The organism is Aliigemmobacter aestuarii, from assembly GCF_004799285.1.
GTDB lineage: Bacteria > Pseudomonadota > Alphaproteobacteria > Rhodobacterales > Rhodobacteraceae > Aliigemmobacter > Aliigemmobacter aestuarii.
Genome location: NZ_SSND01000003.1, coordinates 222771 through 453456, shown reverse-complemented (window position 1 = coordinate 453456; position 230686 = coordinate 222771). Strand labels below are relative to the sequence as shown.

Sequence of the window (230686 nt, the reverse complement as noted above, 5' to 3'; positions counted from 1 at the left end):
GATGACGCCGCGCGCTTTGCGCTGATGAGCTGGTATTTCGAGGAAAACCTTTCCAGTTTTTCGCCCTACAACGCCGAACACCCGCGCGAAGGGTTCCAGATCATCGGCACCTCGGGCACGGTGACGACGGTGGCGGCCTCGTTCCTGGGGCTCAAGCGCTATGACCGGAACAAGGTTGACGGCCTGCGCATGACTTCGGACCAGATCGACACGGTGATCCGGGAATACCTGGCGCTTGGGCCCGAAGGGCGCCGCACCGACCCGCGCATCGGGCGCGACCGGCACGCGCTGATCATGTCGGGGGCGGCCATCCTTCAGGCGCTGATGCGCGTCTGGCCCACCGACCAGCTTTCGGTGGCCGACCGGGGCCTGCGCGAGGGGCTTTTGTATGCACAGATGAACGCCGACGGCGTTCTGGAAGATGGACCGATCGGATGACCAAGGGACCGGCAAAGACCAACACCTCGGGGCGCGGGCAGCGCGAATTGCGGGTGCGGGTGAAGACCGCCAAGGGGCGCAAGCTTTCGTCGACGCTGTGGCTGGAACGGCAGTTGAACGACCCCTATGTGCAGCGCGCCAGGAAAGAGGGCTATCGCGGCCGCGCGGCCTACAAGATCCTGGAACTGGATGACAGATACGGCTTCCTGAAACCGGGCGCGCGCGTCGTCGATCTGGGCTGTGCGCCGGGCGGGTGGTGCCAGGTCGCGGTGGAGCGGGTGAACGCCCTGGGGCAGAACCCGAAGAAGCCTGTCGGAACCGTTCTGGGCGTGGACCTGCAGGAGGTGGAGCCGATCTCGGGGGCCGAGATCCACCAGCTTGATTTTCTGGCCGACGATGCGGACGAAAAGGTGAAGACCTGGCTTGGCGGGCGGGCCGATGTGGTGATGTCCGACATGGCGGCGGCGGCCTCGGGCCACAAGGGCACCGATCACCTGCGCATCATCGCGCTGGTCGAGGCGGCGCTCGCCTTCGCCTTCGACGTGCTGGAAGACGGCGGCACCTTCGTGGCGAAGGTTCTGGCCGGCGGGGCCGAGAACGAGATGCAGGCGCTGCTCAAGCGCAACTTCCGCAAGGTCGCCAATGTGAAGCCGCCCGCCAGCCGGTCTGACAGTTCCGAAAAGTTCGTGGTGGCGATGGGGTTCCGCGGGCGCGAACAGTCCGGGGACGGGGCCGCCGATCAGGACGAATGACCCGCCCGTTCAGAGGGTGGCACGGCGGATTGATCGCCGAGTTGAAACAATCCGTCGGGTTTGTTTCGGTTTCGTGACCAATGACAAAGGCGCCCGAAGGCGCCTTTGTTTACGAATTCCTAACGATCGGACGATCAGCCGCCCCAGCTGCGCACCGGGCCGCAATCCATGTGGACGAAGTTCGACCGCGAATACTTGCCCACGCCGCCCGAGGCGCAAGAGGCGGCGGCGCGTGCCATCTGGCTGACCGAACGCGATTTCAGCCGCAGGTCGGCTGCCTGGCCCTTGAGGTGCAGCGAGTTCTTGGCGACGCCGCTCGATTGCGACCGCAGCATCGCGTTGGTCTTCGGGCTGCGATAGCCCGACAGCATCATGTAGGGTTCGGAAACATCCATCAGCCGATGCGCGGCGGCCATGATGTCGATCGTGCGGGTGTCGATCTTGACGGTGTCACCCGTCCGCCAGTCGCGCATGAAGTGATTGATTTCCTTCATCACTTCCGGAATGTACTTGCCTTCGATCCAGTAGATCGTGTCGATGCTTTCGCCGGTGCGGCCCGAATACATGCGGATGCGGCGGATGTCGCCTGCACCGCGCAGAAGACCGAAGGCGTTGGAATAGCTGGGCGCCGCGATGACTGCTGTGGCCGCAAAGGCCGAAAGAAGCCCGCGCCGCGTCATTCCCGAAAGCTTCGTATCCGTCATGATATTTGCCTGTCCCGTACCGTCTTTCCTGCGTGTTTCCGCAGGCTGCTCTGTCACTTCATCCCCAAGTGCAGGAAATGTATGCCACATCTCGAATCGCAACCCAAGCGCTGATTGTTTCGCTTCGGGCATTTCAAGGGAGATCGGCAAAAATTTGCTGAAAGCGGGTAATCCGGCGACAATCCATCGGCCATTTCTGGCCTGTTGCGGAAATGCGACAATCCGGAGGCTGGCAAAGGCGTGAATAGACAGGCCGCCCCAAATCGGGAAAACCTGAACAAAATCATCCCTGCCAGGATTTCGACCCGTTATGAATCGCCTGTTTCGTGCCCAAAGACTTTCCCCGAAACTTTTCTGCGCTGCCGCGTTCCTGTCGGCGACCGTCCTTTCCTCGCCGGTTTCGGCCCAGCTTGATCCTTTCGTTCAGGCCGTGGCCATCGCCGCATCCGAAAATGACGTGATTTCCGCCTTCTATCGTGACCGCAACTATGCGCCGGTCTGGACGGGCGAGGGCGATGCCGCGCGGCGCAATGCGCTTTTGTCGGTCCTGGCCCATGCGTCCGATCACGGGCTGCCCGAACAGATGTTCGACCCCGCGCCGCTGGTGCAGGCCTTCCACGATGCCCAGACCGAAGGCGACCGCGGGCGGCTTGAGATCCGGCTGACCGAGGTGTTCCTGGCCTATGCGCGGGCGATGCAGTCCGGTGTCCTGAACCCCCGGAAGATCGACGTGAACATGGTCCGCGAGGTGCGCGAGACCGATCCCGCCGCGATGCTGGCGGGGATCGTCTCGTCCGAGCCGGGCGCCTTCCTGCACGGGCTTGCGCCGAACGCGCCGGAGTATGCCCAGCTGGTCAAGGCCAAGATCGGGCTGGACCGCACCATCGCCGCCGGCGGCTGGGGGCCGCGCGTGCCCGCAACCACGCTGCGCCCGGGCCAATCGGGCGATGCGGTGATCGCGCTGCGCGACCGCCTGATGCGGATGGGCTACCTCGGCCGGTCCTTCAGCGCGGATTACGACGCGGCACTTCAGCGCGCGGTTCAGGATTTCCAGATCGACCACGGGCTTGACCCGGACGGCATCGCCAGCGAATCCACCCTGGCCGAGATCAACGTCTCTGCCGAGGATCGCCTGAAATCCGTCCTCGTCGCGCTGGAACGCCAGCGCTGGATGGATTTCGACAAGGGCGACCGGCACATCTGGGTCAACCTGACCGATTTTTCCGCAAAGATCATCGACCACGGCAAGGTGACCTTCGCCACCCGGTCGGTGATCGGCAAGAACACCCCCGACCAGCGCACGCCCGAATTCTCGGACGTGATGGAATACATGGTCATCAACCCGTCCTGGAACGTGCCGCGGTCGATCACGGTGAAGGAATACCTGCCCCTGATGAAGCGCAATCCGGGCGCGGCGGGGCATCTGAAGCTGATCGACAGCCGGGGCAGGGTGGTCAACCGGTCGGCGGTGAATTTCGCCAGCTACAACGAACGGAACTTCCCCTATTCGATGCGCCAGCCGCCATCGGATTCCAACGCGCTCGGGCTGGTGAAGTTCATGTTCCCCAACCCCTACAACATCTACCTGCACGACACGCCGTCGAAGTCGCTCTTCGACCATGAGGTGCGCGCCTTCAGCCACGGCTGTGTGCGCCTCGGCCAGCCGTTCGAATTCGCCTATGCCCTTCTTGCGGCGCAGACCGAGGACCCGAAAGGCCTGTTCCACGGGCATCTGAACACGGGGCAGGAAACCACGGTGCGGCTGGATGACCCGGTGCCGGTGCATCTGGTCTATTTTACGGCCTATCCCACGGCAAAGGGGCGCATCAGCTATCGGCGCGACGTCTACGGGCGTGATGCGACGATCTTTGACGCGCTGCAATCCGCCGGGGTGGCGCTGACGCGGGTTGATGGCTAAATCAGGGGCGGGTGGCCACCGTCGCCCGCCGCTGGAGTTGCCCCGATGTCTTCGCATACGATCCGCGCCATTGCCACGGCCCTGGGGGCCGAAGCCGATGGCGACCTTGACCTGACGGTGCGCCGCGCCGCCGAACCGGCGATGGCCGGGCCGGATGATCTGGCGCTGGCGATGGACCCGAAATATGCCGAAGGCCTGGCAAGGGGCGCGGCGCGGGCGGCGATCCTCTGGGCGGGGGCCGACTGGCGCGGCATGGGCCTCAGGGCGGTGATCTTCGCGCCCCGGTCGCGTTATGCGATGTCGGGGCTGACCCGGCTGATGGACCCCGGCCCCGACATCGCCCCGGGCATCCACCCGATGACGGTGATCGACCCTTCGGCCACGATCGGCGAGGGCGCGGCGATCGGCCCCTTCGTGACGATCGGCGCCGGTGTCCGCATCGGGGCTCGCGCCCGTATCGCGGCGCATGCCTCGATCGCAGAGGGCGCGGTCATCGGCGAGGATGCGCTGATCCTTCAGGGTGCGCGGATCGGGGCGCGTGTCAGCATCGGCGACCGCTTCATCTGCCAGCCCGGCGCGGTGATCGGGGCGGACGGGTTCTCATTCGTGACGCCGGAACGGTCTGGGGTTGAGGAGATTCGCTCAACACTTGGAAAACGCGACGAAATCCGACAGCAAAGCTGGACGCGGATTCACTCGCTCGGGGCGGTTTCCATCGGTGATGATGTCGAGATCGGCGCCAACAGCTGCATCGACCGGGGCACGATCCGCGACACGTCGATCGGATCGGGCACGAAGCTGGATAACCTCGTCCATATCGGCCACAACGTCCAGGTCGGGCGCGATTGCCTGCTGTGCGGGCAGGTGGGCATCGCCGGTTCGTCGCGGATCGGCGACCGCGTGGTGATGGGCGGCCAGTGCGGGGTGAACGATAACATCTTCGTGGGCGATGATGTGATCGCGGGCGGCGCCACCAAGATATTCACCAATGCGCCGGCCGGGCGGGTTCTGCTGGGCTATCCTGCGGTGAAGATGGAAACGCATGTCGAGATGCAGAAGGCGCTGCGCCGTCTTCCCCGCCTTGCCGCCACCGTGGCCGAGCTTCAGAAAGCTGTTTCAAAAACAGGGCAGAGTGACTAAATCGGGAACGGTCCTGCATTCGGAGGGCAAGATGGCAGAAAGCGTTCAGGAAAAGGTGATCCGGATCATCGCCGAACAGGCGGTTCTGGACGTGTCCGACGTCCATCCGCACAGCACCCTTCAGGAACTCGGGATCGACAGCCTCGGGCTGGTCGAGTCCATCTTTGCCATCGAAGAGGCTTTCGACATCTCGGTGCCGTTCAACGCCAACGAGCCGGGGAAAAGCGATTTCGACATCTCGTCGGTCGCCGCGATCGTTGCCGCGGTCGAAGGTCTGGTGGCCCAGAAGGCCGCATGAGGCGCGTCGTCATCACCGGGGCGGGCACGATCAACCCGCTGGCGCATGATGTGCCCGGCACGTTTGCCGCCTTTCGTGAAGGCCGCTGCGGGATCGGCCCGCTGGACATCCGCGACAAGGACCGGCTGGCGATCCAGATTGGCGCGCAGGTCAAGGGATGGGAGGCGGAGGCCCATTTCAATCGCCAGCAGATCACCCTTTACGACCGTTTCACCCAGTTCGCGCTGATTGCTGCGAAACAGGCGGTGGAGCAGTCCGGGCTGAACTTCGACGGCCATCTGGGATACGAGGCGGGGGCCGTTCTGGGCACGGCGGGCGGTGGCCTGATCACCTCGGACGAAAATTTCCGCACCGTCTATGAGGAAGGCAAGAATCGCGTTCATCCCTTCGTCGTGCCCAAACTGATGAACAACGCAGCCGCCAGCCACCTGTCGATGGAATGGAACCTGCGCGGCCCGACGTTTTCGGTCGCGACGGCCTGCGCCAGTGCCAACCACGCAATGGGGCTGGCCTTCCAGATGGTGCGCTCGGGCGCAGCACGCGCCATGCTGACCGGCGGGTCCGAGGCCATGCTGTGCTTTGGCGGGATCAAGGCCTGGGAGGGGCTGCGGGTGATGTCGCGCGATTCCTGCCGCCCGTTTTCCGCCAACCGGTCCGGCATGGTCCAGGGCGAGGGCGCGGCGGTTTTCGTCTTCGAGGAATACGAACACGCCCGCAAGCGCGGCGCGCAGATCCTGGCCGAGGTTGCAGGTTTTGCCATGACGGCCGACGCGGGCGATATCGTCACACCCTCGTCGCAGGGGGGCGAACGCGCGATGACCGGTGCCTTGCGCGATGCGCGGCTCAACCCCGAGGACGTGGGATACATAAACGCCCACGGCACCGGGACGGCGGCCAATGACAAGGCGGAATGTGCCGCCGTGGCCCACGCCTTTGGCCAGCATGCCGATCGGTTGATGATCTCGTCCACCAAATCCATGCATGGCCACCTGATCGGTGGCACCGGCGCGGTGGAGCTTCTGGCCTGCCTGATGGCGCTGAAGGACGGCGTGATCGCGCCCACCATCGGATACGAGGAACCCGACCCGGAATGCGCGCTGGACGTGGTGCCGAACGTGGCGCGCGAGGCGCGGGTGACGGCCTGCCTGTCGAACGCCTTCGCATTCGGCGGGCTGAATGCCGTGATCGCGTTGAAGGCAGTCTGATCCGGGGTACCTGCCCGAACTTCAGGAACGGCGCGCAAATATCCGGTTTTAAAATGAAAACGCCGCGCGAAAGGTGTCGCGCGGCGTCCATTCCGTTTCCGGCGATCAGTTGCCGCCCGATGCCTGCTTGGCATTGGCCGCGTTCACCGCGTCGTATCCGGCGGTGAAGCCGGTCAGCGACACTTCCAGCGTCACCTTCTGATCCGGCGCCACGACCGGCACGATGGTCAGCTTCGCGACATTGCCGCGCTTGAAGCTGTCCACCTCGGCCGAGGTCAGGCCGATCCGCGCCACGCAGCCTTCGCGCGTGCAGAAGGTGAAGGGATAGGCCTTCGCCTGGCCTGCATCGACCTGCATGACGAGGTTTTCCGTCAGCAGCGTTTCCAGCGGTGCGATGATCGTCGCACCGGCCGTCGGGCCGCCTTCCGCCTGCGGCAGGCCGAAGAGGCTGATTTCAGCCACGGGATTGCCGCTGGGGTCCTTCAGAAGCTGGTAAAGCTGGCACGGGTCGGACCCGTCCTCGGTCTTGACGCAGCGCTGCTGCCAGGCGCCGTGTTCGGACGCCACATAGACCGAACCCGGCCCGTCCTGCGCCGGAACCGGCTGGCCGTCGGCGCCGACTTCCTGACCGGTGGAAAACCCGCCCGTCGCAAATCCCGTTCCGCCTTCGGCGGGCGCTTCGGCGGCAGGTGCGTCGGTCGCGGGGGCTTCGGGCGCGGCGGTCTCTTGCGCCGATGCGGCGCTGGCGGCGGCGAGGACAAGGGCCAGGGAAACGGCTTTGGAGAGGTCTTTCATAGACAGTCCTGTATTCTGAAATCCATTGGCCAGCGGCATAGCATGGCCCGACGGCGGAGTCAGGGGGCAATTCATCCCGCCGGGTTCCGGGAAAGGCGAAAAGATGCCGACGGAAGTCACGGATCGCAAAAGAAAAAGGGCCGCAAGGGCGGCCCTTTTTCAGCGGTAATTTTTGCTCCCTGTCGGACTGGCCGACTTCATTGTTGGTGACGCTAAGGCCCTTTGGCCCATCCGTCAACACGAATCTGTCGTCGCCTCCAAACCCGACCAAAGGGTCAAAAAAATGGCCGCGCCTTTGCCGCGCGGCCAGTCTGACAGGGAGGAAGTCACCCCCATCAGGCCGCAGATTTGCGCCATCCGGGAGCAGATGAAGACTGGCACACGACGGTTAACAATGTATTTTCGGCGTGAACGATTGACGGGAAGGGTGAGCGGTATGGATCAGGACAGCATCTTCGTCGGAGGTGGCGGCGAGGGATATGCGACGCCCCAGCGGCTGTTGCTGAAATACGGGAACCGGCACGGTCTGGTGGCGGGCGCCACAGGCACCGGCAAGACGGTCACCCTGCAGATCCTCGCCGAAGGCTTTTCCTCTGCCGGCGTTCCGGTCTTCCTGTCGGATGTGAAGGGCGACCTGTCGGGCATCGCGGCCTCGGGTTCGGCCACGCACAAGCTGCATGAACCCTTCATGAAGCGCGCGGCGACGATCGGGCTTGATCTGCAGTATTCCGCCTTTCCCGTGACATTCTGGGATCTTTTCGGCGAACAGGGGCATCCGATCCGCGCGACCGTTGCGGAAATGGGGCCGCTCCTGCTGTCGCGCCTTCTGGAACTGACCGAGCCGCAGGAAGGGGTGCTGAACGTCGCCTTCCGGCTGGCCGACGAAGAGGAACTGCCGCTTCTGGACCTGAAGGACCTGCAGGCGATGTTGGTCTTCATCTCCGAGAATGCCACCGAAATCTCGGCCCGCTACGGGCTGGTGTCGACCTCGTCCATCGGGGCGATCCAGCGGCGGCTTCTGGTTCTGGAAAACCAGGGCGGCGCGGGCCTGTTCGGGGAACCCGCGCTGGATCTGGCGGACCTGATGACACGCGATGCCGACGGGCGCGGGCGGATCAACATCCTGGCCGCCGACAAGCTGATGGCCAGCCCCCGGCTTTACGCCACCTTCCTGTTGTGGCTGCTGTCGGAACTGTTCGAGGAGCTGCCCGAGGTGGGCGATCCCGACAAGCCCAAGCTCGTGTTCTTCTTCGACGAGGCGCATCTTCTGTTCGATGACGCGCCAAAGGCCTTGGTCAGCAAGGTCGAACAGGTGGCGCGCCTGATCCGGTCGAAGGGGGTCGGCGTCTATTTCATCACCCAGAACCCGGCGGACGTGCCGGAAAACATCCTTGGCCAGCTTGGCAACCGGGTGCAGCATGCCCTGCGCGCCTTCACCGCCAAGGACCAGAAGGATCTGCGCATGGCCGCGCAGACCTATCGCGACAATCCCCGCTTCGCGACCGAGGACGCGATCCGCGAGGTCGGGACGGGCGAGGCGGTGACCTCGTTCCTCGAGGCGAAGGGCATCCCCTCGATGGTCGAACGCACGCTGATCCGTCCGCCATCCTCGCAGCTTGGCCCGATCGATGCGGCAACGCGTGCGGCGGTGATCGCGGGCTCGCCTCTGAAGGGCAAGTATGACACGCCGCTGGATCGCGACAGCGCCTTTGAACGGCTGAAGGCCCGGTCCGAGGCCGCCGCGCGCGAGGCGGCCGAGGCGGGGGCGGGCGGATCGGGCGATCTGGCCTTCAATCCCGACCTGCGGCTGGATGCAGACGATTTCAAGCGCGCGCGCCGCTACGATGCCGACACCCCGGCCAGCTCGCGGCGCAGCACTTCGGGCAAGTCTTCGTCGCGGTCCGATTCGGTTTCGGACGCCTTCATGAAAAGCTTCGCCCGGCAGATCGGGACGAAGTCGGGGCAGGCCGTGGTGCGGGGAATTCTGGGTGGTCTGTTCAAGCGCCGCTGATCGGCCCTGATCCGGCGGAAGTCCGCGCAGGCGGGCGACGGACTCGCGGGTTATTGCCCAAAAATTGCCTCATGTTCTGCAGTGGGTGGACCGAGTTCCGCCCCATTTGGCAAGTAGTGTCCAATCGCGGGTTCCAATCGGGCCCCTTTCGGACAAACGGGTGATGGGGAACAGTATGGCGATTTCTGCTGCAGAACAGTACATGCTTGAAGTGCTCAACCGGGCGCGGCTCGATCCGGCGGCCGAGGCCGCACGTCAGGGCACGTCGCTGAATGCAGGGCTGCCGAACGGTCAGTTCGGACCGATCTCGGGCGCGCCCCAGCAGGTACTGGCCGTGGTTGATACCCTCGATCGTTCTGCGACCAACCATTCGCAATGGATGGCCTCGACCGGACGGTTCAGTCACGTCGGAGAGAACAACTCTCTGTGGGACGACCGGATGATTTCTGCGGGCTACCGGCTGGACAGCTATGGTTGGCGGACGGGCGAAAACCTGGCGATGGCCTCTGGCTTTGGCTCGGGAACGGAATCCGTCATCAATACCCATTTCAGGACCCTCTGGAACAGTGCGCTGCACCGGTCTAACATGATGGGCGGCACCGATACGGTGAACGGGGGCACGTTCAACTACCGCGAGATCGGGATTTCCGAAGTGGCGCGCGGCGGCAATGACTATGTCACGCTCAACTTCGCCTATGCCGCCAGAAAGGCCTATGTGACCGGGGTGGTCTATGAGGACCGCAACGGCAACAAGTTCTACAACATCGGCGAAGGCGATGGCGGCGTGCGGTTCCGCGTGGGTGGCGCCGCCGACCAGAGCGAGGACGCGGGCGGCTATGCCGTGGCCGTCTCGACGGGCGGCTGGCAGCGGGTGGACATCACCGGCGCGGACATGCCCGGTGCGGTCCGGGTCAACATGGGGCAGGGCAACGTCAAGCTCGATGTGGTGAATGGCAACCAGCTGTTCATCGCGGGCGATGCGCAGCTTCTGGACGGGTTCAGCAAGGCGCGGCTTCTGGGCCGGGCCGACTATGACCTGACTGGCAACGGGGCCAAGAACACGCTTGTCGGCAACAAGGGCGGCAACGTGTTGAAGGGCGGCGGCGGGAACGATGCCCTGAAGGGCAACTCCGGCAATGACGTGCTGTCAGGCAACGCCGGGCGCGACGTCCTGTTCGGCGGCGCCGGCCGCGACCGTGTGCATGGCGGCGACGGAAACGACATCCTGCGCGGCAACGGCGGTGCGGACAGGTTCATCTTCCGCGCGGGCGATGACCGCGATGTGGTCAAGGATTTCCGCGCCGGTCAGGGCGACAAGCTACGCCTGGATGACAACCTGTGGTCGGGCGGGTTGACCAAGGCGCAGGTCGTGAACCGCTTTGCCGATGTGGTCAATGGCGATGTGGTCTTTGACTTCGGGGCAGACGAGCTGACGCTCGACGGCATCAGCAGCCTGCGCGGGCTGGCCAACGCGATCGAGATCTTCTGAGCCGCTCCGGTCTGGGGGGCAGGGTCCGGCCGTCACAGCGGCCGGATCTTCAGTTTCGTCAGGCGGTTCTCGCGCCGGGTGACGACCTCGAACCGGAATCCGTGATAGCTGAACACCTGGCCTTCGTTCGGGATGGTCTGCGCCTCGTGGATCACCAGACCGGCGATCGTGTTCGCCTCGTCATCGGGCAGCGACCAGTCCATCGCGCGGTTCAGGTCGCGGATCGTCATCGCCCCGTCAACGATGTAATCGCCCGACTCCTCGCGCTTCAGCGCGCTTTCCTTTTCGACCACGTCGAATTCGTCGCGGATCTCGCCAACGATTTCCTCGATGATGTCCTCCAGCGTGATCAGGCCGCGCAGGGTGCCGTATTCGTCCACCACCAGCGCGAAATGGGTGCGCCGTTTCAGGAACTGGCGCATCTGTTCGTCAAGCGGCGTGGTTTCGGGCACGAAATAGGGCTTCATCGCCACCTTGAGGATGTCGAGATCCCGGATCGACGACAGGTTGCCGGTATCCCCGCGCACAAGGCGGTCGACCTCGCGCAGCAGATCCTTGGCATGGACGACGCCCAGGATGTTCTCGTCCGTTCCCCGGAACACCGGAAGCCGGGTATGCGGCGAGGCCAGCGCCTGGGTGATGATCTCGTCCGGGGTCTTGTCGGCATCGATCATCTCGATCTCGCGGCGGTGGCGCATGACCTCTTCGACGGTGCGGTCCGACAGGTCCAGCGCGCCCAGAAGCCTGTCGCGGTCTTCCTTTTCCACCGCGCCTTCGGAATGGCCCAGAGCGATGGCGCCCATGATCTCTTCGCGCAGGGCAAGGATATGGCTTTCCGGGTCGGTCTTGACGCCGACGATGGCCAGCAGACCGCGCACCAGCGCGCGGACGACCATGACAACCGGGGAAAACACCAGGATCAGGACCCGGATGATCGGCGCGACACGGGTCGCCACGGCTTCGGGATAGGTGATCGCCACGGTCTTTGGCAGCACTTCGCCGAAGACAAGAACCATCGCAGTCATCACCAGCGTGGCCAGCGCCACGCCGCTGTCGCCGAAGACCCGCGTCAGCAGGGCGGTCGCCAGCGAGGCCGACAGGATGTTGACGATGTTGTTGCCCAGAAGCAGCGCGCCGATCATGCGTTCGCTGTCCTCGGTCACTTCCATCGCCCGTTCGGCGCCTCTGGAGCCCCGGTCGGCCTGCGCCTTGAGCTTGGCGCGGCTGGAGGCCGTCAGCGCGGTTTCCGAACCGGAAAAGAAGGCCGACAGGACCAGCAGGCACAGGATGGCGGCTGCGGTCACCCAGAAGGCAAGGTCAAGGCTCGACGTCACTGTATCGTCCATGGTGCTTTCGGTGTGTTGTGATCGGTCCGTTATGGCGAAAGGCAGCGCCTGCCGCAATGGCGGTCAGGTCTTGCGCCCCTTGCGGGCAAGGGGGTGGTGTTCCAGCACCAGCGCCTTCAGGTGTTCGTCCAGGACATGGGTGTAGATTTCCGTGGTGGCGACATCGGCATGGCCCAGAAGCGTCTGGATTACGCGCAGATCCGCGCCCCCGGCCAGCAGATGGGTGGCAAAGGCGTGGCGCAGCGTGTGCGGTGTGACCTTGGCGGGCGATACCCCGGCCAGAACGGCGATCTGCTTGATCAGCACATAGAAATGGTGCCGCGTCAGGTGGCCATCGGCCCCGCGCCCCGGAAACAGGAACCGCGACACCGGCTTGCCCACCTTGCGCGCGGCCTCGTCCTCGGCCCCGCGCCGTGCCAGCCAGTCGGCCAGCGCCTCGCGGGCGGGGGCGGAAAGGGGCACCATGCGTTCCTTGCCGCCCTTGCCGCGCACAAGGATCATCCGCGGATCGCCCCGCACGGCAGCCATCGGGAGGGTGACAAGTTCGGTCACTCGCATCCCCGTGGCATAGAGCATCTCGACCAGGCAGCGGTTGCGCATCTGGTCGGCCGAGGACCGGCCGGTATCGCGGGCGGCCTCCAGCAGGCGGTCCACCTCGGCGATATCCAGCGTGACCGGCAACCGTGCGACCTTGCCCGGCCCCTTCAGGCGCAGCGCCGGATTGTCCTCGCGCCAGCCTTCTTCCTGGGCAAAGCGGAACATCTGCCGGATCGACGACAGCCGCCGGGCGCGGGTGGCCTTCGACAGGCCCTCGGCCTCGCAATGGACAAGGTAATCCTCCACCGCCTTGCGGTCCGCCCCGGCAAAATCGGTCCCGCGCGAGGCAAGCCAGGCGGCGAAATCCTGAAGATCACGCCCATAGGCCAGTTGCGTATTGCGCGCAGCATCCTGTTCGGCCGCCGCCGAGGCCAGGAAATCCGAAATCCAGCGGTCGGAAAGGGCGCCCATCCTCAGCCCCGGCGTTCCAGCAGCAGAAGTTCAAGCGCGGTACGCCGCGCCGCGTCCTCAAGCCCGATGTGGCGCAGGATCGACAGCCCTTCCGACACCCCCCGAAGGTCACCCCGGACGCCGTTGCCGATCCGGTCGATCGCCAGCAGGATCGTCTCGCCCAGCCGGGATTCCGCCAGCAGCGCCTCGGCCTCGGGCGGCGGGGCAGGGCGCAGGAAGGCGGGGGCGATGGCGCGCGCCATGCTGTCGGGCGGGGTGATCCCCTGCAACTGGCCACGCGCCAGCCCCGCAAGGAAGGTTTCGGTCAGGTCCGAGGGCTTGTGGGTATTGGCGGCGCGTTCGTAGTGCGGCGACAAAAGTGCGATGCGGAAGGCCAGGGCCGCGGTCTCGCCGGTCAGGGGCAGGCGGATCAGATCTTCGGCGAAAAGGCCGGCGAAGGCGGTTTCAAGCTCTGCCTCTTCCATGCGCGCCCAGGCATCGGGCAGGGTGCGCGCCACCGCGCCCGGATCGGCGGCACGCAGCGCCGTGTCGAACCGCTGGAACGCCTCCACCCGGTCCCAGACGCCGCCCGATGCCGCCGGAAGCCGTTCGGTATAGACGCCCAGAAGCGTATTCGGGGTCAGCGCCCCGGCCCGCGTCAACCGTTCGGCCGCCTCGATCTGCGCCTTCCATCCGGCACGATCCGTCAGTTCGGCATTGGCGAAGGCCACCGGCAATGACGTGGTGGGCAGCGTCTCGCCGATCGCATCGTAAAGGCGCCAGATCAGCGGCGTCGGCCGCGACGGCGGCAGCAAGGGCGCCTCGCCGTCATAGGCCTCGGGGTCAAGGAAGCGCGACAGAAGTTCCTCTTCCTGCCGGTCGATCTGCCCCAGGGCCTGCGCCGTCCTGAGCGTCAGCGCAGCGGCGGTCCAGTCGCCCGCGCGCGCAAGGCAGAAGATCCGCGCCGGGAAGGTGGGCGCCAGGTTCGGGGCGGTGCGCATCGTTTCGCAGGCGCGATCCTCGGTCCCGGTCAGAAGCGCCACGTCGAACTGGCGGCGGAAGAGGTCCACCGTCACGCTGTTTGTGGCCTCGATCAGGGCGGCGGCCTGATCCAGCGCGCCCATGGCCAGAAGCCGGTCGATCCGCGCCAGAAGCAGGATGCCGCGACCACCCGCGTCGGGGGGCGCCTCGGCCTCGGCCAGAAGCAGCGTGACCATGAGCGACTGAAGCGTGGGCAGGATGTCGGCCCGATCCGCGCTGATCGCGGCGGCGATCTCTTCGGTGGCGCCAAGACCCCACAGGTTGCGCGGCAGCCCGGACCGGTCCGAGGACAAAAGCCCTACCGCATCGGGCGCGGGCGCGCCCAGAACCGTAACCGCCACATCGGCCGGAACCGCCCCGGTCGTGACCTCGGGTTCCTCGACCGCGTCGGGCGAGGGGCCTGCCGGAAGGCTTGCCGCCTGAGGCGCGGCCGTTACCGATTGTGACAGCCAGTCGATTGCCGACATGGGCGCGTCCTGCGCCAGAGCGGGCGACAGGGACAGACCCATTGCCGCCGCCGCCAGAACCAGCCGCCTTGCGCGGGCGTCAATTCCCATCCAGCACCACCGGCTTGGTGACCTCGGTCTGCGGCGGCGTCAGATTGCCCAGATAGGCAAAGGCCACGAGGCCCAGAAAGGCGATGATCGCCAGAACCAGCAAAGCCTTGATCAAACGTCCTATCATGGTGCCCCGTCTTTCCGTCTGCCCGTTTCTTGCCCGGTCTCTGCCGGGAGTGGCGTCGATTATATATGGCATTTTCGGCAAGTTCACGCCATTGAGGGGCGAAAGATCGTGAACAGGCGGGGCATTGCCCGCCGGAAATCAGGGGAATTGGCCGCTGTGCCTCGGTACCGGTTGAAAAAGACCGTCGCGCTGGTCGGCATGATGGGCGCGGGCAAGACGGCGGTGGGCACGCAACTGGCCCGTATCCTGCACGTTCCCTTCCTTGATTCGGACGAAGAGATCGAACGCGCGGCACAGCGCACCATCGCCGAAATCTTCGAACGCGACGGCGAACCGTTCTTCCGCGCGCGCGAATCCGAGGTTCTGGCGCGGCTTGTGCAAGGGCCGCCCTGCGTGCTGTCCACGGGGGGCGGCGCCTTCCTGTCGGAACAGAACCGCCGGGTGATTTCGGAAAGCGGCGTGTCGGTCTGGCTTTCGGCCAGCGTCGATCTCTTGTGGAACCGGGTCCGGCACAAGACGACGCGGCCGCTTTTGCGCACGCCTAACCCGCGCGAAACCCTGCGCGAGCTCTGCGAAAAGCGCACGCCCTTCTACCGGCAGGCCGATCTTTCGGTGGAAAGCGAGCCGTCGATATCGATCGAACAGATGGCCGAGAAAGTGATCGAGGCGCTGGTGACGCGCCCGGATGTTCTGGAAAGGATCGGCGGATGATGGTCGAGGATGTGCGCGTCAATCTGGGCGACCGCAGCTATACCGTGCGGATCGGCGCGGGACTGATCGACAGGGCAGGGGCCGAGCTTTCGCCCCTGCTGCGGCGCCGGCGCGTGGCGATCCTGACCGATGAGACGGTGGCGGGTCTGCATCTGGCGCGGCTTCAGGCGGCGCTGGCCCGCGAGGGGATCGCCTCCGAGGCGCTGGCCCTGCCGCCGGGCGAAGCGACGAAGGGCTGGCAGGGCTTCACCCGGTCGGTCGAGTGGCTTCTGGAACAAAAGGTAGAACGGCGCGATCTGGTCGTCGCCTTCGGGGGCGGGGTGATTGGCGATCTGGCGGGCTTTGCCGCCGCCGTCCTGCGCCGGGGCGTGCGTTTTGCGCAGATCCCGACGACGCTTCTGGCGCAGGTCGACAGTTCGGTGGGCGGCAAGACCGGCATCAACACCGCGCAGGGCAAGAACCTTGTCGGCGCCTTCCACCAGCCAAGCCTTGTCCTCGCCGATATCGACGTTCTGGGCACGCTGGCCGCGCGCGACTTTCTGGCGGGCTATGGCGAGGTCGTAAAATACGGGCTTCTGGGGGATGCGGCGTTCTTCGACTGGCTCGAGGCGAACGGCCCCGCGCTGGCGGCGGGCGGCAGCGCCTTGCGCCAGCAGGCGGTGCTGCGGTCGGTCCAGATGAAGGCCGACATCGTGGAACGTGACGAGACCGAGGAAGGGGATCGCGCGCTGCTGAACCTTGGCCATACCTTCTGTCACGCGCTGGAAAAGGCCACCGGCTATTCCGAACGGCTGCTGCATGGCGAGGGCGTGGCGATCGGCTGTGCGCTGGCCTTCGAGCTGAGCCAGCGTCTGGGGCTTTGTTCGCAAGAATCCCCCAGCCGGGTCAGGGCGCATCTGCGGGCGATGGGGATGAAAGTGGACCTGGCCGACATTCCCGGCGATCTGCCCGATGCCGAAACCCTGCTGTCCTACATGGCGCAGGACAAGAAGGTGGTTGACGGGCGCCTTCGCTTCATCCTCGCGCGCGGGATCGGACAGGCCTTCGTCGCCGATGACGTACCGCCCGATACGGTGCTGCGGCTGCTGCGCGACGCGGGGGCGTAAGGCAGGCCGCCGCTCAGGCCCAGGGCGAGGCCGTGGCGAGCGGTGCGGGGGGCAGGTCGCGAAAGAACGCGGCCAGACGTTCGGGCGGCGCACGGCTGTCCAGAAACAGGTCAAGAAACCCCTCCAGCCGTCCCATTCCGTAAAGTGTCCACATCAACAGGTGATCGCCGCTGCCCCGCAGCGGGATCGTCAGGCTGTCGATGCTGGCGGCGACCGAACGCACGGTTTCGCTGTCGTCCGCATGCAGTTCGGGATGAAGCAGGATCGTCTGGCAACGTGTTCGACGGTTGCAGTCGCAGATCGGGTCATGGGCATGTTTCGGCGCGGTGCCCTTCAGGATGCGAAGCGTGTCGTCGATCCGGCGGCCCCCCACCGAAATCGCCCGTGGCAGGCCCGCCAGAATCCCGAAGCGGATCGCGGGCAACCCGCCGCTGCTGACCCCGAGCGCGATCACCTCGCGATAGCGTCCCATGATCGGGGCCAGCGCATCGGGCAGTTCCGAAAGCCCCGTGCGCCCGTCGAAGGTGCCGCTTCGGAACTGGTTGTGATCGGGGTCGAGCAGCGTCAGAAGGTCGGTGTCGGCGGGCAGCGATTGCAGCAGGATCGACAGCGGCATCATCAACCGGAACGCCCGCCCGGTGAAGCCCACAAGAAGCCGCCTCGCGCGCCTGCGACGACAGTAAAGGCGCGCCGACGGAAAATGCGCCGCAAGACGGATATCGGGGATCTGCCGGGCGTCCTGCAGGGCGCGATAGGCGGGCGATGCCAGCAGCGCCGCCTTCAGGCTTTCGTTGTCTGACGCAAGGATGGCGCGCGACACCTCGGCATAGCCCATCGGAGTCAGATCGGTGTCGAAGGCGGCGATCAGCCGCCGCGCCGAAGCCGGGATCGACCGGGACATCATCCGGATGGATCAACCCGGCACGGGGCGGGCCAGCAGGTCTTCCAGCGCGGCCACCACTTCGGACAGGGTCTTTGACCTGAAAATGACCTCGGGCTGGATCTCGATCTCCAGCGTCTCTTCCAGGGCCATGATGATCTCGTAGGTGGATAGGCTGTCGAGATCGAGCTGCGACAGGATCAGGTCGGCATCGCCATGGGCGGCCGCGGCGAACTGCGGCTTGTCATAAAGGCCGCATGTCGTATCAAGGGCGCTCAGAACCGCCTTGCGCACATCCATATGGGGGCGTGCCTTTCTGTGTCAGGGACGTATGATCGGAAACCCGGCGCCCGGTCTGGCGGGGCATTACCTTGCAGGCAGTGAATACGACCGGCATGTCGAAGACGTCACTGTTCGCCTTCCGGTAGGCCGTGACCTTCAGGCCAAAGCCGCAGCCGTTTACAAGATCGGTCATGATCCGGCAAAAATCCAGCGCCATCGGCCGTCCGAGGCAAAGATGCCGGCCCGCGCCGAAGAAGCGCAGCCTGTCGGCCTCGGTCCCGTTATTGAAGCCGTCCAGCCCGCATTCCACCTGCTGGCCGGCTGAAACCGGGCACCCCGCAACCACCTTGTCGATCGTGGCGATGCGCCCGATCATCGGCACCCCGGTGTCGGTCGGGATCGCAGGCATCGGATTGCGGTCCAGCCGCCCCCCGTCAAGTCGCGACAGGTGCCGGTGCAAAGACTGTCCGAACGTTCCCAGAAGGCCGTCATAGCCCATCCACCACTGCCCCACGCGAATGGCGAGGCTGCGCGGGCCGTCATCGGGAAACCGGGCCTCCGCCTCGGCCAACTGCGCCCGGATCGCGGCGTCAAGCCGCCGCCGCGCGGCCACCCCCATGTTCGAGCTGAACAGGGACAGGACAGGGTCGATGCCGCTGGCCCTGCGTCGGAGGCCGGTGAAGGGCTCCAGGAAATCGGCGGTCGCCTCCTGCAGAAACGGCATCAGGTCGATCTCGGGCCCGGTGGCGATCACGTGGCGGTCAAAGCGCGCGCGGATTGCGGCCTCCGCGCGCCGGGTCTTCAAGGTGCGATCGCGGTTCAGAAAGGCTGCCGTATCGCGCCGCAGGTCGGCATGCTCCTGACCTGTCGACCAAAGCGGCAGGTGCGACATCACGGTGACGGTGGCGGAAAGGTCAATGCCCAGGCGGTCGGCCAGTTCGGCGACAAAGCGCACATGGGGCGTTTCGGCAAAATCCTCGTCGGCCAGGATTTCGGCCGCCGGAGGCCCGGAAAAACGTCGCATCGCGGCGGGTCTGATATCCATCTTTGCCAATTGCCTTGCCGGTTCTCCAGGAATGCGGACCGGACACACTGGCAGATCGACCGGGGCTCGCACGCGGGCGCAGCATTCCGTGAAGGGCCGTCACGGTCAACCGGTTTCCGGTCGCGGGCCGGGTGCTGCCTTGACACTGGCCGAAGGGGGAAAGCCGGCCCGCCGGAGAAAGGCAGGGCGGAGAAAGCGGCAGGGGGTAAAGGGGCAGGGCGGCGCCAGTGGCCGCCCCGCCCGAAGGATCAGGCAAACAGGAAATCGTCCGCGGTCAGGTCCGAGGCCTGGACATCCTTCACCTCGATGAAGCCGCCGGAATGGAAGACCCGGACATCGTCGCCGCGCTGGCGGATCGTCAGGTCATCGAAGGACTGCACGCCGCCGGTGAAGACGATCAGGTCGAGCCCGTCTTCGAAATCCACGATCCGGTCGCGCCCTGCGCCGGGGGCAAAGACGAAATGATCGGCCCCGTCACCGCCATCCAGCCGGTCACGCCCGTTGCCGCCGGTGATCGTGTCGTTGCCTTCGCCGCCGAAGATCCGGTCGCGGCCATTGCCGCCCGACAGGACGTCATCGCCGGCACCGCCCAGCAGGACGTCCCAGCCGCGGCCGCCGACCATGGAGTCGTCGCCCCACTGGCCCCAGACACGGTCGTTGCCCGCGTTGCCTGCGCAGGTGTCGGCCCCCGCGCCGCCCTCGATGCTGTCCGACCCGGCGCCGCCCTCGATGCTGTCGTCGCCGCGCTGGCCGTCGATGCTGTCACGTCCGCGCCCGCCGCGGGCATGGTCGCGCCCGTCGCCGCAGCTGATGTCGTCATCGTCATCCGACCCGAAGCGGTCGTCAAAGCCCCGTCCGCCGCGGCCGCCGCGGTCGTCATCGGGTTCGACGCGGGTGATCGTGCCGTCGGGCAGGATATATTCCTCGATCCCCTCAAGGTAGATGCCGGGATCGTCCGTGGGCGTCAGCGTCACACGCTCGATATAGCCCCGCTCGACGTCGACCTTGGTGATCGTGCCATCGGGATTGACGGTATAGGTTTCATCGGCCTCGATCGGCTCCCACTCCCAGACGCCGTCGTCATATTCCTCGACCCGGGTGACGGTGCCGTTCGTGATCGTGATGCGATAAAGATCGTCAGACATGGTACCTCCAATTGCTCGTGCAAGACCCATCTTCGCCGCGAACGACCGATGGGAAATCCCGCCGAGGGTATAAGCCCGGGGTTCTATACCGCAGGTTTACGGCAGAAATTTGCCGCAATCCCTTGGGTCAGGCGAAGTAATCCTCATCCACGCTCTGGATGGTGTATGTGGCACGAACCCGGACGCCGACACCGTGCTTCAACATCAGTGCGGCCAGTTGCTGACCCTCGATCAGGACGATCCGCTGTTGCACGCGCTGAACGTAGTCCCGAGCTTCCCTGGAAAAATCCGACGTTGTGACAAAGACACCTTTGGTTGCCCCCTCGCCGCTCAACGACCCGACGAAACGCTGGATGTCCGGGCGGCTCACCTTGTTGTCCGGAGCGTAACGCTTCGCCTGGATGTACACAGCGTCCAAACCCAGGGCGTCTTCGAAGATGATGCCGTCAATTCCGCCGTCCCCTGCCGTCTTGGTGAGGTGTCCGTTTGCCAGGTTCCCATTTCCAAACCCCATCGCCCCCAGAAGATCCAGGATCACCCGTTCAAACCGCTGAGGGCTAAGGTCGTACAGCATCCCCAAGAGTTCGTCCCGCAGGGCAGACTCGAGAAGTCTGTTAGCCGCTTCCATCGCGTCTTCAGGTGTCTGATTGTCGTCAATCCGAACGGCTTCCGGAACGTGGCCAACGCCTTCGCCATGACCTGATGCAGATGTCCTCCAAGCGGTGAACGACCCGAACTGGTCCAGAAATTTGTTGTCTATCGTCGCTGGGTTCTTTGCGAGGACTTCCCGGCCAAGTGCGGTGATCACATGCAGGTTGCGCTTGGGCGACTCCAGCAGACCGGCTTTGGACAGATAGGTTCTTGCCCAGTGAGTCCTGCTTTGGAGCACCGTGACCCGTCCACTGGGCAAGAGTTCCTCGGCCTCCTCGTCGGTGATGGCGAGCTGGTGTTTGATCGCTGGCAGGCACTCGGCGACGTTCTTGGCACCGTCCGCAAAGAGCTTCAGAACAGGAAGCATAAGCGTTTCGTAATCGGGAATGGCCATGGAACGGTCCTACGCGGTCTGCGGAAGCATCCTACCGAACCCAAACCCGCGGTCAACGATTGGGGCACCCCTTGGGGCAACAGCAAGAGGGCGCCTGTCCGGAACCCATTGGATCGATTGGCACCTTGAACCGAGTGAGAGATTGGCTGGGGCGCCAGGATTCGAACCTGGGAATGGCGGTACCAAAAACCGCTGCCTTACCACTTGGCGACGCCCCAACCGTGGGCGGGTATCTACCGAACCGCGCCGGAGGCTGCAAGAGGCTTTTCGCGGAAAAATCCGCAGGCTATGGCAGGGCATGGAAACCTTTGATGTCATCGTTCTGGGGGCAGGGGCGGCGGGGATGTTCGCCGCGATCGAGGCGGGCCGCAGGGGCCGCCGCGTGCTGCTTCTGGACCACGCCCGAAACCCCGGCGAGAAGATCCGCATCTCGGGCGGCGGGCGGTGCAACTTCACCAACCTGCACATCGCGCCCGAACGCTTCCTGTCGCGGAACCCGCGTTTCGCGCTGTCGGCGCTGAAACGCTTCACGCAATGGGATTTCATCGCCCGCGTCGATGCGGCCGGAATCGCCTGGCATGAAAAGACGCTGGGGCAGTTGTTCTGCGACGGCTCGGCGAAAGAGATCATCGCCATGCTTCTTGCCGATCTCCATGCGGCGGGCGTGGAACTGGGCCTGTCCACCACGATCGACAGCTGGGCGAAGGGGGCGGGCGGCTTCCGCATCGGCACCTCGCGCGGGACGATCGCGGCGCAATCCCTGATCGTGGCGACCGGCGGCAAGTCCATTCCGAAGATGGGCGCCACGGGAATCGGCTATCGCATCGCCGAGGATTTCGGCCTGCGCGTCACCGAAACGCGGCCCGCGCTGGTGCCGCTGACCTTCGCCGAACAGGATCTGGCGGCGTTGAAGCCGCTTGCGGGCATCGCGGTCGAGGGGCGCGCGACGGCCAATGGCACCAGCTTCGACGAGGCGATCCTCTTTACCCACCGTGGCCTGTCGGGGCCTGCGATCCTTCAGGTCAGTTCCTACTGGCGCGAAGGCTGCGAGGTGGTTGTGGATCTCATGCGCGGGCGCGATGCCGCCACGGCGCTGCGCGAGATGCGGGGGCAGGCGGGCCGCGTGGCGATCCGCACCGCGTTGGCGCGGATGATGCCGGAACGTCTGGCGCGCCATGTCGAGACGATGTCGGGCCTGACCGGCAACCTGGCCGATCAGTCGAACGCGCGGATCGAGGCGCTGGCCGGGCTGATCCACGGCTGGCATCTGCGGCCCGTGGGGACCGAAGGCTACCGGACAGCCGAGGTGACGCTGGGTGGCGTGGAAACCGACGACCTTGACGCGCGCACGATGGAGGCACGCAAGGTGCCGGGGCTGTTTTTCGTGGGCGAGGTCGTCGATGTGACAGGGTGGCTTGGCGGGTACAATTTCCAATGGGCCTGGTCGTCAGGCTGGGCGGCCGGCCAGGTTGCGTGAAGACTGGGCAAAATGCCGATAATCAATATTATGTAATATAAGGTGACGCTTTGGCCGGGGAAAACCGCGCTGACCGGGCCGTTGCCTCGTGGCACAGACAAGATCGCCAGGTCATTCCGACACATTCAAATCTTGAAATGTAACGAGCCAGCCCTTACACCCTGTGCCATCTGGCACGACAGGACGACAGGATGCTGCGCCGTTACTTTCCGATCCTTACATGGGGCGCGGCCTATGACCGTGCGGCGCTGACCAGCGACCTGATTGCCGCAGTGATCGTGACGATCATGCTGATCCCGCAATCGCTGGCCTATGCGCTTCTGGCCGGGCTGCCGGCCGAGGTCGGGCTTTACGCCTCGATCGCACCCTTGATCCTTTACGCGGTCTTCGGGACGTCGCGCGCGCTGGCGGTTGGCCCGGTGGCGGTCGCCTCGCTGATGACGGCGGCGGCGGTCGGACAGTTCACCAGCCAGGGCACGCCGGAATATTACGGCGCGGCCATCGCGCTGGCCTTCCTGTCCGGGCTGATTCTCTTGGGGATGGGTATCCTGCGCCTTGGGTTCATCGCCAATTTCCTGAGCCATCCGGTCATCTCGGGCTTTATCTCGGCCTCGGGTATCATCATTGCCACAAGCCAGATCCCGCATCTCCTGGGCATCTCGGCCTCGGGCCACAACCTTCTGGAACTTTTACATAATATAATTGACGGCCTTGGCGGTGTCTCGATCGCTACCATGCTGATCGGCTTGCCGGCGGCGGCTTTCTTGCACTGGTCGCGGACGCGCATGAAGGGCTGGTTGAAGGCGCGAGGCTGGCAGGATCGCGCGGCAGGCACCATCGCGCGCACGGCGCCGGTCATGGCGGTCTTCGCGACCACCCTAGTCACCTTTCTCTTCGGGCTGGACGGATGGGGCGTGGCCATCGTGGGCGACATCCCCTCGGGCCTGCCGGTGCCCACTCTGCCGCCCTTCGATCCGGGCCTCTGGGCGACCATCGCTGTGCCTGCGGCGCTGATTTCCATCGTGGGCTATGTCGAAAGCATCTCGGTTGCGCAGACACTGGCCGCGAAAAGGCGCCAACGCATTGATCCGGATCAGGAATTGGTGGCACTTGGTGCCGCCAATGTCGGTTCGGCCGTCTCGGGCGGGTTTCCGGTGACCGGGGGATTTGCGCGATCGGTCGTCAATTTCGACGCGGGGGCCGAAACCCCCGCCGCCGGGGCCTTCACCGCCGTGGGCATGGCTTTGGCGACGGTCTTCCTGACCCCCCTGCTCCACTACCTGCCCAAGGCCACCCTTGCAGCGACAATCATCGTCGCGGTGCTGTCCCTGGTCGATCTGGGCGCGCTGCGGCGCACCTGGGCCTACAGCCGGATCGACTTTGCCGCGATGGCCGCGACGATCCTCGTCACCCTCGGCGCCGGGGTCGAGGCGGGGATCTCGGCGGGCGTGCTCTTGTCGCTGGTTCTGCATCTGTGGCGCACGTCGCGCCCGCATGTGGCGATCGTGGGCCAGGTCCCCGGAACCGAACATTTCCGCAATGTGGAGCGACACGCAGTTGTCACGGCACCTGATGTTCTGTCCATAAGGGTCGACGAATCCCTGTATTTTCCGAATGCCCGATTCCTCGAGGATACGGTCTATGGCCATGTCGCGGCCAATCCTGCGATCCGCCATGTGGTGCTGATGTTCCCGGCGGTGAATGCGGTGGATTCCTCGGCCCTGGAAAGCCTCGAGGCGATCAACGCGCGGCTGAAGGACAGCGGCGTATCCCTGCATCTGACCGAGGTGAAGGGGCCGGTGATGGACCGGCTGAAGCGCAGCCATTTCCTGCAGGATCTGACCGGCCGGGTGTTCCTGACCCAGTATGACGCGCTGCGCCATCTGGCCCCCGACCTGACCGCGCGCACGCTTGCCGCCTGCCGGCGCGAGACGCAAAGGAACGGCGGGCAGGCCTGATCCCGTTCATACTGGCTCGAATATCCGCGGGGGTCCGGGGGCAGCCAGCCCCCAGCCCTCGCCGCACCTAGACCACGCCCAGTTCGCGGAATGGCCGCCCGGCAATGACGCGGTCGATCGAAAGGTCGGTCATGTCGATCGACCGCCAGCCGCCGGTCAACAGATGTTCGGCGATGGCGCGCCCCGCCGCCGGGGCCTGTTGCAGCCCGTGGCCGGAAAAGCCGTTGATGAAATAAAGGTTCGGCCTGTCCGGATGCGGGCCCAGGATCGCGTTTTGGTCCAGGCTGTTGTATTCGTAATGACCGACCCAGTGGCGGATCACCTTGACCGCATCGAACCCCGGCGCGCGGTGCCAGAGCTGTTCCCAGATCACCTCTTCAAACAGATGCAGATCGGGCTCGAAATCGTTGAAATCGCACGGCCCGTCATCCTGCGGAACGGTCGCGGTGATCCATTGCCCATGTTCGGGCCGCAGATAGAACCCATGGTCGATCAACAGCGGCGCGTCCGGGTGGCGCGCGTTCGGGGCGTCGATCACGAAGACGGTGCGCTTGCGGGGTTCAACGGGCAGGTCAAGGCCCGCCATCCGCGCCACCACGGCAGCCCGCGGCCCTGCGGCGTTCACCACCGCACCACAGGGGATGCGGCCGCCCTGCCCCAGCACCGCAGCCGTGACGCGCCCGCCCTCGACCTCCAGCGCCGTGACCTCGTCCTTGACGAAGGTCGCGCCGCGGTTGCGCGCGGCTTCGCGGAACCCCTGCACAAGGCCCATGTTGTCGAACCAGCCCTCGTCCCGCGGGCCGAAGGACCCGGCCACCAGATCATCGGTGTTCATCCAGGGAAAGCGTTCGGACAGCGCCTCGGGGCCAAGGATTTCGGTCGCGGCGCCAAGGCCGCGCTGCATCTCGGCCAGATCCTCCATCAACCGCGCCTTTTCCGGGTTCGAGGTCACGAAAAGATAGCCGTTTTCCTTCAGGCCCAGGTTGGCCACGGCCGGATCAAGCCCAAGGCGTTCCGGAAAGTTCCGTATGAAATCAACGCCAAAGCGCGACATTTTCACGTTGATCGCGGTCGAGAACTGGCTGCGGACCGAGGCCACGGACAGCGCCGTGGACGAGGTCGCATAGCTGGGATCACGCTCGGCGACCGTGACCTTCAGGCCGGGGTGCATCTCGACCAGCCAATAGGCAGTCGCCGCCCCCATCACAGCACCGCCCACGATCACCACATCCTGCCGTTCCAATGCCCGTCTCCTTAGGGGTCTGATTCCCAATCCCGCTTGCGGCCTCGACAAGACACCCGGAGGTTGGGTAAGACAAGAGAGGGATGAGCAACAGGGACGTGTGGCGCGCGCGCCGGCGCGGGCCGTCTGCGGGATAGTGACAATGCAACATGACGTTCTGCCACTTCTGGGGCGGATCGCGGAAGCGTCGTCCGTCGACGCGGCTTTTGATCTGGCCTTGGGGATGTTTCGCGGACATGGGTTTTCGCGCGTCAACTACGGCCTGACGCGGTTCCGCACGGAACGGTCGATCGGCGACCCGGATGATGCGCTGTTCCTGTCCTCCTGTCCGCCGGAATACACCAAGCTTTACTTTTCGGACGGTTTCTACATGCGGACGCCGCTGTTCCGCTGGGTATCGACCAATGTCGGCGCCTGCACCTGGCGGTGGGTTCAGGAGGCGCTCGAGGCGGGCACCCTTCCCCCCACCGAGGCCGAGGCCGTGCTGCAGAACCAACGGATCGGCGTCATCGCCGGGGTCAGCATCAGCTTTCCCGGCACCTCGAACCGCTCGAAAGCGGCGCTTGGCCTGATCGCCGATCCGGGAATGACCCATGATGATGTGGACCGCGTCTGGGACGGCCATCGCGACGCGATCCTGGCCGTTGCGCACATGATGCACCTCAAGATCCTCCAGCTGCCGCTGGTGACGCGCCGCCGCCCGCTGACGGACCGCCAGCGCGAGGTGCTGGGATGGGTGGCGGACGGAAAGACCACGCAGGACATCGCCCTGATCATGGGGGTTTCCACCGCGATGGTGGAAAAGCACCTGCGCCTTGCACGCGAGGCGCTGGATGTGGAAACCACGGCCCAGGCGGTGGCCAAGGGCACGCTGCTGAACTCGATCTTCGCCCGCCCGTCCTGAACCTGCGGTCCGGTTTTTACCGTCAGGTAAGGAATCCCTGACTTACCCTGCGTCAAGTGCATGTGCATCCTGAGCGTGTTCCGTGAGTGGTGGCTTCGGCCAGTGGAACACGCAGGGGGGTGGGCTGCATTTTCAGTCCGCCCTTCTGCACCCTTCCCTCCCCGCGCTTCCCGGGGCGGGAGGGGAACAACCTCCGGCGGGGAAATTGTCCGCCCCGAAGTGCCGGGAAAGCCTTGCGATCGTGCCTCATCCCCAGTGTTACGTCGCAAAAACCGAACGGGGCGCCGTCTGGCGCCCCGTTCGAACGCGGTCTGGCCGATACTCCGACGGGCGTCATCCGCAAGAAGGGCGCAAGCGCCCGCGCGACGATGAAAAAGGGCGGCCCGAAGGCCGCCCCCGTCATTCCGTTCCGGTGAAGGACCGGATCAGCCCTGGACCATCTTCGCCACTTCGGCGGCGAAGTCGTCTTCCTTCTTCTCGACGCCCTCGCCCACCATGACGCGGGCAAAGCCGGTGATCTCGACGCCGGCATCGGCCGCAGCCTGGGCCACGGTGACATCGGGGTTGATCACGAACTGCTGGCCAAGCAGCGTGTTCTCGGCAAGGAACTTCTTCATCCGGCCGGGGATGATGTTGTTGTGGATCACCTGTTCGGGCTTGGGCTTGGCCGAACTTGCGTTCTCTTCCAGCGCCTTGGCGGTCTGCACCGCCAGTTCGCGTTCCACCAGCGCCGGGTCCAGCGTGGCTTCGGACAGCGACAGCGGCGAGGTCGCGGCGATGTGCATCGCGAACTGCTTGCCGATTTCCTGCGCCTTGTCGGCCGGACCGTTCAGCGCGACCAGCACGCCGATCTTGCCCATGCCTTCGGTGGCGGCATTGTGGACATACGAGACGACGGTGTCGCCTTCCAGCGCGTGCATGCGGCGCAGGGTCATGTTTTCGCCGATGCGGGCGATGGCGTTCTGCAGGACGCTTTCGACCGGCTCGCCGTTCAGGTGGGTCGCTTTCAGCACCTCGACCGAATTGGCGGTATCCAGCGCAACGCGGGTGATGTCACGCACCAGCGCCTGGAAATCGGCGTTCTTGGCCACGAAGTCGGTTTCCGAGTTGATCTCGACCGCGACGCCGCGACCGGCCTTCACGGCCACGCCAACGAGGCCTTCGGCGGCCACGCGGTCGGCCTTCTTGGCGGCCTTCGCCAGGCCCTTAGTGCGCAGCCAGTCCACGGCGGCTTCCATGTCGCCGTTGGTTTCGGTCAGCGCCTTCTTGGCGTCCATCATGCCTGCGCCGGTCGATTCACGCAGTTCCTTCACCATTTGCGCGGTGATCGTCATGTCTCATCTCCTTGAACGGGACGGGGCCCGGCAGGATTACCCCCGCCGGGCAACAGCAGTGCGACGGCGGGGCCTCAGCCCTCGACGGCCTCTTCTTCCGGAGCGACTTCGAGCGCGCCCAGGTCGACGCCGGCGGCACCCATCTGCGCCGACATGCCGTCCAGCGCCGCACGGGCGACCAGATCGCAGTAAAGCGCGATGGCGCGGGCCGCGTCATCGTTGCCGGGGATCACGTAATCCACGCCCTTGGGCGAGCAGTTGGTGTCGACCACGGCCACGACCGGGATGCCCAGCTTCTTGGCTTCGGCGATGGCGAGGTCTTCCTTGCCCACGTCGATGATGAAGATCAGGTCCGGCAGGCCGCCCATCTCACGGATGCCGCCAAGGCTGGCCTGAAGCTTGGCCTGCTCGCGTTCCATGTTCAGCCGTTCTTTCTTGGTCAGGCCTTCTGCACCCGAGGCCAGCAGTTCGTCGAACTGCTTCAGGCGCTGGATCGACTGCGACACGGTCTTCCAGTTGGTCAGCGTGCCACCCAGCCAGCGGTGGTTCATGTAGTACTGCGCGCATTTCTCGGCGGCTTCGGCGACGGGCTTCTGCGCCTGACGCTTGGTTCCGACGAACAGGATGCGGCCGCCCTTGGCGACGGTGTCGCGCACGACCTTCAGCGCCTGGTCCAGCATCGGGACGGTCTGCGTCAGGTCGAGGATGTGAATGCCGTTGCGGTCGCCGTAGATGTACTCTGCCATCTTCGGGTTCCAGCGCTGCGTCTGGTGGCCGTAGTGAACGCCAGCTTCAAGCAGCTGACGCATGGAAAACTCGGGGAGCGCCATGTCCATTTCCTTTCCGGTTTGCGCCTCGGCGGATGTTCTCAGGGTTTCCCCCAACCGGTGGACCGCCGGGGATTTCTCCCCCGGAAGGCCCGCATCCGCCTGTGAAGTGGCGCGCATGTAGCTGCAACCGGCGGCCTTGGCAAGTCCAAACCCGGCAGGGCGCGGTCTTCCGCACGCAGGATTCCGGGGTTTTCCCGCAAAATAGGGTCGGGAAGCGTTCCTTTGGGGTCCGCGTTCGCTGTTCCCCGCGTTCGCTGTCCAATGACCCGACACCCCCGCTTGCGCGGGGCTGCGGCTTGGGCGACAAGGGCGGAATGAACGCAGCGCCCGACATCCTCTGCATCGGTTCCGTCCTCTGGGACATCATCGGCCGTTCGCCCGTGGCCATGCGGCTTGGGTCGGATGTGCCCGGCCGCATCACGCGCCTGCCCGGCGGGGTGGCGATGAACATCGCCATGACGCTGGCCCGCTTCGGGATGCGTCCGGCGCTTCTTTCGGTCGTCGGGCGCGATCCGGCGGGCGAGGAACTGACCGCCGCCTGCGCCCGGTTGGGGCTGATCACCGATCATCTCTACCGTTCCGACGATCTGCCGACCGACCAGTACACCGCCATCGAGGGGGCAAACGGCCTGATCGCGGCGATCGCCGATGCCCATTCCCTGGAAGTCGCGGGCGACCGCATCCTGCGCCCCCTCTCGGACGGAAGCCTTGGCGCGCCCGGCGCGCCCTGGGAGGGGCTGATCGCGCTGGACGGCAACCTGACGACCCGGCTTCTGGCCGACATCGCCGCCTCGCCGCTGTTTTCGATGGCCGACCTGCGGGTGGCCCCCGCGAGCCCCGGCAAGGCCGACCGGCTTTCGGTCCTGATGACCCATCCGCGCGCCACGCTCTATGTCAATCTGGAAGAGGCGGGCATCCTTGCCCGGCGCAGCTTTCGCGACGCGTCCGAGGCCGCGCATGCCCTGCTTGAACGCGGCGCGGCACGGGTTCTTGTCACCAATGGCGGGAAGGAATGTGCCGAGGGCACGCGCGGTGGCGGCGTGATCGCGGACAGCCCGCCGCCGGTTCTGGTGACGCGCGTCACCGGCGCGGGCGATACGTTCATGGCCGCCCATATCGCCGCCGAACGGCAGGGCGCAGGCCGCAGCGCCGCACTATCCTTGGCCCTTCAGGCCGCCGCAACCTATGTTTCCGGAGAGATCGGCGCATGAGCCTTCCCGCCAACCTTCCCGCCAACCTTCCCGCCAACCTTCCCCTCGTCCTGTCGCCCGAAGTGGCCGCCGCCCGTGCCGCGAGCCGCCCTGTCGTGGCGCTGGAATCGACCATCATCACCCACGGCATGCCCTTCCCACAAAATGTGGAAACCGCCCGCCGGGTCGAGGCCGAGGTGCGCGCGGGCGGCGCGGTGCCGGCCACGATCGCGGTGATGGGCGGGCAGATCCTGATCGGGCTGACGGACGGGCAGCTTGACGACCTGGGCCGGGCAAGGGATGTGCGGAAACTATCGCGCGCCGATCTTGCGGCCTGCCTTGTCACAGGCGAAACGGGCGCGACCACGGTCGCCGCAACCATGATCTGCGCGCATCTCGCCGGGATCGGCGTCTTTGCCACGGGCGGGATCGGCGGCGTGCATCGCGGGGCCGAAAGCTCGTTCGACATCTCGGCCGACCTTCAGGAACTGGCGGCAACCCCTGTCACCGTTGTCGCCGCCGGGGCAAAGGCGATCCTCGACCTGCCCAAGACGCTGGAGGTTCTGGAAACCCTGGGTGTGCCGGTGATCGCCGTCGGACAGGACGATTTCCCCGCCTTCTGGTCGCGTGCATCGGGCCTGCCCGCGCCCCTGCGGATGGACGATCCGGCGACCATCGCCGCCGCGCACGCGATGCGCGCCCGACTTGGCCTGCCCGGCGGGCAACTGGTGGCCAACCCGATCCCGACCGAGGCGGAAATCCAGCGCGAGGTGATCCTGCCGGTGATCGAGGCCGCGCTTGCCGAAGCCGCCGCCCATGGGATCGCCGCAAAGGGTGTCACCCCTTTCCTTCTGCAGCGCATCTTCGAATTGACCGGGGGGCGATCGCTCGACTCCAACATCGCGCTTGTGTTGAACAACGCGCGCCTTGCCGCGCGGATCGCGGCGGCCCTTGCGGACATGGTCGCGGATACGGGCGCGGACATGGGCGCGGACACGGCTGCAGACTGAGGGAAAGACCCCGCGAATTAACCCGCGCGGGCAGGCCCATTCCCATTGTTAAGCGACAGGGCGCCACATAGATTGCGCGCATCACAAGGATGCGCCATGACCGAAGACCCCCTTCACCCCCACCCGCACCGCAAGCGAGGTCTTCTCGGCTGGCTGCGCGCAAGCTTTCTGACGGGGCTTGTCGTCGTCCTGCCGATCGGTCTGACGATCTATCTGATCTGGACGGTGACGGGCTGGATCGACAGCTGGATCCTGCCGCTTTTACCGGAACAGATCCAGCCGCCCAAGCTGTTGCAGCAACTTCTGTGCGACCCGCCCGACGACAGCCTGATCCCGAACCCCCTGGCCGATCCGCCGCCCTTCTGGTGCCAGCCCGAAGGCTTCAACATCCGTGGCATCGGGGTGATCGTGTTTCTGGTCTTCACCGTTGTCGTCGGCTGGATCGCGCGCGGCCTGCTGGGCCGGTCGCTGCTGTCCTGGGCCGAGGGGCTGGTCGACCGGATGCCGGTCGTCCGGTCGATCTACAACGGCCTGAAGCAGATCGCCGAAACGGTCTTTGCCCAGACCGACACCAATTTCGAAAAGGCCTGCCTTGTCGAATACCCGAAGGAAAACATCTGGGCGATCGGCTTCGTCTCGACCAAGGCCAAGGGCGAACTTTCCACCAAGCTCGCCGGGCATGGCGAAATCCTGTCGGTCTTCGTGCCCACCACCCCGAACCCCACGTCGGGCTTCCTGCTTTATGTCCCGGCCAAGGACGTGATCATGCTCGACCTGAAGATCGAGGATGCGGCAAAGCTCATCATCTCGGCCGGTCTGGTCTATCCCAACCCGAAGGACCCGACGCAACCCCCCGAAGGCGGCCGCGCCGGACGCTGATCAAAGCGCGGTCCAGCCGCCGTCCACGCTGATCGTGGTGCCGGTGATCTGGTCTGCCGCGGGGCTGGAAAGGAACACGCAGGTTCCGCCGATCTGTTCGGTGGTGGCGAACTGGCGCGAGGGCTGGCGCAGCAGCATCACCTCGCGGATCACCGTCTCGCGGTCCATCCCGTGCACCTTCATCTGGTCGGGAATTTGCGCCTCGACCAGGGGCGTCAGCACATAGCCGGGGCAGATCGCGTTGCAGGTGATCCCCTGCCCGGCCGTTTCCAGCGCGATCGTCTTCGACAGGCCGACAACGCCGTGCTTGGCCGCGATATAGGCCGACTTGAAGGGCGAGGCGGTCAGCCCGTGGGCCGAGGCGATGTTGATCACCCTGCCCCATCCCTTCGCCCGCATCCCCGGTAGGGCGGCGGCGGCGGTGTGAAAGGCCGAACTCAGGTTGATCGCAAGGATCAGGTTCCACTTGTCCACCGGGAATTCGTCCACCGGGGCGACATGCTGGATGCCCGCGTTGTTCACCAGGATGTCGCAGGCGCCCGCCTTTTCGATCAGCGCGCGGCAGTCCGCGCCGTCGGACATGTCGGCGCGGATATAGCGGGCCTCGACGCCGAATTCGGTGGCGATGCCTGCGGCCAGCGCATGATCCTCATCCCGGTCGGTGAAGCTGTTCAGCACCACATCGGCCCCGGCCCGCGCCAGTTCGCGCGCCACCCCCAGCCCGATCCCGGAATTCGATCCGGTCACGACCGCCGTCTTGCCCTTCAAGCTCATCGCCTGCTCCTGTCCTGAAAACCGCCGCGAGATTAGCCAAGCCCGCCCCGCTTGGCCACATGCTGCGCTGCGGCTTGATGCCCAATTCACGGCGCAGAACAAAAAAAACGCCGGCGCGAGGCCGGCGTTCAGTCGTTGAGGCAGGTTTCATACAGGCAAGAAACCTATCGAGCAGTGCTTCTCTTATACGCCGTAAGTTGCCGGTGGCCAAGTTAAAAGTTTGAATTGGCCGTCACGCGCGTTTAGGCTGCGCCACAAGGAAATATGCCATCGAGGGGCGTTGCCAGAATGAAGAATATCCGTTTCCGAACTCTTTGGTCCGTCCCGGCCGCCGTTTTTGCCCTGCATCTGGCGAATCCCGCCTGGGCAGAGCCGGCGCATGGCATAGCTATGTATGGTGATCCGGCGCTCCCACCGGATTTTGTGTCGCTACCCTATGCCAATCCCGATGCGCCCAAGGGCGGAAGGATCGTCTTTGGCGAGGCCGGCAGTTTCGATTCGCTCAATCCCTTCATCCTCAAGGGCAATGCCCCCGCGGGCCTTTCCGCCCTCACGGTCGAGACGCTGATGGGCCGGTCTTATGACGAACCCTTCACCCTTTACGGCCTTCTCGCCGAATCGGTGGATACCGATGACGGGCGCACCTTCGTGGAATTCACGCTTCGCGAAAATGCGCGGTTCTCGGACGGCTCGCCGGTGACGGTCGAGGATGTGATGTGGTCCTTCGAGACCCTCGGCACGATCGGGTCGCCCCGCTATCATGGCGCCTGGAAGAAGGTCGCCGGCATGGAACAGACCGGCGACCGGTCGGTGCGCTTCACCTTCAACGTCGAGGACCGCGAACTGCCGCTGATCCTTGGCCTCAGGCCGATCCTGAAGAAGGCGCAGTGGGAGGGCAAGGCCTTCGACGAATCCTCGCTTGAGGCGCCGGTCGGTTCGGGGCCCTATGTGGTGGGCACCTTCGAGGCGGGCCGCTACATCACCTATGTCAGAAACCCCGACTGGTGGGGCAAGGACCTGCCCTTCAATCGCGGGCTGCACAATTTCGACGAGGTGCGCTACGACTATTTCGGCGATGCCGGCGTCATCTTCGAGGCCTTCAAGGCGGGCGAAATCTCAAGCTACCGTGAATCCAACGCCGCGAAATGGGACACGAACTATTCCTTCCCGGCGGTGGCCGCGGGCGATGTGGTGAAATCCGAAATCCCCCATCAACGCCCCTCGGGGATCGAGGGGCTGGTGTTCAACACCCGCCGCGCGATGTTTGCCGACTGGCGCGTGCGCGAGGCGCTGACGCTGGCCTTCAACTTCGAACTGATCAACCAGACCGTCACCGGCGGCAGCCAGCCGCGGATCCGGTCCTACTATTCCAACTCGGTCCTCGGTATGGAACCGGGCGCGCCCGCCACGGGGCTGGAACTGGACCTCTTGCAGCCCTTCGCCGCCGACCTGCCGCCCGGCACGATCGAGGGCTATGCCCTGCCTGTCTCGGACGGCACCGAGGCCAATCGCGGCAACATCCGCAAGGCGACGGCGCTTCTGGAAGAGGCGGGATGGAGCGTTCAGGACGGTGTGCTGAAGAACGCCGCGGGCGAAACCTTCACCTTCGACATCCTGTTCCAGAACGGCCAGGACGAGATGATCTCGATCGCGTCGATCTATGTCGAGGCGCTGAAACGGCTCGGGATCGCGGCGACCATCACCACGGTCGACAGCGCCCAGTACAAGGAACGCACCAACGCCTATGACTTTGACATGACCCATTACATCCGGTCCCTGTCACTGTCGCCGGGCAACGAACAGAACCTCTACTGGGGCGCGCAGGGCGTGACGGAACCGGGCACGCGGAACTGGATGGGCATGAATTCCCCCGCGGCGCAGGCGGCGATCGACCGGATGCTGACGTCGCGCTCGCGCGAGGATTTCATTGCGGCGACGCGCGCGCTTGACCGGGTGCTGACGGCCGGGCGCTATGTGATCCCGATCTGGTATGCCGACAGGTCGCGCCTTGCGCATCGCAAGGAATTGAAGTTCCCGCAGCGTTTGCCCATCTATGGTGACTGGATCGGGTTCCAGCCGGACGTCTGGTGGCAGGAACCCTGAGGCAAAAAAAGAAACGGGCAGGACAATGCGGAAAACAGGCAAATGGATTCTACTGGGGGCGGCGCTGCTCGCCCTTTCGGGCTGCGCGACGGTGGACGGCATCGGGCGCGACATTTCGGGCGGGGCGAACCGGGTGGCCGGCTGGTTCGGCTGATCCCCGCGATGGCGTGCGGTGCCACAACCGGATGAAGGGGGCTTTGCCCCCTCACCGCCTGCGGCGGCTCACCCCCAGGATATTTGCGCCAAAGTGAAGCAAGTTTGGCTCAAATTGCTTTCAACCTGACGAAAATATCCTCGGGGGGTGAATTTGGCGAAGCCAAAGAGGGGGGCAGACAGCCCCCCTTCCCTTCCTTTGCGGCCCGCGTACGGACCGGCCCCGCATTCGGAGCGGCCCCCGTCTTCGGTCCGGCCCGCCTTCAGACCAGGGATGTGACCCAGAGGATCGTGGCATCGTCCTCGCTGACGGAAACCACATTGTGCCCCATGGTGGCGTCGTAATAGGCGCTGTCGCCCCGCCGCAGGTCCACGGGTTCATAAAATTCGGTGTAAAGCCGCACGATGCCGGTCAGGACAAAGAGGAATTCCTCGCCGTCATGGCGCACCCAGCCGTCGAATTCCGCGATGTCGCGTGCGCGGATCGTGGCGCGGTAGGGCAGCATCCGCTTGCTTCGCAGCGAGGGTGCGAGAAGTTCGTGTTCGTAGGTCGCGGTGGCATGGGCCGCGCCGTCCCCCGTCCGGGTGATCGCCATCCGCCCGTTCACCTGCGCCTGCGATGGCGGTGTGAACAGCTGCGGAACCGAAATCTTCAGCCCCTCGGCCAGTTTCTTCAACGCCTCATAGGTGGGCGACATCTGGCCGTTCTCGATCTTCGACAGGGTCGACCGTGCCAGCCCCGCCTGCCGCGCGGCCTGGTCAAGCGTCCAGCCGCGCGCCTTGCGCAACTCGCGGACCCGTTCGGCGAGATTGAGCGGGGCCACTTCGGCCTCGCCTCCACCCTCGCGGGCGATACGAATGATGGACTTCGGATCGGTCACGGTCATGGCCTATGCCATAGGCCAGCTTGCCCCGCCTTGCAACGCCCCGTTGGCGGGGATAGCAGGGGGCATGCGTTCCGAATTCGCCTCTGCCCCCTGGCCCTCCTGCCCTGCCCCGTTCAACCTTGCCGCGCATGTGCTGGCCAGGGCCGGGGCGCGGGCCGACCGCAGCGCCTTGCAGGTGGTCCGGCCCACGGGCGCCGAAAGATGGAGCTACGCCCGGCTCGAGGCCGCTGTGCGGGGCACCGGCACGGGGTTCGGGCGCATGGGCCTTGCGCCCGGCGCACGGATCCTGATGCGGCTTGGCAATACGCCCGACTTCCCCGTGGTCTATCTTGCCGCCCTTGCGGCGGGTTTCGTGCCCGTGCCGACCTCGCCCCTTCTGACCGGGCCCGAGATCATGCGCATGGCGGCGGTTGTTGCGCCCGATCTGATCGTGGCCGGGCCCGACATCGCGCTGCCCGATCCGCTGACCTGCCCGGTTCTGCCATCGGACCGGCTGGCCGACATGGCCGCGCTTCCGCCCTGCGACTATGACATGGGCAGTCCGGACCGGCTGGCCTATGTGGTCTTCACCTCGGGCACCTCGGGGCGGCCGCAAGCCGTGGCCCATGCCCACCGCGCGATCTGGGCGCGGGGGATGATGCATCAGGGCTGGTACGGCCTGACCGAAGACGACCGGCTACTGCACGCAGGGGCGTTCAACTGGACCTTCACGCTGGGGACCGGGCTGCTCGATCCCTGGACCGTGGGGGCCACGGCCCTGATCCCCGCGCCGGGTGTCACGCCCGCGCAGATCCCGCATCTGGCGCGGCGCTTCGATGCGACGATCCTTGCAGGGGCGCCGGGCGTCTTCCGCCAGATGCTGCGCGAAGGGATGCCGCCCCTGCCCCGCCTGCGCCATGCGCTGGTTGCGGGCGAACGCCTGCCCGAGGCCCTGCGTGACGACTGGGTCGCCGCGACAGGCACGCCGATGCACGAGTCGCTTGGCATGTCGGAATGTTCGACCTTCATTTCCGGCAGCCCCGCGCGGCCCGCGCCCAGGGGGGCCACCGGCCACCCGCAACCCGGCCGGCATGTGGCAATCCTCGGCCCCGACGGGGCGCCCGTGCCCATCGGGGAAACCGGCGAGCTTGCCATCGCGCGAAGCGATCCGGGGCTTTTCCTGGAATACATCGGCGATCCTGCTGCCACCGCCGCCCGTTTCCGGGGCGACTGGTTCCTGACCGGCGACATGGCCCGTGCCGATGCCGGGGGGGCGATCACCTATCTGGGGCGCGATGACGACATGATGAACGCGGGCGGCTTCCGCGTCTCGCCGACCGAGGTGGAGGCTGCCTTCGCCGATTGCCCGGGCGTCGCGGAATGTGCCGCCGTCGAGGTCGAGGTGCGCGCGGATGTGCGGGTGATCGGCCTTTTCTACACCGGTCCGCAGCCGCTGGACGAGGCCGCCCTGGTCGCCCATGCGCAGGCTCGTCTGGCCCGCTACAAGGCACCCCGGCTCTACCGCCATCTCGATGCCCTGCCCCGGGGCGCGAACAACAAGCTGAACCGGCGCGCGCTGCGCGCCCTTGGTGCAGGAGACAGCGCATGATCCGCCTTGATGTCATTTCCGATCCGGTTTGCCCCTGGTGCTATATCGGCAAGGCCAACCTGGACCGCGCACTGGAATCCCATCCCGACCATCCCTTCGCGACCGAATGGCATCCGTTCCAGCTGAACCCCGACATGCCGCAGGGCGGAATGGATCGCGCGGCCTATCTCGAAGCCAAGTTCGGCGGCAAGGCAAAGGCCGTGGAAATCTATGCGCGGGTCGAACAGGCAGCGCGCGCGGCGGGGCTGGAGATCGACTTTGCCAACATCCCGCGCATCCCCAACACGCTGGACGCGCATCGCCTGATCCACTGGGCGGGGCTGGAGGGGCGGCAGACGCCGGTGGTATCGGCGCTGTTCCGCGCCTATTGGCGCGAGGGGCGCGACATCGGCGAGGCCGGGACGCTGGCCGATATCGGCGAGGCTTGCGGGCTGGACCGGGCGATGATCGCGCGGCTTCTGGCTTCGGATGCCGATGCCGCGATGATTTCCGAACGCGATGCACATGCCCGCGCGCGCGGCGTGACAGGCGTTCCGACCTTCATCCTGGCAGACCGCTATGTGGTGACCGGCGCGCAGCCGCCCGAGCTTTGGGCGCAGGTGATCGCAGACATCGCCGCACAATCGCAGGACGCGCAGGACCCGCAAGGCTGATCCGTGGGCCAGGTCGAGGAAACGGACGGAAAGCCATGACATCGCAGGAAAAACGCCTTTCCTTCGTGGAATTCGTCGCGATGATCGCGATGCTTTTCGCCACCATCGCCTTTTCGATCGACGCGATGCTGCCCGCCCTGCCCGAGATCGCCCGGGAACTGAGCGCCGAGGCCCCCAACCGGGCACAGCTGATCCTGACGTCCTTCGTCCTCGGCATGGGGCTTGGCACCTTCATCGCGGGGCCGCTTTCGGACACGTTCGGGCGGCGGCGTGTGATCGTCGCGGGGGCCGTGCTTTACTGTATCGGGGCCTTTGCGGCCTATGTCTCGTCCGGGCTCGAGGCGGTGCTGGTGGCGCGTCTGGTTCAGGGGATCGGCGCGGCCGGTCCGCGCGTTGTGTCGCTGGCGCTTGTGCGCGACCTCTACAAGGGGCGCGAGATGGCCCGCGTCGTCAGCTTTGCGATGATGGTCTTTTCGCTGGTTCCGGCGATTGCGCCCCTTCTGGGCAGCGTGATCATCGCGGGCTTTGGCTGGCGGTCGATCTTTCTGGCCTTCATCGCCTTTGCCCTGATCGGCTCGGGCTGGCTCTGGTTCCGTCAGCCCGAAACCCTGCCGCCCGAGGCGCGCCGCCCGCTGAACGCGGGCGCGCTCTGGTCGGCGCTGCGCGAGGTTCTGACCCACCGCACCGTGCTTTATGCGGTGTCCGTCCAGACGCTTTGCTTCGGCGCGCTTTTCGCGACCCTGTCATCGACCCAGCCCCTGTTCGACGAAACCTTCGGCCGGGGCGGCGAATTCCCGCTGTGGTTTGCGCTGATCGCGGTGGTTTCAGGTTCGGCAAGCCTGGTGAACGCGGCGCTTGTGGTGCGTCTGGGGATGCGTCGGATGGTGGCGGTCACGCTGGTTGTGCAACTGGCGCTGTCGGCGGCCTTCGCGGTGTTCTGGCTGTCGGGCAGCGGGGATATGCCCGGCAGCACCCTGCCCTTCGCGCTTTACATCGGCTGGACGATCAGCGTCTTCTTCATGGCCGGGCTGACGCTTGGCAACCTGAACGCCATCGCGCTTGAGCCGATGGGCCATGTCGCGGGCATGGCGGCCTCGGCCACCGGGGCGATTGCTACCGTCCTGTCGGTCGTGATCGCCGCGCCGATCGGTCTGATGTTCGACGGAACGCCCGTGCCGCTGGCCGCCTCGATCGCAATTCTTTGCGCGGCCGGTGTTGCGCTGATGCAGCGGATGCCGCGCAGCTAGACGTCCGGATTCCGGAGTGTCCATGCGCGATTGACACGCCCTTGCAGAAGGCGCAACCGTGGGCCGGCGAGTGGTTTTCCGGCATGAGGTAAGTGGTGACAACGACGGTGTTGAGCGGGTTCCGGTTCGATTACGATGGCCAGAATTTCCCGGTGGCGATTTCCCCTTCCACGATGACGGTGGTCACGACCGAGGGCTTCACGGCGCGGTTCCGGGTCGTGGGTTTCACACCCGGCGAGCCGCTCGACGTGGCCCTCGAACCCGCCAGCGGTTCGCTTCTGCAACTGCGCACATCTGGCAGCGGCATCACACCCGCGACCACTGTCTACATGGGCACGGTGGAATGGGGTGCGGACAAGCAGACCCAGCTTGTGATCTTCAACTTCTGGGACGGTCGGGACGAGACCGACTGGGAATTCAGCGCCGTCATCGGCGGCGATCCCCTTCCGCGGTTCACGGGAATCGAGTCCTTCACCAATTGGCTTCTGACCGTGCGCGACATCGGCCCCGAGACCGGCGCCCTGCGACCGGGCGTGCCCTTCCGCCTTCAGGATCTGGATGCCTTCGACCGCAGCACCGAGGATGACGTGCTGATCGGGAACCCCTTGTTCGACGACTGGTCCGAGGTGCCGCTTTCCACCGGGCGGGGAAATGACAGCGTCGTCGGCACCGCGCAGAATGAAGAGTTCCTTCTGGGCAGCGGCAATGACACGGGCCGGGGCGGCGCGGGCACGGACCGCATCCTTGGCCAGGACGGCAACGATCTGGTCATGGGTGGTTCGCAGGGCGATACCCTTTTGGGCGGGGCCGGGCGCGACCGGATGAAGGGCCAGGCCGGCGATGACATCCTTTCGGGCGGGGCCGACACTGACCGGCTAAACGGCGGGCTTGGAAACGACCGGCTGATCGGCCTTGGCGGCAATGACAATCTGCGCGGCGCCCAGGGACGCGACCGGCTGAACGGCGGCGCCGGGAACGACACGCTGGACGGCGGCACCGGGGATGACCGGATGACCGGCGGCGCCGGGGCGGATGAGTTCGTCTATGCGATGGGTGGCCGGCGCGACCGGATCGCCGATTTCGCGGATGACGAAGATGTGCTGCGCATCGCGGGCCATGGCGATGATTCCGGTACGGTCCTGTCCTTCACGACGGACACGGCCACCGGCGTGGTGTTCGATTTCGGTAACGGCGACGTGCTGACCGTTCTGGGCATCACGCGCGCGGAATTGCGCGACGACCTGATCGTGTTATGACCCTGGCAGAATGACAGCCTGAAACGACGGGGACAAGAATGACGACCTACATCCTTCGAGGCATCCATGCCACATATGACGGCGATCTGGATTTCTACGTCGGGGTGGCGGAACTGCGGATCGTCGCCACGTCGAACTACAAATTCCGCTACGAGATTACCGGGCCGGATGACGAGGATTTCAACGAGGTCGACCTGCGCCCGGCCAACGGGATGGATTATGCCACCTACCTCAACGGGCAACGCCTTGGTCCGAACGTTCTGACCTCGGTTGCACTGGGCAGCTTCTCCTGGACCGGTGGAAATTCCGCCATGATCCTCGAGCTTGAAAAGTTCGGCCGGAACACGCCAACGGGGGAATCCTGGCTGTTTCAGTTCGCCGGCGACGCCGTTCCCGCGATCACCTCGACCCCCCAGTTGCGCGCCTTCATCGATTCGATCACCGGCGTCAGCCCGACCTTCCCCGGCGGACCGGCTCCGGGCGAGGCGATCGACCCGCGTGACCTTACGGCCTTCTTGCGGGTGACCGAGGATGATGTCTTCGCACTCTCGGCCGATGGTCCGGACCTTGTCATGACCGGCATCGGGCGCGACCGCGTGACCGGGTCCGGCGTGGGCGACAACGTCAACCTTGGCGCCGGCAATGATTTTGCCGTTGGCCGGGGCGGGAATGACACGCTCAATGGCGGGGTCGGAAACGACAGCCTGCGCGGCGATCTTGGCGCGGACCGGCTCAACGGTCTGGGAGGGGCGGACCGCCTCGATGGCGGGCGCGGCGCGGATGTCCTGCGGGGCGGGAACGGCGCGGACAGTTTCGTCTTTCTGGCGTCCTATGGGAACGACCGGGTGCTGGATTTCCAGAACGACATCGACGTGCTGGCGATCGACGATGTGGCGGGCAGTGTGCGCTACGTCCTGTCGCGGGGCACGAACATCACCGGTGGTGTGCGGTTCGACTTCGGCGATGGCGATGTGCTGACCGTGCTCGGGGCGACCAAGGCGCAGCTCGCGGACGACATCATCCTGATCTGAAGCGGATCCCCCGGGGCAAGCGATCGGGGGCCGCCAGCCCCCCTTTTCACTTGCCTGGCTTCACGATCTTTTCCGCCAGTGCCTTGGCGATGGCGAAGGCACCCTTGATCCGGTCGCCTTCCGTCTTCCAGTCGCGCGCAAGGATGATCTTGTTGTCCTTCACCCGCGCGCCCGTCTCGGCATGGATGAATTCCACGAGCCCCGCAGGATTGGCGAACTTGTCATTGTGGAACTGAACCGTCGCGCCCTTCGGCCCGGCATCCAGCCGCGAGATCCCGGCGCGCTTGCATATCGCCTTGATCCGGACGACCAGCATCAGCGTGTTGACCTCGCGCGGCAGCGGGCCGAAGCGGTCGATCAGCTCGGCGGCGAAGCCTTCAAGCTCCACCTTGGTGGCAAGGCCCGACAACCGGCGGTAAAGGCCAAGCCGCACGTCCAGATCGGGCACGTACTCTTCGGGGATCAGGACGGGCACGCCCAGGTTGATCTGCGGCGCCCACTGGTCGTCCATCGGCGCCAGGCCCTGCAATTCGCCCGATTTGATCCGCGCGATCGTCTCTTCCAGCATCTGCTGGTACAGCTCGTAGCCCACTTCCCTGATATGGCCCGACTGTTCCTCGCCCAGAAGGTTGCCCGCGCCGCGCAGGTCAAGGTCGTGGCTGGCCAGGTTGAAGCCCGCGCCAAGGCTGTCGAGGCTGGCCAGAAGCCGCAGGCGTTTCTGCGCGCCGGAGGTCAGCGGCGCACGCGGCTTGGTCGTCAGATAGCAATAGGCGCGGGTCTTGGCGCGCCCGACCCTGCCCCGGATCTGGTAAAGCTGAGATAGGCCGAACATGTCGGCCCGATGCACGATCATCGTGTTGGCCGTGGGGATGTCCAGACCGGATTCGACGATCGTCGTCGCCAGCAGAACATCGTATTTGCCGTCGTAGAAGGCGTTCATCCGTTCGTCCAGATCGCCCGCCGCAAGCTGGCCATGCGCCACGATGAACGTGACCTCGGGCACATGGGTGCGCAGGAAATCCTCGATCTCGGGCAGGTCGGCGATGCGGGGCACGACAAAGAACGACTGCCCGCCCCGGTAATGTTCGCGCAGCAGCGCCTCGCGCAGCGTGACGGTGTCGAACTCTGACACATAGGTGCGGATCGCCAGGCGGTCGACCGGAGGGGTTGCGATGATCGAAAGGTCGCGCACGCCCGTCAGCGACAGTTGCAGCGTGCGCGGAATGGGCGTTGCCGTCAGGGTCAACACATGCACCTCGGACCGCATCTCTTTCAGGCGTTCCTTGTGGGCCACGCCGAAATGCTGTTCCTCGTCGATCACCAGAAGGCCGAGCGATTTGAACCGGATCCCCTTGGCCAAAAGCGCGTGGGTGCCGACGCAGATGTCCACGGACCCGTCCGCGAGGCCCTCGCGCGTCTTCGCGGCCTCTCCGGCGGATACGAAGCGCGACAGCGGCCGCACGGTGATCGGAAAGCCACGGAAACGTTCGGCAAAGCTGCGGTAATGCTGTCGTGCAAGCAGCGTCGTCGGGCAGACCACCGCCACCTGCATGCCCGCCAGAGCGGCGACAAAGGCCGCGCGCATCGCCACCTCGGTCTTGCCAAAGCCCACGTCGCCGACAATCAGCCGGTCCATCGGGCTGCCCTTTTCCAGATCGGCGATCACGTCGGAAATGGCGGCAAGCTGGTCATCGGTTTCCTGATAGGGAAACCGGGCCGAAAACGCCTCCCACATCGAATGGGGCGCCTCAAGGATCGGCGCATGGCGCAGGGCACGTTCCGCCGCGATCCGCATCAGGCGGTCGGCGATTTCCTTGATCCGCTCTTTCAGCCGCGCCTTCTTGGCCTGCCAGGCGCCACCGCCCAGCTTGTCGAGAAGCCCCTCCTCATGCCCGTAGCGCGACAGAAGTTCGATGTTCTCGACCGGCAGGTAAAGCTTTGCACCCTCGGCATATTCCAGCGCCAGACATTCATGCGGCGCGCCAAGCGCGGTGATCGTCTCAAGCCCCAGATAGCGCCCGACCCCATGTTCGACATGCACCACCAGGTCGCCGGGCGATAGCGTGCCGACCTCTTGCAGGAAATTTTCGGCCTTGCGTTTCTTGCGGGGCTTGGCCACCAGACGGTCGCCCAGAACATCCTGTTCGGAAATCACCGAAAGGCCCGGTGCGGTGAACCCCGCCTCCAGCGGCCAGACGATCAGGTAAAGCCCGCCCTTCGCTTGCGGCAGGTCGCGGAAATCGGCAATCGGCGTCGCGGCGGTCAGCCCCTGATCTTCCAGAAGCCCTTTTAGACGTTCGCGCGCGCCCTCGGACCAGCTGGCAATCACCACCGGGCCGCTTTCGCGCAAGCTGCGAACATGATCGGCCAATGCACCGAAAAGGCTTATGTTTTCCACCTGCCGTTCGGGCGCGAAGTTGCGCCCGATCCGCCCGCCCGCATCCAGAACGCCCGGCCCCGGTGATTGCGCCAGGGGCGAAAGCTGGATCATCCGCTGGCTGGCGCTCGCCGCCTCCCATGCGGCATCGTCAAGGTAAAGCAGGCCCGGTGCCGCGGGCTTGTAGACCGTGTCCATCCGGCCCTTGGCCAACATCGCGTCGCGCCGGGCGTCATACTGGTCGGCGATCCCTTCCCACCGCGAAAGCCGGGCGGGCGTGACCTGATCGTCCAGCATGACCGCGGCCTCGGGCAGATAGTCGAACAGGGTTTCCAGCCGGTCGTGGAAGAACGGCAGCCAATGTTCCATCCCCTGATGCTTGCGTCCGGCGCTGACCGCCTCATAGAGCGGGTCGTCGGTTCCCGCCGCGCCGAACTCGATCCGGTAGGTCTGGCGGAAGCGGGTGATCGCCGCCTCGTCAAGGATCACCTCGGACACCGGCGCCAGTTCCACCACCGAAAGCCGTTCGGTCGTCCGCTGCGTTTCCGGATCGAACCGCCGCGCCCCGTCCAGCACGTCGCCGAAGAAATCCAGCCGCACCGGCCCGCCCGGACCCGGCGGATAGATGTCGACGATCCCGCCCCGGATCGCGTAATCCCCCGGTTCGGTCACCGTGGACACAAGTGAAAACCCCATCCGCGCAAGGAACGCCTTCAGCGCCCCTTCGTCCACCCGGTGCCCCACCCGCGCGGTGAAGGAAGCGGCGCGCAGGACGTCGCGCGCGGGCATCTTCTGGATCGCGGCATTGAGCGTGGTCAGCAGGATGAACGGCCCCGGCACCCCGTGCGCCAGAGCGGCCAGCGTCGCCATGCGGCGCGCCGAAATCTCGGGGTTGGGCGACACCCGGTCATAGGGCAGGCAGTCCCATGCCGGCAGGTCCAGCACCACGGCCCCCGGCGCCATCACCGCCAACGCGCCCCGCATCGCCTCCATCCGCTTGTCGTCGCGCGCGATGTGGATCACCGGCCGCCCGCGTTCGGCCTCGCGGGCCACCAGGCGGGCGTCAAAGCCTTCGGGCGCGCCGCCCAGGATGATGCGTTCGCCTGCCATGCCGTCCTCAGAACACGCCGATCTGAAGGTTCTGGAACATCCCCCAGAGCGAGGTCAGCAGGATCGAGATCATGCCGATCCCCTGGATCGTCATCCGGTGCCAGATCAGGCGGCGGTGCAGCGCCTCGCCGGTGGTGCCTTCGCCACGGATCCGGTGCGCTGCCCGCAGGCTCAGCGCGCTGACGATCGACATCGGGAACAAGAGGCAGAACACCGCCTGCGCGAATTCCACGTCATACCAGAACCCCAGGATCACCAGCATCGTCAGAAGGAAGCCCACGAACCAGGCGATCCAGAGGCCCGCGATCTGGCCGATCACATCCATCCGGTTCGCGTTGATCCGCACCAGCATCTCCAGATCCTCCTGCGCCTGTCCGCCATGGCGGCGGGCGCGGGTGATCATGTCATAGGGCACACCCAGGACCCAGTGGCTCGCCATCGACCACATGACCGCAAGCGCGATCCAGAACCACAGGTTCGAGAAGGATCGCAGGTCGATCAGTTCGTAGACGAATTCATACCACTGCAAGGCGCGGCCTTTCCGGATTTGGCGCGGTCATGGTCGGGATCGGGGCTCAGCGGCAATCCCACCCTTGAGATGCGGCCTTTTCCATGTCAGGCAATACGGAAAATCGCAAGGGCCAATGGGCCCTGATCGCCCCTGGCCCTGACGGGCCGAAGCCCGGAGAAGCCATGCGCCCGATCCAAGCCGCCTACCCCGCCGCCCGCTTTCGCCGCGTCCGCCGCACGGATGCGCTGCGCAGGCTGACCCAGGAACACACGCTGTCGGTCAATGACCTGATCTGGCCGGTCTTCGTGCGGGACGGCGACGGCGTGACCGAACCGGTGGCCTCGATGCCCGGCGTGAACCGGCTGTCGATCGACAATGTGGTGCGCGCCGCCGAACGGGCCGCGGGCCTTGGAATTCCCGCGATCTGTCTTTTCCCCTACACCGATCCGGCGAAGAAGACCGAAGCCTGCGAAGAGGCTTGGAACCCCGAAAACCTGGCCAACCGCGCGATCCGCGCGATCAAGGCCGCGGTGCCCGAGATCGCGGTGATGACCGACGTGGCGCTTGATCCCTACAATGCCAATGGCCATGACGGGATCGTGCGCGACGGCGTGATCCTGAACGACGAGACGGTCGAGGCGCTGGTCCGGATGAGCCTTGCCCAGGCCGAGGCGGGCGCCGATATCCTCGGCCCCTCCGACATGATGGACGGCCGGATCGGCGCGATGCGCGCGGCGCTTGAATCGGCGGGCCACAAGGATGTGACGATCATGTCCTATTCGGCGAAATACGCCTCGGCCTTCTATGGCCCGTTCCGCGATGCTGTCGGCGCATCGGGCGCGCTCAAGGGTGACAAGAAGACCTATCAGATGAACGCGGCGAATTCCGACGAGGCGCTGCGCCTGATCGAACGCGACCTGCGCGAGGGCGCCGACATGGTGATGGTGAAACCCGGAATGCCCTATCTGGACATCTGTCAGCGGGTGAAATCCACCTTCGGCGTGCCGACCTATGCCTATCAGGTCTCGGGCGAATACGCGATGATCAAGGCCGCCGCCCAGAACGGCTGGATCGACGGCGAAAAGGTCATGCTGGAAAGCCTGATGGCCTTCCGCCGGGCAGGCTGCGACGGGGTGCTGACCTATTTCGCCCCCGAGGTCGCGACCATCCTCGGGGCGCGGGGCTGAGGCGGGGTTTCGCGCAAAGCCGCGGCCCTGCACATACTAGCGGATGACAGGCGCGCAAATCCGGTCTATATCTTGTGGCAGAGGGGCCGGCAGAGCCCCGCTTGAGGCGTGAAGAGGGCAAGACCATGACCAGGCTCCGTTCGGCAGCAGTATCCAGACGTACATTCATCGCAACCGGCGGCGCATCGCTGGCGGTGCTGGCGGGGTGCGGCAATGGCGTGGGAAGTCGCGGCGGCTCCACGATCGACGCCCGCGTCGATGCGACACGGAACTTCCTGTTCCGGACCTATCCGGGCACGCAGGAACTGGCACAGAAAGCCTTCGGCGTGCTTTACATGCCGCTGGTGACAGAGGCCGGTTTCGGTATCGGCGGCGGCTACGGCCGCGGCGCGCTGCGCATCAACGACGTGACGGTGGATTACTATTCCGCCGCGCGTGCCACGATCGGCATCCAGATCGGCGCGCAGCAATATGCACATGCGCTGTTCTTCATGACCGAAGCCGCGCTGACGGAATTCCGCCGGTCCTCAGGCTGGGCGGCGGGCGCGGACGTGCGCTATGCAACACCCGAACAGGGGGCCAGCCTCGGCAAGGAAACGACCGAGATCGAACCCGTGATCGCGCTGGTCTTCGGCCAGGCCGGGCTGATCGCCGGGGCGACGCTGGCGGGCGTCAAGTACACCCGCATCATCCCCTGATACGGGCCCTTGACCGGGCCCTTCAACCTGACCGAAATACCCCGGGGGTCCGGGGGCAGCGCCCCCGGCCCGGTTCCATTCAGCGCGGCAGCCGGCGGATCAGGCTCGATGTGTCGTTCCGTCCGCCGCCCATGGCCTGCACTTCCTTGTAGAACTGATCGACAAGGGCGGTCACGGGCAGGCTGGCCCCGATCTCGTCGGCGGTCTTCAGGCAGATGCCCAGATCCTTGCGCATCCAGTCCACCGCAAAACCGAAATCGAACTGGTCGGTAAGCATCGTCTTGTGGCGGTTGGCCATCTGCCAGCTTCCGGCGGCGCCCTGGCTGATCACCTCGACCACCGCCTCACCGTCCATGCCCGCCTTTTTGCCGAAGGCCAGCGCCTCGGCCAGCCCCTGAACGAGGCCCGCGATGCAGATCTGGTTCATCATCTTGGCGATCTGGCCCGCACCGCTGTCGCCCAGGCGGCGGCAGATCCGGGCATAGGCGGCCATGACGGGTTCGGCCCTGGCGTAATCCGCCTCGGCGCCACCGCACATGATCGACAGGACGCCGTTTTCCGCCCCGGCCTGCCCGCCCGACACCGGCGCGTCGACAAAACCCAGCCCCATCCCCGAAGCCACGGCCGACAGCTCGCGCGTCACCTGCGCCGAAACCGTGGTGTGATCGACAAAGACCGCACCCTTGGCCATTCCGGCGAAGGCCCCGTCCGCCCCGGTGCAGACCGACCGCAGGTCATCGTCATTGCCGACGCAGGCCATGATGAACTCGGCGCCCTCGGCCGCCGCGCGCGGCGTGGCCGCATGTGCGCCGCCATGCTTGGCAACCCAGGCCTCTGCCTTCGCGGGCGACCGGTTGTAGACCGTCACCTGATGCCCCTTGGCGGCCAGATGCCCCGCCATCGGAAACCCCATTACCCCGAGCCCCAGAAATGCCACCTTTGCCATTCGCTCCGTCTCCCTGCGATTGCTCATCCATGCGGGATAGACTAGGTAACCACTTGCCCCCCGAGGTCAAGCACAGGTCCCTTGATGTTCTTGCTGTTCCGTTGGCTCCTGCGCCTTTTCACCGCCGCGATCGTGCTGGCGGTGCTGGCGCTGGCCATCGTCTATGTGTTCCTGTCGCGCTCCCTGCCCGATTATGCCGAGGAATTCGCGCTGAACGGCGTGACCGCCCCGGTCGAGATCGTCCGCACCAATGCCAATGTCCCGCATATCTTCGGCCAGACCGATGCCGACGTGTTCTTTGCCCTCGGCTTCGCCCATGCGCAGGACCGGCTCTGGCAGATGACGCTTCTGCGGCGGACGGTGCAGGGCCGCCTTTCGGAGGTTTTCGGCAACCGCACCTTGCAGATCGACGAACTGATGCGGCGGCTCGATCTGTACAATCTGGCGCTGACCTCGGCCGATGTGCAGGACGAATACACCAAGACCGCGCTCGATGCCTATGCGCGCGGGGTGAACGCCTGGATCGGGCAGGTGAACGAAGGCGCGCGGGGGCGCGGCGCACCGGAATTCTTCTTCTTCACCAACGAGATCGCGGCATGGCAACCGGCGGATTCGCTGGCCATCATCAAGCTGATGGCGCTTCAGCTTTCCGGTCATGTCGAGGCCGAGGTGCTGCGCGCCCGGGTTTCGCTGCTGCTGTCGGATGCGCGGCTGGCCGATATCCTGCCCGATGCCCCCGGCGCGGGCGTGGCGGCGCTGCCGGATTACGCAAGCCTCGTGCCGGGCGTTCCGGCCTCCACCCTGCCCTTGCAGCGGGCGGGGCTGGATGGTCCGCTGTCGCCGGTCAAGCCCCTGGCCCAGGCCGGCGCCTCGAACGCCTGGGCGGCCGCGCCGAACCGGGCGGCGGCGGCCGGTTCGCTTCTGGCCAATGATCCGCATCTTGGCTTCACCGCGCCCGCGATCTGGTACCTCGCGCGGCTGGAACTGCAATCGGGCGGCGTCATCGGCGGCACCATTCCGGGGATGCCCGTGATCCTTCTGGGCCGGTCCGAGGCGCTTGGCTGGGGGCTGACATCCTCGTATCTGGACGACCAGGACATCTTCATCGAAGAGGTGAATCCCGAAAACCCCGAGGAATACCGCACGCCCGACGGCTGGAAACCCTTCGTCACGCGCCGGTCGATCATCGAGGTGAAGGACGCCGACCCGCTGACCATCACCCTGCGCTGGACCGACAACGGCCCGGTCCTGCCCGGCACCCATTACGACCTTGCCTCGGTCACACCCGCGGGGCATGTCACCGCGCTGTCCTGGACGGCGCTTTCGGGGGCCGATACCTCGATGACCTCGGCGATGCGGCTGATGCGGGCGAAATCGGTGGCCGAGGCGATCGAGGCGGGGCGGCTGTTCATGGCGCCGTCGCAGAACCTGATGCTGGCCGATCAGTCGGGTGTCGCCCTGCAGACCATCGGCGCCATGCCCGCCCGCGACCCCCGCCACCAGAGCCAGGGCCGGATGCCAAGCCCCGGCTGGCTGGCCGAGAACCGCTGGCAGGGTACCCTGCCCTATGACCGGAACCCGCGGTTTGAGAACCCGACCTCGGGCATCCTGGGAAACACCAACAACAAGATCGTGAACCGCCCCTTCCCCGACCATGTCAGCCACCTGTGGGGCGACACGCAGCGCATCCAGCGCTGGCTGACGCTGATGCAGACGCGCGAGGTGCATACCCGCGAAAGCTTCATCGAGGCGCAGCTTGATACCGTGTCCTTCACCGCGCGCAGCCTGCTGCCCCTGATCGGGGCGGACCTGTGGTTCACCGGCGAACCCGCAGCCGAGGGCACGCCGGAACGCCTTCGCCAGCGCGCGCTGGAGCTTTTGGCGGAATGGAACGGCGAGATGAACGAACATCTGCCCGAACCGCTGATCTACATGGCGTGGCTTCGCGCGCTGAATGACCGGCTGATGCGCGACGAGATCGGCCCTCTCGCCGACGAGTTCACCCATACCGACCCGGTCTTGGTGGAACGGGTGTTCCGCAACGTCGATGGCGCGGGCGTCTGGTGCGACGTGATCCAGTCCTCGCCCATCGAAACCTGCGTCGACATTGCCCGCGTCGCGCTGGACGAGGCGCTGATCTGGCTGACCGAACGCTATGGGCCCAATCCCGAAAGCTGGCGTTGGGGCGATGCGCATCAGGCAACCCATGACCACAGCGTTCTGGGCGAGGTGCCGATGCTCAAGTATTTCGTGAACGTCCGCCAGTCCACCAGCGGCGGCGACAACACGCTGATGCGGGGGCGAACCTCGGGACGCGACCCCGAGCCGTTCCTGAACGTCCACGGCGCGGGCTATCGCGGGGTCTATGACTTTGCCGATCCCGACAGTTCGGTCTTCATCATCTCGACCGGACAATCGGGGCATCCGCTGTCGCGGCATTACGACGATCTGGGGGTGCTGTGGCGGCGGGGCGAATACATCCCTATGTCGCTCGATCCCGATCTGGCGCGCGCAGGGGCCGAAGGCGTGACCCGCATCGCGCCCGCCGCGCCATGATCCGCACCGCGCGCCTGACGTTGAGGCGGGCGCGCGCCAGCGATGCGCCCGACCTGCATGCGGTCTTCACCGAACCCGCCGCGATGCGGTACTGGACGCGGCCCGCGCATGACAGCCTTTCCGAAACCGAGGAATGGCTGGCGGGGATGATCGCCGCAGACCCTGCCGAGGCGGATGATTTCGTGATCGTCCACAACGGCCGCATCATCGGCAAGGCGGGCGCCTGGCGCCTGCCCGAAATCGGCTATATCCTGCATCCGGCCTACTGGCGCCAGGGCCTGATGCGCGAGGCTTTGCAGGCCGTGATCCCGTATCTGTTCGCCCGCCATCCGGTCCCGGCCCTGACCGCCGAGGCGGACCCGCGCAACGCAGCCTCGATCGGTCTTCTGACGGATCTCGGGTTCCACGAAACCCACCGCGCCGAACGCACCCTGAAATGGGGCGACGAATGGTGCGACAGCGTCTACTTCGAAAGACCGCGCCGGGCCGGCGATGGCCCTGCCCCTGTTCCGGTCCCGACCGCGCCTGTGGGGTCGGGCAGCTAGCGCCCGTCGGCCCGCCGTCAGGCCGCCGTCAGGTCGCGATAGCGCTTTTCCTGCCGTGCGGTCCAGCGCACGTCGACCTCCCAGCCGGCCTCGGTCTGCGTCTCGGCGGTGACGACACCTTCCTGATGCAGCCAGGCGCGGCGGCGGCCGTCTGCAAACCCCAGCACCAGCCTGCGGTCGGTCTTTTCCTCGTCGAAGACGACCGACACCGCCTGCAGGAAACGGTCGATCCCCTCGCCCGTCAGCGCCGACAGCGCGAAAACGCCTTCGCGGGCCACGGCCTGGGTCAGCAAAGGTTCGCGCGCGGAAGGATCCACCTGATCGAGCTTGTTCCAGACCTCGATCACGGGCGTCGCCCCCTTGACGCCCAGGGATTGCAGGATGTCGTGCACATCAGCCGCCTGTTCGGCGGTTTCGGGATGGCTGATGTCGCGCACATGCACGATCAGATCGGCCTCAAGCACCTCTTCCAGCGTGGCGCGGAAGGCTGCCACCAGTTGGGTCGGCAGATCGCTGATGAACCCCACGGTATCGGACAGGATGATCTTGCGGCCCGTGGGCAGGGTGATCCCACGCATCGTGGGATCGAGCGTGGCAAAAAGCATGTCCTTGGCCAGGACCTCGGCCCCGGTCATGCGGTTGAACAACGTGGACTTGCCCGCGTTGGTATAGCCCACCAGCGCCACGATCGGAAAAGGCACCTTGCGGCGCGCTGCGCGGTGCAGTTCGCGCGTCTTCACCACCCGGTCAAGCTGTCGCTTCAGCCGGATCACCTGTTCGTCGATGGCGCGGCGGTCGGCCTCGATCTGGGTTTCCCCGGGACCGCCGACAAATCCGAAACCGCCCCGCTGCCGTTCAAGGTGCGTCCAGGCCCGCACCAGGCGTGTGCGCTGATAGGACAGCGCGGCCAGTTCGACCTGAAGCACGCCCTCGCGCGTGCGGGCGCGGTCGGCGAAGATTTCAAGGATCAGCCCGGTCCGGTCCAGAAGCTTGACGCCCCATTCCTTTTCCAGATTGCGCTGCTGCACCGGGCTGACCGGGCCGTCGACCAGAACCAGCCCGACATCCAGCGATTTGAACAGCGCCCCAAGCTCCTCGACCTTGCCGGAACCGAACAGCTTGCCGGGTTGCGCGCGCGGCAGGCGGACAACTTCGGCCCCGGTGACGACCAGGCCGGGCAGCGCCGCGGCCAGCGAAACCGCCTCGGCCAGACGGTGTTCGGGAAGGCGACGTGCCTTGTCGGTGCGGATGTCAGGATGCAGAACGAAGGCGCGTGTCACGCCACCTTCGGTTTCATAGGCGTCGATCCCGGTCGCGTCGGGATCATCCTCCCATTCGTCGGGCAGGTCCGGGTTCAGTCTTCGCCCTCGTAAAGGTTGATGGGCGCACCCGGCATGATGGTGGAAATCGCATGCTTGTAGACCAGCTGCGATTGACCGTCACGGCGCAGAAGAACGCAGAAATTGTCAAACCAGGTGATCACGCCCTGAAGTTTCACACCGTTGATCAGGAAAATCGTTACCGGAATCTTAGCCTTGCGGACATGATTAAGAAATGCGTCTTGCAAGTTCTGTTTGTCGGCAGCCATTTTTTTATTGCCTTTGTATCGCGCGTCCCGAATCCGGACGTCTTGGTCCCTGTTTCCCGTTGCCGGCTCGCTGGCTGAGTATGTCGCGCGAATCGATCAGATTCCAGCCCAAAAATCAGGCCGTTACGGACCCATCCGGACTAGTTCCGCCAACCGCTCGGCACGACAAGCGCCAGAAGCGCCAGCATCTCGACCCGGCCAAGCACCATCGCACCCGCCAGGATCAGCTTGGCCGCGTCCGAAAGTCCGGCATAGCTGATCGGCGATGCCCCCGCCGTTTGTGCCAGTTGCCCGGTGGTGGTCAGGGCCGCCAGCGTGAGGATCAGGCCGTTTTCAAAGTCGATCCCGGCAAGCGCCAGCGCGCCCACGCCGACGGCGATCGACATGGCAAACAGCATGAAGAAGATCCAGGCCAGATAGGCGCCCTCGCGCCGCAGGCGGCGGGCCGATTGCCCCGCCCCCCCGACCGAGTTGGGATGGATCAGCTTTTCAAGCTCGCGTTCGCCATGCCGGAACAGCGCATAGACGCGGAACAGCTTGACCCCGCCCGCCGTCGTCGCCACCCCGCCGCCCACGATGGCCAGCCCCAGAAGGATAAGCCCCGGCGACTGCAGGCCCGACCAGAGCCGCACATCCGACCATTCCTGCGACACGTAGCCCGTTGTCGTCAGATAGGACAGCGCCGTGAAGGCCGATCCCCAGATCGCGCTGCCCACGCCCGGAAGGTCGGTGCCGTCGGCAAGCTGGAACGCGGCCAGCCAGTGCCGCAGGAACAGGGTGATCATGACCACGCCGACGATCACGCCCGCCAGACGAAGTTCGGGATCGCGCAGCAATGGGTCATGGCGCCCGGTGACGAAACTGCCCGGCAGCGTCCGGCGGCTCAGCGCGAAGACGAAGAAGACGGCCATGACGGCCTCGCCCGCCACGCCGGCCTGCCCCCCGGCCCGCCCCGCATCGCAGCTGATGCCGGATGTCGAAAGCGTGCCCATGGCCCGGCACAGCGCGCCCATCCCGTCATCCCCCAAGATCAGCAGAAGGACCCACAGCGCCACGGTAAGCCCCGCATAGGCCGGCAGCAGGATCACGGTGAAGCGGGTCAGCCGCTCGGACGGATCGGCCACGCGGGTCACGATGCCGCTTTGCCGATCCCCCCGGCCAGGGGTTCGGCCCGTCACGACCTCGAGCCCCCCGAGGTTCAGAGGCGCCAGCACCGCCATCGCCATCACCAGGATGAAGAACCCGCCAAGCCAGCCCACCAGCGCCCGCCAGAGATGCAGCGAGGGGGCAAGGCGTTCGGGCTGGTCATAAAGGCTGGCCCCTGTCGTTGTGAAAGAGGACAGCATCTCGAACCAGGCGTTCACATAGGATGTGTCGGGGATCGCCTGATCGAAGGGCAGCGCCAGGGCCAGCGGCAGAACCAGATAGGCCATCGCCAGGGCCATCAGGTGGCTCCGCGCGGCGTTGCGCGGCTGGTGGTTTGCCGTGGCAAGCCCGATCATCCCCGACAGCACAAGAAGGATGGTGCCCGAGTAGAAGAAGGCCCGCCCGATGTCGTGGTCGCGCAATACCACGGCATGCGCGGCGGGCAGGAACATGGCCAGCGCCGAGATCCCCAGAAGGATGACAAGAACCGGAAGATCGAGGATATGGCGCAGCATGGCCTAGAAGAAGTCGATCTGCACCTGCAGCAGGCGCTCGACTTCGGGCACGTCCTTGGCCATCGAGAACAGCGCGATCACGTCGCCCTCTTCCAGCCGCAGGTCGCCCATGGGTTTCATCACCTTGTCGCCCTTCATAACGGCGCCGACCAGCACGCCTTCGGGGAACTCCACATCGCGGATCATGCGCCCGGCCAGCGAGGACGTGCCCAGAACCTGTGCCTCGATCACCTCGGCCTCGGCGTCGCCGATGGAATAGATCGCCCGGACCCGCCCGTGGCGGATGTGGCGCAGGATCGACGACACGGTCGTTGCGCGGGGGTTGATGTAGGCGTCGATGTCCAGATGCCCCATCAGCGGCACCAGCGTCGGGTCGTTGACCAGCGCGATGGACATCGGGCAGCCCGCGGCCTTCGCACGAACCGCGGCCAGCATGTTCGTCTTGTCGTCATCCGTCACCGCCAGAACGGCATCTGCCCGGTCGATGGAGGCTTCCTGAAGGATGTCCATGTCCATCCCGTCGCCATGCAGCACGATCGTCCGCGTCAGCGAATCCGCCGCGAATTCGGCACGTGCGCGGCTGCGTTCGATGATCTTGGCGCGGACCCGGTCGGTGCGCGATTCCAGCGCCTTGGCCACGCCAAGCCCCACGTTCCCGCCGCCGATGATGACGATGCGTTCCTGCTTTTTCGTGGCCTTTCCGAAGATTTCCAGCGTGCGGTTCACGTCCTCGGAATGGGTGAAGACATAGATCTGGTCGCCGTCGTAAAGCTGGTCGTCGGGCTCCGGCGCGAACAGGCGGCCCTCGCGGCGCACACCGACGACGATGGCGCGCAGCGTCATGAACAGATCGTTCAGTTGCCGCAGCCCCGTGTTCAGCACCGGGCAGTGTTCGTCCAGCGCGATCCCCAGAAGCTGCGCCCTTCCGCCCATGAAGCTTTCCGTGTCGAAGGTCGCGGGTGCCGCCAGACGCTGCAGCGCGGCCTCGGCCACTTCGCGTTCGGGGCTGATGACCACGTCGATCGGTAGATGATCGCGCCGGTAAAGATCGGCGTAGATCGCATCCAGATAGCTTTGCGCCCGAAGACGGGCGATCTTGCGCGGCACGGAGAAGACGGAATGGGCCACCTGACAGGTGACCATGTTCACCTCGTCCGAATGGGTGGCGGCGATGATCATGTCGGCATCGCGCGCGCCCGCCCGGTCCAGCACGTCGGGATAGCTGGCAAAGCCCGAAACGCCCCGCACGTCCAGCGTGTCCGACGCCCGCCGCACCAGATCGGGGTTCATGTCAACGACGGTTACATCGTTCTTTTCGCCCGACAGGTGGCGGGCGATCTGCCAGCCGACCTGTCCCGCGCCACAGATGATCACCTTCATCGGCCGCTCCGGATCCGTTACTGCCAACCCATGCCACGGCGGACGGGCAAGGGTCAATGGCGGCGGGCCTTCGCACCCATCCGCCAAGAGGCGCTGCCGGGCGCGATTTGCGGATGACCTTGGCAAGCCCTGCGGCTAGTCTGCCCGGCAGACAAGGAACGCTGCAATGCCCTTCATCGAACACGCCGGAAAGCGGCTTCTCTACGTCCATGTGCCACGGACCGGCGGCGCCAGTGTGGAACGCTGGATGGCGGGAATCGCGCCCCTCCGCTTTCGCCATATCGGCCAGCCGCCCGCGCTGCGCTGCACACCCCAGCACCTGCGGCTTTCGGATATCCGGCAGTTGTTCGGCGACGGGTATTTCGACCATGTGGTGATGACCGTGCGCGATCCCTTCCGGCGGATCGAAAGCGAATACCGGCTGCGGGCCGCGATCGCGGGTCAGGGGTTCTGGAAGGAGTGGCCGGATTTCTCGTTCTGGCTGGAACAGAGCCTTGAGCGGGCCCGCAACGAACCCTTCCACCTCGACAATCACCTGCGTCCGCAGTGGCAGTTCGGCGGCACCGGGGTCGAGGTGCTGCGCTTTGAAGAAGGAATGCCTGCGATCCTGGGCCGCATCGCCGCAATCCTCGGCGTGGCGCCACCTGCCGAGGTTCCCCACGAAAACGCCGCCCCATTCGCCGACGGGCTGAAAGTGGACTGGGACGAGGTCGACCGCATCCGCGTGGCCGAAACCTATTCCCGCGATTTCACGCAGTTCGGATACGATCCGGCCCCGTGACGGCCTGTCCATGCCAAGGGCCACCCGGCTCGGATCAGGCCCCTGCCCTTAGTCCTCGGTGTCTTCGTCTTCCTCAAGCTGCGCCATCCGGCCGCCGCCCTTCGAGGTCGTGACCACCCCCAGCGATTTCAGCTTGCGGTGCAGGGCGCTCCGTTCCATCCCCACGAAATTCGCCGTCCGGCTGATATTGCCGCCGAACCGGTTGATCTGGGTCAGCAGGTATTCCTTCTCGAACATCTCGCGTGCTTCGCGCAGGGGCAGCGTCGCCACCATCCCGCCCAGGGTCATCCGGCCCTCGCCAATTCCGGTGCTGGCCGGGCTGTCGAGTTCGGTCGCCTCGATCGGCCCCGCGCCATCGCCAAGGATCAGCGCGCGTTCGATCACGTTACGCAACTGGCGGATGTTGCCGGGCCATTGCATCGTCTGCAACAGGGCCTCGGCATCTTCGGACAACGGGCGCAGCGGCAGGCCCTGGCTGCGGTGGAACAGGTCGATGAAATGCCGGGTCAGTTCCGGGATATCCTCGCGCCGGTCTTCAAGCGAGGGCACCTGGATCGGCACCACGTTCAGCCGGTCATACAGTTCCTGGCGGAACCGGCCACCCTGGATTTCCTGCCGCAGGTCGCGCGTGGTGGAGGAAATCACCCGCAGGTCCACGCGCACCTTGTCGGTGCCGCCCGCGCGGGTGAACTGCTGTTCGGTCAGCACGCGCAGGATCTTGGACTGCGTGCCAAGCGGCATGTCCGCCACTTCGTCGAAATAGACGATCCCGCCATGTGCCTGTTCCAGAAGGCCCGATTCCACCCCCCTTTCCGGCGTCTCGCGCCCGAACAGGACCTCTTCCATCCGGTCGGGTTCGATCGTCGCGGACGAGACGGTGACGAACGGGCTTGCGGCGCGGGGCGAATGGGCGTGGATGAAGCGCGCCGCCAGTTCCTTGCCCGATCCGGCAGGGCCGGTCAGCATCACGCGGGCGTTCGACTTCGTCACCTTTTCAAGCTGTGTCTTCAGCCCCCTGAAGGCGGCCGAACTGCCCAGCATTTCCGAAGCCGGGCCTTCGCGGCGGCGCAGTTCGCTGTTCTCGCGCCGCAGCCGCGAGGTTTCCATCGCCCGCCCGACGACGACCATCAGCTGGTCGATGTTGAACGGTTTTTCGATGAAGTCATAGGCGCCCTGCTTGATCGCGGCGACCGCGATTTCGATGTTGCCATGGCCCGAGATGATGACCACCGGCACATCCGGATTGTCGCGCTTCACGGTCTTGAGGATGTCGATCCCGTCCATCCGGCTGTCCTTCAGCCAGATGTCGAGGATCATCAGTTGCGGCGCCTCGGCGTTGATCTCGGCCATGCATTCGTCGGCATTGGCCGCCAGCCGCACGGTGAACCCTTCGTCTCGCAGGATGTCGCCGATCAGTTCGCGTATGTCCCGTTCATCGTCAACGATCAGAATGCTCATCTTTTCCTCCGCCCGGCGTCAGGGCCGGTCCCGTTTTCGATCCCTTGCCGCGTGGGGCCTGCCGGGCCCTTGGCAGCCGGATTTCCGCCATCGCGCCCGCATGGGCATTGCCTTCGAACAGGGGCGCGTCGGTCAGCGTCAGCGTGCCCCCGTGTTCCTCGATGATCTTTTTCACAATTGGCAGGCCAAGGCCCGTGCCCTTTTCCCGCGTCGTCACATAGGGCTCGAACAGTCGGGCGCGATCCGGCGGCAGGCCGATCCCGTTGTCGGCGATGCGGATCGTGAACAGATCCGCCGCTTCCCCGGCGGTCACGCGGATTTCCGGCACGAAGCCCTCGGGCGCGCCTTTTTCGACAAGGCTTTCAATCGCTTCGCCTGCGTTCTTGATCAGGTTCGTCAGCGCCTGACCGATCATGGTCGCGTCGATTTCCATCATCACCGGGTGGTCGGGCAGATCCGAGACCACCCGGATACCGGGCAGGCCCGCATCCTGCAGGACCACCGCATCCCTGAGGATCGCCACAATGTCGGCCTCGCGCCGGTCGGGTTCGGGCATCCGCGCGAAACGCGAGAATTCATCGACGATCCGCCGCAGGTCGTTCGTCTGGCGCACGATCACATCGGCGTATTGCTGAAGGTCGGCAGCCTGGTCGCCCACAACGGGCAGGAACTTGCGCTTGATCCGTTCGGCGGAAAGCTGGATCGGGGTCAGGGGGTTCTTGATCTCGTGCGCGATGCGGCGCGCCACGTCGCCCCAGGCGGCCATCCGCTGCGCGCTGACCAGGTCGGTCACGTCATCAAAGGCGACCACATATCCTTCAAGCCGCCCGGCATCGTTCCGCCTGACGCCCATCCGGACCAGAAGGCTTTCCATCCGCCCCTGACGGGTCAGGCGAATCTCGTCCTGGACAGTGGCGGCGCCACCCTCACGCAGCCGGTCGAAGAGCGCCGCGAATTCGGGCACCGCGACCGCCAGCGCCAGGTCCTTGCCCTCGTGGAAATCCAGCAGCCGTTCGGCGGCGCGGTTGGCGAAATCCACCCGGCCCTCGGCATCAAGGCCGATCACCCCCGCCGTGATCGAGGTCAGCACCGAATCGAACAGGCGGCGGCGGCGTTCGGATTGCCGGTGGCTGTCCATCAGCGCATCGCGCTGGCCTTTCAGCTGGCGGGTCATCTGGTTGAAGATGCGGCCCAGCATGGCGATTTCATCGTCGCCCTCTTCTTCCTTCACCTGCACGTCCAGATCGCCGCCACCGACGCGCTGTGCCGCGCCCGCAAGCCGCCCCACCGGACGCGACAGGCGTTCGGCGAACCACAGGCCCAGCCAGATCGCGGCCAGGATCAGGATGATCGCGAAACCGAGGTAGAGAAGCCCGAATTCGAACAGAAGCCGCCCGCGTTCTGCTTCAAGCTGGTGATAGAGCCTGACCGTCTCGCGGGTTTCGTCCAGAAGCGACAGGATCGACCCGTCAACCTCGCGAGAGATGTAAAGATACCGGTCGGCATAGGCATCGAGAAAGAGCAGCGCGCGGAATTCGTTGTTGGCCCAATCCTGAATGATGACCACCTCGCCCGACCGCGCGCGTTCCAGTTCCTCGGGGGTGGGCTGTTCGAAGTCGAACAGATAGGATTTGTCGCCCCGCGTCCGCAGCGTGCCGCTGCCGTCGATCAGGAAAGCCTCGCGCAGGCCGCGCTGAATCAGCTGCTGGCCCTGGGTCAGGACCGGGCGCAACTGATCGTCCTGCAGGAAAAAGGTCGATTGCTTGGCCACGTTCAGATAGGCGGCAAAGGCCTGCGCGTCTTCGGTGAGGTCCTCGCGGTGTTCGGCCTCATAGGCCTGGGCCGCGGCCAGCGAATTGCCCACCACCTGCCGCACCCGATCGGAAAACCACCCTTCCAGCCCGATGTTGACGGTCAGGACGGCAAAGATCGCGATCAGCACCGTCGGCGTCAGCGCCACCAGCGCGAAGACGCCGGACAGCCGCAGATGAAGGCGCGAGCCTGCCGACATGCGCCGCCGGTCGGCGATGGTGCGCGCCACCCTCGCCAGAACCAGCGCGGCCACGACAAGGATATAGACAAGGTCTGCAAGCAGGATCAGCCGCAGGACGGGCGATCCCGCGCCGAAGTTGAACGGCCCGAGCGCGAGGAAGGTCGACATCGCAAGGATCGGCCCCAGCACCACCAGGCCGAGCGTCATCAGGGTCTGCACCCGACGTGCGCGGCGCAGGCGTGACAGCCCGTTCCAGATGTTGCCCTGCACAGCCGACCGCACGCGGCCCACCTCTCAATCCCCGGCGCATCCAGTGATGCCGCCCTGCCATATCTTGTGCGTGCGAGTCCGATGCGACACCAGAAGCACGCCCTATGTTGCAGGTTTACATCAGTTTGCGGCGGCGAGTCACGCGAATATCGAGGTCCGTGATCTTCTTGCGCAGGGTATTGCGGTTGATGCCCAGAAGATCGGCGCAACGGGCCTGATTTCCGGCTGTTGCATCCAGCGCGATCTCGATCAGCGGCACCTCGATTTCCTTCAGGATGCGCTGATAGACGCCGGGCGGGGGCAGCTGGCCGCCATGCAGGTCAAAGTAGCGTTTCAGGTGCCGGGCGACCGAGGACGACAGGCGATCCCCCTCGCCCGCCCCCTTCAGCGGTTCCACATCGGGCATGTGGCCAAGCGCGCCTTCGATCTCGGACCGGGTGATTTCGGGTTCCGACGAGGTGACCATCAGCCGCCGCAGGGTGTTTTCCAGTTGCCGGACGTTGCCGGGCCAGGGATAGGCGCGGACAAGCTCGCGCGCCTCGGACGACAGGCGGCGGATCGTGCCAAGATCGCGTTCGCCGCGCGCCAGGAAATGATCGGCCAGAAGCGGGATGTCATCGACCCTTTCGCGCAACGCGGGCACATGCAGCGTGACGCCCCCCAGGCGATAGAACAGATCCTGCCGGAAGCCCCCGTTTTCCATCAGCCGCGCCAGGTCGATCTGGCTCGTTGCCATGAAGCGCGGCGCGTTGTCGCCCGGCATGTCCAGCATCCGCACGATCCGGCCCTGGGTTTCGTCGTCGTAATCGGCCACCTCGTCAAAGACGAGACTGCCGCCGCGTGCCCGAGCCAGCAAGTTCGCCGGGCCGTCGAGCCCCTGAAGGTCGCTTGCCTGGGCGACCACGAAGGGCATGTTGCGGCGGTCGGAAAAATCGTGGATCGCCCGCGCGATCAGCGATTTGCCGGTGCCCGATTCGCCGGTGACCAGAACCGAGAGTTCGGTGTTCATCACCTTGGCCACCAGCCGGTAAAGCGTCTGCATCGCAGGCGTCCGGCCAACCAGCGGCAAGTCGTCGCCCGCCTCGCGCGGGGCCGGTCCCGCCTTGGGCGCACGGCGCTTGATTTCCAGCGCCTTCGCGGAGCGCTTCATCAGGTCGGGAAGGTCGAAGGGCTTGGGCAGATAGTCGAAGGCCTCGGCCTCGGCCGCCTGGATCGCCGTCATGATCGTGTTCTGCGCCGAGATCACGATGACGGGCAGGCCCGGCCGGATCCGCGTGATCTTTGGCAGCGCCTCGAGCCCATTGCCGTCCGGCATGACCACATCCGATATCACGAGGTCGCCCTTGCCCTCTTCGACCCAACGCATCAGCGTCACAAGCGAGGCGGTGGCGTGCACCTTGCATCCGGCCCGCGTCAGCGCCTGGGTCAGGACGGTGCGGATCGTGCGATCGTCATCCGCGACAAGGACGGTGCCATCCATCAAGTGCTCTCCTTCTTCCTGGGTTCGCGCGGCGCCATCGGCAGCGACACGCGGAACACGGTCCGGCGGGGCACGGAATCCACCGCGATCCAGCCGTCATGTTCGGTGATGATCTTCGACACCAGAGCCAGCCCCAGCCCGGTGCCGTTTTCCTTGCCTGATACGAAAGGCTCGAAGATATCCTCGGCGATGCCCGGCGGCAGGCCCGGCCCGTCGTCGATGACCTCGACCTGAAGCGGCAGGGCGCCGCCACTGCCATCCTTGCGGCGCAGCCGCAGCGACAGGTCATAGAAGGTGTGCAGCCGGATCGTGCCGCCCTCGGGGCCGGCGGCCTCTGCCGCGTTCTTGATCAGGTTCAGGAACACCTGCATCAGCTGGTCGGGATCGGCTAGCGTCGGCGGCAGCGAGGGGTCGTAATCCTCGATAAAGGTCATCTTCGCGGCAAAGCCGATCTGGGCAGACCGCCGCGCGCGGTCCAAAGCGTCGTGGATGTTGACCACGCGGCGTTCCGGCGGGCGCAGGTTGCCGAACTGTTCGACCTGCTCCAGAAGCTTCACGATCCGCCGCGTCTCTTCGACGATGAGATCGGTCAGTTCGCGATCCTCGGGCGTCAGGTTCATCGACAGAAGCTGCGCCGCGCCCGAGATGCCCGCCAGCGGGTTCTTGATTTCATGTGCCAGCATCTCGGCCATGCCGATGGCGGATTTCGCGGCGGTCTTGGCCGCCCCGGCACGGCCGAGCCGGTCGGCGATCTCGCGCGGGGAAAACAGCAGCATCACCACATCCGGATTGTCGGCCATCGGCGCGATCTGGACGGTGCATTGCACCGGCCCCCGGTCGCCCACCGTCACATCGACATCGTTGATGAACAACGCCGACTGGTTCGCGCGGGCGCGGGTGACGGCCTCGTCCAGATTCGCGTCCACCCGCACCCGCTCTTCCACCCGCTGCCCTTTCAGGCTGCGGGCCGAAGCGTTGAAAAACAGTTCCGCCGCCGGGTTGACCTCGATCACCCCGCCCGCCTCGTCGATCAGCACCGCCGGGATCGGCAGCGAGGCCCAGACCACGCCGGGAACCGGATAGGGCTGGCGAAAGCCTTTCATGCGGCCTCCCGTTCGGGGCTGGACAGGGCCGCACGGATCAGGCGGACCACCCGCGCGGGATCCTCCGCCGTCAGCACCGCGCTGCGGCTGTCCTCGCGCCCGGCGGTTTCCAGATACCAGCCCAGATGTTTGCGTGCGACCTTCACGCCAAGGTCGCGCCCGTAGAAGGACAGCATGTCGTCATAATGCCCCGCCACCAGATCGGCCAGCGCCGCGCCTTGCGGGATGACCGGCGCCGCCGTGCCGAAGAGGTCGGCCGCGATCTGTGCCAGCGCCCAGGGCCTGCCCTGCGCGCCCCGTCCCACCATCACGCCGCACGCACCGGAAAGTTCCAGCGCCCGGCGGGCCGTGGCAGCATCGACGATATCGCCATTCGCGATCACCGGCACGCCAACGGCCTCGGTCACCCGGCGGATCGCGGCCCAGTCGGCGCGGCCCTTGTAAAACTGACAGCGGGTGCGACCGTGGATCGTGACCATCCGCACGCCCGCGCCCTCGGCACGCCGGGCCAGATCGGGGGCATTCAGGCAGTCATCGTTCCACCCCAGCCGCGTCTTCAGCGTCACCGGCACATCAACCGCGCCCACGACGGCCTCGATCAGTCTCAGCGCGTGATCGGGGTCCTTCATCAGGGCCGAACCGGAATAGCCTGTCGTCACCTTTTTGGCCGGGCAGCCCATGTTGATGTCGATCACCTGCGCGCCCTGATCGGCGACATAGCGCGCGGCCTCGGCCATCCAGTAGGGTTCGCGCCCGGCCAGTTGCACCGAGGTCGCCTGCTCGCCGAACCCCAGTTCGGCCCTCGCGCGGGCCAGCGGGCGCGCCTGAACCACCTCCTGGCTTGCGACCATCTCGGACACGACCAGACCGGTCCCGAACCGCGACACCAGACGCCGGAACGGCAGGTCGGTGATCCCGGCCAGCGGGGCCAGCAGGACAGGTGGCGAGATCCGGGCAGAGCCAAGCGTGAAGGTCACGATGTCATCCTTTCCATCCCAGCGATAGGCGGGCCGCCGGGGCATTTCCAACGAGGTCATGCCGCAATTCTGTGCGGATGTTCCGCTTTGCATAAAAAATAGGCAGCATCGGCGGAAAATGCCACTGCATTGTCAGACCGTGAACTTCCGCCTATGCAGGGGCATCCCTGCCCCACAACCCCGGGGCGGCGCAAGCGCGGGAAGGTGAGGAATGACCACAGCCGCCATCGTTCTGGCCGCCGGGCGCGGCACCCGCGCGGGCGGCGGGCTGCCGAAACAGTGGCGCGACCTGGCCGGACGGCCCGTCGTGGCCCATGCGCTGGCGGCCTTCGCGCACCTGCCATTCCGCGTCCTGGTGATCCACCCCGAGGATGCCGACCTTGCGCGGGACGTGACGGGGGAGTCGGCGGGGGATTCGGCGGGGGATGCGCTTGTCGTCGTAGGCGGGGCAAGCCGCGACCAGAGCGTGCGCAACGCGCTTGAGGCGCTTCAGGGCCGCGGGATCACCCGTGTGCTGATCCATGACGGCGCGCGCCCCCTGATCGGGCGTGCGCTGGTCGACCGGCTGGTTGCGGCACTCGATCACGCGGCAGGCGCGGCCCCGGCGCTGCCGGTCACCGATGCGCTCTGGCGGGCCGAGGGGGCACGGGTCGCCGGAACCGTCGACCGCACGGGGCTTTTCCGCGCGCAGACACCGCAGGCATTTCATTACGATGCCATCCTTGCCGCGCATCGCGGCCATTCCGGAGGCGCGGCGGATGATGTCGAGGTCGCCCGCGCGGCGGGTCTTGACGTGGCCATCGTTGAAGGCGACGAAGACAACCTGAAACTGACCTGGCCCGCCGATTTCGCCCGGGCCGAGGCGATCCTGAAGGGGCGGCGGCGGATGGACATCAGACTTGGCAACGGCTTTGACGTGCATGCCTTTACCGAGGGCGATCACGTCTGGCTGTGCGGTGTGCGTGTGCCGCATGACCGCGCGCTTCTGGGCCATTCGGATGCCGATGTGGGGATGCATGCGCTGACCGATGCGATCTATGGCGCCCTGGCCGAGGGCGACATCGGCCGCCATTTCCCGCCGAGCGATCCGCAGTGGAAAGGCGCGGCAAGCCACATCTTCCTGCGCCATGCAATCGACCTCGCCGCCGAGCGCGGGTTCTCCCTGGCCAATTGCGATGTCACCCTGATTTGCGAGCGACCGAAGATCGGGCCCCATGCCCTGGCCATGCAGGCGGCGCTGGCGGATATCTTGGGTGTCGATCCGTCCCGCGTGTCGGTCAAGGCGACCACTTCCGAAAGGCTGGGCTTCACCGGGCGCGAGGAAGGCATCGCCGCAATTGCGACAGCAACGCTGGTGCAGGCATGACGCGGGTTCTGACGACATTCTTCGGCGTGGGGCTTCTGCGCCCTGCCCCCGGCACCTGGGGATCGGCTGTGGCCGTCGCCCTGGGGATCGCGATCGACCACCTCTTTGGCTTTCCCGCACTGATGGCTGCGACGATGGTCGTCACGGCACTGGGTTTCTGGGCCTGTGCCAGGGAACTTGCGGGGCGTCCGGGCGAGGACCCGTCCGAGATCGTGATCGACGAGGTCGCGGGCCAGTGGCTGGCGCTGGTCTTTCCCGCCGCGGCCTTCTGGCATCGCGGGGTCGAGGACTGGGCGCTGGATGCCTGGCCCGGCTGGGTTGCGGCCTTTGCCTTCTTCCGGCTGTTCGATATCTGGAAGCCGTGGCTTGTGGGCCGGGCCGACCGGCGCGGCGATGCGCCGGGGGTGATGCTGGATGACCTCTGGGCGGGCCTTTTCGCCGGCGCCGCGACGGTGATCGCCGCCGGGCTCTGGCACGGGCTGATGGGGTTCTGATGGCGGACCCTGCCGCCATCCTCGCCGCCGCGCGCGCCCGTGGCTGGCACATCGCCACCGCCGAAAGCTGCACCGGCGGGATGGTCGCGGCCGCCCTGACCGATATTGCGGGCTCGTCGGCGGTTTTCGACCGGGGGTTCGTGACCTATTCCAACGCGGCCAAGACCCAGATGCTGGGCGTAGCACCCGATACCCTTGCCACCCATGGCGCCGTGTCCGAACCGGTCGCGCAGGAAATGGCGCAGGGCGCGCGCGACCGGGCGGGCGTTGATCTGGCGGTCGCCATCACGGGCATTGCCGGGCCCGGCGGATCGGATTTCAAGCCCGAGGGCCGGGTGTGCTTTGCCATCGCCACGGTGCAGGGTGTCACTGCCGAAACGGTGGAGTTCGGCGCCCTTGGCCGCGACAGGGTGCGCGCCGCCGCCACCCGGCATGCGCTGGCGCTTCTGGCGCGGGCGCTGGAGGCCTGACAGGGCCGCTCGGCCCTTTCACGCCCCGACTGTTTCAGACGCGCCCGTTGTTCGACAGCATCACCGCGAAGGGCCGCGTGAACGAGAACGCCCCCAGAAGCGACACGATGATCACCGTCAGCGGGATCGCCAGGGCCGCGCCCGGCAGGCCCCAGACGGCAAACCAGCAGGCCAGGCTCAAAAGCACGACAAGCGGCGACAGGTTCATCCGCTGCCCGATGACGCGGGGTTCGATCACCGCGCCGATGATGAATTGCAGTGCCGACAGCACGACGACGACCAGCGCCGTCTGCCCAAGGTTCCCGGTCTGCGCCAGCGCCATGAGCGATGGCAACGCCACGCCCGCCGCCGAGCCGAGATAGGGCACGTAATTCAGCAGCCCGATCACGATGGCCCAGAAACCGGCCAGATCGACCCCGAGCCAAAGCAGTGCAACATAAGAGGCGCTGCCCAGAAGGATATTGATCAGCGTCTTGATCGCCAGATAGCCGCCGATCCGTTCGTTGACCTGATGACCCAGCGACAAAAGCCGCTCCACACCTTCCTCGTCATCGAAGGCGATGCGCATCTTGGCCACGATCCCGGTATATTCCACCAGAAGGAACGCGGTGTAGAGGAAGATCAGCGCGACCAGCCCGCCGATATTCGTCAGCGTGAACAGCGTGCCGCGGATGAAGCCCTGCAGATCCACCTGTTCCGACAGAACGCGCGACAGGCCGCCCGACCAAAGCTCGTCCAGCCCGAACCGCAGGTCCAGCCGTTCCACCATGTCGATGATGTTCAGCTGATAGGCCGGGACCGCACGCGCCAGCACCTCGATGTTGGTCCTGAGCTGCAGGAACATCGCCATCAGCGCAAAGACTGCAATCCCCAGCACCACGAAATGCCTGAGCCAGATCGGCGTGGCCCCGATCAGCGGCAGGCGCCCCATCCAGTCCACCGCTGTCCACAGGACGAAGGCCACGACGATGGCGAAGGCCAGCGGCATCAGCACGTCGCGCCCGTTGTAGAGGATCCACACGACCAGTGCGAAGGTTCCCAGCGTGGCGAAGGTGCCAATCAATGCCTCAAGCGGCCAGACGCGCGGCGGTGTCGCCGGCGCGACCGGCCTGTTGTCCTTCATCATCCCTCAGGCTCTCCCCGGGCCGTAGAGTTCTGCGGCGCGCGCCTCGAAGGCACGGACCACCCGCAACATCGCCTCGTTGAACACGACGCCGATGATGCCCTGCAATATGGCATTACGGAATTCGAAATCGACAAAGAATTCGACATCGCACCCGCCATCGGGCCGGTCACGGAACGCCCAGGTGGATTTCATGTATTTGAAGGGGCCGTCCAGATATTCGGTATTTATGCGCATCTGTTCGGGGAAAAGCTCTACCCGGCTGCCGAATCTTTCCCGGAAAACCTTGAACGAGATGACCAGATCCGCCTCAAGCAGTTCGCCCCCATCGATCGGGCGGCGCGACCGGACGCGCGCGGCGGCCGTCCAGGGCAGGAACTGCGGATAGGACGGGACATCGGCCACGAGGTCATACATCTGCCGTGCCGTATAGGGCAGGCGCTTTGTCTCGTGATGTCTGGGCATCGTTTGCCGGTGGTCCTTTTTTCTGCCTAGGCCGATGGTCTGGTGACACTGGGCGGGGTTTTGCGGTAAAGCCTTGCCGGAAATCAAGAGGTCGCCATGCCGCAACGCCCATATGTGATAGATCAGATGATCAGCGCCAAGGCCATCGCCGCCCGTGTCGAAGATCTGGCCACCGAGATCACCGACCATTTCAGGGGAACCGACAAACTGGTCGTCGTCGGGCTTTTGCGCGGCTCGTTCGTGTTCATCGCCGATCTGGTGCGCGAGATCGACCTGCCCGTCGAGGTCGATTTCCTTGAAGCCTCGTCTTATGGCGATGCGATGCATTCCTCGCGCGAAGTGCGCATCCTGAAGGACCTGAGGGGCGAGATCGCCGGGCGCGACGTGCTGGTTGTCGAGGATATCGTCGACACCGGGTTTACCCTGCATCACGTCAAGAAACTGCTTCTTTCGCGCGAACCCCGCCGGCTCGAGGTCTGCGCCCTTCTCGACAAGCCCTCGCGCCGCGAGGTCGACATCAAGGCGACCTGGACCGGGTTCGAGATCCCCGACGAATTCGTCGTGGGCTATGGCATCGATTTCGCGCAGCGCAACCGCAACCTGCCCTACATCGGCAAGGTGCGTTTCGTTGACGAGGCGCCCGCCGGATGAACCCGACCTGGCTTTTGCGGATGAAACGCTGGGTCCGGAACCCGCCCTCGGGGCGGCAGGTGAGGATTGTCGCCGCGATCGTGGCGGCAGGGCTTGTCCTGGCGGGAATCGAATGGCTCTGGGGCTGGCCCGACTGGTTTACGGTGAACAACCTGCGCCGCCCCTGACGTAGCCGGCATGCGGGCCGCATCACGATTTCGATGGTGGACGACCGGCCCCGATTGCCCCATGCTTGAAATGTTTGATCATGCCATTGGGATGACCGGATGATGCGGCGGTTCCTTCTTTTCGGTGTTGCCATGCTGTGCGGCGGCTTTGCGGCCTTCTGGCTTCTGACACAGCCGAGCCCGCTTCCCCCGTCCGTCGTTGCCGGGCTTTCGGGGGATGCCACGCGGGGCGAGGCGGTGTTTCATGCCGCGGGCTGCGCCTCGTGCCACATGGCGCCAGCCGCTGAGGGCGAGGCGAAACTGGTGCTGGCGGGCGGTCAGCGCTTTGCCTCGCCCTTCGGCACGTTCATCGCCCCCAATATCTCACCCGACCCGACCCATGGCATCGGCGGCTGGTCGCTCGAAGAGTTCGCCAACGCGGTGATGGCGGGCGTGTCGCCCGAGGGCGCGCATTACTTTCCCGCCTTTCCCTATGCTGCCTATGGCAAGGCCGAACCGCAGGATATCGCGGACCTGAAGGCCTTCATGGACGGGCTTCCGCCCTCGGCCAGCCCGAGCCAGCCGCATGAGGTGCCTTTTCCCTTCAACATCCGCCGCAGCCTCGGCGGCTGGAAGATGCTGTTCGGGACCGGCGACTGGGTCGTGACGGGCGATCTGACCGAGGCCGAGACGCGCGGCCGCTACCTGGCCGAGGCGCTTGGCCATTGCGGCGAATGTCACACGCCCCGGAATGCGCTTGGCGGCCTCGACCGGTCGCGCTGGCTCGCGGGCGCGCCGAACCCCGACGGCCGGGGCCGCACCCCCAACATCACCCCCGCCGCGCTGAATTGGTCCGAGGCCGACATCGTGGCCTATCTGACCTCGGGCTTCACCCCCGAATATGACAGCGTCGGCGGCCATATGGCCCATGTGGTGGACAACTTCGCGCGTCTGCCCGAAGCAGACCGGCAGGCGGTGGCGGCCTACCTGAAACGCGTCCCGCCGGTGCCGTGACGGGAACAGTCTTAACCCCGGCTTAACCAAGCCCGTTCCAGGATCGGCGGATGAACCAGTTCCGCCATCCGGCCCCGCCCGCGCCCGCTTCCGTCAAGCCCTTTGCCCCGGTCCTTCCGCGAGGCGGCCCGGACAGGTGGATCGCGCTGATCTTCGCCGCGAAATCGGCAAACGGTGGCGTCATCCGACGCAACCGATTCTGGGTCGAGAAAGAGGTCGGCCTCGAACGTTTCGAACTCGAGGTGCGCCGCCGCGGCTTTCACATGCTGGAAGCCGGCAACCAGCTGATCGTGATCTGCCACAACGGGCCGGTGCGTTTCCTGTTCTGACCGCGCAGGCCCGATTTTCTGCGAAAATCGGGTGATTCCGAGTTTTCGCAGAAAACTCGGCCCCTACCCGCGCCCCAGCTTTGCCAGCCGTGCGGCGCGCAGGCGGGCGAAATCCTCGCCCGCGTGATAGGAGGATCGGGTCAGAGGCGTGGCCGAAACCATCAGGAACCCCTTGCCATAGGCCGCCTTTTCATAGGCCGCGAATTCCTCGGGCGTCACGAACCGGTCCACGCGGTGGTGTTTCGGGGTGGGTTGCAGATACTGGCCGATGGTCAGGAAATCCACATCGGCACTGCGCATGTCGTCCATCACCTGCAGGACCGCCTGCCGGTCTTCTCCCAGGCCCACCATGATGCCGGACTTGGTGAACATGGTCGGGTCCAGTTCCTTGACCCGCTGCAACAGGCGCAGGCTGTGGAAATAGCGCGCACCGGGGCGGACCTCGTGATAGAGGCCGGGCACGGTTTCCAGATTGTGGTTGAACACATCGGGACGCGCGGCCACGACGGCCTCAAGCGCCGAAGGCGGGCATTTCAGGAAATCGGGCGTCAGCACCTCGATCGTCGTGTCCGGGCTGCGGTGGCGGACTGCGCGGATGGTCTGGGCGAAATGTTCGGCCCCGCCATCCTCCAGATCGTCGCGGTCGACCGAGGTGATCACCACATGTTTCAGCCCCAGTTCGGCCACGGCATGAGCCACGCGTCCCGGTTCGAACGCGTCGAGTGTCTGCGGCTTGCCGGTCGCCACGTTGCAGAAGGTGCAGCCCCGTGTGCAGATTTCGCCCATGATCATCATGGTTGCGTGGCCGTGGCTCCAGCACTCGCCCACATTCGGGCAACCCGCCTCTTCGCAGACGGTGACAAGCTTCTTTTCCTTCAGGATGTCGCGGGTCTGCTTGTAGCCCTCGGACGTGGGCGCCTTGACGCGGATCCAGGCGGGTTTCTTCGGCTGGACATTGTCGGGCCGGTGCGCCTTTTCGGGGTGACGCTGGTCGGGAAGCTTGAGATCGCGCACGGGAATTTCCCCCTGACGGTTGGCCTGCCGCAGAGATAGGCCTTTCCGGGCGCAATGGCAACCGGACCGGCGGTTCCTGCCTGCGCGCACGTGACTGAGCACGTGACTGAGGACGAGTGAAGGAATGGACATGTTAAAGAAACTGATCGCAGAAGGGCTGGGAACGCTGATCCTCGTGCTGTTCGGCTGCGGGGCCGCGGTGCTGATGGGCGACCATATCGGCATGACGGGCATCTCGCTGGCCTTCGGAATTTCCATCGTTGCCGCGGCCTATGGGCTTGGCGCCATATCGGGCGCGCATCTCAATCCGGCGGTGTCGCTGGGGATGGTCATGGCCTCGCGGATGACGCTGCGCGAATTCGGCCTTTATGCCGTGGCGCAATGTGCGGGCGCCCTGATCGGGGCGACGATCCTGATGGTGATCGCCTCGGGCCAGGCGGACTATACGGTCGCGGTGAACGGCCTTGGCCAGAACGGCTATGGCGAGGGCTATCTGGGCGAATATTCGGTCGGCGCGGCGCTGGTCTTCGAATTCGTGATGACCTTCCTTTTCGTGACCGTGATCCTTGGCGCGACGGGGAATGGCGCGGCACCCGGTTTCGCCGGGCTGGCCATCGGCCTGACGCTTGCGGGAATCCACCTTGTGGGGATCAACGTGACGGGCGTTTCGGTGAACCCTGCGCGCTCTTTCGGGCCGGCGGTCCTGGTCGGGGGCAAGGCGCTGGCCGACCTGTGGCTGTTCATCGTGGCGCCGCTGGCCGGTGGGGCGCTGGCGGGCCTTGTCCACGCCATGGGCTTTACCCGCGCCCCGGCCTGACAACGGGTCGGTTTCTGCGCCAATACCGCTATGAAGATACGAAAACGGGCGCCCCGTGGCGCCCGTTTGCCCCTTTTCCCGCCGCGTCCGTCAGCCGATCAGCGGACCGGACCGCCCGTAGGTCTCGTCGTAATGCCGCCGGAGCCGCTGGAGCGCGATGCGCAGCACGATCTTGCCCGACCGCGCGGCCCAACCCATGCGGCGTTCGGCGGTCTCGACACCCTCCAGAAAGCAACACACCCTGAGCGCCACATCGCCCAGTCCCGGCCCGAGATCGCGCAGCGCGGCCGCCACCCGGTCGCGCGCGGCGGTGGAGCCCCCCTCGCGCGGGCCGCCCGGCTGAAACCCGCCCCGGTCGCCCGCGGTCAGGAAGCGTTCCCAGTTCTGCGCCACCCGCGGCCCCATCTGGGCCAGTTCGAAATCCTCGCGCAGCCGTTCGGCCGCCGCCACCAGATCGGGCGACAGGAAGGGGCGTCCGTCCTTTTCGCGCCGCCGCGCAAGAACCGAAACCGGGCTTTCGGACAGGTTGCAGCGCACCCTCTGACGGCCACCGTCGCCCGAATGGATGTCGCGTTCGGCCATCTCGCGATGCTGGCGGGCAAAAGGCGTTCCCTGATCCGCAAATCCCGGTTGCCCCGACTGCGCCAGCAACCGTTTCAGCGTGACCCGGCCCGAGGCCGTGATCTCGTAGGTCGAAACCCGCCCCGACGCGCGGCAGACGATCCATTCCTTCAGGGCAAAGGCCCGGGCGATGCCCCGGTCCACCACGGCGGTCTGCACCATCTGGCCGCCGCCCGCGGCCTTCAGCACCACCGCCTTTTCAAGATCGGCCGAAAGCGCCAGGACAGCGCCGGGTTCGTTCAGCCTGCGCAGGATGCGCCGGGCCTCGGTGTCGATCGTCGTGCTGTCGGGAAGTGGAGGCATCTTGCGAAGCGTGGCCGTCATGCCGGATCTGTCCTTCTGCTGGGAAATACGGGAATGGCCGCCGGTGATCCGGCCGAGCGCGGTCAACGCCTCGTCCACCAGCGGATCGTCGCGGCGGTTCTCGTATCGGCGTACCTGGCGCAGGATGGTCGAGGCATGCAAACCGGATCGCCGGGCCAGTTCGCGCAAGGGCACGCCGGTTTCCGTATGGCTCAGGTAGGTGCGCACCGGCGCGGGCAACCATCCCGGCAGATCATTGCCCGAGGTATCGCAAACTGGCATGTCTTTCCCCAGTGTCCGGGCCGGAACCGGCCGATTTCGAACAATTCAACCCTTGGTAGCAATTGTTTCCGGTTGGTTAACAAAACCGCTGTTCCCGATAATTGTTTCTAATTCTTAAACAATAAATTCACCACCGCGCGCCACCATCGCCGGTCGCGCAACGCCGGGTTGCACAGGTGCAATCTTCCTGTCGTCAAGAACGGAGGACCAGATGACCCAGTTCCGCACCCTGCTCAACGACCTGCGCCGCCCGGGCCTGTTGATCCGCGCCGCCCGGATCGGCCTTTCGGACTACCGGCGCGACCGCGACCTGCGCCGGCTGATCGGCCTTGGCGGGTCGGAGGGCCCCGAAGCCACCCTGCCCCGGCTTCTGGCCGAAGAGGCGCGGCTTGAAGCCGAACGGACCGGGGGCGAGGCGGGTTATTCCCTCTGCCGGCACATCGACATCCTGATCGCGCTTCTGGCCGAGATGCGGCTCCTGCCCCGCGACCAGACCCCCGCCTGAGACCAAGCCGGAAAAGGCAAGGGGCCCGGAAGACCGGGCCCCTGATCATCAGGCTGAAAGTCGCCCGCCGGCGTTCCGGCGGCACGATCAGACGAAGGCGTCAGGCATCGACCCCTTTTTCCTTGCGACATAGTCGTTCAGCGCGTCTTCGATCGCCGGATCCAGATCCGGCTTCTGGTAATCGCCCAGCATCTTGCGGACGCGTTCGGCGGCAAGGGTTTCCGTATCGCGCGCGCCTTCCTCGTCCCAGGTCTCGAAAGGCTTGTAATCCAGCAGGTCAGACCGCCAGAAGGCCGACTTGAAATTCGCCTGGGTATGCGCGCAGCCGAGGTAATGGCCGCCGGGCCCGACCTCGCGGATGGCGTCCATGCCCTGGCCGTTCTCGTCCATCATGATGCCCTGCGCCAGATGGTGCAACGTGCCCAGCTGGTCGGCGTCCATCACGAATTTCTCGTAGGACGACACCAGCCCGCCTTCCAGCCAGCCACAGGCGTGCAGCATGAAGTTCACACCCGCCAAGAGCGCCATGTTCAGGCTGTTCGCCGTTTCATAGGCCGCCTGCGCGTCGGGCAGCTTCGAGCCGCAGAACGACCCGCCCGAGCGGTAGGGCAGCCCCAGACGCCGCGCCAGTTGCCCGGCGCCATAGGTGATATGGGCAGCCTCGGGCGTGCCGAAGGTGGGCGCGCCGGAATTCATGTCGATCGAGGTCACGAAGGCCCCGAAGATCACCGGGGCGCCGGGGCGCACCAGCTGGCTGTAGGCCACGCCCGCCAGAACCTCGGCCAGAACCTGCGTCAGCGTGCCCGCCACCGTCACCGGGGCCATCGCGCCGCCCACGATGAAGGGGCTGACGATCGCCGCCTGACCGGCCTTGGCGTACACTTCCAGCGCGCCCATCATGGTGCTGTCGAAGGTAAGCGGGCTGTTGATGTTGATCAGGCTCGTCATCACCACGTTCTGATCGACGAAATCCGACCCGAACAGCAGCTTCGCCATCTCGATCGAATCCTCGGCCCGAACGGGTTCCGTCACCGAGCCCATGAAGGGCTTGTCGGACAGCGTCATATGCGCATGCAGCATGTCCAGGTGCCGTTTGTTCACCGCCACGTCGGTCGGTTCGCAGACCGTGCCGCCGGAATGGTGCAGCCATTTCGACATGTAGCCGAGTTTCACGAAGTTCCGGAAATCCTCCATCGTGGCATAGCGGCGGCCACCTTCGCGGTCGCGCACGAAGGGCGGGCCGTAGACCGGCGCGAGCACCAGGTTCCGGCCGCCGATCTCGACGTTGCGGGCCGGGTTGCGCGCGTGCTGGGTGAAGGTCGAGGGCGCGGTGGCGCAGAGCTTGCGCGCAAGGCCGCGCGGAATGTGCACGCGTTCGCCCCGCACATCGGCCCCGGCCTGACGCCAGCGTTCCAGTGCCGCCGGGTTTTCAAGGAAGTTGACGCCGATTTCTTCCAGCACGGTTTCCGCGTTCCATTCGATGATCTGAAGCGCCTCTTCGTTCAGGATCTCGAAATTCGGGATGTTGCGGGTGATGAAACGTGCGGTGTCCAGGCTGACCGCCGTCCGTTCCGCCCGCCGTGCGGCACCGCCGCCCCGTGCCCGCCGTCCTGCTGCCACATCGCTCATGCACTGTCCTCCGGGATCGCGCCCCGCACGGGGCCCTGTCGCTTTCGGCCCTTATGCCGCCAAAGCGACGTCACCCGCAGATCATTTCCGCCGCTTGCCACCCGAAAACGACATGCCCACGGGCTTCGCCCCGCCGCCTTCAACCTGATCGAAATACCCTCCGGGGGTCCGGGGGTGGAAAACCCCCGGCGCGTGACGACGTCCCGCCCAAGCCCCCTTGCGATTCCGCCCGCCATTGGCTACGCGGGCGCATGACCCATCACGAACGCCTCCTCATCATCGACTTCGGTTCCCAGGTCACGCAGCTGATCGCGCGGCGCCTGCGCGAGCTGAATGTCTATTGCGAAATCCACCCGTTCAACAAGGTCGACGACGCCTTCCTGCGCGCCTTCGATCCGAAGGCGGTGATCTTCTCGGGGGGGCCGGCCAGTGTCTTTTCCGAAGGGGCGCCGATGCCCCCGGCGAGCGTCTTCGACATGGGCGTGCCGATCCTTGGCATCTGCTATGGCCAGCAGGTGATGATGCACTGTCTGGGCGGCAAGGTGGAACGCGGGCATGGCACTGCCGAATTCGGCCGGGCCTATGTCACCCCCGCGGGCGACGGCCTGCCGCTTCTGGATGGCTGGTTCGCAGACGGGCGCGAGCAGGTCTGGATGAGCCATGGCGACCATGTCTCGGCCATCGCGCCGGGCTTCCAGGTCTATGGCACCTCGCCCAATGCCCCCTTCGCGATCACCGCCGACCCCGCGCGCCGGTTCTTCGCGGTGCAGTTCCACCCCGAGGTGCATCACACCCCCAAGGGCGCGAAGCTTTACGAGAATTTCGTGCGTCTGGCGGGGTTCCACGGCGACTGGACGATGGGCGCCTATCGCGAGGAGGCGATCCGCAAGATCCGCGAACAGGTGGGCGACCAGAAGGTGATCTGCGGCCTGTCGGGCGGTGTCGACAGCTCGGTCGCTGCGGTCCTGATCCACGAAGCGATCGGAGACCAGCTGACCTGCGTCTTCGTCGATCACGGCCTGCTTCGTCTGGGCGAGGCCGAACAGGTCGTCACCATGTTCCGCGACCACTACAACATGCCGCTGATCCATGCCGATGAAAGCGACCTGTTCCTGAACGCGCTGGAAGGCGTCAGCGACCCCGAGGTCAAGCGCAAGACGATTGGCAGGCTGTTCATCGAGGTCTTTGAAAAGCATGCCAAATCCGTTGGCGGCGCAACCTTCCTTGCGCAGGGTACGCTTTACCCCGACGTGATCGAAAGCGTCAGCTTCTCGGGTGGGCCTTCGGTCACGATCAAATCGCATCACAACGTGGGCGGCTTGCCCGAAAAGATGGGGATGAAGCTGGTCGAACCGCTGCGCGAGCTTTTCAAGGACGAGGTACGCGCGCTTGGCCGCGAACTCGGCCTGCCGCAAAGCTTCATCGGCCGCCATCCCTTCCCCGGCCCCGGCCTTGCGATCCGCTGCCCCGGCGAGATCACCCGCGACAAGCTTGAGATCCTGCGCCGGGCCGATGCCGTCTATATCGACCAGATCCGCAAGCACGGGCTTTATGACGAGATCTGGCAGGCCTTCGCGGCGCTTCTGCCGATGCGCACCGTGGGCGTGATGGGCGACGGGCGGACCTATGACTATGCGCTGGCGCTGCGGGCGGTAACCTCGGTTGACGGGATGACGGCCGATTACTACCCCTTCACCCACGACTTCCTGGGCGAGACGGCGACACGGATCATCAACGAGGTGCAGGGCGTGAACCGCGTGTTCTATGACTGCACGTCGAAGCCGCCCGGCACGATCGAGCTGGAGTGAAAGGTTCAAAACCCAACGCAAGGCGCTGAATTCAGGTCGAGTTCGGCGCCTCTTTGATGTCCTTCACAGCCCGCCGTGCGCGCCCACCACGCCCGCGCCCACGGCAACCGCCGACAGCGCCAGAAGGACGCGGTGCATCCGCAGGATCAAGGCAAATGTGGCCTCGGGGGCGCGGCTTGCGCGGCGGTGAAACCAGGCGTGCAGGAACAGCGGTTCGGCCACGAACAGGATGACGGTGAAGATCGCCCAGACCACGACCATCAGAACAAGCCACCAGTTTGCCCCGTCCAGCAGGCGGCCCCATCCGGTTTCATGCAGCATCCAGAACCCCGACAGCCCGGCAAGAAGCGTGCTGATCCTCGCTTGCGCGCCAAACCGGCCTTCGATCCTCTCGAACAGGTCCAGACGTTGATCGGGCGCGATCTGCCTCAGGCCGGGCAGGATGACGAGCGTCACCATCGAGACCCCGCCGATCCAGTGCACGACGGCCAGCACGTGCAGCGCGCGTGCAAGGATGTAGGCATCCATCCCGGTTCCTCCTGTTGCAGGCCATTCCTGCCACGGTCCGGGCGGCGGCGCCTTGCCTTCGGTCAAGCCCTCCGGGCTGGACAGCGGTCGCGCCCCGCGTCAAGACTGCGCCGATGACAGCGACGCCCCCCTTGACACAGACACAACAACGGCCGCTTGCGGCCGCGCTCTGGATGACCGGGGCGATCGTCTCTTTCACCGCGATGGCGGTGGCCGGGCGGGCGGTTTCCCCGGTTCATGACACGTTCGAGATCATGATGTGGCGGTCCGCTTTCGGCCTTGCCGGCGTGCTGGCGGCGATCGTCGTGCTTGGCCGCCTGCGCGAGGTCCGGACCGAACGCCTGCGGGGTCACATCCTTCGCAACCTCACGCATTTCGCCGGGCAGAACCTGTGGTTCTGGGCGATCACGGTCGCGCCGCTTGCGCAGGTCTTCGCGCTGGAATTCACCGCGCCGATCTGGGTCGTCCTGCTGGCGCCCGTCTTTCTGGGCGAGACGCTGACCCGCAACAAGATGCTGGCCGCCGCGATCGGTTTTGCGGGCATCCTGATCGTCGCCCGCCCCGACATGGGGCAGCTTGATCCGGGCCTTCTTGCCGCCGCGGGGGCCGCCCTCTGCTTTGCCATGACCGCGATCCAGACCAAGTCCCTGACCCGGCACGAGGGGATCGTGTCGATCCTGTTCTGGCTGACGCTGATCCAGCTTGTCTTCGGCATCCTTGCGAGCTTCCACGACGGGCAGGCCGCCTGGCCCACCTTGGCCACCCTGCCCTGGCTCGCGCTGATCTCGATCTGCGGGCTGCTTGCGCATTTCTGCCTCACGACCGCGCTGTCGCTTGCCTCGGCCTCGGTGGTCATGCCGATGGATTTCATCCGCTTGCCGGTGATTGCCATCGTCGGCATGGCCTTTTACGGCGAGGCGGTCGATCTGTGGGTCGCCATCGGTGCCGGGATCATCCTGCTGGCGAACTGGATCAACCTGCGGCAGAGTTGAGCCGGGCGGGTCGGTCGCGCGGAAAAATCGGGCAACTGCGCCACAGCCCCGACGTCACGAAAACGTGACGCGGCGTCATTGATTGACCGGCCAGCCGGGCTGGGCATAGCTTTTTGGCAGTGCCGGGAGAGGAGCCCGGCTTTGGTTCCATGGGGATGAGGACAATGAAAACAACCACAACCGCCCTTGGCGCCCTTGCGCTGACGGCAACCGCGGCAGCGGCAGGCGGAATCGAGCGTTCTGTGATCGGGCCGGCAATCCTGTTCGAGAACGGAAACTACGTCGATATTTCCTTCGGCAATGCGTCGCCTTCTGTTTCTGGTGTGACCGCGATTGCGATTCCGCTTCCGACCGGCGGTGCGATCCCGGCGGGTCAGAATTCGCGCAACATGACCGAGGATTACACCACGCTGTCCTTCGCGATGAAGAAGCAGCTGAACGATCAGTGGGATCTGGGTCTGCTGCTGAACACGCCCGTGGGCGCCGACGTGGCCTATGCGCCGGCTACCGGCTATATCTATGGTGGCTCGACCGCGACGATCAAGTCGCAGGCCCTGACCGCCATGCTGCGCTACAAGGTGAACGGCAATGTCAGCGTCTACGGCGGCCTGACCGCGCAGCGCGCCGAAGGCAATGTCGCGCTGTTCAACGGCTACACGATGTCGACCAGCCGCGAGACGGATTATGGCTACATGCTGGGTGCGGCCTACGAAAAGCCGGAAATCGCCCTGCGCGTGGCGCTGACCTATACCTCGGCGATCACCCACAACTTCCGCGCCACCGAACTGACGCCGACCGGCCCGGTCCAGACGCGGTTCGAATCCGAGGTGCCGCAGGCCCTGACGCTGGACTTCCAGACCGGCGTGGCCAAGGACACGCTTGTCTTCGGTTCGGTCCGCTGGCGCGACTGGACGGCCTTCGACATCACCCCCACCGTCTACACGACCGCGACGGGCGGCGGGTCGCTGGTGGATTACGACGACGACAGCATCACCTACACCGTGGGTCTGGGGCGTCGCTTCACCGAAAACCTGTCGGGTGCGGTCTTTGTCAGCCACGAGAAATCGAACGGCGGCTTTGCCGGGAACCTTGGCCCGACCGATGGCTACACCGCGCTTGGCCTTGGGCTGACCTACACCAAGGACAATGTCCGCGTGTCGGGCGGCGTGACCTATGCCAAGATCGGCAACGCCAAGACCGAAGCGCCCGCGCCCTTCCCGGCCGGGACCACCCTGGCCAATTTCCGCGACAACAAGACCGTCGGCGTCGGCCTGAAGGTTGGCTTCAGCTTCTGATCGCGGCACATGACTGTCGAAAGGCCCCGTCCGCTGGCGGGGCCTTTTCGCATTCCCCAGCCCTGGCCCGTCCGGTGCATGACCCTTCGGCATCGGTGCCGCACCCGACGGACCTTCCGCAGGGTCCCGCGTTTTTCGCGTGAATTCCCCCGTTCCAGAAGGTAACAGGCGGAAAAGGCCCCTTTGGGAAGACGGCGATGATCTACAAGACCCCCCAAGACTGGCACGCTACAGGCGAGAAGCGCGTGCTTCTGTTCGGCATGTCGGGCCTTGGAAAGACCCATCTGTCGAACATGCTGCGCGATGCGGGCGACTGGTTCCACTATTCCGTCGATTACCGGATCGGCACCCGCTACATGGGCGAATTCATCGCCGACAACTTCAAGCGCGAGGCGATGAAGAACCCGTTCCTGCGCGAATTGCTGATGACCGACAGCGTCTATATCGCCTCGAACATCACCTTCAACAACCTCGCGCCGCTGTCGACCTATCTGGGCAAGCCGGGCGATCCCGACCGCGGCGGCGTGCCCTTTGACGAATACCTGCGTCGGCAGGCGCAGCACCGCGATGCGGAAATCGCCGCCCTTCTGGACACGACGCGGTTCATCGAGCGGGCCAATGACCTTTACGGCTATCGGAATTTCGTCTGCGACAGCGGCGGGTCCATCTGTGAGGTGGTCGATCCCGACAACCCCGAAGATCCGGTGATGACCGAGCTTTCGCGGAACCTGCTGATGGTCTGGATCAAGGGCAGCGAGGCACATCGCGCGGAACTGATCCGCCGCTTCGACCGCGCCCCGAAGCCGATCTATTACCAGCCCGACTTCCTGGCCCGCATATGGGCCGACTATCTGGCGCGCGAGGGAAAGCCTGCCGAAAAGGTCGATCCCGACGCCTTCCTGCGCTTTGCCTATGCGCAGGTGCTGGATCACCGCCAGCCGCGCTATGCGGCGATGGCCCGCTGGGGTGTCACCGTCACCGCCGAAGAGGTCGCACAGGTGGCCACCCCGGCCGATTTCGACCGTTTGATCGCCCGAGCCCTTGAGGCCGCCGCGGCCAAGTCCTAAGTAAACCGCCCGATTGCGGAGACGACGATGCCCATCACCCTGCCCGAAACCCTGCCCGCCTATTCCGTCCTGAGCCAGGAAGGCGTCATGGTCATGTCGCCGGAACGCGCGGCGCGGCAGGACATCCGTCCGATCCGCATCGGCCTGCTGAACCTGATGCCCAAGAAGATCCAGACGGAAAACCAGTTCGCCCGGCTGATCGGGGCGACGCCGCTTCAGATCGACTTTCAGTTGATCCGGATGTCGGACCACCAGACGAAGAACACCGCCGCCGAACACATGGAAACGTTCTATCGGCCCTTCGCCGAGGTCGAGGCCTCGGGCGAAAAATTCGACGGGCTGATCATCACCGGCGCACCGATCGAACATCTGCCTTTCGAAGAGGTCACCTACTGGGACGAACTGACCCGGATCTTCGACTGGACGCAGGGCCATGTCCATTCCACCTTCGGCGTCTGCTGGGGCGGGATGGCGATGATCTATCACTTCCACGGCGTCAACAAGCACATGCTGCCCGCCAAGGCCTTCGGCTGCTTCCGGCACCGCAGCCTTGCGCCCGCCTCGCCCTATCTGCGCGGATTCTCGGACGATTTCGTGATCCCGGTCAGCCGCTGGACCGAGATGCGACAGGCCGAGATCGACGCCGTGCCCGGATTGCGCACGCTTCTGGGATCGGACGAGGTCGGCCCCTGTCTGGTCGAGGACCCGGCGCATCGCGCGCTTTATATCTTCAACCATTTCGAATACGACAGCGACACGCTGAAACAGGAATACGACCGCGACGTGGCCAACGGCACGCCGATCAACGTGCCGATCAACTACTATCCCGATGACAATCCCGCCAAGCCGCCGACGAACCGCTGGCGAAGCCACGCGCATCTCCTATATGGCAACTGGATCAACGAGATCTATCAGTCCACGCCATATGAGCTTTCGGAAATTGGCACTTAGCCTGATCGCGACCGCGGCCGTCCTGGGCGGCGCCGTCCTGGTGACAGACCGCCGCGCCGCCGCGCGCGAGGCCGCGGCCGAGGCGGCATTTCCCCCCACCGGGCAGGTTCTGACGGTTGACGGCGTGCAGGTCCATGCCGATGTGCGCGGCGAGGGGCCCGATCTGGTGCTGATCCACGGCGCCAGCGGCAACACGCGCGATTTCACCCATGCGCTGGCCGATGATCTGGCGCGCCGCTACCGCGTCATCGCGATGGACCGTCCGGGCCTTGGCTGGACGACGGACGGTGGCGCGCCGATCCTGTCGCCGGGCGAACAGGCCCGCATCCTGCGCGCGGCGGCGTCCCGCCTGGGCGCGACGCGGCCCCTGGTCCTTGGCCACAGCTATGGCGGTGCGGTGGCGCTGGCATGGGCGCTGGAGGCACCGCAGGGGGCGGCGGGGCTGGTGATCGTCTCGGGCGCGACGATGCCGTGGGAGGGGGGGCTTGGCCTGTGGTACCGGCTGACGGACAGCCGCGCGGGCCGGGCGATCCTAGCGCCGTTGATCGCGGCCTATGCCCCGGCCCGGTTGGCGGAAAGCACGGTGGCGGAAATCTTCGCCCCCGATCCCGCGCCTCCGGGCTATCTGGAACGGGTCGGCGCGGGCCTGTCCCTGCGCCGCCACAGCCTGCGCGCCAACACCGCGCAGGTGAACGGGCTGCTGCCCCATGTGCGCGCAATGGCGGAACGCTATGGCGACATCGCGCTGCCGGTCGAGATCCTGCACGGCGATGCCGATACGATCACCCCGATCGACACCCATTCCCGCAGGCTGGCGCGGGTGATCCCCGGCGCGGTCCTGACCGAACTGCCGGGCGCCGGCCACATGCCGCACCACACCCACCCCGAGGCCGTCGCCGCCGCCATCGACCGGGCCGCCCGCCGGGCCGGATTGCGCTGACCGCAGCGCCCCGCCATACTGCGCCAAACCGTACCAGGAGCAGACGATGGACGATCTTCCCTTCGATGGCGCAATCAGCCGGTTCTTCCGCGAGGAAGCCCCGAAAGCGATCCGCAAGGCCATCGAGGCGGCCGACAAGGACGATATCCTGTCCCCGTCCTTCCCTTACCGCGAAGAGATGAAGGGCAAGGCCTATGACGCGCAGATGGACGCCCTGCAACGCCAGCTTGTCCGGTTTCAGGCCGATGTGAAGGACACCGGAAAGCGCATCGTCGTGGTCTTCGAGGGGCGCGACGCGGCAGGCAAGGGCGGCACCATCGAACGCGTGCGCGAGAACCTCAATCCGCGTGTGGCCAATGTCGTGGCTCTGTCGAAACCCTCTGACCGCGAGGCGACGCAGTGGTATTTCCAGCGCTATGTCGACTGGCTGCCCGCCGCGGGGGAAATCGCGCTGTTCGACCGCAGCTGGTACAATCGCGGGGTCGTCGAACATGTCTTCGGCTTCTGCACGCCCGACCAGCGCGAACATTTCTTCCACCAGTTGCCCTCGTTCGAACGGATGATCGTGGATGAGGGGATCACCCTTGTGAAACTCTGGCTGAATGTCAGCCGTGCCGCGCAACTGAAACGCTTCCTCGACCGCGAAAAGGACCCGCTGAAACAGTGGAAACTGTCCTGGATCGATGTCGAGGGGCTGAAGAAATGGGATGACTACAGCGCCGCCATCGGTGAAACGCTGGAACGGTCGCACACGGCCCATGCACCCTGGACGGTGATCCGGTCGGATGACAAGAAACGCGCCCGCATCGCCGCGATCCAGACGATCCTGACCGCTGTCGACTTCAAGGGCAAGGATGCCGCCCTGATCGGACAGGCCGATCCGCTGATCTGCGGCGGCCCGGACCTGTGGGCCGCCTGCCGCGAATGACGAAGCGCGGCTATCATCACGGCAACCTGCGGCAGGCGCTGGTCGAGGCTGCGCTTGACCTGATCGCGGAAAAGGGGCCGACAGGGTTCACCCTGTCCGAGGCCGCAAAGGCCGCCGACGTGACCCCCGCCGCCGTCTATCGCCATTTCGCCGGGCGCGAGGATCTTCTGGCGGAAATCGCGCGGCAGGGATACGAGGTCTTCGCCGCGCTGATGGATTACGCCTATGACGGTGGCAAGCCGACGCCGCTTGCCGCCTTCGAGGCGACGGGCCGCGCCTATCTGGCCTTTGCGCGCAAGTATCCGGGCCATTACGTGGCGATGTTCGAAAGCGGGCTGAACCATGCCGACCACCCCGAACTGGGGCAGGTCGCGCAGAAGGCCCGCGCGGTACTGGATCGCGCGGCCGACGGGCTCACGCGCAACATGCCCGAAGCCCGCCGCCCCCCGGCGACGATGGTTTCGGCCCATGCCTGGGCAATGAGCCACGGGGTCGTTGAACTGTTCCTGCGCCGTTCGTCAGGCGTGCAGCGCCCCTTCGATCCCGATGCGCTTCTGGAAACCGGCATGGGGATCTATCTGCGCGGGTTGGGCATCCTGCCGCCCGACAGCTGAACGGCAGGATGGAAAAAGGGGGCTGTTCGCCCCCTTTCCCCGACCGTCACTGCCCTGCCGGCCCGATTTCTCAGCGGAACAGCACAAGCGCGCCCGGCGACCAGGCCACGCGTGTGCGGGTGCCGATATCCAGCACCGGCCGGCCAAAGACGTTGCGCATGGAAATCCGCATCGGCTCTTCGGTCCCGTCCAGCTTCACGTCGTAATAGGTCATGTCGCCGTAATAGACGACCTCGGTGATCGTGCCCATGCTTTCGCGGTCGGTGGGCTGCTGGCCGTCGAAGAGGATGGTCAGGGTCTCGGGGCGGAACCCGACCGAGGCCCCCTCGCCCCCGTTCCCGGCCATCACCTGATCCTTCGACAGATGCATCCGGCCAAATCCTGCGACTTCCACATCCGTATGGTTCGCATCCTCGGCCACCACCTTGGCCGGAAGGAAATTCATCGTGCCGATGAAATCGGCCACTTTGCGGCTGGCCGGGCGACGGTAAAGCGTTTCGGGATCGGCCAGTTGGGCGATCTCGCCCTCGAACATCACCGCGATCCGGTCGGACATGACCAGCGCCTCTTCCTGGTCATGGGTGACGAGCACGAAGGTGATCCCGACCTCGCGCTGGAGGCGGATCAGTTCCAGCTGCATCTGTTCGCGGATCTTCTTGTCGAGCGCAGAAAGCGGTTCGTCCAGCAGCAGCACCTTGGGCTTCAGGATCAGCGCGCGGGCCAGCGCCACGCGCTGCCGCTGGCCGCCCGAAAGCGCATGCGCCGCGCGCTTGCCATAGCCCTTGAGCCCCACCATCTCCAGCGCCTCGGCCACGGCACGGGTCTTTTCGTCCTTGCTGCGCGGATCGCGGCGAAGGCCGAAGCCGACGTTTTCCTCGACCGTCAGGTGCGGGAAGATCGCGTAGGATTGGAACACCATGTTGGTCGGCCGCTTGTTGGCCGGAACCCCCGCCATGTTCTTGCCGTCGATCAGAACGGCGCCCGAGGAAATTCCCTCGAACCCGGCGATGGTGCGCAACAGCGTGGTCTTGCCGCAGCCCGACGGCCCGAGCAGCGAAAAGAACTCGCCCGCCCGGATCGAGGCGGTGATGCCGCGCAGCGCGTGATAGTCGCCATAGTACTTATGGACGTCCCGAAACTCGATCATTTCCGGCTTTTCAATGGTCACAGGAAGCCCCCGGTATCCTTGCCGCCGGATTTCGCGATGCCGCGACGGCGGAAGATTTCAGCGATGGTCAGAAGAAGGATGGACAGGCAGACAAGGATCGTCCCGAGCGCCATGATCACCGGCACAGCGGACGGGAAACGGAACTGCGAGAAGATGTAAACCGGCAGCGTGGGTTCCGTGCCTGCAAGGAAGAAAGCGATGATGAACTCGTCCAGGCTGATCGTGAACGAGATCAGCAGCGACGAGATGATGCCCGGCATGACCAGCGGAAGGATGATCAGCCGAAAGGTCGAGGCGGGCGTCTCGCCAAGGTCATAGGCGGCCTCTTCCAGCGACTTGTCCAGGCTCTGGAAGGCCGAGGACAGGATGGCAATGGTGAAGGGCGTGCAGATCAGGACATGACCGAGGATCACGGTCAGGATCGACAGGTTCACCCCCAGCCCCAGCAGCACCACCAGAAGCGACACGGCGACGATGATCTCGGGCAGCACGAGGGGCAGCATGATCAGCCCCATGATCCCGCCCTTGGCCGGGAACTCATACCGCGTCGAGGCGCGCGAGGCGAAGATGCCGAGCGTCGTCGCGATCACGGCCGAGGATACGGCGATGATCAGGCTGTTCTTGACCGCCTGCTTCAGCGTCGGGTCCGCCAGCATCTCGGTGAACCAGTGCGTGGTGAAACCCGACAGCGGAAAGGCGATGACGGTCGCGTCGTTGAACGCGAACAGGGGCAACAGGATGATGGGCGCATAAAGGAAGGTCAGGTAGACCAGCGCGTAAAGCTTGAACCAGCCGCCTTTGAACATCACTTCGGCCCTTTCAGATAGCGGCGCGTCATCAGAAGGAACAACAGGCTGATCGCGGTCACGATGGCCATGGCCGAAACGGCGATGGCCGATCCCAGCGGATAGTTGTCAAGCTTCAGGATCTGCAACTGGATCAGGTTCGCCACCATCCGCCCTTCCGGGCCGCCGATCAGCTGCGGCGTCACATAGTCGCCGATCGTGGGGATGAAGACGATCAGAACGCTGGCCACCACGCCCGGCATGGCCAGCGGCAGCGTGACGCGCAGGAAGGTGCGAAACTTCGATTCACCCAGGTCCTGCCCCGCTTCCAGAAGCGACCGGTCGATCTTTTCCAGCGCCACGAAGATCGGCAGGATCGCGAAGGGTGCATAAGCATGGGCCAGGGTCGTGACCACGGCGCCCACGTTGTAATTGATCCACTGCAAGGGCTCGTCGATGATCCCGGTCCACAAGAGGCCCGAGTTCACCACGCCGTTGTAGCCAAGGATGACCTTCCACAGGAACACCCGGATCAGGTAGGAGGTCCAGAACGGGATGGTGATCAGGAAAAGCCACAGCGACTTGCGCGACGGTGCGACATGGAAACTTACGAAATAGGCCACCGGAAAGGCCAGCAACACAGTGACGACCGTCACCGAAAGCGACACGAACAGGCTGCGGATCATCACCTGCCGGTAAAGCTCGTTCGTCCAGGCCTCGATATAGTTGGCAAGGGTGAATTCGCGGATGATCTCGAGATAGCCATCCTTGAACACCGAATAAAGCAGGATGGCCCCAAGCGGGGCAGCCAGCATCAGCAGTGCGTAGATCGCGGTCGGGCTGATCAGCGCCAGACCTGCACCCGACTCGGTCCGGAAGAACCGGCCCGTTCCATTCCCCGAATCCATCAAGCCCCCTGTCAGAAGCGGATATTTTTCAAAACTTCTGACACATGCCGCAGGCCATGGAAAGAGGCAAGCGCGCCAACCGATCAGGTCGGGGGCCGGGTTTTCTGGATAAGTATTTGTCTTTGCATGGAAAAAATTTGATCATTTTTTTGCCCGGCCGGCCCTTGGCCGGGCGGAATGATCATCCCATGATCTGTTCGACGTTGATCGCCCGCTTTTTCAGTTCGTTGTAAAGCGCCGGCACGACGCGCAGGGCGCCGACGGCATGGCGAAGCGCCTCGCTCACGCGCTGTTCGGTTGCTGCGCCCCCCTGGACGCGCCAGATCATGCGCCGCGACACGCCGTCGTCATAGACGATTTCGGTCGTTCCGTTGCGCGCCTTGCGCATGGCCAGAAAGTCGGCACCGCCATGCGGTGCGTGGAAAGCTGCCTGATGTCCCATTTTAGGATCTCTTGTTTCAACTGCTCTGTTGCCAGAATTAGCCTGTCGCCCCTTTCCGTCAATCGTTCCGGATTGTCTGCCGCTATTCCTGAGGTCGACCGAGTCCCCCGTGCAACAGGTCAGACGGCCACGTCTTCGGGCGGGTGGCGCAGGGCTGTCGACAACCGGTCAAGCGCACGGGCAAGCAGGTCGGGGTCGGTGTCGCCCGCAAGCGCGATCCGCACGGCGTGCGGCGGGCGGCCGTTGAACAGGGCGAATTCGTCGGCCGACCGCACCAGAACCCCCTGCCCCTCGGCCATCCGCGCAAAGGTAGAGGCCCGCCACCCGTTCGGCAGGCGCAGCCAGACATAGGGAAGGTCCGCGCGCCAGTGCAGGTCGAACCCATCGAACGCGCGCGTGGCGATCGACAGCCTCAGGTTCGTTTCCGCCCGCACATCGGCCCGGATCTGCGCCGCCGCCCCCGATTGCAGCAGGTTCAGGATCGCGTCCGACATCGGCTTGGCCAGCGCGAAGAACCCGTGCTGCGCCGTCATCCGCCCGGCCTCGCCCATGCCGCGCGGGCAGAAGACATAGCCAAAGCGCAGCGCGGGCGACACTGTCTTGGACAGGCTGCCGACATGCCAGGTGCGTTCCGGGGCAAAGGCGCGCATCCCCGGCGTGGCGTCTCCCTCGGGGCCATAACATTCGTCGTCGATGATCTGCAGGTCATGGCGGCGCGCCACCTCGGCGATCTCGGCGCGACGTTCGGCGGGCATCCGCAGCGTGGTCGGGTTCTGCCCTTCGCAGGTCAGGCACAGGATCTGCGCGGGCGACTTGCGGCAGGCGGCATCCAGCGCGTCGGGCCTTAGGCCATGATCGTCCATCTCGATCCCGGCGATGTCGGCGCGATTGAGCCGCGCGGCATGGCGGAACCCCGGATAGGCCAGTTCCTCGATCAGGATCAGCGGGCGATCGCCGCGCAGGCAGCACTGAAAGACGAGGTTGATCGCGCTCTGCCCGCCATGGGTCAGCGCAAGGTCATCGGGTGAGACCGGCCCCAGATCACGCTCGCCGATCCAGTCGCAAAGGGCCGCGCGCAGGGCGAATTCGTCATGCTGGCTGGGATAGCCCATCCATTCCGGGCCCGCGCTGTCGGCCGCCTGCCGCAGCGCTTCGGCGATCCGCTCGACCTGGCCCACATCGGGCAACCGGGGCGACCGCAGGTCCATCATGTTGGCGTCACGGATTGCGACCCGTTCGATGAACAGCGACTGGCTCGGGCCAAAACGGCGGCCGGTGTCGGCCACGAAGGTGCCCCGCCCCACGGTCGCATCCAGCAACCCTTCCTGCGTGGCGATGTGATAGGCCCGCGCCACCGTGCCCGGCGTCACCTTGATACGCCAGGCGAGGTCGCGCACCGTCGGAACCTGGGTTCCCGGCGGCAACTCGCCCTGCCGGATGCCCTCGCGCAGTGCCCGCACCAGGGCGAGGTACTTCGGCCCCTCATGGCGCGACAGGTCGGGGGTCCAGTTTGTATCCATGACAATGTTTCTCTGGCGGAGGATTGCGGGTGATTGTAGCATAACGATCAAGCGCAACACAATTTGTATTGATACAAACCATGACCGCCCTCGCACACCCCGCCCCGCTTTCCCTGACACAAGGGCTTCCGCCGCTGTCGCGCGTGCTGATGGCCGCTTCGATGACGCTGGCGGTCTGGGACATGCGCGCGCGCAGCCGCCGCGATCTGGCCACCCTGCCCGGCGACCGGTTGCAGGATCTGGGCCTGACGCCCGAAGCCGCACGGCGCGAGGCTGCGAAACCCTTCTGGCGGGAGTGATCCCGCCGCCGCTTCCCCTGACTGGGGCCGGGTTTCCCGGCCCTTTCTTTTTTCCGCCGCGGCGGGAACGGAAAAGGAAAAGGCCCGCCATGAGGCGGGCCTTTCGGTTCTGGTGCCAGGTGCAGGATCAGCGCTTGGAGAACTGGAAGCTGCGGCGGGCTTTCGGCTTGCCGTACTTTTTCCGTTCCACCACGCGGCTGTCGCGGGTCAGGAAGCCCGCGGCCTTCAGCGCGCCGCGCAGGCTCGGTTCGTAAAGCTGCAGCGCCTTCGAAATGCCGTGCTTGACCGCGCCGGCCTGACCCGACAGGCCGCCACCGGCGACAGTGGCCATCACGTCGAACTGGCCTTCCACGCCAGCCACCTGGAAGGGCTGGCGCAGGATCATCTGCAGCACCGGACGGGCGAAGTAGGCGCTGATGTCCTTGCCGTTCACCGTGACCTTGCCCGAACCCGGCTTGACCCAGACGCGGGCGACCGCGTCCTTGCGCTTGCCCGTGGCATAGGACCGACCCAGCGAGTCGCGCTTGGGTTCGCGCGGGGCTTCAACGGCGGCAGCGGCCTCGGTGCCCGAAACGGCCGATTTCAGATCGTCGAGAGATTTGATGTCGGACATGATCAGGCGCTCCGGGTGTTCTTCTTGTTCAGCGACTTGACGTCGAGAACGGTCGGCTGCTGTGCTTCATGCGGGTGCTCGGCGCCTGCATAGACGCGCAGATTGGTCATCTGCTGCTTGCCCAGACGGTTGCGGGTGATCATGCGCTCGACGGCCTTGATCACGACGCGCTCGGGGTGGTTGCCTTCCAGCACCTGACGCGCGGTGCGGCTCTTGATGCCGCCCGGGTGGCCGGTGTGCCAGTAATAGACCTTGTCCTCGCGCTTCTTGCCGGTCATCTGCACCTTGTCGGCGTTGATGACGATGACATTGTCACCCATGTCCATGTGGGGGGTGAAGGTCGGCTTGTTCTTGCCGCGCAGGATGTTGGCGACGATCGTGGCGAGGCGGCCCAGAACGACGCCCTCGGCGTCGATCAGGATCCACTTCTTCTCGATGTCCGCCGGAGTAGCGGTGAAGGTTTTCATCGTGTGACCCATGAAGAATTGGCGGGGATGAGCCCCGGAATCTCGGATGCGGGCTTTTCGCCCATCCTTGGTCGCGGGTCAAGGGCATAGCGTCAGAATTTATATATATAAACCAATGAGTTACAATAACGGTATTATTTTACCCCAACAGGATACCCCGTTCCGCCGCCCTCAGCGCAGGATCGGCGGGCGGTCGGGGTCGCTGCCGGGGGCGGCAGGTGCCCGGGATTCGGGCTCGGCGGGTTCGGGCAGGTCGAACCGCAGAGCGACACGCGACATCATCCGTTCGGCTGCCCCGCCCTCGGGCAGGAAGGTCACGTCAAGTTCACCCGCCTCGACACCCGAGAAGGTCAGCGCCTCGGCCACGGCGCGGGCCAGCGCGCCCTCGGCGGCCTCGACCGCGCCGACGAAGGCCAGCACATGGCCGCGCCGCCCGCCCTCATAGCGTACGCCGCAGAGGAAGGCCGCGCGCGCGAGCCCCCCCGCGCGGGCGAGTTTCGCGTCCAGCGCGGTCAGCAGTGTTTCGGGCAATCCGCCCGGCGGCAGGAATTCTTCGGGCCGCGCCTCGGCCTCGGCAGGGTCATTGGCCAGCGTGTCAGCCAGCCAGTCCAGCGCCTCGGGCGGAAGAAGCATGGCCGAAGGCGCGACGCCGAGGTTGACACCCAGCCCAACCCCCTGCCCCGCCAGCCTGGACGCGATCACCCGGCCAGGCAGCGCCGCATAGGCCGAAATGCCGCCGCTGAATTCGGCCAGCCGTTCTTCCGTGTCGAAGGCCAGGATCATCGGCCCGGCTTCAAGTTCGAAGACCCTGGGCGTCAGGGTCTCGCCGTCGCTTTCCTCTTCCAGAAGCAGGAACAACTCGCCATCCGCCAGACGTTCGTAGAACCGCAGGCGCGCCGCGTCATCCTCGGGCGCGGCCTCCATCGCCGCATGGGCCGCATCAAGGGGGGTTCTGGCGTCGGTCATCTTCGGCCCTTCCTGATCCGGGGCCGGCAAGGCGGCCCGCTTTCCCGCATCCCTAGTGCGCCGGGGACGGCAGGGCAAGGGCGGCGGGCGACACGGCCCGCCCTTGCAGCGCTGCAACACCTGATCGGCTTCGCATATCTTGCGCCCGGCGTCGAATTGTCGCCCCCGCCCCCACAGGATATAGGCTGGCCCCAAGGCGCCGCCGCTGTCGGGCGGCATCTTCGGTCGGGGCCTTCATGTATCGTGTATCCACCTTTCTGCGGGATTTCGCGTTGGCGCTGCTGATCGGCGCCGTGACCGCGACGCTGTGGGTGAACATCTCGCCCGGCCATTACTATGACGCGATGGAATGGCGGTTGATCGACCCGGACCTGCCACGCTGGATCGGCGCCAGCGACTATGGCCTCACGCTGATCCGTCTGGTGGCCGAGGTGCTGATGTCGCTGTTCTTCTTCTTCCTCGGGAAGGAGTTCTGGGAGGCGCTGATGCTGGAACGCGGCGCCCTGCACGGTCGGCGCGCGGTTCTTCCGGTCTTTGCCACCGTGGGCGGCATGGTGGCGGCGGTTCTGGGCTGGCTGGTCTTGTCGGCGATGATCGAGACCGCCGAAGAGGCCTATCCGGGCGCGGGCTGGGTGGTCCCCCTGGGGGGCGATGCGCTGCTGGCCTATCTGTTCGGGCGGATCGTCTTTGGCGCGGCGCACCCTGCGCTGCATGTCCTACTTCTGGTCACGATCGCGATGGATATCACAGGCCTGCTGACGCAGGGCCTGGCCTTCCCCGAGGCGCGGCTGACACTGGCCTGGCTGATCCTGCCGGTGCTGGCGGCCTTCGGTGCTTGGTGGTTCGCCGGCCGCAGCGCCAACATCGGCGCCAGCGAACGGCTGCGGCGGCGGTCGCTGCACCTGTGGCCCTATGTTCTGGCCGGGATCGTCAGCTGGATCGGCGTCTTCGCCGCAGGCCTGCCGCCCGCGCTCGGTCTCTTGCCGATCATCCCGGTCATGCCCCATGCCGACCATGCCTTCGGCCTGTTCGCCGAGGCCGAGGAATACCTGACCGATCCGCTGAACCGGCTGGCGCATCACCTGGTGATCCCGCTTTACGCGGTGCTGTTCCTGTTCGGGTTGACGCATGGCGCCGTCGATCTGGCGGCCCTTGCCCCGACGACGCTTGTCACACTGGGGGCGTTCTGGGTGGCCAAGCCCCTTGGCATGGTCCTTGGCGGGTTGATCCTTGCGCGCGCGCTCGGCTTCCGGCTGCCCCCCGGCATGGGGCGTCGCGATTTCCTGATCGTCGCGCTTCTGTGCGGGATCGGCTTCACCGTTCCGGCGCTGTCGCTCGCCTCGGCCCTGCCGGGCGGGGCGATGCAGGAGGCCGCGCGCCTTGGCCTTGCGCTGAGCATCGCCGCCGGGCCCCTCGCGGTGCTGATCGCCCCCGTGATCCGGCGCCGCAAGCCGCCGGTGCGGCACTGACCGGCTGGCCGGGCCCTGCACGCCCCGACCGCCTGACACGGGAGGCGTTGCCAATTGCCCCCCGTTTCCGACATAATACCGCCCAATTGGCAGGGTACTGGTGACCGGCGGTTAACGATAATACCCTATCCGGGATGAAACCCGGAACCGTCGGGCAGCCCGTGGGGCATGGATGATCGAGTTCGAGAACGTCAGCAAGTCCTTCTGGACGGGCAAGCAGCGCAAGGTCATCCTTGATCGCGCCTCGTTCCGGGTTGAGCTTGGCAATTCCCTGGGCATCCTCGCCCCGAACGGTGCCGGAAAGACGACGATCATCAACATGATGGCGGGGCTCGAAAAGCCCGACGAGGGCCGGGTCACGCGGACCTCGCGCATCTCGTTCCCGCTGGGGTTCATGGGCGGCGTGAACAACAAACATTCCGGGACCGAGAACGCGCGCTACATCGCCCGGCTTTATGGCCTCGACGCCGATTATGTCGAAAGCTTCTGCCGCTGGCTCTGCGGGATCGCGGAATACTTTGACATGCCGGTAGGCACCTACAGCCAGGGGATGCGCGCGCGCTTTTCCTTCGCGCTGATGCTGGCGCTGGAATTCGACATCTATCTGATCGACGAAGGCATGCCCGCCACCACCGATGTGGAGTTCAACAGGAAGGCCGGGATGATCCTGAAGGAACGGCTTCAGGATGCCACGGTCGTGGTCGTGTCGCATCAGGCGCAGACCCTGGAAAAGTTCTGCCGCTCTGCCGCCGTCCTGCGGGACGGCAAGTTGTTCATGTTCGAAACCCTGGAAGAGGCGAAGCGCCTTTATGACTACCAAGCTTAGTGTTCAGCGGTTTCGCACCCGCCGCCCCGATCCCGTCGCGCTGCCCGCCCCGGCGGCCCGCGAGGTCTCGGGCGAGGCCATGTTCGCCCCGCCTTCCGATGACGGGTTCGGCGCGGAGCGGTTTCCCTCCGCCGCCGCCCCTGCCCCCTCCGCCAACCCCGCGGCCGAGATTGAGGCGATCCGCCGCGAAGGGCTGACTGGGCGGCAGTTGCGCATGGCACGCAGGACCGCGCAGCGGCACAACCTGCCCGCCACGTCGGATTTCGACGCGGTGCGCCTGCTGCGCAATGCCGGGATCGATCCGTTCCAGCCCGGCGTGACGCTGGACCCCGAAACCGAATCCGGTGGCGGCGCGCCGCCTTCCGGTGGCGGCGGCGGCCGGGCGCTGGCCACGCTTCCCGGTGGCGACGGCGTGCGCCTGCCGCAGACGATCAAGCCCATCCAGGTGCCCTCGACCGAGGTGCGCGCCGAACACAGCTATGCCGCCGACATCCTGAAGATCCAGCGCGACATCGCGCGCCGCCGCCGCCGCAAGGCCGCGCTTCTGGCGACGCGGCTTGCCTTCTTTGTCATGCTGCCGACGCTGCTGACGGCGTTCTATTTCTACGTGGTGGCGACACCGCTTTTCGCAACCAAAACGGAATTCGTCATCCAGCAGGCCCAGAACCCCACCGCGGGGGCTGGCGGCCTTGGCGGGCTGCTTCAGGGCTCGCCGCTTGCGACCTCGCAGGATTCGATCGCCGTGCAGGGCTATCTGCAATCGCGCGACGCGATGCTGCGGCTGGATCAGGATCTGGGATTCCGCAGCCATTTCAACGCCGCAGACATCGACCCGATCCAGCGGCTGGACCCTGACGCATCGCTTGAAGACGCCTACAAGACCTACAAGCGGAACGTGAAGATCGCCTATGACCCGACCGAGGGCATCATCAAGATGGAGGTGATCGCCCCCGATCCGCAGGTATCCGCCTCGTTCTCGAAGGCGCTGATCGGCTATGCCGAAGAACAGGTCGATCACCTGACCCAACGCCTGCGCGAGGATCAGATGCAGGGCGCGCGCGAAAGCTATGAACGGGCCGAGGTGGAACTGGCCGCCGCGAACCGGCGCGTGGTGGAATTGCAGGAACGCACCAAGATCCTGTCCTCCGAGGTCGAGGTGTCGCTGATCACCACCCAGATCGGGCAGCTGGAAACCCAGCTTTCGGCCGACCGGCTGTCATTGCAGCAGATGGAATCGAACGCCAACCCGAACCAGGCCCGGATGGACCCTCTCAAGCGCCGCATCGCCGCGCTGGAGGCCGAGATCGCCACGCTGCGGTCGCGCCTGACCGAGGGAGAGGCCGGGGGCCAATCCCTGGCACAGGTGCAATCCGAACTCCTGGTCGCCCAGGCCGATGTGCAGACGCGCCAGCTTCTTCTGGCCAATGCGCTGCAGGCGATGGAAACCGCCCGGCAGGACGCGAACCGGCAGGTCCGCTATCTTTCGGTCTCGGTCAATCCGGTGGCGCCGGACGAACCGACCTATCCCCGCGCCTTCGAGAATACCGCCGTGGCACTTCTCGTCTTTGCCGGTATATACCTGATGATCTCGATGACCGTCGCGATCCTGCGCGAACAGGTCTCGGCCTGAGGAGTGACCGATGAAAGACGTGACGTTCGGCGGGCTGACCGTCGGCAATGACCGCCCGCTTTGCGTGATTGCGGGGCCCTGCCAGCTGGAAAGCCTTGACCATGCGCAGATGATCGCGGGCACGATGCGCGAGGCCTGCGGCGCGGCGGGCGCCCAGTACGTCTTCAAGGCCAGCTACGACAAGGCCAACCGCACCAGCCTGAAGGGCCGCCGGGGCCTCGGGATCGAGGCGGGGCTTAAGGTGCTGGAAGCCGTGCGCGCCATGGGGATGCCGGTGCTGACCGACATTCACGACGCCGATCAGGCGCGCGAGGCGGCCAGCGTGGTGGACGTGATCCAGATCCCCGCCTTCCTCTGCCGGCAGACCGACCTTTTGCTGGCCGCAGGCCAGACCGGCGCGGTGGTGAACATCAAGAAGGGGCAGTTTCTGGCCCCCTGGGATATGGCCAATGTCGCCGAAAAGGTCGCCAGCACCGGCAATGACCGTATCCTTCTGACCGAACGGGGCGTCAGCTTCGGCTACAATACGCTGGTCGCCGATATGCGCAGCCTGCCCACCATGGCGCGCACCGGCTATCCGGTGATCATGGACGCCACCCATTCGGTGCAGCAGCCCGGCGGACAGGGCGGCAGTTCGGGCGGTCAGCGCGAATTCGCCCCGGTGATGGCGCGCTGCGCCGTGGCGATCGGCATCGCCGGGGTCTTCATCGAAACGCACGAAGCGCCAGACACCGCGCCATCGGACGGGCCGAACATGATCCCGCTCGACCAGATGCCCGCCCTGGTGGAAAGCCTGATGGCCTTCGACCGCCTCGCCAAGGCCGATCCCTTGCGCGTTTGACCGCAGGTCGCCCCGGTTGTGCCGACGCACCCGTCCGCAATGCCACAGGACCCGCCGACCGGCTTGATTATCGCCGGTTGATTGACCACACTTGACCGAAGGGCAGATCGGCCCAAGCCATGTCAAATATTGAAATTGAACCCGCATGCCGACAATCGACTGGAACCGTTCCTGGGCGAAGAACCTTGTTCACCACATGAAGGGTGGCTTGCCCGGAAAATTCTACGGGGATCAGTGGGGCGACCCCGAAGAAAGGCCGGACCTGATCGCGGTGCGCCGCAGGTTCCTTGAACCCTACGTCAACCCCGCGCATTGCGCGCTCGAGATCGGTTCGGGTGGGGGCCGCTGGACACAGTACCTCTTGCCGTTCCGCGAGGTGATCTGCGTGGAACTGAACCCCGAGATGTTCAGCTACCTGATCGATCGCTTTGACGGACCCAAGCATCTGAACTATGTCACCACGCATGGCTCCGATCTGCCGTATGTGCCCGAAAAACATGTGGATTTCGCCTTTTCCTTCGGCGTTCTCGTGCACCTGGATCTGCCGATCATCGCCGGCTATGTCGAGGCGCTCGCACCCGTGATGAAACCCGGCGGGCAGGCTGTTCTGCAGTTCTCGAACAAGTCCAAACCCTACGCGGCGGGCAACCCGGATTTCTCGGACAATGATCCCAAGCGGATGGCCGCGCTGCTGGAACGGCACGGCTTTTCCATCGAGGAGTTGGATGACGAAACCCTCAACCATTCCTCGGTCATCCGCGCCGTGAAGACGGCATGAAGACGGGTTGACCGACTGCTGCGGCTGTCGATCGCTGGCCAAAACGAAAACCCGCCCGATGGGCGGGTTTTTGCGTTTCGCGGATCTTTGCAACTTGGCGCACCCGACAGGATTCGAACCTGTGACCTCTGCCTTCGGAGGGCAGCACTCTATCCAGCTGAGCTACGGGTGCCTTGCGCCGTCTATAGCGGGTGACGGGCGGGGCCGCAACCGGATTTGCGGCCCCCATCCCGATCTGCCTCACTCTGCCGGATGGGCCGCGTGGCGGGGTTCGCGCAGCCGGTCAGGCTCGTTCTCCTGCAGATAGGCCTCCTGTTCCGCCGTCAGGTCGATCATGTCAAACCCGGTGACCATCGGCCGCACATGGGCGCGAAAGCCGCCGATCGTCAGCAGATAGACATGCACAATGACGAAACTTGCGATCGCGAAGGCCGCAAGGATGTGCAGGTTCGCAACCGCCTCGATCCAGAAGCCGCCCTTGTCCAGCGTCTGCCAGAAGCCATGCGTCAGATAGATCAGCCCGGTGATCCAGATGCCGGGAAACAGCACGATCTTCAGCGCGAGATAGGCCATCGCCTGCAAGGGGTTGTGCTTGCGCCACAAGACCTTGCGATAGGGATGCGGTTCGCCCCGGAAGACCCCCCAGGCATAGAACCGCATCACCTGCCACAGCCCCGCCTGGGTCGGCAGGTACTGCTTCCACGCCCCGGTGGTGAACAGCCAGAAGGTGGCAAAGGCCCACAGCAGCAAAAGCGCGAGCGCCCCGAAGCTGTGCACCATCACCGCAAGACCGAACGGCAGGACGGAATGAAGCCCCATGATCCGCGCCCCGGAAAACAGCAGCAGGAAGATCGAGGCGACCTGGCTCCAGTGCCAGAGCCGGTTGAACCGCGAATAGACCTTGACGCAACGTTCAGCCATGATGAGATCCCCCCTTGCCACGGCCCATCAGGCGCAACACGCCGTGCCCCATCACCGCCAGCGCCGCCAGCGCCAGCATGACCAGCCCGAGCTTGCCCGCGACGGGAAGCGTCGAGCCGGGAATGTAGACCCCGGTGATCCCGGCAAGGCGGGCGTTCCGGGCATGACAGCTGTCGCATTGCAGGGCCTCGTCCGCCGGTGCCACCATATGCGTGATCGGCCAGTACATGTAGGTATCCACGAAATCGAACTCGCCCGAATAGGGCTGGCCGACATAGTCCATCGCCGCCTTGATCGACTTTTCCCAATCGAAGTTCGTCCAGAAGGCCGAGGCCGTCTGCGGGCCATAGACCTGGGTGTAGACGAAGGTGTTCAGCTGCGTGTCATAGGCCTGCCGCCCCTCCATCCGCTTGAAGGGCCAGATGCGGCTGCCGGGATCATCGGCCGATCCCGATAGCCGGTTCACCTCGACCACCCCGGTGGGGTCGATCCGGTCATCGGGCAGGGTGTATTCGACCTGACCATCGAACCAGGCGTAATGCGGCACGACATCCTCGCCCCATTCGAAATCACCCTTGGTCGACAGATAGGTATGCAACTGCTTGCCATCGGACTGGGTGAAGTTTTCCTCGTGGAAGGGCTTGCCGTCCTTCAGTTCGCCCGCCGTGGACCAGTCCCACATCGTCTTGGTGGCAACCCCGCCCTTGGCGAAGGTCGGGATGTGGCAGGTCTGGCAGGCGACGCGCTCCACATGGTCGTTCAGCTTCATTCCGATCAGGCTGGCCCCGTGCGGTTCCGCCGAATGGCAGCTTTCGCAGGTGGCGACGTCGCGGCGTTCGCCCGGCCTTCCGGTGCCGCCCAGATCATGCGCGTTCAAGTTGTAGCGCGATCCGGCAAACACATGCTTGTCCGACAGGTGGCAGCTTTCGCAGGTGAAGTTGCCGGTTTCCGGCGACATGTGCACATCGACCGACGGCGCCGGGCTGATCAGCGCCGAGGACAGGTCGCCGTGTTTCACATTGTCTCCGCCACCACCGTAGAAATGGCAGGATCCGCAATTGTCGCGCCCCGGCTTGCCCACCGATTGCGCCGCCATCGCCAGATCGACGACCCAGGCACTGGCGCCGGTGATCGTCTTGGCCCCCGCCTTGAGAGGTTCCAGAGGCGGGTGTCCCGCCGCGTTGTCAAGCTTGGTGTAGTTCCCCGATCTGTCGTGACAGGCAAGGCAATCCACCCGCTCGCCGGACATCGTGTTTGCGCCCCGCACATCCTCCCAGCCATAGCCGGTGTGGCATGAGGTGCAGCGCGCCTCGTTCGAGGCGACGTTGCCGCAGAAGGCGTTCACCACATTCTTCTTGCCAAGCGTTTGCCCGGTGGTGGCATTGTCATAGGACCATGACCAGTGGATCGAATGCATGACCTGATCATCGGCCTCGGTATGGCACGAGAGGCAGGCTTTCGTTACCTCTGGCCCCGAGGCGAACGGCCCCTTCAGGACCTCGAATTTGGAGTGATCGGCCGTCGACCCTTCGCCGGGCACTGTCGGCGCCAAGGGGCGGCCCCCGGTGTCCTGTGCCGTGACCTGGCCACCGATCAAGACGGCCGCGATCACCACGATCGCCCGTCCCAACGGTTTGCTTACCATCGTGCTTCCCCCCTTCGGACAGCCTGGGCCGCCACAGGAAGCGCGTTTCCGATATTCACGATATCGAATTTGTTCTACCTGGTGAAGGCAAGCCGGCCTGCGCATTGTGTCGCATGCCCGTCCGCGCCTGCAGTAGGACGCTCGGTGCGGGAAAAAAGAAGGGGGGCTGTCTGCCCCCCTCTTTGGCTGCGCCAAATTCACCCCCGGAGGGTATTTTCGTCAGGTTGAAAGCAATTTGAGACAAACTTGTTTCACTTTGGAGCAAAGCCCCCCTCTGCCCTGCCCGCTCAGCCGAAGAGGTCGTGGCAGAACTCCAGCGCCTCGACCAGCGCATCGACCTCGGCCGTGGTGTTGTACATGGCAAAGGAGGCGCGGCAGGTGGCGCCCACGCCCATGTGGCTCATCAGGGGCATCGCGCAATGGGTGCCCGCGCGCACCGCCACGCCCTTCTTGTCCAGCACGGTCGAAATGTCATGCGCATGCGCGGCGCCACTGAGCGTGAATGAAAAGATCGCCCCCTTGCCCGCCGAATTGCCTTGCACGTTCAGCCAGTTCAGGCCCGCCAGCCGGTCGCGCGCGTAATCCCGCAGGACGCGTTCATGGGCGGCGATCCGGTCCATCCCGATGTCCATCAGGTACTCAAGCGCCACGCCCATGCCGATCTGCTGGACGATGCCGGGCGTGCCTGCCTCGAACCGCATCGGCGGCTCGGCATAGCTGACAGCCTCGCGCGTGACCTCGCGGATCATGTCGCCGCCGCCAAGGAACGGGCGCATCTCGTCCATCCGGTCGCGGCGAATGTAGATCGCGCCGGACCCCGATGGACCGTAAAGCTTGTGCCCGGTGATGGCGTAGAAATCGCACCCGATCGCCTGCACGTCGACGGGCATGTGCACCGCGCCCTGGCTGCCATCCACCATGACGGGCACGCCCTTTTCGCGCGCGCCCCGGCAGATCGCCGCCACATCGACCACCGTGCCAAGGACGTTCGACATCTGCGTGACCGCCACGAGTTTCGTGCGCGGGCCGATCGCGTCCAGAACCGCCTGCGGATCGAGATCGCCGTTCGCGTCGCATTCCACCCATTTCAGCACCACGCCCTGCCGTTCGCGCAGGAAATGCCAGGGCACGATATTGGCATGGTGTTCCATGATCGACAGGACGATCTCGTCGCCCGCCTGCAGGCGCGGCGCGGCCCAGGCGTAGGAGATCAGGTTGATCCCTTCGGTGGTGCCCGAGGTGAAGACGATCTCGTCCTCGCTGGCCGCGTTCAGGAAGCGCGCGACGATTCCGCGCACGGCCTCGTATTTCTCGGTCGCGATCGTCGACAGCGTGTGCAGGCCGCGATGCACATTGGCGTATTCATGGGAATATGCGGTGGTGATGGCGTCGATCACGCATTGCGGTTTCTGCGCGCTTGCGCCGTTGTCGAGATAGACCAGCGGCCGTCCGTTCACCTGTCGCGACAGGATCGGAAAATCGGCGCGCAGGCGTTCCACGTCCAGCATCGTCATGCCTCCATCATCATCTGCGGCACGCCCAGAAGGGCCAGAAGCGCCGACAGGACCAGAACCAGGCCGATCGCCGCCGCGATCATGCCGGCGAAGACCATACCGAGCGACCGGAACCCGTGCAGCGCCGCGATGAACCCGGTCATCAGCCAGAACAGCAGCATCATGCTGACCAATCCCAGAATCTGGCCGAAGGGCGGCAGGACAAGGTAAAGAACCGCCTGCGCGATCTGCAGCGCCATCAGGATGACCTGCATCCAGGCCACGATCAGCACAGCCCCGGCCAGTTCCCCCCGGCCGCCGAACATCCGGCCCACCACATGAACCAGCACCACAGTCACCACGCCCGACACCAGTTGCAACACGGCCAGCGCGATCGGGGGCAGATGGAAGGCGCCCATGCCGGTGCCGAATTCGGGCCAGACAAGGTAAAGCGCGTGGGTGACGACCGTCGAAAGGACCGCCGTCAGAACCAGCACCGTCCATCCCGTCTGCGCCGGGATGCCCGTCCGCAGCAGCGCCTCGCCGCCGGCGCGGGGGTCGCGAAGGCTCAGCCGCGCGAGGTCCACCCAGGGGGTCATGTCATGCTGCACCGGACTGCTCCGCCTCGCGCATCCCGCTGATCCAGAACCACAGGAAGGCCACGACCGTCACAAGGCCGACCGCCGTCAGGGCCGGGCCGGGGCCGATCATGCCCGCCACCAGCCCATGCAACAGCATCACGGGGCTGACCGCAACCAGTGCCCAGAACAGGGCAATGCGCGCGCCGTAGAAACTGCCCCTGCCCCCCATCGCCCGCGCCACCAGCCGCGCCAGCACCGCCAGCAGATACCAGACCGGAATCGTCGCCAAAAGGCCAAGCGCAATCGCCAGAAGTTGCGGCTCGATCGGCGTGTCGGGGCTTTCGAATGCAACCCGCGAGGCCCGCGGCCATTGCGCGATGAAGGCCACGATCAGGAACACCACCAGCAGGCTGAAGGCGAAAGGCTCGGATCGGCCGCGCGCCAGATGGCGGCGCACGACCGCCCGCGGGCGGCGCCAGCTTTCGACGATGTCCGAGGTGACGGCCATCAGCGTTCGTGGCGCGACAGCCACCCTTCCAGCCGCGACCGGATATCTTCGGCCAGCGCCTCATCCTCGATCTCGGCCAGAGCCTCGGCCAGGAAGGCCAGCACCAGAAGAGATTTCGCCGTGCTTTCCGGAACCCCGCGCGACCGCAGGTAGAACAGGGCGGTTTCGTCGATCGCGCCCGAGGTGGAGCCGTGGCTGCACTTCACGTCATCGGCATAGATCTCTAGCTCGGGCTTGGCCAGGAACTGGCTGTCCTCGTCCAGAAGCAGCGACTGGCTGATCTGATAGCCATCGGTCTTCTGCGCGCCGGGTCGCACCAGGATCTTGCCCTGGAAAACCCCCGTAGCGCCGTTCTTCAGCACTTTCTTGAACACCTGCCGGCTTTCGCAGCGTTCCGCGCCATGGGTCACAAAGACCGTATCGTCATGGTGGAAATCGCCATCGCCCACGGCGGCGCCCGCCACATGGGCGACCGCATCCGCACCGGTCAGGTCGATCACGCATTCGTTGCGGGTGAGCCGCCCGTTCGCGGTCAACGTGAAGGACTTGAACAGCGATTCACGCCCCAGTCGCGCGAAGATGTGCGTGATCGCGCGGCGTTCGTGGTCGCGCCCCTGGGTGCGGACATGATGGAAGCGTCCGCCATCGGCGACATCGACCTCCATCACCTTGGAAAACCGCGCCGCCGCCGGGCCGTTTTCCAGAAGGGTCAGTTCCGCCCCGGATTCGACCTTGATGCAGTGATGCAGGATCGCATCCGAAGTTTCGGATTTGTGGAGGTAAATCAGGGAAACCGGTTTGGCCGCCCGCCCCGTGGCGCGGATCATCACGCCCTCGGTCGCGAAGGCGGTATTCATCGCCGCGAAGGGCCGCGCCACGGGCGATTGCCCGGCGGCTTCGAGCGTGCCGTAAAGCCCCTGCGCCCAGTGCAGGTCGGCCCCACCCGTCTTCGACAGAAGGCTGATCTCGACCCCGGCAAGGGCCGGATCGTCAGAGGCGGCCGGATCGAACACGCCATCCACGAAGACCAGCTTCAGACGGTCGATCCCGTCGAAGGGCGGCGCCTCGCCCTGCGCATCGAAAAGCGCGGCTGCCGCGGCCTCGGCCAGGTTCAACCCGGCCGGATCGGTATAGCGCCAGTATTCGTCCCGCTTGCCCGGCAGGCCCATCGACGAAAGCCGCGCCAGCGCATCGGCCCTTGCCTTTGCCGTCCAGCCCGCCGTCGGGCGGTCCAGCCTTGCGATCCGCGCCTCAAGCGCGTCGGATTTCTGCGCCGCCAGCGCCATCACATCACCTCGGCCAGGATATCGGCATAGCCGTTGTTTTCGACCTCAAGCGCCAGTTCCGGCCCGCCGGTCTTGACGATCCGCCCGTCGGCCATGATGTGCACCACGTCCGGGCGGATGTGATCCAGCAGCCGCTGGTAATGCGTGATCACCAGAAACGCGCGGCCCGCGTCGCGCAGCGCGTTCACGCCATCGGCCACCAGTTTCATCGCGTCCACGTCAAGGCCCGAGTCGGTCTCGTCAAGGATGCACATCTTCGGCTCAAGCATGGCCATCTGCAGGATCTCGTTGCGCTTCTTCTCGCCGCCCGAAAAGCCCACGTTCACCGGCCGCTTCATCATTTCGGCGTCGATCTTCAGGGCCTTGGCCTTTTCGCGCACGATCTTGAGGAATTCCCCCGCGCTGAGTTCGTCCTCGCCGCGGGCCTTGCGCTGTGCGTTTACGGCCGTCCGCAGGAAGGTCATGTTGCCCACGCCCGGAATTTCCACCGGGTACTGGAACGCCAGGAACAGGCCCGCTGCGGCGCGTTCCTCGGGTTCCATCTCAAGCAGCTCGGCACCATCCAGCGTGGCCGAGCCATCGGTCACGGAATAGCCATCGCGCCCGGCCAGGACATAGGACAGGGTCGACTTGCCCGACCCGTTCGGCCCCATGATCGCATGCACCTTGCCGGCCTCGACGGTCAGGTTCACGCCCTTGAGGATGACCTTGTCATCTTCTTCAAGCTTGACGTGCAGGTTATTGATTTCCAGCATTTTTCCGGGCCTACCTTACCTTGTCTCCGTGTCCGCTGCCGCCGGTCTTTGGCCGTCGCGGCAACGCGTGTTCCTTCCGGCGCGCGGGGGTGGCCCCGGCGCCCCGCCAGCGTCAGCCGACCGATCCTTCCAGGCTGATCGCGACCAGGCTTTGCGCTTCCATCGCGAATTCCATCGGCAACGCCTGCAGCACTTCCTTGCAGAAGCCGTTCACCACCAGCGCGACCGCCTCTTCCTCGTCCATCCCGCGCGACCGGCAGTAGAACAGCTGATCGTCATCGACCTTCGAGGTCGTCGCCTCGTGTTCGACGCGCGACGAGTTGTTCTTGACCTCGATGTAGGGAACCGTATGCGCGCCACACCTGTCGCCGATCAGAAGGCTATCGCACTGGGTGTAGTTGCGGCTGTCGGTGGCCTTCGGGTGCATGCTGACCAGCCCGCGATAGGTGTTCTGCGCACGCCCGGCGCTGATCCCCTTGGACACGATCCGCGATTTCGTCCGCTTTCCCAGGTGCACCATCTTGGTGCCGGTGTCGGCCTGCTGGGCGTTGTTGGCGATGGCGATCGAATAGAACTCGCCCTGGCTGTCATCGCCGCGCAGGATGCACGAGGGGTATTTCCACGTGATCGCCGATCCGGTTTCCACCTGCGTCCACATCACCTTGGACCGCGGCCCCCGGCAATCGGCCCGTTTGGTGACGAAGTTGTAGATCCCGCCGCGGCCTTCCTCGTCGCCCGGATACCAGTTCTGGACGGTCGAATACTTCACCTCGGCATCGTCGAGGATGACGATCTCGACCACCGCCGCATGCAGCTGGTTGGTGTCGCGTTTGGGCGCGGTGCAGCCTTCCAGATAGCTGACATAGGCGCCCTTGTCGGCGATGATCAGCGTTCGTTCGAACTGCCCGGTGTTCTCTGCGTTGATGCGGAAATAGGTCGACAGTTCCATCGGGCAGCGCACGCCTTCGGGGACATAGACGAAGGATCCGTCGGAAAAGACAGCCGAATTCAGCGTGGCAAAGAAGTTGTCGGACTGCGGCACGACGCTGCCGAGATACTTCTTCACAAGCTCGGGGTAATCGCGAACGGCCTCCGAGATCGAACAGAAGATGACGCCGGCCTTCTTCAGCTCTTCCTTGAAGGTGGTGCCGACCGACACGCTGTCGAACACGGCATCGACCGCCACCTTGCGCGGCTCGTCCGAACCTTCGACGCCCGCCAGCAGCATCTGTTCCTTCAGCGGGATGCCCAGCTTTTCATAGGTCGCCAGAAGCTTCGGATCGACTTCGTCCAGCGACTTCGGCTTTTTCGTCATGCTCTTGGGCTTGGCGTAATAATACTGGTCCTGATAGTCGATCTCGGGGTAGTTGAGCATCGCCCAACGCGGCTCTTCCATCTTCACCCAACGGCGATAGGCCGCAAGGCGCCACTCCAGCATCCAGTCGGGTTCGCCGTTCTTTTCGCTGATCAGGCGAACAATGTCCTCGTTCAGGCCCTTGGGCGCGAACTCCATCTCGATGTCGGTTTCCCAGCCGTACTTGTACTTGCCCGCCATCGCCTGAACGGTTTCGATCGTCTCGCGATCGACCCCTTCTCGCACCTCGAGGGCGGTATCGTTGTCCAGCGCACCCATGGCCTGTTCCTATTCCTTCGGGGCCCGGTCCCGGGCCTTTTTCCGCTGCGCGGTCCACGCGTCGGCGAACCGCATCACTTCGTCTTCCGTCGTCTGCGGGCCGATCGAGACCCGGATCGCGCTGGCGGCAGAGGTTTCGTCGAAACCCATCGCCATCAGCACGCGGCTGGCGCGGACCTTCCCGCTGGAACAGGCCGAGCCCGCGGAGATCGCGAATCCGGCCAGATCCATCTGCATCACTTGCGTTTCCCCTTTCCAGCCGGGGGTGACAAGGCAAAGCGTGTTGGGAAGGCGCGCGCCTTCATTCCCGACAGAAATAGTCCAACTCTGCCCGGCAGACAATGCTGACTCTAGAATATTTCTAATTCCAGAAACCCGCTCCCAGACCCCGGCGGCCAGATCGGCGGCGGCGGCCTCGGCGGCGGCCCCGAAGCCTGCGATGCCGATCAGGTTCTCGGTTCCGGCACGGCGGCCCATCTCCTGCCCGCCGCCCTTCAGTTGCGCGGGCAGATCGAGCCCCCGCCGCAGGATCAGCGCCCCGATCCCCTTCGGCCCGCCAAGCTTGTGCGCGCTGACAAAGCCCATATCGCAGCCCAGCCAGTTGAAGGCGACCGGCAACTTGCCAAACCCCTGCGTCAGGTCGGAAACCGCAAGCCCCTGCGGAAGGTCCTGCACGATGCCGGTTTCGGAATTGGCCAATTGCAGCGCGGTCCGTGCCGGATCGTTAACCTTCACCCGGCCGTCGTGGCCCGCGGGCAGCACCGGATCGCACCATGCGGCCACCGCGTCATGTTCGATCCCCGCACAGACAAGCCCGCGCCCCGCGCAAGCCAGCGCCGCCGCCTCGGTCGCGCCCGAGACAAACACGATGTCGGCCCCCTCGGCCCCGATCGCCGCGGCAACCTGCGCGCGCGCCCGTTCCATCAGCCCCTTCGCCGCCCGCCCCTCGGCATGGACCGACGACGGATTGCCCACCACGTCCATCGCCGCCACCATCGCCGCCCGCGCTTCCGGGCGCAGCGGCGTCGTGGCGTTCCAGTCCAGATAGACGCGGGCCGTCATGCGCGAATGTCCATCACCTTCTCACGTGTGACCGCCGCACAGGAACCTGTGGCGGCGCCCCCTTGTGCCCGGAAATCAGGCGTCGTCAACGACACGAAACAGCGCAGGCACTGCCGGACAGGGCGCAAGTTCGTTGCGGATGATGTCGGAAAGCCGGGTCTGGTGAAGGTAGACATAGACATGCGCCGAAAGCCCCTCCCACATCCGGTTGGTCAGCGACTGCGCCCGTGTGCCCGACACTGCCCCCGACGCCCCCGCGCCGGTGTGCATCGCGCTCACCGTTTCCTCGACCGCCTCCAGGACCTCGCTCACCCGGATCGAGTCCGGGCTGCGTGCCAGCCGGTATCCGCCCCCCGGCCCCCGCGTGGCCTCCACCAGACCCGCGCGGCGCAGTTTCACGAAAAGCTGTTCCAGATAGGGAAGGCTAATGTCCTGCCGCTTCGAGATCTCGGCCAGCGACATCAGGTCGTCCGTCCTTGCCAGCGCAAGATCGGCCAGCGCGACCATCGCATAGCGCCCCTTGGTGGAGAGTTTCACGGCGTTCTCCCGCAAATCCATTGACGCGACGCCTTGCGCCGCTTAACTCGGTTGGGCTTGGGCAGACCCCCTGCCCGACCTTCCCTTAATCCCTCCGGGCGGCTGTGGCAACACACCCCCGGACAGCGAGAAGAAACAGTCAAGGCGATGCCCGAAGTCATCTTTGCAGGCCCCGAAGGGCGTCTCGAAGGCCGCTACCATCCGCAAAAGGACCGCGACGCCCCGATCGCCATCGTGCTGCATCCCCATCCGCAGTTCGGCGGCACGATGAACAACAAGGTCGTCTACAACCTGCATTACGCCTTCTACAACCTGGGCTTCACCGTCCTGCGGTTCAACTTCCGCGGCGTCGGTCGCAGCCAGGGCGAATATGACCAGGGTATCGGCGAATTGTCGGACGCGGCGTCCGCGCTCGATTACCTGCAATCCATGAACCAGAACGCCAAGCACTGCTGGGTCGCGGGCTTCAGCTTCGGCGCATGGATCGGGATGCAGCTTCTGATGCGCCGGCCCGAGATTACGGGCTTCGTATCTGTTGCGCCGCCTGCGAACATGTATGACTTCAGCTTCCTCGCCCCCTGCCCCTCGTCGGGCCTGATCATCAATGGCACCGCCGACAAGGTCGCGCCGCCCAAGGATACCGTTAGCCTGGTGAACAAGCTGCATGAACAGAAGGGCATCACCATCACGCATGAGCAGATCGAGGGCGCCGATCATTTCTTCAAGGACGAAGAGGCGCACATGAAGCCTATGATCGACACGGTCACGGCCTATGTGAAGCGCCGCCTTGGCGAAGGGTCGCGCTAAGCCATGGCGATGACCGACGATCTGGCCGACGCGCTGGCGACGGACGTTCTGGCCGCGATGGACGAAATGGGCAACGACCGTTTCTACGATGAAGTGTCCAAGATGCTGGGCTCGCTGTCGCCCTCGATGCAGGAATCCTTCATGACCGCGATCCGCGTGCGCCTTGCCGAACGGCGCGGGCGCGAGTTCCTGAACAAGCGTCTGGCCGATTTCCGCGCCACCAAGAAAAATGCCTGACAGGCTGTCGGCCCAGATGGCCTTTCTGGTCGAGGCTGAAAAGCTGAAGACCGTCTGCCGCGCGGGCCGCATCATCGACGGCTCGCGGCGCGAGAATTCCGCCGAACATTCCTGGCACCTGGCGCTCTATGCGCTGACGCTGGCCGATCAGGCCGGGCCGGGGGTAGACATCAACCGCGTGCTCAGGATGCTGATCCTGCACGATCTGGTCGAGATCGACGTGGGCGATGTGCCGATTCATTCCGCCAACGGGCAGGCCCATGGCAGTGCCGAGGTGCAGGCCGCCGAGGCCGCGGCGGCCGACCGCATCTTCGGCCTCCTGCCCGCCGGTCTGGCGGCCGAATTCCGCGCGCTGTGGGACGAATTCGAGGCCGCCGAAACCCCCGACGCGGTCTTTGCCAAAAGCCTTGACCGGGTTCAGCCGGTGATGCTGAACCTCGCCAATGACGGCGGCACATGGCCCGAGTTCAACGTGACCTACGACCAGCTTGAATCCCGCGTCGGCCACAAGGTCGCCCGCGGCGCGCCCGCCCTGTGGGACTGGGTCCGCGTTCGGGCACGGGCCTGGTTCGCGGGGCAGGAATAAACGGTATACATTTGCATACCGGACTTCCCATGCGCACCGTTTTGCGCTATAGCCCGTGCCAATTCGAATCCTTCAACCGAAAGGGCGGCACATGACCAAGATCAAGGTGGCAAACCCCGTCGTCGAAATGGACGGCGATGAAATGACCCGGATCATCTGGGATTTCATCAAGAAGAAACTGATCCTGCCCTATCTCGACATCGACCTGCTCTATTACGATCTGGGCATCGAAGAGCGTGACCGCACCAACGACCAGATCACCATCGACTCGGCGCTGAAGACCAAAGAGGTCGGCGTTGCGGTGAAATGCGCCACCATCACCCCCGACGAACAGCGGGTCGAGGAATTCGGCCTGAAACAGATGTGGAAGTCGCCCAACGGCACGATCCGCAACATCCTGGGCGGCGTGATCTTCCGCCAGCCGATCATCTGCCGCAACGTCCCCCGTCTGGTGCCGGGCTGGACCCAGCCGATCGTCGTCGGCCGCCACGCCTTTGGCGACCAGTATCGCGCCACCGATTTCCGCTTCCCCGGCAAGGGCAAGCTCACGATGAAATTCGTGGGCGAGGACGGCACCGTGATCGAGAAGGACGTCTTCGACGCGCCCTCGTCCGGGGTTGCCATGGGCATGTACAACCTTGACCAGTCGATCATCGACTTCGCCCGCGCCTCGATGAACTACGGGCTGAACCTCGGCTGGCCGGTCTATCTGTCGACCAAGAACACGATCCTCAAGGCCTATGACGGCCGCTTCAAGGACCTGTTCCAGAAGGTCTATGAAGAAGAGTTCGAGGCCCAGTTCAAGGCCAAGGGCATCACCTATGAACACCGCCTGATCGACGACATGGTCGCCTCGGCGCTGAAATGGTCGGGCGGCTATGTCTGGGCCTGCAAGAACTATGACGGCGACGTGCAGTCCGACACCGTGGCGCAGGGCTTCGGCTCGCTCGGCCTGATGACCTCGGTCCTGATGACGCCCGACGGCAAGACGGTCGAGGCCGAGGCCGCCCATGGCACGGTGACGCGCCACTATCGCCAGCATCAGGCGGGCAAGGAAACATCGACCAACTCCATCGCCTCGATCTTCGCCTGGACCGGCGGGCTGAAGCACCGCGCCAAGCTTGACGGCAACGCCGAACTGGCGCGCTTTGCCGAGACGCTGGAAAAGGTCTGCGTGCAGACGGTCGAGGACGGCTTCATGACCAAGGACCTCGCCCTGCTGGTCGGCCCCGACCAGAAGTGGCTGACCACCATGGGCTACCTGGAAAAGGTCGACGAATACCTGAACAAGGCTCTGGCGGGCTGAGGCGCTCGTCTATCGTGCTTTGGATCGAGGGCGGACTTTTTGTCCGCCCTCGTCAATTTCAAACGATGACGAATTGCCTTCGAAGTAGGTCCGCCACGATTTGTTCTTGCCGACGCCTGCGGCAACTTTTGAAATCCCCTTTTCACGCGCGCGGGATTGTCCCAAGACAGAAAGCGGGATCCATCCACCGTTGATCGCGGGGCCATCAGGTTGCTTGGCCTCGTCAACGAGGAACTGCGAAATCTTTTTCTTGAATGCCTCATTCGGCACGTTTGCTGCGGTCTTTTTCGCGGTCGTTGCAGTCGCTGGAGACCTCTTGACGGGAACGGCGATGAACTTTGCATAACTCTGCTGAGTTTCCAGCGCGACCTTGGTCTTTTCTCCAAGACAGGTGACATCGAACCCCAGTTCCCGAAGACGGGTCGCGCAGATCGAGAGATCGCGGTCCGATGTCGCAAAAACGAACGCGTCTGCCTGTCGGGTCAGCGCAAGCTCAAGCGCTTCAAGAGAGAGAACAATATCGGCAGAGTTCTTGCCGGCAGCATGGCAAATCGCGCGAACCCCGGGTTTTAGCCAGCCTTTGACACTCTCTGGTGAACCCACAACCCTGAAGCAAACCAGGTTTCCCAATTCGTTTGCAGTTTTCCGGCATAACTCCAGATGATCGGCTGAAATATTGTCGGCATCCACAAAGACCGCAATTCGTCTTGCGCTTGTCATGCTTGCTTCCGAAGTCACGAGATCAAAATCAGTGAAAGCCTCGCACATTCGAACTGCCTGATCAATCGCAGTCTCGACGGCGGATTTTGACTGGACTTGCCCGACCACTTTCGGCAGGCAATCGCGATGACCGATCCAAAACGCCACAGCCTGTTCGAGGATGCGCAGGGCATCGCCTATGGCGCGGTCATGGCGTCGTTCGGGATCGTGATCCTCACGCATCTGGGGCTGGTCACCGGTCAGACGGCGGGTCTCGCGGTGCTGATCTCCTACGCCACGGGATGGGGGTTCGGGCCGGTGTTTTTCGTGATCAACCTGCCCTTCTATGTCCTCGGCTATCTCAGGATGGGCGCGGTCTTCACGCTGAAGACCTTCATCGCCGTGGCGGCCCTGTCGGGTCTTTCGATGGTCATGCCTGGGTGGATCTCGTTCGATCATCTCACGCCCGCCTTCGGGGCGGTGCTGTTCGGCCTTGCCTCGGGCTCGGCGCTCATGGCGCTTTTTCGTCACGGCGCCAGCCTTGGCGGGATCGGCATCCTGGCGCTGATCCTTCAGGATCGGCTTGGCTGGCGTGCGGGATGGGTGCAGCTGGGGTTCGATGCGGCACTTTTCACCGTGGCGTTTGCGCTGCGCGATCCGCTGACCGTGGCCTGGAGCGCGCTTGGTGCGCTGGTCGTCAACCTCGTCATCGCGATCAACCACCGCCGGGATCGGTACATCGCGACCTAGGCGGCCCTGCGGCAGAGGCGGAATCGCGGCGCGATCGACACGGATATCCCGATTTGACCAAAGGCCAGACCCCGCCGCGCGGTCGGGGCTTTCCTTTCTGACGGCCCTCCTGTAAGGCCGCGCCAACCCTAATGATCTGAAAGTGACCCTCCGATGGAGCTTCGCAACATCGCCATCATCGCGCATGTCGACCATGGCAAGACAACGCTGGTGGACGAACTCTTGAAACAGTCCGGCGCCTTCCGCGACAACCAGGCGGTTTCCGAACGCGCGATGGACAGCAATGACATTGAACGCGAGCGCGGGATCACCATTCTGGCGAAATGCACCAGCGTCGAACACGGCAGCACGCGGATCAACATCGTCGATACCCCCGGCCACGCCGATTTCGGCGGCGAAGTGGAACGGATCCTGAACATGGTCGATGGTGTCGTCCTTCTGGTCGATGCCGCCGAAGGCCCGATGCCGCAGACGAAATTCGTCACCTCCAAGGCGCTGGCTCTGGGGCTGCGGCCTATCGTCGTGCTGAACAAGGTGGACAAGCCCGATGCCGAACCCGATCGCGCGCTGAACGAGGTCTTCGACCTTTTCGCCAATCTGGGTGCGACCGATGAACAGCTTGATTTCCCGCATCTCTACGCCTCGGGCCGGTCGGGTTGGGCCGACGAGGCGCTGGACGGGCCGCGCAAGGACCTGACGGCGCTGTTTGACCTGATCGTCCGCCATGTCCCCCCGCCCCGGCAGCTCGCCCATGCGGCCGAACCCTTCCAGATGCTGGCGACGACGCTTTCGGCCGACCCGTTCATCGGCCGCATCCTGACCGGCCGGGTCGAGGCCGGCACGCTGAAGGTGGGCGCGCAGCTGAAGGCGCTGTCGCGCACCGGCGAGCGGATCGAACAGTTCCGCGTGACCAAGATCCTCGCCTTCCGGGGCCTGGGCCAGCAGCCCATCGACGAGGCGATCGCCGGAGACATCGTCACCATCGCCGGCATGAGCAAGGCCACCGTGGCCGATACGCTCTGCGACCCGTCGGTGGAAGCCGCCCTTCCCGCCCAGCCGATCGACCCGCCCACCATCACCGTGACCTTCGGCATCAACGACTCTCCCCTCGCGGGCCGCGACGGCAACAAGGTGCAGTCGCGCGTGATCCGGGACCGGCTGATGAAGGAAGCCGAACAGAACGTGGCAATCAAGATCGCCGACACCCCCGGCGGCGAGGCCTTCGAGGTTTCGGGCCGGGGCGAACTGCAGATGGGCGTGTTGATCGAGAACATGCGCCGCGAAGGGTTCGAGCTGTCGATCAGCCGCCCGCGCGTCATCTTCCGTGAAGAGGACGGCCAGCGGATGGAGCCGGTCGAAGAGGTCATCGTGGATGTCGATGACGAATATTCCGGCGCGGTGATCGACAAGCTGACCGGCGAACGCAAGGGCGACCTGGTCGAGATGAAGCCCGCAGGCGTCGGCAAGACGCGCATCGTGGCGCATGTGCCGTCACGCGGGCTGATCGGCTATCACGGCCAGTTCCTGACCGACACGCGCGGCACCGGCGTCCTGAACCGGATCTTCCACGGCTGGGTACCCCACAAGGGCCCGATCCAGGGCCGTCGCCAGGGCGTTCTGATCAGCATGGAGAACGGCGTTTCGGTCGCCTATGCGCTGTGGAACCTGGAAGAACGCGGCAAGCTGTTCATCGGCGCGCAGGAACAGGTCTATGAGGGCATGATCATCGGCGAACACAGCCGCGACAATGACCTTGAGGTGAACCCGCTGAAGGGCAAGAAGCTGACCAACATCCGGGCCTCGGGTTCGGACGAGGCGGTACGCCTGACGCCCCCGGTCCGGATGAGCCTGGAAGAGGCCATTGCCTATATCGACGATGACGAACTGGTGGAAGTGACGCCCAAGATCATCCGCCTGCGCAAGCGCCATCTGGACCCGCATGAAAGAAAGCGCCAGTCGCGCGCGGAATGACGGCGGACGGCGGGGGTTTTGCACCCCCGCACCCCCGCAGGGTATTTTCGTCAGGTTGAAAAGCAAGGCCGCCACCCCGGGCGGCCTTTCCGCGTTCAGGCGGCCCGGGCCAAAGTTGAGGGTGCGAAGGGTTCGACATGGACCTCGTCGCCCTCGAAAGTGCAGAAGCTGCCCGGCGGGATCTCTTGCCAGCCGTCCTCGTCCGTCTCGAGCGGTTCGGACACGACCGCCCGGCCCTGCCGCGTCTCGGACCAGCGGTGATAAAGCGTCGGCGCATGGTCGTCGGTCGCGTGGCGGACGGCATAAAGGCGACGGCCATCGGAAAACGCAGCCGTCAGGCGCATGTGGGGTGCGGTACCCTTTTCGCGGCTCAGCGCCTCCAGCCGGGCGACGGCACGCGCCAGAGCGCCCTTCGGATCGCGGTCAAGGCCCTCGGCCAGGGCGGCGAGGAACAACGCCTCGCTGTCCGTTGCGCCCCGCCGGAACGGGTAAAGCTCATCCGGGATCAGCATTTCGGCGCAGCGGCGGAACCCGTCATAGCCGCCCACCTGCCCGTTGTGCATGAAACACCACCGGCCAACCGCGAAGGGATGACAGTTGTTGCGGCTGGTCGCCGTGCCGGTCGAGGCGCGCACATGCGCCAGGAACAGGCCGGAGCGGACCTGCGCCGTCAGGCTGCGCAGGTTCGGATCGGACCAGGCCGGCATGACATCGCGGTACAGGCCCGGTTCCGGCCGCTCTCCGTACCAGGCCACGCCGAACCCGTCCGCATTGATCGCGGAATGGCACTGGGTGGCGCAATGGCTCTGATGGATCAGCGAATGACCCGGACGGCTGATGATTTCCTCAAGAAAGATCGGCGCCCCGATATAGGCTGCCCAACGACACATGATCCCGCCTCATTCCGCCAAATGCCCGTTTTTCCGGGCCTTGACCGAATTCTACCAAAGGCCGGATCGAATTGCATCACCTTTGCACGGAGATTGCGGGTTCCGGATGTGAAGATTTCCCGCTAAATCCGACGGGATGGAGAAACTCGACCACCTTGACCGCCGTATACTGACCCTGCTTCAGCGCGATGCAGGCCTGTCGCTGGAAGATCTGGGTGACCGGGTCGGCCTGTCACGCAATGCCGTATGGCGCCGGGTGAAGGCGCTGGAGGACAGGGGCGTGCTGCGCGCCCGCGTTGCGCTTCTGGATGCCGAGAAGGTGGGGCTTGGCCTGACCGTCTTCATGCTGATCCGGACCGACCGTCATGCCCCCGACTGGCTGGAACGCTTTGCCCAGGCCACGCGCGACATGCCCGAGATCCTGGGCGCCTACCGGATGACGGGGGATCTTGATTACCTGATCCGCGCCCGTGTGGCGGATGTGAAAGCCTATGACCGGCTTTATCGCGACCTTGTCGGTCGCGTCGAGTTGCACGATGTTTCGGCCAGTTTCGTCATGGAAGAAATCAAGGACACGACGGCTCTGCCGCTCTAGGCCCGCGCCGAAAGTAGGCTGGGGAAGATTTTTCGCAGAAAAATCTTCGGCTTCAGGCGCTTTCTTCAACCACGACGAGATCACGCACGCTGGCGCCTTTGGCATGGGCCAGCGCGGCCTGGTATTCGGGGCTGTTGTAGCAGGCGACCGCCGCCTCGAGGCTGGGAAAGCGGGCCACGACATTGCGCGGCCGATCATTGCCTTCCAGCTGCACATAGCGCCCGCCGCGCGCGAGGAACACGCCGCCATGGGCCGCGATGGCCCCGGTCGCACCCTGCGCATAGCGGCCATAGGCCTCGGCATCGGTCACTTCGACATGGGCGATCCAGAGGGCGGTCGGCATGGGTCAGGCTCCTTTCACGACATCAAGCGCAGCCTGCCGCGCGGCGTCGAACTGATCAAGCCCCGGCGCGCCGCCCTGGGCCAGATCGGGGCGGCCGCCGCCGCCCTTGCCGCCAAGGGCCGCGATCGCGGCGCGCAGCACGTCCACCGCCGACACCCGGCCCACGGCCCCGGCCGTCACACCGGCGGCGACCGCAACCTTGCCGTCATTCTCGGCGGCCAGCAGGATCGCCCCGTCCCAGCCTTCGGCCTTCATCTCGTCGATGATGGCGGGCAGGTCCTTCCCCGAAACGCCGTTCAGAACCTGGGCGCGGAACATCAGCCCGTTCCCCAATGCCTCGGGGCCTGCCGTCTCGGCCTTGCCGCCGCCCATGGCGACCTCGCGGCGCAATTGCGCCACCTCGTTTTCCAGCCGCTTCCGTTCATCCAGAAGCGCGCGCGCCCGATCGGCCAGTTCCGCCGGCGTCACCTTCAGCACCGCGGCCACATCGGCAAGTTTGCGCATCTGGTCGTTCAGATGCGCCAACGCCCCTTCGCCGGTCAGCGCCTCGATCCGGCGGATCCCCGCGGACGAGGCGCTGTCGCCCAGGATCACGCAAAGCCCGATCTCGCCCAGGCGGGACACATGCGTGCCGCCGCAGAGTTCCAGGCTGAAGGTGTTGCCATCCGCACCCTTGCCCGATCCGGGCAGGCTGCCCATCGACACCACGCGGACCTCGTCGCCGTATTTCTCGCCGAACAGCGCCTGCGCCCCCAGGGCCCGCGCGTCGTCGGGCGTCATGATCCGGGTTTCCACACTGCCGTTCTGGCGGATGAAGGCGTTCACCTCGGCCTCGACCTGCGCCAGTTCCGCCGCCGACAGCGCCTTGGAATGGCTGAAGTCGAACCGCAGGCGGTCGGGCGCGTTCAGGCTGCCCCGCTGCGCCACATGATCGCCAAGCGCGCGGCGCAGCGCCTCGTGCAGAAGGTGGGTGGCTGAATGGTTGGCGCGGATCGCCCGGCGGCGGCTGTGCGACACTTCCAGTTTCGCGGGCTGGCCGCGCAGGATGCTGCCCTCGCGGACGGTCGCGACATGGATGAAGACGCCGGCCGATTTCTTCGTGTCCGTCACCTCGGCAAGCCCGGTGTCGGTGCGGATGAAGCCGGTGTCGCCCACCTGGCCGCCGCTCTCGGCATAGAACGGCGTCTGGTTCACCACGACCTGCACGGCGGTTCCGGCCGCGGCCTCGCCGGCCTCGGCCCCATCGCGCACCAGCGCGAGGATCTGGCCTTCGGCGATTTCGGTGTCATAGCCCAGAAACTCGGTCGCCCCGTGCCGTTCGGCCAGTTCGAACCAGATCGCGGCGTCCTTGGCCTCGCCCGATCCCGCCCACGAGGCCCGTGCCTTGGCGCGCTGTTCCTCCATTGCGGCATCAAAGCCCGCGACGTCCACCGCCCGGCCCTTTTCGCGCAGCGCGTCCTGCGTCAGGTCCAGCGGGAAGCCGTAGGTATCATAGAGCTTGAACGCCGTCTGCCCCGGCAGTTCGGCCCCTTCCGAGAGGCCGCCCAGTTCTTCGTCCAGAAGCTTCAGGCCGCGATCCAGCGTCTGCTTGAAGCGGGTTTCCTCTAGCTTCAGCGTCTCTTCGATCAGCGCCTGCGCGCGGGTCAGTTCCGGGTAGGCCGCGCCCATCTGGCGCACCAGCGCGGGCACCAGACGGTGCATCACCGGGTCCTTTGCGCCCAGCATATGCGCATGCCGCATCGCCCGCCGCATGATCCGCCGCAGCACATAGCCCCGGCCTTCGTTCGAGGGCATCACCCCGTCGGCGATCAGGAACGAGGTCGATCTCAGGTGGTCGGCGATCACCCGGTGATGCGTCTTGCCCGGCCCGTCCGGGTCCTGGCTGGTGACATGGGCGCTGGCCTCGATAAGGCTGCGCATGAGGTCGGTGTCATAGTTGTCATGCTTGCCCTGCAACAGCGCGCCGATCCGTTCCAGCCCCATGCCGGTGTCGATCGACTTCGCCTCCAGTTCGCGGCGCGAGCCGTCCTCGAACTGTTCGAACTGCATGAAGACGTTGTTCCAGATCTCGATGTACCGGTCGCCATCCTCCTCGGCGCTGCCGGGCGGACCGCCCCAGATATGGTCGCCGTGGTCAAAGAAGATTTCCGTGCAGGGGCCGCAGGGGCCGGTCGGGCCCATCATCCAGAAATTGTCATTCGTCGGGATGCGGATGATCCGGTCGTCGCTGAACCCGCCGACCTTCTTCCAGATATCGGCAGCCTCGTCGTCGGTGTGATAGACCGTAACCAGAAGCCGGTCCTTCGGGATGCCGAAATCCTTCGTCAGCAGTTCCCACGCCAGCGGGATTGCGGTTTCCTTGAAATAGTCGCCGAAGCTGAAATTGCCCAGCATTTCAAAGAACGTATGGTGCCGCGCGGTATAGCCCACGTTGTCGAGGTCATTGTGCTTGCCGCCCGCGCGGACGCATTTCTGCGCGGTCGTGGCGCGGGTGTAATCGCGCGTCTCGACCCCGGTGAAGAGGTTCTTGAACTGAACCATGCCCGAGTTGGTGAACATCAGCGTCGGGTCGTTGCGCGGGACAAGCGGGGACGACTCCACGATCCGGTGACCGTTGCGCGCGAAGAAATCGAGGAAGGTAGAGCGGATGTCGTTCAGGGACGCCATGACATGGGGCCTTTCGGGGCGGAATTCCTGCGGTTTGCCCTCCCTTTAGCCTTGCTTGGCGCGGCTGTCCACTGCGCCCGGACGTTCCTTTCGGCCTGGCCCGCCCTGCCCCGGCCGCCGACCGGGACGGCGCCGCCCTTACCCGTCGCGTTCGAGGACGTAGCCGAGGCTCCGGCTCGGGCCGAGCGCCGGATGCGTGTCGATCACATGGCTCAGCGCCGGGATGTCCCAGCGATCCACGATCCGGTAGCCGAGCGCCGCGATTTCCGCCTCGAACCCGGCACGGTTGCGGAACTGATAGGGCACCCGGGCCGGGCCGATCTTTTCCAGCGTCGTGACCGAAGGGCCCTCGCGCGTGGCCACCTTGTTGAAGATCGCGACCCGCGGCCTTTGCCCCAGCCGCGAAAAAAGCGTCGCCAGCGGCACATCCAGATACTGGAACAGACCCGACGCCAGCAGGATATCCGCAGGCGCGGCCGCCGAGGGATCGCTGAGAAACCGGATCTCCGCCGGGATATCCCCGGCCGCCTGCCGGGCAGCGGCGGCCCCCATGATCGCCGGCAGGTCGATCACGGTCCATGTCGCTTCGGTCAGCGGCAGGTAGGGGGCGAAGGCGATGTATTTCGTCCCCATGTGCCCGCCGTAATCCAGCACATGCTGGCCCGGCAGAAGGTGGCGGTGCAGCCAGTACAGGACAGGGTAATCGTGGCTCTGGACCTGACACATGCGCAGGAACGAGGTGTCGGCCACCGCATCATGGTCATAGCCGGCAAGGCGGCCCTTCGGCACATGCGCCATGGCGGTGGCATGGTCAGGAAAGGCGCCGACAAATCCGGGCGCGGCGGGGGTCAGCGCCAGAAGACGGTTCCAGCCCGCCCTGAGCGGCAACGCGATCCGGTTTGAGGCGGCCCGCCGTGCCGATCTGAGAACCTGGTAGACGCCCATCGAATGCCCGCTTTCTGAAATCCCGTCAGACGAAATGGCGCCAGCTGCAAACGTTCTCGCCGAAGGCGCGCCAGATCAAATCGTACCCGCCGGATCCGCCTCTTCGAAATCGCCCCTTCGAAGGACCACACCGTTACCATGTCATGCGGGGAAGTATCCGCGTGCCTGCGGTATCGGGCAAGGCCTATTGCCGCCACGCATGCGGAAAAGGAAAAGGGCCGGGGTCTTCCCCCGGCCCTGCCCCTTGTCATGACTGCTGCCCGGCGGTCGTCCGCCTGTCACAGGGCGACGTCGGCGCGCGGTCAGGTATCCAGGACCTCGGCGTCGTCCGCGCCGCCTTCCATGTGGAAATCCAGCCCGTTCGCCGCGCGGATCTTGTCCTCGATCTCCATCGCGACGGACGGGTTCTGCTTGAGGAACAGCTTGGCGTTTTCGCGGCCCTGGCCGATCCGTTCATCGCCATAGGAATACCAGCTGCCCGATTTCTCGACCACGCCGGCCTTCACGCCGATGTCGATCAGTTCCCCCGTCTTCGAGATGCCTTCGCCATACATGATGTCGAATTCCACCTGCTTGAAGGGCGGTGCGACCTTGTTCTTCACCACCTTGACGCGGGTGGTGTTGCCCACGACCTCATCCCGTTCCTTGATCGAGCCGATCCGGCGGATGTCGAGCCGGACACTGGCATAGAATTTCAGCGCATTGCCGCCGGTGGTGGTTTCGGGGCTGCCGAACATCACGCCGATCTTCATGCGGATCTGGTTGATGAAGATCACCATGCAGTTCGACCGGCCGATCGAGGCGGTCAGCTTGCGCATGGCCTGGCTCATCAGGCGGGCCTGGGCGCCGACCTGTGCATCACCCATGTCGCCTTCCAGTTCCGATTTCGGGGTCAGCGCGGCGACCGAATCCACGACGATCAGGCTGACCGCGCCCGACCGCACCAGCGTATCCACGATTTCCAGCGCCTGTTCGCCGGTGTCGGGCTGGCTGATCAGAAGCTCATCGAGGTTGACGCCCAGCTTGCGGGCATACTGCGGATCAAGCGCATGTTCGGCGTCGACGAAGGCGCAGACGCCGCCCTTCTTCTGTTCCTCGGCCACCACATGCAGCGTGAGCGTCGTCTTGCCCGAGCTTTCCGGGCCATAGATTTCCACGATGCGGCCCTTGGGCAGGCCACCGATCCCCAGGGCGATGTCGAGCCCCAGCGAACCGGTCGACGTGGCCTCGATCTCCATCACCGGGTTGTCGGCGCCGAGCTTCATGATCGAGCCCTTGCCGAACTGACGTTCGATCTGCTGGAGCGCGCTTTCCAGCGCCTTCTGCTTGTCCATTTCGCGCTTGTCCTTCAAGTCGAGGAGGTTCGCCACTGCCATTTCCCGATCCTTATTCCACAGCCGCGCGCGGCCAGCAATGATGCATTTGTTTCCGTTCCGTTCCCGTTCTTATGAGCACAAAACAGGAACATTTCAATCCTTTTCTCTTAGAAAGCAGCTTTTTCCGGTTTCGGTTAACAGCTAGTTTACGCCGCAGGGCCCAGAGAGGCCGCAGGTGGAAAAAAGGGGCAGCGATGCTGGTATTCTGGGAACAACGTCTGGCTTTCCTCGCGACACCCAAGACGGGGACGACGGCGATCGAAAGCGCGCTCGAATCGCTGGCCGCTCTCAGCATCCAGCGCCCGCCGATCCTCAAGCACACGACCGTGATGCGTTATCACCGGTTCATCGCGCCCTATCTCGAAGTTTCCTCGGGGCAGGAATTCGACGTCGTCGCCGTGATGCGCGAGCCGCGCAGCTGGCTTTCGTCATGGTACCGTTACCGCCAGCGCGATGACATCACCGATCCGCGTCGGTCCACGCAGGGGATCACCTTTGACGAATTCGTGCGGGCCTATTGCGCCGAGGAGCCGCCGGAATTCGCCGCCGTAGGGTCGCAGGCGCAGTTCTTCAAGCCGCGCAACGGCAAGGGGCTGACGCGGCTTTTCCGCTATGAGGCGATCGACAGTTTCGTCGATTTCCTCGAAGACCGGCTGGGATGTGCGATCACTTTGCCACGCGTGAATGTTTCGCCCGAAGGCGATACCGACCTTTCGGGCGCCACCGAAGACCTGCTCAGGCGGTATCTGAAGGCGGATTTCGAGATCTACGCCGCGATCCGCGACTGATCGCCTCACAGACGGGCGACGCCTGCGCCACACGGTCTGCCGGTTAAGGGTCGGCGGGCTGAATGTCGGCGGGCGCGGCGCGGCAGCCCTTCAGCGACCCGGTGCCATCCGGGCCGCTCGCGGCCTTTCATGGCGGTGCCCTCGCCCGTTGCCGCGGGTGGCGCAGGCATCGTCACCGGCCCGCGGCCTGCCCGTGGCCCGGCCCGTGCGCTTTGGAAGGGGTCCCGAACGGGAAACGGCCGGGGCGAAGCTGCCCCACAGGCATGTGCGCGCGGGAATTCATGTCGAGCCGATTTCCTGCCCGCTGCATGCCTACCGACGGCCCGGCCAGCCGTCATTGCCGCGGCCCATCCGGCGGGCGGTCTTACGGATTGTGCGGTCGCCTGCTTGGCGGGCGGTTCGCCCGGACCTCGGCGCCGGACGCCACTCCCCCCGAACCAAAGGCCGACCAGCGCCGGATCCGGGGCCTTTTCCAGGCCCATCAGCCGCCCCGCCCCTTGCAGCCCTCGCAGCATCCCTGCGGGCCTCAGTGCAGCTGGCGCTGTACGGTCTCGGCCAGGTCGGTGAGCGAGAAGGGCTTGGGCAGGAAAACAGAGTTCGGAATACGGGTCTGGGCATCGGCGAAATCCTCCTCGGCATAGCCCGAGACGAAGATCACCCGCACATCGGGCCGGTCGCGAAGGGCCTGCCGCACCCAGGATGGCCCGTCCATGCCCGGCATCACCACATCGGTCACGAAGATGTCGACCGCGACCGACGGGTCCTCCAGCGTACGCAGCGCGTCCTCGGCATTCTCGGCCTCAAGCACCGTGAACCCACGCAGGCGAAGCGCGCGCGAGGCGAAGGCGCGCACCGGCGCCTCATCCTCGACCAGCAGGACAACTCCACCCGTGGGGGTGGCGATCGGTCGGCGGACCGGTTCCGGGTGCGGGGCCACAGGGCGGTCGTCAGCAGCCTCATGCACCGGGAAGATCACCTCGAACACCGAACCCTCGCCGGGCGTGCTGTCGGCAAAGATATAGCCGCCCGATTGTTTGACGATGCCATAGGCCATTGACAGGCCAAGCCCCGTGCCCTCGCCCGGGCGCTTGGTGGTGAAGAAGGGTTCAAAGATCTTGTCGATCCGGTCGGGCGGGATGCCGCAGCCGGTATCGCTGACCCGGATCACCGCATAGGAGCCGGCCGGTATCCGCGCCCTGCCCCGCCGCGTTTCGCCCGCAAGAACCAGCGCCTCTGTCTCCACCCGGATCGTGCCGCCCTCGGGCATCGCGTCACGCGCGTTCACGACAAGGTTCATCAGCACCTGTTCGAACTGCCGCCGGTCAGCCCGGATCGTGCCGAGGCCCGGGGCATGCGCCAGTTTGAGCGTGATCCGTTCCCCCACAAGACGGTTCAGAAGGTGCATCAGGTCCGACAGGGTTTCCTGAAGGTCGATGAATTCGGGCGCCAGCGTCTGCTTGCGGGAAAAGGCCAGCAGCTGGCGCACGAGCGCCGCGGCCCGGTTGGCGTTCTGGTGGATCTGGACCAGATCGGAATAATCCTGATCCGAGGCGTCGTGCCGCAGAAGCAACAGGTCGCAATGGCCCGAAATGGCGGTCAGCAGGTTGTTGAAATCATGTGCGATCCCGCCGGCAAGCTGGCCGATGGCCTGCATCTTCTGGCTCTGGATGAACTGCGCCTCAAGCGTCTTGAGGGCGGTTGCATCGCTCAGCACGGCGACCGCGCCGCTGCGGCCCCGTTCGACGATCCGGCGAAGCGTGACCTGAAAGAAACTGTCCTCGGTCTCGCGCCGGCGACAGCGCAGCACCTCGGCTCCGCCGGGGTTGCGTCCGGCGGCCACGTCGGAAAGCCAGTCCGTCACCGGGCGGCCGAGCCCTTCGAAAAGGTCGGCGAAGGTGAGACCCCGCGCATCGTCAAGCTCCAGAAGATCGCGCGCCTGCCGGTTCATTGCCCGAACCAGCCCTTCCGGTGCGAGTTTCAGAAGGGGCACCGGGACATGTTCGAATTCGGTGGCCTGCGGCGCCTCTTCCGCCGCGGGATCAAGGCTGACCGGCAAAAGATAGATCTCGCGCCGTTCGCCCGGCCCGGCCAGTTCGGCCAGGACCGCCCGTACCGGCCCCGACGCCCCGGCCACATCCACCAGTTCGCCCGACGGCGGCAGGGGGCCGGAGAAGACCGATTGCAGCGTCCGCGGCCGCCCTCCGGAAAGCCTGCGCATCGCCTCGTTCGCATAAAGGACGACCCCGGACTTGTTCGCCACCAGCATCGGCAGATGCACCCCGTCGCCCCCCTGGCCGGGCGCCTGCCTGTCCTCGAATTCTTCGATCCGCCAGACGAATTGCGCGGCCCCGATCCGGTAGACCGACAAACGCAGATGCCCGGCAGATGTCACCACATCCTCGCGCGCCGCCCCGGTGCGCTGCGCGCGCGAGTGCAGGCGGAACAGCACCGCCGCGGGGCTGGCAAACCAACCGCCAAGTGCCGCGATCAGCGTATCGGCATCCGCCATGCCGAACCTCTGGCGCGCGGCCGCGTTGCGGAGCGTGATGCGCCCGGTGGAATCGGTGGCGAAACAGGGTGTTGCGTCCTGCTCGGTCAGAAGCGCCAGTTGCGACAGCCGCAGCCGATCCATCCGCCCGCGCCAGCGAACCAGTCCGGCGACCGCAAGTCCAAGCACCAGCAGACCTGCCGCGGCGGAAAAGGCCGCCAGGCGAAGCTGCGGTTGGGTGGCAAGAAGGCCGACCACCGCCGCCCCGAAGGCCACCGCCGAGATCGGCCAAAGCACGGATGGGACACGCGACTGCGTGCCCTCTGCCCCTGCGCGCGCCGAATTGATCGCCACATCCGCCCCCGATCCGGATTCGTTCTGCGACACCATTCGGCACTGATTTCCTTAACCGTCACTTAACGGCCATCCGGCCACAATCCAGAATTGCTTTCAATCCGATATTTCGCGCGTCAGGACTGCCACGAAGAACCCGTCGCCGCCATCCAGCGGGGTGAACTGGCGTTGCGCCTTCACTGTCCAGCCGGGGTGGCGGGCAAGGAAGGCCGCGATCCGGTCACCATTCTCGCAGGACAGAAGCGAACAGGTGGCATAGGCCAGAACCCCGCCCGGCCCGAGCAGTGCCGATGCCCGGTCAAGGATGCCGTCCTGAAGGCGGGCAAGTTCGGTCAGGCGCTCTGCCGTCAGCAGCCACTTGCCCTCGGGCGCACGGCGCCAGCTGCCCGAACCCGAACAGGGAACATCTGTCAGGACAAGGTCCCAAGGCCCTGAATTCGCGACATGATCTGGCGAAAGAAGGGTGATCGCGGCGCCCGCGCGTCCAGCCCGCGCAGGCAGGTCGCGCATCCGGCGCGGGTCGGCGTCATGCGCGGCCACCGGCCCGCCGGTCCGCGCGGCCATGGCCAGCGCCTTGCCGCCGCCCCCCGCGCAATAGTCCAGCACCCGCATCCCGGGCCGCAGCGGCAGGGCCGCGACCACCGCCTGCGAAGCCGCGTCCTGCAACTCCACGAGGCCCTCAAGATAGGCCCGCGACTGGGCCACGCGCCGCCCGCCTTCAATGACGGAAAGCGCCGTATCCGCAAGGGGATGCGGGGCACAGATGATGTTCTCTGCAGCGAGCGCGGCAAGCGCTTCGGTCGGGGTTGCGCGCAGGCTGTTCACGCGCAGATGCACATCGGCCCGCTGGCGCTGTGCCGCCATCACCGGCGCTGCATCGGCCCCAAGAGACGTCTGCAGCCTGGGCCAGAGCCATTCCGGGCAGTCCAGCGCCTCCGCCCCCGAGGGCGCATGGCCCGAGTCCCTTTCGGCGTCGGTCAGCGGGGCCGGCGCATGGCCTTCGCCGGTGAAGATCGCCGCGGGGTCTTCGCCCCGGTCGCGCTGGCCGCCGAGGATCAGGCCGCGCCCCGTCTCCGCCCCGCCAAACGCGGCATGCGACCGACGGCAGCGGATCGCCTGGAACACGAGGTCGCGCACCGCATGCCTGTCCCCCGACCCGGCAAAGCGGCTGGACCTTGCCCAGTTGGTCAATGCCTGTTCGGCGGGCATCCCCGCAAGCCAGCGGTCAAGCACCTCGATCGCGGCTGCGGCACGCGCGGCGGGGGTCATCGGCGCCTCGCGATCGGCGTCAATCCGGCAGGCAACGGTCAACCCACCCGGTAGTTCGGGCTTTCCCGCGTGATCTGCACGTCATGGACGTGGCTTTCCTTCAGCCCCGCGCCGGTGATCTTGACGAACTGGCAGTTGCTGCGCATTTCGGCCACCGTGCGGTTTCCGGTATAGCCCATGGCGGCGCGCAGGCCGCCGACCAGCTGATGGATCACCGCGGCCGCGCTGCCCTTGTAGGGCACCTGCCCCTCGATCCCCTCGGGCACCAGCTTGTCGCTGGCGGCATCCTTCTGGAAATAGCGGTCGGCCGAGCCGCGCGCCATGGCGCCCAGGCTGCCCATCCCGCGATAGGACTTGTAGGACCGCCCGTTCCACAGGATCACCTCGCCGGGGCTTTCGTCGGTGCCCGCGATGGCGCTGCCGACCATGGCGCAGGACGCGCCCGCCGCGATGGCCTTGGCGAAATCGCCGGAATACTTGATGCCACCATCCGCGATCACCGGAACGTCCCCCGCCGCACGGGCCGAATCCATGATCGCGGTCAGCTGCGGCACGCCCACGCCCGCCACGATCCGGGTCGTGCAGATCGACCCCGGGCCAATCCCCACCTTGACCGCGTCCGCGCCCGCGTCGATCAGGGCGCGCGTGGCCTCGCCGGTGGCGACATTGCCGGCCACGACCTGCACTGCGTTCGACAGTTTCTTGATCCGCTCCACCGCGCGGGCCACACCTTCGGAATGGCCATGCGCGGTGTCGATCACCACCATGTCCACGCCCGCCTCGATCAGCGCCTGGCTGCGTTCGAACCCGGCATCCCCAACGGTCGAGGCCGCAGCCACCCGCAGGCGCCCCAGGTCATCCTTGCAGGCGTTGGGGTTCAGCACGGCTTTTTCCGTATCCTTCAGCGTCAGAAGCCCGGTAAGGCGGCCCGTGCCGTCGGTCACCAGCAGCTTTTCGATGCGCCGCGCCTTCATCAGGCTGATCGCGGCGTCGCGATCGACCGGCTCTTTCAGGATGGCGAGGTTGTCCGAGGTCATCATCACGCTGACCGGCGTCCTGTCATCGGAGGCAAAGCGCATGTCGCGGTTGGTCACGATCCCCACCACGCGCCCGTCACCATCCACGACCGGAAATCCGGTGACGTTGTAGCGGTCCTGCAGTTCCTTCGCATCGGCCAGCGTCTGGTCGGCCCGAAGCGTGATCGGGCTGTAGACCACGCCGGATTCGAACCGCTTGACGCGGCGCACCTCGCGGGCCTGTTCCTCGACCGTCAGGTTGCGGTGGATCACGCCGATCCCGCCCGCCTGGGCCATGGCGATGGCCATGCGGCCCTCGGTCACGGTATCCATCGCGCTGGACAGCAACGGGATGTTCATCCGGATCGATCGGGTGACGAAAGTGGACGTATCAGCCTCGGACGGCAGCACGTTCGAGGCGGCCGGAACCAGAAGGACGTCATCGAATGTGAGAGCCTCGCGAATCTCCATGGGGGTCTCCTTGGGAGGGATCGTTTGGCGGTTCCCCATTTCACGGGTGGACGCGGAAGGCAAGGGCAAATGGCCGGGATCACGCCATTCCCGCCCTTGCATCCGCATCGTCGCCCGGCCAGATTGCGCGCGGGTCCTGTCGGAGAGTATCGCATGCGCGTGGCCATCGTCGAGAATACGAAGATCACCCATCACGGCCAGATGGGCGTGGCGCTGCACGAGGCGGCGGCTAAGATCGCCCAGTTCACCCCCTGGGCCGATGGCCGCCTGCCCGATGTTGGCGAACATGACGCGCTGGTGGTGTTCGGCGGCGAACAGAACGCGCGGGCCGATGACACCCATCCCTACCTGCCCGAATTGGCCCGGCGCATGGCCGCCTTCACTGCGGCCGACAAGCCGGTGATGGGGATCTGCCTTGGATCGCAGGTTCTGGCGCGGGCCTATGGGGCCGAAAACCACATCGGCACCGCCCCGGAATTCGGCTGGTGCGGCGTCACGCTGACCGGGGCGGGCCGCACCGATCCGGTCATGGGCGCCCTGCCCCCGGATTTCCGCATCTTCCAGTGGCATTCCGACACCTTCACCCTGCCCGAGGGCGCCGCGCATCTGGCGCATTCGGGCACAGCGGCGCATCAGGCCTTCCGCATCGGTCGGGCGACCTATGGCACGCAGTTCCATTTCGAGGCCTCGCGCGCCGTCGTGGCAGACTGGAACCGCCACTTCCCCGACCTGGTGGAGCGTCTATCCCCCGGCTGGCTGTCGGGTGGCCACGCACAGGCGATGGCCGCCCATGGCACCCAGGCCGATGCGATCGGCCTTCAGATCGCGCGCGCCTGGGTCGGCCTGATCTGAAAACGCGCACAAATCGGCGGCCCGATCACGGGATGCCTGACCGGGTCGGCCCGCAGCGACGGCCCGCACCTCACGCCTCGGCGGCGTTGGTCTTGGCGGCAAGCGCGCCCTTGGCCCAGGCCTGCATCACCCTGAAGGCAACAAAGGGGATGAACCCCACCGCAGGGATCAGCGCGAACGTGGCCGTGATGTCGAACCCAAGCGCCAGCATCGCCGAACAGAAGGCCGCCATCGGAAAGGTGAAGGCCCCCCAGAGCGGCGAGAAGCCCGAAACCGTCATCCATTGCGCGGCAAAGATCAACGCGGTGACGATCACCCCGGCCAGGACGAGGAAGCCGAGCGCGATCTGCCCCAGACCCAGCGACGCGGCGACGATGGTGAACAGGCTTGCCGGCGCCAGATGGATCGCCAGAAGCGGACGCAGCGGCGCGGGCGGAACGCGACGCACAAGCTGCACGAGGCTGGCCGCGTAGATCCCCAACGCGACGGGGATCGTGCCGTAAAGGATCCATGTCGCCAGTTCCGTCAGCCCCAGCGGCACCGCCGACACCGCGCCGATGATGAAGCCGACAAAGCTCAGGTGCCAGACGGGCGTGACCTCGCGCGCCTCGGGCGGGGCAGCCAGCAGGACGCGGATCATCACCAGCGCCAGCGCGGCGTGAAGCGCCAGGAAGGCGAACAGGATGACGCGTGCCGCATCCGGCGAGAAGGGCACCAGCGTGGCGGCAAACAGCATCCCCGACAGGTTGAGCGCGTTGATGCCCGCCCGCCCCGGCAGGACCCGCAGGTCTTCAAGCAGGACAGACGGGCGACGGGCCAGTTTTGCCCCATAGGCCACAAGGCAGAAAACCCACAGCAGGCTGACCCCGCCAAGGAACAGGTCGGGCAGCGCGGGCGTGAATTGCAGCGCCTCAGCCGCCCGACGCAACGCAAGCCCCAGACCGAACAACCCCATCACCGCCGGAAAGGCCGCCGGGGGAACGCGGGCGAAAAGCTTCGGCCTGCGGGGCGGAAATTCCGGCGCGGGATACATCTTGGGCCGGATGCGAGGGGGTTCGACGGTCATCTGCGGTTCCTTGCCTTGATGCCCCGACTTAGCGCAAAGCCCCCGCCGGTGGGAAGTGCGGCGTTACCGCACCCCTGCCCGCGTTTCCCGATCAGGCCCTGAGAACGGGGAACCAGTCCTCGCGCAGGCGCTGGCCGGGTTGCATCCCGTGGCCCGGATAGGGCGGCGAGGTGCGGCCGGGGCGTTCGACATAGCGCGCGTCCTCGCCCACCAGCCGCAGGCTGAAGGCGCGGCGCCGCGATGCGGTGGTGTTCCCGCGCGCGCCGTGCAGCGTGCGATAGTCGAAGGCGACGGCATCGCCCGGCTCCATCTGCCATTCCAGAACGGTCATGCCCTCGGCATCCGGGTCCGGCACGGGCATGTACTTGTCGCTGTCGGGGTAAAAGTTGGTTTCAGCCATCCAGCGGGTTGGCAGCACTTCCTTTTCCCAACGGTGGCTGCCCGCCACGCAGCGCAACGACGCTTCGCGCACCGGATCGAGCGGTGACCAGAAGCTGACCGTCTGCCGCCCCTCGACAAAGTAGTAGGGCCCGTCCTGATGCCAGGGCGTGGGCTTCGACGTGCCGGGTTCCTTGACCAGCACATGATCGTGGAACAGTTGCACCCGCGCCGACTGCATCAGCCGCGCGGCCACATCGGCCACGGCGCTTTCGCGGATCACACGTTCGAATTCCGGGATGCGGTCCCAGTTGCAGTAGTCGTCGAAGAACCGCCCGCCCTCGCCGGGCTTCAGGTTTTCGGCCGCATAGGGGCCGGGTTCGGCCATGTTGCGTTCGACACCCGCGCGCAGCACGTCCACCCAGTCGGCCCAGAGGCCGCGGATAAGGACCACGCCGTCGCGCTGATAGGCTTCGACCATGTCTTTGGTGATTTCGGGGATCGGCATCGGTTCGCTCCTGTTTCGCTTGGCGGGAAACTGGCACCGGGATATCATCAATTCAAATAATATCTTTGGAAGGCCGAGATAACGAATTGCTATCCGTCACCCTGCGCCAGCTTGAATACGCCGTTGCCGTCGCCCGGCACGGCACCGTCACCGCCGCGGCCGAGGCGCTGGCGATCAGCCAGCCCGCCCTCTCGGTGGCCATTGCCCAGCTTGAAGCACAACTGGGAAAGCTGCTGTTCCTGCGCCGGTCCGGCGGGCCGATCACGCCCACCTCGTTCGGGCGCGACTTCCTTGACCAGGCCGAAGCACGCCTGGTCGACATCGGCAGGCTGATGCAGGGCGAAGCGGTTTCGGCCCTGCCCGTGCGCCTTGCGGTGTTCGAGGATCTGGCGCCGGTTCTTCTGGCGCCGATCCTGGCGCGGCTGGTTCCCACGGATCTGCCGGTGGCCCCCGTGGTCCGAGGGTTCGAGGACATCAGCGAGGGCCTCAGGCGCGGCCAGATCGACCTGGCCGTCACCTATGATCTGGGGCTGCCCCTTGGCACCACGCGGCAGGAACTGGCGCGCCTGCCGCCCCATGCGGTGCTGGCGGCGGCCCATCCACTGGCCGCGCGGGCGGGCGTGTCGCTGGCCGAACTGGCGGCCGAACCCCTGCTTCTTGCCGATCAGGGCCTGTCGCTGGGGCACATGCGGGCGCTGTTCGCGCGGCGCGGGCTGTCGCCGCGGGTCGCGCACCGCACAGCGACGCTGGAACTGATGCGCAGTTTCGCGGCGAACGGGATGGGGGTGGGCCTGTCCTACACCCGGCCCGCCCCCGCCGAAAGCTATGACGGGCGCCCGCTTGTCACGCGCCCCATCCTTGACGCTGGACCGGGCGAGCCGGTGGTGCTGGCGATGTCGGATGTGAACCCGTTGTCCCATGCGGCCCAAACGCTTTCCCGCGCGCTGGAGGGCGTCGCGGCGCTGCTGGCGTGACCAGAGCGCCCGCCGCAGCGGGCCGCGATCAGCGATAAAGCAGCGACCGGCCGTTATGGAACAGGTGGATCTTCTTCGGATCGGCCGAAAGCCTGACCGGCTTGCGCCGCAGTTCCGAATGGATGCCGGGCAGCTTGGCCACCACCTGCGTCCCGTCTTCCTGCCGCTTGAAGTAAAGCAGCGTGACCTCGCCAAGCGCCTCGGTGATCTCCACCTCGCCGGTGAAAAGCGGCTCACCCTCGGTCGGAGCCAGGTCTTCGGGGCGCACGCCCAGCTTCACCTTCATTCCCATGTCGGCGGTCTGCGTCGGGATCGCGGCCCGCGCCACGCCGCCATGATCCAGACGGATCACGGTTTCCGCGCCGGTTTCGACCACCTCGCCCGGCATCAGGTTCATCGCCGGGCTGCCGATGAACTGCGCCACGAATTCGTTCTCAGGCCGTTCGTACAGGTCCAGCGGCGTGCCAACCTGGCTGATCCCGCCCCCGGCCAGAACGACGATGCGGCTGGCCAGCGTCATCGCCTCCACCTGGTCGTGGGTGACGTAGATCATGGTCGAGTCGGGCATCGCCTCTTTCAGCTGCGCGATCTCGATCCGGGTCGCCACGCGCAGCGCGGCATCAAGGTTCGACAGCGGTTCGTCGAACAGATAAACCTTTGGATCGCGCACGATGGCCCGCCCGATCGCCACGCGCTGGCGCTGGCCGCCCGACAGCGCCTTGGGCAGGCGATCCAGATAGGGCGTCAGTTGCAGGATGTGTGCGGCCTTGTCCACGGCGGCCCGGATTTCCTCGGCCGACTTCTTCGCGATCTTCAGCGCAAAGGCCATGTTGTCGCGCACCGTCATGTGCGGATAAAGCGCGTAGGACTGGAACACCATCGCGATCCCGCGTTGCGCGGGCGGCACGTCGTTCATCCGCATCCCGTCGATGGCGAAATCGCCCCCGGTGATCCGCTCCAGCCCTGCGATCATCCGCAAAAGCGTGGATTTGCCGCAACCCGACGGCCCGACAAAGACAATGAGTTCGCCGGTCTTGATGTCGAGGTTGATGTTCGACAGAACCTTCACCTCGCCATAGGCCTTTTCGACATTCGTCAGCTTGAGATCGGCCATCCTTCCCGCCCCCTGTCAGATTCGTTGCATCAGGCAGAACTGCCACGGCCCCAGAACCAGCGCCCCGCCCGCAGGCGTCACGGCCCCCAGTTCGGCCCCGATGGGGTGCCACTTACCCTCTGGAAGGGGCATGTCCGCCGGCACCTCGCCCAGGTTGAAGGCGCAGAAAACCTGACCATCATCGCCCCGAAGGAAGCTGACGGCATCGCCCGCAGCCTTCGGCAGGGTCATCGCCCCGGTCCTGAGCATGGGATGCGCGTGCCGGAAGGCCAAAGCGGCGCGGTAATGTTCCAGCATCGACCCGGTCCGCCCCGCCTGCGCCGACACCGCCCGCGCCAGATGCGCCCCGGCGACCGGAAGCCAGGCCCTTTCGGCCACGGAAAACCCGCCCAGGCGGTTGTCGGCCTCCCAGACCATGGGCGTGCGGCAGCCGTCGCGGCCCTTGAACTCGGGCCAGAATTCGATGCCGTAGGGATCCTGCAGATCCTCATAGGCGACGTCGGCCTCGGGCAGGCCCAGTTCCTCGCCCTGATAAAGGCAGACCGACCCGCGCAGGCACATCAGCAGAACCGTGTAAGCCCTTGCTGCGTCATCGGAAAGGCCCCAGCGGGTGACATGGCGCACGACATCGTGGTTGGAATAGGCCCAGCAGGGCCAGGCATCCGGCGCCTCGGCTGTCATCCGGGCGAAGGTGTCGGACAGAAGCCGCGCGGTCAGGCGCGCGGGTTGCAGCATCTCGAACGGATAGCACATCTGCACCTTGTCCCCGCCCGAGGTGTACTGCGCCATGATTTCCAGCCCGCGCTGCGCATCGCCGACCTCGCCCACGGCCGCCGCCCCGTAGGGGTTCAGCACCGCGCGGAATTTCTTCAGGAATTCAAGGTTCTCGGGCTGGTTCTTGTCGAACAAGTGCAGCTGGTGGTTATAGGGGTTGACCGAGGGCGCAATGGTGTCGTTGCGCAACTCCGGCGGCAGCGGAGGATTGTCGCGCAGGTACCTGTCGGCAATGTAGAAATTGATTGTATCCAGGCGGAACCCGTCCACCCTCCGGTCCAGCCAGAAGCGCGCGACATCCAGCAGCGCCTCCTGCACGTCGGGGCAGTGGAAGTTCAGATCGGGTTGCGAGGTCAGGAAATTGTGGAGATAGTACTGCCGCCGCCGCCCGTCCCATTGCCAGGCCGGCCCGCCGAAGATCGAAAGCCAGTTGTTCGGCGCGGTCCCGTCTGGCTTCGGATCGGCCCAGACATACCAGTCGGCCTTCGGGTTGGTCCGGTCCTTGCGGCTTTCGCGGAACCAGGGGTGCTGATCGGAGGTGTGCGACAGCACAAGATCGATCATCACCCGAAGGCCCAGATCATGCGCCCGCCCGACAAGCGCGTCGAAATCCGCCAGCGTTCCGAACATCGGATCGACGTCGCAGTAATCGCTGACGTCATAGCCGAAATCCTTCATCGGGCTGGTGAAGAACGGGCTGATCCAGATTGCATCGGCGCCAAGCCCGGCGATGTGGTCCAGCCGGGCGGTGATCCCCTTCAGGTCGCCGATCCCGTCGCCATCGCTGTCCTGATAACTGCGCGGATAGATCTGGTAGATCACCGCACCGCGCCACCAGTCCGGATCGAAGGGCATGGCTCCGGTCATTGTCATTACCTCTGCTTTCGTCACTTCACCGACCCCGCCAGAAGCCCGCGCACCAGGTATTTCTGCATCGCGAAGAACACCACCAGCGGCACGAAGATCGACACGAAGGCCGAGGTGGCAAGGATTTCCCATTCGCCCCCGCGCGAGCCCAGAAGTTCGCGCAGGACGCCCGTCATCACCAACTGGTCCTGGTTGTTGCCAAGGAACACGGTGGCGACCAGAAGATCGTTCCATACCCAGAGGAACTGGAAGATCGCGAAGGAGGCCAGCGCCGGGAAGCTGAGCGGCAGGATGATCTTGAGGAAGATCTGGAAATCGGTCGCGCCATCGACGCGCGCGCTTTCGATGATCTCTCGCGGCAGGCCGACCATGTAGTTGCGCAGAAGATAAACCGCCAGCGGCAGGCCGAACCCGGAATGCGCCAGCCAGATGCCGATGTATTCCTTCCCGATTCCCAACTGGTTGTGCAGTTTCAGAAGCGGGATCAGCGCCAGTTGCAGCGGCACGACCAGAAGCCCCACGATCCCCGCGATCAACAGCGCCCGGCCCGGAAACTCCATCCAGGCCAGCGCATAGGCGGCGAAGGCCGCGATCAGGATCGGGATCACCGTCGCCGGGATCGTCACCGTCATGGTGTTGAGAAAGGCCCGGCCCAACCCTTCGGCCCCGAGGACGCGGGCGTAATTCTCGGTCGTCAGGCGCGGCGGCGTGGTGGCGGTAAAGAAGATGCGCGGGCTGCGTCCCTCGAACGCGGTGGTCGAGGTCAGCCGATAGCTGCCGTCCGTCGCCACCGTCAGCGACACGCCCTCGCCCAGATCGGCGGTCTCGCCGGCGGCATAGGCGGTGGGGTCGCGCGACGATGTGCCGAAGCGCGACACCTCGCCCTTGCCCTCGGGCAGGACTGTGCCCGCGATCACCCAAAGATCGCCCTCCTGCAGCTGGGTGTCGGCATCGCCCGCACGGGCGATTTCGTTCGCTTCCGAGGACACGGCCGCATTCCACCATCCGCTGGCGGAAATCTGGTCGCGGTCGCGGAAGGAGGATACCAGCAGCCCGAAGGTCGGGATGGTCCACAAGACGACCAGCGCGATCACCGCAAGGTTCACGGTCCAGACGAGGCTCGACTTGGTTCCGGCGATGTTGTCCATGACGTCCCCCGTCTCAGCGCATTTCGGCGCGGGCGTTGCGGATGTTCCAGATCATGATCGGCGTCACCAGCAGCATGATCACAAGCGCGATGGCCGAGGCGCGGCCGGTGTCGTTGCCGCGGAACATCCAGTCGAACATCAGGTTCGCTAGAACCTGCGTGCCCCACTGGCCGTTGGTCATGGCAAGCACGATGTCAAAAACCTTCAGCACCGTGATCGTGATCGTGGTCCAGACGACGGCGATCGTTCCCCAGATCTGCGGCACCTTGATCTTGAAGAAGATCTGGAGCGGGCTTGCACCGTCAAGGATGGCGGCCTCGACCGTCTCTTCGGGGATGCCGCGCAGCGCCGCCGACAGGATCACCATCGCAAATCCGGTCTGGATCCAGATCAGCACGATCATCAGGAAGAAGTTGTTCCAGAACGGAATTGTCAACCAGGTCTGCGCCGAGCCACCGAAGGATTCCACCATGGCGTTCAGCAGGCCGATCTCGCGCTGGCCTTCGCCGCGGTAGTCATAGATGAACTTCCAGATCACCGAGGCGCCGATGAAGGAAATCGCCATCGGCATGAAGATCAGCGCCTTCGCCAGATTGCCCCAGCGGATACGGTCGGTCAGCGCCGCGGCCAGAAGCCCGAAAAAGGTCGAGGCCGCAGGCACCACCAAAAGCCACAGCATGTTGTTCTTCATCGATTCCCGAAACTTCTCGTCGCCCAGAAGCCAGGTGTAGTTGGCCGCGCCGACGAAACGGTTGCCGCTGGAATCGTGGAACGACAGCCAGACCGACACGAAGAAGGGGTAGACCAGATAGACACACAGCAAGAGGATCGCAGGCAGAAGGAAAAGCCAGGGCCGGATCGCGGTTGCACGGCTGATGTTCGCGCCCGCATTCGGGCCACGCGGCGGATAAAGCGCGTCCAGCGCCATGTTCGACAGGAAGAAATAGGCGACGCAGCCAAAGACACCGATGATGATCGTGGCCGATGCCATGAAGAGTTGTTCCATCCGGGTCCCCTCCCCTTGAACCTTGCGGCCTTGACCCTTTGGCCATGCCCGTTCGGCCGCCTGCGGTCAGCGCGCCTGAGCACTGTCCGCGCGGGTGGCCCCGCGCGGACAGGTCACTCGTCCCAGGTTACCACTTATTGAAGAGCATCCCAGTTCTTCTGGATGTCGGCGGCCACATCGACCGCAGCCTTGCCGCCCTGATAATCCACCATCCCGGTCCAGAATGCGCCCGCGCCGATGGCGCCCGGCATCAGGTCGGACCCGTCGAAGCGGAAGGTGGTCGCGTTCAGAAGGATGTCACCCATCTTCTTCAGCGTCGGATCGCCGTAGGTTTCCGTGTTCACGCCCTTGTGCGGGGTCAGGAAGCCCTTCTGCGCCATCCAGATCTCATGCGCGATGGGGGTCTTCAGGAACTCGATGAAGGCACGCGCTGCCGGGCTGTCCTTGGTCAGGCCAAAGACGGTGCCGGCACCCAGGACGGGCTGGCCCAGATCCTTTTCGGCATAGGCCGGGAAGTAGAAGAAATCGGCATCCTCGCCGATCACCGTGCCCTCCGGGAAGAAGGAGGGAATGAACGAGGCCTGACGGTGCATGTAGCACTGCGGCGGGCTGGCAAAGAGCCCCTTCGGGCTGTCGCGGAAGTCAACCGAGGCCACACCGGCCGCACCGCCCGCCACATAGGCATCGTTGCGTGAAAAGGCGCCGTATTCCTCGATCGCGGCGACCACGGCCGCATCGGTGAACTTCAGTTCGTTCGACACCCACTTGTCATAGTTCTCGGGCGTCGTGGTGCGCAACATCATGTCCTCGACCCAGTCGGTGGCGGGCCATCCGGTCGCGCCCCCCGATCCCAGGCCGATGCACCACGGCGTGCCGCCATCGGCGACGATCTTGTCGGTCAGCGCCTTCAGGTCTTCCATCGTGGCGGGCACTTCATAGCCCGCATCCTCGAAATTCTCGGGCACATACCAGACCAGCGACTTCACATCGACCTTGTAGAAGAACCCGAACAGGCCGGAATTGCCGTCCTTGCCGGGGAAGGTCGCCAGATCCACCCAGGATTGGCCCGCGGCATAGTTGTCCCTGATCCAGGTCGCCGTGTCGGCCCCCAGATCGACCAGATGCCCCTTGGCGGCCAGGTCACGGGCCAGGCCCGGCTGCGGGAATACGGCGATGTCGGGCGGGCTGCCCGCCTCGGTGTCGATGACGATCTGCTGTTCGAAACTGTCCGACCCGTTGTAGTTCACCTTGGCCCCGGTCGCCGCCTCGAAATAGGCGATCACGCTTTCGACCAGATCCTTGTCCGGGCCAAGCCAGGGGCCGAGGATGGTGATTTCCTGCCCGCTCAGATCCTGCTTGAACGCCTCGTAGGACGCCCAGTTGAATTTCGCATCCTCGCCGGGTGCAAACCGCAGGTCCTGCGCGAAGGCGCCACCGGCAACTAGCGCAAGCGCCGCTGCGCCCGCGAAGAGTTTGGCTTTCATGTCTTCCTCCCAATAACCAGCGCGTCGCGCCGACCATCCACTCGGCTCCGCCCTTCGGAACGGAATCGTTTTCAAACCGCTTTGGATACCTCAGTTATGCGACAGTCCGGCGACAAGTCAACTTTTGAGTGCAGAAAACCCGTTTATTCTGCGGCTGCAAAATGGATTTTCACCCACTGCGGGGCGCTATCCCTTTGACGCGCCAGCGATCGAAGGTTAACCTGCTCGCCGGATTTGAAAGCGTTTTGGAACCCGCGCGCCGATGAACCTCAAGGAGCTTGCCCGCAGGCTGGACCTGTCGCCTACCACCGTCAGCCGGGCGCTGAACGGCTACCCCGAGGTCAACGAGGCCACCCGCGAAAGGGTGGTCGCCGCGGCACGGCGCTACAACTACCAGCCGAACACGCGGGCGATCCGCCTGGCCACGGGGCGCGCGATGGCAATCGGCCACGTCATCCCGATCGCGACGCGGCACGAGATCGTCAACCCGGTTTTCGCGGATTTCATCGCCGGCGCGGGCGAGGTCTATTCCCGGTCGGGCTATGACATGGTCCTGTCGGTCGTGCCCGACGAGGCCGAGGAACAGACCTACCGGGACCTGAAGTCGCGCGGTACGGTCGATGGCGTGATCGTCCATGCCCCGCGTCTGGACGACCCGCGCCTGCCTCTCCTGCGCGAGGTCGGGCTGCCCTTCGTCGTGCATGGCCGGTCCAGCGGATCGGCCGAACCCTATTCCTGGGTCGACGTGAACAACCGGCGCGCCTTCCGCCGGGCCACCGAATTCCTGCTGGACCTGGGCCATCGGCGCATCGCCCTTGTCAACGGGCTGGAGTTCATGGACTTCGCCATCCGCCGCCGCGCGGGCTATACCGAGGCGCTGGCCGAACGCGGCATTGCGTCAGATCCGGCCATCATGTTTTCCGACGAGATGACCGAATCTTCGGGCTACCGCGCCGCGAAAGCCGCCCTTGCCCTGCCCGATCCGCCGACCGCCTTGCTGGTCGCCTCGATCATCTCGGCCATGGGGGTGCGCCGCGCGATCGAGGAAGCCGGGTTGAAGCTCGGGCGCGATGTGTCGGTCATCATCCACGACGACGAACTCAGCTATCTGAAGAACGGCGAAGAGGTGCCGATCTTCACCGCGACGCGGTCCTCGGTCCGGCTGGCGGGGCGGCTGGCGGCGGAAATGCTGATCGACATGATGGGCCATCCGGGTGGCCCTCCGCGCGAACGGCTGCTCGAGGCCGAACTGATCATCGGCCAATCGACCGGCCCGCTGCAATCGAACGCCACGTCCCATGGCGCCCTGCCCGACGCCCCGGCGCTCGCCGCCGGTGCCGCCAAACCCTGAGGTTCCCATGCTGGCCGGTCGCTCCCTTTTCCCCGAAGGCTTCCTGTTCGGGGTTGCCACCGCCGCCTACCAGATCGAGGGGTCGGGCTTTGGCGGCTGCGGGCCGTCGCACTGGGACAGCTTCTCAGCCACCCCCGGCAATGTGGTCCGCGCCGAGAATGGCCGCGTGGCCTGCGACCATTACCACCGCTGGCCCGAGGATCTGGATCTGATCCGCGACGCGGGGCTTGATGCCTACCGCTTCTCGATCAACTGGTCGCGACTGATGCCGGACGGCCGGCGCCTGAACGACGAGGGCGCGGCCTTCTACGACCGGCTGATCGACGGAATGCTGGAACGCGGGCTGAAACCTTTCCTGACGCTCTATCACTGGGACCTGCCCTCGGCACTGGCCGATCACGGCGGATGGGCCAACCGCGACACGGCAGAACGGTTCGCCGATTATGCCGAAAAGGTGGTCGGGCTTTACGGCGACCGGCTCGCCTCGGTCGCCACCATCAACGAACCCTGGTGCGTGGCGTGGCTGTCGCATTTCCTGGGCCATCACGCGCCCGGCCTGCGCGACATCCGCGCCGCGGCGCGGGCGATGCATCACATCCTCGTGGCGCATGGGCTGGCAACGCAGGCAATGCGCGCCCGCAGCCAGAAGGAGATCGGGATCGTCCTGAATTTCGACCGCGCCTTCCCCGCGTCCGACAGCGAGGCGGATCAGGCGGCCGCGGCGGTGCAGGACGCGATCTTCAACCGATGGTTCATCGAGGCGATCACCCGCGCCGAATATCCGGCCGAGGCGCTTGAGGGGCTGGCCCCCCACATGCCCGAGGGTTGGGAACGCGACATGGGGCTCATCGCGCAGCCGCTCGACTGGCTTGGGGTGAACTACTACACCCGCCACATCCATGCCGCCGCCCCCGATGCCACATGGCCCGCCACGCGTGAGGTCGAGGGCCCCTTGCCCAAGACACAGATGGGCTGGGAAATTCATCCCGAGGGGCTGGAATATTTCCTGAAGCGGCTTGCCCGCGACCATGTCGGCGACCTGCCGATTCACGTCACGGAAAACGGCATGGCGCACGCCGACACGATCTTGAACGGCAGTGTGAACGATCATGCCCGGATCGACTTCATGCAGGGCCATTTCCAGACCAGCCTGAACGCGATCGCCGCGGGCGTGAACGTGAAGGGGTTCTTCTACTGGTCTCTGATGGACAATTTCGAATGGGCCTTCGGCTATGAAAAGCGCTTCGGGCTTGTCCATGTGGATTTCGCCACCTTGGCAAGGACCCCGAAAGCGTCCTATCACGCCTTGGCGGACGCGCTGCGGCGCTAGACCCGAGGGACGACCGACATCATGGCAGGCACGCCGCATCTATCCATCGTGGCCGACATCGGCGGGACCAACACGCGCGTTGCCATCGCCGAAGGCATGCGGCTGCGTGAAGGGTCGATACGGCGCTATCGCAACGCCGAATTCGCCGGGCTGGAGACGATCCTGCGGACCTATGTGACCGAGACGGGCGCCGCCTGCGAAGGCGCCTGCGTCGCGGCGGCAGGGCCCGTTCGCGACGGCGTGGCCGAGATGACCAACCTTTCGTGGGTGATCGACGGCGACCAGCTGCACCGTGCCACCGGCGCAAGGCGCGTGGCGATCCTGAACGACCTCCAGGCGCAGGGGCATGCGCTCGGCCATATCGCGCCCGAAAACCTCGCCACTGTGATCGACGGACCGGACGACCCTGCCGCGGCCAAGCTGGTGATCGGCGCGGGAACCGGCTTCAACGCGGCCCCGGTGCATGAAACGCCCTGGGGTCGGCATGTGGCGGCGTCTGAATGCGGTCACGCGGGCATGCCCGTGCGATCGGAGTCCGATCTGCGGCTTGCCCGCTTCGTCGAGACGGCGCATGGCTTTCCCGGCGTCGAGGACGTACTGGCCGGCCGCGGGCTGGAGCGGCTATATGCCTTCACGGCCGCCGCGGCCGGACACCCCGCCGAACTGACTGCGGCCGAGATCATGGCCGCCATCGACCGGGCCGATCCGCTGGCGCTTGAGACGGGGCGGCTCTATGCACGGCTTCTGGGCGGCGAGGTCGGCAATCTCGCGCTGATCCACCTGCCCTTTGGCGGGATCTACCTCTGCGGCGGTGTGGCCCGCGCCTTCACCGCCCACCTTTCCGCCTTCGGCTTTGCCGAGGCTTTCCGCGACAAGGGCCGGTTTTCCGGCTTCATGGGAAATTTCCGTGTTCAGGTGATCGAGGACGACTACGCCGCCCTGATCGGCTGCGCCGCCCATCTGGGCCAGATCGCCCGTGCGGACGGATAGGAAAAGGGGGGCTGTCTGCCCCCCTCGGCCTGCGGCCTCACCCCCCGAGGGTATTTCGGTCAGGTTGAATGAAAATTTGACTCAAATTGGCGACACCGGATTTCGTCGCGCCCTTTCAGTCTGGTGAAAATATCCCGGGGGTGAGGGCCGAAGGCGCGAGGGGGCAGAGCCCCCTCGCGCCCTCTCCGCCTGCGGTCTCAGCCGTTGGCCTGCGCCACAGCCCGGCCGGTCAGCACCTTGACCAGGTGGGCGCGGTATTCCGGCGTGCCGTGCAGGTCGCTGATCATCTCGGCGGGATCCACTGAAAGACCCTTGACCGCATCGGCGCTGAAGGACGAAGACAGCGCCTTTTCGCCCTCGGTCCAGCGGAAGACGCCGTTGTTCGACGCCCCCGTGACCGCCACGCGGACCCCGTCGCCGAACTTCGCGACGAAGACCCCGGTCAGGGCGAAGCGGCTGGCGGGCTGGTTGAACTTCACATAGGCCGCCTTTTGCGGGATCGGGAACCGGACCTCGATGACGATCTCGCCTTCTTCCAGCGCCGTGGTGAACATGCCCTGGAAATAATCGTCGGCCGCGATCTGGCGTTTGTTGGTCACCACCGTCGCGCCCGATGCGAGCACCGCGGCAGGATAGCAGGCGGCCGGGTCGTTGTTGGCGATCGATCCGCCGATCGTGCCGCGGCTTCTGACCGCGGGATCGCCGATGCCGCCCGCCAGCGCCGCCAGCGCCGGATAATGCGCCGCCGCCTCGCGGGCGACGACGGCATGGGGCGTGGCCGCGCCGATGTGCAGCCCGCCATCGCCCTTGCAGACGCCCTTCATCTCGGCGATGCCGGTCAGGCTGACCAGCGTGCCGGGCGCGGCCAGGCGCTGCTTCATCGAGGGCAGAAGCGTCTGCCCCCCCGAAAGCGCCTGTGCGTCGCCATCCGACAGGGCCTTGACGGCTTCGGCGATGGTCGAGGGTTTCACGAAGTCGAAGTTATGCATGGCTCATCCTCCCTCAGCCGTTCATCGCCGCCCAGACCCGCGCGGGCGAGACGGGCATGTCGATATGGGTCACATGGGTGTGGCCGGCGCGGTGCAGCGCGTCGATCACCGCGTTGACCACCGCGGGCGGGCTGCCGATGGCGCCGGCCTCGCCGCAGCCCTTCACCCCGAGCGGGTTGTGCGTGCAGGGTGTGCAGCAGCTGTGGTCGACCTTGAACATCGGCAGGTCGTCGGCCCGCGGCATGGCGTAATCCATGAACGAGCCGGACAGAAGCTGGCCGTTTTCGTCATAGACGCAGTTTTCCAGCAGCGCCTGGCCGATGCCCTGCGCAAGCCCGCCCTGCACCTGGCCCTCGACGATCATCGGATTGACGATGTTGCCGAAGTCGTCCGCGGCCGAGAAGGCAACGATATCGACCTTGCCTGTATCGGGATCGACCTCGACCTCGCAGCCATAGGCGCCCGAGGGATAGGTGAAGTTCGACGGATCGTAGAAGGCCGTCTCTTCAAGCCCCGGTTCGAGGTTTTCCAGCGGGTAGTTGTGCGGCACATAGGCCGCCAGCGTCACCCCCGCCCAGTCGACCGACTTGTCGGTGCCCGCCACGGTGAACTTGCCATCCTTCAGTTCGATATCGGATTCCGACGCCTCCAGAAGATGCGCGGCGATCTTCTTTGCCTTGTTGACGATCTTGTTCGTGGCCTTGACCAGGGCCGAGCCCCCCACTGCCAGCGAACGCGAGCCATAGGTGCCCATGCCCATCGGCGTGTTCGAGGTGTCGCCGTGGATGATCTCAACCTGGCCCGCGTCGATCCCGATCATCTCGGCCACGACCTGGGCGAAGCTGGTTTCATGCCCCTGCCCGTGGCTGTGGCTGCCGGTGAATACCGAGATGGAGCCGGTCGCGTTCACCCGGACGGTCGCGCTTTCGTAAAGCCCCGCCCGCGCGCCAAGCTGGCCCACGAGGTTCGACGGCGCGATGCCGCAGGCCTCGATGTAATGGGCGATGCCGAAGCCGCGCAGCTTGCCGCGTTTCGCGCTTTCCGCCGCCCGAGCGCCGAAGCCCGCGTAATCCGAGATCTCCAGCAGCTTGTCCATCGTCGCGTGGTAGTTGCCGGTGTCATAGACCACGGCGACCGGCGTCTGATAGGGGAACTGATCGGCGGTGATGAAGTTCTTCCGGCGCAGTTCGATCGGGTCGACGCCCAGTTCGCGCGCCGCCTTGTCGATCAGCCGCTCCAGCTGGAAGGTCGCCTCGGGTCGGCCTGCGCCCCGGTAGGCATCGACCGGAACGGTGTTGGTGAAGACCGCCTTCACGTTCACATAGATCAGCGGCGTCCGGTAGTTGCCCGCCATCAGCGTGCCGTGCAGCCAGGTCGGGATCGAGGGTGCGAAGGTCGACAGATAGGCCCCCATGTTGGCGTAGGTTTCGGTGCGGATCGCGGTGAAGTTGTGATCGGCATCCAGCGCAAGTTCGATCTTGGTCACATGGTCGCGGCCATGGGCGTCGGAAATGAACGCCTCGGAGCGGGTCGAGGTCCATTTCACCGGGCGCTTCAGGATATGGGCCGCCTTGGTGACGAAGGCCTCTTCGGCATAGTGATAGATCTTCGAGCCGAAGCCGCCGCCCACGTCGGGCGCCACCACGCGCAGCTTGTGTTCCGGGATGCCCAGGACGAAGGCCCCCATCAGAAGCCGGATCACATGCGGGTTCTGGCTGGTGGTGTAAAGCGTGTGGTTGCCGGAATGGTCTTCGTAATCGCCCACGGCCACGCGCGGTTCCATCGGGTTGGCGACAAGGCGGTTGTTCTTCAGTTCGAGGCTGACGACATGGGCGGCCTTGCCGAAGGCGGCGTTGACCGCCTCCTTGTTCTCCTCGACGAAGCCCCAGTCGTAACAAAGGTTCGACGCAAGGTCGTCATGCACCTTGGTCGCGCCATCCGCCAGCGCGGCCTTCATGTCGAGAACCGGCTCCAGTTCCTCGATGTCGATCACGACGGCCTCGGCGGCGTCGCGCGCCTGTTCCAGCGTCTCGGCCACCACGACGGCGATCGGGTCGCCCACATGGCGCACCTTGCCTTCGGCGAGGATCGGGTGCTTGGGTTCCTGCATCGGCTTGCCGAAGCGGTCGGTCACCTGCCAGCCGCAGGGCAGCCCGCCCGCGCCCTCGAAATCCTTAGACGTGAACACCTTCGCAACGCCCGGCATGGCTTCGGCGGCACTGGTGTCGATGGACCGGATCCGGCCATGCGCCACGTCCGAGCGGATGAAATGCGCGTAAAGCTGGCCACGGATGTTGATGTCGTCGGTATAGCGTCCCTTCCCGGTCAGGAAGCGGACGTCTTCGCGCCGCTTGGTGCTGGCGCCGATGCCACCGTCTTTCGGCATGGAATCCTCCCTTTGTCCGTTGCTTCAACAAAGCACGGTAATTGATTGTTTTTTCGCTTTATTCTGCGGCGATCTTCGAAACGTCCTGGCCACTGGCCGCCAGCACCGCCTTGACGATGTTGTGGTATCCCGTGCAGCGGCAGATGTTGCCTTCCAGATGGTGGCGCACCTCGGCCTCGGTCGGCTTGGGGTTTTCCGCCAGAAGCGCGGCCGCGCTCATCACCATGCCCGGCGTGCAGAAGCCGCATTGCAAGCCGTGATGGTCCTGAAACGCTTGCTGGATCTTGCCGAGGCTGCCGTCGGGATTGGCCATGCCTTCGATCGTGCGCACATCCGCGCCGGCCACGTCATGCGCCAGCACGGTGCAGGATTTCACTGCCTGCCCGTCCACATGCACCACGCAGGCCCCGCATTGCGAGGTGTCGCAGCCGACATGCGTTCCGGTCATCCCCAGCCCCTCGCGCAGGAAGCTGGACAGAAGCGTCCGCCCCTCCGCCTCGGCCGAGACCGTCTTTCCGTTCACGGTCATCGTGAGTTTCGCCATTTTTCTCCTCCCTTGGATCGGCCGCGGGCATCGGCGATGCCCCGGCCTCTTGATTGCCTGGGTCGGCTTGCGTCTGCGGCGGTCAGCCGATCAGGCGCTTGAACCAACCCTTCTTCTTTTCGCCCGAATCAGCAACGGCTTCGTCACCTTCGGCGGCCTCCTCCGCCTCGGCGGGGCCTTCGACGGCCTCCTGGAAGCGGGTGAAGAAATCATCGGCCATCTTCTTGGCAAAGCCGTCGATGATGCGGCTACCCAGCTGTGCCAGCTTGCCGCCAACGTTGGCCTGCACTTCATAGGTAAGCCGCGTGCCGCCATCCTCAAGCGGTTCAAAGCCGACGTTGGCCCCCCCCTTGGCAAAGCCCGCAGGCCCGCCCTTGCCCTCGCCGCTGATCCTGAGGCTGCGCCCCTCGACAATGTCCGAGATCGTAACCACCCCGGTGAAGCGCGCCTTGACCGGGCCCACCTTCTGCACCACGACCGCCTCGTAGCCATCGGTCAGTGATCCGGTGAGGGATTCGCAGCCGGGCACGCAGGCCTGAAGCACCTCGGGGTCAAGGATCGCGGCCCAGACGATATCCGGCGCGGCGCCGATCTCGCGGCTGTCCTTCAGTTCCATGCTGTCCTCCCTCGCTTGGTCCTGACGTTACGCAAAGCGGCACATCCGCGCTATGGAACCTTGGTCGTAGTCCCGCGGCAACGCCATCCGTTTCACCCCGCGATCCCCCCCGGCCCAAAGGCCAGCACCAGCCAGTCGCGCAGCGCGCGCAGGTCCAGCGGCTTGGCCATAAGCCCCACCCCGGCCCGCGCGCAGGCCACGGCCAGCCCCTCGCCCCGGTCGGCGCTGATGATCAGCGCGGGCACGCCCGTAAGCCCCGCCGCGAAATCAAGGCCCCTTGGCCCGTCGCCAAGCTGCTGGTCCGCGATCACCGCATCGGGCAGGATGCCCAGTTCCGACAGAAGCGCATCGGCCGCGTCGGCGGTGTCGGCCTCGATCACCTCGGCGCCCCATCCTTCCAGAACAAGGCCGAGCGCGCGGCGCAGGTCCGGGTCATTCTCGACCAGAAGGACGATCCGCCCCGCCAGCCCCTGCCCGGCCCCGTCGGTCTGCGGCACCGACGGCGCCGGCGCGCGGCGTGTCCCGGCCAGCGGAACGGTCACGCGAAAACAGGTGCCCCGCCCCGGAACCGACGACAGGTCAAGCGGATGGCCCAGAAGCCCGCAGGCCCGTTCCACGATGGTCAGGCCAAGGCCCATCCCCTCGCTGGCCGAGGCACGGGCGTTCAGGCGGTGGAACTCGCGGAAGATGTCCTGCTGGTCGGCCTCGGCGATCCCCGGCCCGCTATCCCAGACCTCGATCCTGAGCGCCCCGCCCCGCCGCCTTGCACCCACCACCACGCCGCCCCGGTCGGTGTAGCGCACCGCGTTGGCGATCAGGTTCTGCAGGATGCGCCGCAGGTAGGCGGCATCGCTTTCCACGATTGCCCCGCCCGTGGGCCGCACCACAAGCCTCAGCCCCCTTGCCGCGGCCAGCGCGGTGAATTCGTCGCGCAGGGGTGTCAACATCCGGTCAAGGTCCACCGGCCCGACCGCCAGCGCGGCCTTGCCGCTTTCCAGCTTGGAGATGTCCAGAAGCGCGCCAAGGATGGATTCCACGGAATCAAGCGCATTCTGCGCCTTGAGCAGCGTGTCCCGCGCGCGCGGGTCGATCGCGTCCTCGCCCACGGCGGCGATGAACAGCTTGGCCGCCGACAAGGGTTGCAGCAGGTCATGGCTTGCCGCCGCGACGAAACGCGACCGGCTGGCATTGGCCCGTTCGGCATGGGCCAGCGCATCCTCAAGCTCCAGCGTGCGTTCCGTCACCCGCGCCTCGAGCGTTTCGTTGGCGCGGCTCAGCGCGGCGATGGCGGCGCGTTCGGTGGTCACATCCGAAAAGCTCATCACGAAGCCCCCGCCGGGCATCCCTTCGGCAAAGACCGAAAGCACCAGCCCCGCCTCGGTGCGCACCTCGAAGCGCAGGGGTTCGCGCGTGGCCGCGCCTTCGGCCCGCCGTGCCCAGCCATCCAGCCGGTCCACCGTCATCCCGTCGGCGAAGGTCAGGGTTTCCGCCGCCCGTTCCAGAAGCGCCCCGAAATCCAGCCCGATCCGGAAGCGGAACAGCGGGATCTCCAGCAAGAGACCCAACCGCCGGTTCCAGCCGATCAGTTGCCCGGCGGCGTCGAAGATGCAGATGCCCTGATCCAGATGTTCCAGCGTCGCCCGCGCCAGCCGCGCCTGATCGTCCAGAAGCCGCCCGCGTTCCTCGCGTTCGTTGCGAATGATGTCGGTCACGTCGGTCTGAAGGATCACCGTCCCGCCGTTCGGGGTGCGGTGTTCGCTGACCTGGACCCAGCGGTCCCAGATCATGCGGACGTTGAAGATGACATGCCGATCCTTGTGGCGGCGCAACCGGCGGATGGCCCAATCCGCGGCCGTCTCGCCGGGGGGCAGTTCCAGAAAGCGCGACCGGCTGACCAGCCCGACGTAATCGGCGAAGGACAGTCCGGGCCGCAGGGCGGCGCGGACATCCTGCATGTGCATACCGAAGCGGGAATTGTGCATCACCAGAACGTCGCCCGCGTCGAACAGGGCAAAGCCTTCCTGCACCGTTTCGATCGCGTCGGACAGGTTCTGCCGCGCGGCCTCCAGATCGCGGTTCGCCTCGGCCAGACGCGCGTTCGACGTGTTCAGCAGGTCCAGCGCATGTTCCAGATCGCGGGTGCGTTCGCGCACCTCGTCCTCCAGAAGCGCGGCGCGCTGGAACTGGGTGTAGGCGGCGCCGCCGTCATCGGTGCCCTGTTCGACCCGGCGCATCAGCACCTCGACGATCTGCAACAGCTTTTCCCGCTGGCGGTCGGGCGGATCGGCCGGGTTGATCAGCGCATGCGACAGCATCGGCTCAGGCCCCCGGCGGGAACAGGGCAACCCCCGTCATCGTCTGGTTGACATGCATGGAATTGACCTGTTCGCCATAGGTGGAAAACCCCACCACCCGGTGCCGGCGCAGGATGTCGGAAACAGCGCCGAACTTCTGCTTTTCCAGCGCCTCCATCCGCCGCAGGATGCAGTCGGCGGCAAGGATCGCCTCGGGCGCGATGCCTTCGGACAGGGCCGACAGCGCGCCTTCCAGATGCGCGACCATGTCCTGGGGTTCGGCCAGCGTCAGCACCAGCCCTTCGTCGATCGCGGAAAAGAAGATCAGGTCGCCGTTGTCATCCATCCGCTGGATCGACCGCACATGGTGCCGCCCGCCGATCCGCACGACGACGGGATGGGCGGCGAAGGTGAAGGTGGTCAGCTGGCCCGGGTCCTTGCCCAGCAGGCGGGCATATTCCAGCGCGGCCGGTTCGGCGTTGATTCGCCGGACGCGGCGGCTGCGCGGATCGGCATCCGTCACCACCATCCGCGTGTCCGTCGGGCGCAGATGATCGAGGCTGAACACCCGCGCGCGGCAGGAACTGCGCACCATCGTCAGCACCGCGCCGCGCTGCACCAGTCGCCCGCGATGCAGGATGAAGGTTTCGCGGAACCGCACCCCATCGCCCGCCGACCCGCCGAAAAGCGGCACCGGGCCAAGCCCGCTGGCCAGCGCCGCTGCCAGTTCGTCCTCGCGCGTGGAAAGCCCGTCGACCATCAGGAAGGCGAATTCGTGGTCCCAGTCGGGCCGCGCCTGCGCCAGACCGTGCCGGCAGCGGATCAGATCGCCAATCACCGCCTGCCGGTCGATGCGGTCGAGATCGGGAAAGAGGATCGTCTCGGCCGCGAACCATGCCGAGGGCAGGCCGACGGCCACGATCTCGTCCTCGGTATAGCCGTCATCGGAAATCTCGCCCGCCGTGGTGCAGCCCGAGACGGGTGTGTCCGGCAGGCAGGCCGCAACAGCGGCGGCCAGCCGCCCCAGATCGGCGGCGGGCGAGACGAACAGGAACACCGCCGCGAAGGGGCCGGGTCCCAGCCCCTCGCACAACCGGTCCGGGGCGTCGGGCGCCCGCGCCGGGCAATGGGCGCTGCGCACGATCCGTTCGTCGCGGGGCAAGGGGGGAAGGGTCAAGCGGGCGTTCCTGTGGCTGGCGGATCAAGGCTAGGCCGGATGGGCGATTCGGAAAACGCCCCCGGAACAGGGGGCCGTCACCCGCCCGGCCCGTCCTCGGGCATGAGGCTTGCGAAACTGGCCTGCTTGGCGACCAGCACCGCCTGGGTGCGGCTGTGCACGCCCAGCTTGCGCATGATCGCGGTGACATGCGCCTTGACGGTCGTTTCCGCGATCGACAGATCATGGGCGATCTGCTTGTTCAGGCGCCCCTCGCAGATCAGTTGCAGGATGCGCGCCTGCTGGCGGGTCAGTTGCGACAGGCGTTCGATCGCGGTTTCCTGCGGGCTGTCCGCGCCGGGATTGCCGCCCGCGCCTTCCATCCCCTCGGGCAGATAGCGCGCGCCTGCCCGGATCGCCTCGAAAGCCGCGCGGAACACCTCGCGCCGGGCGTGCTTGGGGATGAAGCCGACGGCACCGGCGCGCATCGCCGCCCCCACCACGCGCGCATCGGCCAGCGACGACACCACGACCACCGGCACCTGAGGCGCGGCGGCGCGCAGCCGGATCAGCCCGTCAAGCCCGTCGACATCGGGAAGGTTCAGGTCCAGCACGACGACATCGGGCAGCCCCCCTCGATCCAGCCGCGCGATTGCCTCGTCCATAAGCCCCACCGCCTCGACGGCGGCGAACCCTGCAACCGCGCGCAGCGTGATCGACAGCGCGTCGCAGAACAGCGGATGGTCATCCACGATGAGGGCGCTGGCCATGCGCCTTTCGTCGCACGAACCGCCGGGCGTCGTGCCGGGTGTCGCGTCTGCCCGGTCCTCCGGCCGTGCCTGATCGGGCGCGCTGTGCGGCACCTGCATGGGCTGACCCTCCTCTCCTCACCCGAAGGCTAGCGCCGTGCGCGCCCTGCCGCAACCGGTGCTTAGGTCGGGGTGTTCCGCCCGCACGGGGAGGCGGGCAAGATCGCCGTCTGGCAACGCATGGCAGGACGGTCCGACGGCCATCCGTCATCCGGATTGGGAAGGGAGGCGTTCATTTCCCGATGCTTCATCCCTTGCGGGTGTCCTTCACCACCATCTTGCCGGACATGACGCAGCTGCCGGAGGGGCGCGTAACGCCGGTCTGGCACGATGATCGCAACCCGAACGGCGATCCCGAGGGGGGCGGGGTTCACTTTGCCTGACGTGTTTCCCGACACGATCGTGATCTTCTGACCGGCGGCCCACCGGGCCTGGCGGTCGGGGTCAGGTCACCACGTCCGGCGCGCTGCGGCCGGTGTGCGCGGCGATCCCGGCGATTTCGTGCGCGGCGGCGATCACGGGGGCAAGCTCTGCCTGCGCATCACCCGCCAGCCCGTCCGGCCCCGGCACAAAGCGTTCCAGATAAAGCCTGAGCGTCGCACCTTCCGTCCCGGTGCCCGACAGCCGCAGCACCGCGCGGCTGCCGCCCTCGAACAGAAGCCTGACCCCCTGCCCCGAGGAAACCGACCCATCGACCGGATCGGCATAGGAAAAATCATCCGCCGCCGCGACAGTCAGCCCCCCTGCCCGGTGGCCTGCAAGCCCGGAAAGACGGCTGCGAAGGTCGGCCATCATCGCCTCGGCCGCCGCGGTGGGGATGCCTTCAAAATCGTGACGGCTGTAATAGTTGCGCCCGAACCGCGCCCAATGGCCGCGAAGGATGTCGGCCACGCTTTCCCCGCGCACGGCTAGGATGTTCAACCACAGAAGCACGGCCCACAGGCCATCCTTTTCGCGCACATGGTCGGACCCGGTGCCAAAGCTTTCCTCGCCGCAGATCGTGGCGCGACCCGCATCCAGCAGGTTGCCGAAGAACTTCCAGCCGGTCGGCGTCTCATAGGCGGGAATGCCAAGCGCCTCGGCCACGCGATCCGCGGCGGCGGATGTGGGCATCGACCGCGCCACCCCCTTCAGACCGCCCCGGTAGCCCGGCGCAAGGTGGGCGTTCGCGGCCAGCACCGCCAGGCTGTCAGAGGGGCTGACATAAATCCCCCGCCCCACCACCATGTTGCGGTCGCCGTCGCCATCCGAGGCGGCGCCGAAATCCGGCGCGTGGGGGCCCATCATCTCGTCCATCAGGGGCTTGGCCCAGGTGGGGTTCGGATCGGGATGCAGGCCACCGAAATCCGGAAGCGGCGTGGCGTTCACCACCGTGCCCTTTGGCGCGCCAAGGCGGTTTTCAAGGATTTCGGTCGCATAGGGCCCGGTCACGGCGCACATCGCATCCATCCGCATCCGGAAGCCGCCCGCGAACATCGCCCGGATCGCGGAAAAGTCGAACAGCGTCTCCATCAGGTCCGCGTAATCGGCCACCGGATCGACGACATCCACAGCCATCGCGCCCAGGGTTTGCCGCCCGAGGCGCGACAGGTCCACGTCCTGCGCCTCGGTCATCCGGTATCCGTCGATCACCTGCGTGCGGGCAAAGATCGCCTCGGTCACGGCTTCGGGGGCGGGGCCGCCGTTCGGCATGTTGAACTTGATCCCGAAATCCTCGGCCTCGCCGCCGGGGTTGTGGCTGGCCGACAGGATGATCCCGCCATCGGTGCGGTTCAGCCGGATCAGGTGGCTGGCGGCCGGCGTCGACAGGATCGCACCCTGCCCCACGATCACCCCGGCCGCGCCATTGGCCGCCGCCATGCGCAGGATCACCTGCGCCGCCCGGTCGTTGAAGTAGCGCCCGTCGCCACCCAGGACAAAGGTCTTGCCCCCGCAGCCAACGACATCGAACAGCGCCTGCACGAAGTTTTCCAGGTAATGCGCCCCCATGAAGACGCGCGTCTTCTTGCGCAGGCCGGAGGTGCCGGGTTTCTGCCCGGCGATCGGGGCGGTCTTGACGGTGCTGACGCTGGTCATGCGGGATTTCCTTCGGGATTTGTGTCAAAGACCATCACGGAATGGGCCGGGATTTCAAGGCGCGACGGCACGGTTTCGGGCACGGTTTCGGGCACGGCTTCGGGCCCGGCCTCGGGCCCGGCCTCGGGGCGCGTCGTATCCAGCACCAGCCGCCAACCACCCGGCGCGGTATCGGGCAGTGTCAGCGCCTGCGCAGGCCCCGCGTTGAAGACCGCGTAGATGGCCGAGGCATCGGCCCCCGCCCCTTCGGCGGCCATGCGCAGTTCCACGCCCAGGCAGCGGAAGGCGGGATCGTGCCAGTCCTCGGGCCCAGGCACCCGGCCGTCCGACCGGCGCCAGATCACATCGGGCAGCCCGTCGACCGGGCGTTCGCGCCCGTGCAGGAACCGCCGCTGCCGCAACACGGGATGCGCCGCCCTGAGCCGCGCCAGCCGCGCCACGAACCGCGCCAGCCCTTCGTCCACGTCCCCCCACGCCACCCAGCCCGTCTGATTGTCCTGCGCATAGGCGTTGTTGTTGCCGCCCTGCGAATTGCCGATCTCGTCGCCCGCAAGGATCATCGGAACCCCTTGCGACAGGAACAGCGTCGCCAGCAGGTTGCGCTTGCGCAGGTCGCGCGCCGCGCGGATGGCGGGGTCCTTCGTCGGCCCCTCGACCCCGAGGTTGTCGGAATGGTTGTCGTCATGCCCGTCGCGGTTCTCTTCGCCATTGGCAAGGTTGCGCTTGACGCTGTAGCTGACCAGATCCTCAAGCGTGAAACCGTCATGGGCCGTCACGAAATTGACCGAGGCCGTGGCCGCGCGGCCGGAATGGTCAAAGCGTTCCGCGCTGCCCAGAAGCCGCTTGGCCAGGTCCGTCGCCAGCCCCGGATCGCCCCGCCAGAACCGCCGCACCCCATCACGGAACCGGTCGTTCCATTCCGAGAAGGGATGCGGAAAGGCGCCCAGCTGATAGCCGCCCGGCCCGATGTCCCAGGGCTCGGCGATCAGCTTGACACGCGACAGGACCGGATCCTGCCGGAGCGCGTCCAGGAAACCGCCCGCCGGATCGAAGCCATGCGCCTCGCGGGCAAGGGCCGGGGCCAGGTCAAAGCGGAAGCCGTCGATATGAAAGGTCTCGACCCAGTAGCGCAGCGAATCCATCACCATCCGCAGCACCATCGGATGGGTCAGATCTAACGTGTTTCCGGTGCCCGTGTCGTTGACATAGAACCGCCCGCCGTCACGCAGCCGATAGTAACTGCGGTTGTCGAGCCCCCGGAACGCCAGCGTGGGCCCCAGTTCGTCGCCCTCGCCGGTGTGGTTGTAGACCACATCGAGGATCACCTCGATCCCCGCGGCATGAAAGCGGCGCACCATCGTCCGGAATTCGAGGATCGCGTCGCGGCTCATGTAGCGGGGTTCGGGGGCGAAGAAGCCGATCGTCTGATAGCCCCAGTAATTCGACAGTCCCCGCATCACCAGAAACCGGTCATCGACGAAGGCCTGCACCGGAAGAAGTTCCACCGCCGTCACGCCCAGTTTCACCAGATGATCCAGCACCGCATCCGAGGACAGGCCCAGATAGGTGCCGCGCAGGGCAGGTTCGACCTTCGGATGCGTGGCCGTCATCCCCTTCACATGCGCCTCGCAGATCACGCTTTCGGCCATCGGGCGCTGCGGTGAGGGATCGTCCGGCCAGTCAGCGGCGGGGGCCGTCACCACGGCCTTCGGTACGGCAAAGGCGCTGTCGCGGGCATCGAAGGACAGGTCGGCGCGCGGGCTTCCCACCTTGTAGCCCATCAGCGCATCCGACCACTTCAGCCGCCCCGTCAGCCGCCGCGCATAGGGATCGAGCAAAAGCTTGTGCGGGTTGAACCGGTGCCCGCCTTCCGGCGCGTAGGGCCCGTGCGCCCGAAAGCCATAGACCTGCCCCGGCAGAACGCCGCCCAGATGGACATGCCAGACATCCCCGTCGCGGTCACGGATCGGGATCCGGCACAGCTCGCGCCGCCCGTCGGCCGAAAAGAGGCACAGTTCCATCGCTTCAGCATGGGCCGAGAAGACCGCGAAATTCGTCCCCTCGCCGTCGAAAGTGGCCCCCATCGGCCAGGGCCGTCCCGCCCCGACCGAATGGCCCTGAAGCCGCGCGGGCAAATGGCGCCGGTCGGCGTTCACGCCTCCTGCCCCCCGGCCAGCCCGGCATAAAGCGCGGAATAGGCCGCGGCCGAAGTTTCCCAGCCGACCGGCTGGCGCATCGCGTTTCTTTGCAGCCGCGCCCAGTCGGCGGGCCGCGCATAAAGCGCCAGCAGACGGCGCAGCGCCTGTCCGAAGGCCAGCGCATCGGTCGGGTGAAAGGTGATGCCCGTGGCAACGCCCGCCGCCATCGCCGCCGGGTTCGCGTCGATCACCGTATCGGCAAGCCCCCCTGTCGCAGCCACGACCGGAAGCGTGCCATGGCGCAGCCCGTACATCTGCGTCAGCCCGCAGGGTTCGAACCGCGACGGCACCAGAACCGCGTCGCCGCCCGCAAACATCCGGTGGCTCAGCCCCTCGTCATAGCCGATCCGGACCGCGACCCTGCCGGGAAAGCGCACGGCAAGCGCGCGCATCGCCTCTTCCAGCGCCGGGTCGCCCGACCCCAGCACGGCAAGCCCGCCCCCTCCGGCCACGAAGGCCGGGATCACCGCCGGCAGCAGGTCGATCCCCTTCTGGTCGGTCAGCCGGCTGACCACGATGGCAAGCGGCCCGGCCACCTCAAGCCCGAATTCGGCACAAAGCGCCCGCCGGTTCGCGGCCTTTCCCCGCATCCGCCCCGGACCGAAGGGCACAGGCGCGGCCTCGGGCGACCAGAGCGCCGTGTCGACCCCGTTCAGGATCCCCGACAGCCGGTCGGCCCGCGCCGCGATCACGCCCTCAAGCCCCATCCCGAATTCGGGCCGCATCAGTTCGGCAGCATAGCTGGGGGAAACCGTGGTGATCCGGTCGGCCCAGACAAGGCCCGCCTTTAGGCTGGACAGCCCGCCATAATATTCCAGCCCGTCGGGATGAAAATCCGCGGCCTCCAGCCTGAGCGCCGCAAGACGCTCTGCCCCGGCCCATCCCTGAAAGGCGATGTTGTGCACCGTCATCACCGAAGGCACGCCCGCCCCCGCCAGATAGACCGGCGCGAACCCCGCCTGCCAGTCATGGGCATGCAGCACGTCGGGCCGCCAGCCATCCGAAAGCCCTCCGCGCGCGATCCGCGCGGCGATCCAGGACAGGGCCGCGAAGCGTTCCGGATTGTCGGGCCAGTCGCCACCCGGCCCGGAATAGGGCCCGCCCTCGCGGTCGAACAGATGCCCGGCCTCCAGCACAAGCAGGCCGATGCCGGCCACCTCGCCCGCCCGGACGATGCCCGCCCCGCCAAAGAGGTCCGCCTCGCGCATCACTTCCGGCCAGCCCGCCACCTGCGGCAGGATCGATCGATAGGCCGGGATCAGCACCCGCATCTCCCATCCGAAGGGCGCAAGCGCGGCGGGAAGCGCGCCCACCACATCGGCAAGGCCCCCGGTCTTGACCAGAGGCACGCATTCGGACGCCACCGAAAGAACCCTGCCACCCATCGCCTTCGCCCTTTTCATTCTGGCCCAAATATCCCGGGGGTCCGGGGGCAGAGCCCCCGGTCCGTCCCCGCAGCCCCAGCCTTACCCCAGGGTGCGGGCGCGCGCATCCAGCATGTCCTGCGTGATCAGGACGATGCCCGCCTCGGTCCGGCGGAACCAGCGCGCGTCCTCCTCCGGGTCCTGCCCCACAACCAGACCCTCGGGGATGATGACACCCCGGTCGATGACGCAGCGGGCAAGGTCCGCCTTGCGCTTGACCACCACATGCGGCAGCGCCACGACATGTTCCAGCGTCGAATAGCTGTGCGTCCGGCAGCCGGTGAACAGAAGCGAATTCCGGACCTCCGACCCCGACACGATGCAGTCGCCCGACACCAGCGAGGAGACGGCAGAGCCGCGCCGCCCGTCCTCGTCATGGATGAACTTGGCCGGCGGCACGATCTCGGCATAGGTCCAGATCGGCCAGCTGTTGTCGTAGAGGTCAAGCTTCGGCACGAAATCCGTCAGGTCGATATTGGCCTGCCAGAAGGCGTCGATGGTGCCCACGTCGCGCCAGTAGGGTTCATCCTCCAGCCCGCTTGTCACGCAGCTTTCGGCAAAGCGGTGCGCCATCGCCTTGCCTTGCCGTACGATCTGCGGGATCAGGTCATTGCCGAAATCATGGCTGGAATTCGGATCGGCCATGTCGCGGATCAGCAGATCGCGCAGGAAGGCCCAGTCAAAGACATAGATCCCCATCGAGGCCAGCGCATGCGCCGGATCGCCGGGGATATGGGGCGGTTTCGCGGGTTTTTCGAGGAAGGACAGGATGCGCCCCTCCTTGTCCACATCCATCACGCCGAAGGCCGCGGCCTCGGCCAGCGGAACCGTCAGGCAGCCGATGGTCACGTCCGCCCCGGTGGCGACATGCTGTTGCAGCATGATCTCGTAATCCATCTTGTAGATGTGGTCGCCCGCAAGGATCACGACATACTGCACATTGTAGCTGTCGACGATGTCGATGTTCTGGGCGACGGCATCGGCGGTGCCCAGATACCACTTCGTTTCGTCCACGCGCTGGCTGGCGGGCAGGATGTCGAGGTATTCGTTCCGTTCCGCCCGAAAGAAGTTCCAGCCGCGCTGGCAATGCCGGATCAGGGAATGTGCCTTGTACTGGGTGGCGATCGCCATCTTGCGGATGCCCGAGTTCAGCGCGTTCGACAGCGCAAAGTCGATGATCCGCGTCTTGCCGCCGAAATAGACGGCCGGTTTCGCGCGCTTGTCGGTCAGTTCCTTCAACCGGCTGCCCCGCCCCCCGGCCAGGACAAAGGCCATCGCCTGCGACGACAGGCGCGTGTTCGGTCTTGCTTTCAACTCCGTCCCTCCCCCGATGCGGGCCTCAGCCCCGTTTCAACCAGATCCCCGAAAGCGGCGGCACCGTGACTTCGGCCGAATGGGCGCGCCCGTGGGCGCCAATGGGTTCGGCCGTGATGGCGCCCATGTTGCCCCGGTTGCGCCCGCCATAGGCCGCGGCGTCGGTGTTCAGGATCTCGTGCCACTGCCCTGCCTCGGGCAGCCCGACGCGCCAGCGCCGTTCAACGGGGGTGAAGTTCATCACCGCCATCACCGGCGCGTCGCCTGTCCTGCCCTTGCGCAGCCAGGCGTATAGCGACAGCGCCGCCTCGTTCGGCTCGATCCATTCGAACCCGTCGGGGCGCGTGTCATGGACATGAAGCGCGGGCGTCTCGCGATAAAGACGGTTCAGGTCGCGCACCAGCGCCTGCATACCACGGTGCTGCGCGGCCTCTGGCCCCTCGTCCTCGATCAGGTGCCAGTCGAGGCTCTGGTTGTGGTTCCATTCGCGGGCTTGCGCGAATTCCTGCCCCATGAACAACAGCTTCTTTCCCGGATGCGCCCACATGAAGGCGTAATAGGCGCGCAGGTTGGCAAAGCGTTCTAGGTCGTCGCCCGGCATCTTGCCCAGCATGCTGCCCTTGCCGTGAACCACCTCGTCATGGCTGATCGGCAGGATGTAGTTCTCTGACCAGGCGTAATGCAGGCCGAAGGTCATCTGGTGGTGGTGGAACTGGCGATAGACCGGGTCCTTCTGGATGTAGGACAGCGTGTCGTTCATCCAGCCCATGTTCCACTTGAACCCGAAGCCAAGCCCGCCCTGATCCACCTGGCGCGACACGCCGGGAAAGGCGGTGCTTTCCTCGGCCACCGTCATGATCCCCGGCACCTCTGCATAGGCGGTGCGGTTCATCCGCTGCAACATGGCGATGGCTTCGTAATTCTCGCGCCCGCCGTCGCGGTTTGGCACCCATTCGCCCTCGCGCCGGGAATAGTCGCGGTAGAGCATCGAGGCCACCGCATCCACCCGCAGCCCGTCGATGTGGTATTCCTCAAGCCAGTAAAGGGCATTCGACACGAGGTAGTTCTGCACCTCGGTCCGGCCGTAATTGTAGATCAGGGTGTTCCAGTCCTGGTGAAAACCTTCCTTAGGATCGGCATGTTCGTAAAGCGCGGTGCCGTCGAACCGGCCAAGCCCGTGCGGATCGGTCGGGAAATGGCCCGGCACCCAGTCGAGGATCACGCCAAGCCCGCGCCGGTGCGCGGCATCGACGAAGGCGCGGAATTCCTCGGGCGTGCCGTGGCGGATGGTGGGCGCGTACATACCCACCGGCTGATAGCCCCAGGACCCGTCGAACGGGTATTCGCTGACCGGAAGACATTCGATATGGGTGAATCCCATGTCAGCGGCGTAACCGACCAGCTGATCGGCCAGTTCGACATAAGACAGCATCCTGTCGCCCGGCGCCCGCCGCCACGATCCCAGATGCACCTCGTAGACGGACACGGGCGCATCGACATGGTTCCGCGCGGCGCGGGCCGACATCCAGCCCTCGTCGTGCCAGTCACCGCCGATCCGGCGCACGACACTGGCGTTGGCGGGTGGGTGTTCCGACCCGAAGCCCACCGGATCGGCCTTGAGCGGCAGGATCATCCCGCCCATGGCGCGGATTTCGTATTTGTACCGGGTGCCATCGGAAAGACCGGGGATGAAGATCTCCCACACGCCGGTCGCGCCCCGGCGGCGCATCGGGTGGCAAAGCCCGTTCCAGTGGTTGAAATCGCCCACTACGCTGACGCGTTCGGCATTGGGGGCCCAGACCGCGAAATGCACGCCCGCGGCACCCTCATGCGTGATCGGATGCGCCCCGAGCACCTGCCAGATCCGCTGATGCGTGCCCTCCGCCAGAAGGTATTCGTCGATCTGGCCCAGAACCGGACCAAAGCGAAAGGGATCGTCCCACTCCCATGTCGTGCCATTTCCTTCGGCGCGCAGACGGTAGGCGCCTGCCCCCGGCACGACGGCCGAGAACAACCCCGGCGCACCCGGCACCGGGGCAAGTTCGGTTTCCGCCTCGGTCAGGGCCAGCACCCGCTCTGCCCCTGGCACAAGGGCGGTGATCGTGCGCCCGCGCCCGCCGCCGTGCGGCCCAAGCACCGCGAAGGGATCGCCGTGCCGCCCTTCGACAAGCGCGCGGGCGGTCGCGTGATCCACGGTGGGGGCAGTGGCCTTGGCCATGTTGCGACATCCTCCCTAAAGCGCGGGGTCAACCGACCAGATATCGGCCATGTAACCACGGATCGTGCGGTCGGACGAGAAAAACCCGGATCGCGCCGTGTTCATCGCCGCCATCCTCAGCCAGCGGTCGCGGTCGGCATAGGCCGCCGCCGCCTGCCCCTGCGCCGCGTGATAGGCTGCGAAGTCCGACGCCACCAGGAAATAGTCGTGATGCCAGACGCGATGCACAAGCCCGTGATAGCGGTCGGGTTCGTCCGGGCTGAACCGGCCTTCGGCGATCATCTGCAGCACGTCCTGCAACGGCTGGCAGGCAAGGATCGCGTCGCGGGCATGGTCGGGGTTCTCGCGCCGCTTCATCACCTCTTCCGCCGTCAGGCCGAACAGGAAGAAGTTCTCGGCCCCGACCTGTTCGAGGATCTCGACATTGGCGCCATCAAGCGTGCCGATCGTTGGCGCGCCGTTCATCATGAACTTCATGTTGCCGGTGCCCGAGGCCTCTTTCCCCGCGGTCGAGATCTGTTCCGACAGATCCGCCGCCGGGATCAGCCGTTCGGCCATCGAGACGTTGTAATTCGGCGGATAGACGATTTTCAGCAACCCACGAACTTCAGGATCACTGTTAACGACCACTGACACGTCATTGATCAGCCTGATGATTTCCTTTGCCACGGCATAACCCGGTGCCGCCTTGCCGCCAAAGATGCGCACGCGCGGCACCCAGTTTCCATTCGGGTTGGCGCGGATCGCCTGCCAATGGGCGATGCATTCCAGGATGTTCAGCAGCTGGCGCTTGTATTCGTGGATGCGCTTGACCTGCACGTCGAACATCGCGTCGGGATCGACCGCAACGCCCTCGTTCCGGCCGATCCAGTCCGACAGGGCGGCCTTGTTGGCGCGTTTCGCCGCCCCGAAGGCCGCGCGGAAGCCTGCGTCATCCACATGCGCCTCAAGCCCGCGCAGGCGATCCAGGTCATCCTCCCATCCCTCACCGATGGTCTGGCCGATCAGGCCCGACAGCGCGGGGTTGCACATCTTCAGCCAGCGGCGCGGGGTGACGCCATTCGTCTGGTTGATGATGCGGCCCGGATGCAGCGCGTTCAGTTCCGGAAAGAGGTTCCGTTTCACCAGATCGGAATGCAGCGCCGAGACGCCGTTGACCTTGTGCGCCATGACGAAGGCCAGTTCCCCCATCCGCACCTCGTGATGCTTGACGATGCCCACATAATGCGGAGGCCCATAGATGCGGCGGTGCCAGCTGTCGATCCGTTCGACGATCTGCATGTGGCGCGGCAGGACATTGCCAAAGGTGAAGGTGGCCCATCTTTCCAGCGCCTCGGGCAGCAACGTGTGGTTGGTATAGCCCAGGCAGGCGCGGGCCACGTCCAGCGCCGTATCGAACATCATCCCCTCGTCATCGACCAGAATCCGCACAAGCTCGGGCCCGGCCAGCGCCGGATGCGTGTCGTTCATCTGGATCGCGACATGGCGCGGCAGGTCGGTCAGCGCGTGGCCCGCCGCCTTGAACCGGCGCAGTATGTCCTGCAGCGCGGCAGAGGTCAGGAAGAATTCCTGCTTCAGGCGCAGTTCCTTGCCCTGATAGGTGGTATCGTCGGGATAAAGCACCCGGCTCAGCGTGCGGGCCAGCGCCTCGGGTTCGGCGGCGGCGGCGTAGTCGCCCCGGTTGAACCTCTCCAGATCGAAGAGCGTCGTCGGTTCGGCCGCCCACAGCCTGAGCGTGTTGGCCCACCGCCCCTTCCAGCCCACCACCGGCGTGTCATGGGCCGAGGCGCGCACGGTTTCCCCCGGCACCCAGACCTCGCGCCCGCCTTGCGTTTCGACATGGCCCTTGAAACCGATGGTATAGGCGCTTTCGGGACGGGCGAATTCCCAGGGGTGGGTCTGGCGCAGCCAGTCCTCGGGCGTTTCGACCTGGCGGCCCCCCTCGAACCGCTGGCGGAACAGGCCGTGTTCATAGCGGATGCCATAGCCATAGGCGGGGCAGCCGACGGTTGCCATCGACTCCATGAAGCAGGCGGCGAGCCGCCCCAGCCCGCCATTGCCAAGCGCCGCGTCGGGTTCATCCTCGACGATGGTTCGGAAATCCTGGCCGAAGCCGGCCATGACCTCGACCGCCGCCTCGCGCAGGCCAAGGTTCACGGTCGCATCCTCAAGCAGCCGGCCGATCAGGAATTCCATCGACAGGTAATAGACGCGCTTGCGTCCCTCGGCCCAGGTGCGTCGGGTCGAGGCGAACCACGGTTCCACGATCCGGTCGCGGATCGCATAGGACAGGGCCACGCGCCAGTCATACCGGCTGGCGTGTTCCGGATCCTTGCCCAGGGTATAGGTCAGGTGGCGCAGGATGTCGGCCTTGAGGCCCTCACGAGAGAATTCCGTCACGATCTTTTTCCGGTCCGTTGCACCCCGCCCTGCCTGACCGCCCGCCCGCGGGGCGCGGGTTGGCCGTTACGGTCAGGCAACGGGAAAAATTGTTACCGCAAACACGCACGTTCTGCACGTCCACTCAATGCCACACATAACAGGTGGTTGGAAAATTCAAAGCGCTTTGGATGGCGTTCGCCCCGAATGCGCGCCGATTGGGCACGATGGCGCTTGGTGGGGCAAATCCTGCGGCGCGACCGCATCTTTTTGCCGCAGACCCCGGTTTAATGACTTATGTCAATTCGCCAGATGTTCCTTTTCGGCACAATACTCGCATCAAACGGAGAGCCCGAGATGCGATTGACCACCCGAACCAACCTGGCGATGCGCACGCTGATGTTCTGCGCCGTCAACCCCGGTCGCGTCGTGCGCAAGCATGAGGTGGCCGAGGCCTGCAACGCATCCGAGAACCATCTGGCACAGGTGATCCACCACTTGGCGCAGCGCGGCTTCCTCAAGACGGTGCGCGGCCGCGCGGGTGGGCTGAAGCTTGGCCGGGCGATGGACGACATCCGCGTGGGCGAGGTCTTCCGGGTGTTCGAATCCAACCTGCCCTTCACCGAATGCATGGACAGCACCGAAAACCGCTGCCCGCTGGTCAGCTGCTGCCGCCTGAAATGCGCGCTGTCAGAGGCGCTGGACGCCTTCTATGCCACGCTCGACCGGATGACCCTGCGCGACATGGTGCAGGGCAACGGCGAACTTGAAGGGCTTTTGAAGGTCGCATGAACGGCGGCCCTGCAGGGCCAGCCCGCCTTATGCGCCACCAGCGGCCCCTCACGCGCCCCAGGTGCGGCGCAGCACGGACATCCAGTTGCCCCAGGCCAGCTTCTGCAAGAGCGGCTCGTCATAGCCATGCGCCCGCAGCGCGTCGATCAGGCGGGGCAGACCCGCCGCGTCGGTGATCCCTTCGGGCACGGCGGCCCCGTCGAAATCCGACCCGAAGCCCACGTGATCTTCGCCCAGTTTCGCGATCAGGTGATCCATGTGCCGCAGGACCGGTTCCCAGCCCATGTTCGGGCTGCGCTTGCCGTCCTCGCGCAGGAAGACCGTGGCGAAGTTCAGCCCGACCATGCCCTTCGTTTCGCGGATCATCGCCAGCTGGCGGTCGGTCAGGTTGCGGGTCGAGGCCGTCACCGCATGGGCGTTGGAATGGGTTGCGACCAGCGGCGCATCGGAAATCCCGGCGATGTCGTCGAACCCGGCTTCGTTCATGTGGCTGAGATCGACCATGATCTTCAACGCGTTGCATTCCCGGATCAGCCGCCTGCCCGCGTCGGTCAGGCCCGGCCCGGTGTCGGGATCGCCCGGAAACCGGAACGGCACGCCATTGCCGAAGATCGTCGGCCGCGACCAGACCGGGCCAAGGCTGCGCAACCCCATCGCATGGAAGGCATGAAGCGCGTCAAGCCGGTCGTCGATCGCCTCGGCCCCCTCCATGTGCATCACGCCCGCGATGGCCCCGGCGGCACGCGCGGCCTCGATCTCGGCCACGCTGCGGCACAGCCGGAAGGCGCCTTCGCTGGATCGTTCCATCCACATCAGATGCGACGCCATCGTCAACGCGACAGGCTGCGCGGTGGACAGCGGCACCGGGGCGGGCAGCGCGATTTCATAGGGCGGGCTGTCCATCATCGCGTCGTAATCGGGCGGGTCGCTTTCGGCGGGACTGGGCACATAGATCGCGAACATCCCACCGGCAAAGCCCCCCGCCCTCATGCGCGGCAGGTCAAGGTGCCCCTGCCCTTCGCCCTCGATCCAGATGCGCCGACGGTTGTCGGGCGCCAGGAGAAGGCGCAGCAGAATGTCATTGTGCCCGTCGAATACCGGCATCGGATCGGCCATCGTCACGTCCCTGTCGTTGTCATCGGCTTTTGCGGGAACCCTGCCACGGCCTGCCGGGAAAGGCCAGAGGGCCGCCTCAGGCCCCGGCGGGGCGGATGAACCGGAGCCTCAGCGCGTTCGTCAGCACGAAGACCGACGACAGCGCCATCGCCCCGGCCGCCAGCATGGGCGAAAGTTGCGGCCCGCCGAAGGGCACCAGTACCCCCGCCGCCACCGGGATCAGCGCCGCGTTATAGCCGAAGGCCCAGAACAGGTTCTGCCGGATGTTTCGCATGATCGCGCGCGAGACGCGGACGGCGGTCACGGCGGCCATCGGATCGCCCCGCATCAGGACGACTTCGGCGGTTTCCAGCGCCACATCCGTGCCGGTTCCCATCGCCACGCCCACCTCGGCGGCGGCCAGCGCCGGGGCATCGTTGATCCCGTCGCCCACGAAGGCCACCCCCGCGCCATCGCCGCCCTGCCCCATCGCGCGCACCGCATCGACCTTGCCCGCGGGCAGCACCTCGGCCCGGATCGCATCGATCCCGGCCTCGGCACCGATATGGGCGGCCACGCGCGCCGCGTCGCCGGTGATCATTGCGGGGGAAAGGCCCATCCCGCGCAGTGCCGCGACCGCGGCAGCAGCGGTGGGTTTCAGCCGGTCGGCAATGCCGATCACCCCCATCACCCGGCCATCGACGGCATAAAAAACCGGCGTCGCCCCGCGTTCGGCCATCCGGTCGGCCAGCGCATCGAATTCGCCGGTGCCCCCCGGCGCGAACATCCGCGCCGCCCCCACGGCCACGCGTTGGCCCTCGACCGTGGCCTCGGCCCCGTGACCGGGAACCGCGGTGAACCCCTCGGCCTCGGGCAGGTCGATGCCGCGTTCTGCCGCGGCCGTCAGGATCGCCTGCGCCAGGGGGTGTTCCGACCCGGCCTCGACCGCCGCGACAAGGCGCAACGCATGGGCCGACGTGGGGTGCATCTCGACCACGACGGGGCGGCCTTCGGTCAGCGTTCCGGTCTTGTCAAAGGCCATCGTGCGGATCGACGACAGCCGCTGCAACGCCTCGCCCCGGCGGAAGAGGACACCCAGTTCCGCCGCGCGACCCGTCCCCACGATGATCGACACCGGCGTTGCAAGCCCCATCGCGCAGGGGCAGGCGATGATCAGGACCGAAACGCCCGCAACCAGCGCAGGCCCCAGACCGGGACCCAGAAGAAGCCAGACCGCGACCGTCAGCACCGCCAGCGCCATGACGACCGGCACGAACCACAGCGTGACCCGGTCGACCATCGCCTGAACCGGCAGTTTCGTGGCCTGCGCCTGTTCGACCATCGCAATGATCTGCGCCAGCACCGTATCCTTGCCGATCTTCGTGACCCGCACGCGCAGGCCGCCGGTGGTGTTGATCGTCCCGCCCGTCACCGCATCGCCGGGGGCCTTTCCCACCGGCAGCGCCTCGCCCGTCAGCATGGATTCGTCCACCGCCGATTGCCCGGCCTCGACCTCGCCATCCAGCGGGATGCGTTCGCCCGGTCGCACCCGCAGCAGATCGCCCACCCGGATCGCCTCGATCGGGGTTTCGACGGCGCCGGCCTCGCCCTCGACCAGAGCGGTGCGCGGTTGCAACCCGACCAGCCGCGCAATCGCCGCCCCCGCCTGCCCGCGCGCCCGCGCCTCGAGCGTCCGGCCCAGAAGGATCAGTGCGACGATGACCGCGGCGGCCTCGAAATAGACGGCCTGCGCGCCCTCGGGCAGCAGGCGCGGAAGAAACAGCGCGACGACCGAATAGCTCCAGGCCGCCAGCGTGCCGACGGCGACCAGCGAATTCATGTCCGGCGCGCCGCGCATCAGGGCAGGCAGCCCCTTGCGGAAGAACCGCAGCCCGGGGCCGAACATGACCGCCGTGGCAAGGATGAACTGCATCGTCCAGATCGGTCCCTGCCCTACCAGACCATAAAGCCAGTGATGAAAGGCCGGCACCAGATGACCGCCCATCTCGGTGATGAAGACCGGCAGCGTCAGGATGCCCGCGATCCAGGTATCGCGCACCAGACGGCGGTATTCGGCATCCCGCGCAGCCTCGGGCGCGGCCTCGGAAAGCGGTGCTGCGGCAAAGCCCGCGCGTGTCACGGCGCCTGCCAGCGCCGCGGCATCCGCGCCGCCCTCGAAAACCTCGACCTGCGCGCGCCGGGTGGCAAGGTTCGCCACCGCGCCGATCACGCCAGGCTGCGCCTTCAGGACACGTTCGACCCGGCCCGTGCAGGCGGCACAGGTCATCCCCTCGACCGACAGGTCGATCACTGCCTTCCTTGCGGGATAGCCCGCCGCGTCCAGCGCTTCGGCCATCTGCCCAAGGCTCGCCGGCGCATCGAACCGCACCTCGGCCGTTTCGCTGGCCAGGTTCACCCGCGCCTCGGCCACGCCGGGCAATCGCGCCAGCACCCGTTCGGCCCGCGCCACGCAAGAGGCGCAGGTCATCCCGTCCAGATGCAGCCGCGCGGATTGCGTGGGGCCGGTCGGCGCGGATTTCAGGGCGGCGGCGGGGGGGGCGCTGGCAGTCATCGACATGTCCTTCCCCCTCTGTTCCACAGGACCGCGCGCCAAAGGTCAAGCCCCGCCCTGACCGGATCGCATCAACGTGACGCCAGACCGCCCTCAAGGTCGCCGCCCATTGACCCGCCGGTGGATTTCGCGGGAAATGGGGGGAAGATCCAGAAGGAGTGTTCGCCATGACCACGCTATCCGTACCCGACATGAGCTGCGGGCATTGCCGCGCCTCGATCGAGACGGCCCTGAAACCCTTGCCGGGGGTCGAACAGATCAGCTTCGACGCCGAGGCGCGCAAGGTTTCCGTCACCGGGCCCGCCCCGGCCAGCCAGCTGATCGCCGCGCTGGACGCGATCGGCTTTCCCGCCTCGGTCGCGGGCTGAGCCGCCGCAGGGCGCCGATGGCGTTTCCCGGCCTGTCCCGTCCGCTTGCCCTTGCGCTGACGCTCGGCGCCATCCTGGCGCTGACCGGCGCGGTCTGGTGGGTCGCGCGCGACGAGGCGCTCGGACGCCTGCGCGACCGCGCGCAATCGGATCTTACGCTGGCCTCCGACCGGCTTGGCGCCCAGCTTGCGCGCTATCGCGAGCTGGCCGTCCTTCTGACAGAACACCCCACGCTCAGGGCGCGGCTTTACGGTTTCGGTGCGCCGGATGGGGCACAGGCTGTGCTTCAGGGTGCGGCCGACCGGACCGGATCGCTGGAAATCGCTCTGCTCGATGAAAGCGGCACGGTACTGTCCAGCAGCAGGCCCGCGGCGATCGGGCTGAACGCGGCGGGGTCCGCCCATTTCCGCCGCGCGATGGAAGGTGCGCTTGGCTTTCGGCACGAGGTTGACCCGGACACGGGCCAGCGCGCCTTTGTCTTCGCCGCGCCGATGTTCCTGCCCGAAGGTCCGGCCAGAGGGGCCGTCACGGTGCGCTTTTCGGTGGACCGGGTGGAATCGAACTGGCGCGCGGCGCCGGAAACCGTGTTCTTTACCGATGCCGCCGGGATCGTACTTGTCGCGAACCGGTCGGAACTGGTCTTTGCGACGCGCCTGCCCGAAGGCCCGATGGCATCGCCTGCCGCATCGGCCCGCGCGGTCTATCCGGCGGGCCTTCTGCATCCCTTTGTGCCCTACAGCGCCCGCCTGACGCAGGGCCACGACCTGTGGACGATCGACGGCGGCCCTTACCTTCCGCGCAAGGGGCTGCATCTGGAGCGCGACGTGCCGACGGCGGGCCTGACCGCCGAGATCATCGTGGATGCAGGCCCCGCCCTGCGCGTCGCAGCCCTGCAGGCGCTGGCGACGGGGGCGATGCTGTCGGCGGCGGCTTTTGCCGTGGCCTATCTTCTGCACCGCCGCCGCGCGCTGGCCGAACGGCTGAAACTCGAGGCCGCCGTGCGCACCCAGCTTGAAGACCGCGTGGCGGCGCGGACGCGCGACCTGTCTTCCGCCGTGGACCGGCTTCGGGCCGAGGTGGCCGAACGCGAAGAGGCCGAGGCCGCCCTGCGCCGCGCCCAGTCGGAACTGATCCAGGCGGGCAAGCTTTCGGCGCTTGGCCAGATGTCGGCGGGGATCAGCCACGAACTCAACCAGCCGCTGATGGCGATCCGGTCCTATGCCGAGAACGCACAGCGATATCTGGAACAGGACAAGCCGGGAACCGCGGCAGAAAACCTTGGCCGGATCTCGGACCTCGCGCACAGGATGGGGCGGATCATCCGCAACCTGCGGGCCTTCGCGCGGGCCGAATCCGAACCGCTTTCGGTCGTCGATCTGGTGGGCGTGGTGCAAGCGGTCCTTGAAATGACCGAACCCCGGATCGAACGTGCGGGCGTCACGCTTGACTGGCAGCCACCCGGTGGGCCTGCCTTCGTGCATGGCGGCGAGGTCCGGCTGCAACAGGTGGTGCTGAACCTGGTATCGAACGCGCTCGATGCAATGGAAGGACAGGAGCCCCCCCGGCGGCTGATCCTGCGCCTGGCCGAGTCGGGCGACCGGACCACGCTCACGGTGGCCGACACCGGGCCGGGACTGAAGGAACCCGACCGCGTGTTCGATCCGTTCTATTCCACCAAGGAGGTGGGCCAGGCCGAAGGGATGGGCCTTGGCCTGTCGATCAGCTTCCGGATCGTGGAAAGCTTTGATGGCCGCCTGTCGGGCGGAAACCGTCCCGAGGGCGGAGCGATCTTCCGGGTCGAGCTGCGCGCGGCAAGGGCGGAGAAGGCCGCATGACGACCCTTATGCCCGGCCCCACCTCTGGCCCCGCCGTCTGTCGCCGCGTCCTGCTGGTCGACGATGACCGCGACGTGCGCCTTGCCCTTGGCCAGACGCTCGAACTTTCGGGTTTCCAGCCCACGCTGGCGGGCAGCTATGTCGAGGCGAAGGATCACATCGGCACAGAATTCCCCGGCGTCGTGATCACCGACATCCGGATGCCCGGCAAGGACGGTTTTGCCCTTCTCGCCCTCGCGCAGGAAACCGACCCCGACCTGCCCGTGATCCTTCTGACCGGCGAGGGCGACATCCCCATGGCCGTGCGCGCGATGGCTGCCGGGGCCTTCGACTTTCTGGAAAAGCCCTGCGATCCCGACGACCTGACCACCGTCGTGGACAAGGCGCTAAGAACCCGCCGGCTCGTGCTGGAAAACCGCGCGCTGAAGCGCCAGATCGAGGCGGGCGATGCTGCCGCGCGGATGATCTTCGGGCGCTCTGCCGCCGCCGAAACGCTGCGCGCGCGCATCCGGTCGGTCGCCCGCGCCGGGGCCGAGGTGCTGATCACCGGCGAACCCGGAACCGGGATCCCGAAGGTGGCCGAGGTGATCCACCTGATCTCGGCCGCGGCCTCGCGCCCCTTCCTGCGCCTTGCGGGCGCCGCCGCCTCGCCCGAGGCCATCGCCCGCACCATCGCCCGGGCCGAGGGCGGATCTGTCTTCATCGACGAGGTGGCGAACCTGACCCCCGCCGCGCAATTCGCCCTGCTCGACACGCTCGAGGCACAAAGCGCGGCGCGCGTCCTGGCCGGAACCCACCGCGACCTGGAGGCCGAGGCGCAGTCCGGGCGCTTCCATCCCGATCTGTTCTACCGGCTCGACGCCATGCGCATCCGCATCCCGCCCCTTCGGGAACGCCCCGAGGACATCCCCGAACTGTTCCGCCGCTATCTTGAACAGGCCTGCGAACAAGCTGCGCTGCCGGTACCCGAGGTGTCGCCCGAACTGGTGGCGCGCCTGATGGCACAGGACTGGCCCGGCAATGCCCGGTCGCTGATGAACGCCGCGATGCGCCACGCGATGGGGCTGCCCGACGGCGACGAGACCGGCAGCCTCGGGCTGGTCGAACAGATGGCGCAGGTCGAACGCTCGCTTCTGGTCACGGCGCTCGGGCGGGCGGGTGGAAACGCGACGGCGGCCGCGCTGGCGCTGAAACTGCCGCGCAAGACCTTCTACGACAAGCTGGCTCGCCACGGGATTCGCCCCGAGGACCACCGGGGCTGACTGTGCGGTTTTCCGCACAACCGGCGGAATCGCCCTGTGCGGAATTCCACACATGCCCGCCGAAAAACCCTGCCGCCGGGGCGGGGGGCGAAAATTTTTCGTCGAAAAATCTTCGACTTGCACCGTTCTTTCCGCAGCGTTCACCTTTCTGTTGCCTGCCCTGAAAAGTGGCGCAACCTGCCATCAGCCGCCTGCAAACCGGGCGTGCATGTCATCAGGTTACTCTGGGAGGAGTCCAATGAAATTCCTGACCGCCGCGGCCACCGCGCTGGCCCTGACCGTCACCACCGGCGCCGCCTTCGCCGCCTGTGAGGATGGCGAGACCGTCATCAAGTTCGCCCATGTGACGAATGCCGACAAGCACCCGAAGGGCATCGCCGCCAGCCTCTTTGCCGAACGCGTCAACGCCGAGATGAACGGCAAGGTCTGTGTCGAGGTCTTCCCGAACTCAACGCTTTACGATGATGACCAGGTGCTCGAGGCCATGCTGCAGGGCGATGTGCAGATGGCCGCGCCCTCGCTGTCGAAGTTCGAGGCCTTCACCAAGGTGTTCAACATCTTCGACCTGCCCTTCATGTTCAAGAACATGCGCGCGGTCGACGCGTTCCAGAATTCGGAAACCGGCCAGGCGATGAAGGCGTCGATGGAACGCCGCGGGCTGCGCGGGCTGGAATTCTGGCACTCGGGGCTGAAGCAGATGTCGGCCAACAAGCCGCTCCTGATGCCCGAGGATGCCAAGGGCCTGAAGTTCCGCGTCCAGCCCTCGGACGTGCTGGTGGCGCAGATGGAGGCGCTCGGCGCCAGCCCGCAGCCGATGGCCTTCGCCGAAGTCTATGGCGCGCTTCAGACCGGTGTCGTCGACGGGCAAGAGAACACCTGGTCGAACAGCTACGGCCAGAAATACTATGAGGTCCAGGACGGCATCACCGAAACCAACCACGGCGTGCTGGATTACCTTGTGGTGGTGGGCGTGGACTTCTGGGACGGGCTGGATGCCGATGTGCGCACGCAGCTTGAAACCATCCTGAGGGAAGTCACCGTCGAACGGAACGCGGCCGTCGAGCAGGTCGAGGCCGAGGCACGGCAGGCGATCCTCGACGCGGGCGGCACGATCCGCGAACTGACCCCCGAACAGCTGACCGCCTGGCAGGAGGCGATGAAGCCGGTCTGGGCGAAGTTCGCCGAAGGCATCGGCCAGGAAAACATCGACGCGGCCCAGGCGTTCAACGCCGCCAACTGATCCCGCACCGGCTGCGTGCGGTGACATGATCGGCGGCCCGGACCGGGGAAGGTTCGGGCCGCCTTTTCGAACCGGGGCCGTGCCGAGGCACCGCCACCGAGGGGGGAACTTCATGAGCGGACAGAAATACCGGCCGCCGACGCGGCTTGCGCAGATCGTCCACACGTTCGAGGAAACCGCGATCGCGGTGCTCCTGGGCCTGATGACGCTCGTCACTTTCGTGAACGTGGTCTTGCGCTACGTCTTCAACTCATCGCTGATCTGGGGGCTGGAGGTCACGCTGATCCTCTTTGCCTGGCTGGTGATCTTCGGCGTGTCCTATGCGGTGAAGGTCACCGCGCATCTGGGCGTCGATGCGATCACGGGCATCCTTCCGCCCGCTCCGCGGCGGGCTCTGGCGCTGGTCGCGGCGGCGCTGTCGATCCTTTACGCGGTCTTTCTGATGAAAGGCGCATGGGATTACTGGGCGCCCTTCGCCGCACTGGAACAGACCTCGGGGCGCTGGTTCCCGACCGGGTTCCAGGCAACGCGCGACCGCGCCTTCTATGTTACCGAACAGGTTCCGATGCTGGATATGTTCCGCTGGCTTGAGCCCCTGATCAACCAAGGCGAGGCCTATGACAAGCTGCCCCGCGTCATTCCCTACGCGATCCTGCCGTTCGGGGTGGGCCTTCTGCTGTTCCGGCTGATCCAGGCCACCGTGGGCATCTGGACCGGCACGCGCCTTGGCCTGATCGTCAGCCACGAGGCCGAAGACGCCGTGGCCGATGTCCGCCACATGAATTACGAGGAATAAGCCATGGACGTCGTTTTCCTTTTCGTGATGGTCGTGGCGTTCCTGCTGATCGGGATGCCGATCGCCATCGCGCTTGGCCTGTCGTCGATCCTGTTCCTGCTGATCTACTCCGACACCTCGCTGGCCTCGATCGCGCAAACCTTCTATCAGGCGATGGAAGGGCATTACACGCTGCTGGCGATCCCGTTCTTCATCCTCGCCTCCACCTTCATGTCGACGGGCGGCGTGGCGCGGCGGATCATCCGGTTCGCCATCGCCTGCGTGGGGCACCTGCCCGGTGGCCTTGCCATCGCCGGGGTGCTGGCCTGCATGATGTTCGCGGCCCTTTCCGGGTCGTCGCCCGCGACCGTGGTCGCGATCGGCTCCATCGTCATCGCGGCGATGCGGCAGGTGGGATACACCAAGGATTTCGCCGCCGGCGTGATCTGCAACGCGGGCACGCTTGGCATCCTGATCCCGCCCTCGATCGTGATGGTGGTCTATGCCAGCGCGACCGACGTGTCGGTGGGGCGGATGTTCCTTGCCGGCGTCTTGCCGGGATTGCTGGCGGGTCTGATGCTGATGGCCACGATCCTGGTGATCGCCATCGTCCGCAAGCTGCCCAAGGGCGATTGGGCCGGCTGGGGCGAGATCCTCGAAAGCTTTGCGGGTGCCTTCTGGGGCCTGATGCTGATCGTCATCATCATGGTGGGGATCTATGGCATCCCCGGCGTCACCGGGGCCATCTTCACGCCCACCGAGGCCGCCGCCGTCGCCTCGGTCTATGCCTTCCTGATCGCGGTCTTCGTCTATCGCGACATGGGGCCGCTTGCGGGCAAGGACGGCGCGGCGCCGATCCCGCTCTGGCGCAAGCCCGTGGCGGTGGTCACGGCCTTCTTCCACCCCGACACCAAGCAAACGCTGTTCGAGGCGGGCAAGCTGACGATCACGCTGATGTTCATCATCGCCAACGCGCTGATCCTGAAGCACGTCCTGACCGAGGAACAGGTTCCCCAGCAGATCGCCAACGCGATGCTGTCGGCGGGCTTCGGGCCGGTCATGTTCCTTATCACGGTCAACCTGATCCTGCTGATCGGCGGCCAGTTCATGGAACCGTCGGGGCTGATCGTGATCGTCGCGCCGATCGTCTTTCCGATCGCGATGGAACTGGGCATCGACCCGATCCACCTGGGCATCATCATGGTCGTCAACATGGAGATCGGCATGATCACGCCGCCGGTGGGGCTGAACCTGTTCGTGACCTCGGGCATCGCCAACATGTCGATCATGGCGGTGGTGCGGGCGGCGCTTCCGTTCCTGATGGTGCTGCTCGTGTTCCTGGTGATCGTGACCTATGTGCCCTGGCTGTCGACCTGGCTACCGACCCTGATGATGGGGCCTGAAACAATCGTGAAATGACACGTGTTCAATCGTGATGTGACAGGCCTGCGAAATGCCTTGTAAAATTGGCGGCGGCGACATAGATCGCCGCCACATTTTTGCGGTCCTTCGGTCGTGACTGCGCCACACGGTGCGATCAGGTTGGCGGGGTGCAAGGATCAAAACCAGTATCGCCAGAGGCGGAGCAGTAACATGGCCAAGGCCAACCAGACCCAGCAAGGCACCCAGCAGCAGGGTGGCGCGCAAACCCCTTCGCAACAGCAGGGCCAGTCGTCCGGCCCCTCGCAGCAGCAGGGTCAGCCCATCATCCGGGACTGGGCGTCGATCTGACACCTTTTCCCGTAACCGGGCACGCTTGATCCGGGCAGGGCAAGGCAGCTAGTCTTTGCCCCGACCAGGTTTCGTGCGGTGTCCATGTCCACGCCCATATCCTCGATCCGCAATCTCGGCCCCGCGACCGAGGCCGCGTTTGCGCGCGCCGGGATCCATTCGGCCGAAGAGGTGCGGGCCATGGGGGCCGATGCGGCCTACCTTGCCCTGATGCGCGCGGGAACGCAGCCGCATTTCATCGGCTATTACGTTCTGGTCATGGGCCTTCAGGGCCGCCCCTGGAACGATTGCCAGGGGGACGAGAAAAAGGCGCTGCGCGCCCGTTTCGACGCGTTGAAGGCCGAGGCCGCGCCCGGCCCCGCCTCGCGGCTGGACGCAGAGCTTGACGCGCTCGGCGTCATCCCGCGACGATCATAGGGAAGAGGTATCCACCTTGCCCTGGAGGCAAACGGAAAAGGCCGCCCCGACGGGGCGGCCTTTCCCTTTCGTGCCTATCAGGCAGGCTTTCAGCCAACCAGTTCAAGACCCGAGAAGAAGAACGCGATCTCGCGCGCGGCCGATTCCGGGCTGTCGGACCCGTGGACGGAGTTTTCGCCCTTCGACAGTGCGAATTCCTTGCGGATGGTGCCGTCGGCGGCCTGCGCCGGGTCGGTCGCACCCATCACTTCGCGGTTCTTCGCGATGGCGCTTTCACCTTCCAGAACCTGCACGACGACCGGTTCGGACGCCATGAACGCGCAGAGTTCGCCATAGAAGGGGCGTTCCTTGTGCTCGGCATAGAACTGGCCGGCCTGGGCGGGCGACAGGTGGATGCGCTTCGAGGCGACGACGCGCAGGCCGGCCTCTTCGAACTTGGCAACGATCTTGCCGGTCAGGTTGCGCTTGGTGGCATCGGGCTTGATGATGGACAGGGTGCGTTCGGTCGCCATTGTCTTGGCCTTTCGGTTGTCTGTTCGGGTCTGTGGGTGCCTGGCTGCGGGGGAAAACCCGCGGCCCGGAATATGCGCGCCTGCTAACATGGGCATGACAGGATGAAAAGCCCCGGCAACGTGGCCGCACATTACCCGAAGGCCGGTGAACATCCGCCCCCGCCCCCGCCGTCTCCTCCCCGCGACAATCCGCACCATATCCATTTTCTGACTGTTTTAGTATGCCTTTCTCATCAACCAATGGAGACCCCGATGATCCGCCCCACTGCTGCCCTTGCCCTGATCGCCTCGCTGGCTGCGCCGGCCTACGCCGATCCCACCCCCCTGCCCCTGTCCTATGAGATGTTCGAGGCATCGGTGCCCCATGTGGACATGGCGCTTTGCCCGGCCGATCTGGCGCAGGAGCGCACCTTCTGCCGGATGTCCGTCCATGCCGAACAGATCAACGTCTTTGCCTTCTCCGAAGAGGGCGACCAGCCGATGGTGGGCTTCCGGTCGTGGAGCGTGGACCTTATGGCGGGCCTTCTCGACTGACCCGCAGGCCATTCCGGGCGGGCCATTCCGGGCGGGCCATTCCGGGCGGGCCATTCCGGGCGGATTGACAAGCACGGGCCTCTGCGTCACCCATCGCGCCCATGCTGCGCATATCCGACATCACCTATTCGGTCGAAGGGCGCCCCCTGTTCGAGGGGGCATCCGCCACCATTCCCACCGGCCACAAGGTTGGGCTTGTGGGCCGCAACGGCACCGGCAAAACCACGCTCTTTCGCCTGATCCGGGGCGAACTCGCGCTGGAAGGGGGCGAGATCAGCCTGCCCGCACGTGCCCGCGTGGGCGGCGTGGCGCAAGAGGTTCCATCCTCCGCGACATCGCTTCTGGATACGGTACTGGCCGCCGACACCGAACGCGCGGCCCTTCTGGCCGAGGCCGACACCGCCACCGATCCGCACCGGATCGCCGAAATCCAGGCCCGGCTGACCGACATCGACGCCTGGTCGGCCGAAGGCCGCGCCAGTGCGATCCTCAAGGGCCTCGGCTTCGACAGTGCGGCGCAGGCGCGGCCCTGTTCGGATTTCTCGGGCGGCTGGCAGATGCGGGTCGCGCTGGCCGGCGTGCTGTTCGCGCAACCCGACTACCTGCTTCTGGACGAACCCACGAACTATCTCGACCTGGAAGGCGCGCTGTGGCTGGAAAGCTACCTGGCGCGCTACCCGCATACCGTCATCATCATCAGCCACGACCGGGGCCTTCTGAACCGCGCCGTGCAGGGCATCCTGCATCTGGACGCGCGCAAGCTGACCTACTGGCAAGGCGGATATGACCAGTTCGCCCGCCAGATGGCCGAACGGCGCGCGGTGCAGGCCGCCGAGGCGAAAAAGCAGGAGGCGCGGCGCGCGCATCTGCAATCCTTCGTGGACCGGTTCAAGGCCAAGGCCTCGAAGGCCGTGCAGGCGCAATCCCGCGTCAAGATGCTGGAAAGGATGACGCCGATCACCGCGCCAGAAGAGGCGCGGAAGATGGTCTTTACCTTCCCCGCGCCCGAGGAACTGTCGCCCCCGATCATCAACCTGGAAGGCGTGAGCGTCGGTTACGGCGGCCCGCCGGTGCTGCGCGGCCTGAACCTCAGGATCGACCAGGACGACCGCATCGCGCTTCTGGGCCGCAACGGCGAGGGCAAATCGACCCTGTCCAAGCTTCTGGCAGGCAAGCTGGACGGCACGGGGCGGATCACCCGCCATTCGAAGCTGCGCATCGGCTATTTCGCGCAGCATCAGGTCGACGAGCTTCATATCGACGAAACGCCCCTCCAGCATGTCCAGCGCCTGCGCCCCGAGGAACACCAGTCGAAACTGCGCGCGCGGCTTGCGGGTTTCGGCCTGACCGCCGATCAGGCCGATACCGCCGTCGCGCGGCTGTCGGGCGGGCAGAAGGCGCGCCTCAGCCTGCTTCTGGCCACGATCGACGCGCCCCACCTCCTGATCCTCGACGAACCGACGAACCACCTCGACATCGAAAGCCGCGAGGCGCTGGTCGAGGCGCTGACAGAATATGCCGGCGCGGTGATCCTTGTCAGCCACGACATGCATCTTCTGGGGCTTGTGGCCGACCGGCTCTGGCTGGTGAAGGGCGGCGCGGTCACGCCCTACACGCGCGACCTTGAGGCCTATCGCGACGAACTGCTGGCGGGCGACGATGCGGGCAAGGCCTCGCTGAAACCCGCCGCAAAGGGCGCCGACACGCCCCGCCGCGCCAGCCGGGACGAGATTCTCGCCCTGCGCGCCGATGTTCGCAAATGCGAGGACCGCCTGGCCCGACTGGCCGAGATGCGCACGAAACTGTCGGAAAAACTCGCCGATCCCGGGCTTTACGAAGACGCCCGCATCGGCGAGCTGGAAGGCTGGAACCGCAAGTTCGCCGAACTCGAAGAAGCCGAACACCGGGCCGAGGCGCTGTGGATGGACGCGCAGGAAAGGCTGGAGGCAGCGGGCGGCTGACCGGATTCCGCCACCCGCCCCCAAACCGCCCCTGTCGTCCGGCGGCTCAAGGAGGGCCAGACCCAAAGAACCAGGGGGCGGGGATCTGGCACTTGGCGCAGTGCAACCGCCACCGGCTTCAACCTGATCCAAATACCCATTCCCCCTTCCCGACCCGCGCGCCGCCCGACCCTCTTCCCGCGGCCCCGCCGCCGCGTGGGGGCTCGATGCCCCCCAAGGCGGTCCCTGCCGTTTCCGCTTGCCGCGCCGTGGCTGGCCCCCTATTCCTCGGGGGATGGACAGCGCCTTTCTGATCACCGCTTTCGCCACGCTCTTCGTGGTGATCGACCCGCCGGGGCTGGTGCCGTTGTTCATCGCGCTGACGCAAGGGATGGACGCGGCCCACCGGCGCAAGCTCGCGCTTCGGGCGACGCTGATCGCGGGGGGCATCCTCACGCTTTTCGGTCTGGCGGGGGAATCCATCCTGGGTTTCGTCGGCATCTCCATGCCCGCCTTCCGCATCGCCGGCGGCATCCTTCTGTTCCTGACCGCCCTCGACATGCTGTTCGAACGCCGCACCCAAAGGCGCGAGGGCCAGCAGCCCGACCCGCATCACGACCCGTCGGTCTTTCCGCTGGCGACACCGCTGATCGCCGGGCCGGGGGCCATCGCCACGATGATCCTGCTGATGGGGGAATCGGGCGGCGACTGGCAGGGCATGGCGGCGGTTCTGGGGCTTCTCTTCGCGATGCTGGGGGTCACCTACCTGTTCTTCCTCGCCGCGCCGCCGCTGGAACGCGCCTTGGGGCGCACCGGGACGCTGGTCATCACCCGGCTTCTGGGGATGCTGCTGGCCGCGCTGTCGGTGCAGTTCGTGATCGACGGCGTGCGCGGCACCGGCTTGATCTGAACCGCCCCCGGCCCCCATATCCGGATGGCGGGGGATGGTTTTCCCCGAACCAAGCCCAACCCAAGGACGCCCAATGGACGAATTCGACATCGGCCGCCTGGCCTATCTTCTGATCCTGCTGGTCGCGGTGGGGGGCTGGGTCATGGTGGAATACCGGGGCCGGATCGGCTTTGCCCTGCGGTCGGCCATGGCCTGGGGGCTGATCTTCCTTGGTGTCCTGGCGGGCTATGGCCTGTGGTCCGACATCAGCCGGACGGTCATGCCGATGCAGCAGGTTCGGCAGGACGGCTCGATCGAGGTGCCGCGCGGGTCCGACGGGCATTATCACCTGACGCTGACGATCGACGGGACCGAGATCCCCTTCCTCGTCGACACGGGGGCGACGAACGTGGTGCTGTCGCAGGCGGATGCGCGGCGGCTGGGGATCGACCCGGAAACCCTGCCCTACATGGGGCTTGCCGAAACCGCGAACGGCACCGTGCGCACCGCCGCCGTCACCCTGAGCGACGTCGCCCTGCCCCCGTTCCATGATCCGAGCCTGCGCGCCTATGTCACCGACGGACAGATGGATGGATCGCTTCTGGGGATGGATTATCTGGGCCGATTCCGGATCGAGATCGCGGGCGACCGGATGATCCTGACGCGCTGAAGACGCGCACCCCCATCCCGAAATTGGCAGCGGCGAAATACAACCTGAGCCTGTAATTCCCGCCCCGGCCTTTAATTTCATGGACCTTTTTGTTAACGTGACTTCCATTGTCACCTTTTCCGGCTGCCAGTTGGGAACGGGTGGCCCCGGTCCGGCAGGGAGATTTGGCCATGGGTTTTGACATTAGCGGCACCGTCCGCGTGCAGGTTTCCGGCGGTTATGCCACAGTCGAGATTGATCGCGTCGACTATGACGACAACAATCCCTATTACGACACGACCTCGGGCACGGTTCGTTTCACACTCTGGGCCACGACATCGCCATACAGCGGCGGCACGATCACCGGCTACCGGGTGTTGGACTATACCCCGACCAACGGCACGCTTAACGAAAACAGCTATTACTACAACATCCGCTTCGGCGGCGAGGTCGATATCCCGGACGGGCGCTATTATCTGACGGTGACGGTGGCCGAGTACCAATACGGCACCTTCTACACGCAGGATTATTCTTCGTTTGCCGAACTGTTCACCGTGGGTGCGGGGGGCGGCGGAACCGGTGGGGGTGGCGGCACCGGCGGCGGTGGCAGCACCCCGGGCGCGCCGATCTATGGCACGAGCGCCAGCGAAGAGATCGACGGCACCTATGCCTCGGAACGGATCGTCGGCCGGGGCGGCGCCGATACGCTGTGGGGCATGGACGGCAACGACACGCTGTTGGGCAATTTTGGCAATGACAGGCTCCTGGGCGGCTATGGGAGCGATGTGTTGCTGGGCGGACGCGGCGCCGATCTTTTGTCGGGCTTTTACGGCAATGACGTGCTGCGCGGTAATGGCGGCAGGGACAACCTTGGCGGCAACGCGGGCAATGACCGGCTGTTCGGCGGCAACGGGCGCGACTATCTGTTCGGCGATGTGGGCGTTTCCTCGGGCGGGCGCGATGTGCTGGTAGGCGGACGGGGCGCGGATTTTCTGCAAGGGGATGGCGGGGCGGACAGATTTGTCTTCAACTCGGTCCGCGACGCGCCGGTGCAGACCCGCAACACCGAAACCATCAACGATTTCGACCGCCTGGAGGGCGACCTGATCGTCCTGGCCCGGATCGACGCCAATGTGTTGCGCGGCGGAAATCAGGATTTCAACTACATCGGCGGGAACGGGTTCACCGGACGGGCCGGGCAGTTGCGCTTTGACAACGAAAAGCTGATGGGCGACGTGAACGGCGACCGTCGCCCCGATTTCGTGATCGTGGTCGAGGATGTCACGCGCCTCTACGCGTCAGACATCATCCTCTAGGCGGCCCGGAGGCGCCTTGGCGTCTCTTGCCCATCGTCGAATAAGGGTATGTCCCTGGAAAGGATCGACAAAAACGATCCTTTCATTCCCTTATTTCGAAATCTCTGTGTCGAACATGGATTTTTGAAGGGTCCGAATAAGACCATCCGGCAGTTCCAGCTTCAACTCGTGCTCAAGTGACCTGAGCCAGGGCAGTGCCGCGCGTATCTGCCCAGAGGTCACGGGGTCCGCCGTGATCTGCCGGGTCTGCCGGATCATGCGATACCCTTCGCCATAGCTTGCAGCAAGGTTCGCGGCGTCCACATGAAACACGCTGTCAGGGTCGTTCACATCCGCAAATCCCACCCAAAGCGCCAGACGTATCTCAAGCGGTTCGCCGTCGGCCAGCGCGGCATTGCGCTGAAATCGCTCCCGCTTTGTCAGCCCTTTTTCGCCGGGATCCGGCGCTGCATAAGCTGTCCCTGCATAGAGCCCGAAAAGATATCGGCGCGGGCCCAGTGCCTCGCCCAGATCGACGAGCAGCGCCTCGCCCGTAAGGGTCCATTCGCTTTCCGTGCCCGTGGCGAACAGCCCGTTGGGATAGTATTTGACCCGCGTTCCTTGAACCACGGTCGATGTGACCGGCCCCTGCGGCGTCAACACCTCTGCCACGATACGCCGGTTCCATGCGTAGGTTTCGCTTCGAAACGGCAGGGCATAATAGGCCAGAAACACAAGCATCAGCACAATCAACCATGCAAGCAGCGCCCATGTGGCACGAACCAGGCTATTCATCTTACCTCTTACGGTTCGGGCGTGCCGCCCTTGGCGGGCAAATCACCATGCAACTGTGGATGAAACGCCGCAAAAAATTCAACCAGAACGTTTGTGCGGTCATTACCTAAAAGGTGGCCCACCCCCCCGCGTCAGCCCGCCTCGGCGGCCTTTTCGGCCTTCTTTTCCCAACGCCCGCCCTCTTCGGACCAGTATTGTGCGGCCACGCCCCAGCCGGTGACCTCGCGCCACTGGGCGCGGGCGGCCTCCAACGCAGCCGCATCGGTCCCGTCGAACAGGATCCAGACCCGTTCCATCGCGCGCGCCTCCTCCGCCGTGCAGCGCGCGCCATCGGCCAGCATCAGCGCCCGCGCCCCGTTCACCGGCGCGCCGAGGCCCAGAAGGATCGGCTGGTCGGCATCCTGCGGCCCGCCTTCCAGCCCGTGGGGCAGGAAATCCTCGTCCCGCCCCAGCCAGAGCTTTTCGTCCAGCCATTCCAGCCGCCCGCGGTCCGTCCCCCGCACCATCACCCGCCACCCCTGCGCCAGCGCGCGCGGCAGCAGCATCGCCGCCGTCTCGGCCGCGCCCGACCGGGTCAGGTGATAGAACAGGACCGTGCCCAAGGATCAGCCCCCGCCGGTCAGCCTTCGTACCGGTCGCGGATCAGCCGGTTCAGCGCCATGACACCCCAGCCCGTCGCCCCCTTGGGTGCAAGGGCGGTGTCGGATTTCAGAAGCGCCGTGCCCGCGATGTCCAGGTGGCACCAGGGCACGTCGGGCTTGACGAACCGCTGCAGGAATTGCGCCGCGGTGATCGCGCCGCCATCGCGCCCGCCCACGTTCATCATGTCGGCGATGCGCGACTTCAGCTTGGCGTCATAGGCATCGCCCATCGGCATCCGCCAGGCGCCCTCGCCCTCGGCCTTCGCGGCCTTCAGGAAATCGTCGCAGAAGGCGTCATTGTTGGAAAAGACGCCGGTATTCTCGTGCCCGAGCGCGATGATGATGGCCCCGGTCAGCGTCGCAAGGTTGATCATGCCGCGCGGCCTGAACCGTTCCTGCGCGTACCACAGCACATCGGCCAGGACGAGCCGCCCCTCGGCATCGGTGTTGATCACCTCGATCGTGTCGCCCTTCATGGATTTCACCACATCGCCGGGGCGCTGCGCGCGTCCGTCGGGCATGTTTTCCACAAGGCCGACCAGCCCCACGACATTGGCCCTGGCCTTGCGCAGGGCCAGCGTACGCATCACACCCGCGACAACGCCCGCGCCACCCATGTCCATCGTCATCTCTTCCATGCCCGCCGCCGGCTTGATCGAGATGCCGCCGGTGTCGAACACCACGCCCTTGCCGACAATCGCCAGCGGCGCCTCGCCCTTCTTGCCGCCTTTCCACTGCATCACGACGACCTTCGAGGGGCTTTCCGACCCCTGCCCCACACCCAGAAGCGCCCCCATGCCGAGTTTGGTCAGCTCTTCCTCTTCCAGGATCTCGACCTCGAGCCCCAGTTCGTGCATCGCGGCCAGCCGCGCGGCAAAATCGTAGGTAGTCAGAACATTGGCCGGTTCGTTCACCAGATCGCGGGTGAAAAAGACCCCTTCGGCAAGCGCCGCCATCGGCTTGGCCTCGGCCGCGACGGATTCGGGTTTCGCCACCATCATGGTAACGGGCCCCGCCGGTTTCTGTTCGCCCGTCTTGTGCGGCGTGAATTCATAGGACCGCAGCGCCAGACCGAAGGAAATCTCGGCCGCGCGCGGGTGGTTCTCGGCCAGCACCAGCGTTGCCGCCTTCGACAGCGCGCGCCCGATCGCGCCCCCGGCCTTCCGCGCGACCAGCGCATCGGACTTGCGGTCCAGCCGGACGACCTGCACCGCCTCGGCGGCAAGGCCCGCAGGCCAGGCCAGATCGACCGCATCCGCGGGCTTCATCGCGGCAAAGGCGGGCGAGGCCGCAAAACGCGCCAGCGCCCCTTTCATCAGCCGGTCGAGCCGCCGGGCCGCAGGCCCCATCGCGCCGCCCTCGCCCAGCAGGACGACGATGCGGCCCTCGGCCTTCGCCAGCCCCTCAAGATCGGTTTCGCTGAAACGGATCGCCACCGGATGCGTCATCTGCCTCTCCACGTCTGTGTTGCGGTCATTGCGTTGCGGCCATTGCCACAGGCCCCGCCCGAGGGGCCGGGGATTCCACAAGGGACGGTAGCGGCTGCCCGCCGCCTTTACCAGATATGAGTTTTCCCCGCCTCCGAATTGGTCTAGTTTGCCGCAAGTTCTGCTGCGCTTTCGGGGGAAGGGTTCCGTGTCGAGATTCGACAGATATCTGCTGTCGCAACTTCTCGCGCTGTTCGGGTTCTTTTCCCTCGTCCTGGTGGCCGTCTATTGGGTGAACCGGGCGGTCGGCCTGTTCGATCAGCTGATCGGCGACGGGCAGTCGGCACTGGTTTTCCTTGAATTCTCGCTGCTGACCCTACCCAACGTGATCCGCCTGGTGCTGCCGATCGCGGCCTTTGCGGCGGCCGTCTACATCACCAACCGCCTGATGCAGGAAAGCGAGCTTGTGGTGATGCAGGCCACCGGTTTCTCCTCTTTCCGGCTGGCGCGGCCGGTGCTTTACTTCGGGCTGGTTGTGGCGCTGATGGCGGCCATCCTCGCGCATGTCCTGGTGCCTGCAAGCCGGTCCACACTGGCGCTGCGCAGCGCCGAGATATCGCAGAACGTCACGGCGCGGTTCCTGAACGACGGGCAGTTCATGCACCCGGCGAAGGGTGTCACGCTCTATATCCGCGAGATCACGCCGAACGGCGAATTGCGCGACGTGTTCCTGTCGGACGAACGCAACGACGCGCGCCGGTCGGTCTACACGGCGACGCGCGCCCTTCTGGTGCGGGGCGAGGCGGGGCCGAAGCTGATCATGATCGACGGGATGATGCAGGGCTTGACCGCCCAAGGCAGCCTGTCGCTGACACGGTTTGCCGATTTCACCTATGATATCGGCGCGATGATCGGCTTCCGTGACGTGCCGGGCCGGACGCTGGACGAGATGTCGACGCCCGAACTGCTGTCGGCCGCACCCGCCCTGATCGAGGAAACCGGCGAGACCCGCGCCGCCTTCCTTTACGAAGGCCACGGCCGCATCGCCCAACCGTTCCTGGCGACGGCGGCGGCGATGATCGGCTTTTCGGCGCTGATGCTGGGCACCTTCAGCCGCTTCGGCCTGTGGCGGCAACTGGGGATCGCGGTGATCCTGCTGATCGTGGTGCAGACGATCAACACGACCGCTGCCTCGGTCGGGTTGCGCGACGACAGAGCCTGGCCCCTGGCCTATGCGGCACCGATTGCGGGGCTGGCCATCTCGGTGATCCTGCTTGCCTGGTCGCAGCGTCCGCGCCGGGTGGCGCGCCCGGTCGAAGCGGGGGCCGCATGACGCTGAGCCTTTATATCGCGCGGCGCTTCCTGCGCACTTTCGGCACCGTGTTCATGGTGTTCTTCGGCATCCTGTTTCTGATCGACATCATCGAACAGCTTCGCCGCTTTTCCGACAAGGGCATCGGCATGGGGCAGGCCGCGCATCTTGCCGCGCTGAGCGTCCCCGAAAGCCTGTACCGCATCCTGCCGCTGATCATGATCCTTTCGGCGATCGCGCTGTTTCTTGGCCTTGCGCGCAGTTCCGAACTGGTCGTGGTGCGGGCGGCAGGCCGGTCGGGTCTGCGCTTTCTGGTGACCCCTGTGATCGTCGCACTGGCGCTCGGCTCCCTGGCGGTGGCGGTCCTGAACCCGCTCGTCGCGGCCACCAGCAAGGAATATGACGCGCTTTGGGCACGGCTTGCGCAGGGCCGCGACAGCGCCCTGTCGATCAGCGATGCCGGGCTCTGGCTGCGGCAGGGCAGCCCCGAGGGGCAGACCGTGATCCACTCGCGCCGCGCCAGCGGGGACGGGACCGAACTTTTCGGCGCGACCTTCCTCACCTTCGACGGCGCAGGCGTTCCGCAGCGGCGGATCGAGGCGGCAAGCGCCCGACTGGATCAGGGTTACTGGGAACTGGACGATGCCAAGATCTGGGACCTGACCGCCGCCAATCCCGAAACCGCCGCCCGGTCCGAGGCTGCGGCGGTCATCCCCTCGGACCTGACGCGGGACGCGATCCGCGACAGTTTCGGCACGCCAAGCGCGATCCCGGTCTGGGACCTGCCCGACTATATCGCGGGTCTGGAACGCGCGGGCTTTTCGGCCCGCAGCCATCAGGTCTGGTTGCAGATGGAACTGGCCCAGCCGTTGCTGCTGGCGGCGATGGTGCTGGTCGCGGCAGGGTTCACCATGCGGCATGCGCGATTTGGCAGGACCGGCACGATGGTCCTGTTCGCCCTGCTTGGCGGCTTTTCCATCTTTTTCCTGAGGAATTTCGCGCAAGTCCTGGGCGAGAACGGGCAGATCCCAATCCTGATGGCGGCGTGGGTGCCGCCGCTTGCCGCCGCGATGCTGGCCACGGGCCTACTGCTGCATCTGGAGGACGGGTGATGCGGCGCGTGTTCATCCCGCTGATCGCCGCGCTGGCGCTGACCTTCGCGCTGGCCATGACCGCCCGCGCGCAGGATGTGGCCACGCTGGTGGCCGACCGCGTCTCGGTCACTGGGAACAGCCTGTTGACCGCGGAAGGCGGGGTCGAGGTTCTTTATCAAGGCCGCCGGCTGAAGGCACAGGCCATCATCTATGACCGCACCACCGACCGGCTCCGGATCACCGGCCCGATCCTGCTGAGCGACGGTGCGGGCAGTTTCGTTCTGGCCGATCAGGCGGATCTGGCCGCCGACCTGACCGAAGGCATCCTGACCTCGGCGCGGTTGGTGCTGAACGAAAGGCTGCAGATCGCGGCGGCCGAGATGTTCCGCGTCTCGGGGCGCTATACGCAACTGTCGAACACCGTCGCCTCGTCCTGCCAGGTCTGCGCGGAAAACCCGGTGCCCCTGTGGGAGATCCGCGCCGACCGTGTGATCCACGACCAGGAGGAACGGCAGCTTTATTTCGACCATGCGCAGCTGCGGGTCGCGGGGCTTCCGGTGTTCTACATCCCCCGCCTCAGGATGCCCGATCCGACGCTGAACCGGGCGACGGGGTTCCTGATGCCGCGCCTGCGGACGACCTCGGGCCTGGGGACGGGGTTCAAGATCCCCTATTTCTGGGCGATCGACGACCAGCGTGACCTGCTGATCACCCCTTACCTGACAACCAAGAACGGTCGCACGGTCGAACTGCGCTATCGCCAGGCCTTCCGCAGCGGCTCGGTGGAACTGTCGGGCAGCGTCTCGCGCGATGACCTGCGCCCCGGCGAGACGCGCGGCTATGCGTTGGCCACCGGCCTGTTCGAGATGCCGCGCGACTATATCCTGACCTTCCGGGCCGAGGCGGTATCGGATCCGGCCTACATGCTGGATTACGGGATTTCCCAGAAGGACCGCCTGGACAGCCGGATCGAGATCGCCCGGACCCGGCGGAACGAACATATCTCGGCCCGCGTGATCCAGTTCCGGTCGATCCGGGCGGGCGAATCCAACGCCACCCTGCCCTCGCTCGTCGGGGATTTCACCTTTCACCGCCGCTTTTCGGGCGGGCCGCTCGGGGGGGAAGGCGGGCTGCGCTTCCAGCTTCACAGCCACGCCCGCACATCCGCCGACCCGCTGGACCGCGACGCCGACGGGATCGCGGACGGCCGCGACACCTCGCGCGCCTCGATCCGGCTTGACTGGCGGCGGAACTGGATCCTGCCCGGCGGGATCATCGGATCGGTCATGGGCGAAGGCACCGCCGATTTCTACGACATCCGGCAGGACGCGGCCTTTGCCGGGTCGATCGACCGGCTGGACGGGGCGATGGCGGTGGAACTGCGCTGGCCCTGGGTGGCCGCCGACGCACGCGGAGTGTCGCATGTGATCGAACCGATCGCACAGCTTGTCTATGCCTCGCAATCGGCCCCTGCGATCCCCAACGAGGACAGCACGCTTGTCGAGTTCGACGAAGGCAACCTGCTGTCCCTGAACCGCTTTTCCGGGAATGACGCGCGCGAACGGGGCGGCCGGCTCAACCTTGGCCTCGGCTGGACGCGCCTTGCCCCGGCGGGCTGGTCGATGGGGGTGCATCTGGCCCGGTCGTTCCGGACCGACAATCCGGGGCAGTTCGGCCCCGCCTCGGGCCTTGACGGGAAACGGTCCGACTGGCTGGCCTCGATGCATGTCGATATGGCCGATGGCCTGCGGATGACCAACCGTCTGGTCTTTGACGACGGGCTGGACATGACGAAGGCGGAATTGCGGATGGACATGATCCGCGACCGCTATGGCCTGTCGTCCTCCTACCTGTGGAGGCTGGCCGACCCGCTGGAAAACCGTCCCACCGGCACCTCGGAATTGACGGTGGACGGAAGCTGGCGCTTCACCGACAACTGGTCGGGGCGCGTCGCCGGGCGGTATGACTTCATCGCCGATCGCGCCACCAGCGCCGGGCTGGGGCTCGAGTTCAAGAACGAATGCCTGAAGGTCGATCTTTCCCTCTCGCGTCGCTTCACATCCTCGACTAGTGTGAAACCGACCACGGATTTCGGCCTCGGGATCGACCTGCTGGGGATCGGGGGCGGGGTGCCGGGAACGGCCCGCGCCTGCCGCCGATGACCGGAGCGACCGCCTTGCAAAGGCCGAAGCCGAAGGAATTGATGACGAGAATGCCTGTGACCAGACGCCTTCTGACCGCCCTGACCGCCGCACTGCTTCTGTCGGCAGCCCCCGTTGCCACGACGGCGCAGGACAATCCCTTTGCCCCCCGGATCATCGTCAATGACCGCGCGGTCACCAATTACGAACTGGAACAACGCATCCTGTTCATGCAGTTGCTGCGCGCGCCGGGCAATATCGAGGAAGAGGCGCTGAAGGCGCTGATCGACGACCGGCTCAGGATGCAGACGGCGAAGGGCTTCGGCATCACCGCATCGCCCGAACAGATCGAGGCCGGGATGGAAGAATTCGCCGGCCGCGCGAACCTGACCGGCGAACAGTTCATCCAGGCGATCGGCCAGGCGGGTGTCGCCCCCCAGACCTTCCGCGATTTCGTCGAGGCGGGGCTGGTCTGGCGCGAGGTGGTGCGCGGCAAGTTCGGCCCGCAGGCCAACATCACCGATGCCGAGATCGACCGCGCCATCGCGCAGGCCGCGCGCAAGCCCGAGGTGCGGGTGTTGCTGTCCGAAATCATCATTCCCGCCCCGCAGGGCGGCGAAGCGAACGCCATGGCGCTGGCCCAGCAGATCCAGAACAGCGTGACGACCGAAGGCGGATTTGCCGCGGCGGCACGGTCCTATTCCGCCTCGGCCTCGGCCCGGCGGGGCGGGATCATCGACTGGGTTCCGCTGACCAACCTGCCGCCCGCCATCGCCCCCTTCGTGCTGGCGCTTGGCCCCGGCGAGGTGTCGGACCCGGTGCAGATCCCCGGCGGCGTGGCGCTGTTCCAGCTGCGCGCGATCGAGGAAGGTGATGCGCCCGAGGCGACCTCTGTTTCGGTCGAATATGCCCAGCTTTACCTGCCCGCGGATAGCACGACCGATGCCCGCGTGGCCGAGATCACCGCGCAGGTGGACACCTGCAACGATCTTTACGGCGTGGCGAAAGGCGTGCCCGAAGACCAGCTGACGCGCGAAACCCTGCCGATGTCGCAGGTTCCGGCGGATGTGGGCATCGCGCTGGCCTCGCTCGATCCCGGCGAAAGCACCACATTCGCGCGCGGGGCGAACCGGGTGTTCCTGATGCTGTGCAACCGGCTGCCGGAGACCGAGGAACCTCTGTCGCGCGATGCGGTGCGCGAACAGCTTGTGAACCAGCGGCTTGCCTCCTTCGCCGATGGCTATCTGGAAGACCTGCGCGCCAACGCGCTGATCCGCGAGCCCTGAGCCGATGCCCGCCGGCCGTCCTGCCCCCGTCGCCCTGACCTGCGGCGACCCGTCGGGCATCGGCCCGGAAATCGCCGTGACAGCCCGCGCGGCACTTGGCGCGGATCTGTCCTTCGTCTGGATCGGCGATCCGCGCCACCTGCCCGAGGGCGCCCCCTGGGCCGAGGTCGCTACACCCGACGGGGCGCATGACGTGCCCGCCGGCGTCCTGCCCGTGCTGCGGCACGACTTTCCCGCCCCGGCCTGCCCCGGCGCGCCCGACCCCGCCAATGCGGCCGGGATCGTGGCGGTGATCGCGCGCGCGGTCGATCTGGTCCAGTCGGGCGCGGCCGGCGCGGTCTGCACCGCACCGATCAACAAGCTGGGCCTGAAAAAGGGCGCGGGCTTCGCCTTTCCGGGCCATACCGAATTTCTGGCGCATCTGGCCGGGGTGCGGCGCGTCGTGATGATGCTGGCCTGCCCGGAATTGCGGGTGGTCCCCGCGACGATCCACATCCCGCTGGCCGAGGTGCCGCAGGCGCTGACGCCCGACCTTCTGGAGGACACGCTGCGCATCACCCATGCCGCGCTGATCCGGGATTTCGGGATCGCCGCGCCTCGCATCGCCGTGACCGGGCTGAACCCCCACGCAGGCGAGGGCGGCGCCATGGGCCATGAGGAAGCCGCGCTGATCGCGCCGGTGCTGGACAGGCTGCGCGCAGAAGGCATGAACCTGCGCGGCCCCCTGCCCGCCGATACGATGTTTCACGCGGGCGCGCGGGCGACCTATGACGCGGCGGTGGCGATGTATCACGACCAGGCGCTGATCCCGATCAAGACCATCGACTTTTCCGGCGGCGTGAACCTGACGTTGGGCCTGCCCTTCATCCGCACCTCGCCCGACCACGGAACGGCCTATGACATCGCCGGGCGCGGGCTGGCGGATGCCTCAAGCCTGATCGCGGCTCTGGACATGGCGCATCGGATGGCGGCGGCGCGGGGCGACTGACGCGGGGACAGGTGGGGGGACAGGTGGGGGTTTCACCCCCCGCACCCCCGTGGGATATTTGAACCAGAATGAAAGCGGCAGAGGCAGGACCCCGACGCATGGCAACGATAGACGGTCTTCCCCCCCTGCGCGAGGTGATCCGCGCGCATGATCTGGTCGCGAAGAAGCAGCTTGGCCAGAACTTCCTTCTGGACCTGAACCTGACAGCCAAGATCGCGCGGATGGCGGGCGACCTGACCGGGGCGGATGTGCTCGAGGTCGGGCCCGGTCCCGGCGGGTTGACGCGGGGATTGTTGGCCGAGGGCGCGCGCCGGGTGCTGGCGGTCGAGAAGGACGCGCGCTGCCTGGCCGCGCTGGCCGAGATCCAGGCCGCCTATCCCGGCCGTCTGGAGGTGCTGAACGCCGACGCGCTGGAGATCGACGCCGCAGCGCATCTGACGCCGCCGATCAAGGTGGTGGCGAACCTGCCCTACAATGTCGGAACCGAGCTTCTGGTGCGCTGGCTGACGCCCCGGACATGGCCGCCCTTCTGGGACAGTCTCACGCTGATGTTCCAGAAGGAGGTCGCAGAACGGATCGTCGCGCGCCCCGGCGGCAAGGCCTATGGCCGTCTCGCGATCCTTGCCCAGTGGCGGACGGACGCGCGGATCGTGATGACGCTGCCGCCCGAGGCCTTCACGCCGCCGCCCAAGATCCATTCGGCGGTGGTACATCTGGCCCGGCTTGCCGAACCCAGATACCCGGCGGATGCGGCGATCCTGAGCCGGATCACGGCGATGGCCTTCAACCAGAGGCGCAAGATGCTGCGCGCCAGCCTCAAGGCGCTGGCGCCGGACATCGAGGAGCGGCTCATCGCGGCCGGCATCCAGCCCACGCAGCGCGCCGAGGAGGTGCCGCTGGAGGGGTTCTGCGCACTGGCGCGCATGATGGAAAAATGAAACGGGGCCCGGTGGGCCCCGTCCGTGGATCGAACTTCGTAGCGGTCAAAGCGTAAGGGTCATTCCGCGGCTTCGCGGCTTCCGCCATCGCCCGAGCTGTCGCCACCGTCGCCGCCACCGCCTTCCTTGTCGGCACGCGGACGGCGCGGGCCGCGCGGACGGCGATCCTTCTGACCCTCGCCCTTCTGGCCTTCGTCCTTCCGGCCCTCGCCCTTCTCGCTGTCGTCCTTCCGCCCCTGATCGCGCGGCGTGCGATCGCGGCGCGACGCGGCATCTGCAGGGGCATCGCCGGTGGCATCGGCCTGTGCCGGCTCGTCGCCGGCGGGTCCGTCGACGACCGGGCGGCGCGGTGCCGGGCGGCGGTCACGGCGGTCGTGGCGTGCCTCGGGCGTCTCGACAAGGCCCGCGTCTTCGTCGACCGCGTCGATCACCACGGGATCGGCCAGATAGGGCTGTTCGCCCTCACCCCGGTCATGCCCGCGATCGGCGCCGCGATCATCCTCGCGACGGTCGTCGCGCCGGTCGCGGTGGCCGTTGCCGTGACTGTTCTGCTGGTGCTGCTGCTGGCGGGCCTCCTGTTCGGCGGCCATCTCGCGTTGCGCCTCACCCAGCATCCGGGTGTAGTGTTCGGCATGCTGCAGGAAGTTTTCGGCCGCGACACGGTCGTTGGACAGTTGCGCATCGCGGGCCAGAACAAGGTATTTCTCGATGATCTGCTGCGGCGTGCCGCGCACCTTGCCCTCGGGTCCCGAGCTGTCAAAGACGCGGTTGATGATGTTGCCCATCGTGCGCGGGCGGTTCGCTTTCGAACGCGAGCGGGACTTGGAGGATCTCATCTTGTCCTATTGTCCAGTTGTGACTGGTCTTGCCCGACGCCCCGTCACCTTATGTGACCTTTCCCGAAAGGGGGTTGTCGTGCGGTTTTCGGCTTGGCAGTGAAGGTGCGCTGGCGCGTCCCCTTCACGGTCCCGCTAAAGCACGCATGGCCGGGCCTGACAAGCGGTTTCTTGAAAAATCCGCGCTGATCCGGCGATTTTCCCTGCGCTGTGGCGGATTGACGCCGGTTCTTCCGGCGACCAAAATCCCCGCTCAGGGTTCATGCCGGGCCGTCGACGGCCTGTCGCGATCATGCCGGACCGCCACCGGAAAGGCCGGAAGCCAGGCCTCGCGCCGGATGGTCCAGAGTTCGTAGGTGGGGCGGAACCGGTCCGGCTCATCCAGCGCGCCGAGGTTCACCTCGATCTCGTCGCCACTGCGGGAAAAGACCGGCGACCCGCAGACCGGGCAGAAGTGGCTGCCAGCGAAGTCGCGCGTCCCGCCCTCGACCGTGACCGCCTCTGCGGGAAAGATGGCCGAGGCGTGGAACAGGGCGCCGTGATGCTTGCGGCAATCCAGGCAGTGGCAGATCCCGACCCGAAAGGGCTGCCCCGTGGCGACAAGGCGGACCCTGCCGCACAGACACCCGCCGGTGACATTTTCCATCGCACCCTCCATCGACCGGGGCCGCACGTCCGCTCAGGCCGCACGTCAGTTCAGGCGGCGCATCCGGTCAGGCGGCGCGGCTTGTCACGATCCGGTCGCGCCCGTCCATGTCCCGGCCGATCCGCACATCCCGCAATCCCGCCTCGCCAAACAGCGCCGAGACCGCCGCGCCCTGCGCAGGCCCGATTTCCACGATGATCCGCCCGCCCGGCGCCAGATGCAAGGGCGCACCGCGCGCGATCGCGCGATAGGCGTCCAGCCCGTCCCCACCCGGCGTCAGGGCCATCTGCGGCTCCCAGTCGCGGACCTCGGGCGCAAGCGCGGGCATTTCGTCGACCGCGATGTAGGGAGGGTTCGACACGATCAGATCGAAGCGGCCTGAAACCGGCGCGAACCAGTCGCCCTGCAGAAGCACCGCCCGCGCCTCAAGCCCGAGGGTCGTGCGGTTCGCCCCGGCCACGGCAAGGGCCGCGGGCGACAGATCGACGCCAAGGCCCGTGGCCTGCGGGCGTTCGGAAAGCAGCGTCAGCAGGATGCAGCCCGACCCCGTACCAAGGTCGAGAACGCGGGAAAAGGGTTCCGACAGGGCCTCGGAAATCAGGGTTTCGGTTTCAGGGCGCGGGTCGAGGACATCGGGGGTAACGCGGAAGGCGCGCCCCCAAAACAGCCGCATCCCGAGGATCTGGCTGACCGGCTGGCGACGTTCGCGGGCGGCAAGGAAGGCGTCGAGCCGCGACAAGGCCTCGGGCGCCACATCCTCGGCCATGGCCAGGATCAGCCGGTCGGGCGCGATCCCCATCGCGCCGGCCAGAAGCAGCCGGGCATCGCGGGCGGCTCCCTCGATCCCGGCGGCGGACAGCCGTGCGGCAGCGGCGCGAAGCGCCTCGTCCGCCCTCACCCTTCAATCTCCGCAAGGCGCGTGGCCTGGTCATGGGCGATCAGCGCATCGGTGACCTCGGCCAGATCGCCCGCCATGATCTGCGGCAGGGCATAAAGCGTAAGGTTGATCCGGTGATCCGTCATCCGGCCCTGCGGGAAATTGTAGGTGCGGATGCGTTCGGACCGGTCCCCCGACCCCACCTGCGACTTGCGGTCCGCGGCGCGTTCACTGGCGGCGCGTTCGCGTTCCATCTCGAACAGGCGGGCGCGCAGCACCTGCATGGCGATGGCCCGGTTCTGGTGCTGCGATTTCTCGGAGCTTGTCACCACGATCCCGGTGGGCAGATGGGTGATCCTGACCGCCGAGTCGGTCGTGTTCACATGCTGGCCGCCCGCGCCCGATGACCGCATCGTATCGATCCGGATATCGGTGGCGGGGATGTCGATATCGACCTCTTCGGCCTCGGGCAGGACGGCCACGGTCGCCGCCGAGGTGTGGATGCGCCCGCCCGCTTCGGTTTCGGGCACGCGCTGCACCCGATGGACGCCGGATTCGTATTTCAGACGGGCAAAGACGCCCTCGCCCGCGATGTGAGCGACCGCCTCCTTCACCCCGCCAAGATCGCTTTCCTGCAGTTCCAGAAGGTCAAACCGCCACCCCATGCGTTCTGCGAACCGCTGGTACATCTTCAAGAGATCCCCGGCGAAAAGCGCCGCCTCTTCGCCACCGGTGCCGGGGCGGATTTCGAGGATCGCGGGGCGGGCGTCGGCCGCGTCCTTCGGCAGAAGCGCAATGCGCAGGGCCTGTTCCATCTCGGGGATGCGCGCCTTGAGGCGCGGGATCTCTTCCTCGGCCAAGGCCCGCATGTCGGGATCGTCCAGCATGGCTTCGGCCTCGGCCAGATCGTCGAGCGCCCGGCGATAGGCGGCGACTTCCTCGGCCACGGGCTTCAGATCGGAATATTCGCGGCTGATCCGGGCGATCTCGGCCGGAGCCGCGCCGGATTGCAGCTTCGCCTCGAGATACTCGAAACGCTGGGTGATCTGGGCGAGTTTGTCGAGCGGGACCATGCGCGCGGTTTGGCGCGGAACGGCGGGCCGGTCAAGGGGCGGTCGAGGGGCGATTGAGGGGCGATTGAGGGGCGGCAGTGTCATGTGAAAAAAGGCCGGGGGCTTGCCGCCCCCGGACCCCCGCGGGTATTTCCGTCAGGTTGAAGATCAGCGCAGACGCCCGAGCCAGTCGGCAAGCCGTGCGGCATTCACCCCGAGGTCGGACCGGCCGAAGCGCAGGCGGGCGTGGAGGTAAAGGCCGTCTTCGCGAACTTCGGCGGTGATGTAATCGGGAAAGCCCCAGATCAGGCTGCGGCTTTCCCAGGTGATGCGGCCCGCGTCCGGACTGCCGGCAAGGCGGCGGGTGCGCGGGTCGGAGAGTGCCTCCCTGTCGAGACGCGCCAGAAGCTCGGCGGGCGCGCCGCGGTCGGGGGAGAGGCGCAAAAGCGCGCCCCCGGTCAGCGGGATGACCCGATCCCAGGGCGCCCCTTCGCCCCAGAGCCCCGGATCGACGGCGACATGCCAGCGCGCCGGATCGGCGGGGGCAAGCCGCACCCATCCGGCGAAGGCCAGGACCGGAAGGATCAGAAGAAGCGCAAGAAGACCCTTCACCGCCGCGTCCGCGCCCAGTGATAGAGGCAGATCAGCTCATGCGCGACATGGGCCCCGGCGATGGCGGTGGCGCCGGTGGTGTCATAGGCGGGCGAGACCTCGACGATGTCGCCCCCGACCATGTTGATCCCGGCAAGGTCGCGCAGGGCGGCCGCGGCCTGCCAGCTGTGCAGGCCGCCCCAGACCGGCGTGCCGGTGCCCGGCGCGCAGGACGGGTCAAGGCAGTCGATGTCGAAGGTCACATACGTGGGCCGGTCGCGCACGATCGCCTTCGCGCGCGCGACCGCGTGGGCCACGCCCTTTTCATGGACCGTGCGCGCGTCGATGTATTCGACCCCGAGGTAATCGTCGCAATGGGTACGGATGCCGATCTGGACACTGGCCGAGGGATCGATCACCCCGGTCTTCACCGCCTTGTAGAAGAAGGTGCCGTGGTCGATCCGGTCCATGTCGTCATCGGCCCACAGATCGGAATGGGCGTCGAAGTGGATCACCGCCATCGGCCCGTATTTCTCGGCATAGGCGCGCAAGATCGGCAGGGTGATGAAATGGTCGCCCCCGAGCGTCACCGTGCCCGCCCCGGCGGACAGGATGGTGCGGATGTGACCGGTGAGCAGGCCCGGAAAGCTGGGCGTATGGGCATAGTCGAAGGCGAGGTCGCCGTAATCGACAATGTTCATCTCTTCCAGCGGGTTGCTGGGCCAGCCATAGGGCGGATCGAAGGGCTGAAGCGCGGATGCCTCGCGGATCGCGCGCGGCCCGAAGCGCGTGCCGGTGCGGTGCGTCACCGCCTGGTCGAAGGGGACGCCGGTGATGGCAAGCTCGACCCCGGTCAGGTCCTTGGTATAGGTCCGCCGCAGGAACGAGGTCGCCCCCGCGAAGGCATTTTCGAAGGCAAGCCCCTTGAGCCCCTTGCGGGTGAAGGCGGTGTCGATGTCTTTTCTGGCGTCTTCCAGTGCCATGATTTCATTCCTCGGATGGATTCGCGCCGTCGTTGGGGTTCAGCCGGAGACGCCGCCTATCCGGGACGGGGCAGAGGCGTAACGCCCCGGCCCCGAATGTCAACCGTCACGACAGGCGGATGCCCGCGCGGGTCAGGTCGTCGGCGACCTGGCGGATCGCGCGTTCCAGAGTGTCGCCGACGAATTCCACGTCCCCGGCCGTCAGCGTGAGCGGTGGTGACATCACGTTCAGATGGCCCATCGGGCGCACCATGAGCCCCATCGCCTCGGCCGCGTCGGCGATCCGGGTGCCCACGTCCAGATCCTCGGGCAGAAGCGCGCGGGTCTCCTTGTCGGCCACGTTCTCGACGCAGATCATCAGCTTGCGGCCGCGCACCTGGCCCACCATCGGCAGGGCTTCCAGCCGCTTCATCCGCGCCTCGAACAGGGCGCCCACGCGGGCGGCATTGCCGAGGATGTCCTCGCGCTCCATGATCTCGATGTTCTTCAGGCCAGCGGCACAGGCGACGGGATGGCCGCTATAGGTGAAGCCGGAGGTGAACCAGCGTCCCCCGTCGGCCGCCATCGCCTCCCAGATCCGGTCAGAGAAGATGAGCGCGCCCAGGGGGATGTAGCCCGAGGTCAGGCCCTTGGCGCAGGTGATGATGTCGGGGACGATGCCGAATTCGGATTCCGAGGCGAACCAGTGGCCGATCCGGCCGAAGGCGGTGACGACCTCATCGGCCACGAACAGGATGTCATGCCTGTCGCAGACCTCGCGCATCCGCCGCAGATAGCCTTCGGGCGGCACGATCACCCCGCCCGAGGCCTGAATCGGCTCGGCGAAGAAGCCGCCCACGCGGTCCGGCCCGATCTCGGCGATCTTTGCCTCGAATTCGGCCACCAGCCAGTCGCAGAAGGCAGCCTCGTCCATCCCCTCGGGCGCGCGGTAGGGGTTCGGTGCCGAGATGTGGTGGATGCCGTCCAGCTTGTAGCGGAACTGTTCCACCCGGTCGCCGGGTCGCTTGCCGACCGACTGGCTGATGTAGGTGGAGCCGTGATAGCTCATGTTCCGGGCGATGATCTGGGTCTTTTCGGGACGGCCCATGCAGTGCTGGCAATACTGCACCATCCGGTAGGCGGTATCGACGGCGGTCGATCCGCCGGTGGTGAAATGCACCCGGTTCAGGTCACCAGGGGCAAGTTCGGCCAGTTTCGCCGCCAGCATGGCGGAGGGTTCGTTCGTCGTGTCGACGAAGGTGTTGGAAAAGGCCAGGCGTTCCACCTGCGCCGCGATCGCGTCGGCCATCTCCTTGCGGCCCTGACCGATGTTGGTGCACCACATGCCACCAATCGCGTCGAAATACCGCCGCCCCTCCGCGTCCCACAGGTGACAGCCCTCGCCTCGCGCAATGACCAGCGCGCCCTTTTCCTCGAACGGGCCGAAGTTGGCCCATGGGTGCAGGACATGGTCATGATCCATCTGCCAGATGTCGGCGGGCGACGGGGTGTTGCGGGGGAAAACGGCGGTCATGCAGTGCTCCGGTAAGATTGCTCCTGCCAAGCAGTCTAGCATTTTGATCAAAATCCGGCCAGCCCTTGCGGCACACCATACGATGTGGCGGGGCAAGATATGGTGTCCAAAGGTTGATCGGGGGGCCAAATGCTGCCCCCGCAGCACCGCCCCACCGATTCGCCCCTTCATTCTGGTTCAAATATCCCGGGGGTGAGCGGCCCCGCGGGGCCGCGAGGGGGCAGCGCCCCCTGCCCGGCGTCCACGGATGCGGCGGTCAGCCCGCCAGGGGCTGCGCGCGTTCCACAAGCCGCGCGAAGAACGACGCGCCGACCGGCGCGGCCTCGTCGTTGAAGTCATAGGCCGGATGGTGCAAGCCCGCCCCCGGCCCGGTCCCCATGAACAGATAGGCGCCGGGACGCGCCTCCAGCATGTAGCTGAAATCCTCCGACCCCATCTCGCGCGGGGACCGGGCATCGACGGCGGCCTCGCCCACCACCTCGGCCGCGACACGCGCGGCGAAATCCGCCTTCTCGGGCGTGTTGATCGTCGCGGGATAGCCCCAGTCATAGTCGATCTCGGCCCGCACGCCGAAGGCCGCGGCGGTGCCTTCGACGATTTCGTGGAACCGGCGGCGCAGCATCTCGCGCACCTCGGGCCTGAAGCAGCGGATCGTGGCGCAGAACATGCCATCCTCGGGGATGATGTTCGAGGCTGTGCCGGTATGGATCATCGTGACCGAAACAACCGCCTCGTCCAGCGCATAAAGATTGCGGCTCAGGATGGTCTGCACCCCCTGCACCATGGCCACGATCGCCACCACCGGATCGACGCATTCATGCGGATTGGCGCCGTGGCCACCCTTGCCCGTCACCTTCACCGTGGCGGTGTCGACCGAGGCCATCAGCGCCCCGTCGGTGGTCTGGAACTGGCCGAAGGGGACGTTGGGCGCATTGTGGATGCCATAGACCTCGGCGATGCCGAAGCGGTCCATCACGCCTTCCTGCACCATCACCTGCCCGCCGCCGCCGTCTTCCTCGGCCGGCTGGAACAGAAGCGCGACACGCCCCGAAAAGCGGCGCGTCTCGGCCAGATACTTCGCCGCGCCCAGAAGCATCGTGACATGCCCGTCATGGCCGCAAGCATGCATCTTGCCCGGCACGGTCGAGGCATGGTCAGCCCCCGTCGCCTCGGTGATCGGCAGGGCGTCCATGTCGGCGCGCAGGCCGATCGTGGGGCCATCCCCCTGCCCGTTGATGATCGCGACAATCCCGGTCTTCGCGATGCCTTCGTGGATTTCGTCCACCCCGATCTCACGCAGGCGCGCGGCGATGAAGGCCGCGGTCTCGTGGCAATCGAAGGCCAGTTCCGGATGCATGTGCAGATGCCGCCGCCAGGTCTTCATCTCTTCGGCGTAATCGGCGATGCGGTTCAGGACGGGCATGGTGGACTCCTCGGGGGCTTCGGCGTTAAGCCGACAGAGAACCCGAAAACCGAAGGCGCCGCAATGCCCGACACATCGCCCCGCACCCAGCCGCAACCCCAGCCTGAGCCCCAGCCCTTGCGCCGCCCCCTGCGCCGCCCCCTGCCCCGCGGCGAAAGCGACGCGCTGATCGCCAACCCCGAAGGCGGGATCGAGCGGCTTCTGGAAATCATGGCGCGGCTGCGCGATCCGCAAACGGGCTGCCCCTGGGACCTGGAACAGGATTTCGCCTCCATCGCGCCCTACACGATCGAAGAGGCGCATGAGGTTGCCGATGCGATCGAACGGCAGGACTGGCGCGATCTGGAACGGGAACTGGGCGATCTGCTGTTCCAGTCGGTCTATCACGCCCAGATGGGGACAGAGGCGGGGCTTTTCACCTTCGACAGCGTGACGCGGGCAATTTCCGACAAGATGGTCGCCCGCCATCCGCATGTCTTCGGTCAGGAAAGCCGCGACAAGACCGCCGAACAGCAGACTGCAGACTGGGAACGGATCAAGGCCGCCGAACGCGGGGCCGCAGGTCCCGCGCGGGTGCTGGACGGCGTGGCCCTTGGCCTGCCCGCCCTGACACGCGCTGTGAAGTTGCAGAACCGAGCTGCCCGCGTCGGGTTCGACTGGCCGTCAACCGACGAGGTCGTGGACAAGATCGTCGAGGAGGCGCGCGAACTGGCCGAGGCGCGCAACCGCCTGACCGAGGCCGAGATCACCGAGGAATTCGGCGACCTGCTGTTCGTCATCGCGAATCTCGCCCGCCACCTGAAGATCGACCCCGAGGCCGCCCTGCGCGCGGCCAATGCCAAATTCACCCGGCGCTTCGGGCGGATCGAGGACTGGCTGGAAGAGCAAGGCCGCAGCCCCGCCGATTCCGATCTGGCCGAGATGGACGCGCTCTGGAACCGGGCCAAGCGCGAGGAGAAGGACAGCGAGGCGGAGCGGCGGTGAAATATTTTCCGATAAACTCTGTCAGGTATTGACCCGACCAAAAGAGTCATGTTTAAGGGCCGCATAATATCTGACTAACGAGGTCAACAATGAATCGCGCCCTTCTGGCTCTTGCCCTGACGTCCGTCGCCCTGCCCGCCGTCGCGGAAGAGGTGAACATCTATTCCCACCGCCAACCCGAACTGATCCAGCCGCTGCTGGATGCGTTCACCGCCGAAACCGGCATCACCACGAACGTGGCCTTCGTCGATAAGGGCATGGCCGAACGTCTGGTGGCGGAAGGCGACCGGTCGCCGGCCGATCTGGTGCTGACCGTCGACATCGCGCGCCTGACCCAGATCGTCGAGGCGGGCGTGACCCAGTCCGTGCAGTCGGACGTGCTTGAGGCCAACATCCCCGCCGACCTGCGGGATGCGAACGACCATTGGTTCGGCCTGACCTCGCGCGCCCGCATCATCTATGCGCACAAGGACCGCGTCGCCGATGGCGAAGTGACCACCTACGAAGACCTCGTGTCCGACAAGTGGAAGGGCCGCATCTGTTCGCGGTCGGGAACGAACGACTACAACGTCGCCCTTCTGTCTGCGGTCATTGCCCACAAGGGTGCCGAAGGGGCGAAAGCCTGGGCCGAGGGACTGAAGGCGAACCTTGCCCGCAAGCCCGACGGCGGCGACCGCGACCAGGTCAAGGCGATCTGGGCCGGGGAATGCGACATCGCGATCGGCAACACCTATTACATGGGCGCGATGCTGGCCTCGGAGGAACAGAAGGAATGGGCCGAGTCCGTGCGGATCGTGTTCCCGACCTTCGAGGGCGGCGGCACACACCTGAACATCTCGGGTGTGGCGATGACGAAATCCGCCCCGAACAAGGACGCCGCGCTGAAGCTGATGGAATGGCTGTCGTCGGATGCCGCCCAGAAGATCTATGCCGAAACCAACAACGAATACCCGGTGAAGCCGGGCGTCGAACGGTCGGCGCTGGTCGCCGGCTGGGGCGAATTCACGCCCGACACGGTCAGCCTGACGGATGTGGCCGGCCATCGCGGCGAGGCCCTGAAAATCATGGAAGAGATCAACTTCGACGGCTGATCGAAGCAGCCGAACAACCGGGAAAAGGGGGCCATCGGCCCCCTTTTCGCATTGCCGATTTACAATTCCCGCCCGCTGCGGTTCTCTGCGGCGCCAAGGAAGGAGCCCCCCCATGACACATCCCCGCAAGATCATCATCGACACCGACCCCGGGCAGGACGATGCCGTGGCGATCCTGCTGGCGCTGGCCAGCCCCGAAGAGATCGAGGTTCTGGGGATCACCGCCGTGGCGGGCAACGTGCCGCTGGCCCTGACCCAGAAGAACGCGCGGATCGTCTGCGAACTGGCCGGCCGGCCCCGGACGCGGGTCTTTGCAGGATGCGACCGGCCACTGGAACGGCCCTTGGTCACGGCGGAACATGTGCATGGCAAGACCGGGCTCGACGGGCCGCAGATGGCCGATCCGGTGATGCCGCTGGAGGATGCGCACGCCGTCGACTTCATCATCGACACGCTGCGGCGGGAACCGGCGCATACGGTCACGCTCTGCCCTCTGGGGCCGCTGACGAACATCGCCACCGCCTTTCTGCGCGCCCCCGACATCGTGGGGCGCGTGCAGCAGATCGTGCTGATGGGCGGGGCCTATTTCGAGGTGGGCAACATCACGCCCGCTGCCGAATTCAACATCTATGTCGACCCCCAGGCCGCCGATATCGTGTTCCGGTCGGGCGTGCCGCTGGTGGTGATGCCGCTCGACGTCACGCACAAGGCGCTGACCAACCGCAAGCGCGTGGAGGCGTTCCGCGCGCTTGCCACCGAACCGGGGCGGATGGTGGCGGAATGGACCGATTTCTTCGAACGGTTCGACATGGCGAAATACGGCAGCGAGGGCGCGCCGCTTCATGACCCCTGCGTGATCGCCTACCTGATCCGGCCCGAGCTGTTCCAGGGCCGCCACATCAACGTCGAGATCGAGACCACGTCGGAACTGACGATGGGCATGACGGTCGCGGACTGGTGGGGCGTGACCGACCGCCCGGCCAATGCGCTGTTCATGGGGACTGTGGATGCGGACGGCTTCTTTGCACTTCTGACCGAACGCATCGCCCGGCTCTGAAGGCGCAAGGGGGCGCTGCCCCCTCGCCACCTGCGGCGGCTCCCCCCCCCGGGATATTTGAACCAAAGTGAAACAACTTTGATTCAAATTGTCTTTCAACCTGGCGAAAATACCCTCGGGGGGTGAATTTGGCGCAGCCAAAGAGGGGGGCAGACAGCCCCCTTGCCTTCCCTATCCCAGGGCGTAACCGGCGCCGCGCACCGTGCGCAGCGGGTCCTCGCCGCCGTGCTGGGTCAGGGCCTTGCGCAGCCGGCCGATATGGACATCGACGGTGCGGGTTTCCACATAGATGTCGCGCCCCCAGACCCGGTCGAGCAGCGCCTCGCGCGAATAGACGCGGCCGGGGCGTTCCATGAAGGTGGCCAGGAGCCGGAATTCGGTCGGCCCCAGTTTCAGGACCTTGTCGCCGCGAAAGACCCGGTGGGTTTCGGGATCAAGCCGGATGTCGCCCCATTCCAGCACCACGCCCACCGTCGCCGGGCGCGACCGCCGCAGGTTGGCGCGGACCCGCGCCATGAGTTCGGCCACCGCATAGGGTTTGACGACGTAATCGTCGGCGCCGGTTTCAAGGCCGCGGATGCGGTCGATCTCTTCGGACCGCGCCGACAGCATGATCACCGGGATCATGCGGGTTTCGGGGCGGCTTTTCAGCCGTCGGCAGACCTCGATCCCCGAGACATTGGGCATCATCCAGTCCAGAACGATCACGTCGGGGGGCGTGTCGGCGACGATCTCCATCGCCTCTTCGCCATCGGCCGCCTGCAGGACGCGGAAGCCCTCGGCCTCGAGGTTATAAGCCAGAACCTCGCGCTGTGCGGGTTCGTCCTCGACCAGAAGGACGCTCGGCTGATCGCTGCGGCTCATCGGTTCACTCCGCCATGCCCGGCGCGAGCGAGGTCACGTCGCCCTTGGGACGCGCCTCTTCCGGCATGTCGCCGGTCACGAGGTAGATCACCTGTTCGGCCACGCCCGTGGCGTGATCGCCCATCCGTTCGATGTTCTTGGCGATGAAATGCAGATGCATGCAGGCGGTGATGTTGCGCGGGTCTTCCATCATGTGGGTCAGGAATTCGCGGAAAAGCGCGTTGTACATCTGGTCCACATCCGCGTCGCGCACCCGGATCTCGGCCGCGCGTTCCACGTCGCGGGCGACGAAGGCATCCAGCGCATCGTGCAGCATCACCTGCACCGCCCGCGCCATCCGCCGGATCGCGCCCGAGGCGCCCGCCACCGGATTGGCCTGCGAGACGATCATCGACCGCTTCGCCATGTTCTTGGCATAATCCCCGCAGCGCTCGAGGATGCCCGCGATCTTCATCACCGACAGCACCACCCGAAGGTCGCCCGCCGTGGGCGAACGCAGCGCGATGAGGCGCGCGCATTCGTGGTTGACCTGTTCTTCCAGCGCGTCGATGGCCTTGTCGCCCCGGCGCACCTTTTCGGCCAGTTCGTCGTCACGCGTATCGAGCGCGCGCGCGGCGTCGAGGATCGCATCCTCGACCAGTCCGCTCATCTTCAGGATCATCGCCTGGACCGATTCAAGGTCGCGGTCGAAGGCGGAAAGGATGTGACGTTCGCTGTGCATCGTTGCCCCCCTCAGCCGATCCGGCCGGTGATGTAGCTTTCCGTGCGCGGGTCGCGCGGGTTGGTGAAGATCTGGCTGGTATCGCCGAATTCCACCAGATGACCGAGGTGGAAGAAGGCGGTGCGCTGGCTGACGCGGGCGGCCTGCTGCATCGAATGGGTGACGATCACCACCGAAAACTGGCTGCGCAATTCGTCGATCAGTTCCTCGACCTGGGCGGTTGCGATCGGGTCGAGCGCGGAACAGGGTTCGTCCATCAGCAGGACCTCGGGCGCGGTTGCGACGGCGCGGGCGATGCAAAGGCGCTGCTGCTGGCCGCCGGAAAGGCCGGTGCCGGGCGACAAGAGGCGATCCTTCACCTCGTCCCAGAGCGCGGCGCGGCGAAGGGAGGATTCCACCACCGCGTCCAGTTCCGCCTTGTTGCGGGTCAGGCCGTGGATGCGCGGGCCATAGGCCACGTTGTCATAGATCGACTTGGGAAAGGGGTTCGGCTTCTGGAACACCATGCCGACCTTGGCGCGCAACTGCACCGGATCGACGCGGCGGTCATAGATGTCTTCGCCATCCAGCCGGATCTCGCCCGTGACGCGGGCCGAGGCGACGGTATCATTCATCCGGTTCAGGCAGCGCAGGAAGGTGGACTTGCCGCAGCCCGACGGGCCAATGAAGGCGGTCACGGTCCGGTCCAGAAGGTCGACGTTCACATCCTTCAGCGCGTGCGTGTCGCCGTAATGGACGTTCACCCCGCGCGCGATCATCTTGGCTTCTGCTGCCTGCACGGCTCTCTCCGTCAGATTCATGTCATTCATCGCCCGATCTCCTGCCGAAGGTCCGTGCCGCCGCCGGAGGGCCGCCACGGATCTGCCGCGCGCGCCCTGGCACCATCCCTTATGCAACCTGCGCAACATCTATGCGACAGCGATGTAACAGTTTGATGAAACCCGCCCGAACGCAGGTCCGGGCGACGCAGGTCCGGTCAGGGCGCGTCAGTCGACCGGCAGGATGATGGAAAACCGGCTGCCCTGTCCGCGCGTGCTGGCGATGTCGAGCCGCCCGCGGTGCCGGTGCAGGATATGCTTGACGATCGCAAGACCGAGCCCCGTGCCCCCCTTCTCGCGCGAGCGGTGCGTATCGACGCGGTAGAACCGTTCGGTCAGGCGCGGAATGTGGATCGGATCGATCCCTTCGCCCTGATCCACCACATCCACCACGATCGCCGGGCGCAAAAGCGTGGGGTCCTTGTCGACCATGCGCAGGCGGACTGATACCTCCTTGCCCGGCAGGCCGTACTTGACAGCGTTCTCGACCAGGTTCGTCAGCACCTGCAAAAGCTGTTCACCATCCCCCAGGACCGGCGGGGGGGCCGCATCGCCCTCAAGCCGGATCTCCACCCCCAACGCCTCGGCCATCGGCGCCAGCCGCTGCGTGGCCGAGGCCGCGATCTGGCGCAGGTCTACCCGTGTCGTCGGGCGCTGGCGTTCCTGCGATTCGACCCGACTCAGCGACAACAGGTCGCTCACCAGCCGGTTCATCCGGTTGGCCTCGCGTTCCATCGTGCCAAGGAAGCGTTCCCGCGCGCCGGGGTCGTCCCTTGCCGGACCGCGCAGGGTTTCGATGAAGCCGATCAGCGCGGTCAGGGGCGTGCGCAGTTCGTGGCTGACATTGGCCACGAAGTCGCGCCGCATCTGGCCGATCTGTTCCTGTTCGGACTGATCCTCGAAGGCACAGAGCGCCACGCGCCCGGTTTCCGTCAGGTTGACGGGGGTGATCGTCACGCGATGGACCGTGTCGAAGGACGCGCCGGGGATGGTGTGGCGGGCATGTCCGGCCTCGCCCTCGCGCAGCGCGGCCTCGATGCCGCCCACGATTCCGGGCTGGCGCATGGCCATGGTGAAATGGCGATCCTCGATTCCCTCGCCCAGAAGGGCCAGGGCATGCGCATTTGCGGCAATGATGCGTTCATCCTGCCCGACCGCGAGGCATGGCAGCGGCAGGCCGCGCAAAAGATTGCCGAGTTCTTCGCGTGTCATCGCCTTCCTTTCGCCCATCGGCGGGAGTTGGCCGCTGCCATGTTTTCCCGCGCAGTTTGCCTTGCATATGCCACATTCGCCTCATACCGACCATGATTGACAGGTTCGTTTCACCCCGTGGACCGATGACGCCCGAGGCAGGGTTTCCATGCCTCCGAGGCCGGGATCGGGCCACCTTGCCAAGGCTTCATGCCGATGAACATAGCGCAGCGCCAGCCAGATGCCTCGACCGTCGCGCTTTGGCCGACAGCGGATGAAACCTGCCTGATCATGGATGCCCCCGGTGCGCTTGCGCTGGTGGCCTCCCTGCCGGTGACGCCGAATGTCGTGCTGACGACGCTGTCGCTTCTGGACCAGCCGATGCTGCAAAGCGTGGCGCCCACGCGCGTGGTGATTCCCCTGATCGGCCCGCGCTTCGACGCGGTGCAGGCGCTGACGCGACTGGCCGAGCTTCGCTTTTCCGGGATCGTCTGCATCCTGACCGGCCCCCTGCCCGCGCCGGGCCTGGTGCGCGCGGAACTGGCCCATATCGCGCCGGGCATGACGGTGCACCTGATCAAGATCGATCATCGCGGCATGCCTTCTGCCGCCTGCGCCTGAGCCTGCGCCCGAACCTGAGCCTGAACCTGCAGCCCATCTGAGCCGCCCGGAATGCGAAAACGCCGCGCGGTCGCCCCGCGCGGCGTTTCGTATGATGGTGGGCGATAACGGATTTGAACCGCTGACATCTTCGATGTGAACGAAGCGCTCTACCGCTGAGCTAATCGCCCGATGCGGGGGTGTTTAGCCCTCCTCGCCGCCCTCTGCAAGCCCCTCTTTTGCCGGTTTTTCACCTGCCGTTTTCACGCCGGGGCGGTTCAGCTTGACGATCAGAACCTCGCCGCCATTTCGTTCGTTTTGCCGGTTCACGCGGGCCTTGCCCAAGGGCGGCAGGTTCAGTTCCTCTCCTCGTGACAAGGCGGCGCCGATCTCGGCCAGCGTTGCCTCGACAATCTCTTTCACCCCCTTCTTCTTGGCGCCGGTCGCCGTGATCACCCGGTCGACCAGCGGCCGCAGTTTCAGCGCGACTTTCACCGTTCCGGCCTTTTCCGAAGCCGTGGCCGCGGTATCGGCCATCCCGCCAGAGGCCACAGATTCGGCGGTGGCAGCGCTTGTTGCCTCGGCAGCGGGCTTGGGGACGGCCGCGGGCTTTGCGGCGCGCGTTGCTGCGGGCTTTGCGGCGGTGGCGGTCTTGGCGGTGGTGGACTTTGTAGTGGGGGTCTTTGCGGAGACGGTCTTTGCGGAGGCGGAGGAAGAAGCCTTGGTCGCGGCCATGATCGGAACTGTCCCGTTCTTGTTACCTTTATTCGGCCAATGATAGGGCAGTGTTTTCAATATGGAAACAATTTCGGCGCCCACGCCTTCGCCGGAAGTGAAAAACCCGGCGATTCCGCCGGGTTTTCCTGTCATCGGTGCACCACTTGCGCGGTCAGTGCGCGGTGGCGGCCGCTCCTTCGCCGGGGGACGCCTTGCGGGCGGCGGCGGCGGCTTCCTCGGCGGCCTCGTCCCATTCCACGGGTTCGGGCTTGCGCACCAGCGCGTGCCCCAGAACCTCGCGTACATGGCTGACCGGGATGATGGTCAGGCCTTCCTTCACGTTCGCCGGGATTTCGGGCAGGTCCTTGGCGTTCTCCTCGGGGATCAGCACCGTCTTGATCCCGCCGCGAAGCGCCGCCAGCAGCTTTTCCTTCAATCCCCCGATCGCCAGCACATTGCCGCGCAGCGTGACCTCGCCGGTCATCGCCACGTCCTTGCGCACCGGGATGCCGGTCAGGACGGACACGATGGATGTCACCATCGCGATCCCTGCGGACGGCCCGTCCTTGGGCGTGGCGCCTTCGGGAACGTGCACGTGGATGTCGATCGTTTCGAACTTGGGCGGCTTCACCCCCAGTTCCGGGCTGACCGACCGCACGAAGCTGGATGCCGCGTCGATCGATTCCTTCATCACCTCGCCCAGCTTGCCGGTCGTCTTCATCCGGCCCTTGCCGGGCAGCTTGAGCGCCTCGATCTGCAGCAGGTCACCACCGACCGACGTCCAGGCGAGGCCCGTCACGACGCCCACCTGATCCTCTTTCTCGGCCAGACCATAGCGGAAGCGCTGAACGCCCAGATACTCCTCGGCCTTCTCGGGCGTGACCTCGACGCGCTTGGCCTTGCCCTTCAGGATCTCGGTCACGGCCTTCCGCGCGAGCTTCGCGATTTCGCGTTCGAGGTTCCGCACCCCTGCCTCGCGCGTGTAGTAGCGGATGACATGGGTCAGCGCCTCGTCAGCGACAGAGAATTCGCCCTTCTTCAGGCCGTTCGCCTTGATCTGCTTGGGCAGAAGATGCTGGCGCGCGATCTCGCGCTTTTCATCCTCGGTGTAGCCCGCAAGGCTGATGATCTCCATCCGGTCCAGAAGCGGGCCCGGCATGTTGTAGCTGTTGGCCGTGGTCAGGAACATCACGTTCGACAGGTCGTATTCCACCTCAAGGTAGTGGTCGACGAAGGTCGCGTTCTGTTCCGGGTCCAGCACCTCGAGCATGGCCGAGGCCGGGTCGCCCCGGAAGTCCTGGCCCATCTTGTCGATCTCATCCAGCAGGATCAGCGGATTGGTGGTCTTGGCCTTTTTCAGGGCCTGGATGATCTTGCCCGGCATCGACCCGATGTAGGTGCGCCGGTGGCCGCGGATTTCGGATTCATCGCGCACGCCGCCCAGGCTGATGCGGATGAACTCTCGCCCCGTCGCCTTGGCCACCGAACGACCGAGCGAGGTCTTGCCCACGCCCGGAGGCCCGACAAGGCACAGGATCGGGCCCTTCAGCTTGGTCGAACGCGCCTGCACGGCCAGGTATTCGACGATGCGCTCCTTGACCTTTTCCAGACCGAAGTGATCGGCGTCCAGCACCTTCTGCGCCGCGCCCAGATCCTTCTTGGTGCGCGACTTGACACCCCAGGGCACGCCCAGAAGCCAGTCCAGATAGTTGCGCACGACGGTCGCCTCGGCGCTCATCGGGCTCATCGACTTCAGCTTTTTCAGTTCCGCTTCGGCCTTTTCGCGGGCCTCCTTGGAAAGCTGGGTCCTGCCGATCCGCTCTTCCAGTTCGTTGATCTCGTTCTGGCCGTCCTCGCCGTCGCCGAGTTCCTTCTGAATGGCCTTCATCTGCTCGTTCAGATAGTACTCGCGCTGCGTGCGCTCCATCTGGCTTTTGACGCGGGACTTGATCTTCTTTTCCACCTGCAGGACGCTCATCTCGCCCTGCATGTGGCCATAAACCTTTTCAAGCCGGTCGCCGACGTCGAGCGTTTCCAGAAGCTCCTGCTTCTGGCCGACCTGGATGCCCAGATGGCCCGAAACCAGATCGGCAAGACGTGCGGGTTCGCGCGTGTCAGACACGGCGGCCAGCGCCTCTTCGGGGATGTTCTTCTTGATCTTGGCGTAGCGTTCGAATTCCTCGGCCACGGCACGCACAAGGGCCGCAACCGCCGCCGGATCGCCGGGCGTTTCCTCCAGCGCCGAGGCGCGCGCCTCGAAATGCGACTCGTTCGGCAGGAACTCGGTGATCTTCACGCGGGTCTTGCCCTCGACCAGCACCTTCACGGTGCCATCGGGCAGCTTCAAGAGCTGCAGAACATTGGCCAGCACGCCGACGCGGTAGATGCCGTCGGCGGTCGGTTCGTCCGCCGAAGGGTCGATCTGGCTGGACAGAAGGATCTGGCGGTCGTCCGCCATGACTTCTTCCAGCGCCCGCACCGATTTTTCACGCCCCACGAAAAGCGGCACGATCATGTGCGGGAAAACCACGATATCGCGCAGCGGCAACACCGGGTAGCTGGGGGAGAGATGTTCGTTCATCATGTGTCCTTGTCTCGGCAGGAAGGCACCGGCCCCGTCATGTGGCGACCCCGGCCTTCCCCTGTTCGGATACCTTATCTGGGGTGCCGAAGGGGCGGTGTCAACCAAGGGACGTGTCCGGCGGCCGGCCGACTCCCTCCCATTCCAGCATGCTGCGCCTCTGGCCACAAAAGGGCAAGACCGTTCGGACAGCAGGGTTAGCGCGTGAAGGTCAGAATGCGCCGTGCGGTGCCCTGCCCGCCATTCAGCCGGCCAATTGTCACCCCGTAAAGCGCGTTCGCATCGACGACGAACAAGAGCAGGTCAAACTCGACCCGGCCTTCGGTCTCGGTGAAGCTGCCGGTGGCGCGCAGGCGCGGCAAGGTATTGGCATCTTCGCATCCCGTCAGCAGCGCCAGATCCTCGTCATCCGGGAAATCGGCGGCGTTGACGGGCACCTCTGGGCCGGGGGTAAAGTTCCATCGCTGGCCCGGATCGGCCCAGTCCAGAGGGTAATCGCCGCCGATCATGTCGGACGAAATGGTCAGTGCCCCGTCCGCCTGATGCGTGATCCCCGCCGTGCTGGCCGGACCGGGCGGCAGGGGGATCACCCGCCCCGCCATTTCCAATGTGCCGACACGGCTGTTCACCTGCCAGAAGCCATCCAGCATCGGGGCCACCTCGGCCACCCAATGGTCGGGCGAAAGGGTGCAGTTGGCAGGCTCCTGCGCCGTGGCCGCAAGCGGAAGGGCGAAAAGGGCGGCGGTCAAAAGGGCTTGTCTGATCATGGGGGGGATGGTGTGAACGACGGCACCATGTGTCAAGACCGATCAAGGGGGCAGCAGCACGTCTGGCCCGATCTCGTGGTGTAAGGGCAGGATGTCTGCCCCCAAGGAAACCGGACAGGCAGACCGTTGCTTGCCCTTGCTTATCGAAACGACCGAACCGCCAAGCTGGCGATAAAGACCCACCAACGGGACGGTGGTCTGCTGTGCACGCGGCCCGTGGCACGCTGGCGAAACCGCAGGACTGTGTCGGGAAGGATGCCCCAAGGGGCGGCACCGGTCTTGCCCGGCAAGCGGCTTTGGCGCACGATCCGGCGCAGGACAAAACCGCCTTGCGGCCCCTCCAGATCGGCCACGCCAAGCGCGTATTGATCTTTCAGCGCGATGTTCAAAGCGGCTCGATATCGCCCTCGGCCCGTTGCGCATGGAATTCGGCCACGAAAACGGCCAGCCGACCGCCCGCGATGGCATCGCGCAGGCCCTGCATCAACTCTTGATAGTAATGCAGGTTGTGCCAGGTCAGCAGCATCGATCCGATGATCTCGTCCGCGCGCACGACATGGTGCAGGTAGGCGCGCGAATATCCCCGGCAGGCCGGGCAAGTGCAGGCCTCGTCCAGCGGGCGCGGGTCGTCCTTGTGACGGGCGTTCTTCAGGTTGACCGAACCGCGCCGCGTCCAGGCCTGCCCCGTGCGCCCCGACCGCGAAGGCAGCACGCAATCCATCATGTCGATGCCGCGTTCCACCGCGCCCACGATGTCATCGGGCTTGCCCACCCCCATCAGGTAACGCGGCTTGTCTTGCGGAAGGAAACACGGCGCATAGTCGAGAACGGAAAACATCGCCTCCTGCCCCTCGCCCACGGCGAGGCCACCCACGGCATAGCCGTCAAAGCCGATGGATTTAAGCGCCGCCGCACTTTCTTCGCGCAGATCGCGCGTCACGCCGCCCTGCATGATCCCGAACAGCGCGTGCCCCGGCCGGTCGCCGAAGGCATCGCGCGACCGCTGTGCCCACCGCATAGACAGGCGCATGGATTTCGCCACCTCCGCCTCGGTCGCGGGCAGCGCGGGGCATTCATCGAAACACATCACGATGTCCGAGCCCAGAAGGCGCTGGATCTCCATGCTGCGTTCGGGGGTCAGCATGTGTTTCGACCCGTCGATATGCGAGGAAAAGCGCACGCCTTCCTCGGTCAGCTTGCGAAGGGGGCCAAGGCTCATCACCTGAAACCCGCCCGAGTCGGTCAAGATCGGGCGGTCCCAGTTCATGAACTTGTGCAGCCCACCCAGGGCGGCGACCCGTTCGGCCGTGGGCCTGAGCATCAGGTGATAGGTGTTCCCCAGCAGGATATCGGCCCCCGTCGCGCGCACCGATTCCGGCAGCATCGCCTTCACGGTCCCGGCCGTGCCCACCGGCATGAAGGCGGGCGTGCGGATCTCGCCCCGGGGGGTGTGGATCACGCCGGTGCGCGCCGCCCCGTCGGTTGCGTTCAGTGTAAAGCCAAAGCCGGTGGCCATCGGGTCGCCCTCATGCTGGAACCGCGCGGGTCTAGCCGATCGCGGGGGGGGATGAAAAGGGGGCGCGAGTGGCCTTTCCAGGCCGAGGCAGCGGAGGGCCGCGGACTGCCGCGCCAAGGCCCGTGGTCCGCACTTTATCGGGCCACATCCGCGTGCCCTCACTCCGCGCGCCTACGGCACCAGAGCGGCTGGCCGTCGGGGCGGCCAGCCGCTGCCGGGGGCGCTGCGCGCTGTTAACCCCGGCAGGGCGCGGGTTCAGTCGGCCATCCCCTGCCCCCCTACCGCCGACCGTAGAAAAGACCCACCACATGCTCGGCCTCGGCAAAGAACAGCCAGCGCTGCGCCGCCGCCCCGATCAGGTGGACGGGCGCGGCCAGAAGCGGCCCCCAGATCCCTGGAAGCACGACCATGAGCAGCGCGGGCACGACGCCCGCACAGACCACCGCCATCATCCGCAGCTTCCGTGCATGGCGGCGGCCCACCACATGGATCATCTCGCGCGTCAGGTAGTTGTCGCCGGTATGCGGCGCCTCGAAGACCGAGACCCTCCCGCGCAAGAGGCCCGTCGCCGTGCCCATCGTCGACCCGGCGGCGGCAAAGCGGGTATCGCCGATGCGCCAGCCGATCACCAGAAGTCCCGCCAGAGCTAGGCACAGAAGCGCGGCCCATGCCCCCTGCCCCGACAGGATCGCGCCGCCCGTGGCCATGAAGGCAAGGAAGGTCGCCGGTGTGATCCAGTGGTTCCAGCGTGGCACCGCGCGCAACTGGGCATAGATCATCGCCGTCGAAAACACCGTCGCCACCGCCAGCCCCGCCCCGATCCAGCCGATCATGCGCGGCCAGCCAAGGCCCAGCCAGTCCGACAGCGCGACCGGCGCCAGCGCCAGCAGCGCAATGACCGCCCCCCAGGCCTCGCGGCTGAGCCAGCTTGACCGCCATTGCGTGAAGGCCCGCCAGGCCCGCTCCGGCCGTCCAAGGTGGAAGGCCGATGCCATCAGCCCCGCAACCGCAAGGCCATACCCCAGCCCCCAGAGCCATAAGGCGGCCCAGCCGGAGGGCAGCACCAGCCCCAGACCAAGCGCGACCAGAAGGCCGAAGCCCGCGCCGGACAGGACCGTGAACAGGATGACCGAGGGGGCGGGATGCATCAGAACCGCCCCAGCATCCGGTCAAGCCAACCGGCCAGCCCGGTGGCCTGCACGTCAAGAAGCGGCTCCAGCAGGCTTGCGGGCGCGCGATCCTTGCCGCGCGGAGGCAGGTACTTGTTGGCTGGTCTGGTGCCCTGTTCGGGCATCAGGTCGATCCCGCCGCGTTCGGCGACCAGCCGCGAGACGGCGCTTGCGGGGTCCGACAGATCGCCGAAATGCCGCGCCCCCGTGGGACAGGTTCGCACGCAGGCCGGTTCGCGGTCTTCCTCGGGCAGGTTCTCGTTATAGATCCGGTCGACACACAGCGTGCATTTCTTCATCACGCCCGCGCCCATGTCCAGCTCGCGCGCGCCATAGGGGCAGGCCCAGGCACAAAGTCCGCAGCCTATGCAGGCGTCCTCGTTCACCAGAACGATCCCGTCCTCGGTCCGCTTGTAGCTGGCGCCCGTAGGGCAGACGGTGACGCAGGGGGCATCCGCGCAATGCAGGCAGGATCGCGGAAAGTTCACGATCATCGGCACTTCGCCGGGCGGTTCCACCTGATAGCTGTGAACGCGGTTGAGGAACGTGCCCGACGGGTCCGCGCCATAAGGGTCCTGATCCGAGAGCGGCACGCCATAACCCTGATCGTTCCACCCCTTGCAGGCGGTCACACAGGCATGGCAGCCCACGCAGGTATCCAGATCGATCACCAGCCCCAGCTGACGATCCACCTTGCCAGGAAGACAGGTCATGCCCCACCCTCCGCGCCGAATTTTCGCAGAAAATTCAGCTTGTCGAGTTTTCGGCGAAAACTCGACTCCCGGCCGCCGCCGGCGCGCGGGATGTCCGGGATGGGGGCGAATGCGGGCTGCGCCTCGGCGGGCGGGGGCGCCTTCTCGATCCGCACGCGCAGGTCGAACCAGGCCGCCTGCCCGGTGACCGGGTCGGCATTGGCGCGCCGCAGGCCGTCGCCCCGGTCGGGCAGAAGCTCGGAAATCAGGTGGTTCAGCAGGAAACCCTTCGTCGCCTCTGGTGCCTCTGGATCCAGTGCCCAGGTCCCCTTGCGCTTGCCGATCGCGTTCCAGGTCCAGACGGTGTTCTCGTTCAGCGCCGCCATATGCGCGACCGGAACCACGATCTCGCCGTTGGGCGAACTGACGCGGGCCCAGTCCCCGTCCTCGAACCCCTGCTCGCGCCAGACCCTTGTCGGCACGTAAAGCGGATTTCGGCCGTGGATCTGGCGCAGCCAGGCGTTCTGGCTGCCCCAGCTGTGATACATCGCCATCGGGCGCTGCGTCAGCGCGTGCAACGGATAGCTCTCGGCCGCCTCGTCGCCGTAGGGCGGATACCACAGGGGCAGCGGGTCCATCGCCTGCCTCAGGCGGTCGCGCAGATGGTCGGGCGGCTGCACCGGCCCCTGCCCTTCGGCGGCGGCCTGAAACCGGCGCATCGGTTCGGACCAGAGTTCGATCAGATAGGGGGCGGGGCCGTCCAGAAGGCCGGTGGCCACCGCCCAATCCTGATAGGCGGCGTTCCAGGGTTTGAAGAAGGCGGCCTCGGCCGGGATGTGGATCTGGTGAAATCCGCCGTTCGCGATGTAGCGCGCAAGCTGGTCCGGGTTCGGGTCGCCGCGCCCCTCGCCGCTGCCATCCGCCCCACGCCAGCCCGCAAGTGGCCCGATCCCCGGTTTCCGCTGATGCCGCACGATGTAATCGGCGTAATCGCGATAGGCGGGCCGTCCGTCGGGGGTGACCATCCCCGGCAGGCCAAGCCGCGCACCCAGGTCCAGCAGCACCGACTGGAAGCCGCGCACGTCGCGGTCGGGTTCCACCACCGGCCAGCGGATCGCATCGCCCGCCGCGTCGGGTTCGGAAATCGGACGGTCCAGCAGGCTGATGCAGTCGTGGCGTTCCAGATAGGTCGTGTCGGGCAGGATCAGATCGGCATAGGCGACCATCTCGGACGCATAGGCATCGGAATAGATGATCCGCGGGATGGTGTATTCGCCGTCCGCGCCTGTCGCGGTCAGCATCCCGATCACCTCGCGCGTGTTCATCGAGGAATTCCACGCCATGTTCGCCATGTAGAGAAACAGCGTGTCGATCCGGTAGGGATCGCCCGCATGGGCATTGGGGATGACCATCTGCATCAACCCATGCGCCGAGAACGGGTTTTCCCAGGTAAAGCCCTTGTCGATCCGCAGCGGATTGCCCTGATCGTCAAGGCACAGGTCCTCGGGGCCGCGGACATAGCCCAGGTGGGGGCCGGGCAGCGGCTGGCCGGGTGTGGCCCTGGCATGGGGTTTGGGATGGGCTGCGACGGGCTTCGGGTAAGGCGGCTTCAGCCGGTAGCCGCCGGGGGTTTCGACCGCGCCGAGGATCGCCTGCAACAGATGCAGCGCCCGCGCGGTCTGGAAGCCGTTGGAATGGGCGGATATCCCGCGCATCGCGTGAAAGCTGATCGGGCGGCCGCGCATGACACTGTGCCTCTCGCCGCGGAAATCGACCCAGTCCTGCGCGATCTCGACCGGCTGGTCGAAGGCCGCCCCGATCTCGGCGGCCAGCGCGCGGATGCGCGCGGCGGGCAGGCCGACGCGGTCGGCCACGCCCTCGGGGGCAAATTCGGGCGACAGGTACCGCGCCGCCATGTGGTGAAAGACGGTGCGCGCGCCCTGCCATTCGGCACCAAGGTCGGGGCGGACCCCGGCCCGGTCCCAGGGCGCGGGCTTTCCGGTGGCGCGGTCGATCACGATGGGCTTGCCTGCGTCGTCGCGCATCAGCATGCCGTCCGCCCCCACCAGGCAGGGCGCGTTCGTCCAGCGCGCAAGGTAATCGAGGTCGATCCTGCCGGCTTCCATCAGGCAATGAACCAGCGACAGGATCAGCAACCCGTCGGTTCCCGGCGTGATCCCGTACCAGTCATCGGCCACGGCATTGTAGCCTGACCGGACCGGGTTCACCCCCACCACCCGCGCGCCGCGCGCCTTGAGCTTGCCGATCCCGATCTTGATCGGGTTCGAATCGTGATCCTCGGCCACGCCGAACAGGATGAACAGCTTGGTACGCGCCCAGTCGGGCTGGCCGAATTCCCAGAAGGCCCCGCCGATGGTATAGATCCCGCCCGCCGCCATGTTGACAGAACAGAACCCGCCATGGGCGGCATAGTTGGGCGTGCCGAACATCTGCGCCCACCATGCGGTCAGGCTCTGGCTCTGGTCGCGCCCGGTGAAGAAGGCGAGCTTCTGTGGCGCCGTCTCGCGCAGCGGCCGGAGCCAGTCCACCGCCGTCTGCAGCGCCTCCTCCCAGGTGATTTCCTCGAAGGCACCCGATCCGCGCGGCCCGACCCGGCGCAGGGGCGCACGCAGGCGGCTTGGCGCCGTGACCTGCATGATGCCCGACGCCCCCTTGGCACAAAGCACCCCCTTGTTGATCGGGTGGTCGCGGTTGCCCTCGATATAGCTGACGCGCCCATCCTTCAGATGCACGTTGATCCCGCAGCGGCAGGCGCACATGTAGCAGGTGGTCTTTCGCACCTCGTCCGACACGGGCGGCGAGGTGTTCAGCCGGGGCTGTTCGGTCATGCGTCTCCCTCCGCCCGGCCCGGACCCTTGCGGATCAGGCCAAGCGCCTCTTGCGCAATCTGCCGTTCCTCCTGGGCCGGAACTATCCAGACGGCGACAGAAGATGTCGCGGAATGGATCGCGGACGCGCCAAGGGCGTTTGCCTCGGGGTCAAGTTCCGCACCGGTAAAGGCCAGATGGCCGATGATCGCGCGGCGCGCGTCGGCATCGTTCTCGCCGATCCCGCCAGTGAAGGCGATGGCATCGAGACCCGCCATTGCGGCCATCAGGCTGGCGCCGTGGCGCGCGGCCCAATAGCAGAAATGGTCGATGGCGAAGGCCGCTTCGGCTGTGCCAGCGGCCTTCAACGCGCGCATGTCGGACTGACCGCCGAGCGCCTTCAACCCGCTTTCCCGGTTCAGGATGCGCGCCGCCCCGTCGATCCCGTGATCTTCGGCCATTTTCAGCACCGCGTTGCCGTCGATGTCGCCCGTTCGGGTGCCCATCACCAGCCCCGCAAGGGGCGAGTACCCCATGGTCGAGGCGACCGAGCGGCCGTCGAGGATCGCGGTCGCCGAGGCGCCATTGCCCAGATGAAAGGCCAGAAGCCGCCGCGGCAGCGGCGCCTCGGCCAGCATCGGCAGATGGGCGACCAGGCTTGCATAGCTCAGCCCGTGAAAACCATATCGGCGCAGGCCCCGCGCCTCTTCCGCCGCCGGCAGCGCATAGCGATGTGCGACGGGCGGGATCGTCGCGTGAAAGGCCGTGTCGAAACTGGCGTATTGCGGCAGCGCGGGCACGATCGCCTGCAAAGCGCGGATGCCGGCAAGGTTTGCCGGGTTGTGCAGGGGGGCGATGGGGATGCAGGCCTCGATCCGGGCGATCAGATCGGGCGTCACCCGTTCGGGCGCTACCAGCGCCGCCCCGCCATGCACGATCCGGTGCGCGGCCGCCGTCAGGCTTTCGGGCGCGATGCCTTGCCCTGCCAGCGCCTGAAGGATCGCGGCCATCGCCGCGTGATGATCGGGCGCGGCACAGGGCACCGCCGCGCCCCCCGCGCGGATCGTGGCTTTGCCCCCGATCTCGGCCACCGAGACCGAGGCAAGCGCGGAAAGCCCTTCGTCGAAGACCATCGCCTTAATCGAGGACGACCCTGCATTGACCACCAGTATCCGCATCTCAGATCACCGACTTGACCAATCCCAGCACCGAAAGGCTGATCAGCAGCAGGATCGCGAAGCGGCGGAAGTCGCGCGGTTCGGACCGGTGGAAATGTCGGCTGCCAAGCCAGATGCCCACGATCAGGATAGGCATCGACAGCGCCGTGGCAACCAGCGTGTCGCTTCCGATCATGCCCGCGGCCCACATCAACGGCACCGACCACAGGTCAAGCAGCGTGAAATAGGCGATCACCGTCGCGCGGAAGGTGGCCGCGGCGATCGGCTGGGCGGCAAAGAACACGGCGACGGGCAGCCCCCCCACGGCCGCGCCGTTGGCGATGCCCGACAGCACCCCCACCGCGACATGCCCGCCGTCACCCACATGCCCCCGGAACCGCCAGCCCCGCCACAGCAGCAGCGACATCCCGAGCACGAAGGCCGAGATCACGGCACGCGCCGGATCGACCCCCATCCCCGACAGCGCCCAGACCCCGACGGGCACACCCACCAGAGCGCCCAGAAACAGCGTGACCGCGCGCCGCTTGTCCACATGGCGCCAGATGCCGGGCAGTTGCTGCGCCGTCATCAGGATATCGGCGATCAGCACCACCGGCACGAAATGCAGCGGGTTGGTGACAAGCGCGGCCGAAGTGACGACCAGCGCCGCAAAGCCAAAGCCGGAATAGCCCCTGACCCAGGCCGCCCCGAACAGCGCCACCGCCATGAAGGCGGCGGCCCCCGGCGACAGATCGAAGGGAAGGCTCATGCCGGCTGTTGCGTCTGCATGTCCTCGCGGCGGATGCCCGCCACCTCGACCGGCTTCTTCATCGCGTCGCGGCGGAAGGGTTCGCCCAGTTCCTGGTTGATCATCGCCTCGATCAGGGTGGTCTTGCCGTGGGTCATCTGATCGTCGATGGCCTTTTTCAGCGCCTCGCGCAGTTCGTCCATCGTGCGGGCCACCACGCCCTGCAACCCGCAGGCCCGCGCGATGCCCGCATAGGACACCTGCGTATCCAGTTCGGTGCCCACGAAATTGTCGTCATACCAGAGCGTCGAATTGCGCTTTTCCGCGCCCCACTGGTAGTTGCGGAACACCACCTGCGTGATTGCGGGCCATTCCGGGCGGCCGATGGCTGTCAGTTCCGTCACTGCGATGCCAAAGGCCCCGTCGCCGGAAAAGCCTACGACCGGCACGTCGGGGCAGCCGATCTTGGCCCCCACCACCGAGGGCAGGCCATAGCCACAGGGGCCGAAAAGGCCCGGCGCCAGGTATTTCCGTCCCGCCTCGAAGGTCGGATAGGCATTGCCGATGGCGCAGTTGTTGCCGATGTCGCTGCTGATGATCGCCTCGCGCGGCAGCGCGTCCTGGATCGCGCGCCAGGCCATGCGCGGGCTCATCCAGTCGGGCTTGGCGGCGCGGGCGCGCTGGTTCCAGGTGGTGCCGGGATCGTCGTCCTCGTGGTCCATCGAGGCCAGCGCCTGCGCCCAGGCGGATTTCTTCTGCGCGATCAGCGCGCGGCGTTCGGCGCGGCCCGCATCGCCCGCCGTCTTCGACAGCCGGGAAAGGATGCCTTCGGCCACCTTCCTGGCGTCCCCGACGATGCCGACCGATACCTTCTTCGTCAGCCCGATCCGGGCGGGGTTGATATCGACCTGGATGATCGCGGCCTCTTTCGGCCAGTAATCCAGCCCGTATCCCGGCAGGGTCGAGAACGGGTTGAGCCGGGTTCCAAGCGCCAGAACCACATCGGCCTGCGCGATCAGTTCCATCGCCGCCTTCGATCCGTTGTAGCCAAGCGGCCCGGCGAACAGCGGATGCGAGCCGGGGAAGGCGTCGTTGTGCTGATAGCCCACGCAGACCGGCGCATCCAGCCGTTCGGCCAGCCGCATCGAGGCCGGGATCGCGCCCCCCAGCACCACGCCCGCCCCGTTCAGCACGACCGGGAACTTCGCCCCGGACAGAAGCCGCGCCGCCTCGTCCAGCGCGGCGCTGCCACCGTCGGGCCGCTCGAATTCGACGATCCGGGGCAGCTCGATGTCGACGACCTGGGTGAACATGTCGCGCGGCACGTTGATCTGCGCGGGGGCACTGGCGCGGCGGGCGTTCATGATCACGCGGTTCAGCACCTCGGCGATGCGCGAGGGGTCGCGCACCTCTTCCTGATAGGCGACCATGTCCTTGAACAGCGCCATCTGTTCCACTTCCTGGAACCCGCCCTGCCCGATCGTCTTGTTCGCGGCCTGGGGCGTCACCAGAAGAAGCGGCGTGTGGTTCCAGTAGGCGGTTTTGACCGCGGTCACGAAATTGGTGATGCCGGGGCCGTTCTGGGCGATCATCATCGCCATCTTGCCGGTGGCGCGGCTGTAGCCATCGGCCATCATTCCGCCCGAACCTTCATGCGCGCAGTCCCAGAAGGTGATGCCCGCCTTGGGAAACAGGTCGGAAATCGGCATGAAGGCCGATCCGATGATGCCGAACACATGTTCGATCCCGTGCATCTGCAGCGTTTTGACGAAGGCCTCTTCGGTCGTCATCTTCATCGGCGTCTCTCCCTGATCCCTGTCGGCCGCTAGGGGCCTTTCGGGCAATCTACGGACAAGCCGCGCGCCCGATTAGGGCCAGTCAGGCAACCGGCTTATGGCCAGTTGCCGCAATCCCTTCGGCGATCAGGCGGATGCCGTCGGGGATGCGTCCCTGCGGGATCGAGGAATAGGCAAGCCGGTAATAGTTGCGCGGCGCGCCTTCACGGGCAAAGAACACCTGACCCGGTTCGATCAGCACGCCCTTCGCCCGCAGCCGCAGCGCCAGTTCGCCCGTATCCACATGATCGGGCGCGCGCATCCAGAAGCTCGATCCGCCAAAGCCGCCCTGCCCCGCTACCGTCAGCCCATGTTCGGCGATGGCCTCTTCCATCACCGTGCGGCGGCGGCGATAGGCGGCCTTCATCCGGTTGATCATAGCGTCATAATGACCGAGCGACAGGAAATAGGCCGCCGTCCGCTGCACATGGCCCGGCGGGTGGCGCAGCACATCCGCGCGCAAGGCCCGCGCCTCGCGGATAAAACTTTCCGGACCGACAAGATACCCCAGCCTGAGGCCGGGAAAGAGGCTTTTGGAAAACGATCCGATATAGATCACCCGCCCCTCGGCATCGAGCGATTTCAGCGAGGGCGACACCGTCCTGAGGAACGACATCTCGAATTCGTAATCATCCTCGACGATGACGAAATCCCGTTCGCGCGCCGCCGCCAGAAGCGCCTGACGACGGGCGAGCGGCATGGTGGCATTGGTCGGGCAATGGTGGCTGGGGGTGACAAAGACCACATCGGCCGCCTGCGGCAGCGCCTCGGGCGGCAGGCCCGCATCGTCCACATCGACCGGCACCACGGTTCCGTCGGCCTGCTCCAGTATACCGCGCAACGAGGTGTAGCCGGGGTTTTCCACCACGGCGCGGCGTCCCGGCCCCAGCAGGACCTGCGCCGCAAGCCAGAGCGCGTTCTGCGCCCCCAGCGTCAGCAGAACCTCGCCCGGCCGTGCCGCGATCCCGCGGCGGGGCAGGATGTTGCGCAGGATGTATTCGATCAGCAGCGGATCGTCGCTGTCGTAGTAATCCGAGGTCAGCGCCTCGAAGTCGCGCTTTCCCAGGGCCCGCAGCGCGCAAGCGCGCCAGTTCTGGTGATCGAACAGCGTCGCATCGGCCTGTCCGTAGATGAACGGATAGGGATAGCGCTGCCAGTCCTCGGGCCGGGCCACCCGTGCCAGACGCGACCAGCGCCGCCCGGTGATCCGGTCATAGTCATAGCCCTGCCCCGCCCCCCGTGCCGGAACCTCAAGTTCGGGCGCGGTGGGGGCCTCGGACGATACGAAATAGCCCGACCGCCCGCGCGAGGTCAGGTAATCGGAGGCGACAAGGTCGGTATAGGCCAGCGTCACGGTGATCCGGCTGATCCCCAGGTGATTGGCGAGGCCCCGGCTGGACGGCATCCGGTCACCCGGACGCAGCCGCCCCGACAGGATACCCTCGGTCACCATCTGCCGGATCTGCTGTTGCAGCGTGCCGGTGGCGCCGGGCGTCAGGAAGAAGCTTTCGACGGGAACCGCCATTCTGGACCTAAGGTGCAAGGGCTCTGGCCCTATAGGCCTGCCAACGGGCGGCACGTCAAGGCCTTTCCGGTCCGGGGCACCGACCAAAAGGATATGCCCCCGGTCCGGACCGGGGGCACACCTTGGGCGGGTCGCGTTTCCGGCGTCCGGCGATCAGCCGAAGACGCGGGTCAAGGCGCCGTCGATCGCATCGGTGATGCGGTCAATGTCATCTGGCGTCGCGATCAGGGCGGGCGACAGGCACAGCGTGTTGTTCAGCCCCGGAAGGCTGCGGTTCGTCACCCCGATGATGACGCCCTGCGCCATGCAATCGGCCACCACCGCCTGCGCCTGCTTTTCGTCAACGGGCTCTTTCGTGGCGCGATCGGCCACCAGTTCGGCCCCGAGGAACAGCCCCTTGCCGCGCACGTCGCCGACGACCTTGTGCTTGTCCATCAGCGCTTGCAGGTTCGACAGGCAGCGCTCGCCCATCTTCACGGTGTTGTCCAGCAGGCCCTCGTCCTCGATGATGCGCATGTTTTCCAGCGCCGCCGCCGGCCCCGAGGTGCAGCCCCCGAAGGTCGAGATGTCGCGGAAATAGCTCATCGGATCGGTCGGGTCGTCCTTGAACATCTCGAACACCGCCTCGGTCGTCACGGTGCAGGAAATCGCCGCATAGCCCGAGGCCACGCCCTTGGCCATGGTCACGAAATCCGGCTTGATCCCGTAGTTCTGGTAGCCGAACCAGACGCCGGTCCGCCCGACGCCGCAAACCACCTCGTCAATGGCCAGCAGGACGTTGTATTTCTTGCAGATTTCCTGCACGCGCTCCCAGTATCCCTTGGGCGGGACGATCACACCGCCCCCGGCGGTGACGGGTTCGAGGATCAGGCAGCCCACGGTATCGGGGCCTTCGCGCAGGATCACCTCTTCGATGGCATCGGCCGCGCGTTCGCCGTAATTCTCCACATCCCACTGCTTGCGGTATTCCAGGCAATGCGGCACCCGCACGAAACCATCCGGGAAGGGCCCATATTGCATCGCGCGCTGGTCCTGCCCGGCGCTGGCCAGCGCGGCGATCGTGGTGCCGTGATAGTCGCGGTCACGATAGAGGATCTTCCACTTCTTGCCGCCGTGGTGACGATGCGCGATCTGGCGCACCATCTTGTAGACCTTCTCGTTCGCTTCCGAGCCTGAGTTGGAATAGTAGACCCGGCTCATCCCCGGCATCTTCTCGATCAGCCGCTTGGCAAAGATCGAACCCGGCACCGACCCCGCGGCGCCCGCGAAATAGTTCATCTTGATCAGCTGGTCGCGGACCGCATTCGCGATCGACTCGCGCCCGTAGCCTACGTTCACCGTCCAGACCCCGCCCGAGACGGCATCCAGATGTTCCTTGCCCTTGGCGTCCCAGACCTTCATCCCCTTGCCTTCGACGATGACGCGAGGGTCGATGGTTTCGAACTGCTTGTGCTGGATCAGATGGTGCCAGACATGGGCGCGGTCGGCCTCGACCACGGCGCTCATGTCGTTCATCTGGTTCATGCCTTCCATGGCATTCTCTCCTGTTGAAAGCTGATGGGCCACCTGGCCCGCCCCACGCGGGCGGCGGGCGGCGGCCCCTGCGTTCATCATCCGGCTTTCCGCGCCCGCGCGTTATGTCCAGAGGATTGGCCAAGATATGACCAGCGGAAACGGGGTGGCTTGCAGCCGCCCCGCACTGCCGCCTAACCTGCGCCATCCGTCAGACGAGGCACAGATGACCCCGACCCGCGCCCCCCTTCGCATCGACAGAGCCGAACTGCGCCTTGTGCGCCTGCCGCTTGTCACCCCCTTCACCATCGCCACCGGCACGATGCGGGAAAAGCTGTTTCCCCTTCTGGTGCTGAAAGCGGACGGGATCGAGGGCTATGGCGAGGGCGTGATGGACCCTCTGCCCGACTATCTGGAGGAATCGCTGCCCGGATCGCTGGACCTGTTGAAACAGGTGCTGATCCCCGGCCTTCTGGGCCGCGCATGGGACAATCCTGAGGCCCTTTCGCCGCTTCTGGCCCCCTGGCGCGGGCATCGCATGGCGATTGCCACGCTGGAGATGGCGTTCTGGGATCTTTGGGCCAAGTCGCTGAACCTGCCGCTGAAGTCCGTGCTTGGCGGAACCGGCGATGCGGTTTCCGTGGGCGTGTCGCTTGGCATCGGCCCGATCGACGGAACGCTTGACCGGATCGCGGCGCATCTGGACCAGGGCTATCAGCGGATCAAGCTGAAGGTGAAACCGGGGCATGATCTGGAACTGCTACGCGCGGCCCGCACGGCCTTTCCCGGCACGAAGCTGACGGTGGACGCGAATTCCTGCTACCGGCTTTCGGATACTGCCTTGCTGCGCGCGATGGATGCCTTCGATCTGGACTACATCGAACAGCCGCTGGCCTGGAACGACATCCACGACCACGCCGAACTGCAGCGCCGGATCGCCACGCCGATCTGCCTCGACGAATGCCTGAAGACGGTATCGGACGTACGCAAGGCGCTTCAGACCGATGCGGCACGGGTCGTCAACATCAAGCCGGGGCGCGTGGGCGGCCATCTGGAATCGCGCCGCATCCATGATCTGGCGGCGGCCTTCGATGTGCCCGTGTGGTGCGGCGGTATGCTGGAGGGCGGGATCGGCCGGGCGCACAACATTCACCTGTCCACGCTCCCGAACTTCACCAAGCCGGGCGATGTCTCGTCGGCCAGCCGATACTTCACCCGCGACATTGTGAACGAACCGCTTGAGGTGGTCGCAGGCCGCATGCCCGTGCCCAACGGCCCCGGCATCGGGGTGACGCTGGACGAGGACTTCCTGGATCAGGTCAGCACCGCGCCCGAGGTGTTCCGCGCATGAAGATCACGATCAAGGACCTTGAAGGCATGGCCGAATTCCGCATGGCCGAAGCCTTGCAGCGGACCGTCTGGGGCGAAGGCGACAAGGAAGACCCCGCGGACCTGATGATGGTGATCCAGCACGAGGGCGGGATCTGCGCCGGGGCGTTTTCCGGCGACGGGCGGCTGATGGGCTATGTCTTCGGCTTTCCCACCGCCACGCCCGGTGTGCAACATTCGCATCGCCTGGCCGTGCACCCGGATGCGCGAGGGCTTGGCCTTGGGCTCAGGCTGAAATGGCATCAGCGCGACTGGTGCCTTGCGCGCGGAATCACCCTTGTGCGCTGGACGTTCGACCCCGCCCGCCTGCCCAATGCCGCGCTGAACGTGGGCCGTCTTGGTGCGAGGATCGCCACCTATTTCCCTGATTACTATGGGGAAATGGCGGGCATCAATCAGGGCGCCCCGTCCGACCGGGTGCTGGCCGACTGGCATCTGGACAGCGCCGCCGTCACGGCGCGCGCGTCCGGGCAGGCCCCCCCGCCCGTGGCCGAGGTGGCCCGCGTCACCCTACACCCCGATTTCGGCGCGCTGCTGGAGTCCGACCCCGCCGCCGCCAACGCCGAACGGATGCGCCTGCGGGCCGAGATTCAGGCGGCGCTGGCGCAGGGCCTGACGGTGCAGGGCTTCGATGCGGCCGCCCGGGCGTATCTGCTGGGCTGAACCCGCGCCTGCCCGGATTGACAGCGCAAGGGCCCCCGGCAGCGGATCATTCGGCAGGCTCATGCCGCGCATATTCCCCCACACCCAAACGAAAAATGGCCCCGTTTCCGGGGCCATTGCATGATGTTCCTCATGTCACGCGTGAGGTTTCGCGCCGATCAGCTGCACCCGCTCGTGGCGCCGCAGGTGTTGCACTTCATGCAGGTGCCATTGCGGACCAGGGTGAAGTTACCGCATTCGCCGCAGGCCTCGCCCTCATAGCCCTGAAGCTTGGCGCGGGTGCGGGCGTCCATGCTGACGGTGCCCGAGGTCAGCGCGGTCGCGCCGGCGGCGGCGGTCGCCGCGCGGGCGGTTTCGGGCACCAGCATGTTCAGCGCGGTCACCGGATCGGCGCCGTTCAGCGCGGTCGCCCCCATGCCGCCCTGCAACACCACCAGTTCCTGCGGCAGGCGCTTGCGCAGATAGCCGGTGGAGCTGATCTGCTTCAGCACTTCCAGCGACTTCGAGGCCGCGGTTTCCGAAACCGGGGTCACGTTCTGCTGGCCCTCGTAGGACCCGCCGCCCAGATCGTCGAAGCTGGCCCCCTGCGGCTTCACATGGGCAAGGTCGGTGCGGTCGAGATACGAGATCGCCAGTTCCCGGAAGATGTAATCCAGGATCGAGGTCGCGTTCTTGATCGAGTCGTTGCCCTGCACCATGCCGGCCGGTTCGAACTTGGTGAAGGTGAAGGCCTCCACGAATTCCTCCAGCGGCACGCCGTATTGCAGGCCCACGGACACCGCGATGGCGAAGTTGTTCATCATCGCCCGGAAGCCCGCACCTTCCTTGTGCATGTCGATGAAGATCTCGCCAAGCGAACCGTCGGCATATTCGCCGGTCCGCAGATAGACCTTATGCCCGCCCACGATCGCCTTCTGGGTATATCCCTTGCGGCGTTCGGGCAGCTTTTCGCGGTGGCTGCGCACGATCTCCTTGACGATCACCTTCTCGACGATCTTCTCGGCAAGGACGGCGGCCTTTTCCTGCATCGACCCGGTGGCGAGGATTTCCTCGGCCTCCTCGTCATCCTCGACCAGGGCGGCGGCCAGCGGCTGCGACAGTTTCGAGCCGTCGCGGTAAAGCGCGTTGGCCTTGATCCCCAGCGAATGCGACAGTTCATAGGCCGCCAGCGTTTCCGCGATCGTTGCCGTGTTCGGCATGTTGATCGTCTTGGAAATCGCGCCCGAGATGAAGGACTGTGCCGCCGCCATCATGTGGATGTGGCTTTCCACCGACAGGTAACGCTTGCCCTTCTTGCCGCAGGGGTTGGCGCAATCGAAGACCGGATAGTGTTCCGGCTTCAGGTGCGGCGCGCCTTCCAGCGTCATCGTCCCGCAGACATGGTCGTTCGCGGCGTCGATCTGGGCCTTGGTAAAGCCGAGGTGGCGCAGCAGGTCGAAGGTCGGGTCGTTCAGCTTTTCGGCCGGGATGCCCAGGGTTCCGTGGCAGAATTCCTCGCCCAGGGTCCACTGGTTGAAGACGAAGCGGATGTCGAAGGCCGAGGGAAGCGCCGCCTCGATCTTCTCGATCTCGCGCGGGCCGAAGCCGTGACCGATCAGCGCGGTGTGGTTGATCGCCGGGGCCTGCGCGATGGAACCGTGACCCACCGCATAGGCGACGATCTCGGCCACCTCGTGCGGACGATAGCCCAACTGTTCCAGCGCGGCGGGAACCGATTGGTTGATGATCTTGAAATAGCCGCCGCCGGCCAGTTTCTTGAACTTCACCAGCGCGAAATCGGGCTCGATCCCGGTGGTATCGCAATCCATCACCAGGCCGATGGTGCCCGTCGGCGCGATCACCGTCGTCTGGGCGTTGCGGTAGCCGTGCTTTTCACCCAGGGCCAGCGCCTCGTCCCAGGACGATTTCGCCAGCGCAACCAGCGCCTGATCGGGGCAGTTGGCATGATCCAGCGCCACGGGGGCGACGTTCAGGCTTTCATAGTGGCCGGTCGCATGGGCGGCGGCACGGTGGTTGCGGATGACGCGCAGCATGTGGTCGGCGTTCCGCTGATATCCGGGGAACGGCCCGAGTTCGGCGGCCATCTCGGCCGAGGTGGCATAGGAGACGCCCGTCATAATCGCGGTCAGCGCACCACAAAGCGCGCGTCCCTCGGCCGAATCGTAGCCAAGGCCCATGTTCATCAAGAGCCCGCCGATGTTGGCATAGCCAAGCCCCAGCGTGCGGAAGTCGTAGGACAGCTGCGCAATCTCCTTCGAGGGGAACTGCGCCATCATCACGCTGATCTCCAGCGTGACGGTCCACAGGCGGCTGGCGTGGACATAGGCCGTCGCATCGAACTTGCCGTCCTTGAAGAAGGTCAGCAGGTTCATCGAGGCCAGGTTGCAGGCCGTGTCATCGAGGAACATGTATTCCGAACAGGGGTTCGACCCGCGGATCGGACCATCGGCCGGGCAAGTGTGCCAGGCGTTCACCGTGTCGTGGAACTGGATGCCGGGGTCGGCGCAGGCCCAGGCGGCGTGGCCGACCTGATCCCACAGCTCGCGCGCCTTCACCACCTTGGCCACCTTGCCGTCGGTGCGGCGCACCAGCTCCCAGTCGGCGTCGTCCTTCACGGCCTTGAGGAAGGCGTCGGTGACGCGGACCGAGTTGTTCGAGTTCTGGCCCGACACGCTGATGTAGGCCTCGGAATCCCAGTCGGTGTCATAGGTCGGGAATTCGATCGAGCCGAAACCCTGCCGGGCGTATTGCAGCACGCGGTTGATGTAGGTTTCGGGGATCATCGACTTCTTGGCACCCCGGATCGCGCCCTTCAGGGCCGCGTTCTTCGCCGGATCGACCGCATCTTCGCTGCTGCCGTCCCAGGCGCGGATCGCCGCGAAGATCTCGTTCAGCTGGCGTTCGTGCATCTTGGAGCCGGCGACAAGGCTTGCCACCTTCTGCTCTTCGATGACCTTCCAGTTGATGAACTGTTCCACATCGGGGTGATCCATGTCGCAGATCACCATCTTCGCCGCGCGCCGCGTGGTGCCGCCCGACTTGATCGCGCCCGCCGCGCGGTCGCCGATCTTGAGGAAGCCCATCAGCCCCGAAGACTTCCCGCCGCCCGACAGCTTTTCGCCCTCGCCACGCAGGGACGAAAAGTTCGTGCCCGTGCCCGAGCCGTACTTGAACAGCCGCGCCTCGCGCACCCACAGGTCCATGATGCCGCCATCGCCCACCAGATCGTCCTTGACCGACTGGATGAAGCAGGCATGCGGTTGCGGATGCTCATAGGCGCTGGCCGACTTGGTCAGTTCGCCGGTCTTGTAGTCGACATAGAAATGCCCCTGCGACGGGCCGTCGATGCCATAGGCCCAGTGCAGCCCGGTGTTGAACCACTGCGGGCTGTTCGGGGCGGCCATCTGGTTGGCCAGCATGAAGCGCATTTCGTCGTAATAGGCGCGGGCATCGGCCTCGGTGGTGAAATAGCCGCCCTTCCAGCCCCAGTAGGCCCATGCACCTGCCAGACGGTCGAAGACCTGCTTGGCCGAGGTTTCGCCCACGATCCGCTGTTCCAGCGGCAGGTTCGCAAGCGCCTCCTCGTCGGCGACCGAGCGCCACAGGAATTCGGGCACGCCCTTTTCCTTCACGCGCTTCAGCCGCGCGGGCACGCCGGCCTTGCGGAAATACTTCTGCGCCAGAACGTCGCTTGCGACCTGGCTCCAGCCTTCCGGCACCTCAACCGCGTCATTGCGGAACACGACCTTGCCGTCGGGATTGCGGATCTCCGACACGGTCGTGGTAAAGCTCATGGCACCATAGGCGCCGGTTTCTTCGGTGGTGAATTTCCGCTCGATCTTCATATCTGCCCCGTCTCCACACTTTTGCGGCAAGGCGTCCGCGCCCTGGCCGATGGTCCCAAGGGCGCTGGCAGACAGGGCAAAAAACCTCCGTCCGGTCCCCGAACATGCAGACCGGCTGACGCTGCCCAGGAAGGCGCGTTTTCGTTTTCGAAGTTCTGTCCCCGTCGCGACCACTAGATTTAGTGGCTACCCGCGCCGCCAAGTCAAACTGTCGTATATCGCGACATGGATCAACGGAAAATTTTCACCATCGACCGGGTTTTTGCGCTTGACCGGGACGGCTGTGGTTTTCCGGTCATGGGCCGGTGATTCACGGCCCTGTGAACGATCCTGTGGACAAACCGGGGGATCAGCGGGGGATCACTTGTCGCCCGGCCGCCGGGCATCGCCGCTTTCCCAAGAAAATCGCGCCCCTTAGGCCGTCGCGCTGATTGATCGCGTGAACCGGCGTAGCGCACCGGCAAGCTGCTGCATTGCGGCAATCTATGCCGCAATGCAGCAAGAAAGCCAGCGCCCCGCCCCCGGCTCGCGGCGCGGCAGACCCACGGTATGGCGACTCACCGGCGCCGGTTGATCAGGATGATTCCCGCCGCCACCAGACCGGCCGACCCCAATATCTGGTATGTAAGGGGCTCACCAAACAGGATGACCCCAAGGAATAGACCGATGACCGGCGTCAGGAACGAGAACGACGCCACCGTCGCCGCCGGATACCGCCCCAGAAGCCAGAGCCAGGTCACAAAGCCCCCCGCCACCACGATCGCCGACTGGAACAAGAGCCCGCCGAGGTGCCAGGGTTGCAGCTCGCGGATCAGCGGACCGAAGGCAGGTGCCGCCAGCAGCAACAGCGGCGCCGACACCGTCACCATCCACAGAAGCTGCATCTCGGCCCCGACGGCAGCCATCGTCGGGCGCCGGGCAATGAAGGCCGTCCCTGCCCAGCAAACCGCAGCGAGGATCGCGCAAAGATCCCCCGCAAGGCTCGCCTGCCCCGCCCCGGCGGCGCGGTCCGACAAGGCCCAGGCAGTGCCCAGAAAGGCCAGCGCCAGTCCGCCCGCCCGCAAGGCTGTCAGCCGTTCGCCTGGCAGGCCCAGATGCGCCATCACCGCCAGCCACATCGGCATGGTGTAGAACAGGATCGCGGCGCGCCCGACCGTGGTCAGATCAAGCGCGATGAAGAGCGCGAGGAACTCCACCGCGAAAAGCGCCCCCATCGCCAGCCCCGCCCCCGCCGTGCCCGGCCGGTGGCGCGGCGCGCGCCCGCGCCAGACCATCCAGCCCACCACGAACGGCACCGCCAGAAGCGACCGCAGACCGGCGAAAAAGACCGGCTGCAACCCGGCGTTCACCGCCTTAATCAGGATCTGGTTGATCGCCAGAAGGAACGAAACGCCCAGAAGCGCCGATACCCCGACCGCGTCGAGCCTGTCTTTCCGCTCCATTCCTGCCCCCGTGACCGGCTGACCGGCGCCGATCCTCCGGACCTGGGACCGGAGCGCCGATTTTCCCCCATCTTTTCGATTGACCGCGCGCCATGCAACCGGGGACGATGTTGCGCAGGCGGCCTGCCGTCCTGGCCGGGCGCGGAACGAGTGAGGAGCGCGGAATGAGCCTTGTGAAAACGCTGGCCAAGGTGGCGATCGGTGTGGCCATCGCCAAGGGCGTAAGCCATGTCGCCAGGAACGGCCTTCCCGGCGCCACGGGGGCGACCTATGCACCCAACGCCGGGCGTGGCACCCGGATCGACACCGGCGCCGCGCCGGGCGGTCTTGGCGACATGATGGGCGATATTCTGGCAGGCGGCCCCTCGGCGAAAACGACGCGGCGCGGCAGCGCCAACACGGGCGGCGGGCTTGGCGACCTTCTGGATCAGCTTGCCGGTGGCGGCCAGACCCGCGGCAGCGCAACGCGCACCAGCACGAGGCGCACACAGGCGCCTTCGGGCGGGCTTGAAGACCTGCTGAAGGGCATGACGGGCGGCGGCGCGGCTGGCGGCGCGGGCGACGGCGGGATCGGCGACCTTCTGGGTGGCCTGCTGGGTGGCGCAATGGGCGGCACCACCGCGGCGCGGGGCGGCGCAGGCGGCCTTGGTGGTCTGGGCTCGCTCTTCGACGACGCGTTGCAGGGCCGCGAACCGCAATCGACCACCCGCGAACAGGAACTGGCGGCGGCCCTGATGCTGAAGGCGATGATCCAGGCCGCGAAATGCGACGGCAAGCTCGACGCGGCGGAAAAGAAGAAGCTTACCGAGAATCTGGGCGACGCCAGCGAACAGGAGATCGCCTTCGTCAACGCCGAACTCGCCTCGCCCGTGGATGTCGAAGGGCTGGCGCGGCAGGTGCCCGAAGGCATGGAACAGCAGGTCTATCTGATGTCGCTGATGGCCATCGACCTCGACAGCCGCAACGAGGCGCAATACCTGCACGACCTGGCGCAGGCGCTTGGCCTTGACCCGCGCGAGGTCAACGCGATCCACGATCACGCCGGCGCGCCCAGGCTTTACAGCTGACCGAAAAGGG

At 66.0% G+C, this 230686-nt stretch carries 205 protein-coding genes and 3 tRNA genes (1 of these 208 running past the window's edge); 91 read left to right on the top strand and 117 right to left on the bottom strand.

Features of this window, described 5'->3' with window-relative positions:
* Together E7811_RS13345 and E7811_RS13340 are read left to right on the top strand one after the other, a co-directional pair.
* Positions 1-438: the end of a Ppx/GppA phosphatase family protein gene (locus E7811_RS13345; protein WP_136395138.1), read on the top strand. Its footprint begins 702 nt before the window's first position; the window shows 438 of its 1140 coding nt (coding positions 703-1140); its start codon lies beyond the left edge, outside the window; the stop codon is at positions 436-438.
* The gene (locus tag E7811_RS13340; protein WP_136395137.1) at positions 435-1190 is read left to right on the top strand and encodes an RlmE family RNA methyltransferase; all 756 of its coding nucleotides are present in this window, start codon (positions 435-437) and stop codon (positions 1188-1190) included. The genes E7811_RS13345 and E7811_RS13340 overlap by 4 nt, the downstream gene beginning before the upstream one ends.
* 134 nt (positions 1191-1324) lie before the next feature.
* On the opposite strand, the gene E7811_RS13335 is transcribed toward E7811_RS13340, so the two are convergent.
* Entirely contained in the window at positions 1325-1894 is a 570-nt protein-coding gene (locus E7811_RS13335; RefSeq protein WP_136395136.1) for a YcbK family protein, read from the bottom strand.
* Positions 1895-2204: 310 nt separating this feature from the next.
* On the opposite strand from E7811_RS13335, the gene E7811_RS13330 reads away from it, so the two are divergent.
* Genes E7811_RS13330 through E7811_RS13315 form a run of 4 tightly spaced genes read left to right on the top strand, consistent with a single transcriptional unit; the run spans position 2205 to position 6455 of the window.
* The gene (locus E7811_RS13330) at positions 2205-3812 is read left to right on the top strand and encodes a L,D-transpeptidase family protein (RefSeq protein ID WP_136395135.1); all 1608 of its coding nucleotides are present in this window, start codon (positions 2205-2207) and stop codon (positions 3810-3812) included.
* A 45-nt stretch (positions 3813-3857) separates the two neighbouring features.
* A complete protein-coding gene (locus E7811_RS13325; RefSeq protein WP_136395134.1) occupies positions 3858-4952 on the top strand; it encodes a UDP-3-O-(3-hydroxymyristoyl)glucosamine N-acyltransferase in 1095 nt (364 codons plus the stop codon).
* Between the two features lie 31 nt (positions 4953-4983).
* A complete protein-coding gene (locus tag E7811_RS13320; RefSeq protein ID WP_136395133.1) occupies positions 4984-5250 on the top strand; it encodes an acyl carrier protein in 267 nt (88 codons plus the stop codon).
* Positions 5247-6455 (top strand): beta-ketoacyl-[acyl-carrier-protein] synthase family protein, encoded by a 1209-nt coding sequence (locus E7811_RS13315; protein ID WP_136395132.1) that lies wholly within the window; start codon positions 5247-5249, stop codon positions 6453-6455. Before E7811_RS13320 ends, E7811_RS13315 begins: the two co-directional genes overlap by 4 nt.
* A 105-nt stretch (positions 6456-6560) precedes the next feature.
* On the opposite strand, the gene E7811_RS13310 is transcribed toward E7811_RS13315, so the two are convergent.
* Positions 6561-7256: an invasion associated locus B family protein gene (locus E7811_RS13310; RefSeq protein ID WP_394345624.1), complete on the bottom strand. Its 696-nt coding sequence runs from the start codon at positions 7254-7256 to the stop codon at positions 6561-6563.
* A gap of 430 nt (positions 7257-7686) precedes the next feature.
* Between E7811_RS13310 and E7811_RS13305 the strand changes: the two genes are divergently transcribed.
* Together E7811_RS13305 and E7811_RS17940 are read left to right on the top strand one after the other, a co-directional pair.
* On the top strand, positions 7687-9261 hold the full coding sequence (locus E7811_RS13305; protein ID WP_136395130.1) for a helicase HerA-like domain-containing protein: 1575 nt from the start codon (positions 7687-7689) through the stop codon (positions 9259-9261).
* Positions 9262-9436: 175 nt separating this feature from the next.
* Positions 9437-10750: a hypothetical protein gene (locus E7811_RS17940; RefSeq protein WP_168733024.1), complete on the top strand. Its 1314-nt coding sequence runs from the start codon at positions 9437-9439 to the stop codon at positions 10748-10750.
* Between the two features lie 32 nt (positions 10751-10782).
* On the opposite strand, the gene E7811_RS13295 is transcribed toward E7811_RS17940, so the two are convergent.
* From E7811_RS13295 to E7811_RS17935, 4 genes are all read right to left on the bottom strand, one after another.
* The gene (locus E7811_RS13295; protein WP_136395129.1) at positions 10783-12096 is read right to left on the bottom strand and encodes an HlyC/CorC family transporter; all 1314 of its coding nucleotides are present in this window, start codon (positions 12094-12096) and stop codon (positions 10783-10785) included.
* A gap of 63 nt (positions 12097-12159) precedes the next feature.
* Positions 12160-13104: a tyrosine recombinase gene (locus tag E7811_RS13290; protein WP_136395128.1), complete on the bottom strand. Its 945-nt coding sequence runs from the start codon at positions 13102-13104 to the stop codon at positions 12160-12162.
* Between the two features lie 2 nt (positions 13105-13106).
* Positions 13107-14681 carry a hypothetical protein gene (locus E7811_RS13285; protein WP_246020434.1) on the bottom strand — a complete coding sequence of 525 codons (1575 nt, stop codon included), beginning with the start codon at positions 14679-14681 and terminating at the stop codon, positions 13107-13109.
* Positions 14671-14808 carry a hypothetical protein gene (locus tag E7811_RS17935; protein ID WP_168733004.1) on the bottom strand — a complete coding sequence of 46 codons (138 nt, stop codon included), beginning with the start codon at positions 14806-14808 and terminating at the stop codon, positions 14671-14673. The genes E7811_RS13285 and E7811_RS17935 overlap by 11 nt, the downstream gene beginning before the upstream one ends.
* Before the next feature lie 156 nt (positions 14809-14964).
* Here E7811_RS17935 and E7811_RS13280 point away from each other — a divergent pair, with 156 nt between their 5' ends.
* Positions 14965-15519 carry a shikimate kinase gene (locus E7811_RS13280; RefSeq protein ID WP_281277060.1) on the top strand — a complete coding sequence of 185 codons (555 nt, stop codon included), beginning with the start codon at positions 14965-14967 and terminating at the stop codon, positions 15517-15519.
* The gene (aroB, locus tag E7811_RS13275) at positions 15516-16625 is read left to right on the top strand and encodes a 3-dehydroquinate synthase (protein ID WP_136395127.1); all 1110 of its coding nucleotides are present in this window, start codon (positions 15516-15518) and stop codon (positions 16623-16625) included. Before E7811_RS13280 ends, aroB begins: the two co-directional genes overlap by 4 nt.
* 13 nt (positions 16626-16638) lie before the next feature.
* Here the strand turns inward: aroB and E7811_RS13270 are convergent, their stop codons facing one another.
* The 6 genes from E7811_RS13270 to E7811_RS13245 all read right to left on the bottom strand — a co-directional run bounded on the left by E7811_RS13270 (position 16639) and on the right by E7811_RS13245 (position 21240).
* The gene (locus E7811_RS13270) at positions 16639-17526 is read right to left on the bottom strand and encodes a hypothetical protein (RefSeq protein ID WP_136395126.1); all 888 of its coding nucleotides are present in this window, start codon (positions 17524-17526) and stop codon (positions 16639-16641) included.
* 12 nt (positions 17527-17538) lie between these two features.
* Positions 17539-17805 (bottom strand): acyl carrier protein, encoded by a 267-nt coding sequence (locus E7811_RS13265; protein ID WP_136395125.1) that lies wholly within the window; start codon positions 17803-17805, stop codon positions 17539-17541.
* Complete coding sequence (locus tag E7811_RS13260; RefSeq protein ID WP_136395124.1) at positions 17771-18832, bottom strand: hypothetical protein; 1062 nt, start codon at positions 18830-18832, stop codon at positions 17771-17773. Before E7811_RS13260 ends, E7811_RS13265 begins: the two co-directional genes overlap by 35 nt.
* 248 nt (positions 18833-19080) lie before the next feature.
* Positions 19081-19977, bottom strand: a complete 897-nt coding sequence (locus E7811_RS13255; protein ID WP_168733023.1) for a calcium-binding protein — start codon at positions 19975-19977, stop codon at positions 19081-19083.
* Between the two features lie 127 nt (positions 19978-20104).
* Positions 20105-21022 (bottom strand): restriction endonuclease, encoded by a 918-nt coding sequence (locus tag E7811_RS13250; protein ID WP_136395122.1) that lies wholly within the window; start codon positions 21020-21022, stop codon positions 20105-20107.
* A 143-nt stretch (positions 21023-21165) separates the two neighbouring features.
* Positions 21166-21240, bottom strand: a tRNA-Gln gene (locus E7811_RS13245).
* An 80-nt stretch (positions 21241-21320) separates the two neighbouring features.
* Between E7811_RS13245 and E7811_RS13240 the strand changes: the two genes are divergently transcribed.
* Together E7811_RS13240 and E7811_RS13235 are read left to right on the top strand one after the other, a co-directional pair.
* The gene (locus tag E7811_RS13240) at positions 21321-22499 is read left to right on the top strand and encodes a BaiN/RdsA family NAD(P)/FAD-dependent oxidoreductase (RefSeq protein ID WP_136395121.1); all 1179 of its coding nucleotides are present in this window, start codon (positions 21321-21323) and stop codon (positions 22497-22499) included.
* A 191-nt stretch (positions 22500-22690) separates the two neighbouring features.
* The gene (locus E7811_RS13235; protein ID WP_136395120.1) at positions 22691-24457 is read left to right on the top strand and encodes a SulP family inorganic anion transporter; all 1767 of its coding nucleotides are present in this window, start codon (positions 22691-22693) and stop codon (positions 24455-24457) included.
* 67 nt (positions 24458-24524) lie between these two features.
* Here E7811_RS13235 and E7811_RS13230 read toward each other — a convergent pair whose 3' ends face one another.
* Entirely contained in the window at positions 24525-25700 is a 1176-nt protein-coding gene (locus E7811_RS13230; RefSeq protein ID WP_246020432.1) for an NAD(P)/FAD-dependent oxidoreductase, read from the bottom strand.
* Between the two features lie 142 nt (positions 25701-25842).
* On the opposite strand from E7811_RS13230, the gene E7811_RS13225 reads away from it, so the two are divergent.
* Positions 25843-26604 carry a helix-turn-helix transcriptional regulator gene (locus E7811_RS13225; protein ID WP_136395119.1) on the top strand — a complete coding sequence of 254 codons (762 nt, stop codon included), beginning with the start codon at positions 25843-25845 and terminating at the stop codon, positions 26602-26604.
* A gap of 425 nt (positions 26605-27029) precedes the next feature.
* On the opposite strand, the gene tsf is transcribed toward E7811_RS13225, so the two are convergent.
* Both tsf and rpsB read right to left on the bottom strand, forming a co-directional pair.
* The gene (gene tsf / locus E7811_RS13220) at positions 27030-27938 is read right to left on the bottom strand and encodes a translation elongation factor Ts (protein ID WP_136395118.1); all 909 of its coding nucleotides are present in this window, start codon (positions 27936-27938) and stop codon (positions 27030-27032) included.
* Positions 27939-28012: 74 nt separating this feature from the next.
* Positions 28013-28774 (bottom strand): 30S ribosomal protein S2, encoded by a 762-nt coding sequence (gene rpsB / locus E7811_RS13215; protein WP_136395117.1) that lies wholly within the window; start codon positions 28772-28774, stop codon positions 28013-28015.
* Between the two features lie 308 nt (positions 28775-29082).
* Here rpsB and E7811_RS13210 point away from each other — a divergent pair, with 308 nt between their 5' ends.
* The 3 genes from E7811_RS13210 (at position 29083) to E7811_RS13200 (ending at position 31847) form a co-directional block, all read left to right on the top strand.
* Complete coding sequence (locus tag E7811_RS13210) at positions 29083-29979, top strand: PfkB family carbohydrate kinase (protein ID WP_136395116.1); 897 nt, start codon at positions 29083-29085, stop codon at positions 29977-29979.
* On the top strand, positions 29976-30968 hold the full coding sequence (locus E7811_RS13205; RefSeq protein WP_136395115.1) for a pseudouridine-5'-phosphate glycosidase: 993 nt from the start codon (positions 29976-29978) through the stop codon (positions 30966-30968). Before E7811_RS13210 ends, E7811_RS13205 begins: the two co-directional genes overlap by 4 nt.
* A gap of 96 nt (positions 30969-31064) precedes the next feature.
* A complete protein-coding gene (locus E7811_RS13200) occupies positions 31065-31847 on the top strand; it encodes a DUF502 domain-containing protein (RefSeq protein ID WP_136395114.1) in 783 nt (260 codons plus the stop codon).
* Here the strand turns inward: E7811_RS13200 and E7811_RS13195 are convergent, their stop codons facing one another.
* Positions 31848-32621, bottom strand: a complete 774-nt coding sequence (locus E7811_RS13195; RefSeq protein WP_136395113.1) for a 3-hydroxybutyrate dehydrogenase — start codon at positions 32619-32621, stop codon at positions 31848-31850.
* A 390-nt stretch (positions 32622-33011) separates the two neighbouring features.
* Between E7811_RS13195 and E7811_RS13190 the strand changes: the two genes are divergently transcribed.
* Positions 33012-34724 carry an extracellular solute-binding protein gene (locus E7811_RS13190; RefSeq protein ID WP_168733022.1) on the top strand — a complete coding sequence of 571 codons (1713 nt, stop codon included), beginning with the start codon at positions 33012-33014 and terminating at the stop codon, positions 34722-34724.
* A 25-nt stretch (positions 34725-34749) separates the two neighbouring features.
* On the top strand, positions 34750-34878 hold the full coding sequence (locus E7811_RS18355) for a hypothetical protein (protein ID WP_281277057.1): 129 nt from the start codon (positions 34750-34752) through the stop codon (positions 34876-34878).
* A 262-nt stretch (positions 34879-35140) separates the two neighbouring features.
* Here the strand turns inward: E7811_RS18355 and E7811_RS13185 are convergent, their stop codons facing one another.
* Complete coding sequence (locus tag E7811_RS13185) at positions 35141-35764, bottom strand: helix-turn-helix domain-containing protein (protein WP_136395111.1); 624 nt, start codon at positions 35762-35764, stop codon at positions 35141-35143.
* A 64-nt stretch (positions 35765-35828) separates the two neighbouring features.
* Between E7811_RS13185 and E7811_RS13180 the strand changes: the two genes are divergently transcribed.
* From E7811_RS13180 to E7811_RS13160, 5 genes are all read left to right on the top strand, one after another.
* Entirely contained in the window at positions 35829-37352 is a 1524-nt protein-coding gene (locus E7811_RS13180; protein ID WP_136395110.1) for a class I adenylate-forming enzyme family protein, read from the top strand.
* Complete coding sequence (locus E7811_RS13175; protein WP_136395109.1) at positions 37349-38005, top strand: DsbA family oxidoreductase; 657 nt, start codon at positions 37349-37351, stop codon at positions 38003-38005. Before E7811_RS13180 ends, E7811_RS13175 begins: the two co-directional genes overlap by 4 nt.
* Positions 38006-38040: 35 nt before the next feature.
* Positions 38041-39252: a multidrug effflux MFS transporter gene (locus E7811_RS13170; RefSeq protein WP_136395108.1), complete on the top strand. Its 1212-nt coding sequence runs from the start codon at positions 38041-38043 to the stop codon at positions 39250-39252.
* 110 nt (positions 39253-39362) lie between these two features.
* The gene (locus E7811_RS13165) at positions 39363-40508 is read left to right on the top strand and encodes a calcium-binding protein (protein ID WP_136395107.1); all 1146 of its coding nucleotides are present in this window, start codon (positions 39363-39365) and stop codon (positions 40506-40508) included.
* A gap of 38 nt (positions 40509-40546) precedes the next feature.
* Positions 40547-41539, top strand: a complete 993-nt coding sequence (locus E7811_RS13160) for a calcium-binding protein (protein WP_136395106.1) — start codon at positions 40547-40549, stop codon at positions 41537-41539.
* A 46-nt stretch (positions 41540-41585) separates the two neighbouring features.
* On the opposite strand, the gene mfd is transcribed toward E7811_RS13160, so the two are convergent.
* Together mfd and E7811_RS13150 are read right to left on the bottom strand one after the other, a co-directional pair.
* The gene (gene mfd / locus E7811_RS13155; RefSeq protein ID WP_136395105.1) at positions 41586-45026 is read right to left on the bottom strand and encodes a transcription-repair coupling factor; all 3441 of its coding nucleotides are present in this window, start codon (positions 45024-45026) and stop codon (positions 41586-41588) included.
* 7 nt (positions 45027-45033) lie between these two features.
* A complete protein-coding gene (locus E7811_RS13150) occupies positions 45034-45555 on the bottom strand; it encodes a component of SufBCD complex (RefSeq protein ID WP_136395104.1) in 522 nt (173 codons plus the stop codon).
* Positions 45556-45719: 164 nt separating this feature from the next.
* Between E7811_RS13150 and hemB the strand changes: the two genes are divergently transcribed.
* Together hemB and E7811_RS13140 are read left to right on the top strand one after the other, a co-directional pair.
* Entirely contained in the window at positions 45720-46724 is a 1005-nt protein-coding gene (gene hemB, locus E7811_RS13145; protein ID WP_136395103.1) for a porphobilinogen synthase, read from the top strand.
* A 125-nt stretch (positions 46725-46849) separates the two neighbouring features.
* Positions 46850-47422 carry a lipid-binding SYLF domain-containing protein gene (locus tag E7811_RS13140; protein WP_136395102.1) on the top strand — a complete coding sequence of 191 codons (573 nt, stop codon included), beginning with the start codon at positions 46850-46852 and terminating at the stop codon, positions 47420-47422.
* 79 nt (positions 47423-47501) lie between these two features.
* On the opposite strand, the gene E7811_RS13135 is transcribed toward E7811_RS13140, so the two are convergent.
* Positions 47502-48368 (bottom strand): NAD(P)-dependent oxidoreductase, encoded by an 867-nt coding sequence (locus tag E7811_RS13135; protein WP_136395101.1) that lies wholly within the window; start codon positions 48366-48368, stop codon positions 47502-47504.
* A gap of 84 nt (positions 48369-48452) precedes the next feature.
* On the opposite strand from E7811_RS13135, the gene E7811_RS13130 reads away from it, so the two are divergent.
* Complete coding sequence (locus E7811_RS13130; RefSeq protein ID WP_136395100.1) at positions 48453-50924, top strand: penicillin acylase family protein; 2472 nt, start codon at positions 48453-48455, stop codon at positions 50922-50924.
* The gene (locus tag E7811_RS13125) at positions 50921-51469 is read left to right on the top strand and encodes a GNAT family N-acetyltransferase (protein WP_136395099.1); all 549 of its coding nucleotides are present in this window, start codon (positions 50921-50923) and stop codon (positions 51467-51469) included. The genes E7811_RS13130 and E7811_RS13125 overlap by 4 nt, the downstream gene beginning before the upstream one ends.
* 17 nt (positions 51470-51486) lie before the next feature.
* Here E7811_RS13125 and hflX read toward each other — a convergent pair whose 3' ends face one another.
* From hflX to trkA, 4 genes are all read right to left on the bottom strand, one after another.
* Positions 51487-52749, bottom strand: coding sequence for a GTPase HflX (gene hflX / locus E7811_RS13120; RefSeq protein ID WP_211092115.1), 1263 nt, complete (start codon positions 52747-52749; stop codon positions 51487-51489).
* Positions 52750-52823: 74 nt separating this feature from the next.
* The gene (gene hfq, locus E7811_RS13115) at positions 52824-53057 is read right to left on the bottom strand and encodes an RNA chaperone Hfq (protein ID WP_136395097.1); all 234 of its coding nucleotides are present in this window, start codon (positions 53055-53057) and stop codon (positions 52824-52826) included.
* Between the two features lie 140 nt (positions 53058-53197).
* Positions 53198-54718 (bottom strand): TrkH family potassium uptake protein, encoded by a 1521-nt coding sequence (locus E7811_RS13110; protein WP_246020430.1) that lies wholly within the window; start codon positions 54716-54718, stop codon positions 53198-53200.
* 3 nt (positions 54719-54721) lie between these two features.
* Entirely contained in the window at positions 54722-56098 is a 1377-nt protein-coding gene (gene trkA, locus E7811_RS13105) for a Trk system potassium transporter TrkA (RefSeq protein ID WP_136395096.1), read from the bottom strand.
* Positions 56099-56264: 166 nt separating this feature from the next.
* Between trkA and E7811_RS13100 the strand changes: the two genes are divergently transcribed.
* On the top strand, positions 56265-56879 hold the full coding sequence (locus tag E7811_RS13100; protein ID WP_136395095.1) for a sulfotransferase family protein: 615 nt from the start codon (positions 56265-56267) through the stop codon (positions 56877-56879).
* A 48-nt stretch (positions 56880-56927) separates the two neighbouring features.
* On the opposite strand, the gene ntrX is transcribed toward E7811_RS13100, so the two are convergent.
* The 5 genes from ntrX to dusB form a co-directional block, all read right to left on the bottom strand.
* Positions 56928-58337, bottom strand: a complete 1410-nt coding sequence (gene ntrX, locus E7811_RS13095) for a nitrogen assimilation response regulator NtrX (protein ID WP_136395094.1) — start codon at positions 58335-58337, stop codon at positions 56928-56930.
* On the bottom strand, positions 58318-60612 hold the full coding sequence (locus E7811_RS13090) for a sensor histidine kinase NtrY-like (RefSeq protein ID WP_136395093.1): 2295 nt from the start codon (positions 60610-60612) through the stop codon (positions 58318-58320). Before E7811_RS13090 ends, ntrX begins: the two co-directional genes overlap by 20 nt.
* Positions 60613-60715: 103 nt before the next feature.
* Complete coding sequence (locus tag E7811_RS13085) at positions 60716-62080, bottom strand: response regulator (RefSeq protein ID WP_136395092.1); 1365 nt, start codon at positions 62078-62080, stop codon at positions 60716-60718.
* Positions 62080-63183 (bottom strand): two-component system sensor histidine kinase NtrB, encoded by a 1104-nt coding sequence (locus tag E7811_RS13080; protein WP_136395091.1) that lies wholly within the window; start codon positions 63181-63183, stop codon positions 62080-62082. Before E7811_RS13080 ends, E7811_RS13085 begins: the two co-directional genes overlap by 1 nt.
* The gene (dusB, locus tag E7811_RS13075) at positions 63180-64160 is read right to left on the bottom strand and encodes a tRNA dihydrouridine synthase DusB (protein WP_394345623.1); all 981 of its coding nucleotides are present in this window, start codon (positions 64158-64160) and stop codon (positions 63180-63182) included. The genes E7811_RS13080 and dusB overlap by 4 nt, the downstream gene beginning before the upstream one ends.
* A 211-nt stretch (positions 64161-64371) precedes the next feature.
* Here dusB and E7811_RS13070 point away from each other — a divergent pair, with 211 nt between their 5' ends.
* From E7811_RS13070 to E7811_RS13060, 3 genes are read left to right on the top strand one after another with little or no spacing between them, the layout of a single operon-like run.
* Entirely contained in the window at positions 64372-65526 is a 1155-nt protein-coding gene (locus tag E7811_RS13070) for a bifunctional 2-C-methyl-D-erythritol 4-phosphate cytidylyltransferase/2-C-methyl-D-erythritol 2,4-cyclodiphosphate synthase (protein ID WP_136395090.1), read from the top strand.
* Positions 65523-66020: a phosphatidylglycerophosphatase A family protein gene (locus E7811_RS13065; protein WP_136395089.1), complete on the top strand. Its 498-nt coding sequence runs from the start codon at positions 65523-65525 to the stop codon at positions 66018-66020. The genes E7811_RS13070 and E7811_RS13065 overlap by 4 nt, the downstream gene beginning before the upstream one ends.
* Positions 66020-66490 (top strand): CinA family protein, encoded by a 471-nt coding sequence (locus E7811_RS13060; RefSeq protein WP_136395088.1) that lies wholly within the window; start codon positions 66020-66022, stop codon positions 66488-66490. The genes E7811_RS13065 and E7811_RS13060 overlap by 1 nt, the downstream gene beginning before the upstream one ends.
* 34 nt (positions 66491-66524) lie before the next feature.
* Here the strand turns inward: E7811_RS13060 and E7811_RS13055 are convergent, their stop codons facing one another.
* Complete coding sequence (locus E7811_RS13055) at positions 66525-67616, bottom strand: AI-2E family transporter (RefSeq protein ID WP_136395087.1); 1092 nt, start codon at positions 67614-67616, stop codon at positions 66525-66527.
* 3 nt (positions 67617-67619) lie between these two features.
* Positions 67620-68078, bottom strand: a complete 459-nt coding sequence (locus E7811_RS13050) for a type II toxin-antitoxin system RatA family toxin (RefSeq protein ID WP_136395086.1) — start codon at positions 68076-68078, stop codon at positions 67620-67622.
* A 96-nt stretch (positions 68079-68174) separates the two neighbouring features.
* Between E7811_RS13050 and hpt the strand changes: the two genes are divergently transcribed.
* The 4 genes from hpt (at position 68175) to E7811_RS13035 (ending at position 70218) form a co-directional block, all read left to right on the top strand.
* Positions 68175-68729 (top strand): hypoxanthine phosphoribosyltransferase, encoded by a 555-nt coding sequence (gene hpt / locus E7811_RS13045; protein WP_136395085.1) that lies wholly within the window; start codon positions 68175-68177, stop codon positions 68727-68729.
* The gene (locus E7811_RS17930; RefSeq protein WP_168733021.1) at positions 68726-68896 is read left to right on the top strand and encodes a hypothetical protein; all 171 of its coding nucleotides are present in this window, start codon (positions 68726-68728) and stop codon (positions 68894-68896) included. Before hpt ends, E7811_RS17930 begins: the two co-directional genes overlap by 4 nt.
* A gap of 102 nt (positions 68897-68998) precedes the next feature.
* Positions 68999-69889 carry a cytochrome c gene (locus E7811_RS13040; RefSeq protein WP_136395084.1) on the top strand — a complete coding sequence of 297 codons (891 nt, stop codon included), beginning with the start codon at positions 68999-69001 and terminating at the stop codon, positions 69887-69889.
* Between the two features lie 50 nt (positions 69890-69939).
* Positions 69940-70218, top strand: coding sequence for an N-(5'-phosphoribosyl)anthranilate isomerase (locus E7811_RS13035; protein ID WP_246020426.1), 279 nt, complete (start codon positions 69940-69942; stop codon positions 70216-70218).
* Between the two features lie 63 nt (positions 70219-70281).
* Here the strand turns inward: E7811_RS13035 and lipA are convergent, their stop codons facing one another.
* On the bottom strand, positions 70282-71232 hold the full coding sequence (gene lipA, locus E7811_RS13030; protein ID WP_168733020.1) for a lipoyl synthase: 951 nt from the start codon (positions 71230-71232) through the stop codon (positions 70282-70284).
* 130 nt (positions 71233-71362) lie between these two features.
* Between lipA and E7811_RS13025 the strand changes: the two genes are divergently transcribed.
* Entirely contained in the window at positions 71363-72049 is a 687-nt protein-coding gene (locus tag E7811_RS13025; protein ID WP_136395083.1) for an aquaporin, read from the top strand.
* A 90-nt stretch (positions 72050-72139) separates the two neighbouring features.
* Here E7811_RS13025 and E7811_RS13020 read toward each other — a convergent pair whose 3' ends face one another.
* Positions 72140-73255: a DUF6456 domain-containing protein gene (locus E7811_RS13020; protein WP_136395082.1), complete on the bottom strand. Its 1116-nt coding sequence runs from the start codon at positions 73253-73255 to the stop codon at positions 72140-72142.
* A 211-nt stretch (positions 73256-73466) separates the two neighbouring features.
* Here E7811_RS13020 and E7811_RS13015 point away from each other — a divergent pair, with 211 nt between their 5' ends.
* Positions 73467-73760, top strand: a complete 294-nt coding sequence (locus tag E7811_RS13015; RefSeq protein WP_136395081.1) for a DUF6477 family protein — start codon at positions 73467-73469, stop codon at positions 73758-73760.
* A gap of 87 nt (positions 73761-73847) precedes the next feature.
* Here E7811_RS13015 and E7811_RS13010 read toward each other — a convergent pair whose 3' ends face one another.
* Complete coding sequence (locus E7811_RS13010; protein ID WP_136395080.1) at positions 73848-75389, bottom strand: trimethylamine methyltransferase family protein; 1542 nt, start codon at positions 75387-75389, stop codon at positions 73848-73850.
* A 251-nt stretch (positions 75390-75640) separates the two neighbouring features.
* Between E7811_RS13010 and guaA the strand changes: the two genes are divergently transcribed.
* A complete protein-coding gene (gene guaA, locus E7811_RS13005) occupies positions 75641-77197 on the top strand; it encodes a glutamine-hydrolyzing GMP synthase (protein WP_136395079.1) in 1557 nt (518 codons plus the stop codon).
* 63 nt (positions 77198-77260) lie between these two features.
* Here the strand turns inward: guaA and E7811_RS13000 are convergent, their stop codons facing one another.
* A complete protein-coding gene (locus E7811_RS13000; RefSeq protein WP_136395078.1) occupies positions 77261-77725 on the bottom strand; it encodes a hypothetical protein in 465 nt (154 codons plus the stop codon).
* 173 nt (positions 77726-77898) lie between these two features.
* Between E7811_RS13000 and E7811_RS12995 the strand changes: the two genes are divergently transcribed.
* From E7811_RS12995 to E7811_RS12965, 7 genes are all read left to right on the top strand, one after another.
* Positions 77899-78717 (top strand): DMT family transporter, encoded by an 819-nt coding sequence (locus E7811_RS12995; RefSeq protein ID WP_136395220.1) that lies wholly within the window; start codon positions 77899-77901, stop codon positions 78715-78717.
* Between the two features lie 164 nt (positions 78718-78881).
* Entirely contained in the window at positions 78882-80012 is a 1131-nt protein-coding gene (locus tag E7811_RS12990; protein WP_136395077.1) for an outer membrane protein transport protein, read from the top strand.
* 197 nt (positions 80013-80209) lie between these two features.
* Positions 80210-81079: an ATPase gene (locus E7811_RS12985; protein ID WP_136395076.1), complete on the top strand. Its 870-nt coding sequence runs from the start codon at positions 80210-80212 to the stop codon at positions 81077-81079.
* 27 nt (positions 81080-81106) lie between these two features.
* Entirely contained in the window at positions 81107-82030 is a 924-nt protein-coding gene (gene metA / locus E7811_RS12980) for a homoserine O-acetyltransferase MetA (RefSeq protein WP_136395075.1), read from the top strand.
* Positions 82020-82970 carry an alpha/beta fold hydrolase gene (locus E7811_RS12975; RefSeq protein ID WP_246020425.1) on the top strand — a complete coding sequence of 317 codons (951 nt, stop codon included), beginning with the start codon at positions 82020-82022 and terminating at the stop codon, positions 82968-82970. Before metA ends, E7811_RS12975 begins: the two co-directional genes overlap by 11 nt.
* Before the next feature lie 46 nt (positions 82971-83016).
* Positions 83017-83898, top strand: coding sequence for a polyphosphate kinase 2 (gene ppk2, locus E7811_RS12970; protein WP_136395073.1), 882 nt, complete (start codon positions 83017-83019; stop codon positions 83896-83898).
* A complete protein-coding gene (locus E7811_RS12965; protein WP_136395072.1) occupies positions 83895-84512 on the top strand; it encodes a TetR/AcrR family transcriptional regulator in 618 nt (205 codons plus the stop codon). The genes ppk2 and E7811_RS12965 overlap by 4 nt, the downstream gene beginning before the upstream one ends.
* Before the next feature lie 70 nt (positions 84513-84582).
* Here the strand turns inward: E7811_RS12965 and E7811_RS12960 are convergent, their stop codons facing one another.
* The 5 genes from E7811_RS12960 to E7811_RS12940 all read right to left on the bottom strand — a co-directional run bounded on the left by E7811_RS12960 (position 84583) and on the right by E7811_RS12940 (position 89335).
* Positions 84583-85659 (bottom strand): ABC transporter ATP-binding protein, encoded by a 1077-nt coding sequence (locus E7811_RS12960; protein WP_211092113.1) that lies wholly within the window; start codon positions 85657-85659, stop codon positions 84583-84585.
* A 17-nt stretch (positions 85660-85676) separates the two neighbouring features.
* Positions 85677-86486 carry an ABC transporter permease gene (locus E7811_RS12955; RefSeq protein WP_136395070.1) on the bottom strand — a complete coding sequence of 270 codons (810 nt, stop codon included), beginning with the start codon at positions 86484-86486 and terminating at the stop codon, positions 85677-85679.
* Positions 86486-87373 carry an ABC transporter permease gene (locus E7811_RS12950; protein ID WP_136395069.1) on the bottom strand — a complete coding sequence of 296 codons (888 nt, stop codon included), beginning with the start codon at positions 87371-87373 and terminating at the stop codon, positions 86486-86488. Before E7811_RS12950 ends, E7811_RS12955 begins: the two co-directional genes overlap by 1 nt.
* 181 nt (positions 87374-87554) lie before the next feature.
* Positions 87555-87815 (bottom strand): hypothetical protein, encoded by a 261-nt coding sequence (locus E7811_RS12945; protein ID WP_136395068.1) that lies wholly within the window; start codon positions 87813-87815, stop codon positions 87555-87557.
* A 119-nt stretch (positions 87816-87934) separates the two neighbouring features.
* The gene (locus E7811_RS12940; protein ID WP_246020423.1) at positions 87935-89335 is read right to left on the bottom strand and encodes an aminotransferase-like domain-containing protein; all 1401 of its coding nucleotides are present in this window, start codon (positions 89333-89335) and stop codon (positions 87935-87937) included.
* 80 nt (positions 89336-89415) lie between these two features.
* Here E7811_RS12940 and E7811_RS18110 point away from each other — a divergent pair, with 80 nt between their 5' ends.
* Positions 89416-89634: a DUF1127 domain-containing protein gene (locus tag E7811_RS18110; protein WP_136395066.1), complete on the top strand. Its 219-nt coding sequence runs from the start codon at positions 89416-89418 to the stop codon at positions 89632-89634.
* A 127-nt stretch (positions 89635-89761) separates the two neighbouring features.
* On the opposite strand, the gene rpsI is transcribed toward E7811_RS18110, so the two are convergent.
* From rpsI to E7811_RS12920, 3 genes are all read right to left on the bottom strand, one after another.
* Positions 89762-90247: a 30S ribosomal protein S9 gene (rpsI, locus tag E7811_RS12930; RefSeq protein ID WP_136395065.1), complete on the bottom strand. Its 486-nt coding sequence runs from the start codon at positions 90245-90247 to the stop codon at positions 89762-89764.
* A gap of 2 nt (positions 90248-90249) precedes the next feature.
* Positions 90250-90714 (bottom strand): 50S ribosomal protein L13, encoded by a 465-nt coding sequence (gene rplM / locus E7811_RS12925; RefSeq protein ID WP_136395064.1) that lies wholly within the window; start codon positions 90712-90714, stop codon positions 90250-90252.
* Between the two features lie 171 nt (positions 90715-90885).
* On the bottom strand, positions 90886-91680 hold the full coding sequence (locus E7811_RS12920; RefSeq protein ID WP_136395063.1) for an SseB family protein: 795 nt from the start codon (positions 91678-91680) through the stop codon (positions 90886-90888).
* 236 nt (positions 91681-91916) lie between these two features.
* On the opposite strand from E7811_RS12920, the gene E7811_RS12915 reads away from it, so the two are divergent.
* From E7811_RS12915 to E7811_RS12895, 5 genes are all read left to right on the top strand, one after another.
* Positions 91917-93149 (top strand): Na+/H+ antiporter NhaA, encoded by a 1233-nt coding sequence (locus E7811_RS12915; protein WP_136395062.1) that lies wholly within the window; start codon positions 91917-91919, stop codon positions 93147-93149.
* Between the two features lie 172 nt (positions 93150-93321).
* Positions 93322-93975 (top strand): ABC transporter ATP-binding protein, encoded by a 654-nt coding sequence (locus E7811_RS12910; RefSeq protein ID WP_136395061.1) that lies wholly within the window; start codon positions 93322-93324, stop codon positions 93973-93975.
* Positions 93959-95605 carry a capsule biosynthesis protein gene (locus E7811_RS12905; protein WP_136395060.1) on the top strand — a complete coding sequence of 549 codons (1647 nt, stop codon included), beginning with the start codon at positions 93959-93961 and terminating at the stop codon, positions 95603-95605. The genes E7811_RS12910 and E7811_RS12905 overlap by 17 nt, the downstream gene beginning before the upstream one ends.
* Before the next feature lie 10 nt (positions 95606-95615).
* On the top strand, positions 95616-96446 hold the full coding sequence (gene kdsA / locus E7811_RS12900; RefSeq protein WP_136395059.1) for a 3-deoxy-8-phosphooctulonate synthase: 831 nt from the start codon (positions 95616-95618) through the stop codon (positions 96444-96446).
* 145 nt (positions 96447-96591) lie between these two features.
* A complete protein-coding gene (locus tag E7811_RS12895; RefSeq protein WP_136395058.1) occupies positions 96592-97224 on the top strand; it encodes a class I SAM-dependent methyltransferase in 633 nt (210 codons plus the stop codon).
* 95 nt (positions 97225-97319) lie between these two features.
* Here the strand turns inward: E7811_RS12895 and E7811_RS12890 are convergent.
* The 11 genes from E7811_RS12890 to E7811_RS12840 form a co-directional block, all read right to left on the bottom strand.
* A tRNA-Arg gene (locus tag E7811_RS12890) sits at positions 97320-97396 on the bottom strand.
* 68 nt (positions 97397-97464) lie between these two features.
* Complete coding sequence (locus E7811_RS12885) at positions 97465-98145, bottom strand: cytochrome b/b6 domain-containing protein (protein ID WP_136395057.1); 681 nt, start codon at positions 98143-98145, stop codon at positions 97465-97467.
* The gene (locus E7811_RS12880; protein WP_168733019.1) at positions 98138-99790 is read right to left on the bottom strand and encodes a tetrathionate reductase family octaheme c-type cytochrome; all 1653 of its coding nucleotides are present in this window, start codon (positions 99788-99790) and stop codon (positions 98138-98140) included. Before E7811_RS12880 ends, E7811_RS12885 begins: the two co-directional genes overlap by 8 nt.
* 287 nt (positions 99791-100077) lie before the next feature.
* On the bottom strand, positions 100078-101298 hold the full coding sequence (locus E7811_RS12875) for a cysteine desulfurase (RefSeq protein ID WP_136395219.1): 1221 nt from the start codon (positions 101296-101298) through the stop codon (positions 100078-100080).
* Positions 101299-101300: 2 nt separating this feature from the next.
* On the bottom strand, positions 101301-101894 hold the full coding sequence (locus tag E7811_RS12870; protein WP_136395055.1) for a YIP1 family protein: 594 nt from the start codon (positions 101892-101894) through the stop codon (positions 101301-101303).
* A complete protein-coding gene (locus E7811_RS12865) occupies positions 101884-102372 on the bottom strand; it encodes a Yip1 family protein (protein WP_136395054.1) in 489 nt (162 codons plus the stop codon). Before E7811_RS12865 ends, E7811_RS12870 begins: the two co-directional genes overlap by 11 nt.
* Positions 102372-103658, bottom strand: coding sequence for a Fe-S cluster assembly protein SufD (sufD, locus tag E7811_RS12860; RefSeq protein WP_136395053.1), 1287 nt, complete (start codon positions 103656-103658; stop codon positions 102372-102374). The genes E7811_RS12865 and sufD overlap by 1 nt, the downstream gene beginning before the upstream one ends.
* Positions 103658-104413, bottom strand: coding sequence for a Fe-S cluster assembly ATPase SufC (gene sufC / locus E7811_RS12855; RefSeq protein ID WP_136395052.1), 756 nt, complete (start codon positions 104411-104413; stop codon positions 103658-103660). Before sufC ends, sufD begins: the two co-directional genes overlap by 1 nt.
* A gap of 112 nt (positions 104414-104525) precedes the next feature.
* Positions 104526-106046, bottom strand: coding sequence for a Fe-S cluster assembly protein SufB (sufB, locus tag E7811_RS12850; protein WP_136395051.1), 1521 nt, complete (start codon positions 106044-106046; stop codon positions 104526-104528).
* Positions 106047-106055: 9 nt separating this feature from the next.
* Positions 106056-107108: a cysteine desulfurase family protein gene (locus E7811_RS12845; protein ID WP_136395050.1), complete on the bottom strand. Its 1053-nt coding sequence runs from the start codon at positions 107106-107108 to the stop codon at positions 106056-106058.
* Positions 107109-107183: 75 nt separating this feature from the next.
* The gene (locus E7811_RS12840; protein ID WP_136395218.1) at positions 107184-107645 is read right to left on the bottom strand and encodes a Fe-S cluster assembly transcriptional regulator IscR; all 462 of its coding nucleotides are present in this window, start codon (positions 107643-107645) and stop codon (positions 107184-107186) included.
* Positions 107646-107792: 147 nt separating this feature from the next.
* Here E7811_RS12840 and E7811_RS12835 point away from each other — a divergent pair, with 147 nt between their 5' ends.
* From E7811_RS12835 to E7811_RS12820, 4 genes are all read left to right on the top strand, one after another.
* On the top strand, positions 107793-108452 hold the full coding sequence (locus E7811_RS12835; RefSeq protein WP_136395049.1) for an alpha/beta hydrolase: 660 nt from the start codon (positions 107793-107795) through the stop codon (positions 108450-108452).
* Positions 108453-108461: 9 nt separating this feature from the next.
* Positions 108462-108689 carry a hypothetical protein gene (locus E7811_RS12830; RefSeq protein ID WP_136395217.1) on the top strand — a complete coding sequence of 76 codons (228 nt, stop codon included), beginning with the start codon at positions 108462-108464 and terminating at the stop codon, positions 108687-108689.
* Entirely contained in the window at positions 108682-109275 is a 594-nt protein-coding gene (locus E7811_RS12825) for an HD domain-containing protein (RefSeq protein WP_136395048.1), read from the top strand. The genes E7811_RS12830 and E7811_RS12825 overlap by 8 nt, the downstream gene beginning before the upstream one ends.
* Before the next feature lie 91 nt (positions 109276-109366).
* Positions 109367-110581, top strand: a complete 1215-nt coding sequence (locus E7811_RS12820; RefSeq protein WP_136395047.1) for an NADP-dependent isocitrate dehydrogenase — start codon at positions 109367-109369, stop codon at positions 110579-110581.
* A gap of 9 nt (positions 110582-110590) precedes the next feature.
* Here the strand turns inward: E7811_RS12820 and E7811_RS12815 are convergent, their stop codons facing one another.
* Positions 110591-111349 (bottom strand): NYN domain-containing protein, encoded by a 759-nt coding sequence (locus tag E7811_RS12815; RefSeq protein ID WP_168733018.1) that lies wholly within the window; start codon positions 111347-111349, stop codon positions 110591-110593.
* A gap of 78 nt (positions 111350-111427) precedes the next feature.
* Here E7811_RS12815 and E7811_RS12810 point away from each other — a divergent pair, with 78 nt between their 5' ends.
* Complete coding sequence (locus tag E7811_RS12810) at positions 111428-112030, top strand: YitT family protein (protein ID WP_136395045.1); 603 nt, start codon at positions 111428-111430, stop codon at positions 112028-112030.
* A 153-nt stretch (positions 112031-112183) separates the two neighbouring features.
* The gene (gene typA, locus E7811_RS12805) at positions 112184-114001 is read left to right on the top strand and encodes a translational GTPase TypA (protein ID WP_136395044.1); all 1818 of its coding nucleotides are present in this window, start codon (positions 112184-112186) and stop codon (positions 113999-114001) included.
* Positions 114002-114096: 95 nt separating this feature from the next.
* Here the strand turns inward: typA and E7811_RS12800 are convergent, their stop codons facing one another.
* On the bottom strand, positions 114097-114891 hold the full coding sequence (locus tag E7811_RS12800) for a class II glutamine amidotransferase (protein WP_136395043.1): 795 nt from the start codon (positions 114889-114891) through the stop codon (positions 114097-114099).
* A 136-nt stretch (positions 114892-115027) separates the two neighbouring features.
* Here E7811_RS12800 and E7811_RS12795 point away from each other — a divergent pair, with 136 nt between their 5' ends.
* Positions 115028-115486 (top strand): Lrp/AsnC family transcriptional regulator, encoded by a 459-nt coding sequence (locus E7811_RS12795; RefSeq protein ID WP_136395042.1) that lies wholly within the window; start codon positions 115028-115030, stop codon positions 115484-115486.
* A 52-nt stretch (positions 115487-115538) separates the two neighbouring features.
* On the opposite strand, the gene E7811_RS12790 is transcribed toward E7811_RS12795, so the two are convergent.
* The 4 genes from E7811_RS12790 to recA all read right to left on the bottom strand — a co-directional run bounded on the left by E7811_RS12790 (position 115539) and on the right by recA (position 120817).
* The gene (locus E7811_RS12790; RefSeq protein WP_136395041.1) at positions 115539-115829 is read right to left on the bottom strand and encodes a DUF1330 domain-containing protein; all 291 of its coding nucleotides are present in this window, start codon (positions 115827-115829) and stop codon (positions 115539-115541) included.
* A gap of 3 nt (positions 115830-115832) precedes the next feature.
* Positions 115833-118496, bottom strand: coding sequence for an alanine--tRNA ligase (gene alaS, locus E7811_RS12785; RefSeq protein ID WP_136395040.1), 2664 nt, complete (start codon positions 118494-118496; stop codon positions 115833-115835).
* A gap of 138 nt (positions 118497-118634) precedes the next feature.
* A complete protein-coding gene (locus E7811_RS12780) occupies positions 118635-119441 on the bottom strand; it encodes a methyltransferase, TIGR04325 family (RefSeq protein WP_136395039.1) in 807 nt (268 codons plus the stop codon).
* A gap of 302 nt (positions 119442-119743) precedes the next feature.
* Positions 119744-120817 carry a recombinase RecA gene (recA, locus tag E7811_RS12775; RefSeq protein WP_136395038.1) on the bottom strand — a complete coding sequence of 358 codons (1074 nt, stop codon included), beginning with the start codon at positions 120815-120817 and terminating at the stop codon, positions 119744-119746.
* Between the two features lie 194 nt (positions 120818-121011).
* On the opposite strand from recA, the gene E7811_RS12770 reads away from it, so the two are divergent.
* Positions 121012-121605 (top strand): hypothetical protein, encoded by a 594-nt coding sequence (locus E7811_RS12770; RefSeq protein ID WP_136395037.1) that lies wholly within the window; start codon positions 121012-121014, stop codon positions 121603-121605.
* A 526-nt stretch (positions 121606-122131) separates the two neighbouring features.
* On the opposite strand, the gene E7811_RS12765 is transcribed toward E7811_RS12770, so the two are convergent.
* Genes E7811_RS12765 through guaB form a run of 3 tightly spaced genes read right to left on the bottom strand, consistent with a single transcriptional unit; the run spans position 122132 to position 127203 of the window.
* Complete coding sequence (locus tag E7811_RS12765; protein ID WP_136395036.1) at positions 122132-124483, bottom strand: hybrid sensor histidine kinase/response regulator; 2352 nt, start codon at positions 124481-124483, stop codon at positions 122132-122134.
* 60 nt (positions 124484-124543) lie between these two features.
* Positions 124544-125716, bottom strand: coding sequence for an RsmB/NOP family class I SAM-dependent RNA methyltransferase (locus E7811_RS12760; RefSeq protein ID WP_136395035.1), 1173 nt, complete (start codon positions 125714-125716; stop codon positions 124544-124546).
* Between the two features lie 38 nt (positions 125717-125754).
* Positions 125755-127203 carry an IMP dehydrogenase gene (gene guaB, locus E7811_RS12755; protein ID WP_136395034.1) on the bottom strand — a complete coding sequence of 483 codons (1449 nt, stop codon included), beginning with the start codon at positions 127201-127203 and terminating at the stop codon, positions 125755-125757.
* 153 nt (positions 127204-127356) lie between these two features.
* Between guaB and E7811_RS12750 the strand changes: the two genes are divergently transcribed.
* On the top strand, positions 127357-128055 hold the full coding sequence (locus E7811_RS12750; protein WP_136395033.1) for a type 1 glutamine amidotransferase: 699 nt from the start codon (positions 127357-127359) through the stop codon (positions 128053-128055).
* 70 nt (positions 128056-128125) lie between these two features.
* On the opposite strand, the gene E7811_RS12745 is transcribed toward E7811_RS12750, so the two are convergent.
* Together E7811_RS12745 and E7811_RS12740 are read right to left on the bottom strand one after the other, a co-directional pair.
* The gene (locus tag E7811_RS12745) at positions 128126-129121 is read right to left on the bottom strand and encodes a TDT family transporter (RefSeq protein ID WP_246020421.1); all 996 of its coding nucleotides are present in this window, start codon (positions 129119-129121) and stop codon (positions 128126-128128) included.
* 91 nt (positions 129122-129212) lie between these two features.
* Positions 129213-130007, bottom strand: coding sequence for a phytanoyl-CoA dioxygenase family protein (locus E7811_RS12740; protein WP_136395032.1), 795 nt, complete (start codon positions 130005-130007; stop codon positions 129213-129215).
* An 86-nt stretch (positions 130008-130093) separates the two neighbouring features.
* Between E7811_RS12740 and E7811_RS12735 the strand changes: the two genes are divergently transcribed.
* Positions 130094-130981 carry a LysR family transcriptional regulator gene (locus E7811_RS12735; RefSeq protein ID WP_168733017.1) on the top strand — a complete coding sequence of 296 codons (888 nt, stop codon included), beginning with the start codon at positions 130094-130096 and terminating at the stop codon, positions 130979-130981.
* Between the two features lie 28 nt (positions 130982-131009).
* On the opposite strand, the gene E7811_RS12730 is transcribed toward E7811_RS12735, so the two are convergent.
* From E7811_RS12730 to E7811_RS12710, 5 genes are all read right to left on the bottom strand, one after another.
* Positions 131010-132095: an ABC transporter ATP-binding protein gene (locus E7811_RS12730; RefSeq protein WP_136395030.1), complete on the bottom strand. Its 1086-nt coding sequence runs from the start codon at positions 132093-132095 to the stop codon at positions 131010-131012.
* A gap of 15 nt (positions 132096-132110) precedes the next feature.
* Entirely contained in the window at positions 132111-133724 is a 1614-nt protein-coding gene (locus tag E7811_RS12725; protein ID WP_211092119.1) for an alpha-amylase family glycosyl hydrolase, read from the bottom strand.
* 32 nt (positions 133725-133756) lie between these two features.
* A complete protein-coding gene (locus E7811_RS12720) occupies positions 133757-134884 on the bottom strand; it encodes a carbohydrate ABC transporter permease (RefSeq protein ID WP_136395028.1) in 1128 nt (375 codons plus the stop codon).
* Positions 134885-134897: 13 nt separating this feature from the next.
* Entirely contained in the window at positions 134898-135890 is a 993-nt protein-coding gene (locus E7811_RS12715; protein ID WP_136395027.1) for a carbohydrate ABC transporter permease, read from the bottom strand.
* A gap of 134 nt (positions 135891-136024) precedes the next feature.
* Complete coding sequence (locus E7811_RS12710; protein WP_136395026.1) at positions 136025-137374, bottom strand: ABC transporter substrate-binding protein; 1350 nt, start codon at positions 137372-137374, stop codon at positions 136025-136027.
* A gap of 262 nt (positions 137375-137636) precedes the next feature.
* Here E7811_RS12710 and E7811_RS12705 point away from each other — a divergent pair, with 262 nt between their 5' ends.
* The 3 genes from E7811_RS12705 to E7811_RS12695 are packed head-to-tail and all read left to right on the top strand — an operon-like array spanning position 137637 to position 141045.
* Positions 137637-138725 carry a LacI family DNA-binding transcriptional regulator gene (locus E7811_RS12705; protein WP_136395025.1) on the top strand — a complete coding sequence of 363 codons (1089 nt, stop codon included), beginning with the start codon at positions 137637-137639 and terminating at the stop codon, positions 138723-138725.
* A gap of 7 nt (positions 138726-138732) precedes the next feature.
* Positions 138733-140055, top strand: a complete 1323-nt coding sequence (locus E7811_RS12700; protein WP_136395024.1) for a GH1 family beta-glucosidase — start codon at positions 138733-138735, stop codon at positions 140053-140055.
* Positions 140056-140076: 21 nt separating this feature from the next.
* Positions 140077-141045, top strand: coding sequence for a glucokinase (locus E7811_RS12695; protein WP_136395023.1), 969 nt, complete (start codon positions 140077-140079; stop codon positions 141043-141045).
* Positions 141046-141242: 197 nt separating this feature from the next.
* Here E7811_RS12695 and E7811_RS12690 read toward each other — a convergent pair whose 3' ends face one another.
* The 13 genes from E7811_RS12690 to E7811_RS12630 form a co-directional block, all read right to left on the bottom strand.
* On the bottom strand, positions 141243-142034 hold the full coding sequence (locus E7811_RS12690; protein ID WP_136395022.1) for an FAD binding domain-containing protein: 792 nt from the start codon (positions 142032-142034) through the stop codon (positions 141243-141245).
* Between the two features lie 13 nt (positions 142035-142047).
* On the bottom strand, positions 142048-144420 hold the full coding sequence (locus E7811_RS12685; protein WP_136395021.1) for a xanthine dehydrogenase family protein molybdopterin-binding subunit: 2373 nt from the start codon (positions 144418-144420) through the stop codon (positions 142048-142050).
* 58 nt (positions 144421-144478) lie between these two features.
* On the bottom strand, positions 144479-144964 hold the full coding sequence (locus E7811_RS12680) for a (2Fe-2S)-binding protein (RefSeq protein ID WP_136395020.1): 486 nt from the start codon (positions 144962-144964) through the stop codon (positions 144479-144481).
* 82 nt (positions 144965-145046) lie between these two features.
* A complete protein-coding gene (locus tag E7811_RS12675; RefSeq protein WP_136395019.1) occupies positions 145047-145580 on the bottom strand; it encodes a CoxG family protein in 534 nt (177 codons plus the stop codon).
* A gap of 92 nt (positions 145581-145672) precedes the next feature.
* Positions 145673-147892 carry a hybrid sensor histidine kinase/response regulator gene (locus E7811_RS12670; RefSeq protein WP_136395215.1) on the bottom strand — a complete coding sequence of 740 codons (2220 nt, stop codon included), beginning with the start codon at positions 147890-147892 and terminating at the stop codon, positions 145673-145675.
* Between the two features lie 7 nt (positions 147893-147899).
* Positions 147900-149051, bottom strand: coding sequence for an FIST N-terminal domain-containing protein (locus E7811_RS12665; protein WP_136395018.1), 1152 nt, complete (start codon positions 149049-149051; stop codon positions 147900-147902).
* Between the two features lie 77 nt (positions 149052-149128).
* On the bottom strand, positions 149129-149800 hold the full coding sequence (locus E7811_RS12660; RefSeq protein WP_136395214.1) for a response regulator: 672 nt from the start codon (positions 149798-149800) through the stop codon (positions 149129-149131).
* Positions 149801-150283: 483 nt separating this feature from the next.
* Positions 150284-151915, bottom strand: a complete 1632-nt coding sequence (locus E7811_RS12655) for an alpha-D-glucose phosphate-specific phosphoglucomutase (protein ID WP_136395017.1) — start codon at positions 151913-151915, stop codon at positions 150284-150286.
* Positions 151912-154071: a glycogen debranching protein GlgX gene (gene glgX, locus E7811_RS12650; RefSeq protein ID WP_281277050.1), complete on the bottom strand. Its 2160-nt coding sequence runs from the start codon at positions 154069-154071 to the stop codon at positions 151912-151914. The genes E7811_RS12655 and glgX overlap by 4 nt, the downstream gene beginning before the upstream one ends.
* Positions 154068-155516, bottom strand: a complete 1449-nt coding sequence (glgA, locus tag E7811_RS12645) for a glycogen synthase GlgA (protein WP_136395016.1) — start codon at positions 155514-155516, stop codon at positions 154068-154070. The genes glgX and glgA overlap by 4 nt, the downstream gene beginning before the upstream one ends.
* A 63-nt stretch (positions 155517-155579) precedes the next feature.
* Positions 155580-156851, bottom strand: coding sequence for a glucose-1-phosphate adenylyltransferase (gene glgC, locus E7811_RS12640; RefSeq protein ID WP_136395015.1), 1272 nt, complete (start codon positions 156849-156851; stop codon positions 155580-155582).
* 25 nt (positions 156852-156876) lie between these two features.
* Positions 156877-159069 carry a 1,4-alpha-glucan branching protein GlgB gene (gene glgB / locus E7811_RS12635; protein WP_136395014.1) on the bottom strand — a complete coding sequence of 731 codons (2193 nt, stop codon included), beginning with the start codon at positions 159067-159069 and terminating at the stop codon, positions 156877-156879.
* Between the two features lie 15 nt (positions 159070-159084).
* Positions 159085-161469, bottom strand: coding sequence for a glycogen/starch/alpha-glucan phosphorylase (locus E7811_RS12630; RefSeq protein ID WP_211092111.1), 2385 nt, complete (start codon positions 161467-161469; stop codon positions 159085-159087).
* Between the two features lie 336 nt (positions 161470-161805).
* Here E7811_RS12630 and E7811_RS12625 point away from each other — a divergent pair, with 336 nt between their 5' ends.
* Positions 161806-162240: an RrF2 family transcriptional regulator gene (locus tag E7811_RS12625; RefSeq protein ID WP_136395012.1), complete on the top strand. Its 435-nt coding sequence runs from the start codon at positions 161806-161808 to the stop codon at positions 162238-162240.
* A 48-nt stretch (positions 162241-162288) separates the two neighbouring features.
* Here E7811_RS12625 and E7811_RS12620 read toward each other — a convergent pair whose 3' ends face one another.
* Positions 162289-163356, bottom strand: a complete 1068-nt coding sequence (locus E7811_RS12620) for a dipeptidase (RefSeq protein ID WP_136395011.1) — start codon at positions 163354-163356, stop codon at positions 162289-162291.
* Positions 163357-163432: 76 nt separating this feature from the next.
* Positions 163433-165907, bottom strand: coding sequence for a heavy metal translocating P-type ATPase (locus E7811_RS12615; RefSeq protein WP_246020445.1), 2475 nt, complete (start codon positions 165905-165907; stop codon positions 163433-163435).
* Between the two features lie 167 nt (positions 165908-166074).
* Here E7811_RS12615 and E7811_RS12610 point away from each other — a divergent pair, with 167 nt between their 5' ends.
* The 8 genes from E7811_RS12610 (at position 166075) to E7811_RS12580 (ending at position 173535) form a co-directional block, all read left to right on the top strand.
* Positions 166075-166275: a heavy-metal-associated domain-containing protein gene (locus tag E7811_RS12610; RefSeq protein WP_136395009.1), complete on the top strand. Its 201-nt coding sequence runs from the start codon at positions 166075-166077 to the stop codon at positions 166273-166275.
* A gap of 17 nt (positions 166276-166292) precedes the next feature.
* Positions 166293-168110, top strand: coding sequence for a sensor histidine kinase (locus E7811_RS12605; RefSeq protein ID WP_136395008.1), 1818 nt, complete (start codon positions 166293-166295; stop codon positions 168108-168110).
* Positions 168107-169372: a sigma-54-dependent transcriptional regulator gene (locus E7811_RS12600; protein WP_136395007.1), complete on the top strand. Its 1266-nt coding sequence runs from the start codon at positions 168107-168109 to the stop codon at positions 169370-169372. Before E7811_RS12605 ends, E7811_RS12600 begins: the two co-directional genes overlap by 4 nt.
* 238 nt (positions 169373-169610) lie before the next feature.
* The gene (locus E7811_RS12595; RefSeq protein WP_136395006.1) at positions 169611-170612 is read left to right on the top strand and encodes a TRAP transporter substrate-binding protein; all 1002 of its coding nucleotides are present in this window, start codon (positions 169611-169613) and stop codon (positions 170610-170612) included.
* 112 nt (positions 170613-170724) lie between these two features.
* On the top strand, positions 170725-171408 hold the full coding sequence (locus E7811_RS12590; protein ID WP_136395005.1) for a TRAP transporter small permease: 684 nt from the start codon (positions 170725-170727) through the stop codon (positions 171406-171408).
* A 3-nt stretch (positions 171409-171411) separates the two neighbouring features.
* Positions 171412-172806 carry a TRAP transporter large permease gene (locus E7811_RS12585; RefSeq protein ID WP_136395004.1) on the top strand — a complete coding sequence of 465 codons (1395 nt, stop codon included), beginning with the start codon at positions 171412-171414 and terminating at the stop codon, positions 172804-172806.
* A 174-nt stretch (positions 172807-172980) separates the two neighbouring features.
* Positions 172981-173118 (top strand): hypothetical protein, encoded by a 138-nt coding sequence (locus tag E7811_RS17920; protein WP_168733016.1) that lies wholly within the window; start codon positions 172981-172983, stop codon positions 173116-173118.
* An 84-nt stretch (positions 173119-173202) separates the two neighbouring features.
* Positions 173203-173535 carry a TfoX/Sxy family protein gene (locus E7811_RS12580; RefSeq protein WP_136395003.1) on the top strand — a complete coding sequence of 111 codons (333 nt, stop codon included), beginning with the start codon at positions 173203-173205 and terminating at the stop codon, positions 173533-173535.
* 89 nt (positions 173536-173624) lie between these two features.
* Here E7811_RS12580 and ndk read toward each other — a convergent pair whose 3' ends face one another.
* Complete coding sequence (ndk, locus tag E7811_RS12575) at positions 173625-174047, bottom strand: nucleoside-diphosphate kinase (RefSeq protein ID WP_136395002.1); 423 nt, start codon at positions 174045-174047, stop codon at positions 173625-173627.
* Positions 174048-174299: 252 nt separating this feature from the next.
* On the opposite strand from ndk, the gene E7811_RS12570 reads away from it, so the two are divergent.
* The 5 genes from E7811_RS12570 (at position 174300) to E7811_RS12550 (ending at position 179375) form a co-directional block, all read left to right on the top strand.
* Positions 174300-174581 carry a hypothetical protein gene (locus E7811_RS12570; protein WP_136395001.1) on the top strand — a complete coding sequence of 94 codons (282 nt, stop codon included), beginning with the start codon at positions 174300-174302 and terminating at the stop codon, positions 174579-174581.
* Positions 174582-174682: 101 nt separating this feature from the next.
* A complete protein-coding gene (locus tag E7811_RS12565; protein WP_136395000.1) occupies positions 174683-176542 on the top strand; it encodes an ABC-F family ATP-binding cassette domain-containing protein in 1860 nt (619 codons plus the stop codon).
* A 274-nt stretch (positions 176543-176816) separates the two neighbouring features.
* Entirely contained in the window at positions 176817-177431 is a 615-nt protein-coding gene (locus E7811_RS12560; RefSeq protein WP_136394999.1) for a MarC family protein, read from the top strand.
* A 73-nt stretch (positions 177432-177504) separates the two neighbouring features.
* The gene (locus E7811_RS12555; RefSeq protein WP_136394998.1) at positions 177505-178080 is read left to right on the top strand and encodes a retropepsin-like aspartic protease family protein; all 576 of its coding nucleotides are present in this window, start codon (positions 177505-177507) and stop codon (positions 178078-178080) included.
* Between the two features lie 170 nt (positions 178081-178250).
* Positions 178251-179375, top strand: a complete 1125-nt coding sequence (locus E7811_RS12550) for a calcium-binding protein (RefSeq protein WP_136394997.1) — start codon at positions 178251-178253, stop codon at positions 179373-179375.
* Between the two features lie 90 nt (positions 179376-179465).
* Here the strand turns inward: E7811_RS12550 and E7811_RS12545 are convergent, their stop codons facing one another.
* The 3 genes from E7811_RS12545 to E7811_RS12535 form a co-directional block, all read right to left on the bottom strand.
* The gene (locus tag E7811_RS12545) at positions 179466-180149 is read right to left on the bottom strand and encodes a hypothetical protein (protein ID WP_136394996.1); all 684 of its coding nucleotides are present in this window, start codon (positions 180147-180149) and stop codon (positions 179466-179468) included.
* 131 nt (positions 180150-180280) lie between these two features.
* Entirely contained in the window at positions 180281-180751 is a 471-nt protein-coding gene (locus E7811_RS12540; RefSeq protein ID WP_136394995.1) for a DNA polymerase III subunit chi, read from the bottom strand.
* A gap of 17 nt (positions 180752-180768) precedes the next feature.
* Positions 180769-182238, bottom strand: a complete 1470-nt coding sequence (locus tag E7811_RS12535) for a leucyl aminopeptidase (RefSeq protein WP_136394994.1) — start codon at positions 182236-182238, stop codon at positions 180769-180771.
* Between the two features lie 187 nt (positions 182239-182425).
* Here E7811_RS12535 and lptF point away from each other — a divergent pair, with 187 nt between their 5' ends.
* The 6 genes from lptF to rsmA all read left to right on the top strand — a co-directional run bounded on the left by lptF (position 182426) and on the right by rsmA (position 189976).
* Positions 182426-183550, top strand: coding sequence for an LPS export ABC transporter permease LptF (lptF, locus tag E7811_RS12530; protein ID WP_136394993.1), 1125 nt, complete (start codon positions 182426-182428; stop codon positions 183548-183550).
* Positions 183547-184641, top strand: coding sequence for an LPS export ABC transporter permease LptG (lptG, locus tag E7811_RS12525; protein ID WP_136394992.1), 1095 nt, complete (start codon positions 183547-183549; stop codon positions 184639-184641). Before lptF ends, lptG begins: the two co-directional genes overlap by 4 nt.
* Positions 184641-186785 carry an LPS-assembly protein LptD gene (locus tag E7811_RS12520; RefSeq protein ID WP_136394991.1) on the top strand — a complete coding sequence of 715 codons (2145 nt, stop codon included), beginning with the start codon at positions 184641-184643 and terminating at the stop codon, positions 186783-186785. The genes lptG and E7811_RS12520 overlap by 1 nt, the downstream gene beginning before the upstream one ends.
* A 50-nt stretch (positions 186786-186835) precedes the next feature.
* Positions 186836-188050, top strand: coding sequence for a peptidylprolyl isomerase (locus tag E7811_RS12515; RefSeq protein WP_246020419.1), 1215 nt, complete (start codon positions 186836-186838; stop codon positions 188048-188050).
* Between the two features lie 4 nt (positions 188051-188054).
* Positions 188055-189038, top strand: coding sequence for a 4-hydroxythreonine-4-phosphate dehydrogenase PdxA (gene pdxA / locus E7811_RS12510; RefSeq protein ID WP_136394989.1), 984 nt, complete (start codon positions 188055-188057; stop codon positions 189036-189038).
* Positions 189039-189136: 98 nt separating this feature from the next.
* Positions 189137-189976 (top strand): 16S rRNA (adenine(1518)-N(6)/adenine(1519)-N(6))-dimethyltransferase RsmA, encoded by an 840-nt coding sequence (gene rsmA, locus E7811_RS12505; RefSeq protein WP_136394988.1) that lies wholly within the window; start codon positions 189137-189139, stop codon positions 189974-189976.
* Positions 189977-190035: 59 nt separating this feature from the next.
* Here rsmA and E7811_RS12500 read toward each other — a convergent pair whose 3' ends face one another.
* The 8 genes from E7811_RS12500 to E7811_RS12465 all read right to left on the bottom strand — a co-directional run bounded on the left by E7811_RS12500 (position 190036) and on the right by E7811_RS12465 (position 197897).
* Positions 190036-190812 (bottom strand): DUF4167 domain-containing protein, encoded by a 777-nt coding sequence (locus E7811_RS12500; protein ID WP_136394987.1) that lies wholly within the window; start codon positions 190810-190812, stop codon positions 190036-190038.
* A 253-nt stretch (positions 190813-191065) separates the two neighbouring features.
* A complete protein-coding gene (locus E7811_RS12495; RefSeq protein WP_136394986.1) occupies positions 191066-191458 on the bottom strand; it encodes a GFA family protein in 393 nt (130 codons plus the stop codon).
* A 67-nt stretch (positions 191459-191525) separates the two neighbouring features.
* Positions 191526-192356: a peptide chain release factor N(5)-glutamine methyltransferase gene (gene prmC / locus E7811_RS12490; protein WP_136394985.1), complete on the bottom strand. Its 831-nt coding sequence runs from the start codon at positions 192354-192356 to the stop codon at positions 191526-191528.
* Positions 192353-193408, bottom strand: a complete 1056-nt coding sequence (prfA, locus tag E7811_RS12485) for a peptide chain release factor 1 (RefSeq protein ID WP_136394984.1) — start codon at positions 193406-193408, stop codon at positions 192353-192355. The genes prmC and prfA overlap by 4 nt, the downstream gene beginning before the upstream one ends.
* A gap of 147 nt (positions 193409-193555) precedes the next feature.
* Positions 193556-193999 carry a DUF1499 domain-containing protein gene (locus tag E7811_RS12480; RefSeq protein WP_136394983.1) on the bottom strand — a complete coding sequence of 148 codons (444 nt, stop codon included), beginning with the start codon at positions 193997-193999 and terminating at the stop codon, positions 193556-193558.
* The gene (gene speB / locus E7811_RS12475) at positions 193996-194961 is read right to left on the bottom strand and encodes an agmatinase (protein ID WP_136394982.1); all 966 of its coding nucleotides are present in this window, start codon (positions 194959-194961) and stop codon (positions 193996-193998) included. Before speB ends, E7811_RS12480 begins: the two co-directional genes overlap by 4 nt.
* Positions 194962-195067: 106 nt before the next feature.
* Positions 195068-196474 (bottom strand): aminotransferase, encoded by a 1407-nt coding sequence (locus E7811_RS12470; protein WP_136394981.1) that lies wholly within the window; start codon positions 196472-196474, stop codon positions 195068-195070.
* A gap of 256 nt (positions 196475-196730) precedes the next feature.
* A complete protein-coding gene (locus E7811_RS12465) occupies positions 196731-197897 on the bottom strand; it encodes a M20 aminoacylase family protein (RefSeq protein WP_136394980.1) in 1167 nt (388 codons plus the stop codon).
* A 141-nt stretch (positions 197898-198038) separates the two neighbouring features.
* Here E7811_RS12465 and mazG point away from each other — a divergent pair, with 141 nt between their 5' ends.
* The 3 genes from mazG to E7811_RS12450 all read left to right on the top strand — a co-directional run bounded on the left by mazG (position 198039) and on the right by E7811_RS12450 (position 201029).
* Positions 198039-198881 carry a nucleoside triphosphate pyrophosphohydrolase gene (gene mazG, locus E7811_RS12460; protein WP_394345622.1) on the top strand — a complete coding sequence of 281 codons (843 nt, stop codon included), beginning with the start codon at positions 198039-198041 and terminating at the stop codon, positions 198879-198881.
* 89 nt (positions 198882-198970) lie between these two features.
* Positions 198971-199972, top strand: coding sequence for a Fe(3+) ABC transporter substrate-binding protein (locus E7811_RS12455; RefSeq protein WP_136394978.1), 1002 nt, complete (start codon positions 198971-198973; stop codon positions 199970-199972).
* Positions 199973-200084: 112 nt separating this feature from the next.
* Positions 200085-201029, top strand: coding sequence for a nucleoside hydrolase (locus tag E7811_RS12450; protein WP_136394977.1), 945 nt, complete (start codon positions 200085-200087; stop codon positions 201027-201029).
* Between the two features lie 171 nt (positions 201030-201200).
* On the opposite strand, the gene phoB is transcribed toward E7811_RS12450, so the two are convergent.
* From phoB to E7811_RS12430, 4 genes are all read right to left on the bottom strand, one after another.
* Positions 201201-201893, bottom strand: a complete 693-nt coding sequence (phoB, locus tag E7811_RS12445; RefSeq protein ID WP_136394976.1) for a phosphate regulon transcriptional regulator PhoB — start codon at positions 201891-201893, stop codon at positions 201201-201203.
* Positions 201894-201897: 4 nt separating this feature from the next.
* Positions 201898-202614: a phosphate signaling complex protein PhoU gene (phoU, locus tag E7811_RS12440; protein WP_136394975.1), complete on the bottom strand. Its 717-nt coding sequence runs from the start codon at positions 202612-202614 to the stop codon at positions 201898-201900.
* An 11-nt stretch (positions 202615-202625) separates the two neighbouring features.
* Positions 202626-203423 (bottom strand): phosphate ABC transporter ATP-binding protein PstB, encoded by a 798-nt coding sequence (pstB, locus tag E7811_RS12435; protein WP_136394974.1) that lies wholly within the window; start codon positions 203421-203423, stop codon positions 202626-202628.
* Between the two features lie 177 nt (positions 203424-203600).
* On the bottom strand, positions 203601-204644 hold the full coding sequence (locus tag E7811_RS12430; protein ID WP_136394973.1) for a sensor histidine kinase: 1044 nt from the start codon (positions 204642-204644) through the stop codon (positions 203601-203603).
* Positions 204645-204839: 195 nt separating this feature from the next.
* Here E7811_RS12430 and E7811_RS12425 point away from each other — a divergent pair, with 195 nt between their 5' ends.
* The gene (locus tag E7811_RS12425; RefSeq protein WP_136394972.1) at positions 204840-205244 is read left to right on the top strand and encodes a hypothetical protein; all 405 of its coding nucleotides are present in this window, start codon (positions 204840-204842) and stop codon (positions 205242-205244) included.
* A gap of 95 nt (positions 205245-205339) precedes the next feature.
* Here E7811_RS12425 and E7811_RS12420 read toward each other — a convergent pair.
* From E7811_RS12420 to tpa, 14 genes are all read right to left on the bottom strand, one after another.
* Positions 205340-205414: transfer RNA gene (locus E7811_RS12420), tRNA-Val, on the bottom strand.
* 13 nt (positions 205415-205427) lie between these two features.
* Positions 205428-206093 (bottom strand): HU family DNA-binding protein, encoded by a 666-nt coding sequence (locus E7811_RS18235; protein WP_246020418.1) that lies wholly within the window; start codon positions 206091-206093, stop codon positions 205428-205430.
* A 19-nt stretch (positions 206094-206112) separates the two neighbouring features.
* Positions 206113-208521, bottom strand: coding sequence for an endopeptidase La (gene lon, locus E7811_RS12405; RefSeq protein ID WP_136394971.1), 2409 nt, complete (start codon positions 208519-208521; stop codon positions 206113-206115).
* Between the two features lie 197 nt (positions 208522-208718).
* Positions 208719-209288 (bottom strand): hypothetical protein, encoded by a 570-nt coding sequence (locus E7811_RS12400; RefSeq protein WP_136394970.1) that lies wholly within the window; start codon positions 209286-209288, stop codon positions 208719-208721.
* Between the two features lie 140 nt (positions 209289-209428).
* Positions 209429-209677 carry a hypothetical protein gene (locus tag E7811_RS12395; RefSeq protein ID WP_136394969.1) on the bottom strand — a complete coding sequence of 83 codons (249 nt, stop codon included), beginning with the start codon at positions 209675-209677 and terminating at the stop codon, positions 209429-209431.
* Positions 209674-210804, bottom strand: a complete 1131-nt coding sequence (gene tgt, locus E7811_RS12390; protein ID WP_136394968.1) for a tRNA guanosine(34) transglycosylase Tgt — start codon at positions 210802-210804, stop codon at positions 209674-209676. The genes E7811_RS12395 and tgt overlap by 4 nt, the downstream gene beginning before the upstream one ends.
* 278 nt (positions 210805-211082) lie before the next feature.
* Complete coding sequence (locus tag E7811_RS12385; protein WP_136394967.1) at positions 211083-211952, bottom strand: dimethyl sulfoxide reductase anchor subunit family protein; 870 nt, start codon at positions 211950-211952, stop codon at positions 211083-211085.
* Positions 211952-212686 (bottom strand): 4Fe-4S dicluster domain-containing protein, encoded by a 735-nt coding sequence (locus tag E7811_RS12380; RefSeq protein WP_136394966.1) that lies wholly within the window; start codon positions 212684-212686, stop codon positions 211952-211954. The genes E7811_RS12385 and E7811_RS12380 overlap by 1 nt, the downstream gene beginning before the upstream one ends.
* Positions 212683-215514, bottom strand: coding sequence for a molybdopterin oxidoreductase family protein (locus E7811_RS12375; protein ID WP_136394965.1), 2832 nt, complete (start codon positions 215512-215514; stop codon positions 212683-212685). The genes E7811_RS12380 and E7811_RS12375 overlap by 4 nt, the downstream gene beginning before the upstream one ends.
* Positions 215511-216671 carry an acetate/propionate family kinase gene (locus E7811_RS12370; RefSeq protein WP_136394964.1) on the bottom strand — a complete coding sequence of 387 codons (1161 nt, stop codon included), beginning with the start codon at positions 216669-216671 and terminating at the stop codon, positions 215511-215513. Before E7811_RS12370 ends, E7811_RS12375 begins: the two co-directional genes overlap by 4 nt.
* A gap of 1 nt (position 216672) precedes the next feature.
* On the bottom strand, positions 216673-217419 hold the full coding sequence (locus E7811_RS12365; protein WP_136394963.1) for a sulfite exporter TauE/SafE family protein: 747 nt from the start codon (positions 217417-217419) through the stop codon (positions 216673-216675).
* The gene (xsc, locus tag E7811_RS12360; RefSeq protein ID WP_136394962.1) at positions 217416-219194 is read right to left on the bottom strand and encodes a sulfoacetaldehyde acetyltransferase; all 1779 of its coding nucleotides are present in this window, start codon (positions 219192-219194) and stop codon (positions 217416-217418) included. The genes E7811_RS12365 and xsc overlap by 4 nt, the downstream gene beginning before the upstream one ends.
* Before the next feature lie 82 nt (positions 219195-219276).
* A complete protein-coding gene (pdxR, locus tag E7811_RS12355; RefSeq protein ID WP_136394961.1) occupies positions 219277-220758 on the bottom strand; it encodes a MocR-like pyridoxine biosynthesis transcription factor PdxR in 1482 nt (493 codons plus the stop codon).
* A 153-nt stretch (positions 220759-220911) separates the two neighbouring features.
* Complete coding sequence (gene tpa / locus E7811_RS12350) at positions 220912-222291, bottom strand: hypotaurine--pyruvate aminotransferase Tpa (protein WP_136395211.1); 1380 nt, start codon at positions 222289-222291, stop codon at positions 220912-220914.
* A gap of 205 nt (positions 222292-222496) precedes the next feature.
* Between tpa and menC the strand changes: the two genes are divergently transcribed.
* Positions 222497-223621, top strand: coding sequence for an o-succinylbenzoate synthase (gene menC, locus E7811_RS12345; RefSeq protein ID WP_136394960.1), 1125 nt, complete (start codon positions 222497-222499; stop codon positions 223619-223621).
* Positions 223618-224322 carry a GNAT family N-acetyltransferase gene (locus tag E7811_RS12340; protein WP_136394959.1) on the top strand — a complete coding sequence of 235 codons (705 nt, stop codon included), beginning with the start codon at positions 223618-223620 and terminating at the stop codon, positions 224320-224322. Before menC ends, E7811_RS12340 begins: the two co-directional genes overlap by 4 nt.
* 158 nt (positions 224323-224480) lie before the next feature.
* Here the strand turns inward: E7811_RS12340 and E7811_RS12335 are convergent, their stop codons facing one another.
* On the bottom strand, positions 224481-228167 hold the full coding sequence (locus E7811_RS12335; protein ID WP_136394958.1) for a vitamin B12-dependent ribonucleotide reductase: 3687 nt from the start codon (positions 228165-228167) through the stop codon (positions 224481-224483).
* Positions 228168-228724: 557 nt separating this feature from the next.
* Positions 228725-229609 carry a DMT family transporter gene (locus tag E7811_RS12330; protein WP_136394957.1) on the bottom strand — a complete coding sequence of 295 codons (885 nt, stop codon included), beginning with the start codon at positions 229607-229609 and terminating at the stop codon, positions 228725-228727.
* Between the two features lie 164 nt (positions 229610-229773).
* Between E7811_RS12330 and E7811_RS12325 the strand changes: the two genes are divergently transcribed.
* A complete protein-coding gene (locus tag E7811_RS12325) occupies positions 229774-230676 on the top strand; it encodes a tellurite resistance TerB family protein (RefSeq protein WP_136394956.1) in 903 nt (300 codons plus the stop codon).
* Positions 230677-230686 lie beyond the last annotated feature (10 nt).

Bases quoted from the DNA above. Each gene is read 5' to 3' on its own strand.
- E7811_RS13340 (WP_136395137.1), top strand. From the start codon at position 435: ATGACCAAGGGACCGGCAAAGACCAACACCTCGGGGCGCGGGCAGCGC.
- E7811_RS13335 (WP_136395136.1), bottom strand. From the start codon at position 1,894: ATGACGGATACGAAGCTTTCGGGAATGACGCGGCGCGGGCTTCTTTCG.
- E7811_RS13330 (WP_136395135.1), top strand. From the start codon at position 2,205: ATGAATCGCCTGTTTCGTGCCCAAAGACTTTCCCCGAAACTTTTCTGC.
- E7811_RS13325 (WP_136395134.1), top strand. From the start codon at position 3,858: ATGTCTTCGCATACGATCCGCGCCATTGCCACGGCCCTGGGGGCCGAA.
- E7811_RS13320 (WP_136395133.1), top strand. From the start codon at position 4,984: ATGGCAGAAAGCGTTCAGGAAAAGGTGATCCGGATCATCGCCGAACAG.
- E7811_RS13315 (WP_136395132.1), top strand. From the start codon at position 5,247: ATGAGGCGCGTCGTCATCACCGGGGCGGGCACGATCAACCCGCTGGCG.
- E7811_RS13305 (WP_136395130.1), top strand. From the start codon at position 7,687: ATGGATCAGGACAGCATCTTCGTCGGAGGTGGCGGCGAGGGATATGCG.
- E7811_RS17940 (WP_168733024.1), top strand. From the start codon at position 9,437: ATGGCGATTTCTGCTGCAGAACAGTACATGCTTGAAGTGCTCAACCGG.
- E7811_RS13295 (WP_136395129.1), bottom strand. From the start codon at position 12,096: ATGGACGATACAGTGACGTCGAGCCTTGACCTTGCCTTCTGGGTGACC.
- E7811_RS13290 (WP_136395128.1), bottom strand. From the start codon at position 13,104: ATGGGCGCCCTTTCCGACCGCTGGATTTCGGATTTCCTGGCCTCGGCG.
- E7811_RS13285 (WP_246020434.1), bottom strand. From the start codon at position 14,681: ATGGGAATTGACGCCCGCGCAAGGCGGCTGGTTCTGGCGGCGGCGGCA.
- E7811_RS17935 (WP_168733004.1), bottom strand. From the start codon at position 14,808: ATGATAGGACGTTTGATCAAGGCTTTGCTGGTTCTGGCGATCATCGCC.
- aroB (WP_136395127.1), top strand. From the start codon at position 15,516: ATGATGGTCGAGGATGTGCGCGTCAATCTGGGCGACCGCAGCTATACC.
- E7811_RS13270 (WP_136395126.1), bottom strand. From the start codon at position 17,526: ATGTCCCGGTCGATCCCGGCTTCGGCGCGGCGGCTGATCGCCGCCTTC.
- E7811_RS13265 (WP_136395125.1), bottom strand. From the start codon at position 17,805: ATGGATGTGCGCAAGGCGGTTCTGAGCGCCCTTGATACGACATGCGGC.
- E7811_RS13260 (WP_136395124.1), bottom strand. From the start codon at position 18,832: ATGGATATCAGACCCGCCGCGATGCGACGTTTTTCCGGGCCTCCGGCG.
- E7811_RS13255 (WP_168733023.1), bottom strand. From the start codon at position 19,977: ATGTCTGACGATCTTTATCGCATCACGATCACGAACGGCACCGTCACC.
- E7811_RS13250 (WP_136395122.1), bottom strand. From the start codon at position 21,022: ATGGCCATTCCCGATTACGAAACGCTTATGCTTCCTGTTCTGAAGCTC.
- E7811_RS13240 (WP_136395121.1), top strand. From the start codon at position 21,321: ATGGAAACCTTTGATGTCATCGTTCTGGGGGCAGGGGCGGCGGGGATG.
- E7811_RS13235 (WP_136395120.1), top strand. From the start codon at position 22,691: ATGCTGCGCCGTTACTTTCCGATCCTTACATGGGGCGCGGCCTATGAC.
- E7811_RS13225 (WP_136395119.1), top strand. From the start codon at position 25,843: ATGCAACATGACGTTCTGCCACTTCTGGGGCGGATCGCGGAAGCGTCG.
- tsf (WP_136395118.1), bottom strand. From the start codon at position 27,938: ATGACGATCACCGCGCAAATGGTGAAGGAACTGCGTGAATCGACCGGC.
- rpsB (WP_136395117.1), bottom strand. From the start codon at position 28,774: ATGGACATGGCGCTCCCCGAGTTTTCCATGCGTCAGCTGCTTGAAGCT.
- E7811_RS13210 (WP_136395116.1), top strand. From the start codon at position 29,083: ATGAACGCAGCGCCCGACATCCTCTGCATCGGTTCCGTCCTCTGGGAC.
- E7811_RS13205 (WP_136395115.1), top strand. From the start codon at position 29,976: ATGAGCCTTCCCGCCAACCTTCCCGCCAACCTTCCCGCCAACCTTCCC.
- E7811_RS13200 (WP_136395114.1), top strand. From the start codon at position 31,065: ATGACCGAAGACCCCCTTCACCCCCACCCGCACCGCAAGCGAGGTCTT.
- E7811_RS13195 (WP_136395113.1), bottom strand. From the start codon at position 32,621: ATGAGCTTGAAGGGCAAGACGGCGGTCGTGACCGGATCGAATTCCGGG.
- E7811_RS13190 (WP_168733022.1), top strand. From the start codon at position 33,012: ATGTATGGTGATCCGGCGCTCCCACCGGATTTTGTGTCGCTACCCTAT.
- E7811_RS18355 (WP_281277057.1), top strand. From the start codon at position 34,750: ATGCGGAAAACAGGCAAATGGATTCTACTGGGGGCGGCGCTGCTCGCC.
- E7811_RS13185 (WP_136395111.1), bottom strand. From the start codon at position 35,764: ATGACCGTGACCGATCCGAAGTCCATCATTCGTATCGCCCGCGAGGGT.
- E7811_RS13180 (WP_136395110.1), top strand. From the start codon at position 35,829: ATGCGTTCCGAATTCGCCTCTGCCCCCTGGCCCTCCTGCCCTGCCCCG.
- E7811_RS13175 (WP_136395109.1), top strand. From the start codon at position 37,349: ATGATCCGCCTTGATGTCATTTCCGATCCGGTTTGCCCCTGGTGCTAT.
- E7811_RS13170 (WP_136395108.1), top strand. From the start codon at position 38,041: ATGACATCGCAGGAAAAACGCCTTTCCTTCGTGGAATTCGTCGCGATG.
- E7811_RS13160 (WP_136395106.1), top strand. From the start codon at position 40,547: ATGACGACCTACATCCTTCGAGGCATCCATGCCACATATGACGGCGAT.
- mfd (WP_136395105.1), bottom strand. From the start codon at position 45,026: ATGGCAGGCGAACGCATCATCCTGGGCGGCGCGCCCGAAGGCTTTGAC.
- hemB (WP_136395103.1), top strand. From the start codon at position 45,720: ATGCGCCCGATCCAAGCCGCCTACCCCGCCGCCCGCTTTCGCCGCGTC.
- E7811_RS13140 (WP_136395102.1), top strand. From the start codon at position 46,850: ATGACCAGGCTCCGTTCGGCAGCAGTATCCAGACGTACATTCATCGCA.
- E7811_RS13135 (WP_136395101.1), bottom strand. From the start codon at position 48,368: ATGGCAAAGGTGGCATTTCTGGGGCTCGGGGTAATGGGGTTTCCGATG.
- E7811_RS13130 (WP_136395100.1), top strand. From the start codon at position 48,453: ATGTTCTTGCTGTTCCGTTGGCTCCTGCGCCTTTTCACCGCCGCGATC.
- E7811_RS13125 (WP_136395099.1), top strand. From the start codon at position 50,921: ATGATCCGCACCGCGCGCCTGACGTTGAGGCGGGCGCGCGCCAGCGAT.
- hfq (WP_136395097.1), bottom strand. From the start codon at position 53,057: ATGGCTGCCGACAAACAGAACTTGCAAGACGCATTTCTTAATCATGTC.
- E7811_RS13110 (WP_246020430.1), bottom strand. From the start codon at position 54,718: ATGCTGCGCCATATCCTCGATCTTCCGGTTCTTGTCATCCTTCTGGGG.
- trkA (WP_136395096.1), bottom strand. From the start codon at position 56,098: ATGAAGGTGATCATCTGTGGCGCGGGACAGGTCGGCTGGCAGATCGCC.
- E7811_RS13100 (WP_136395095.1), top strand. From the start codon at position 56,265: ATGCCCTTCATCGAACACGCCGGAAAGCGGCTTCTCTACGTCCATGTG.
- ntrX (WP_136395094.1), bottom strand. From the start codon at position 58,337: ATGAGCATTCTGATCGTTGACGATGAACGGGACATACGCGAACTGATC.
- E7811_RS13085 (WP_136395092.1), bottom strand. From the start codon at position 62,080: ATGGATGGCACCGTCCTTGTCGCGGATGACGATCGCACGATCCGCACC.
- E7811_RS13080 (WP_136395091.1), bottom strand. From the start codon at position 63,183: ATGAAAGGCTTTCGCCAGCCCTATCCGGTTCCCGGCGTGGTCTGGGCC.
- E7811_RS13070 (WP_136395090.1), top strand. From the start codon at position 64,372: ATGACCACAGCCGCCATCGTTCTGGCCGCCGGGCGCGGCACCCGCGCG.
- E7811_RS13065 (WP_136395089.1), top strand. From the start codon at position 65,523: ATGACGCGGGTTCTGACGACATTCTTCGGCGTGGGGCTTCTGCGCCCT.
- E7811_RS13060 (WP_136395088.1), top strand. From the start codon at position 66,020: ATGGCGGACCCTGCCGCCATCCTCGCCGCCGCGCGCGCCCGTGGCTGG.
- E7811_RS13055 (WP_136395087.1), bottom strand. From the start codon at position 67,616: ATGATGAAGGACAACAGGCCGGTCGCGCCGGCGACACCGCCGCGCGTC.
- E7811_RS13050 (WP_136395086.1), bottom strand. From the start codon at position 68,078: ATGCCCAGACATCACGAGACAAAGCGCCTGCCCTATACGGCACGGCAG.
- hpt (WP_136395085.1), top strand. From the start codon at position 68,175: ATGCCGCAACGCCCATATGTGATAGATCAGATGATCAGCGCCAAGGCC.
- E7811_RS17930 (WP_168733021.1), top strand. From the start codon at position 68,726: ATGAACCCGACCTGGCTTTTGCGGATGAAACGCTGGGTCCGGAACCCG.
- E7811_RS13040 (WP_136395084.1), top strand. From the start codon at position 68,999: ATGCGGCGGTTCCTTCTTTTCGGTGTTGCCATGCTGTGCGGCGGCTTT.
- E7811_RS13035 (WP_246020426.1), top strand. From the start codon at position 69,940: ATGAACCAGTTCCGCCATCCGGCCCCGCCCGCGCCCGCTTCCGTCAAG.
- E7811_RS13025 (WP_136395083.1), top strand. From the start codon at position 71,363: ATGTTAAAGAAACTGATCGCAGAAGGGCTGGGAACGCTGATCCTCGTG.
- E7811_RS13020 (WP_136395082.1), bottom strand. From the start codon at position 73,255: ATGCCAGTTTGCGATACCTCGGGCAATGATCTGCCGGGATGGTTGCCC.
- E7811_RS13015 (WP_136395081.1), top strand. From the start codon at position 73,467: ATGACCCAGTTCCGCACCCTGCTCAACGACCTGCGCCGCCCGGGCCTG.
- E7811_RS13010 (WP_136395080.1), bottom strand. From the start codon at position 75,389: ATGAGCGATGTGGCAGCAGGACGGCGGGCACGGGGCGGCGGTGCCGCA.
- guaA (WP_136395079.1), top strand. From the start codon at position 75,641: ATGACCCATCACGAACGCCTCCTCATCATCGACTTCGGTTCCCAGGTC.
- E7811_RS13000 (WP_136395078.1), bottom strand. From the start codon at position 77,725: ATGGATGCCTACATCCTTGCACGCGCGCTGCACGTGCTGGCCGTCGTG.
- E7811_RS12995 (WP_136395220.1), top strand. From the start codon at position 77,899: ATGACCGGGGCGATCGTCTCTTTCACCGCGATGGCGGTGGCCGGGCGG.
- E7811_RS12990 (WP_136395077.1), top strand. From the start codon at position 78,882: ATGAAAACAACCACAACCGCCCTTGGCGCCCTTGCGCTGACGGCAACC.
- E7811_RS12985 (WP_136395076.1), top strand. From the start codon at position 80,210: ATGATCTACAAGACCCCCCAAGACTGGCACGCTACAGGCGAGAAGCGC.
- metA (WP_136395075.1), top strand. From the start codon at position 81,107: ATGCCCATCACCCTGCCCGAAACCCTGCCCGCCTATTCCGTCCTGAGC.
- ppk2 (WP_136395073.1), top strand. From the start codon at position 83,017: ATGGACGATCTTCCCTTCGATGGCGCAATCAGCCGGTTCTTCCGCGAG.
- E7811_RS12965 (WP_136395072.1), top strand. From the start codon at position 83,895: ATGACGAAGCGCGGCTATCATCACGGCAACCTGCGGCAGGCGCTGGTC.
- E7811_RS12960 (WP_211092113.1), bottom strand. From the start codon at position 85,659: ATGATCGAGTTTCGGGACGTCCATAAGTACTATGGCGACTATCACGCG.
- E7811_RS12955 (WP_136395070.1), bottom strand. From the start codon at position 86,486: ATGTTCAAAGGCGGCTGGTTCAAGCTTTACGCGCTGGTCTACCTGACC.
- E7811_RS12950 (WP_136395069.1), bottom strand. From the start codon at position 87,373: ATGGATTCGGGGAATGGAACGGGCCGGTTCTTCCGGACCGAGTCGGGT.
- E7811_RS12945 (WP_136395068.1), bottom strand. From the start codon at position 87,815: ATGGGACATCAGGCAGCTTTCCACGCACCGCATGGCGGTGCCGACTTT.
- E7811_RS12940 (WP_246020423.1), bottom strand. From the start codon at position 89,335: ATGGATACAAACTGGACCCCCGACCTGTCGCGCCATGAGGGGCCGAAG.
- E7811_RS18110 (WP_136395066.1), top strand. From the start codon at position 89,416: ATGACCGCCCTCGCACACCCCGCCCCGCTTTCCCTGACACAAGGGCTT.
- rpsI (WP_136395065.1), bottom strand. From the start codon at position 90,247: ATGTCCGACATCAAATCTCTCGACGATCTGAAATCGGCCGTTTCGGGC.
- rplM (WP_136395064.1), bottom strand. From the start codon at position 90,714: ATGAAAACCTTCACCGCTACTCCGGCGGACATCGAGAAGAAGTGGATC.
- E7811_RS12920 (WP_136395063.1), bottom strand. From the start codon at position 91,680: ATGACCGACGCCAGAACCCCCCTTGATGCGGCCCATGCGGCGATGGAG.
- E7811_RS12915 (WP_136395062.1), top strand. From the start codon at position 91,917: ATGTATCGTGTATCCACCTTTCTGCGGGATTTCGCGTTGGCGCTGCTG.
- E7811_RS12910 (WP_136395061.1), top strand. From the start codon at position 93,322: ATGATCGAGTTCGAGAACGTCAGCAAGTCCTTCTGGACGGGCAAGCAG.
- E7811_RS12905 (WP_136395060.1), top strand. From the start codon at position 93,959: ATGACTACCAAGCTTAGTGTTCAGCGGTTTCGCACCCGCCGCCCCGAT.
- kdsA (WP_136395059.1), top strand. From the start codon at position 95,616: ATGAAAGACGTGACGTTCGGCGGGCTGACCGTCGGCAATGACCGCCCG.
- E7811_RS12895 (WP_136395058.1), top strand. From the start codon at position 96,592: ATGCCGACAATCGACTGGAACCGTTCCTGGGCGAAGAACCTTGTTCAC.
- E7811_RS12885 (WP_136395057.1), bottom strand. From the start codon at position 98,145: ATGGCTGAACGTTGCGTCAAGGTCTATTCGCGGTTCAACCGGCTCTGG.
- E7811_RS12880 (WP_168733019.1), bottom strand. From the start codon at position 99,790: ATGGTAAGCAAACCGTTGGGACGGGCGATCGTGGTGATCGCGGCCGTC.
- E7811_RS12875 (WP_136395219.1), bottom strand. From the start codon at position 101,298: ATGCTGGACGTGGAACGCCTGCGCGCCGATTTTCCGATCCTGTCGCGA.
- E7811_RS12865 (WP_136395054.1), bottom strand. From the start codon at position 102,372: ATGGCCGTCACCTCGGACATCGTCGAAAGCTGGCGCCGCCCGCGGGCG.
- sufD (WP_136395053.1), bottom strand. From the start codon at position 103,658: ATGGCGCTGGCGGCGCAGAAATCCGACGCGCTTGAGGCGCGGATCGCA.
- sufC (WP_136395052.1), bottom strand. From the start codon at position 104,413: ATGCTGGAAATCAATAACCTGCACGTCAAGCTTGAAGAAGATGACAAG.
- sufB (WP_136395051.1), bottom strand. From the start codon at position 106,046: ATGGGTGCGCTGGACAACGATACCGCCCTCGAGGTGCGAGAAGGGGTC.
- E7811_RS12845 (WP_136395050.1), bottom strand. From the start codon at position 107,108: ATGACGGCCCGCGTCTATCTGGACTGGAACGCCACGACGCCGCTGCGC.
- E7811_RS12835 (WP_136395049.1), top strand. From the start codon at position 107,793: ATGCCCGAAGTCATCTTTGCAGGCCCCGAAGGGCGTCTCGAAGGCCGC.
- E7811_RS12830 (WP_136395217.1), top strand. From the start codon at position 108,462: ATGACCGACGATCTGGCCGACGCGCTGGCGACGGACGTTCTGGCCGCG.
- E7811_RS12825 (WP_136395048.1), top strand. From the start codon at position 108,682: ATGCCTGACAGGCTGTCGGCCCAGATGGCCTTTCTGGTCGAGGCTGAA.
- E7811_RS12820 (WP_136395047.1), top strand. From the start codon at position 109,367: ATGACCAAGATCAAGGTGGCAAACCCCGTCGTCGAAATGGACGGCGAT.
- E7811_RS12815 (WP_168733018.1), bottom strand. From the start codon at position 111,349: ATGTGCGAGGCTTTCACTGATTTTGATCTCGTGACTTCGGAAGCAAGC.
- E7811_RS12810 (WP_136395045.1), top strand. From the start codon at position 111,428: ATGACCGATCCAAAACGCCACAGCCTGTTCGAGGATGCGCAGGGCATC.
- typA (WP_136395044.1), top strand. From the start codon at position 112,184: ATGGAGCTTCGCAACATCGCCATCATCGCGCATGTCGACCATGGCAAG.
- E7811_RS12800 (WP_136395043.1), bottom strand. From the start codon at position 114,891: ATGTGTCGTTGGGCAGCCTATATCGGGGCGCCGATCTTTCTTGAGGAA.
- E7811_RS12795 (WP_136395042.1), top strand. From the start codon at position 115,028: ATGGAGAAACTCGACCACCTTGACCGCCGTATACTGACCCTGCTTCAG.
- E7811_RS12790 (WP_136395041.1), bottom strand. From the start codon at position 115,829: ATGCCGACCGCCCTCTGGATCGCCCATGTCGAAGTGACCGATGCCGAG.
- alaS (WP_136395040.1), bottom strand. From the start codon at position 118,496: ATGGCGTCCCTGAACGACATCCGCTCTACCTTCCTCGATTTCTTCGCG.
- E7811_RS12780 (WP_136395039.1), bottom strand. From the start codon at position 119,441: ATGGGCGTCTACCAGGTTCTCAGATCGGCACGGCGGGCCGCCTCAAAC.
- recA (WP_136395038.1), bottom strand. From the start codon at position 120,817: ATGGCAGTGGCGAACCTCCTCGACTTGAAGGACAAGCGCGAAATGGAC.
- E7811_RS12770 (WP_136395037.1), top strand. From the start codon at position 121,012: ATGCTGGTATTCTGGGAACAACGTCTGGCTTTCCTCGCGACACCCAAG.
- E7811_RS12765 (WP_136395036.1), bottom strand. From the start codon at position 124,483: ATGGTGTCGCAGAACGAATCCGGATCGGGGGCGGATGTGGCGATCAAT.
- E7811_RS12760 (WP_136395035.1), bottom strand. From the start codon at position 125,716: ATGACCCCCGCCGCGCGTGCCGCAGCCGCGATCGAGGTGCTTGACCGC.
- guaB (WP_136395034.1), bottom strand. From the start codon at position 127,203: ATGGAGATTCGCGAGGCTCTCACATTCGATGACGTCCTTCTGGTTCCG.
- E7811_RS12750 (WP_136395033.1), top strand. From the start codon at position 127,357: ATGCGCGTGGCCATCGTCGAGAATACGAAGATCACCCATCACGGCCAG.
- E7811_RS12745 (WP_246020421.1), bottom strand. From the start codon at position 129,121: ATGACCGTCGAACCCCCTCGCATCCGGCCCAAGATGTATCCCGCGCCG.
- E7811_RS12740 (WP_136395032.1), bottom strand. From the start codon at position 130,007: ATGCCGATCCCCGAAATCACCAAAGACATGGTCGAAGCCTATCAGCGC.
- E7811_RS12730 (WP_136395030.1), bottom strand. From the start codon at position 132,095: ATGGCCGATCTCAAGCTGACGAATGTCGAAAAGGCCTATGGCGAGGTG.
- E7811_RS12725 (WP_211092119.1), bottom strand. From the start codon at position 133,724: ATGCCCTTCGATCCGGACTGGTGGCGCGGTGCGGTGATCTACCAGATC.
- E7811_RS12720 (WP_136395028.1), bottom strand. From the start codon at position 134,884: ATGGACAACATCGCCGGAACCAAGTCGAGCCTCGTCTGGACCGTGAAC.
- E7811_RS12715 (WP_136395027.1), bottom strand. From the start codon at position 135,890: ATGGAACAACTCTTCATGGCATCGGCCACGATCATCATCGGTGTCTTT.
- E7811_RS12710 (WP_136395026.1), bottom strand. From the start codon at position 137,374: ATGAAAGCCAAACTCTTCGCGGGCGCAGCGGCGCTTGCGCTAGTTGCC.
- E7811_RS12705 (WP_136395025.1), top strand. From the start codon at position 137,637: ATGAACCTCAAGGAGCTTGCCCGCAGGCTGGACCTGTCGCCTACCACC.
- E7811_RS12700 (WP_136395024.1), top strand. From the start codon at position 138,733: ATGCTGGCCGGTCGCTCCCTTTTCCCCGAAGGCTTCCTGTTCGGGGTT.
- E7811_RS12695 (WP_136395023.1), top strand. From the start codon at position 140,077: ATGGCAGGCACGCCGCATCTATCCATCGTGGCCGACATCGGCGGGACC.
- E7811_RS12690 (WP_136395022.1), bottom strand. From the start codon at position 142,034: ATGCATAACTTCGACTTCGTGAAACCCTCGACCATCGCCGAAGCCGTC.
- E7811_RS12685 (WP_136395021.1), bottom strand. From the start codon at position 144,420: ATGCCGAAAGACGGTGGCATCGGCGCCAGCACCAAGCGGCGCGAAGAC.
- E7811_RS12680 (WP_136395020.1), bottom strand. From the start codon at position 144,964: ATGGCGAAACTCACGATGACCGTGAACGGAAAGACGGTCTCGGCCGAG.
- E7811_RS12675 (WP_136395019.1), bottom strand. From the start codon at position 145,580: ATGGAACTGAAGGACAGCCGCGAGATCGGCGCCGCGCCGGATATCGTC.
- E7811_RS12660 (WP_136395214.1), bottom strand. From the start codon at position 149,800: ATGGCCAGCGCCCTCATCGTGGATGACCATCCGCTGTTCTGCGACGCG.
- E7811_RS12655 (WP_136395017.1), bottom strand. From the start codon at position 151,915: ATGACCAGCGTCAGCACCGTCAAGACCGCCCCGATCGCCGGGCAGAAA.
- glgA (WP_136395016.1), bottom strand. From the start codon at position 155,516: ATGAAAAGGGCGAAGGCGATGGGTGGCAGGGTTCTTTCGGTGGCGTCC.
- glgB (WP_136395014.1), bottom strand. From the start codon at position 159,069: ATGGCCAAGGCCACTGCCCCCACCGTGGATCACGCGACCGCCCGCGCG.
- E7811_RS12625 (WP_136395012.1), top strand. From the start codon at position 161,806: ATGCGATTGACCACCCGAACCAACCTGGCGATGCGCACGCTGATGTTC.
- E7811_RS12620 (WP_136395011.1), bottom strand. From the start codon at position 163,356: ATGGCCGATCCGATGCCGGTATTCGACGGGCACAATGACATTCTGCTG.
- E7811_RS12615 (WP_246020445.1), bottom strand. From the start codon at position 165,907: ATGACTGCCAGCGCCCCCCCCGCCGCCGCCCTGAAATCCGCGCCGACC.
- E7811_RS12610 (WP_136395009.1), top strand. From the start codon at position 166,075: ATGACCACGCTATCCGTACCCGACATGAGCTGCGGGCATTGCCGCGCC.
- E7811_RS12605 (WP_136395008.1), top strand. From the start codon at position 166,293: ATGGCGTTTCCCGGCCTGTCCCGTCCGCTTGCCCTTGCGCTGACGCTC.
- E7811_RS12600 (WP_136395007.1), top strand. From the start codon at position 168,107: ATGACGACCCTTATGCCCGGCCCCACCTCTGGCCCCGCCGTCTGTCGC.
- E7811_RS12595 (WP_136395006.1), top strand. From the start codon at position 169,611: ATGAAATTCCTGACCGCCGCGGCCACCGCGCTGGCCCTGACCGTCACC.
- E7811_RS12590 (WP_136395005.1), top strand. From the start codon at position 170,725: ATGAGCGGACAGAAATACCGGCCGCCGACGCGGCTTGCGCAGATCGTC.
- E7811_RS12585 (WP_136395004.1), top strand. From the start codon at position 171,412: ATGGACGTCGTTTTCCTTTTCGTGATGGTCGTGGCGTTCCTGCTGATC.
- E7811_RS17920 (WP_168733016.1), top strand. From the start codon at position 172,981: ATGGCCAAGGCCAACCAGACCCAGCAAGGCACCCAGCAGCAGGGTGGC.
- E7811_RS12580 (WP_136395003.1), top strand. From the start codon at position 173,203: ATGTCCACGCCCATATCCTCGATCCGCAATCTCGGCCCCGCGACCGAG.
- ndk (WP_136395002.1), bottom strand. From the start codon at position 174,047: ATGGCGACCGAACGCACCCTGTCCATCATCAAGCCCGATGCCACCAAG.
- E7811_RS12570 (WP_136395001.1), top strand. From the start codon at position 174,300: ATGATCCGCCCCACTGCTGCCCTTGCCCTGATCGCCTCGCTGGCTGCG.
- E7811_RS12565 (WP_136395000.1), top strand. From the start codon at position 174,683: ATGCTGCGCATATCCGACATCACCTATTCGGTCGAAGGGCGCCCCCTG.
- E7811_RS12560 (WP_136394999.1), top strand. From the start codon at position 176,817: ATGGACAGCGCCTTTCTGATCACCGCTTTCGCCACGCTCTTCGTGGTG.
- E7811_RS12555 (WP_136394998.1), top strand. From the start codon at position 177,505: ATGGACGAATTCGACATCGGCCGCCTGGCCTATCTTCTGATCCTGCTG.
- E7811_RS12550 (WP_136394997.1), top strand. From the start codon at position 178,251: ATGGGTTTTGACATTAGCGGCACCGTCCGCGTGCAGGTTTCCGGCGGT.
- E7811_RS12545 (WP_136394996.1), bottom strand. From the start codon at position 180,149: ATGAATAGCCTGGTTCGTGCCACATGGGCGCTGCTTGCATGGTTGATT.
- E7811_RS12535 (WP_136394994.1), bottom strand. From the start codon at position 182,238: ATGACGCATCCGGTGGCGATCCGTTTCAGCGAAACCGATCTTGAGGGG.
- lptG (WP_136394992.1), top strand. From the start codon at position 183,547: ATGACGCTGAGCCTTTATATCGCGCGGCGCTTCCTGCGCACTTTCGGC.
- E7811_RS12520 (WP_136394991.1), top strand. From the start codon at position 184,641: ATGCGGCGCGTGTTCATCCCGCTGATCGCCGCGCTGGCGCTGACCTTC.
- E7811_RS12515 (WP_246020419.1), top strand. From the start codon at position 186,836: ATGCCTGTGACCAGACGCCTTCTGACCGCCCTGACCGCCGCACTGCTT.
- pdxA (WP_136394989.1), top strand. From the start codon at position 188,055: ATGCCCGCCGGCCGTCCTGCCCCCGTCGCCCTGACCTGCGGCGACCCG.
- rsmA (WP_136394988.1), top strand. From the start codon at position 189,137: ATGGCAACGATAGACGGTCTTCCCCCCCTGCGCGAGGTGATCCGCGCG.
- E7811_RS12500 (WP_136394987.1), bottom strand. From the start codon at position 190,812: ATGAGATCCTCCAAGTCCCGCTCGCGTTCGAAAGCGAACCGCCCGCGC.
- E7811_RS12495 (WP_136394986.1), bottom strand. From the start codon at position 191,458: ATGGAAAATGTCACCGGCGGGTGTCTGTGCGGCAGGGTCCGCCTTGTC.
- prfA (WP_136394984.1), bottom strand. From the start codon at position 193,408: ATGGTCCCGCTCGACAAACTCGCCCAGATCACCCAGCGTTTCGAGTAT.
- speB (WP_136394982.1), bottom strand. From the start codon at position 194,961: ATGGCACTGGAAGACGCCAGAAAAGACATCGACACCGCCTTCACCCGC.
- E7811_RS12470 (WP_136394981.1), bottom strand. From the start codon at position 196,474: ATGACCGCCGTTTTCCCCCGCAACACCCCGTCGCCCGCCGACATCTGG.
- E7811_RS12465 (WP_136394980.1), bottom strand. From the start codon at position 197,897: ATGCCCGTCCTGAACCGCATCGCCGATTACGCCGAAGAGATGAAGACC.
- E7811_RS12455 (WP_136394978.1), top strand. From the start codon at position 198,971: ATGAATCGCGCCCTTCTGGCTCTTGCCCTGACGTCCGTCGCCCTGCCC.
- E7811_RS12450 (WP_136394977.1), top strand. From the start codon at position 200,085: ATGACACATCCCCGCAAGATCATCATCGACACCGACCCCGGGCAGGAC.
- phoB (WP_136394976.1), bottom strand. From the start codon at position 201,893: ATGAGCCGCAGCGATCAGCCGAGCGTCCTTCTGGTCGAGGACGAACCC.
- phoU (WP_136394975.1), bottom strand. From the start codon at position 202,614: ATGCACAGCGAACGTCACATCCTTTCCGCCTTCGACCGCGACCTTGAA.
- pstB (WP_136394974.1), bottom strand. From the start codon at position 203,423: ATGAATGACATGAATCTGACGGAGAGAGCCGTGCAGGCAGCAGAAGCC.
- E7811_RS12430 (WP_136394973.1), bottom strand. From the start codon at position 204,644: ATGACACGCGAAGAACTCGGCAATCTTTTGCGCGGCCTGCCGCTGCCA.
- E7811_RS12425 (WP_136394972.1), top strand. From the start codon at position 204,840: ATGAACATAGCGCAGCGCCAGCCAGATGCCTCGACCGTCGCGCTTTGG.
- E7811_RS18235 (WP_246020418.1), bottom strand. From the start codon at position 206,093: ATGACAGGAAAACCCGGCGGAATCGCCGGGTTTTTCACTTCCGGCGAA.
- lon (WP_136394971.1), bottom strand. From the start codon at position 208,521: ATGAACGAACATCTCTCCCCCAGCTACCCGGTGTTGCCGCTGCGCGAT.
- E7811_RS12400 (WP_136394970.1), bottom strand. From the start codon at position 209,288: ATGATCAGACAAGCCCTTTTGACCGCCGCCCTTTTCGCCCTTCCGCTT.
- tgt (WP_136394968.1), bottom strand. From the start codon at position 210,804: ATGGCCACCGGCTTTGGCTTTACACTGAACGCAACCGACGGGGCGGCG.
- E7811_RS12385 (WP_136394967.1), bottom strand. From the start codon at position 211,952: ATGCATCCCGCCCCCTCGGTCATCCTGTTCACGGTCCTGTCCGGCGCG.
- E7811_RS12380 (WP_136394966.1), bottom strand. From the start codon at position 212,686: ATGACCTGTCTTCCTGGCAAGGTGGATCGTCAGCTGGGGCTGGTGATC.
- E7811_RS12375 (WP_136394965.1), bottom strand. From the start codon at position 215,514: ATGACCGAACAGCCCCGGCTGAACACCTCGCCGCCCGTGTCGGACGAG.
- E7811_RS12370 (WP_136394964.1), bottom strand. From the start codon at position 216,671: ATGCGGATACTGGTGGTCAATGCAGGGTCGTCCTCGATTAAGGCGATG.
- E7811_RS12365 (WP_136394963.1), bottom strand. From the start codon at position 217,419: ATGAGCCTTCCCTTCGATCTGTCGCCGGGGGCCGCCGCCTTCATGGCG.
- xsc (WP_136394962.1), bottom strand. From the start codon at position 219,194: ATGAAGATGACGACCGAAGAGGCCTTCGTCAAAACGCTGCAGATGCAC.
- pdxR (WP_136394961.1), bottom strand. From the start codon at position 220,758: ATGGCGGTTCCCGTCGAAAGCTTCTTCCTGACGCCCGGCGCCACCGGC.
- tpa (WP_136395211.1), bottom strand. From the start codon at position 222,291: ATGGAAGGCATGAACCAGATGAACGACATGAGCGCCGTGGTCGAGGCC.
- menC (WP_136394960.1), top strand. From the start codon at position 222,497: ATGACCCCGACCCGCGCCCCCCTTCGCATCGACAGAGCCGAACTGCGC.
- E7811_RS12340 (WP_136394959.1), top strand. From the start codon at position 223,618: ATGAAGATCACGATCAAGGACCTTGAAGGCATGGCCGAATTCCGCATG.
- E7811_RS12335 (WP_136394958.1), bottom strand. From the start codon at position 228,167: ATGAAGATCGAGCGGAAATTCACCACCGAAGAAACCGGCGCCTATGGT.
- E7811_RS12330 (WP_136394957.1), bottom strand. From the start codon at position 229,609: ATGGAGCGGAAAGACAGGCTCGACGCGGTCGGGGTATCGGCGCTTCTG.
- E7811_RS12325 (WP_136394956.1), top strand. From the start codon at position 229,774: ATGAGCCTTGTGAAAACGCTGGCCAAGGTGGCGATCGGTGTGGCCATC.